Source organism: Halanaerobium polyolivorans, assembly GCF_020711195.1.
Taxonomy (GTDB): Bacteria; Bacillota; Halanaerobiia; order Halanaerobiales; family Halanaerobiaceae; genus Halanaerobium; species Halanaerobium polyolivorans.
This window is the reverse complement of record NZ_JAJFAT010000001.1, coordinates 1-230,686: the sequence shown is the minus strand read 5'-3', so window position 1 is coordinate 230,686 and position 230,686 is coordinate 1. Positions and strand designations below refer to the sequence as shown.

At 33.6% G+C, this 230,686-nt stretch carries 230 protein-coding genes, 8 tRNA genes and 1 riboswitch (1 of these 239 cut by a window edge); of the genes, 34 read left to right on the top strand and 204 right to left on the bottom strand.

All coding sequences use genetic code 11. The features are described 5' to 3' along the window. On the top strand, positions 1 to 114 hold the 3' portion of the coding sequence (gene dapD / locus LJ207_RS01185) for a 2,3,4,5-tetrahydropyridine-2,6-dicarboxylate N-acetyltransferase (protein WP_229343287.1). It extends 585 nt beyond the left edge of the window; only the last 114 of its 699 coding nucleotides appear in the window; the start codon falls outside the window, past its left edge; its stop codon occupies positions 112 to 114. A gap of 12 nt (positions 115 to 126) precedes the next feature. Further along, positions 127 to 1,245 carry an aspartate aminotransferase family protein gene (locus tag LJ207_RS01180; RefSeq protein ID WP_229343285.1) on the top strand — a complete coding sequence of 373 codons (1,119 nt, stop codon included), beginning with the start codon at positions 127 to 129 and terminating at the stop codon, positions 1,243 to 1,245. A 91-nt stretch (positions 1,246 to 1,336) separates the two neighbouring features. Here LJ207_RS01180 and LJ207_RS01175 read toward each other — a convergent pair whose 3' ends face one another. Beyond that, entirely contained in the window at positions 1,337 to 2,266 is a 930-nt protein-coding gene (locus LJ207_RS01175) for a tyrosine-type recombinase/integrase (protein WP_369414136.1), read from the bottom strand. Positions 2,267 to 2,426: 160 nt separating this feature from the next. Here LJ207_RS01175 and clpB point away from each other — a divergent pair, with 160 nt between their 5' ends. From clpB to LJ207_RS01095, 17 genes are all read left to right on the top strand, one after another. After that, positions 2,427 to 5,009 carry an ATP-dependent chaperone ClpB gene (clpB, locus tag LJ207_RS01170; RefSeq protein ID WP_229343283.1) on the top strand — a complete coding sequence of 861 codons (2,583 nt, stop codon included), beginning with the start codon at positions 2,427 to 2,429 and terminating at the stop codon, positions 5,007 to 5,009. A gap of 276 nt (positions 5,010 to 5,285) precedes the next feature. Then, positions 5,286 to 5,990 (top strand): methyltransferase, encoded by a 705-nt coding sequence (locus LJ207_RS01165; protein ID WP_229343282.1) that lies wholly within the window; start codon positions 5,286 to 5,288, stop codon positions 5,988 to 5,990. A 72-nt stretch (positions 5,991 to 6,062) separates the two neighbouring features. After that, positions 6,063 to 6,470: a pyridoxamine 5'-phosphate oxidase family protein gene (locus LJ207_RS01160; protein WP_229343279.1), complete on the top strand. Its 408-nt coding sequence runs from the start codon at positions 6,063 to 6,065 to the stop codon at positions 6,468 to 6,470. 97 nt (positions 6,471 to 6,567) lie between these two features. Beyond that, positions 6,568 to 7,152: a flavodoxin family protein gene (locus LJ207_RS01155; RefSeq protein ID WP_229343278.1), complete on the top strand. Its 585-nt coding sequence runs from the start codon at positions 6,568 to 6,570 to the stop codon at positions 7,150 to 7,152. Next, positions 7,145 to 7,840 carry an NAD(P)H-dependent oxidoreductase gene (locus LJ207_RS01150; RefSeq protein WP_229343276.1) on the top strand — a complete coding sequence of 232 codons (696 nt, stop codon included), beginning with the start codon at positions 7,145 to 7,147 and terminating at the stop codon, positions 7,838 to 7,840. Before LJ207_RS01155 ends, LJ207_RS01150 begins: the two co-directional genes overlap by 8 nt. A gap of 51 nt (positions 7,841 to 7,891) precedes the next feature. After that, entirely contained in the window at positions 7,892 to 8,644 is a 753-nt protein-coding gene (locus LJ207_RS01145; RefSeq protein ID WP_229343274.1) for an SAM-dependent methyltransferase, read from the top strand. Positions 8,645 to 8,775: 131 nt separating this feature from the next. Further along, on the top strand, positions 8,776 to 9,090 hold the full coding sequence (gene rsgA / locus LJ207_RS01140; protein WP_229343272.1) for a GTPase RsgA: 315 nt from the start codon (positions 8,776 to 8,778) through the stop codon (positions 9,088 to 9,090). A gap of 263 nt (positions 9,091 to 9,353) precedes the next feature. Beyond that, positions 9,354 to 11,147 carry an SLC13 family permease gene (locus LJ207_RS01135; protein WP_229343270.1) on the top strand — a complete coding sequence of 598 codons (1,794 nt, stop codon included), beginning with the start codon at positions 9,354 to 9,356 and terminating at the stop codon, positions 11,145 to 11,147. A 272-nt stretch (positions 11,148 to 11,419) separates the two neighbouring features. Further along, entirely contained in the window at positions 11,420 to 11,842 is a 423-nt protein-coding gene (locus LJ207_RS01130; RefSeq protein WP_229343268.1) for a DUF305 domain-containing protein, read from the top strand. A gap of 63 nt (positions 11,843 to 11,905) precedes the next feature. Continuing rightward, positions 11,906 to 12,220 (top strand): SHOCT domain-containing protein, encoded by a 315-nt coding sequence (locus LJ207_RS01125; protein ID WP_229343266.1) that lies wholly within the window; start codon positions 11,906 to 11,908, stop codon positions 12,218 to 12,220. Positions 12,221 to 12,453: 233 nt separating this feature from the next. Further along, on the top strand, positions 12,454 to 12,594 hold the full coding sequence (locus tag LJ207_RS12460) for a dihydrofolate reductase (RefSeq protein ID WP_369414135.1): 141 nt from the start codon (positions 12,454 to 12,456) through the stop codon (positions 12,592 to 12,594). A 121-nt stretch (positions 12,595 to 12,715) separates the two neighbouring features. Continuing rightward, positions 12,716 to 13,384, top strand: a complete 669-nt coding sequence (locus tag LJ207_RS01120) for a hypothetical protein (RefSeq protein ID WP_229343264.1) — start codon at positions 12,716 to 12,718, stop codon at positions 13,382 to 13,384. A 95-nt stretch (positions 13,385 to 13,479) separates the two neighbouring features. Beyond that, a complete protein-coding gene (gene wrbA / locus LJ207_RS01115; RefSeq protein ID WP_229343262.1) occupies positions 13,480 to 14,106 on the top strand; it encodes an NAD(P)H:quinone oxidoreductase in 627 nt (208 codons plus the stop codon). 223 nt (positions 14,107 to 14,329) lie between these two features. Further along, positions 14,330 to 15,538, top strand: a complete 1,209-nt coding sequence (gene trpB, locus LJ207_RS01110) for a tryptophan synthase subunit beta (protein WP_229343260.1) — start codon at positions 14,330 to 14,332, stop codon at positions 15,536 to 15,538. Between the two features lie 213 nt (positions 15,539 to 15,751). Then, positions 15,752 to 16,363, top strand: a complete 612-nt coding sequence (locus LJ207_RS01105) for a chromate transporter (RefSeq protein ID WP_229343258.1) — start codon at positions 15,752 to 15,754, stop codon at positions 16,361 to 16,363. 48 nt (positions 16,364 to 16,411) lie between these two features. Further along, on the top strand, positions 16,412 to 16,936 hold the full coding sequence (locus tag LJ207_RS01100; protein ID WP_229343256.1) for a chromate transporter: 525 nt from the start codon (positions 16,412 to 16,414) through the stop codon (positions 16,934 to 16,936). 40 nt (positions 16,937 to 16,976) lie between these two features. Beyond that, the gene (locus tag LJ207_RS01095) at positions 16,977 to 17,477 is read left to right on the top strand and encodes a flavin reductase (protein ID WP_229343253.1); all 501 of its coding nucleotides are present in this window, start codon (positions 16,977 to 16,979) and stop codon (positions 17,475 to 17,477) included. Between the two features lie 257 nt (positions 17,478 to 17,734). Here LJ207_RS01095 and LJ207_RS01090 read toward each other — a convergent pair whose 3' ends face one another. Both LJ207_RS01090 and yneA read right to left on the bottom strand, forming a co-directional pair. Continuing rightward, positions 17,735 to 18,406, bottom strand: coding sequence for a YneB family resolvase-like protein (locus LJ207_RS01090; RefSeq protein ID WP_369414134.1), 672 nt, complete (start codon positions 18,404 to 18,406; stop codon positions 17,735 to 17,737). Between the two features lie 49 nt (positions 18,407 to 18,455). Continuing rightward, entirely contained in the window at positions 18,456 to 18,800 is a 345-nt protein-coding gene (gene yneA / locus LJ207_RS01085; RefSeq protein WP_229343249.1) for a cell division suppressor protein YneA, read from the bottom strand. A gap of 177 nt (positions 18,801 to 18,977) precedes the next feature. Between yneA and lexA the strand changes: the two genes are divergently transcribed. Further along, a complete protein-coding gene (lexA, locus tag LJ207_RS01080) occupies positions 18,978 to 19,604 on the top strand; it encodes a transcriptional repressor LexA (RefSeq protein ID WP_229343247.1) in 627 nt (208 codons plus the stop codon). Positions 19,605 to 19,629: 25 nt separating this feature from the next. Here the strand turns inward: lexA and LJ207_RS01075 are convergent, their stop codons facing one another. The 13 genes from LJ207_RS01075 to gyrB all read right to left on the bottom strand — a co-directional run bounded on the left by LJ207_RS01075 (position 19,630) and on the right by gyrB (position 35,300). Further along, positions 19,630 to 20,259, bottom strand: a complete 630-nt coding sequence (locus tag LJ207_RS01075; protein ID WP_229343245.1) for a uracil-DNA glycosylase — start codon at positions 20,257 to 20,259, stop codon at positions 19,630 to 19,632. Between the two features lie 23 nt (positions 20,260 to 20,282). Next, entirely contained in the window at positions 20,283 to 20,924 is a 642-nt protein-coding gene (locus LJ207_RS01070) for a tetratricopeptide repeat protein (RefSeq protein ID WP_229343242.1), read from the bottom strand. 35 nt (positions 20,925 to 20,959) lie between these two features. Then, a complete protein-coding gene (hfq, locus tag LJ207_RS01065; RefSeq protein WP_229343240.1) occupies positions 20,960 to 21,202 on the bottom strand; it encodes an RNA chaperone Hfq in 243 nt (80 codons plus the stop codon). An 87-nt stretch (positions 21,203 to 21,289) separates the two neighbouring features. Beyond that, positions 21,290 to 21,667, bottom strand: coding sequence for a thioredoxin family protein (locus LJ207_RS01060; RefSeq protein ID WP_229343238.1), 378 nt, complete (start codon positions 21,665 to 21,667; stop codon positions 21,290 to 21,292). Beyond that, positions 21,627 to 22,595 (bottom strand): tRNA (adenosine(37)-N6)-dimethylallyltransferase MiaA, encoded by a 969-nt coding sequence (miaA, locus tag LJ207_RS01055; protein ID WP_229343236.1) that lies wholly within the window; start codon positions 22,593 to 22,595, stop codon positions 21,627 to 21,629. The genes LJ207_RS01060 and miaA overlap by 41 nt, the downstream gene beginning before the upstream one ends. Next, positions 22,595 to 24,433 carry a DNA mismatch repair endonuclease MutL gene (gene mutL, locus LJ207_RS01050; RefSeq protein WP_229343233.1) on the bottom strand — a complete coding sequence of 613 codons (1,839 nt, stop codon included), beginning with the start codon at positions 24,431 to 24,433 and terminating at the stop codon, positions 22,595 to 22,597. The genes miaA and mutL overlap by 1 nt, the downstream gene beginning before the upstream one ends. Before the next feature lies 1 nt (position 24,434). Beyond that, positions 24,435 to 27,041 (bottom strand): DNA mismatch repair protein MutS, encoded by a 2,607-nt coding sequence (mutS, locus tag LJ207_RS01045; protein WP_229343231.1) that lies wholly within the window; start codon positions 27,039 to 27,041, stop codon positions 24,435 to 24,437. Between the two features lie 81 nt (positions 27,042 to 27,122). Then, positions 27,123 to 28,451, bottom strand: a complete 1,329-nt coding sequence (miaB, locus tag LJ207_RS01040) for a tRNA (N6-isopentenyl adenosine(37)-C2)-methylthiotransferase MiaB (RefSeq protein WP_229343229.1) — start codon at positions 28,449 to 28,451, stop codon at positions 27,123 to 27,125. Between the two features lie 29 nt (positions 28,452 to 28,480). Beyond that, the gene (locus tag LJ207_RS01035) at positions 28,481 to 29,134 is read right to left on the bottom strand and encodes a potassium channel family protein (protein ID WP_229343227.1); all 654 of its coding nucleotides are present in this window, start codon (positions 29,132 to 29,134) and stop codon (positions 28,481 to 28,483) included. A 21-nt stretch (positions 29,135 to 29,155) separates the two neighbouring features. Next, on the bottom strand, positions 29,156 to 30,478 hold the full coding sequence (locus LJ207_RS01030; RefSeq protein ID WP_229343225.1) for a TrkH family potassium uptake protein: 1,323 nt from the start codon (positions 30,476 to 30,478) through the stop codon (positions 29,156 to 29,158). Positions 30,479 to 30,590: 112 nt separating this feature from the next. Then, positions 30,591 to 30,755, bottom strand: coding sequence for a rubredoxin (gene rd, locus LJ207_RS01025; protein ID WP_013405768.1), 165 nt, complete (start codon positions 30,753 to 30,755; stop codon positions 30,591 to 30,593). Between the two features lie 93 nt (positions 30,756 to 30,848). Then, on the bottom strand, positions 30,849 to 33,122 hold the full coding sequence (locus tag LJ207_RS01020) for a chloride channel protein (protein ID WP_229343223.1): 2,274 nt from the start codon (positions 33,120 to 33,122) through the stop codon (positions 30,849 to 30,851). A gap of 267 nt (positions 33,123 to 33,389) precedes the next feature. Then, positions 33,390 to 35,300, bottom strand: coding sequence for a DNA topoisomerase (ATP-hydrolyzing) subunit B (gene gyrB / locus LJ207_RS01015; protein ID WP_229343459.1), 1,911 nt, complete (start codon positions 35,298 to 35,300; stop codon positions 33,390 to 33,392). A gap of 157 nt (positions 35,301 to 35,457) precedes the next feature. On the opposite strand from gyrB, the gene gyrA reads away from it, so the two are divergent. Further along, a complete protein-coding gene (gene gyrA / locus LJ207_RS01010) occupies positions 35,458 to 37,836 on the top strand; it encodes a DNA gyrase subunit A (protein WP_229343221.1) in 2,379 nt (792 codons plus the stop codon). Between the two features lie 74 nt (positions 37,837 to 37,910). Here the strand turns inward: gyrA and LJ207_RS01005 are convergent, their stop codons facing one another. From LJ207_RS01005 to LJ207_RS00885, 25 genes are all read right to left on the bottom strand, one after another. Continuing rightward, positions 37,911 to 38,516 carry a cell wall hydrolase gene (locus LJ207_RS01005; RefSeq protein WP_229343219.1) on the bottom strand — a complete coding sequence of 202 codons (606 nt, stop codon included), beginning with the start codon at positions 38,514 to 38,516 and terminating at the stop codon, positions 37,911 to 37,913. Positions 38,517 to 38,558: 42 nt separating this feature from the next. Next, on the bottom strand, positions 38,559 to 39,248 hold the full coding sequence (locus LJ207_RS01000) for an S-layer homology domain-containing protein (RefSeq protein WP_229343216.1): 690 nt from the start codon (positions 39,246 to 39,248) through the stop codon (positions 38,559 to 38,561). Between the two features lie 2 nt (positions 39,249 to 39,250). Then, positions 39,251 to 41,245 carry a COG1470 family protein gene (locus LJ207_RS00995; RefSeq protein ID WP_229343214.1) on the bottom strand — a complete coding sequence of 665 codons (1,995 nt, stop codon included), beginning with the start codon at positions 41,243 to 41,245 and terminating at the stop codon, positions 39,251 to 39,253. Between the two features lie 8 nt (positions 41,246 to 41,253). Beyond that, a complete protein-coding gene (locus tag LJ207_RS00990; protein ID WP_229343212.1) occupies positions 41,254 to 42,237 on the bottom strand; it encodes an energy transducer TonB in 984 nt (327 codons plus the stop codon). Positions 42,238 to 42,252: 15 nt separating this feature from the next. Further along, positions 42,253 to 42,660, bottom strand: a complete 408-nt coding sequence (locus tag LJ207_RS00985; RefSeq protein ID WP_229343210.1) for an ExbD/TolR family protein — start codon at positions 42,658 to 42,660, stop codon at positions 42,253 to 42,255. Next, positions 42,641 to 43,300: a MotA/TolQ/ExbB proton channel family protein gene (locus tag LJ207_RS00980; protein ID WP_229343208.1), complete on the bottom strand. Its 660-nt coding sequence runs from the start codon at positions 43,298 to 43,300 to the stop codon at positions 42,641 to 42,643. The genes LJ207_RS00985 and LJ207_RS00980 overlap by 20 nt, the downstream gene beginning before the upstream one ends. Before the next feature lie 62 nt (positions 43,301 to 43,362). Continuing rightward, positions 43,363 to 44,745: a sensor histidine kinase gene (locus LJ207_RS00975; RefSeq protein ID WP_229343206.1), complete on the bottom strand. Its 1,383-nt coding sequence runs from the start codon at positions 44,743 to 44,745 to the stop codon at positions 43,363 to 43,365. Continuing rightward, positions 44,745 to 45,422, bottom strand: coding sequence for a response regulator transcription factor (locus LJ207_RS00970; RefSeq protein WP_229343204.1), 678 nt, complete (start codon positions 45,420 to 45,422; stop codon positions 44,745 to 44,747). The genes LJ207_RS00975 and LJ207_RS00970 overlap by 1 nt, the downstream gene beginning before the upstream one ends. Before the next feature lie 159 nt (positions 45,423 to 45,581). Next, positions 45,582 to 45,842 carry a stage V sporulation protein S gene (locus LJ207_RS00965; protein WP_229343202.1) on the bottom strand — a complete coding sequence of 87 codons (261 nt, stop codon included), beginning with the start codon at positions 45,840 to 45,842 and terminating at the stop codon, positions 45,582 to 45,584. Between the two features lie 97 nt (positions 45,843 to 45,939). Then, on the bottom strand, positions 45,940 to 46,716 hold the full coding sequence (locus LJ207_RS00960; protein WP_229343201.1) for a TIGR00282 family metallophosphoesterase: 777 nt from the start codon (positions 46,714 to 46,716) through the stop codon (positions 45,940 to 45,942). Between the two features lie 138 nt (positions 46,717 to 46,854). Then, positions 46,855 to 48,399 carry a ribonuclease Y gene (gene rny / locus LJ207_RS00955; protein WP_369414131.1) on the bottom strand — a complete coding sequence of 515 codons (1,545 nt, stop codon included), beginning with the start codon at positions 48,397 to 48,399 and terminating at the stop codon, positions 46,855 to 46,857. Positions 48,400 to 48,545: 146 nt separating this feature from the next. Beyond that, positions 48,546 to 48,998 (bottom strand): regulatory protein RecX, encoded by a 453-nt coding sequence (locus LJ207_RS00950; RefSeq protein WP_229343199.1) that lies wholly within the window; start codon positions 48,996 to 48,998, stop codon positions 48,546 to 48,548. 3 nt (positions 48,999 to 49,001) lie between these two features. Then, positions 49,002 to 50,039 carry a recombinase RecA gene (recA, locus tag LJ207_RS00945; RefSeq protein WP_255666600.1) on the bottom strand — a complete coding sequence of 346 codons (1,038 nt, stop codon included), beginning with the start codon at positions 50,037 to 50,039 and terminating at the stop codon, positions 49,002 to 49,004. Positions 50,040 to 50,126: 87 nt separating this feature from the next. Further along, entirely contained in the window at positions 50,127 to 50,681 is a 555-nt protein-coding gene (thpR, locus tag LJ207_RS00940; protein WP_229343196.1) for an RNA 2',3'-cyclic phosphodiesterase, read from the bottom strand. A gap of 12 nt (positions 50,682 to 50,693) precedes the next feature. Continuing rightward, positions 50,694 to 51,869, bottom strand: coding sequence for a tetratricopeptide repeat protein (locus tag LJ207_RS00935; protein ID WP_229343194.1), 1,176 nt, complete (start codon positions 51,867 to 51,869; stop codon positions 50,694 to 50,696). Further along, on the bottom strand, positions 51,869 to 53,110 hold the full coding sequence (locus tag LJ207_RS00930; protein ID WP_229343192.1) for a CinA family nicotinamide mononucleotide deamidase-related protein: 1,242 nt from the start codon (positions 53,108 to 53,110) through the stop codon (positions 51,869 to 51,871). The genes LJ207_RS00935 and LJ207_RS00930 overlap by 1 nt, the downstream gene beginning before the upstream one ends. A 98-nt stretch (positions 53,111 to 53,208) precedes the next feature. Beyond that, positions 53,209 to 53,649, bottom strand: a complete 441-nt coding sequence (locus tag LJ207_RS00925; protein WP_229343190.1) for a phosphatidylglycerophosphatase A family protein — start codon at positions 53,647 to 53,649, stop codon at positions 53,209 to 53,211. 21 nt (positions 53,650 to 53,670) lie between these two features. Next, positions 53,671 to 54,201 carry a CDP-diacylglycerol--glycerol-3-phosphate 3-phosphatidyltransferase gene (gene pgsA, locus LJ207_RS00920; RefSeq protein WP_229343188.1) on the bottom strand — a complete coding sequence of 177 codons (531 nt, stop codon included), beginning with the start codon at positions 54,199 to 54,201 and terminating at the stop codon, positions 53,671 to 53,673. Beyond that, entirely contained in the window at positions 54,185 to 55,522 is a 1,338-nt protein-coding gene (gene rimO, locus LJ207_RS00915; protein ID WP_229343186.1) for a 30S ribosomal protein S12 methylthiotransferase RimO, read from the bottom strand. Before rimO ends, pgsA begins: the two co-directional genes overlap by 17 nt. 83 nt (positions 55,523 to 55,605) lie before the next feature. Then, positions 55,606 to 55,682 (bottom strand) — tRNA-Pro (locus LJ207_RS00910). Between the two features lie 69 nt (positions 55,683 to 55,751). Then, positions 55,752 to 56,045, bottom strand: coding sequence for a DUF2103 domain-containing protein (locus tag LJ207_RS00905; RefSeq protein WP_229343454.1), 294 nt, complete (start codon positions 56,043 to 56,045; stop codon positions 55,752 to 55,754). Positions 56,046 to 56,180: 135 nt separating this feature from the next. After that, positions 56,181 to 56,256 (bottom strand) — tRNA-Thr (locus LJ207_RS00900). Between the two features lie 22 nt (positions 56,257 to 56,278). Beyond that, positions 56,279 to 56,354, bottom strand: a tRNA-Trp gene (locus LJ207_RS00895). Positions 56,355 to 56,359: 5 nt separating this feature from the next. Next, positions 56,360 to 56,435 (bottom strand) — tRNA-Thr (locus LJ207_RS00890). Positions 56,436 to 56,457: 22 nt separating this feature from the next. After that, positions 56,458 to 56,533, bottom strand: a tRNA-Trp gene (locus LJ207_RS00885). A 291-nt stretch (positions 56,534 to 56,824) separates the two neighbouring features. Here LJ207_RS00885 and LJ207_RS00880 point away from each other — a divergent pair. Together LJ207_RS00880 and LJ207_RS00875 are read left to right on the top strand one after the other, a co-directional pair. After that, a complete protein-coding gene (locus tag LJ207_RS00880) occupies positions 56,825 to 58,228 on the top strand; it encodes a dihydrolipoyl dehydrogenase family protein (RefSeq protein WP_229343184.1) in 1,404 nt (467 codons plus the stop codon). A gap of 29 nt (positions 58,229 to 58,257) precedes the next feature. Further along, positions 58,258 to 59,211: an L-lactate dehydrogenase gene (locus tag LJ207_RS00875; RefSeq protein WP_229343182.1), complete on the top strand. Its 954-nt coding sequence runs from the start codon at positions 58,258 to 58,260 to the stop codon at positions 59,209 to 59,211. Between the two features lie 76 nt (positions 59,212 to 59,287). Here the strand turns inward: LJ207_RS00875 and LJ207_RS00870 are convergent, their stop codons facing one another. From LJ207_RS00870 to surE, 3 genes are all read right to left on the bottom strand, one after another. Next, positions 59,288 to 60,577, bottom strand: a complete 1,290-nt coding sequence (locus LJ207_RS00870; RefSeq protein ID WP_229343180.1) for a DUF362 domain-containing protein — start codon at positions 60,575 to 60,577, stop codon at positions 59,288 to 59,290. Positions 60,578 to 60,697: 120 nt separating this feature from the next. After that, a complete protein-coding gene (gene mnmM / locus LJ207_RS00865; protein WP_229343177.1) occupies positions 60,698 to 61,270 on the bottom strand; it encodes a tRNA 5-(aminomethyl)-2-thiouridylate-methyltransferase MnmM in 573 nt (190 codons plus the stop codon). Next, positions 61,271 to 62,074 (bottom strand): 5'/3'-nucleotidase SurE, encoded by an 804-nt coding sequence (gene surE / locus LJ207_RS00860; RefSeq protein WP_229343175.1) that lies wholly within the window; start codon positions 62,072 to 62,074, stop codon positions 61,271 to 61,273. 321 nt (positions 62,075 to 62,395) lie between these two features. Between surE and LJ207_RS00855 the strand changes: the two genes are divergently transcribed. Together LJ207_RS00855 and LJ207_RS00850 are read left to right on the top strand one after the other, a co-directional pair. Further along, positions 62,396 to 62,471 (top strand) — tRNA-Glu (locus tag LJ207_RS00855). A 4-nt stretch (positions 62,472 to 62,475) separates the two neighbouring features. Next, positions 62,476 to 62,560: transfer RNA gene (locus LJ207_RS00850), tRNA-Tyr, on the top strand. 54 nt (positions 62,561 to 62,614) lie between these two features. Here the strand turns inward: LJ207_RS00850 and LJ207_RS00845 are convergent. The 14 genes from LJ207_RS00845 to LJ207_RS00780 form a co-directional block, all read right to left on the bottom strand. Next, a complete protein-coding gene (locus tag LJ207_RS00845; RefSeq protein ID WP_229343173.1) occupies positions 62,615 to 63,691 on the bottom strand; it encodes a helix-turn-helix domain-containing protein in 1,077 nt (358 codons plus the stop codon). Positions 63,692 to 63,938: 247 nt separating this feature from the next. Then, entirely contained in the window at positions 63,939 to 64,838 is a 900-nt protein-coding gene (locus LJ207_RS00840) for an ABC transporter permease (protein WP_229343172.1), read from the bottom strand. Continuing rightward, on the bottom strand, positions 64,838 to 65,959 hold the full coding sequence (locus LJ207_RS00835; protein ID WP_229343169.1) for an ABC transporter permease: 1,122 nt from the start codon (positions 65,957 to 65,959) through the stop codon (positions 64,838 to 64,840). The genes LJ207_RS00840 and LJ207_RS00835 overlap by 1 nt, the downstream gene beginning before the upstream one ends. Further along, complete coding sequence (locus tag LJ207_RS00830; protein WP_229343168.1) at positions 65,943 to 67,493, bottom strand: ABC transporter ATP-binding protein; 1,551 nt, start codon at positions 67,491 to 67,493, stop codon at positions 65,943 to 65,945. The genes LJ207_RS00835 and LJ207_RS00830 overlap by 17 nt, the downstream gene beginning before the upstream one ends. A gap of 92 nt (positions 67,494 to 67,585) precedes the next feature. Further along, a complete protein-coding gene (locus LJ207_RS00825; RefSeq protein ID WP_229343166.1) occupies positions 67,586 to 68,677 on the bottom strand; it encodes a BMP family lipoprotein in 1,092 nt (363 codons plus the stop codon). Between the two features lie 154 nt (positions 68,678 to 68,831). Next, positions 68,832 to 71,087: an FtsK/SpoIIIE family DNA translocase gene (locus tag LJ207_RS00820; protein ID WP_229343164.1), complete on the bottom strand. Its 2,256-nt coding sequence runs from the start codon at positions 71,085 to 71,087 to the stop codon at positions 68,832 to 68,834. Between the two features lie 58 nt (positions 71,088 to 71,145). Continuing rightward, positions 71,146 to 71,922, bottom strand: a complete 777-nt coding sequence (locus tag LJ207_RS00815; RefSeq protein WP_229343161.1) for an undecaprenyl-diphosphate phosphatase — start codon at positions 71,920 to 71,922, stop codon at positions 71,146 to 71,148. Positions 71,923 to 72,045: 123 nt separating this feature from the next. Next, positions 72,046 to 73,722: a ribonuclease J gene (locus tag LJ207_RS00810; RefSeq protein WP_229343159.1), complete on the bottom strand. Its 1,677-nt coding sequence runs from the start codon at positions 73,720 to 73,722 to the stop codon at positions 72,046 to 72,048. A 196-nt stretch (positions 73,723 to 73,918) separates the two neighbouring features. Beyond that, on the bottom strand, positions 73,919 to 74,935 hold the full coding sequence (locus tag LJ207_RS00805) for an aspartate-semialdehyde dehydrogenase (RefSeq protein ID WP_229343157.1): 1,017 nt from the start codon (positions 74,933 to 74,935) through the stop codon (positions 73,919 to 73,921). Then, positions 74,922 to 75,854 (bottom strand): DMT family transporter, encoded by a 933-nt coding sequence (locus LJ207_RS00800; RefSeq protein ID WP_229343155.1) that lies wholly within the window; start codon positions 75,852 to 75,854, stop codon positions 74,922 to 74,924. The genes LJ207_RS00805 and LJ207_RS00800 overlap by 14 nt, the downstream gene beginning before the upstream one ends. An 11-nt stretch (positions 75,855 to 75,865) precedes the next feature. Continuing rightward, a complete protein-coding gene (locus tag LJ207_RS00795; RefSeq protein ID WP_229343153.1) occupies positions 75,866 to 77,005 on the bottom strand; it encodes a THUMP domain-containing class I SAM-dependent RNA methyltransferase in 1,140 nt (379 codons plus the stop codon). Positions 77,006 to 77,016: 11 nt separating this feature from the next. Then, complete coding sequence (gene pncA / locus LJ207_RS00790; RefSeq protein WP_229343151.1) at positions 77,017 to 77,613, bottom strand: bifunctional nicotinamidase/pyrazinamidase; 597 nt, start codon at positions 77,611 to 77,613, stop codon at positions 77,017 to 77,019. Between the two features lie 19 nt (positions 77,614 to 77,632). Beyond that, positions 77,633 to 77,905, bottom strand: coding sequence for an acylphosphatase (locus LJ207_RS00785; RefSeq protein ID WP_229343149.1), 273 nt, complete (start codon positions 77,903 to 77,905; stop codon positions 77,633 to 77,635). Between the two features lie 81 nt (positions 77,906 to 77,986). Continuing rightward, a complete protein-coding gene (locus LJ207_RS00780) occupies positions 77,987 to 79,174 on the bottom strand; it encodes an FAD-dependent oxidoreductase (protein ID WP_229343147.1) in 1,188 nt (395 codons plus the stop codon). A 125-nt stretch (positions 79,175 to 79,299) separates the two neighbouring features. Between LJ207_RS00780 and LJ207_RS00775 the strand changes: the two genes are divergently transcribed. After that, positions 79,300 to 79,650: a YlbF/YmcA family competence regulator gene (locus LJ207_RS00775; RefSeq protein WP_229343144.1), complete on the top strand. Its 351-nt coding sequence runs from the start codon at positions 79,300 to 79,302 to the stop codon at positions 79,648 to 79,650. 74 nt (positions 79,651 to 79,724) lie between these two features. Here LJ207_RS00775 and LJ207_RS00770 read toward each other — a convergent pair whose 3' ends face one another. From LJ207_RS00770 to pepV, 4 genes are read right to left on the bottom strand one after another with little or no spacing between them, the layout of a single operon-like run. After that, positions 79,725 to 80,945, bottom strand: coding sequence for a BaiN/RdsA family NAD(P)/FAD-dependent oxidoreductase (locus tag LJ207_RS00770; RefSeq protein WP_229343142.1), 1,221 nt, complete (start codon positions 80,943 to 80,945; stop codon positions 79,725 to 79,727). Between the two features lie 21 nt (positions 80,946 to 80,966). Next, positions 80,967 to 82,184, bottom strand: coding sequence for a MalY/PatB family protein (locus LJ207_RS00765; protein ID WP_229343140.1), 1,218 nt, complete (start codon positions 82,182 to 82,184; stop codon positions 80,967 to 80,969). A gap of 24 nt (positions 82,185 to 82,208) precedes the next feature. Continuing rightward, on the bottom strand, positions 82,209 to 82,451 hold the full coding sequence (locus tag LJ207_RS00760) for a hypothetical protein (RefSeq protein ID WP_229343138.1): 243 nt from the start codon (positions 82,449 to 82,451) through the stop codon (positions 82,209 to 82,211). Positions 82,452 to 82,497: 46 nt separating this feature from the next. Further along, on the bottom strand, positions 82,498 to 83,892 hold the full coding sequence (gene pepV / locus LJ207_RS00755; RefSeq protein ID WP_229343136.1) for a dipeptidase PepV: 1,395 nt from the start codon (positions 83,890 to 83,892) through the stop codon (positions 82,498 to 82,500). 227 nt (positions 83,893 to 84,119) lie between these two features. Here pepV and LJ207_RS00750 point away from each other — a divergent pair, with 227 nt between their 5' ends. Further along, complete coding sequence (locus tag LJ207_RS00750; RefSeq protein ID WP_229343135.1) at positions 84,120 to 84,932, top strand: alpha/beta hydrolase; 813 nt, start codon at positions 84,120 to 84,122, stop codon at positions 84,930 to 84,932. A 15-nt stretch (positions 84,933 to 84,947) separates the two neighbouring features. Here LJ207_RS00750 and pepF read toward each other — a convergent pair whose 3' ends face one another. The 40 genes from pepF to dprA all read right to left on the bottom strand — a co-directional run bounded on the left by pepF (position 84,948) and on the right by dprA (position 129,924). Beyond that, positions 84,948 to 86,744 (bottom strand): oligoendopeptidase F, encoded by a 1,797-nt coding sequence (gene pepF, locus LJ207_RS00745; protein ID WP_229343133.1) that lies wholly within the window; start codon positions 86,742 to 86,744, stop codon positions 84,948 to 84,950. Further along, entirely contained in the window at positions 86,729 to 87,277 is a 549-nt protein-coding gene (locus LJ207_RS00740) for a methylated-DNA--[protein]-cysteine S-methyltransferase (RefSeq protein WP_229343131.1), read from the bottom strand. The genes pepF and LJ207_RS00740 overlap by 16 nt, the downstream gene beginning before the upstream one ends. Before the next feature lie 35 nt (positions 87,278 to 87,312). Further along, a complete protein-coding gene (gene asnS, locus LJ207_RS00735; RefSeq protein ID WP_229343129.1) occupies positions 87,313 to 88,704 on the bottom strand; it encodes an asparagine--tRNA ligase in 1,392 nt (463 codons plus the stop codon). A 179-nt stretch (positions 88,705 to 88,883) separates the two neighbouring features. Beyond that, positions 88,884 to 89,009, bottom strand: coding sequence for a desulfoferrodoxin FeS4 iron-binding domain-containing protein (locus LJ207_RS00730; protein ID WP_229343127.1), 126 nt, complete (start codon positions 89,007 to 89,009; stop codon positions 88,884 to 88,886). A gap of 91 nt (positions 89,010 to 89,100) precedes the next feature. Next, a complete protein-coding gene (locus LJ207_RS00725; protein WP_229343125.1) occupies positions 89,101 to 90,324 on the bottom strand; it encodes an aspartate kinase in 1,224 nt (407 codons plus the stop codon). A gap of 31 nt (positions 90,325 to 90,355) precedes the next feature. Then, positions 90,356 to 91,642, bottom strand: coding sequence for a homoserine dehydrogenase (locus LJ207_RS00720; RefSeq protein ID WP_229343123.1), 1,287 nt, complete (start codon positions 91,640 to 91,642; stop codon positions 90,356 to 90,358). Positions 91,643 to 91,645: 3 nt separating this feature from the next. After that, positions 91,646 to 92,566: a homoserine kinase gene (gene thrB / locus LJ207_RS00715; protein WP_229343121.1), complete on the bottom strand. Its 921-nt coding sequence runs from the start codon at positions 92,564 to 92,566 to the stop codon at positions 91,646 to 91,648. A gap of 26 nt (positions 92,567 to 92,592) precedes the next feature. Beyond that, complete coding sequence (gene mtnA, locus LJ207_RS00710; protein ID WP_229343119.1) at positions 92,593 to 93,633, bottom strand: S-methyl-5-thioribose-1-phosphate isomerase; 1,041 nt, start codon at positions 93,631 to 93,633, stop codon at positions 92,593 to 92,595. A gap of 20 nt (positions 93,634 to 93,653) precedes the next feature. Beyond that, positions 93,654 to 94,094, bottom strand: a complete 441-nt coding sequence (gene dut, locus LJ207_RS00705) for a dUTP diphosphatase (protein ID WP_229343117.1) — start codon at positions 94,092 to 94,094, stop codon at positions 93,654 to 93,656. A 45-nt stretch (positions 94,095 to 94,139) separates the two neighbouring features. Then, a complete protein-coding gene (locus LJ207_RS00700; protein ID WP_229343115.1) occupies positions 94,140 to 95,060 on the bottom strand; it encodes a cell wall hydrolase in 921 nt (306 codons plus the stop codon). Next, positions 95,050 to 97,515 (bottom strand): helicase C-terminal domain-containing protein, encoded by a 2,466-nt coding sequence (locus tag LJ207_RS00695; RefSeq protein ID WP_229343113.1) that lies wholly within the window; start codon positions 97,513 to 97,515, stop codon positions 95,050 to 95,052. Before LJ207_RS00695 ends, LJ207_RS00700 begins: the two co-directional genes overlap by 11 nt. A gap of 12 nt (positions 97,516 to 97,527) precedes the next feature. Beyond that, positions 97,528 to 98,376, bottom strand: a complete 849-nt coding sequence (locus tag LJ207_RS00690) for a deoxyribonuclease IV (protein WP_229343111.1) — start codon at positions 98,374 to 98,376, stop codon at positions 97,528 to 97,530. A 5-nt stretch (positions 98,377 to 98,381) separates the two neighbouring features. After that, the gene (gene pnp / locus LJ207_RS00685; RefSeq protein ID WP_229343110.1) at positions 98,382 to 100,472 is read right to left on the bottom strand and encodes a polyribonucleotide nucleotidyltransferase; all 2,091 of its coding nucleotides are present in this window, start codon (positions 100,470 to 100,472) and stop codon (positions 98,382 to 98,384) included. A 76-nt stretch (positions 100,473 to 100,548) separates the two neighbouring features. Continuing rightward, the gene (gene rpsO / locus LJ207_RS00680; protein WP_229343108.1) at positions 100,549 to 100,815 is read right to left on the bottom strand and encodes a 30S ribosomal protein S15; all 267 of its coding nucleotides are present in this window, start codon (positions 100,813 to 100,815) and stop codon (positions 100,549 to 100,551) included. A 99-nt stretch (positions 100,816 to 100,914) separates the two neighbouring features. Next, positions 100,915 to 101,838: a bifunctional riboflavin kinase/FAD synthetase gene (locus LJ207_RS00675; protein WP_229343105.1), complete on the bottom strand. Its 924-nt coding sequence runs from the start codon at positions 101,836 to 101,838 to the stop codon at positions 100,915 to 100,917. A gap of 51 nt (positions 101,839 to 101,889) precedes the next feature. Beyond that, positions 101,890 to 102,783 carry a tRNA pseudouridine(55) synthase TruB gene (truB, locus tag LJ207_RS00670; RefSeq protein WP_229343103.1) on the bottom strand — a complete coding sequence of 298 codons (894 nt, stop codon included), beginning with the start codon at positions 102,781 to 102,783 and terminating at the stop codon, positions 101,890 to 101,892. Further along, complete coding sequence (locus tag LJ207_RS00665; protein ID WP_229343101.1) at positions 102,776 to 103,750, bottom strand: DHH family phosphoesterase; 975 nt, start codon at positions 103,748 to 103,750, stop codon at positions 102,776 to 102,778. Before LJ207_RS00665 ends, truB begins: the two co-directional genes overlap by 8 nt. Continuing rightward, complete coding sequence (gene rbfA, locus LJ207_RS00660; protein WP_229343099.1) at positions 103,734 to 104,117, bottom strand: 30S ribosome-binding factor RbfA; 384 nt, start codon at positions 104,115 to 104,117, stop codon at positions 103,734 to 103,736. The genes LJ207_RS00665 and rbfA overlap by 17 nt, the downstream gene beginning before the upstream one ends. A 12-nt stretch (positions 104,118 to 104,129) precedes the next feature. Continuing rightward, positions 104,130 to 106,151 (bottom strand): translation initiation factor IF-2, encoded by a 2,022-nt coding sequence (infB, locus tag LJ207_RS00655; RefSeq protein ID WP_229343096.1) that lies wholly within the window; start codon positions 106,149 to 106,151, stop codon positions 104,130 to 104,132. Positions 106,152 to 106,181: 30 nt separating this feature from the next. Continuing rightward, entirely contained in the window at positions 106,182 to 106,442 is a 261-nt protein-coding gene (gene rnpM, locus LJ207_RS00650; RefSeq protein WP_229343094.1) for an RNase P modulator RnpM, read from the bottom strand. Positions 106,443 to 106,485: 43 nt separating this feature from the next. Next, positions 106,486 to 107,652 carry a transcription termination factor NusA gene (nusA, locus tag LJ207_RS00645; RefSeq protein ID WP_229343092.1) on the bottom strand — a complete coding sequence of 389 codons (1,167 nt, stop codon included), beginning with the start codon at positions 107,650 to 107,652 and terminating at the stop codon, positions 106,486 to 106,488. A gap of 20 nt (positions 107,653 to 107,672) precedes the next feature. Beyond that, entirely contained in the window at positions 107,673 to 108,143 is a 471-nt protein-coding gene (gene rimP, locus LJ207_RS00640) for a ribosome maturation factor RimP (protein WP_229343090.1), read from the bottom strand. A 183-nt stretch (positions 108,144 to 108,326) separates the two neighbouring features. Next, a complete protein-coding gene (locus tag LJ207_RS00635; protein WP_229343088.1) occupies positions 108,327 to 112,532 on the bottom strand; it encodes a PolC-type DNA polymerase III in 4,206 nt (1,401 codons plus the stop codon). Positions 112,533 to 112,593: 61 nt separating this feature from the next. After that, a complete protein-coding gene (locus LJ207_RS00630; protein WP_229343085.1) occupies positions 112,594 to 114,300 on the bottom strand; it encodes a proline--tRNA ligase in 1,707 nt (568 codons plus the stop codon). A 32-nt stretch (positions 114,301 to 114,332) separates the two neighbouring features. Next, positions 114,333 to 115,385, bottom strand: coding sequence for a flavodoxin-dependent (E)-4-hydroxy-3-methylbut-2-enyl-diphosphate synthase (ispG, locus tag LJ207_RS00625; protein WP_229343083.1), 1,053 nt, complete (start codon positions 115,383 to 115,385; stop codon positions 114,333 to 114,335). 32 nt (positions 115,386 to 115,417) lie between these two features. Continuing rightward, positions 115,418 to 116,491, bottom strand: a complete 1,074-nt coding sequence (gene rseP / locus LJ207_RS00620; RefSeq protein WP_229343081.1) for an RIP metalloprotease RseP — start codon at positions 116,489 to 116,491, stop codon at positions 115,418 to 115,420. A 72-nt stretch (positions 116,492 to 116,563) separates the two neighbouring features. Next, positions 116,564 to 117,625, bottom strand: a complete 1,062-nt coding sequence (gene ytvI, locus LJ207_RS00615; protein WP_229343079.1) for a sporulation integral membrane protein YtvI — start codon at positions 117,623 to 117,625, stop codon at positions 116,564 to 116,566. Beyond that, positions 117,626 to 118,456 carry a phosphatidate cytidylyltransferase gene (locus LJ207_RS00610; RefSeq protein ID WP_229343077.1) on the bottom strand — a complete coding sequence of 277 codons (831 nt, stop codon included), beginning with the start codon at positions 118,454 to 118,456 and terminating at the stop codon, positions 117,626 to 117,628. It lies immediately after the preceding gene. Continuing rightward, a complete protein-coding gene (gene uppS / locus LJ207_RS00605; protein ID WP_229343076.1) occupies positions 118,434 to 119,153 on the bottom strand; it encodes an undecaprenyl pyrophosphate synthase in 720 nt (239 codons plus the stop codon). The genes LJ207_RS00610 and uppS overlap by 23 nt, the downstream gene beginning before the upstream one ends. 53 nt (positions 119,154 to 119,206) lie before the next feature. Then, entirely contained in the window at positions 119,207 to 119,416 is a 210-nt protein-coding gene (locus LJ207_RS00600; RefSeq protein WP_229343074.1) for a hypothetical protein, read from the bottom strand. Position 119,417: 1 nt separating this feature from the next. Further along, on the bottom strand, positions 119,418 to 119,975 hold the full coding sequence (frr, locus tag LJ207_RS00595) for a ribosome recycling factor (protein WP_229343071.1): 558 nt from the start codon (positions 119,973 to 119,975) through the stop codon (positions 119,418 to 119,420). 22 nt (positions 119,976 to 119,997) lie between these two features. Next, a complete protein-coding gene (pyrH, locus tag LJ207_RS00590; protein ID WP_229343069.1) occupies positions 119,998 to 120,717 on the bottom strand; it encodes a UMP kinase in 720 nt (239 codons plus the stop codon). Between the two features lie 116 nt (positions 120,718 to 120,833). Further along, on the bottom strand, positions 120,834 to 121,733 hold the full coding sequence (gene tsf, locus LJ207_RS00585) for a translation elongation factor Ts (protein ID WP_229343067.1): 900 nt from the start codon (positions 121,731 to 121,733) through the stop codon (positions 120,834 to 120,836). A 105-nt stretch (positions 121,734 to 121,838) separates the two neighbouring features. After that, entirely contained in the window at positions 121,839 to 122,597 is a 759-nt protein-coding gene (gene rpsB, locus LJ207_RS00580) for a 30S ribosomal protein S2 (RefSeq protein WP_229343065.1), read from the bottom strand. Positions 122,598 to 122,843: 246 nt separating this feature from the next. After that, the gene (gene codY, locus LJ207_RS00575; RefSeq protein WP_229343062.1) at positions 122,844 to 123,626 is read right to left on the bottom strand and encodes a GTP-sensing pleiotropic transcriptional regulator CodY; all 783 of its coding nucleotides are present in this window, start codon (positions 123,624 to 123,626) and stop codon (positions 122,844 to 122,846) included. Positions 123,627 to 123,657: 31 nt separating this feature from the next. Then, positions 123,658 to 125,031 carry an ATP-dependent protease ATPase subunit HslU gene (gene hslU, locus LJ207_RS00570; protein ID WP_229343060.1) on the bottom strand — a complete coding sequence of 458 codons (1,374 nt, stop codon included), beginning with the start codon at positions 125,029 to 125,031 and terminating at the stop codon, positions 123,658 to 123,660. Next, a complete protein-coding gene (gene hslV / locus LJ207_RS00565; protein ID WP_255666579.1) occupies positions 125,024 to 125,593 on the bottom strand; it encodes an ATP-dependent protease subunit HslV in 570 nt (189 codons plus the stop codon). The genes hslU and hslV overlap by 8 nt, the downstream gene beginning before the upstream one ends. A gap of 265 nt (positions 125,594 to 125,858) precedes the next feature. Continuing rightward, positions 125,859 to 127,934: a type I DNA topoisomerase gene (gene topA / locus LJ207_RS00560; protein ID WP_229343058.1), complete on the bottom strand. Its 2,076-nt coding sequence runs from the start codon at positions 127,932 to 127,934 to the stop codon at positions 125,859 to 125,861. A gap of 24 nt (positions 127,935 to 127,958) precedes the next feature. After that, the gene (locus tag LJ207_RS00555; RefSeq protein WP_255666578.1) at positions 127,959 to 128,444 is read right to left on the bottom strand and encodes a DUF494 family protein; all 486 of its coding nucleotides are present in this window, start codon (positions 128,442 to 128,444) and stop codon (positions 127,959 to 127,961) included. Between the two features lie 334 nt (positions 128,445 to 128,778). Next, positions 128,779 to 129,924: a DNA-processing protein DprA gene (gene dprA / locus LJ207_RS00550; protein ID WP_229343054.1), complete on the bottom strand. Its 1,146-nt coding sequence runs from the start codon at positions 129,922 to 129,924 to the stop codon at positions 128,779 to 128,781. A 133-nt stretch (positions 129,925 to 130,057) separates the two neighbouring features. Here dprA and LJ207_RS00545 point away from each other — a divergent pair, with 133 nt between their 5' ends. Together LJ207_RS00545 and LJ207_RS00540 are read left to right on the top strand one after the other, a co-directional pair. Then, positions 130,058 to 131,548, top strand: coding sequence for a TrkH family potassium uptake protein (locus LJ207_RS00545; RefSeq protein ID WP_229343052.1), 1,491 nt, complete (start codon positions 130,058 to 130,060; stop codon positions 131,546 to 131,548). A gap of 23 nt (positions 131,549 to 131,571) precedes the next feature. Beyond that, positions 131,572 to 132,243, top strand: a complete 672-nt coding sequence (locus LJ207_RS00540) for a potassium channel family protein (RefSeq protein WP_229343050.1) — start codon at positions 131,572 to 131,574, stop codon at positions 132,241 to 132,243. 62 nt (positions 132,244 to 132,305) lie between these two features. On the opposite strand, the gene LJ207_RS00535 is transcribed toward LJ207_RS00540, so the two are convergent. From LJ207_RS00535 to LJ207_RS00515, 5 genes are all read right to left on the bottom strand, one after another. Then, the gene (locus tag LJ207_RS00535) at positions 132,306 to 133,064 is read right to left on the bottom strand and encodes an SIMPL domain-containing protein (protein ID WP_229343048.1); all 759 of its coding nucleotides are present in this window, start codon (positions 133,062 to 133,064) and stop codon (positions 132,306 to 132,308) included. Positions 133,065 to 133,201: 137 nt separating this feature from the next. Then, positions 133,202 to 133,600 (bottom strand): ExbD/TolR family protein, encoded by a 399-nt coding sequence (locus LJ207_RS00530; protein ID WP_229343046.1) that lies wholly within the window; start codon positions 133,598 to 133,600, stop codon positions 133,202 to 133,204. A 1-nt stretch (position 133,601) separates the two neighbouring features. Beyond that, positions 133,602 to 134,219, bottom strand: coding sequence for a MotA/TolQ/ExbB proton channel family protein (locus tag LJ207_RS00525; protein ID WP_229343043.1), 618 nt, complete (start codon positions 134,217 to 134,219; stop codon positions 133,602 to 133,604). A 14-nt stretch (positions 134,220 to 134,233) separates the two neighbouring features. After that, entirely contained in the window at positions 134,234 to 135,301 is a 1,068-nt protein-coding gene (locus LJ207_RS00520; RefSeq protein ID WP_229343041.1) for an energy transducer TonB, read from the bottom strand. Positions 135,302 to 135,326: 25 nt separating this feature from the next. Beyond that, a complete protein-coding gene (locus LJ207_RS00515) occupies positions 135,327 to 137,102 on the bottom strand; it encodes a TonB-dependent receptor plug domain-containing protein (RefSeq protein WP_229343039.1) in 1,776 nt (591 codons plus the stop codon). 145 nt (positions 137,103 to 137,247) lie between these two features. Then, positions 137,248 to 137,426: riboswitch (cobalamin riboswitch) on the bottom strand. A gap of 233 nt (positions 137,427 to 137,659) precedes the next feature. Here LJ207_RS00515 and LJ207_RS00510 point away from each other — a divergent pair. Next, positions 137,660 to 138,025 (top strand): YraN family protein, encoded by a 366-nt coding sequence (locus LJ207_RS00510; RefSeq protein ID WP_229343037.1) that lies wholly within the window; start codon positions 137,660 to 137,662, stop codon positions 138,023 to 138,025. Positions 138,026 to 138,046: 21 nt separating this feature from the next. Then, a complete protein-coding gene (locus tag LJ207_RS00505; protein ID WP_229343035.1) occupies positions 138,047 to 139,582 on the top strand; it encodes a YifB family Mg chelatase-like AAA ATPase in 1,536 nt (511 codons plus the stop codon). Here the strand turns inward: LJ207_RS00505 and LJ207_RS00500 are convergent. The 36 genes from LJ207_RS00500 to LJ207_RS00325 all read right to left on the bottom strand — a co-directional run bounded on the left by LJ207_RS00500 (position 139,579) and on the right by LJ207_RS00325 (position 174,151). Continuing rightward, a complete protein-coding gene (locus tag LJ207_RS00500; protein WP_229343033.1) occupies positions 139,579 to 140,028 on the bottom strand; it encodes a QueT transporter family protein in 450 nt (149 codons plus the stop codon). The genes LJ207_RS00505 and LJ207_RS00500 overlap by 4 nt on opposite strands. Before the next feature lie 20 nt (positions 140,029 to 140,048). Continuing rightward, positions 140,049 to 140,852, bottom strand: coding sequence for a ribonuclease HII (gene rnhB, locus LJ207_RS00495; protein ID WP_229343030.1), 804 nt, complete (start codon positions 140,850 to 140,852; stop codon positions 140,049 to 140,051). Next, entirely contained in the window at positions 140,833 to 141,690 is an 858-nt protein-coding gene (gene ylqF / locus LJ207_RS00490) for a ribosome biogenesis GTPase YlqF (RefSeq protein ID WP_229343028.1), read from the bottom strand. The genes rnhB and ylqF overlap by 20 nt, the downstream gene beginning before the upstream one ends. Positions 141,691 to 141,758: 68 nt before the next feature. Further along, complete coding sequence (gene rplS, locus LJ207_RS00485) at positions 141,759 to 142,127, bottom strand: 50S ribosomal protein L19 (protein ID WP_229343026.1); 369 nt, start codon at positions 142,125 to 142,127, stop codon at positions 141,759 to 141,761. Positions 142,128 to 142,158: 31 nt separating this feature from the next. Then, the gene (locus LJ207_RS00480) at positions 142,159 to 142,743 is read right to left on the bottom strand and encodes an RNA methyltransferase (protein ID WP_229343024.1); all 585 of its coding nucleotides are present in this window, start codon (positions 142,741 to 142,743) and stop codon (positions 142,159 to 142,161) included. Beyond that, the gene (trmD, locus tag LJ207_RS00475) at positions 142,730 to 143,488 is read right to left on the bottom strand and encodes a tRNA (guanosine(37)-N1)-methyltransferase TrmD (RefSeq protein WP_229343021.1); all 759 of its coding nucleotides are present in this window, start codon (positions 143,486 to 143,488) and stop codon (positions 142,730 to 142,732) included. The genes LJ207_RS00480 and trmD overlap by 14 nt, the downstream gene beginning before the upstream one ends. A gap of 11 nt (positions 143,489 to 143,499) precedes the next feature. Next, on the bottom strand, positions 143,500 to 144,021 hold the full coding sequence (gene rimM, locus LJ207_RS00470; protein ID WP_229343019.1) for a ribosome maturation factor RimM: 522 nt from the start codon (positions 144,019 to 144,021) through the stop codon (positions 143,500 to 143,502). Positions 144,022 to 144,036: 15 nt separating this feature from the next. Continuing rightward, a complete protein-coding gene (locus LJ207_RS00465; RefSeq protein WP_229343017.1) occupies positions 144,037 to 144,264 on the bottom strand; it encodes a KH domain-containing protein in 228 nt (75 codons plus the stop codon). Between the two features lie 19 nt (positions 144,265 to 144,283). After that, entirely contained in the window at positions 144,284 to 144,547 is a 264-nt protein-coding gene (gene rpsP / locus LJ207_RS00460) for a 30S ribosomal protein S16 (RefSeq protein WP_229343015.1), read from the bottom strand. A gap of 47 nt (positions 144,548 to 144,594) precedes the next feature. Then, on the bottom strand, positions 144,595 to 145,932 hold the full coding sequence (gene ffh / locus LJ207_RS00455; RefSeq protein ID WP_229343013.1) for a signal recognition particle protein: 1,338 nt from the start codon (positions 145,930 to 145,932) through the stop codon (positions 144,595 to 144,597). Positions 145,933 to 145,944: 12 nt separating this feature from the next. After that, positions 145,945 to 146,289: a YlxM family DNA-binding protein gene (gene ylxM, locus LJ207_RS00450; protein ID WP_229343011.1), complete on the bottom strand. Its 345-nt coding sequence runs from the start codon at positions 146,287 to 146,289 to the stop codon at positions 145,945 to 145,947. An 82-nt stretch (positions 146,290 to 146,371) separates the two neighbouring features. Next, complete coding sequence (ftsY, locus tag LJ207_RS00445) at positions 146,372 to 147,295, bottom strand: signal recognition particle-docking protein FtsY (protein WP_229343009.1); 924 nt, start codon at positions 147,293 to 147,295, stop codon at positions 146,372 to 146,374. Further along, positions 147,295 to 150,903, bottom strand: coding sequence for a chromosome segregation protein SMC (gene smc, locus LJ207_RS00440; protein ID WP_229343007.1), 3,609 nt, complete (start codon positions 150,901 to 150,903; stop codon positions 147,295 to 147,297). Before smc ends, ftsY begins: the two co-directional genes overlap by 1 nt. Positions 150,904 to 150,973: 70 nt before the next feature. Then, positions 150,974 to 151,234: a stage V sporulation protein S gene (locus LJ207_RS00435; protein ID WP_229343004.1), complete on the bottom strand. Its 261-nt coding sequence runs from the start codon at positions 151,232 to 151,234 to the stop codon at positions 150,974 to 150,976. 164 nt (positions 151,235 to 151,398) lie between these two features. Further along, the gene (locus tag LJ207_RS00430; protein ID WP_229343002.1) at positions 151,399 to 152,109 is read right to left on the bottom strand and encodes a pseudouridine synthase; all 711 of its coding nucleotides are present in this window, start codon (positions 152,107 to 152,109) and stop codon (positions 151,399 to 151,401) included. Between the two features lie 4 nt (positions 152,110 to 152,113). Continuing rightward, positions 152,114 to 152,707, bottom strand: coding sequence for an SMC-Scp complex subunit ScpB (gene scpB / locus LJ207_RS00425; RefSeq protein ID WP_229343001.1), 594 nt, complete (start codon positions 152,705 to 152,707; stop codon positions 152,114 to 152,116). A gap of 5 nt (positions 152,708 to 152,712) precedes the next feature. Beyond that, complete coding sequence (locus LJ207_RS00420; protein ID WP_229342999.1) at positions 152,713 to 153,438, bottom strand: segregation and condensation protein A; 726 nt, start codon at positions 153,436 to 153,438, stop codon at positions 152,713 to 152,715. 15 nt (positions 153,439 to 153,453) lie between these two features. After that, entirely contained in the window at positions 153,454 to 154,095 is a 642-nt protein-coding gene (locus tag LJ207_RS00415; protein WP_229342997.1) for a site-2 protease family protein, read from the bottom strand. Between the two features lie 23 nt (positions 154,096 to 154,118). After that, the gene (locus LJ207_RS00410; protein ID WP_229342994.1) at positions 154,119 to 155,765 is read right to left on the bottom strand and encodes a tRNA nucleotidyltransferase/poly(A) polymerase family protein; all 1,647 of its coding nucleotides are present in this window, start codon (positions 155,763 to 155,765) and stop codon (positions 154,119 to 154,121) included. Positions 155,766 to 155,825: 60 nt separating this feature from the next. Next, complete coding sequence (locus LJ207_RS00405) at positions 155,826 to 157,154, bottom strand: nicotinate phosphoribosyltransferase (protein WP_229342992.1); 1,329 nt, start codon at positions 157,152 to 157,154, stop codon at positions 155,826 to 155,828. A 21-nt stretch (positions 157,155 to 157,175) separates the two neighbouring features. Further along, on the bottom strand, positions 157,176 to 158,480 hold the full coding sequence (locus LJ207_RS00400) for a pyrimidine-nucleoside phosphorylase (RefSeq protein ID WP_229343450.1): 1,305 nt from the start codon (positions 158,478 to 158,480) through the stop codon (positions 157,176 to 157,178). A 15-nt stretch (positions 158,481 to 158,495) separates the two neighbouring features. Then, positions 158,496 to 159,308: a purine-nucleoside phosphorylase gene (locus LJ207_RS00395; RefSeq protein WP_229342990.1), complete on the bottom strand. Its 813-nt coding sequence runs from the start codon at positions 159,306 to 159,308 to the stop codon at positions 158,496 to 158,498. Between the two features lie 16 nt (positions 159,309 to 159,324). Beyond that, positions 159,325 to 160,428 (bottom strand): aminopeptidase, encoded by a 1,104-nt coding sequence (locus LJ207_RS00390; protein WP_229342988.1) that lies wholly within the window; start codon positions 160,426 to 160,428, stop codon positions 159,325 to 159,327. A 19-nt stretch (positions 160,429 to 160,447) separates the two neighbouring features. Beyond that, the gene (locus LJ207_RS00385; protein ID WP_229342986.1) at positions 160,448 to 161,632 is read right to left on the bottom strand and encodes an endonuclease Q family protein; all 1,185 of its coding nucleotides are present in this window, start codon (positions 161,630 to 161,632) and stop codon (positions 160,448 to 160,450) included. Further along, on the bottom strand, positions 161,632 to 162,165 hold the full coding sequence (locus LJ207_RS00380; RefSeq protein ID WP_229342984.1) for an NUDIX hydrolase: 534 nt from the start codon (positions 162,163 to 162,165) through the stop codon (positions 161,632 to 161,634). The genes LJ207_RS00385 and LJ207_RS00380 overlap by 1 nt, the downstream gene beginning before the upstream one ends. A gap of 16 nt (positions 162,166 to 162,181) precedes the next feature. Continuing rightward, positions 162,182 to 162,970 carry a sporulation transcription factor Spo0A gene (gene spo0A / locus LJ207_RS00375; protein ID WP_229342982.1) on the bottom strand — a complete coding sequence of 263 codons (789 nt, stop codon included), beginning with the start codon at positions 162,968 to 162,970 and terminating at the stop codon, positions 162,182 to 162,184. A gap of 13 nt (positions 162,971 to 162,983) precedes the next feature. Further along, positions 162,984 to 164,699 (bottom strand): DNA repair protein RecN, encoded by a 1,716-nt coding sequence (gene recN, locus LJ207_RS00370; protein WP_229342980.1) that lies wholly within the window; start codon positions 164,697 to 164,699, stop codon positions 162,984 to 162,986. 17 nt (positions 164,700 to 164,716) lie between these two features. Beyond that, the gene (locus LJ207_RS00365; RefSeq protein ID WP_229342978.1) at positions 164,717 to 165,571 is read right to left on the bottom strand and encodes an NAD(+)/NADH kinase; all 855 of its coding nucleotides are present in this window, start codon (positions 165,569 to 165,571) and stop codon (positions 164,717 to 164,719) included. Beyond that, on the bottom strand, positions 165,564 to 166,403 hold the full coding sequence (locus LJ207_RS00360) for a TlyA family RNA methyltransferase (RefSeq protein ID WP_229342976.1): 840 nt from the start codon (positions 166,401 to 166,403) through the stop codon (positions 165,564 to 165,566). The genes LJ207_RS00365 and LJ207_RS00360 overlap by 8 nt, the downstream gene beginning before the upstream one ends. Further along, positions 166,382 to 168,304, bottom strand: a complete 1,923-nt coding sequence (dxs, locus tag LJ207_RS00355) for a 1-deoxy-D-xylulose-5-phosphate synthase (RefSeq protein WP_229342974.1) — start codon at positions 168,302 to 168,304, stop codon at positions 166,382 to 166,384. Before dxs ends, LJ207_RS00360 begins: the two co-directional genes overlap by 22 nt. Beyond that, positions 168,297 to 168,860, bottom strand: a complete 564-nt coding sequence (locus LJ207_RS00350; RefSeq protein ID WP_229342972.1) for a hypothetical protein — start codon at positions 168,858 to 168,860, stop codon at positions 168,297 to 168,299. Before LJ207_RS00350 ends, dxs begins: the two co-directional genes overlap by 8 nt. A gap of 638 nt (positions 168,861 to 169,498) precedes the next feature. After that, positions 169,499 to 170,383, bottom strand: coding sequence for a polyprenyl synthetase family protein (locus tag LJ207_RS00345; protein ID WP_229342970.1), 885 nt, complete (start codon positions 170,381 to 170,383; stop codon positions 169,499 to 169,501). A gap of 3 nt (positions 170,384 to 170,386) precedes the next feature. Next, positions 170,387 to 170,641 (bottom strand): exodeoxyribonuclease VII small subunit, encoded by a 255-nt coding sequence (gene xseB / locus LJ207_RS00340; protein WP_229342968.1) that lies wholly within the window; start codon positions 170,639 to 170,641, stop codon positions 170,387 to 170,389. Beyond that, positions 170,634 to 171,890 carry an exodeoxyribonuclease VII large subunit gene (gene xseA, locus LJ207_RS00335; RefSeq protein WP_229342965.1) on the bottom strand — a complete coding sequence of 419 codons (1,257 nt, stop codon included), beginning with the start codon at positions 171,888 to 171,890 and terminating at the stop codon, positions 170,634 to 170,636. Before xseA ends, xseB begins: the two co-directional genes overlap by 8 nt. A gap of 15 nt (positions 171,891 to 171,905) precedes the next feature. After that, complete coding sequence (gltA, locus tag LJ207_RS00330) at positions 171,906 to 173,321, bottom strand: NADPH-dependent glutamate synthase (protein ID WP_229342963.1); 1,416 nt, start codon at positions 173,319 to 173,321, stop codon at positions 171,906 to 171,908. After that, the gene (locus LJ207_RS00325) at positions 173,321 to 174,151 is read right to left on the bottom strand and encodes a sulfide/dihydroorotate dehydrogenase-like FAD/NAD-binding protein (protein WP_229342961.1); all 831 of its coding nucleotides are present in this window, start codon (positions 174,149 to 174,151) and stop codon (positions 173,321 to 173,323) included. The genes gltA and LJ207_RS00325 overlap by 1 nt, the downstream gene beginning before the upstream one ends. Before the next feature lie 208 nt (positions 174,152 to 174,359). Between LJ207_RS00325 and LJ207_RS00320 the strand changes: the two genes are divergently transcribed. Continuing rightward, a tRNA-Leu gene (locus LJ207_RS00320) sits at positions 174,360 to 174,446 on the top strand. A gap of 60 nt (positions 174,447 to 174,506) precedes the next feature. Here LJ207_RS00320 and LJ207_RS00315 read toward each other — a convergent pair. From LJ207_RS00315 to LJ207_RS00150, 34 genes are all read right to left on the bottom strand, one after another. Continuing rightward, positions 174,507 to 175,706 (bottom strand): pyridoxal phosphate-dependent aminotransferase, encoded by a 1,200-nt coding sequence (locus tag LJ207_RS00315; RefSeq protein WP_229342959.1) that lies wholly within the window; start codon positions 175,704 to 175,706, stop codon positions 174,507 to 174,509. Between the two features lie 119 nt (positions 175,707 to 175,825). Then, positions 175,826 to 176,227: a transcription antitermination factor NusB gene (gene nusB / locus LJ207_RS00310; RefSeq protein ID WP_229342957.1), complete on the bottom strand. Its 402-nt coding sequence runs from the start codon at positions 176,225 to 176,227 to the stop codon at positions 175,826 to 175,828. A gap of 21 nt (positions 176,228 to 176,248) precedes the next feature. Next, the gene (locus LJ207_RS00305) at positions 176,249 to 176,485 is read right to left on the bottom strand and encodes a DUF2273 domain-containing protein (RefSeq protein ID WP_229342954.1); all 237 of its coding nucleotides are present in this window, start codon (positions 176,483 to 176,485) and stop codon (positions 176,249 to 176,251) included. A 12-nt stretch (positions 176,486 to 176,497) separates the two neighbouring features. Next, positions 176,498 to 177,037 carry an alkaline shock response membrane anchor protein AmaP gene (amaP, locus tag LJ207_RS00300; RefSeq protein ID WP_229342953.1) on the bottom strand — a complete coding sequence of 180 codons (540 nt, stop codon included), beginning with the start codon at positions 177,035 to 177,037 and terminating at the stop codon, positions 176,498 to 176,500. 42 nt (positions 177,038 to 177,079) lie between these two features. After that, the gene (locus LJ207_RS00295) at positions 177,080 to 177,505 is read right to left on the bottom strand and encodes an Asp23/Gls24 family envelope stress response protein (protein ID WP_229342951.1); all 426 of its coding nucleotides are present in this window, start codon (positions 177,503 to 177,505) and stop codon (positions 177,080 to 177,082) included. 44 nt (positions 177,506 to 177,549) lie between these two features. Next, positions 177,550 to 178,677 (bottom strand): NAD(P)/FAD-dependent oxidoreductase, encoded by a 1,128-nt coding sequence (locus LJ207_RS00290; RefSeq protein ID WP_229342949.1) that lies wholly within the window; start codon positions 178,675 to 178,677, stop codon positions 177,550 to 177,552. Between the two features lie 20 nt (positions 178,678 to 178,697). After that, on the bottom strand, positions 178,698 to 179,261 hold the full coding sequence (efp, locus tag LJ207_RS00285; RefSeq protein ID WP_229342947.1) for an elongation factor P: 564 nt from the start codon (positions 179,259 to 179,261) through the stop codon (positions 178,698 to 178,700). Positions 179,262 to 179,328: 67 nt separating this feature from the next. Beyond that, the gene (locus tag LJ207_RS00280; protein ID WP_369414128.1) at positions 179,329 to 180,396 is read right to left on the bottom strand and encodes a M24 family metallopeptidase; all 1,068 of its coding nucleotides are present in this window, start codon (positions 180,394 to 180,396) and stop codon (positions 179,329 to 179,331) included. Continuing rightward, entirely contained in the window at positions 180,396 to 180,842 is a 447-nt protein-coding gene (gene aroQ, locus LJ207_RS00275) for a type II 3-dehydroquinate dehydratase (RefSeq protein WP_229342945.1), read from the bottom strand. Before aroQ ends, LJ207_RS00280 begins: the two co-directional genes overlap by 1 nt. Beyond that, on the bottom strand, positions 180,824 to 182,425 hold the full coding sequence (gene aroB, locus LJ207_RS00270) for a 3-dehydroquinate synthase (protein WP_229342943.1): 1,602 nt from the start codon (positions 182,423 to 182,425) through the stop codon (positions 180,824 to 180,826). The genes aroQ and aroB overlap by 19 nt, the downstream gene beginning before the upstream one ends. Further along, complete coding sequence (locus LJ207_RS00265; protein ID WP_229342941.1) at positions 182,422 to 183,831, bottom strand: O-antigen ligase family protein; 1,410 nt, start codon at positions 183,829 to 183,831, stop codon at positions 182,422 to 182,424. The genes aroB and LJ207_RS00265 overlap by 4 nt, the downstream gene beginning before the upstream one ends. A gap of 83 nt (positions 183,832 to 183,914) precedes the next feature. After that, positions 183,915 to 185,210, bottom strand: coding sequence for a type II secretion system protein GspD (locus LJ207_RS00260; protein ID WP_229342939.1), 1,296 nt, complete (start codon positions 185,208 to 185,210; stop codon positions 183,915 to 183,917). Then, on the bottom strand, positions 185,203 to 185,823 hold the full coding sequence (locus LJ207_RS00255) for a hypothetical protein (RefSeq protein WP_229342937.1): 621 nt from the start codon (positions 185,821 to 185,823) through the stop codon (positions 185,203 to 185,205). The genes LJ207_RS00260 and LJ207_RS00255 overlap by 8 nt, the downstream gene beginning before the upstream one ends. A 1-nt stretch (position 185,824) precedes the next feature. Next, complete coding sequence (locus tag LJ207_RS00250) at positions 185,825 to 186,280, bottom strand: hypothetical protein (RefSeq protein ID WP_229342935.1); 456 nt, start codon at positions 186,278 to 186,280, stop codon at positions 185,825 to 185,827. Positions 186,281 to 186,303: 23 nt separating this feature from the next. After that, on the bottom strand, positions 186,304 to 186,759 hold the full coding sequence (locus LJ207_RS00245) for a PilN domain-containing protein (RefSeq protein WP_229342933.1): 456 nt from the start codon (positions 186,757 to 186,759) through the stop codon (positions 186,304 to 186,306). After that, on the bottom strand, positions 186,753 to 187,496 hold the full coding sequence (locus LJ207_RS00240) for a type IV pilus biogenesis protein PilM (protein ID WP_229342932.1): 744 nt from the start codon (positions 187,494 to 187,496) through the stop codon (positions 186,753 to 186,755). Before LJ207_RS00240 ends, LJ207_RS00245 begins: the two co-directional genes overlap by 7 nt. Beyond that, complete coding sequence (locus LJ207_RS00235) at positions 187,497 to 187,916, bottom strand: hypothetical protein (protein ID WP_229342930.1); 420 nt, start codon at positions 187,914 to 187,916, stop codon at positions 187,497 to 187,499. An 18-nt stretch (positions 187,917 to 187,934) separates the two neighbouring features. After that, positions 187,935 to 188,444 (bottom strand): type II secretion system protein, encoded by a 510-nt coding sequence (locus LJ207_RS00230; RefSeq protein WP_229342927.1) that lies wholly within the window; start codon positions 188,442 to 188,444, stop codon positions 187,935 to 187,937. Beyond that, a complete protein-coding gene (locus tag LJ207_RS00225) occupies positions 188,416 to 188,829 on the bottom strand; it encodes a type IV pilus modification PilV family protein (protein ID WP_229342925.1) in 414 nt (137 codons plus the stop codon). The genes LJ207_RS00230 and LJ207_RS00225 overlap by 29 nt, the downstream gene beginning before the upstream one ends. Further along, on the bottom strand, positions 188,819 to 189,298 hold the full coding sequence (locus LJ207_RS00220; RefSeq protein ID WP_229342922.1) for a prepilin-type N-terminal cleavage/methylation domain-containing protein: 480 nt from the start codon (positions 189,296 to 189,298) through the stop codon (positions 188,819 to 188,821). The genes LJ207_RS00225 and LJ207_RS00220 overlap by 11 nt, the downstream gene beginning before the upstream one ends. Beyond that, the gene (locus tag LJ207_RS00215; protein WP_229342920.1) at positions 189,288 to 189,722 is read right to left on the bottom strand and encodes a type IV pilin protein; all 435 of its coding nucleotides are present in this window, start codon (positions 189,720 to 189,722) and stop codon (positions 189,288 to 189,290) included. The genes LJ207_RS00220 and LJ207_RS00215 overlap by 11 nt, the downstream gene beginning before the upstream one ends. Positions 189,723 to 189,746: 24 nt before the next feature. Further along, a complete protein-coding gene (locus LJ207_RS00210) occupies positions 189,747 to 190,778 on the bottom strand; it encodes a type II secretion system F family protein (RefSeq protein ID WP_369414133.1) in 1,032 nt (343 codons plus the stop codon). 8 nt (positions 190,779 to 190,786) lie between these two features. Next, complete coding sequence (locus LJ207_RS00205; protein ID WP_229342916.1) at positions 190,787 to 192,466, bottom strand: GspE/PulE family protein; 1,680 nt, start codon at positions 192,464 to 192,466, stop codon at positions 190,787 to 190,789. Between the two features lie 331 nt (positions 192,467 to 192,797). Continuing rightward, positions 192,798 to 194,372, bottom strand: a complete 1,575-nt coding sequence (gene cimA / locus LJ207_RS00200) for a citramalate synthase (RefSeq protein WP_229342914.1) — start codon at positions 194,370 to 194,372, stop codon at positions 192,798 to 192,800. Then, positions 194,363 to 195,448 (bottom strand): 3-isopropylmalate dehydrogenase, encoded by a 1,086-nt coding sequence (locus tag LJ207_RS00195; RefSeq protein WP_229342912.1) that lies wholly within the window; start codon positions 195,446 to 195,448, stop codon positions 194,363 to 194,365. The genes cimA and LJ207_RS00195 overlap by 10 nt, the downstream gene beginning before the upstream one ends. After that, the gene (gene leuD, locus LJ207_RS00190) at positions 195,448 to 195,939 is read right to left on the bottom strand and encodes a 3-isopropylmalate dehydratase small subunit (protein ID WP_229342910.1); all 492 of its coding nucleotides are present in this window, start codon (positions 195,937 to 195,939) and stop codon (positions 195,448 to 195,450) included. Before leuD ends, LJ207_RS00195 begins: the two co-directional genes overlap by 1 nt. Then, positions 195,939 to 197,204 carry a 3-isopropylmalate dehydratase large subunit gene (leuC, locus tag LJ207_RS00185; protein WP_229342908.1) on the bottom strand — a complete coding sequence of 422 codons (1,266 nt, stop codon included), beginning with the start codon at positions 197,202 to 197,204 and terminating at the stop codon, positions 195,939 to 195,941. The genes leuD and leuC overlap by 1 nt, the downstream gene beginning before the upstream one ends. 34 nt (positions 197,205 to 197,238) lie before the next feature. Continuing rightward, positions 197,239 to 198,768, bottom strand: coding sequence for a 2-isopropylmalate synthase (locus LJ207_RS00180; protein ID WP_229342906.1), 1,530 nt, complete (start codon positions 198,766 to 198,768; stop codon positions 197,239 to 197,241). A gap of 18 nt (positions 198,769 to 198,786) precedes the next feature. After that, positions 198,787 to 199,773, bottom strand: a complete 987-nt coding sequence (gene ilvC / locus LJ207_RS00175) for a ketol-acid reductoisomerase (protein WP_229342904.1) — start codon at positions 199,771 to 199,773, stop codon at positions 198,787 to 198,789. Between the two features lie 26 nt (positions 199,774 to 199,799). After that, the gene (gene ilvN, locus LJ207_RS00170; protein ID WP_229342902.1) at positions 199,800 to 200,288 is read right to left on the bottom strand and encodes an acetolactate synthase small subunit; all 489 of its coding nucleotides are present in this window, start codon (positions 200,286 to 200,288) and stop codon (positions 199,800 to 199,802) included. Between the two features lie 3 nt (positions 200,289 to 200,291). After that, positions 200,292 to 201,962: a biosynthetic-type acetolactate synthase large subunit gene (gene ilvB, locus LJ207_RS00165; RefSeq protein WP_229342899.1), complete on the bottom strand. Its 1,671-nt coding sequence runs from the start codon at positions 201,960 to 201,962 to the stop codon at positions 200,292 to 200,294. Positions 201,963 to 202,384: 422 nt separating this feature from the next. Then, the gene (gene ilvD, locus LJ207_RS00160; RefSeq protein ID WP_229342897.1) at positions 202,385 to 204,040 is read right to left on the bottom strand and encodes a dihydroxy-acid dehydratase; all 1,656 of its coding nucleotides are present in this window, start codon (positions 204,038 to 204,040) and stop codon (positions 202,385 to 202,387) included. Between the two features lie 38 nt (positions 204,041 to 204,078). Beyond that, complete coding sequence (gene ilvE, locus LJ207_RS00155; protein WP_229342895.1) at positions 204,079 to 204,960, bottom strand: branched-chain-amino-acid transaminase; 882 nt, start codon at positions 204,958 to 204,960, stop codon at positions 204,079 to 204,081. 238 nt (positions 204,961 to 205,198) lie between these two features. Beyond that, positions 205,199 to 205,765: a hypothetical protein gene (locus LJ207_RS00150; RefSeq protein ID WP_229342893.1), complete on the bottom strand. Its 567-nt coding sequence runs from the start codon at positions 205,763 to 205,765 to the stop codon at positions 205,199 to 205,201. Positions 205,766 to 205,881: 116 nt separating this feature from the next. Here LJ207_RS00150 and LJ207_RS00145 point away from each other — a divergent pair, with 116 nt between their 5' ends. Further along, positions 205,882 to 206,655: a response regulator transcription factor gene (locus tag LJ207_RS00145; RefSeq protein WP_229342892.1), complete on the top strand. Its 774-nt coding sequence runs from the start codon at positions 205,882 to 205,884 to the stop codon at positions 206,653 to 206,655. A 92-nt stretch (positions 206,656 to 206,747) separates the two neighbouring features. Here LJ207_RS00145 and LJ207_RS00140 read toward each other — a convergent pair whose 3' ends face one another. From LJ207_RS00140 to LJ207_RS00045, 20 genes are all read right to left on the bottom strand, one after another. Then, the gene (locus LJ207_RS00140) at positions 206,748 to 207,230 is read right to left on the bottom strand and encodes a prepilin-type N-terminal cleavage/methylation domain-containing protein (RefSeq protein ID WP_229342890.1); all 483 of its coding nucleotides are present in this window, start codon (positions 207,228 to 207,230) and stop codon (positions 206,748 to 206,750) included. Beyond that, positions 207,227 to 207,613, bottom strand: coding sequence for a type IV pilus modification PilV family protein (locus LJ207_RS00135; RefSeq protein WP_229342888.1), 387 nt, complete (start codon positions 207,611 to 207,613; stop codon positions 207,227 to 207,229). The genes LJ207_RS00140 and LJ207_RS00135 overlap by 4 nt, the downstream gene beginning before the upstream one ends. Before the next feature lie 17 nt (positions 207,614 to 207,630). Continuing rightward, positions 207,631 to 208,668: a hypothetical protein gene (locus LJ207_RS00130; RefSeq protein WP_229342886.1), complete on the bottom strand. Its 1,038-nt coding sequence runs from the start codon at positions 208,666 to 208,668 to the stop codon at positions 207,631 to 207,633. A gap of 201 nt (positions 208,669 to 208,869) precedes the next feature. Then, entirely contained in the window at positions 208,870 to 210,285 is a 1,416-nt protein-coding gene (gene ltrA / locus LJ207_RS00125) for a group II intron reverse transcriptase/maturase (protein ID WP_369414132.1), read from the bottom strand. A 462-nt stretch (positions 210,286 to 210,747) separates the two neighbouring features. Then, positions 210,748 to 212,622 carry a secretin GspD/PilQ domain-containing protein gene (locus LJ207_RS00120; protein WP_229342882.1) on the bottom strand — a complete coding sequence of 625 codons (1,875 nt, stop codon included), beginning with the start codon at positions 212,620 to 212,622 and terminating at the stop codon, positions 210,748 to 210,750. Then, the gene (locus LJ207_RS00115; RefSeq protein ID WP_229342880.1) at positions 212,612 to 213,028 is read right to left on the bottom strand and encodes a hypothetical protein; all 417 of its coding nucleotides are present in this window, start codon (positions 213,026 to 213,028) and stop codon (positions 212,612 to 212,614) included. The genes LJ207_RS00120 and LJ207_RS00115 overlap by 11 nt, the downstream gene beginning before the upstream one ends. Then, positions 213,021 to 213,572 (bottom strand): type IV pilus inner membrane component PilO, encoded by a 552-nt coding sequence (locus LJ207_RS00110; RefSeq protein ID WP_229342878.1) that lies wholly within the window; start codon positions 213,570 to 213,572, stop codon positions 213,021 to 213,023. Before LJ207_RS00110 ends, LJ207_RS00115 begins: the two co-directional genes overlap by 8 nt. Before the next feature lies 1 nt (position 213,573). Next, complete coding sequence (locus LJ207_RS00105; protein ID WP_229342876.1) at positions 213,574 to 214,083, bottom strand: PilN domain-containing protein; 510 nt, start codon at positions 214,081 to 214,083, stop codon at positions 213,574 to 213,576. Beyond that, a complete protein-coding gene (pilM, locus tag LJ207_RS00100) occupies positions 214,073 to 215,137 on the bottom strand; it encodes a type IV pilus assembly protein PilM (protein WP_229342874.1) in 1,065 nt (354 codons plus the stop codon). The genes LJ207_RS00105 and pilM overlap by 11 nt, the downstream gene beginning before the upstream one ends. A gap of 24 nt (positions 215,138 to 215,161) precedes the next feature. Beyond that, on the bottom strand, positions 215,162 to 216,361 hold the full coding sequence (locus tag LJ207_RS00095; RefSeq protein ID WP_229342871.1) for a hypothetical protein: 1,200 nt from the start codon (positions 216,359 to 216,361) through the stop codon (positions 215,162 to 215,164). A 15-nt stretch (positions 216,362 to 216,376) separates the two neighbouring features. Continuing rightward, complete coding sequence (locus LJ207_RS00090; RefSeq protein ID WP_229342869.1) at positions 216,377 to 216,886, bottom strand: prepilin-type N-terminal cleavage/methylation domain-containing protein; 510 nt, start codon at positions 216,884 to 216,886, stop codon at positions 216,377 to 216,379. Between the two features lie 4 nt (positions 216,887 to 216,890). Further along, entirely contained in the window at positions 216,891 to 217,268 is a 378-nt protein-coding gene (locus LJ207_RS00085) for a type IV pilus modification PilV family protein (RefSeq protein ID WP_229342867.1), read from the bottom strand. An 18-nt stretch (positions 217,269 to 217,286) separates the two neighbouring features. Further along, positions 217,287 to 218,036: a prepilin peptidase gene (locus tag LJ207_RS00080; protein WP_229342865.1), complete on the bottom strand. Its 750-nt coding sequence runs from the start codon at positions 218,034 to 218,036 to the stop codon at positions 217,287 to 217,289. 58 nt (positions 218,037 to 218,094) lie between these two features. After that, the gene (locus LJ207_RS12435; RefSeq protein WP_305038476.1) at positions 218,095 to 218,502 is read right to left on the bottom strand and encodes a type IV pilin protein; all 408 of its coding nucleotides are present in this window, start codon (positions 218,500 to 218,502) and stop codon (positions 218,095 to 218,097) included. 286 nt (positions 218,503 to 218,788) lie between these two features. Beyond that, positions 218,789 to 220,000 carry a type II secretion system F family protein gene (locus LJ207_RS00070; RefSeq protein ID WP_229342862.1) on the bottom strand — a complete coding sequence of 404 codons (1,212 nt, stop codon included), beginning with the start codon at positions 219,998 to 220,000 and terminating at the stop codon, positions 218,789 to 218,791. Between the two features lie 20 nt (positions 220,001 to 220,020). Next, a complete protein-coding gene (locus LJ207_RS00065; protein ID WP_229342860.1) occupies positions 220,021 to 221,091 on the bottom strand; it encodes a type IV pilus twitching motility protein PilT in 1,071 nt (356 codons plus the stop codon). 22 nt (positions 221,092 to 221,113) lie between these two features. Next, the gene (locus LJ207_RS00060; RefSeq protein ID WP_229342858.1) at positions 221,114 to 222,790 is read right to left on the bottom strand and encodes a GspE/PulE family protein; all 1,677 of its coding nucleotides are present in this window, start codon (positions 222,788 to 222,790) and stop codon (positions 221,114 to 221,116) included. Positions 222,791 to 223,017: 227 nt separating this feature from the next. After that, positions 223,018 to 223,911, bottom strand: a complete 894-nt coding sequence (locus tag LJ207_RS00055; RefSeq protein WP_229342856.1) for a shikimate dehydrogenase — start codon at positions 223,909 to 223,911, stop codon at positions 223,018 to 223,020. A 118-nt stretch (positions 223,912 to 224,029) separates the two neighbouring features. After that, the gene (locus LJ207_RS00050) at positions 224,030 to 224,725 is read right to left on the bottom strand and encodes a Crp/Fnr family transcriptional regulator (RefSeq protein ID WP_229342854.1); all 696 of its coding nucleotides are present in this window, start codon (positions 224,723 to 224,725) and stop codon (positions 224,030 to 224,032) included. 84 nt (positions 224,726 to 224,809) lie between these two features. Further along, complete coding sequence (locus LJ207_RS00045) at positions 224,810 to 225,244, bottom strand: Fur family transcriptional regulator (RefSeq protein ID WP_229342852.1); 435 nt, start codon at positions 225,242 to 225,244, stop codon at positions 224,810 to 224,812. 202 nt (positions 225,245 to 225,446) lie between these two features. Between LJ207_RS00045 and LJ207_RS00040 the strand changes: the two genes are divergently transcribed. Further along, positions 225,447 to 225,698, top strand: a complete 252-nt coding sequence (locus LJ207_RS00040) for an AbrB/MazE/SpoVT family DNA-binding domain-containing protein (RefSeq protein ID WP_229342850.1) — start codon at positions 225,447 to 225,449, stop codon at positions 225,696 to 225,698. Between the two features lie 101 nt (positions 225,699 to 225,799). On the opposite strand, the gene LJ207_RS00035 is transcribed toward LJ207_RS00040, so the two are convergent. The 7 genes from LJ207_RS00035 to ruvX form a co-directional block, all read right to left on the bottom strand. Continuing rightward, on the bottom strand, positions 225,800 to 226,492 hold the full coding sequence (locus LJ207_RS00035; protein WP_229342847.1) for a cell wall hydrolase: 693 nt from the start codon (positions 226,490 to 226,492) through the stop codon (positions 225,800 to 225,802). A 184-nt stretch (positions 226,493 to 226,676) separates the two neighbouring features. Beyond that, positions 226,677 to 226,895: a DUF4911 domain-containing protein gene (locus tag LJ207_RS00030; RefSeq protein ID WP_229342845.1), complete on the bottom strand. Its 219-nt coding sequence runs from the start codon at positions 226,893 to 226,895 to the stop codon at positions 226,677 to 226,679. Positions 226,896 to 226,911: 16 nt separating this feature from the next. Continuing rightward, positions 226,912 to 228,147, bottom strand: coding sequence for a peptidase U32 family protein (locus tag LJ207_RS00025; RefSeq protein WP_229342843.1), 1,236 nt, complete (start codon positions 228,145 to 228,147; stop codon positions 226,912 to 226,914). Further along, on the bottom strand, positions 228,140 to 228,784 hold the full coding sequence (locus tag LJ207_RS00020; RefSeq protein WP_229342841.1) for an O-methyltransferase: 645 nt from the start codon (positions 228,782 to 228,784) through the stop codon (positions 228,140 to 228,142). Before LJ207_RS00020 ends, LJ207_RS00025 begins: the two co-directional genes overlap by 8 nt. 12 nt (positions 228,785 to 228,796) lie before the next feature. Further along, the gene (gene mltG, locus LJ207_RS00015; RefSeq protein ID WP_229342839.1) at positions 228,797 to 229,804 is read right to left on the bottom strand and encodes an endolytic transglycosylase MltG; all 1,008 of its coding nucleotides are present in this window, start codon (positions 229,802 to 229,804) and stop codon (positions 228,797 to 228,799) included. Positions 229,805 to 229,833: 29 nt separating this feature from the next. After that, on the bottom strand, positions 229,834 to 230,097 hold the full coding sequence (locus LJ207_RS00010) for a DUF1292 domain-containing protein (RefSeq protein ID WP_229342837.1): 264 nt from the start codon (positions 230,095 to 230,097) through the stop codon (positions 229,834 to 229,836). A 22-nt stretch (positions 230,098 to 230,119) separates the two neighbouring features. Continuing rightward, on the bottom strand, positions 230,120 to 230,530 hold the full coding sequence (gene ruvX / locus LJ207_RS00005; RefSeq protein WP_229342835.1) for a Holliday junction resolvase RuvX: 411 nt from the start codon (positions 230,528 to 230,530) through the stop codon (positions 230,120 to 230,122). Positions 230,531 to 230,686 lie beyond the last annotated feature (156 nt).

Sequence of the window (230,686 nt, the reverse complement as noted above, 5' to 3'; positions counted from 1 at the left end):
GATGATGTACCACCTGCATCTGTTTATGCTGGTGCTCCAGCTAAAAAGATCAAAGATGTAGATGATAAAACAAAACAAAAAACTGAATTAGTTTCCAGTCTGCGTAAGTTGTAATAGGTGGTTATAATGAATTATTTAAATCTATATAATCATTATGACTTTGAAATTGATTTCGCAGATGGAGTCTATATCTATGATAAAAAAGGAAAGAAATATATTGATACTTTTTCAGGGATTGGTGTTTTAGCTTTAGGACACAGCCACCCAGAAGTAATAAATTCTCTTAAATCAAAATTAGATCGTTATGCCCATACTTCTAATTACTTTTTAGATGAAGATATAGAAGCAGTTTCTCAGCTTTTATCTCAGCAAGACGAAAAAGTTTTTTATGTTAATTCAGGAACTGAAGCTACAGAACTTGCTTTAAAAATAGTTAAAAAGAAAATTAAAGATGGGAAAATATTATATTTTTCTAATTCATTTCATGGAAGAAGTTTAGGTGCATTATCGGTTAATGGTTTTCCTGAAATCAAAGATCAGTTCAAACCACTGCTTCCTAATACAATAGAAGCTGAATTTAATAATATTGAATCATTAAGAAAAACAGCAGCTGAAAACCCAGATATTAAGGCAGTATTTTTTGAACCACTCCAGGGTTCAGGAGGAGTAAGGCCTGCAGATAAAGACTTTGTTGCAGAATTAAAAAAATTAACAGCAGCTAATAACTGGATAATGGCAATTGATGAAGTCCAGGCAGGATTATATAGAACTGCAAAAAAATATTCTTTTCAACATTATGATATTGAAGCTGATTTAATTACAGTTGCCAAAGCATTAGGTGGAGGTTTACCCCTAGGTGCTGTAATAATGGCAGGAGAAATGAGAGAAGTTTTAGCAGCTGGAGATCACGGCTCTACTTTTGCTCCAAACCCCTTAGCTTTAAGAGGAGCTAAAATAGTTTTAGAAAAACTTAAAAACATGGAAGCTCAAATCAAAGAAAATGGAGATTATTTTTATAATAACTTGAAAAAAATTGATTCTGATAAAATTAAAGAAGTAAGAGGGATAGGTTTAATGCTGGGTCTAGAATTGAAAGAAGAGATAGTAGATCTGCGTAATGAAGCTGAAGAAAATGGTCTGCTGCTCAATGTTTTAAAGGGAAAAACAATCCGTTTTCTACCTGCTTTAAATATCACTAAAACTGAAATAGATCAAATCATAGCAAAACTAAATAAACTATTATAAAGAAAAAAAGTTATCAGATTATATGATCCCCTAGATGATAGGCAGATTAAACAATAATTATCTGTTTTATCAAAAAAGGGGATCTTTTTATTTAAAAATCGGGCATTTCATCAATGGCATTTTTCTTTTCTTCTGTATCAATATGAGTATAGATTTGAGTTGTTGAAATATCTGCATGACCTAAAAGATCCTGTAAAACTTTAATATCTTTGGTCTGCCTATATAACATGCTGGCAAAGGTATGTCTTAATTTATGGGGAGTTATTTTATCAGCTCTACTTAATCCTGCTTTTTTTGCATATTTTTTAACAAACAGTTGAATTGTTCGGGGACTGATTCTTTTTCCATGTCTGGATAAAAAGATGGCCTGTCTAGCATCTTGCTCTTTAATTTTAATACTATTTCTTTCTTTTAAATAACTTTTCAGAGCTTCTGTAACATCATTATGCAGAGGTACATATCTTTCTTTGCTTCCCTTACCATAAAATTTAATTGAACCATCTTCAAAATCTATATTATCAAAATCTAAATTAACCAATTCAGAAATTCTTAAGCCTGCATATAGAAAAAGCTTGGTTATTGCAATATCTCGACGGCGATTAATATTATCTTTATCATCAATTGCTTGAATAAATTTTTGAGCTTCTTTTAATTTTAAATAAATAGGTTCAAGCTTTGTGTCAGTTTTACTGCTGTCAATTGCTTCAGCAGGATTTTTTTCTATAACACCATAACGAAGTAGATATTTATAAAAAGAACGGATAGCAAAAAGTTTTCTATTTCTTGTAATTGCTTTATTATCATTAACAATTACAGCATCTGCTAAAAATTCTGCTATATCCAGTCTATCAACATTTTCAGCCTTAAAGTTTTTAGGAAAATCTAATTCTTCTTTTAAATATCTATGCAGCTGCAGGAGATCGTTTTCGTATTGTTTGATAGTTAATTTAGAATAACCCTTTTCAACATCTAAGTATTTTTTAAATTTATTTACTGCTTCTAAAAAGTTTAATTGAGAAATTATAAACCCTCCTCTTAATATAACAATCTATATAATATATTTCTATTAATTAGAGAAAAATCCTGCTTTAAAATACTTGACCATCTCTGACCTTTATATTATAATATATAATAGAAGTTAAGCTTATAATAATATATTGAATTTGAGGAGGGAAAGCCTTATGGATATGGAAAAGTTTACTCGGAAAGCTCAGCAGAGTCTTGTAGAGGCTCAGCATGTTGCTAAAGATTATAGTCATCAAGAAATTTTTCCAGCTCATCTTTTAAAAGCAATGTTAAATCAAGATGATGGAATAGTCTTACCACTGCTGGAAAAAGCTGAGGCTAATTTAAAAATTATTAAAGAAGAAAATGAAGAGTTATTAGAAAAACTACCTCAGGTATACACTAAAAAAGATGCTCAGGCCTATATGTCATATAAATTAAATGAAATTTTAAGAGAAGCTGATAAACAGGCAGATGCTCTGGGAGATAAATTTGTTTCTACAGAACATTTTTTATTAGCTTTTTTAGCAAAAAGAAATACAGATATTGCTAAAATTCTGTCTGAAAATGGAGTCAATCTTAGCCAAATGAAAAAGATTATTAAAGAAATCAGAGGAGGTAGTAATATAGATTCTCAACAGGGAGAAGATGCTTTTAATGTTTTAGAAAAATATACAATTGATATTACTGCTCAGGCCGAAGAGGGGAAATTAGATCCTGTAATTGGTCGTGATAATTTAATCAGAAGAGTAATGCAGGTTCTTTCTAGAAGACGCAAAAATAATCCGGTATTGATTGGTGAGCCCGGTGTTGGTAAAACTGCTATTGTAGAGGGGCTTGCCCAAAGAATAGTTAATGGAGATATTCCAGAAAGCTTAAAAAATAAAAAGGTAATATCTTTAGATATGGGTTCTTTGGTAGCAGGAACCAAATTTAGAGGGGAGTTTGAAGAAAGATTAAAATCAGTTTTAAAAGAAATTAAAAAAGCAGAAGGACAGATAATACTCTTCATAGATGAGATGCATACTTTAGTTGGTGCAGGAGCATCTGAGGGTTCAATGGATGCAGCAAACCTATTAAAACCAGCCCTTGCCAGAGGAGAACTTCATTGTGTAGGAGCTACTACTCTAACAGAATATAAAAAGCATATAGAGAAAGATGCTGCTTTAGAAAGAAGATTTCAACCTGTTAAAGTTTCAGAACCAGATATTGAAGATACAATTTCTATTTTAAGAGGTTTGAAAGAAAAATATGAAATTCACCATGGAATTAAAATCACTGACAATGCTATAGTAGCAGCTGCTAAATTATCTGATCGCTATCTAACAGAAAGATTTTTACCTGATAAAGCGATAGATTTAATTGATGAAGCAGCTTCTAAAATTCGCATAGAGATCGATTCTATGCCCCTTGAAATAGATGAATTAGATAGAAAGGTTAGGCTCTTAGAAGTTGAAAAAGAAGCTTTAAAAAAAGAAGATAATCCAGAAGCTAAAGAAAAGCTTGAGGAAATAGAAGAAAAACTGCAGGATTTAAAAGATAAAAGAGACCCACTCCAGTTAAAATGGCAGAACGAAAAAGATCAACTGGCCAAAATTCAAAAATTAAAAGAAGAAATAGATAGGGTTGAAGTTAAAGCTCAAGCTGCAGAAAGAGAAGCAAATTATGAAGAAGCTGCCAAGTTAAAGTATGGTAAACTTCATGATCTCCGAAAAGAACTGGCAGAACTGAGCAAAAAAGTAGAGGATTCAAAAGAAGATTCAGAACAGCTGGTCAAAGAAGAGGTTACTGAAGAAGATATTGCAGAAATAGTTTCACTTTGGACAGATATTCCTCTGCATAAATTAATGGAAGAAGAGAAAGAGAAATTAATCCATTTAGAAGAAGAATTAGAAAAACGTGTTGTTGGTCAAAGAGATGCAGTTGTTGCAGTTAGTAATGCAATTAGACGCTCTAGAACCGGCCTCCAAGATGCAGATAGACCACTTGCTTCTTTTCTCTTTATGGGTCCAACCGGTGTTGGTAAAACAGAACTTGCTAAAACTTTAGCAGCTTATCTTTTTGATGATGAAAAAGCACTTATCAGGCTTGATATGTCAGAATATATGGAAAGACATGCTGTCTCAAAACTAATCGGCTCTCCACCAGGATATGTTGGTTTTGAGGAAGGTGGACAGCTAACTGAAAAGGTAAGAAGAAAACCCTATTCTGTAATCTTATTTGATGAAATCGAAAAAGCCCATCAGGATGTATTTAATATATTATTACAAATACTCGATGATGGTGTTCTAACAGATAGTCAGGGTAAAGAAGTTGATTTTAAAAATACAGTGATTATTATGACTTCTAATATAGGTTCTCAATTCATAATGGACCTTCAGGAAAAATCAGAAATCAGAGAAAAAATAGAAAATGCTTTGAAATCTCACTTTAGACCTGAATTCTTAAACAGAATTGATGAAAAGATTATCTTTAATTCATTAAGTAAAGAAGATCTCTTTGCTATAATTGATATTCAAATATCTTATCTCCAGCAAAACCTAGCAGATAAAGATATAGAAATAGAATTAACAAGAGCTGCAAAAGAAGAACTGCTAGAGTTAGGTTATGAACCTGCCTATGGGGCAAGACCTTTAAGAAGAGTAATCCAAAGCCAAATTAAAGATGAATTGGCAATGTCTTTACTAGAAGGTAAAATAGAAGAAGGAGACACAGTAACAGTTGATTATGATAAGGGAGAATTTAAATTTAACAATTAAGTATAAAGCTATCAGCAGATCAGTGTCAAAACTGCTCTGCTTTTTTATATTGATCTAAGTTTTATCCAAAATATTTTTAAATGCTCACAATACTAAATTTTAGCAGCTGAAAATTAAAATATAATTAATAAGACAAAGGAATAATAATTTAAACAAAGAAAGATAATAATATAGAGGGCAGATTAACTAATTACTGGCAAGAACAAGAAAGCCTTTAAGCAGTTCCTGTGACAAAGAGCTGTGAGAGCCAAATCCAATCAGGAGGATCAGATTATAATGATAAAAAAAGAAAATATATGGTATCAAAATGCACGTTCATTAAATTATTTTTTTTACCGTCAAATATGGCATCTTCTTGCTTTGTTAATATTACTGCCTATTGTTTGGGCATTTGCAGCACCGGTAATGGGTGAAGGCTCCTGGCTGGGTATTACAGATATAACTTGGTTTTGGCTTACAATTGGCACAGCTGTCTTGCATCAAATAGTCGTCTGGATTGTTTTTCGTCTTCAGCTAGGTTGGGCTACTTTATCTAAAATATTTGGCCGTTTTGATCTATTTATCTGGAGTTTGATTTTTTTGCCCTTTCTTTTAGCTCGTGTTATTACTCTTCTTGGTTTAGCTAAATCTGATTCAAGTTCTCTTTTTCTTCCTGAATTAATAGCACTAGCTCTTGCCTTCTTTTTGTTGATTCCGGCTATTTATACTATTTGGTCAGTTCTGAGATATTTCGGGATAATTAGAGCATTAGGAGCAGATCATTTTCGAGTTTCTTATAGAAAAATGCCTTTAGTCAAAAAAGGAATCTTTAGATGGAATAGTAATTCTATGTATTCCTTTGCTTTTTTTCTGCTGTGGTTTATTGCATTATTCTTAGGTTCTCAGGCAGCATTAAGTGCAGCATTATTCCAATATCTTTATATCTGGGTACATTATTTCTGTACTGAAAAGCCAGATATGGAAATTATTTATGATAAATGAAGAGGCAGTTTCAAGTTTTAGGGTGCTGAGAAAAAAGTATAATAATATTAAGCAGTTTTAAGGAGAATAATTATGGATATCCCAAAAAATATTAAAAATTTACTAGAAAATGAAAGATTTTGTACGATGGCTACAGCTTGGAATAACAAGCCCTATTTATCATTAATGAATTTCACATATGTTGAGGCAGAAAATAAAATTATTTTAAGCAGCAGAATAAATAGCAAAAAATATTCTAATATTCAAAAGAACAAGAACATATCATTACTGATATCGTCAATTTCTGTTGGACTCAGTGCTACTTTTATAGGAACTGCAGTAACTATGGAGGATGAAGAAGGAAAGGGTTATAGAGAAATGCATATAAAAAAGAATAATATGCCTCAATTTATTATCGGAGATAATATTGGCTTAATTGTTTTTAGGATTGAAGAAATAATTCTTTCTGACAAAGATGATCAAGTTAAGTATATTGATTAAATCTGATCTCTTTTGTGAAGGATAATATTTCAATATAGCGAATATAATAAATAGATATCAACGAGTATTTTTTTAAGCCTTTAAAAAGGAGAAAAAAATGAAAATATTAATTTTAAATGGAGAAAGTTTAAATGGTAATAGTTTAGAAAAACTTTCGAGTTATTTAAAACAAGATTTGCAAAAAAACAATTTTGAAGTTGAAGAAATATTATTGAAGGATAAGATTATTGCTGATTGCCAGGGATGTTTTAAATGTTGGATTAAAACTCCAGGAATATGTATAATTGATGATTATGGTAGAGAAACAGCAGTTAAGGTGATAAATTCTGATATAATCGTTTTTTTAACACCAATTGTCTTTGGCAGTTATTCTTATCAACTTAAAAAAGCTTTAGACAGGCTTATTCCTTTAATCTCACCTTATTTTACTGAAATTAAGGGAGAAACTCATCATAAAAAACGTTACAAAAGTTATCCTTCAATTTTAGCTATTGCTATGAATGAAGCCAAAAATGAAATTCAAAATAAAATTTTCAAAGAACTTGTTGAAAGAAACAGCATCAATTTTCATTCTCATCATTTTAAAGCTGAGGTTTTGCTTTTTGATGATAAATCAATTAGAGAAAAGATCGAAAAAATAGTTAATAATTTCAGTCAAAAAGTTGGTGTGCAGAATGAATGAATTAAAAAGAGCAATATTTTTAATTGGCAGCCCTAAAGGTGAAAAGAGTTCATCAGCAAGTTTAGGCAACTATATTTTGAATTTACTAAAAGAAAATGATATTCAAACTAATACAGTTCATATTCATTCTCAAATAAATACCGAGGCAAAAACAGCTCTTTTTTTGCAAAACATAGAAAGAGCAGATTTAATTATACTTGCTGCACCACTATATGTAGATACATTACCTGCAAAAGTCATTAAAGCTCTAACTCTAATTGTCGAGAACAAGAAAAAGCTTTATTCACAAAATATAACTCCAGTAAAAAAACAGAGTTTTGCTGCAATTTTAAATTGTGGTTTCCCGGAACCTGAACAAAATAAAGTTGCGCTTAAAGTCTATAAAGAGTTTGCAAAAGAAGCTGGTTTTAATTATTTAGGTGGTATTGCTATTGGAATGGGAGGTTTAATTAATGGAAAAGCTCTTTCAGAAATGGGTGGAATAGCCAAAAATTTGATTAAGGGTCTAGATTTAGCCGCTGATGATCTTTTAAATAATCAAAAAATTTCTGATGCTGCAATTAAAAAAACTTTTAAACCTTTAATTTCTCAGAATTGGCTTTATACTTTAGTAGGCAATTTAAACTGGAAATTTAAAGCTTTAAAAAATGGGATTTATAAGAAGATAAATGATAAACCCTATACTTGACTTTGATTAATTTAATTTTAGGCTGAACAATTTAATAAAGGAGACATTAAAATGACCGAGATGGAATTATTAATAGATTTTTTTGTTGATGCAGAAAGACAGGGACCAGGTAGTCCTTCTGATACATTAAGAGCTTTACAATTTATTGATCTGGAGCAAGATAAGCCTTTAAAAGTTGCAGATATTGGTTGTGGCACTGGAGGACAAACAATTACCCTTGCTCAAAATATCAAAGCTCAAATTACAGCGGTTGATTTATTCCCTAAATTTTTAGTAAAATTAAATTTAAAAGCAAAAGAAACCAATTTGCAAAATAAGATTAGAACACTTAAAAGATCTATGGATGATTTAGATTTTAATAAAGAGGAATTTGATATCATTTGGTCTGAAGGGGCTATATATATAATGGGGTTTGCAGCAGGAATAAAAAAATGGAAATACTTTTTAAAAACTGGTGGCTATCTTGCTATTAGTGAATTAACTTGGCTAAGCAATTTAAGGCCTAAAAAAATAGAAGAATACTGGCATAATCAATACTCAGAGGTTGATACAGCTGCAAATAAAATTAAGATATTAGAGAAAAATGGATTTTCTCTAGTTGGTTATTTCATTTTGCCGGAAAGCAGTTGGATTGATAATTATTATAAGCCAATGGAAGAGCGCTTTGATGATTTTCTTAGAAAACATGATAATTCTGAGCTGGCCAGAAAGATAGTAAATGAGCATAAAGAAGAGATTAGATATTATAAAATGGCCAAAAATCATTGCAGTTATGGTTTTTATATTGCAAAAAAGATTGGTTGATAATTAAATCAGCTAAATATAGTAATACGGTAAGATATCAATGAATTAGCAGCTTCTACCCGGTAATATCTTAGATATTTATTACCTTTTTTTAGTCAGTGAAGTTTCTTCAGCAGTAAAAGAGCCAGATAGTGGCTGCTAATATTGATACTTCATTAATAGTTAGCTCCTTGAAACAAGATTTTAATTTAAGAAGACTTGAAAGATATTTAACAATGGCCTGGAATAGTGGTGCTAAGCCAGTTATAGTTTTAAGTAAGGCTGATTTATGTAATGATGCTCAGGCAAAAAAAGCTGAAGTTGAAAAAGAAGCTTTTGGAGCTCCTATTCATATAATTTGCTCTCTAACAGGTGAAGGATTAAATGAGCTTAAAGAATATTTGAATAGAGGAGATACTACTGCTTTGCTGGGTTCTTCTGGAGTTGGAGAATTTGTTAATTATTAATGGAATTATATATTATAAAAATATACTGACTGAAAGACTAAACAGTGTTATTTTCATTGATTGTATGAGCATAAAAGTATTTCCCAAAGCAGATGTTTAGCACTGCATAGTTCATAAAGTGATATTTACACAACTTATTGTATAGTTCTCTTGATTTTATTATTTTATTAAAACAATTTGTTTATAAAATTTAAAGGGAAAATAAAGTTTTTATAGAAATATTAGGATAAGGAAATAACTTTAATTTATGAGGAGAATAATATATGGATCCGGGAATAATTTTCATTATACTACTCTTATTGTTTTTAATAGTAATGTTTATAATAGAGCCCATTCGCATTGATATAATTGCCCTTTCTATTCCGGTGATTTTAGTTTTAACTAACTTTTGGACACAAGTTAGTCCTATAGAGGCAATATCTGGATTTTCAAGTTCAGCAACTATTACCATTGGTTCAATGTTTATCATTAGTGCGGGTATAGAAAAAAGTGGTGTCATTCAGTCTCTGGGAAAAAAAATATATAAATGGACTGGAGATAGTGATATTAAACTTCTTTTTTATATTATTTTATTTGCTGGTATAACTGCAGGGTTTATTAATAATACTCCTGTAGTGGCACTATTTATTCCCCTGGTAATGGGAATTGCAAAAAGGAAGAATAGTTCACCTTCTAAATTTTTAATACCGCTTTCCTATGCTGCAATGATGGGAGGTTTAACAACCTTAATTGGAACTTCTACTAACATTTTAGCCAGTGATATATTATTGCAAAGAACTGGAGAAGGCTTTTCAATGTTTGAATTTACTCATCTGGGATTATTAGTGCTATTCATTGGTGCTATTTATTTACTGCTTATTGGCAGAAAAATACTTCCAGAAAGAATAAAGCCTGAAGTTGAAGTGACAGAGAAATTTAATGTTGGTAAATACCTAACTGAAACTATAATTAGAGAAGAATCTTCCTTAATAGGGAAGACTGTTAGAGAAGCTAAACAGCAAATGGATTTTGAGTTGGATATAATTCAACTACAGCGGTCTGGGGTTAAATACTTCGAATCTTTTTTCAATAAAACTCTTCAAGTAGGAGATCATCTTATTGTAAGAACAGATCCCAAAAATATTCTCCAATTGATTAAAACACATCGCATGGAAATAACTAAGAAATCGCCCACCAGAGAAAGTTTATATAGTAAAGAGGAAAGTCAGAATTTGGTGGAAATTGTACTTACATATGGTTCTTTTCTGGAAGGTCAAACACTAGAAGAAGTCAATTTTTTAGAAAAATATGACTGTACAATTCTGGCTATCCGTCAGGGGGAAGAATTAACTCATAAAAGAATGGGAAATATTATCTTAAAAGCTGGTGATGTATTGCTGCTAACTGCAGGAAAAAAAACAATTGCACGATTGAGAAAAAATAGGAATTTTATTGTTTCCAGTGAACTTGATGATACGGAATATTTACCTTCTAAAGTGGTTACATCTCTGGCTATTCTGGCAGGTGTTGTTTTGTTAGCTGCTTTAAATATTGTCCCAATTACAATTTCTTCTCTGGGTGGAGTTATTGCCATGGTAGTTACAAAATGTCTAAAACCGAATGAACTTCCTGAAGCAATAAACTGGAATGTAATTTTTCTTTTAGCTGGTTTAATTCCTCTGGGAATCGCAATGGATAAAACAGGTACAGCTCAATTTATGGCCAGCCAGATACTGAGGTTGGAAGGAATTTTGTCACCTCTAATGATTTTAATGGTATTTTATTTATTGACAGTGATTTTTGCAAACTTAATTGGTAATAACGCCAGTGTAATATTAATGTTGCCTGTAGCTCTGGATGCTGCCGCGCAGCTTGGATTGAATCCGCTGGCATTTGCTTTAGCAATTACTTTTGCTGCTAGTTCTGCCTTTTTAACTCCTATGAGTTATCAAACCAATATGATGGTTTACGGACCTGGAGGTTATAAATTTCAGGACTTTTTATGGACAGGGCTACCTTTGCAGTTAATACTTTTGGTTGTTGTTCCTCTGTTTATTAATCTATTTTGGGGTTTATAAGAACATTATTTTTGACAACCTTATTATCTTTAGGCTGTTTCCGAATTTGTGGGGGCAGCCTTTTTGCTTGACCTAATCAATCCTGAGTGATATACTATACTTAAAGATACATGTTAGGGGTATAATATGTTTTGGTAGTGTCTAAAAATCTATGAAAAAGTGATATTGAAGCTAGAAATTTAATTATTGTTTTAATTATATTAGCAATTATTGGTGCAGGTATTAATTTTGCTTTTGCCCAACCTGGACCAGGGATGATGAGACACGGAATAATGGAATCAGTTGATAGTGAATATGAATTTTTAGTTAAAATGATACCTCATCATGAAGAAGCAGTCACAAATGCACAAATTTTAAGAGATAATACTAATCGAGAGGAAATGAGAGAGTTTGCTGAAGATATTAGTGAAGTTCAGACTCGGGAAATTGAAGAAATGGAAAAATATCTGGCTGAATGGTATCCAGATAGAACAAATAATTATCAGTATCGTCCAATGATGGGAAATTATGAAGGCTTAACTGGAGAAAAATTGGATTATGTTTTTTTAGAAGATATGATTTTTCATCATATGGGAGCAGTAATGATGTCACAGCAGTTAATAATGCAAGGTTTAGATGAACATCAAGAAGTATATCAACTTGCTAGAAGTATCAGTAACAGTCAGCATGAAGAAATATTTATGATGAGAAATTGACTTAATACCTGGCAGTAATATATTGAATTTGACGTAACTTTTTTCAAAACAGGAGGAATAATTATGTTCGGTTATGGACATGGAATGATGGGTGGAGGATTTTCGATAATTTTCTGGATACTAATCATTGCAGTCGCATATTACTTTTTTAAAGAATTTAATAAGAGAAATCACCACAGACATGATGACCACAGATCTGATAACTCCGGTTATAAAGATCACAAAGGTTTTGATAATAATAGGAATAAGTCTAATAGAAATGAAATAGATTACAATAAAAGTGAAGGTACTCCTGAAAAAATTGCCAGAGAACGTTATGCTAAAGGTGAAATAACTAAAGAAGAACTTAATGAAATACTTGATAATTTAAATAACTAACCCTTTAATTATCCTGTTTGACTGTAGATTATCGTTCAACTGCAGTTGGACAGGATTTTTTCTATTTTAGTAGCTTACAGTAACTGTCCAAACTTATATGGTTATTCCGAAATATTTATAGAAAAAATTATAAACTAGTTATTGTAAAATAGATATGGACAGAAACAACAGGTTTCATAAGAAATTCAAACAGGAAATTAGGCATTTTTCGAGAATTTAAAACTTAGGAATCTATTGAATCTCCTTTAGCAGGAAGAGAAAAAATAATTTTGACCAGAGATGAAAATTATTCAGCAAAGGGCTGTGAGGTGGTTCATTCAAAGGAAGAGATTTTAAATAGATTTTTAGACCAGGAAAACTATTCAAAAAAATAATTAGTCAAAACACATTTCCTTCAGAGATAATTAAAGCGAAAAAGAAAGTTTGAAAATAGAAGCAGAGACAGAAATGCTTTGGTATAATCAAAATTTTTATTGAAAGGAAAAGTGTTATATTATGATAAAAAGATCTAGAATAAAATTATTGTTTGTCTTAATTATAGTTATATTAGCTATATTTTTTATTAATTTTGTTTTTAATCAAGCTGAAGAAGGCACAAAAACAGAAAATAAAGTTTTAGAAGATAAATTAGATGAAAGAGGAATTATTAAATCAGAAGTTGCAGAAAAAATAATTGAAGATAAAGCAAGAACTGTTATTAATACTATTAGTCTTAAAGACTTCTCTAAACTTGCAGGTTATATACACCCAGAAAAAGGTTTAAGATTTACACCATATACTCATGTTCAAGTAGCAAAAGATATTGTTTTTAGAAAAAATCAAGTTAGAGATTTTTTTGAAGACGAGACAAAATATTTCTGGGGTCATTATGATGGTACTGGAAAAGATATCAAATTAACCCCAGCAGAATATTATGAGGAATTTATTTATAGTGAAGATTTCATTAATGCAGAAGAAATTGGCTATAATGAAGTTTTAAGCAGTGGTAATATGCTTGAAAATCAGTTTGAAGTCTACGAGCAGCCTATTATAGTTGAATATTATTTTTCCGGATTTGAGCCAAAATATGCTGGGATGGACTGGAAAAGTTTGCGTCTAGTTTTTGAAAAGCATGAAAACAGCTGGAAATTAACTGGTATTATCCATAATCAATGGACTATATAATTAAAGATAATGTTAAAAGTAATACAGCAATTATTCTCATTAATTGTTATTATAAAATGAAGATAAAAACTTAAAACACAGTGGGAGGTAAAAAGATGACCAAAGTATTGATCACATATTATAGTTCTTATGGACACATATTTAAAATGGCTCAAAGTGCAGCAGAAGCTTTAAAGGATAATCAAGATTTTGAGGTAAAGCTTAGTAAAATTCCTGAATTAGAAGCTGCTAGAAAAGGAATGTCTTCTCAAGCTGCCTATGTTGAAGCTCAAAAAGCTCAAGCTGATATTAAAGAGGCAACTCATGCTGATTTAGAATGGGCAGATGGTATAGTTTGGGGAATTCCTACCCGTTTTGGTAATATGCCGGCTCAGGTTAAACAATTTATTGATACAGCTGGAGGACTATGGGCTAAGGGAGCCTTAGAAGGAAAAGTTACTGGAATTATGAGTAGTACTAATACTGTTCATGGTGGTCAGGAAAGTACAATTCTTAGTTCATTAATTCCCCTTCTCCATTTGGGTATGATTTTTGTCGGTTCTCCCTATGGAGAAAATAAAGAACTAAGCGAATTTAAGCTTCAAGGAGGTACACCTTATGGCCCATCCACAATTGCAGGTGGAGATGGTTCACAGATGCCTACAGATGGTGACTTAAATATGGCTAAAAGACTGGCTGAAAGAGTTGCTAAAGTGGCCAGTGGGGTCAAAGAAGTTTATTAAAATTAATAAATATTAATCAATTATTGACCTCTGCTCTTAAAAGCAGGGGTTTTAAATATAGCTATCAATTTCTCAAAAAAACAGAATATTGTTAAAAAATAATATATTATTGAGCTAAGCTTTAAGGTATTAGTTGACAGTTCGTAATATTTCTGCTAAAATTTTATTAAATTCTAAACATTAAGTAAGTAACTATTAAAAAAATCAGATGGAGGATGAGAGAATGAAAGAGAAGAGTAGAGAAGAGCAAAGAAGTGGTTTTTTTGGTGATTTTGGAGGCAGAATAGTACCTGAAGATTTAGCATCTGCACTGGAAGAATTAAAAGAAGGGTTTGAAGAAATTAAAGATAATCAAGAATTTCTTGATGAGCTTGCTATTTTATTTAAAGATTATGTAGGTAAACCTAGCCCTTTATATTTTGCTAAAAACCTCACTAAAGAAGTCGGAGGAGCCAAAATATATTTAAAAAGAGAAGATTTAAATCATACTGGGGCCCATAAAATAAACAACTGTATTGGTCAGGCCTTATTGGCGAGGAAAATGGGTAAAAAGAGAATTATTGCAGAAACAGGTGCTGGACAACATGGTGTAGCAACAGCAACTGCTTGTGCACTTTTTGATATGGATTGTGAGATATATATGGGTGAAGTTGATACCAAACGTCAGGAATTAAATGTTTTTAGAATGGAATTACTTGGTGCTAATGTCAATGCTGTTTCTGCAGGAGATGGGACTTTGAAAGATGCAGTTGATGAAGCATTAAAAGATTTTGTTACAAATGTTGATACTACCTTTTATATGCTTGGTTCTGCTGTTGGGCCTGATCCTTATCCAACTATGGTTAAAGAATTCCAGTCTATAATAGGTAAGGAAGCTAGAATGCAAATTCTAGAAAAGGAGAATAAACTGCCAGATTACATAGTTGCTTGTGTTGGAGGAGGAAGTAATGCAATTGGACTATTTGCTCCTTTTGTTGATGATAAAGAGGTAAATATTTTAGGTATAGAGCCTGGGGGTAAAGGTGAAAAACCTGGTCAAAATGCTGCTCCATTAACTTATGGTAAACCAGGAGAATTACACGGCTTTAAAAGCTATGTTCTCTATGATGAAAATGATGAAATTTCTCATACTCACTCTATTGCAGCAGGACTTGACTATCCTGGTGTTGGACCAGAACACGGCTATTTAAAAGATAGTGGCAGAGCTGAATACACTACTGCTTCTGATCAAGAAGCTCTTGATGCCTTCCATTTATTATCAGAAAAAGAAGGAATAATACCAGCCCTAGAAAGTGCTCATGCTGTTGCAGGAGGAATGAAAATAGCCAAAGATTTAAATAAAGATCAAATTGTAATAATAAACCTCTCAGGTAGAGGAGATAAAGATGTAGGTCAAATTAAAAAATTACATGAAAACGGACAGCTAAACTAATCAACAATTAACACCTCTGATTGCTTTAAATTGGAGGTGTTTTTATTTTTTCGCAAAATAACTTGACATTTTTTATAAATGATATTAAACTGTAAAACAAGTTGCTCTTGCACACAATATATTGTGAAAACACAGCTAAATTTAGAAGCACTTTTAGCTTAATTAAATAGGCAAAAATAATTAAAAGTTTAAAAGGAGTGTTTTAATTTATCAATGAATAAAAACATTAAAAGGTTATTAAAAATGTTTTTAACCTTTTTTAAAATAGGGCTTTTTACCTTTGGTGGCGGACTGGCGATGATTCCAATTATGGAGAAAGAATTTGTTGACAAACAAGGCTGGGTTGATAAAGAGAAATTTGTTAATGCTGTTTCCATAACCCAAACAGTACCTGGAGCAGTAGCAATTAATATGTCCATATTTTTTGGCTATAATATTGCTGGTTTTGCAGGAGCATTAGTAGCTGCTTTGGGGATTGCTTTACCATCATTTTTGGTGATTTTAACTATAGCATTAGTTTTTAGAAATTTTAATGATTATTTAATTGTACAAAATATTTTAAAAGGGATTCGTCCCGCAGTTGTAGCTTTAATTATTTACGCAGGTCTTGATTTAGCTAAATATATTGATTGGGATCTACCTTTAGCCCTAACTACTACTTTAGTTCTCATAATTGCATTGAGCTTTGCTGTAAATCCAGCATTTTTAATTCTTATGGCAATAATTTTTGGCTCTATTTCTTATAAAAAAGAGTACTTTATAAAGTTAAAAAATAAATTAGAGAAAAATTATAAAAAAGTTTACAAAGAAGTTTACAATGATTAATAATTTAATATTAGGACTTATAATATATTTTTTAAAAAGGGGTTTAAAATGCTGGAACTAATAATTACTCTAATGAGATCTTTCTTTAAAGTCGGTATGTTTGGATTTGGTGGCGGTTATGCGATGATCTCACTTTTACAGAGAGAATTAGAAAGATATGGTTGGCTGACAATGCAGGAATTTGTAGATATAATAGCTATTGCCCAGATGACACCGGGGGCTATTGCAGTAAATAGTGGTACTTTTGTTGGCTTTAAATCTACTTCAAGTATTTTTGGAGCATTTTGTGCAACTTTAGCTGTTATTGCTCCCTCATTTATTTTAGTTTTACTTTTAGCTCATTATTATAAAAAGATAAAAGACTCAGATTATATAAAAGAATTAATTAGATATATCAGGCCAACAGTAATTGCTTTAATAATTCTAGCAGCGCTTTCATTGGTAAAAACTAGCATTATTGATCTTAAAACATTTATAATTTCAGTATCTGTGCTAACAATTATGTTAAAAAGCAGTCTGAATCCAATCGCGTTAATTGTTTTAGCAGGAATTTCAGGAGCACTAATATATTAATAAAATTTAAAAACATACATAAAGAGAAGAGGTGTAGCAAATGAAAAAAGTTGAATTTAATCAAATTTTAACTGATTATAAAGAAGTACTACCACATGGAGTATTTTTAACAACTAAGGCTGATGGAGAAATAAATACAATGACTATGGGTTGGGGAACTACTGGATATATTTGGAATAAAAATATTATTATGGCTCCAGTCAGAAAATCACGTTATACACATCAATTAATAGAAAATAGTCAATTCTTTACAGTTAGTGTGCCTTTAAATGGACAGCTAAAAAAAGAACTGCAGTTCTGTGGAACTAAATCAGGGAGAAATCATAATAAAATTGAAGAATTAAATTTAGAGCTGCTTGAAGTTGAAGAATGTGAGGTTCCACTTATCAAAGGTAATAATCTTCATATTATTGCAAAAATAAAATATCAACAGGATATGATGATAGATAATCTGGCAAAAGATATAGTAGATAAAAAATATCCTGAGCAAGATATGCATACATTTTATTATGGAGAGGTAGTTGCAGTTTATCAGGAATAATAAAAGCAAAAAAACAGAGGCCTTAGAAGCAAAAAGTTTTCGCTTTAATGTGGAACAGGACAGCTTTTTACATTAAAGCGATTTTATTTCTAATTTATAACTTCGTAAAATAACAATTTTACGAAGTTATTCTACAATAAGGCTTAAAAACACCAAATTTAGCTAAAATCTCTTATATCTCAATCCTTAAGTTCACTTAAGAAATTGGGATTTTAAAAATTTTAAAGTAAATATCTAGATAATTAAAAAAAGCAGCGCTATGGCTGCTTGATTTGTTCTTCAACTTCTTTTTTGTTTTTATATTCCTGATATCTTCTATGGACAGTAGATTTAGATACATCATAACCAAGTCCTTTTAAAGTTGCTGCTATATCTTTAAAAGTTAGATCTAAATTTCTTAATCTAATAATTTCTTTTAATGGCACTTCTTTGCGATCTCTACCACCTTGATCAATATTTTTTAAATTATCTGCTGGATTAAAACTACTTGTATTTATCTTGTTTTTCATAGCTCTACTAATATTTTTATTTCTTAATTCCTGCTGATAGTTTTCTACTACTGATAAGATTTCTAAAATCATTTTTTCCAGATCATTTAAAGCAATTGCACCTTTATCTGCTAAAGTATGTATTTCTGCTTCCATTTTTGTGATTTGATGGATTAAAGCCATTTTTGCATTTCCTCTACCTAGGCGACTGCTGTCCTGAATTAAGAGGAGTTCAGCTTTATTTCTCTTTATCAGATCTAAAATTTCTAGAATTCCAGGTCTGCTTTCACTAAAACCACTTTCTTTTTCTTCAACTATTTTGACTACATTCAACTTATTTTTGGCTGCATAGCTTAAAAGTTCATCTTTTTGGCGTATTAAGCTGCTTTTTTGGCTATCTTTTTTAGTACTGACCCTTGTATAAATAACTGCTTTTTTTATTTTGAACACCCTTTCGCTTATTTTTTCAACTAATTACAGGAATTATTTTTTAGTTAAGTGGGATTATAAGTTTTTTACCGGGAGTAATTATAGCAGAATCAATATCATTGGCTTTTTTAATATTATAGATTGCTTTTCTAATATCGATATTATTATCATAATAAAAAGCTGCAATTGTCCATAAAGAGTCACCACTTTGAACTTCATGAACTAAGACCTCACTATTATCTTCACCAAAACCAATTAGAGAAAAAGCACTGATCAAGATTAAAGTAATAAATAATATCAGTGATATTATAAGTAAAAAGTTAAATATCAGTTTGGAAACACTACTTTTAGCTCTGTTTTTAACATAATCTTTATTATTTACTGAATATCCTTTGCTGTAAGTCATAAATAATTCCCCCCCTATAAAAATTGCTTATTTTACGAACAGATATACTAAACTGATGTTCACTATCTATATTATAGCAGTACATATGTTCATTGTCAAGCAATATTTGAACGATTGTTTGTTTTTTAGAGCTTTTTATGTTATAATAAAAGAAAATTTAGAATGGAGGAATTAATTATGGAAGACCTATCTAAAAGACAGAAAAGTATTTTAAATTTCATTATAAATGAGATTAAAGCAAAAGGCTATCCCCCTTCTGTTCGGGAAATTGGGAAGGCAGTGGGTCTTAAATCTCCGGCTTCTGTTCACAGTCATTTAAAAACTCTAGAAAAACTTAAATATTTACGCAGAGATCCTTCAAAGCCGCGGGCAATTGAAGTTATATATAATAAAGAGAAAAATAATAAAAGTAATAAAGAAATGATTGATATACCAGTGGTAGGTAAAGTTACTGCAGGTGCACCTATATTAGCAGAAGAAAACATAGAGGACTATTTTCCTCTCCCTTTAGGATATATTAAGGTTGGTAATAATGATGTGTTTATGCTGAAGGTTAGTGGAGATAGTATGATTAATGCAGGCATACATGATGGAGATTATGTTATTGCAGAAAAACAAAATTATGCAGAAAATGCTCAGATTGTGATTGCTTTAATTGAAGATGAAGCAACAGTTAAAAGATTCTATAAAGAGGAAAATAATATAAGGCTCCAGCCGGAGAATCCAGCTTATGAGCCTATTATATCAGAAAATGTGAAGGTTTTAGGAAAGGTAATTGGTTTATACCGTAGATTTGATCAATAATATACTAAATTATAAAAAATAATTATTAATCTCCGCTGCTGGATAATTCTTCAATTCTATCAGCGGCTTTTTTTATTAATTTGAAGTCATACCAGCTCTGTTTTTTCATATTTTTATTCCGCAATAAATAAGCAGGATGAAAGCTAGCTAAAAAATAAATATCTCCTCTTTTAATCCATTGGCCACGCATCTTTGTAATCGATTCTTCTGGATTCAAGAGAAAGTTTGTTGCTGTACTACCGAGAGTTACAATAACTTTAGGCTGAATCAACTCTATTTCTGCTTTTAAAATAGCTGAACAAGCTTTAACTTCTTTTTTATAAGGGACTCGATTATCAGGAGGTCTACATTTTACAACATTAGTAATATATATTTCTTCTCTTTTTAAATTAACACTTTGTAGTATTTTATCCATTAGTTTACCGGCTCTACCTACAAAGGGCCTGGCTAAGTTATCTTCAGTTGCTCCAGGACCTTCACCAACCAGCATGATTTTGTTATCTAGATTCCCTTCCCCCATTACTACGTTAGAACAGCCTTCTCTCAGCTGACAGCGAGTACATTGTAAAGCCTTCTCTTTTAAATTTTGATAATTATCATTTGGATATGAAAATAATTGTTGAATAGAGAAATTACCATTTTGATCAAATAACATAGAGACCTCCTGACAGCAGTAATCTATTCATTCATAAAATCTTGATACTCATCTTCAGCTAATGCCCTAAAAAGCGATCGTGACCTAGTGGCTTGAAATAATGCTCTTACATAATTACCCCGTTTATAATAAACTAATCCTTTAATTAAATGAGAATATTCATTATTTTGCATGCTTAATGCCTTATCAGCATAATTCATTGCTTTATCAAACTCTTCAATTTCAACTAATGCAGCTGCAGCATTATTATATGCCCAGAGATTATCTGGGTCTAGTTCAATTATATATTCAAATAAATCAACTGCATCATCATAATTCCTATTAATAACTTCTGCAAATGCAGCATAGTTAAGTAATAAGAGATTATCTCTATTCTGATAAGTCGCCAAGCTTTTTAAATAAGGATCTAAAGCTTGATTGAACTCTTCTCTGCTCACATTATTCCCAAAAACATCAATAATTTCATATGCTTTAACAACTTCGCCCGTATTTGCATAAGCAACTGCTAAGGTATAATTTAAAACAATATCTGAACGATTTGATTCTAATTGACTTTGAGTTGTATCTATTAATTCCTGCCAATTATAATTAGATTCTGCATAAATATCTACAGTGTAAATACTTAAAAATATTAATAACAGCAGAATTAAGATTTTTTTAGACAAATACATCAACTTCCTTTTTTATAGTTTGCTTTAAACTACTCCTTTTCTTGATCAAGGTCAAGGAGACCACTAATCTTTTCTACAGGAGCAATAGTGGAAATAGCATGCTTATAAATCATCTGATCCCTTTGATCACTTCTCAAAATAATAGTGAAATTGTCATAGGCTGAAATTTTCCCTTTTAACTGATAACCATTAACAAAATAAACAACAACTTCAATTTGATTTTCATAAACATGATTTAAAATGTGGTCCTGATAATTAATTTTGTTATTCATCTCTGCAGCCTCCTTTATATATTTTAAAGCTCTTGACTCTTATATTATAAATTCAATATTATTCTGAAAATTCCTGCAAAAATAAAATTAATTATTTTTAGCGATTTCTTTAAAATAGGAATCAGAGCTTTTAAAAAAAGGTTTAAGCTGATAATATAGATCACTGGGAGGTCTGATTCCAAAGGCTGTATAGGCTGATTTTTGATCTATAAAGACCTTAGTAACTGGAGCTGAATTAATATTGTATTCAGCAAAAATTTCTGGTGCATCACTTAATTTTAACTTATAGAGTATTAAATCTTCAAAGGAGTCTAATATTTTTTTGATATTATTTTCGGCCATCTGGCAGTAACCACAGCTATCATTAGAAAATAAGACTAAAAGTTTTTCTTCGGTTTTAAGCAGTTTTTTAAATTCTTTTCCATTAGAAATCAATTTCACTTCTTTTTTTAAGTTCTCTTTCATAATCTTTTTCTCCTTTTACAATCTCAATGATCTCATCTGCAGCTGATTCTTTGCTCTGCTGATCTAAATTAAATACTATTAAATCTTCTTCTTTTCTCAACCAGGTTAACTGTCTTTTAGCAAAATTACGGCTTCTTTTTTTTATTTTTTCTACCGCTTCTTCTAGGCTAATTTCAGCCTTTAAATAAGCAATTAGTTCTTTATAACCAAGTGCCTGTTTAGCAGTTTCACTTAACTCATAGTTATCAATTAGTTCTTGAACCTCATTTAAAAGACCTTTTTCCAGCATTAGATCTACTCGCTTGTTTATTCTTTGATATAAGTTTTCTCTTTTTCTTATCAAAGCAAATTTATATGCACTATAACGCGGTGGTCGTAATTTTTGTTCTTTTTTATAAACACTTTTTTGCTTTCCTGTTTGCTCAAATATTTCTATAGCTCTAATAACCCTTCTTAGATCATTAGGATGGAGTTTTTGAGCAGTTTTAGGATCTTTTTCCGCCAAAATGTTATGAACTTTTTGATTCCCTTCTGTCTCAGCTAAGTTCTGCAGCTTAGCTCTCAGTTCTTGATCAGCTTTTATTTTAGGCAGCATAAATCCTTCTAAAACTGCTTTAATATAAAGATGAGTTCCTCCAACTAAAAGAGGAATTTTATCTCTCGATTTAATCTCCTTAATAGCTTGATCTGCATCTTTTTGAAATTCAGAAACAGAATAATCTTGATCTGGTTCCACAAAATCAAGTAAATGATGTTTAATTTTCTCTTGCTCAGCTTGAGCTGCTTTAGCGGTTCCGATATCCATCTCTTTATAAATCTGCATTGAATCAGCAGATATTATTTCAGTATCTAATTTATGGGCAACTTCCAGTGATAAATCAGTTTTACCGACTGCAGTAGCTCCTGTTATAACAATTAAATCTCTCATTATCTACCAATTCCTTTTTCGATTTCATCTTTGCTGATATTAATCATAACTGGTCTGCTGTGAGGACAGCGATAAGGGTTTTCCGATTCAAATAATTCTTTGATAATCCTTAAACTTTCTTGATTATTTAGAGGTTGGCCTGCTTTAACCGCAGTTCTACAGGCTAAATATTCTATCATTGTTTTTTGTATTTCAGCTGCAGATTTAGACCTACCCTCTTCAACTAATTCTGCAATTAGCTCTTCAATAATATTTCTTGTTGACTTATTTTTCAGTAAAACAGGAACTTCCTGAATTAAAATAGTATTTTTACCAAAATCACTAAAGTTAATTCCTAATTCTTTAAATGATTCTTTATATTCATCTACAAGCAGTTTTTCTTCAGCACTAAGTTCTATTTTAACCGGTATTAATAAGGACTGAGTTGCAGTATTTTTCTCATTATATTCTTTATAAAGTTTTTCATAGAGTATTCTTTCATGAGCATTATGCTGATCAATAATTTTTAAACCTTCAGCAGTTTCTATTAGAAGATAACTGTTAAAAATTTGGGCTAAGAATTTAATTTTGTTTTCTTTAGCAGAATCATTATTAATTAAATACTCTTTTTTGCTGTTTTCTGAAAATTGTTTTTTTGGATCTTCATTACTATCTGAATAATTGATATTTTTCTGAAGTTCTTCAGCCCTATGTTGGCTTGATTTATTAAATGACTTATTCTTTTTTTGATCAGAAATATTTTTAAGTCTTCCCTCTTCTTTAAAAGCCTGTTTTTCATAAACAGGAGTAGTATTATTTTGCTCAGCTTGCTTTTTTTGAGTAGAATTTAATTTGATTCTTGTTGTGGGATCAGCTTTTTTTAAAGTTTTTCGAACTCCCTTTGCAATCACATCATATATTATCTGGCTGCGGCTGAACTTGACTTCCTTTTTAGTTGGATGAACATTTACATCAACTAAAATTGGATTAACTTTGATAAATAAAAATACAATTGGCTTTCTACCTGGATCTATTAATTTACTATAAGCATTTTCTACTGCTTTAGCAGCAAGACTATTATAGATTGGCCTGCCATTAGCAAAAAATAATTCATGGCTTCTCCCAGCTCTTGTTTGCTCAGGTCTAGCAATATAACCACTTAAATTAATATAGCGGTCTTCAAGATCAATTTTTAATAAATTATCTGCTATTTCTGCTCCATAAAGTGCATAAATACAATCTTTTAACTTGCCATTACCAGGAGTAGAGAGTATCTGTTTATTATTATGATATAATTTAAAGCTTATCTCACTGTTGGCAACAGCTTCAGCATTAACAATTCTACTGATATGTGAAAACTCAGTTGAAGTTGTTTTTAAATACTTATATCTGGCAGGTGTATTATAGAACAAATCTCTAACCTTTACTTCTGTTCCGATAGTGGAAGCAGCGGGTTTTTTCTTAATAACCTCTCCACCTTTAAGCCGGATTTTAACTCCATTTTCTTTTTCCTTATGTCGGCTAAGCATTTCTACCTCTGCAACAGAAGCTATACTTGCAAGAGCTTCACCTCTAAAGCCAAGACTATATAAAGAGTAAAGATCATCAATATCTTTAATTTTGCTTGTGGCATAACGATTAAAAGCTGCTTTAATATCTTCCGGCAAAATACCGTGACCATCATCTTTTACCTGAATCAGCTTTCTGCCACCTTCTTTAATTCTAATTTCAATATTCTCAGCTCTAGCATCAATAGAGTTTTCAATCAATTCTTTTACTATAGAAGCAGGTCTTTCAACAACCTCTCCTGCTGATATTTGATTGGCAACATTTTGTGGCAGCTGTTTGATTTCACCCATATTAATTCTCCTCTTTTTTTAGGTCCTGTTTAAGTTTATATAAAAAGTTCATTGCATCCAAAGGAGTCATATCCATAATATCTTTTTCATCTAATTTTTTTAAAATAGGGTTTTCCTTATCTTTAAATAAAGCTAATTGCTGATGTTTGCCATCTTGAAGAGATTTCTCTCTTTTCCGCAGCGGCATTTTATTATTTTCTTCTAAGCGGCTCAGTATTTTTTGGGCACTAATAATTATTTCCTCTGGCAGCCCTGCCAAACGGGCAACTTCAATACCATAACTATCATCAGCTCTACCTTCACCAATACGGTGTAAAAAGTGTACCCCATCACTATCTTCTTTAACCAATACATTATAATTTTTGATTCCCTGATATTCATCCTCAAGTCTTGTCAGTTCATGATAGTGAGTTGCGAAAAGTGTTCTTGCTCCAATCCTTTCAGGGTTATTTAAATATTCACTTACAGCCCAGGCAATACTAACTCCATCATATGTGCTGGTACCTCTACCAACCTCATCTAATATTATTAAACTTCTATCAGTACTATTGTTGACAATATTTGCAACTTCATTCATTTCTACCATAAAAGTACTCTGGCCTGTAGTAAGATCATCACTAGCTCCAACTCTGGTGAAGATACGATCAGTTAGTCCTATTTCAGCCTTTTCAGCGGGGACAAATGAACCTACCTGAGCCAGTAAAACAATTAGAGCTACCTGCCTCATATAAGTTGATTTACCGGACATATTAGGACCAGTTATTATAATAAAACGCTGTTCACTCTGATCTAAGTAACAGTCATTGGCAACAAATTGCTCACTGAACATCTTCTCTACAACTGGATGTCGACCATTTTTAATAACTATTTCTTCACCGTTATTTATTTCTGGTCTATTATAATTGTTTTCTATTGCCAAAAAGGCAAATGACATCAATACATCTATTTCTGCAATTAAAGAAGCAGTTTTATTTATTCTGTTTACTTCTTGAGCTATTCTATCTCTGATCTCAACAAAGATTTGATATTCTAAATCATTAATCTTTTCTTCTGCTCCAAGAACTTCTGCCTCTTTTTCTTTTAGTTTAGGGATTATATATCTTTCACTATTGCTTAAAGTTTGTTTGCGTTCATAACGCTCTGGTACTTTATCTAAATGTGAATTAGTTACCTCTAAATAATAGCCGAAAACTTTATTAAAACCTACTTTTAAAGTATTTATGCCTGTTTTTTCTCTTTCTTCTTTTTGCAAAGCACTAATCCAGTTTTTACCTTCATTAACAAGTTTACGGAGTTTATCAAGTTTTTGATCATAATTATCTTTAATAACTCCACCTTCAGTAATTGTAGTTGGTGGTTCTTCAATTATAGAATCATCTATTAGTTTAAAAACATCCTCTAAAGAATCAAAATCAGCCTTTAGTTCAGAAAATAGCTTTGTCTTAAAATCAGCGATAAGCTCTTCTAAGCCTGGTAATTTTGCTAATGAATTTCTTAAGGCGATCAAATCCCTGCCATTTGCTGATTGATAAGTTATTTTGCTCATAATCCTCTCTAAATCATAGATATCAGCCATTAAATCTCTGCATTTATTTAAAATCATAAAGTTGTCCAGTAATTCTGCTATAGAATCATGGCGCTTTACTATTTCCTGCTGATTTATTAAAGGTTGGTTGATCCACTTTTTTATGGTTCTACCACCCATAGAGGTAATAGTCTGGTCTACAATTGAGAGCAGTGATCCCGAGCTTTTATTATCCCTAATTGTTGAAGTCAATTCTAAATTGCGTCTGGTAGCAGCATCTAAAACCATATAATCCTCTAAATAATAGGGATTTAAGGTGGTAATTTGTTTAACAGTTCTTTTTTGGGTTTCTTTTAAGTATTCTAAAATCATTCCGGCTGCATAGACTGCTGTTTTCATATCTTCACAGCCAAAGCCTTCTAAAGAATTAATTTTAAAATGGTCTAGCATTTCTTTTTTTAAGTAATTATAGTCTCTGCTTTCCACCTCATTGATACTAAATGAATATTGAGCCTGAAGTTGATTAATCTTTTCCAGTTCAGCTGTACTTTGATCTGTTAAAAGTTCCTGAGGAGCAATTCTATTAATTTCGTCAAATAGTTTGTCATCTCTTTCTGCAGAAAATTCAGTTAAATAAAATTCTCCGGTTGAGATATCAGTATAAGCAAAACCATAATTATTTTTATATTTGAAAGCTGCAGCAAGATAATTGTTTTCATTATCAGCTAAAATTTCATTTTCGATTACTGTACCAGGTGTTATAACTCTGATAACATCTCTTTCTACAATACCACTTGTTTCAGAAGGATCTTCAAGCTGTTCACAAATAGCTACTTTAATCCCTTTTTTGATCATCTTTTCTATATAGGATGCTGCAGAATGAGCAGGAACTCCTGCCATCTCAATTTTTTCTCCTCCGCCTTTGTTCCTTGAAGTAAGGGCAATATCTAATAATCTGGCAGCTTTTTTGGCATCCTCACCAAACATTTCATAAAAATCTCCCAACCTGAAAAATAATATTGCATCTTGATGTTTTCTTTTTAAATTAAAATACTGCTGCATCATTGGTGTTAATTCAGCCAAACTAATCCCTCCAAAATGGATAATATTCAAAAACCTGAAAGATAAAAATATTAATCTCTCAGGTTAAATGTCTAGCAATATTTATTCAACTACAGTCCCCTGTAGTGTCCAGCTTTTTGCGGAATCTATTTTTACTTTCACTATTTCTCCTATTAAGTCAGGTCTTTTATCTATAAAACATATTTTATTGCTTCTGGTTCGACCTTCATAAACCTCTTGATCCCTATTGCTAGGACCTGTTAGAAGTATTTTTTGAGTTTTGCCGATTAATTTTTGGTTTTTTTCATAGCTAATTTTATTTTGAATTTCCATTAATCTATTTAAACGTTCTTTTTTAACTTCTTCTGCTATCTGATCTTCTCTTCTAGCAGCTGGAGTTCCACTGCGGGGAGAATAAATAAAAGTGTAAGCCATATCGAATCTTAATTCCTTGACTAAGTCTAAGGTTTGTTCAAAATCTTCATCACTTTCTCCCGGAAAACCAACAATAAAATCGGTTGAAATTGCAGCTTCTGGTACTTTGTTTTGAATTTCTTTTACAGTTTTAATATAATATTCTCTGCAGTAACCTCTGTTCATTTCTTTTAAAATTTTATTACTTCCAGACTGAATAGGAAGATGAATGTGTTCAGCTACTTTAGTTAAATTTTTAATCGCCATCAGTAATTTATGAGAAAAATCTCGGGGATGAGAAGTCATAAATCTAATTCTTTTTAAAGCTTCAACTTTATTGAGTTCTTCTAAAAGTAAGGGAAAATCAATTTTTTCTTCTAAATCATTCCCATAAGAATTCACATTCTGTCCTAAAAGAGTAATTTCTTTAACCCCCTCAGCAGCTAATTTTTCTGCTTCATTTACTATAGCTTCTAAAGGCCGACTGCGTTCTCTACCTCTAACATAAGGAACTATACAATAGGTGCAGAAATTATTGCAACCTTGGATTATTGAAATCCAGGCAGAATATTCAGATTCTCTCTGTGAAGGCAAATCAGGGATTAAACCTTCCTCTTGATCCCAAACTTCAACTACTCTTTTGCGGTTTTTTTCTATTTTTTGAATTAACTCAGGTACCTGATGGATGTTATGAGTGCCAAATATGAGGTCTACATGACGGTATTTTTTATAAATCTCCTCAACTGGTTCTTCTAACTGCATCATACAACCACCAATCCCAATTATTAAATCAGGATTTTTTCTTTTATATTCTTTAAGCTGACCTAATTTACCAAATACCTTAAGTTCAGCGTTCTCTCTAATAGTACATGTGTTAAGCAGTATAATATCAGCATTTTCTAATTGCTCTGTATTATTATAGCCTAAACTTTCTAACATACCTGCCAGCTTTTCTGAGTCATGTTCATTCATCTGACAACCATATGTTATTATATGATATTTTTTGTTTTTACTCATCTTTTCACTCCTGCTGTAATACAACTATTTTAACTGCCATAATTTTTGATTTGATCAAGACTTTCATTTTTACCCATAACAACAAGCCTATCTCCTTCTAAAACCTTATCATCAGCTCCAGGAGAAATATGTAAGTCTTCTCCTCTTTTTATGGCCATAACATTTACATTAAATCTAGATCTAAGTTCTAATTCTTTTAAGGTTTTACCGACCATTTTATCTGCCGCTATAATTTCTATTACTCCATAATCAGGAGCAAATTCTATATAATCTAAAACATTAGAAGAAATCAGATTATGGGCTATTCTAGCTCCCATATCTCTTTCCGGATAAACAACTCTATCTGCTCCAATTTTTGTCAAGACTTTGCCGTGTAATTTATCAGGTGCTTTAACAATTACATAGGGTACATTTAATTCTTTTAAAATTAAAGTACACAAAATATTAGCTGATACATCATCACCGATGCTAACAACAGCAACATCAAAATTTCTAACTCCTAAAGTTTTTAATGCATCTTCATCAGTCGCATCTGCTTCTACTGCATGAGTTACCTGATCTGCCAGAGCTTGAACTCTATCTGCATTTTTATCTATTGCCAGGACATCATAACCATTTTCTGCAAGTGTTGTAGCTACACTTGAGCCAAAACGTCCTAAGCCAATTACTACAAATTGTTTCATTGCCTAAACCTCCTGTAAAAGTTAACCAACCATAACTTTTTCTGTTGGATAATGATAAATACCTTTTCTAACTTTGTCTCCAAATGCTACTGCCAATGTTAAAGGACCTACCCTACCTGCAAACATAGTAATGGTAATTAAAACTCGACTTATATTTGAGAGGCTACCTGTTATACCGGTTGATAACCCAACCGTACCAAATGCAGATACAGTTTCAAATAAAACATCTATAAATTGAAAATCTTCTATAATTAAGATTAAAGTAGTCATCAATATCACCAGAGCAGCTGCCAGCATTGTAATCGTAAATGCCTTATAAACTATCTGGGTTTCAAGTCTTCTATTATAAATTTCCATATCTTCTTTACCAACTATAGTATTCTTCAAGGTTATTAACATCACACCAAAGGTGGTTGTTTTAATCCCCCCACCTGTTGAGCCAGGTGAAGCACCAACAAACATTAAGAAAATTATTAGAAATAAAGAAGACTGTCTTAAAGCTCCTGTAGGCAGGGTGTTAAATCCTGCAGTTCTAGGGGTAACAGACAAAAACATTGCTGAAAGAACTTTATCTAAAAATGGCAGACCTTCCATGGTGTGATTATATTCTAAAGCAAAAAATACTATAAAACCAAAAACAAGTAAAGCTGCTGTCATAGCTATAACTATTTTAGTTTGTAAAGTTGCTTTTTTAAATTTTACTCTATTATAGACTTCAAGCATTACCCCAAAACCTATTCCACCTAAGATAATTAATGCCATAATTACAAAGTTAATTGTGATATCTCCAGTAAATCCTTCTAAACTATTACCAAATAGATCAAAACCGGCATTATTAAAAGCAGAAACAGCATGGAAAATGGATAAATATACCGCTCTAAAAAAATCATGATCCTGGCTTAAACGGAGAAATAAAATAGAGGCCCCAATACCTTCAATGGCAAAGGTGAAGCCAAGTAGGTATTGAACCAACCTAACCATACCAGATATTTGATACTGATTTAGATCTTCCTGGATTATCAGTCTTTCTTTTAAACTAATTTTTTTACCTATAATAAAAGCAAATAGGGTGGACATAGACATAATTCCAAGCCCTCCAATTTGGATCATCAGCATAATAACTGTTGAGCCAAACATGGTAAAAGCTTCTTTTGTGTTAACAACAATTAATCCTGTGACACAGGTTGCTGAAGTGGCAGTAAAGACTGCATCAATAATATTCAAACCCTGACCATCTGTTGTAGCAATGGGCAGCATCAGCATTATAGACCCGAGTAAAATAACCACAAAATAGCCGCTAACTAAATATTGAGCTGGACTGAGATTTTTCTTAGGTAATTTCATTTTATTCTCTCCCACATCATTATCGAAGTTATTATACTATATCTATTAATAAAAGTAAAATAAAAACTGGGGATAAACCCCAGCTTTAAAAAAATATTCTAATATAATTACTTTAGCCATCATATGGTTCGAACATATCTTTTCCTACACCACATTCTGGACAAACCCAATCATCAGGTAAATCTTCAAAAGAGGTTCCTGCTTCAATTCCACCTACAGGATCTCCTTCTTCAGGATCATAGATATACATACATACTGTACATTGGTATTTCTGCATGATTTAAATTCTCCTTTCTCCTTTTATAAGATTATTTATCTAATTATAAAACAGAAATACTAAATATGTCAAGTCTAGCTAAGTGATAAAAGATTATTCATTCTCATCAAAATGAGCATCTAAACTTAAAACAAAAGTAGTACCTGTTTTATCACTTTTGTCAACCCATAAATCACCATTATGAAGTGAAATGATTTCTTTACTACTTGATAATGGTAAATCTTCACCATGGATATTATCTCTTGTTATCATTGAAGAATATTTATTAAATATTTCTAATTGTACATCTTCTGGAATTCCACGACCTTCATCTTTTATATAAATTAAGACTTTTTCATCTTTAGTAAAAACTTTAATTTTAATAACTCCACCATTTATAGTGTATTTAATAGAGTTGCTGAGTAGAGAATTTAAAACCCAAAGTATTTTATTACTATTGACTATTATTTCAGGTAGATTATCTTCTATTTCTCTATCAATAGTTATATTTTTAGCTTCAGCTGTTTTAGAAACACTATCAATAGCAAAATTAAGTAAATTTTCGACCTTTAATGTTTCTTTATCAGAAAGAGTGAATAAATTTTCTTTATCACCCTGGGTGATTTTTTCGTGGTATGCATCTAATATATCACTTCTACTAATAACTCCAACCAATTTCATATTTTCTTTAGAAAAGACTGGAAGGGTTTTGGTTTTTGTATTGCTTATAATTTCGAGTGCTTTAATTATACTGTCTTCAGTACAAATTTTGGTTGATGTAGGAAACACAAGGTTTTCAATTTGCATATCATTTAACTCTTCATTATCTTTGTTTTTTTCAATATAATTCATTAGATTACGATAACTCATCATACCTATATAATCACCTGATTGCTGTTTTAAAACAGGAACATACGAAACAAAAGTTCCCTGAAACAATTTTTTAGCATCTGCTACTGTGTTTGTATTATAAAGGGTTAAAGGATTTTCACTCATCACTTCTTTTACTTTAATATTTTTGATTAAGTTTGCTTCATCAATTACACTTAAATCTATCCCTCTATTTAAAAGCTTGGTTGTATAGATGTTTTTCTTTTGAACTTTTCCTGTTGCAATAGAACTAATTATACAAGCTAACATCATCGGCAAAAATATTTTATAATCTCTTGTCATTTCAAAAAGAATTACAATTGATGTTAAAGGAGCATGTGCAGCTCCGGAAAAAACAGCTCCCATCCCAATAATTGCATAAGAACCTGGACCGGCAGTTATATTCGGGAAGAAGTTATTTATAATTGAACCATATGTACTTCCTGCCATAGCACCTATAAAAAGAGAAGGTGCAAAAATACCACCAGATGCCCCACTTCCTAAAGTAAAGTCTGTTGCTAGTATTTTAGCTATCATAAATGTTAATGTTAAATAAAGAGGAAGCATTCCGTTTAAAGCCTGATCCATAATTGGGTAACCTGTTGAATGAATTTCTGGAATTCTAAGAGCTAATAATGCAATTAACAAACCCCCAAGTGCGGGTTTTAAATATGGTGGAAATTTAAATTTTTCAAATAAATGTTCCATTCCATAAAGAGAATTTTCATATGCTAATGCAACTAAAGCTGCAAATAGACCTAGGCCTATATAAAATAAAAATTCCCAGTTACTTACAAAATTATGAGTAGGTATAGTAAATATTGCTTGTCTTGGTCCAAAAAAGAGATTAGCTACTGCATTACCTGTCACTGAAGCTATTACTACTGGAGAAAAGTTTTTTAATTTAATATTTTTCATTATTACTTCCAAACTAAAAATTACTCCAGCAAGGGGAGCATTAAAGGTACCTGAAATACCAGCAGCTGCACCCGAGGCAAGTAGTATTTCTATACTATCACCATCTAATTTAAAATATTGACCTAAAGCAGAACCAAAACCAGCGCCTATTTGAACAATTGGTCCTTCACGCCCAGCTGAACCTCCAGAGCCAATGGTAATCGCAGAAATAAATGCCTTAAATGGAGCTACTCTTGCTCTGATTTTTCCATGGTGTAATGCCGCTGCTTCCATAACTTCCGGCACTCCATGTCCTTTAGCTTCTGGCACAAAAAAGTAAATTAATGGTCCAACAATTAAACCACCTATAACTGGAGATAATATTCTATGGTAGATTGGTAAAGATCTTATTACAGGTACAAAATCAACTCCAGCACCTACTCCAAAAAATATATTTTTAATGATAGAAATTAAGTGATGAAATACAACTGCTGCTACACCACCAATAATTCCTACAAATACTGCTAAAAGCATTAAAGATGTTATATCAGATTCTTTAATAAATACACATAGCTTTGAATAGATATCGTGATATTTCTTTTTTAATTTATTTTTAAGCATATAAATTTAATACCCCCATAGTTTTTTCATATTTTACACTATTTACTTACTTCTTTATCTTAAAATTTTTTTCTAGAATTAGTAAAAAGAAATAAAATATGCAAGCTGTTTTAATTATTTTGACTGGATTTGCTAATGTTTAATTAGCCAGATCTTCCCTCAAAAAGATAAAAACAGATCGATTTAAAATTTACTCATGTTATTATATAGCCTAAAATATAAATTTTCAAGAAATATATATAATTCTAATACAATTATAATCTTAGTTTAAAAATCTATTTCTTGAGCCAGTTCAGCATTATTAAAAATAAATTCTTTTCTTAAGGCAGCATTAGATCCCATTAACCGAGTAAATATATCATCAGCTTCAAAGTCATCATCAATTTCTACCCGCATAAGAACTCTGTTTTCTGGATCCATGGTTGTATTCCAAAGCTGTCTAGGATTCATCTCACCTAATCCTTTATAGCGCTGTAAAGAAAAATTATCATGTTTTCTCTTATATTCTGCTAACTCTTGATCACTATATAGATATTTAGTTTTATTTCTTCTACTTACTTTATAGAGGGGTGGTTTTGCCAGATAAATATAACCTGCTTCTATTAATTCCGGCATATATCTATAAAAAAGAGTTAAAATTAAAGTTGCAATATGAGCACCATCTACATCAGCATCAGTCATAATAATTATTTTGTGATAGCGTAGATTTTTAAGTTGAAAATCTTCACCAATTCCTGCTCCTAAAGCAGTGATGATTGAAGCAATCTCGGTATTATTGAGTATTTTATCAAGCCGTGCCCTTTCAACATTTAAAATTTTACCTTTAAGGGGTAAAATAGCTTGAAAATTACGGTCTCTACCCTGTTTGGCAGAACCACCTGCAGAATCACCCTCTACTATAAAAAGTTCACTTTTTTCTGCTTTCTGGCTGCTGCAGTCTGCCAATTTACCAGGTAGAGCATTTGAATTTAAGGCGCTCTTTCTTTTGGTAAGTTCTCTGGCTTTCTTTGAAGCTTTACGAGCTCGAACAGCCTGTACTGCTTTATCAATAACTTTATTGGCCAGTTCTGGATTGGTATCAAAATAAAGGCTTAGATATTCATATACTTCACTCTCAACTATACTTCTTAACTCACTATTACCAAGTTTAGTTTTGGTTTGTCCTTCAAATTGAGGTTCTGGTAATTTAACATTTATAATAGCAGTAATACCTTCTCTAACATCTTTACCTCTTAAAGAAGAAATTTTTGCTGGTAAACGATTATTATTTTTAGCAAAGTTATTAATTGCTCTAGTTAAAGCAGTTTTAAAACCTGTTAAGTGATAACCTCCATCAACTGTATTTATATTATTTGCATATGAATAAATTCTCTCATTATAGCCATCATTATATTGAATAGCCATTTCTACTTCAAAATCTTCTGGTTTGGATTCAAAATAAATTATATCATCATTAATTACATTTCTATCTCTATTTAAATATTCAACAAAGGCTTTAATACCTCCATCATATTGAAAAACTTCTTTCTTTTCTTCTGCTCCTCTTTGATCAATTAAAATTAAACTAAGGTCTTTATTTAAATAGGCAGATTCTTGTAATCTATGAGCAAGATTCTCAAACTTATACTCACTTGCAGCAAAAATATCTCTATCTGCTTTAAATCTAATAACTGTCCCACTACGGTCTGTTTTGCCAAGTTTTTTAAGTTTGCTAGTTGGAATTCCCTTTTTAAATTCCTGTCTATATTTTTTTCCTTCCCAGTGGGTGGTTAAAACAAGTTTTTCTGAAAGTGCATTTACAACTGAAACACCTACACCATGTAAACCACCGGAAACTTTATAACTATTATTATTAAATTTACCACCTGCATGGAGGGTTGTTAAAACAACCTGTACAGCAGGTAAACCACTATCTTTATGGATATCAGCCGGGATTCCTCTTCCGAAATCCTCAACAGTTATCTCATTATTTTCATGGATTGTTACTTTTATTTCATCACCATAACCTGCTAAAAATTCATCTATACTATTATCTACAACTTCCCAAACCAGGTGGTGGAGTCCTTTTATGCCTGTACTACCTATATACATCCCCGGTCTTTTCCTTACAGCTTCAAGACCTTTTAGAACCTGAATTTGATCAGCATTATAATCTCTTTTATCAAAAAGTGTTTCCATCATTTGTCACCATCCTTCATTTCCTTATTATAACAAAGAGTTAAATATAATGCTAGTTAAAAAACAAAATGATTTGCATAAGCCATTCATAAAATGATATTATATATTAGCAGTAAGAAGCTTATTATGAAATTAATTTGTTGAGAGGAGATTAAAGATGAGTGAAGAAATTTATCCAATTGCAATTGAAGATAAAATGAAAGATGCTTATTTAAACTATTCTTTAAGTGTTATTATTGGAAGAGCACTTCCAGATGTTAGAGATGGTTTAAAGCCTGTCCATAGAAGAATTTTATATGCAGCAAGAGAATTGGGGTTATTACATAATAAGGCCCATAAAAAATCTGCCCGACTTGTTGGGGAGGTTCTTGGTAAGTTTCACCCTCATGGAGATTCTGCTGTTTATGATGCTCTTGTTCGGATGGCCCAGGACTTTAATCAGCGCTACCAGTTAATAGATGGTCATGGTAATTTTGGTTCTATTGATGGTGATAGTGCTGCAGCAATGCGTTATACTGAAACAAAGTTAACCGAAGTGGCAGAATCACTTTTAGAAAATATTGATGAAGAAACAGTTAAATTCAGAGATAATTTTGACGGTACTCTTCAAGAACCAGAGGTTTTACCGGCTAAAATACCCAACCTTTTAGTTAATGGCTCAAGTGGGATTGCAGTCGGAATGAGCACCTCTATTCCACCTCATAACTTAGCTGAGGTTATAGATGCTGTATTACATTTGCTTGAATATCCTAATGCTCGTTTAGAGACAATTATTAAAAATCATCTTCCAGGCCCCGATTTTCCGACCGGAGCTAGTATTGTGGGTAATGAAGGGATAAAGAGTGCTTATGAAAGTGGTAAAGGAAAAATTATTTTAAGAGCCAAAAGCAAAATTGAAAAAGAAGGAAGACATAAAAATATAATTATTACAGAAATTCCCTATCAATTAAATAAGTCAAAATTAATTGAGGAAATTGCTAATCTGGTTAATAAATCTAAATTAACTTCTGTTTCTGACCTAAGGGATGAATCAGACAAAGATGGAATTAGAATATTAATCCAACTTAAAAGCGGGGCTGACCCAGAATTAACTTTAAATCGGCTCTATAAGTATACATCAATGCAGAGCAGCTTTAGAATTAATCTTTTAGCCTTAGACAATAAAAAACCTAAAGTAATGGGTTTAATAGAAATCTTAGAGCATTTTATAGATTTTCGTAAAGAGGTTATTAAAAACCATACTAAATATAATTTAAATAAATCTGAAACACGTTTTCATATTTTAGAAGGTTTGAAAACTGCAATAAATAAGCTTGATTTAGTTATTCAGATCATTAGAAACTCTAAAGAAAAAAGCGAAGCAAAAGCTAAGCTTGTTAAAAAATTAAATATTAGTGAAGAGCAAGCTCAGTCAATACTACAAATGCAGCTGCAGAGATTAGTTGGGATGGAAATAGAAAAATTAGAAGCTGAAAAATTAGAATTAGCAGCAAAAATCAAAGAATACAAAAAGATCTTAAGAGAAGAAGAAGTTTTAAAAGCATATTTAAAAGCTGAATTAAAAGAAATGAAAGCTAAATTTGCAGATAAAAGAAGAAGCAATATTATCAAAGATGATAAAAAAGCAGAAATTAACAAACAAGATTTAATCAAGAAAAAAGAAGCGGTTGTTTCTCTCTCCTATAGAGGAATTATAAAAAGAAATGAAGAATATTCTAATTTAAGAGCTGCAAAAAATGATTATTTAATATCAACTGTTAAAGGTTCTTCTCTTGATCAACTTCTTTTCTTCAGTGATCATGGTGAAGTATATAACCTTCAAGTTCATGAGCTTGAAGAACACCATGGTTTGTCTACAGGTGATAATTTATCTAAATATATACAGCTACCAATCGAAGAAAATATAATTTCTTTAAATATACTTTCTAAAAAGAAAGAAAATCATTTTTATGTTTTTCTGACTGAATCCGGTCAAATCAAAAGAACAGCAGCCAAAGAATATCAAACTAATTACAGCCATATTAGAGCAATTAAACTTGATAATGATAAATTAATCAATGTAGAAAAAGCTAAAGAGAAAGATCAAATAATTGTTGTTTCTCAAAATGGTTATGCAATTCGATTTAAAGGAGAAAGTTTTTCCAGCACCGGTCGTAATACAATGGGAAGCAAAGCAATAAAACTTGCCAAAAATGATAAAGCAACTGCCTTTTCAATTTATGATAGAAATAAATATTTGGTTTCAGTCACAGAAAGAGGAAGAGCTAATAAAATTAAATTAAGCCAATTTAGACTTCAAAAAAGAAATGGTAAAGGCCAAAGAATATTCTCTAATCAAAATTATAAATTAGCAGGGGCTGCTTTTTGTAAGGATAATGAAAAAATATTAATTGCTGCCAAAAATGGCGAAATGTATATAGTGGAAGTAGATAAAATACCAGAAACATCTCCTGGTGGTAATATGTATCAAATAACCCAAAATATTAGTTTTGAAAAAATCGCAAGAGTAAAAAAGATCCTCATTGCAGATGATTAATATTGATAAAAAAGCTCCCTTTTAAACTTAGATCAAATTCAAGTTTAAAGGGAGCTTTTTTAATTAGAATTATTTTATCTTAAAAACACATGATTTCCTATTCTTATGACTTTTTCTCGTTGAGCAAAAAAGCTAGGATTAATTGATTTATCAGGATTATAAAAATAAAGACTACCCTGACTGGGATCATTACCTTCTATTGCTTCATAAGCTGCTTTAATTGATTCATCATTTGGGGCCATGTTTATCATATCGTTTTCAACAGGTGTAAATTGACCAGATTGATATACTACTTCTTTGATAGTATCAGGAAAAGCAGGATCATAAACTCTGTTTAAAACAACGGCACCAACCGCAACTTTTCCTTTATAGCTTTCACCCCTGGCTTCAGCATGGATGATACTTGCTAAAACATGTACTTCTTCTTCATCAAAACTTCCTCTGCTTTCAATATCATCTCTATTAATATTAAAGTCTGAACTAGAAGTATTTCTATCTCTACTGCCACCAAAAACAACTAGCAAGAAAACTAAACCAAGACCGGTATAAAGATCTTCTCTATCAATTGAACTGGAAGCTCTAACCCTATTTACCGGATAAAGAACAGGAATAAATATACTATTAATTATTAAAATTAAACTTAAAGCAATAATAATTTTTTTAAAGGATATATTCTGCATTATATCTTCTCCTTTTCAAAATCCTATTTTATATTAGTATATTTATAAAATTAGGGCCAACAAAGCAAGACCTCCAATAATATAACCTGTGTTAATTGAATCTAGTCCAGCTCTTCCTCTTAAATCTGCATCATCAGGATCTACTCCAGTTTCAAGTTGAGCCACTCGACTTTCTAAATCATCAAGCCTTGATAAACTCATTCTCTGTCTTTCTTGAATATCACCCAGAGTTTCATCATCTTCAAGCTGATCTTCTAAACTAGCTAAAGTATCAATTTGATTTGACAAAATAGAAAGTTCTTCCTGCAGCTCAGATACTCTTATGTTTACATCTGAAATATCTTCATCTTGGATTTTTGCTTGATCTTCTACTTCTTTAATTCTATCTTCAAATTCTCTCTGGTTTTGAGCAACCGAAACTAATTCATCTCTAAATTCAAGTGAAAGCTCTCTAATAATATCAACATCCTCTTCAGTAAGCTCTCCTCCACCTGCAATCATATTATCTAAGATATTAGCAATTATTTCAGCTAACTCATATCTTGTAACACTTTCATCTCCATCAAAATCTTCTCCAGCATATAGGCTCAAATAACCTCTTTCAGCAAGAGTTTGAACACTATCATAAGCCCAGTGATCTCTTGGAACATCTTCGAACTCTTGAGCAGCTGCTCCAAAACTAACGATAAAAGTTAAGATTAAAGCCAAAATAATTATATTTTTTATTTTCATATTTATTCTTCCTCCTTAATGATATTTCTCAACTTAATTTCTATTTCGTTATTATCAGCATTTATTAATGATAAATTCTCAATTTCAATATTACCATAACTATCAGCCCGTTTTCTAAAGTGGACTGTAGCAATCACTCCATTAAAATGATCATAAGGTAATTCTTGTTCAAATCTTAATTTTCCACTTTCTATTCTTTCTGGTCGATTAAAAGGAAGTAAATTATTATCTCCGATAAAGAAATCGCCCCTTGAAACATGGCTTAAAAGCAGTTTATCATTGTCAAAAACAAAATCAAAATCCATAATTTCAGCTTCACCAATATTAGCAGCAACAATATCTACAGAGAGATAATTTTGATCACGCTGACCCGGGGTTTCTCTTAAATAAACAAGTGGACTAAGTTCGGGTAATTCTATTTCTTCAACAATTGTTTTTTCATAATCATTAATTCCACTTACCTTGACTGCAAAGGGTAATTTACCATCAACTCTTAATGCTTGAATCAACCAGTTAACATTTAGTCTTTCATTTGAATCTAAGATACCTAAATGTTTAGTTAATCTTTCACTAGCAGCTGCATCAAGACCAGGAGCTAAAATAAGTTCAGCTTCTACTCCATAAAGTGCAGTTTCACCAACATTGCTGATATTAGCCTGTAACTTAAATGGATTTGGTTCTAATTTGCCATCTATTGCTTCAACCTCTTCCATCAAACTTATATCTGCCTCTAAAATAGGAGGACCTAAAAAATCTACTTTTCTCTCCACTTCATTGGAATCAGTATTATCAGCTTCAACAATAACCCTATAGGTCATATCTTCAGGTATATCTCCATAATCTTTTGGTCTTACATTCCAATTTATCTGACTAATACCACCAGCATCCAGATCACCTATTTCTCTGTCAATATTATCAGCCTCGAAATTATCTGGTAGCTCAAGCTCAGCTCTTACATTTTTAGCTTCAATATCAGATGTATTTTCAAGATAGGCTACAACAGGGAAACTTCTATTATTTTCATTAAAAGTAACTTCTGCAGGAGATGTTACACCCAGGGACAAAATACCTGGTACTATAGTAATTCCTCCCAATCCATAATTACTAATAATAGTTTTACTTTCACCAGCTTCAAGTGTATCAGGAACCCAATACATTGCCATTGCACTATCTATTTCAAATTCTCCTCTGCGGATAAATTCTTCACCAGGATTAAAATCAAAATCCCAAACACCATCTGCTAGACTTCCCCAATCTGAAAAATAGACTCGGTCAGGAGTTGTGACATCTGGACCAATTAGTGTTCCCTGTGAAGTAACCTGAGGATTAGATATACTATCAAAAGCCTGCCAAAAAGTTTCCAGCTGTTTGTCATAATATAAAGTATCTGTTGAAATGGTATCTTCCCCAAGTCTAAAAGGGGCTCCATCATTTTCACCTAACATAGTATCAATCATCAAACGTAAACCTACCTTTTCTCTTTCATCACCTTCATTGATAATTCTATATTTAATCTGGGCAGTATCTGCTAAACCAGTGGTCGAACTTCTAACAATTGATAATATCTGTTCAACAACAATATTATCAAATTGAGTTTTGGTAATGATTTGTCCATTTTCTAAAGTTGGTTCTTGAATAACTTCACCATATTTAGCATCTTTACCAGCTCTTCTTTCGGTTTGTCCACCAAAAACATATTTTTCACCATTTAACCATAGAGTTGTATAAGAAGTCCAGGGAGTTGGCCTACCATAAATTAAAGGTTTATTCATATCATCTTCTCTTAATGGTGCACCACCTGTAGTTTCTACAGCAAATCTCCCCATTGCATTTTCATTTTGATTGACTACAATGACAATATATTCATTACCAAAACGCAGATTATTATGTTCATCAACAGCACTAAAAGTATCATTTTCTGCACTTATATTAATATTTATCATAAAAATCATTGTAATCACAGTTATAAAAATCAATATCTTTTTGTATTTTTTCATATTATTTTTTACTCACCTCCTGAAATAAATTGTATTTCTCCAAGTTCAACCTCGACCTGAGGATTATCTGAATCATCAATATAATACTCTACTGAAACAGGGATTTTATAAGCTTGCTGGTATTCTTTAAATGTCCAGCCTCTTTCGATCGTTATTGCAGCAACTCTATCCATAGATTCATAACCAGATGATTCAATTATATCGACGGCTCTAACTTCACCCTGTCTAGAAATTTCAGCACTTAATTGAACTATACCTTCAGATCTGCTTCCTACTAGGTCTTTTGGAAAAGTAGGGGCTACTATCAAGTTAATTAAATCCCCTGAACTTGGTGGAGGTGGTGGTTCTTCCTCAACTACAGCTTCTTCAGCAGCTTCACTTTCCTCCTGTGCTTCACTTTCCTCCTGTGCTTCACTTTCCTCTTGAGTCTGGCTTTGTTCTTCAGTTTCTCTTTCAGTATCTGTAGCAGTTTCTTCTTCAACTTCAATTTCCATTTCACTTTCTTCAGCTGTTATAATCTCTTCTACTTCTTCACTAACATCTTCATCAATTATTTCATCTATAGCTGCATCTGCTATTTCTTCAGAGGGATCTTCTGGCAAAACTTCTTCCTCTGCAATTTCAATATCTTCTTCAATAAATTCTTCTTCACTAACATCTTCCTCAATAGCTTCATCAGTTTCAATGATTTCCTCTTCAACTTCTTCAATTTCTTCCTCAACAGGCTCATCTACCTCAGCAAGTTCTTCTTCCACTATTTCTTCGTTTTCCTCTTCCACTTCCACTTCTGCCTCAGGCTCTACTGGAGCCTCATCAATTAGAGATGGTTGATAATCTATCATTTGAATATATCTATAATCATTTAATTCTCCATCACTTTGAGCACTACCATGCATAAAGCCAATTGGAATAATATAAATAATCAGCAAATGAAAGATAAGGGAAAGCACTATATATTTAAGTAATTTATTTTGATCATTATTATTTGGCATAAATTCACCATCCTGTTAACTGCCATCTTTTTCTGCTGCTAGTGCAAGTCTATATATTCCAGCATTCCTCATTTGATCTATTAATGAAACCACATTGTCATATCTAGTTTCTTTATCTGCACTAATTATTATTGTCAATTGACCTTCATTATCTTCATTTCTAACTTCTGCTTCAGAGATAATCTGACTTAAAGCTAATGATTCACCTTCAAAATAATAGGAACCATCAGCATCAATTTCAACTATGAAATTTGTCTCACTCTGGTCTGTTGCAGTTACCGCAGTCGGAAGCTGCATCTCAATTCCCTGAGGATTAGTTCTAAAAGTAGTAAAAAGCATGAAAAAGACAAGCAAGAAAAATATTACATCTACCATTGGTATAATATTTATTGAACTTTTCTTTTTAAGAGTACTTTTGAACATTTTCTTCACCTCGATTATTGGAAACAACATCAATAATCTCTACCATACTTAAATTCATATTATGAGCTTTCCTTTCTACCATATGAGAAAAATACGAATAAAAGATAGCAGTAGGGATGGCAATAATCAAACCTAAAGCAGTACTGATTAGAGCAGCAGCTATACCAGAACTAATTTGAGCTGGATTTGCTGCCCCAGCAGCTGTACCCAAGATATTAAAACTGCTAATAATTCCAATTACTGTACCTAAAAGTCCTAAAAGGGGAGAAATCATTGCTACTACATCAAGTATTGGCAAATGTTTTTCCATTTTTTTGATCTCATCTTCACCAACTGCTTGCAGTACTTCTCTTAAGCGAGCAGGGTCTTCACTATTATGAGCTAGAGCCGTTGAAATCAATTTTGCATTGGTACTTTTTTTGCCTTTTAACTCATTTAAAGCACTTAAAATATCGCCTTCTTCAACAAGTATTTCTATTCTTTTAATTAATCTAAAATTATTATCCTTATTTCTAGCAAAGAAAATTGTTTTTTCTATGATTACAGCTAAACTAAACACCGAAGCAATTAATAGTGGTAATGTCATTGGTCCACCTAAAGTAAATAAATTAAAAAAACGGGTAAAATTCAATCCGATCACTCCTCTTAAATCATTATATTTGAGATTAATATTATTTTAACTATTTTCTTTCAAATTCTGAATCATTTTTCTTTAAAGCTTGGGAATATAATTTTAAAGCTACTACCACTTTTATTACTTTCAACCTCAATCTCTGCTCCATGAGCTTTAATTAATTCTTTTGTAACAGCCAGTCCAATTCCAGTTCCACCATTTTTAGCAGAACGAGATTTATCCGCCCTGTAAAAACGTTCAAAAATATATGGTAAATCCTCTTCGGAAATTCCATAACCTGTATCAGAAATCTGAATAATAATCTTGTTATTTTCTTGATAGCTTTTAATATTAATCTCGCCATTTTCGCGATTATATTTGACAGCATTTTCGATCAAATTATTTAAAATCTGGATTAAGCTATCCCTATCTGCCTCAATTATTATTCCATTTTCTAATTCCAAATTTAGTTTTAAGTTTTTTGATTTAATCTGCCTCTGCCTTTTTTTACTTACATTTTTGATTAGCTCATTTATTTGGATTTTTTCTGTTTTTAAATTAAAAACCTTATTTTGAGCCTCAGCAAATTCTTTTAATTTCTCTATTAAAGCAACCATTCTTGCAATTTCTTCTTTAAGTTCATCGATATTTTCCTGGTCTAAAGAAATTTTGCCATCTTCAAAAGCTTCAATATAACCCTTGATTGTTGTAAGCGGGGTTCTTAATTCATGAGCAAGGTCAGATGCTGATTCTTTACGAATTTTTTCTAATTTTGCTAATTTCTCTGTCATTTGATTAAATGCTGTAATTAATTCTGCTAATTCATCATCTCCATTATTTGATATATTTTGCTCAAAATCACCGTCAGCTACTTTAAAAGCTGCATTTTTTAATTTGATTAAGGGTTCGGTTATTAGCCTAGAGATTATAAAAGAAATAATTATTAACAGTACTGTCACTATTAAAGCACTGAATATTATAGCTTGAAAAACATTTCTTCTAAAATAATTATAAAGTTCTGAATCAATCTGTTCTTGAGAAGTAACTTCCTGCCAGTATAGAGTAGCCTGTAGAGAACCCTCAAGATAGATTTCTTCTTTTCTGCTTTGAGCGGGCAAAAAATCATTTCGTTCTTCCATCATTTGAGAGTCCCCCATCATCCTTCGCATCATTTGATGATGCTGTTGAGTAGGAGAAAATTTTACATTACCATCTCTGTCTTCAAGCCAAACTGGAATTCTATTTGTCCTCACAAAATTATTTAAAAGTGAGTTGATTTCATTTCTTGATCCAGCTTGATAATACTCGTTCAACATTTCTAATAATTCTTCTATGCTCTCCTGGCGCTGTAAGTTTATAAAATCATCAAATCTTTCTCCAATAGAATAATTGATAAAAAAACCAACTAAAAAAAGCGAAAAGACAACAAGTATTAAAAATATTATAAATAATTTTTTGCCAAGTTTAGACATTAAATATCACCGGTAAATTTATAACCTGCTCCATAAACGGTAATTATATATTCATCTTTATTTAACTTAAGTTTTTTACGAATATTTTTTATGTGAGCATCGATAGTTCTATCAAAACCGCTAAATTCTAAACCCATTACCTTAGTGGCTAATTGTTCTCTGCTTAATACTTGTCTGGCATTATTTATTAATTCCATTAATATTTTGAATTCAGTTGAGGTTAAGTCACAATCCTTATTATCTTTTTTGACCATCATCTCTTCTGGATATATTTTTATCTCTCCATCTTTTAGAGTTATTATACTAGCTTTATTATTGTCACTACTTCTTCTCAGCACTGCCTTTATTCTTGCTTTAAGTTCACGTGGGCTGAATGGTTTAGTTAAATAATCATCAGCACCATAATTAAAACCCTCTATTTTGTTTTCTTCACTACTTTTAGCAGTGAGCATTATAATAGGCGTTTGTGAACTCTGTCTTATTTTTTGACAAACTTTTTCTCCACTTAATTCGGGCAGCATCAAATCTAAAACAACCAAATCAAAATTATTATCACTAAATAATGACAGTGCTTGTTTTCCATCTTCCGCTGTAAAAACTTCATAATCTTCTTCTAAATAGGAAGTAATTATTTTTCTTATTTTATATTCATCTTCAACTATTAGAATCTTATCCATATCAACACCTCAGTAAAGTAAAAATATTAATGGAAACCCTTAACCATCTATTATATATTATATAACTTTTAGACCCTATAGTACAAGCTTTAATTAAAAAAATCTGTTTGCCCGTAAAGGCAAACAGATTCATTAAACTTTATCTAGTCTCTAAAAACTTTATCGTGGCTCTACAATCAATTTAATGGCTGTTCTTTCTTCACCATCTATTTCTATATCTGTAAAAGCTGGTATACAGATTAGATCAACCCCACTTGGAGCAACAAAACCTCTTGCGATTGCCACTGCTTTAACACCTTGATTGATTGCTCCAGCCCCAATTGCCTGCAGTTCAGCATTACCATTTTCCCTCAGAACACCTGCCAGAGCACCTGCAACTTTGTTTGGGCTAGAACTAGATGATACTTTTAATATTTCCATTTCATCGATTACCTCCTTGATTGGTTATATATTTATTCCCTCTATAATTTATATATTAACCGTAAATGACACATTTTCCTGCAAGGAAAACAAAAAATTACAAATTATTTTTATTTATTATCCTAATATTTTCTGTAATGTTATTTTCTGTATCTATTTCAAGAAGAACTGAATTAATTTTAACCTCACCAGTAGCAACTTCATATCTAACTGGTAAAGCTGTTTTCATTTTTTCAACCATATTTTCAATTTTCATCCCAATAATTGACTCAACTGCACCTGTTAAACCAACATCAGTTATATAGGCTGTTCCATTTTTAAAGATTTGAGCATCATTTGTTTGAACATGAGTATGAGTTCCAATCACAGCATTAACCATTCCATCAACTGCTCTGGCAAAAGCCATTTTTTCTCCAGATGCTTCTGCATGAAAGTCAACAATTATTATATCTGAATCTTTTATTGCAGGATAAAGTTCCATAAATTTATGATAGGGTGAATCATGAGTATTCATATAGACCTGGCCAATTAGGTTAACAACTGTAATATCTCTGCCATTTTTATTTATTCTAATCCAACCTCTACCTGGATTGTTTTTAGGGAAATTCAATGGTCTGATTAGTCTTTTATTATAATCAATAAAATTAAAAATATCTTTATTATCCCAGGTGTGATTACCCATTGTCAAAACATCAATTCCATATTCATAAAGTTCTTCAGCGGTTTTTTCGGTTATGCCAAAACCACCAGCGGCATTTTCTCCATTTGCTATAATAAAATCTACTTTATGTTTTTTTACTATTTTATCTAAAAATTTTCTTAAAGCTCTACGTCCTGCTCTTCCCATTACATCTCCAACAAATAATATATTCATTAGAATTCTCCTTAGAATTTATACTTAATTATTATTTTATTATCCAATTATAAAGTATTTTAACAAATTTATCAAATTTTTTCATTATAAAAAGGCTCCTCAGAGAGGAGCCTATTACTTTCAAGTTTAATATTTAACTTATTTAGCATAGTCAACTACCCGTGTTTCTCTAATGATAACAACTTTTATCTGGCCTGGATAGTCTAGGTTTTTCTCGATTTTCTTTTTAATATCTCTAACCATTTTTGTTGATTCGAAATCATTGATTTTATCTGGTTCTACGATAACTCTAATTTCTCTTCCGGCTTGAATAGCATAAGCTTTTTCAACACCTTTAAAGGATTGTCCAATTTCTTCAAGTTCTTCAAGTCGTTTAATATATGATTCGAGAGTTTCTTTTCTTGCTCCAGGTCTTGCAGCAGAAATTGCATCACCAGCTGCAACCAGAACTGCTTCAACTGATTTAAACTCTACATCTCCATGATGAGCTTCTATTGTATGAAGAATTTTTTCGCTCTCACCATGTTTTCTTGCTACTTCTACCCCAAGGTTAACATGTGTCCCCTCTACATCATGGTCAATTGCTTTTCCTAAATCATGTAACAATCCACCACGTTTAGCTAAAGTAACATCAGCTCCTAATTCAGCAGCCATAATACCTGCTAAATAGGATACTTCAATTGCATGTTGTAATACATTTTGTCCATAACTTGTTCTGAACTTAAGTCTACCTAATAATCTTACTAGTTCAGGATCTAAACCGTGAACTCCAGTATCAAATGTTGCCTGTTCACCAATTTCTTTAATGTGTTGGTCTAATTCTTTTTCCGCCTTTTCAACCATTTCTTCTATTCGGGCGGGATGAATTCTACCATCATCAATTAATTTTTCAAGTGCTATTCTTGCAATTTCTCTTCTTATTGGATCAAAACCAGAAATTACAACAGCTTCAGGAGTATCATCTATGATCAAATCAATTCCTGTAAGACTTTCTAATGTTCTGATATTTCGACCTTCACGACCAATAATTCTACCTTTCATATCATCATTAGGTAGATTAACAACCGAAACGGTTGATTCAGTTACATGGTCAGCTGCACTTCTTTGAATAGCTAGTGATATAATCTCTCTTGCTTTTTTATCAGCTTTTTCTTGAGCTTCTGCTTCTTTTTCTTTGATCATTTTAGCTAATTCATGATCAAGTTCAGATTCAACTTTATTCAGCAAATATTCTTTTGCTTCACTTTCAGAAAAGCTAGAAATTCTTTCTAATTTCTCGGTTTGCTCTTCTTTAATCTTTTCAATCTTTTCTTCAGCCTGACTTAGGTTTTTTTCGCGGTCTTTAATACTTTGTTCTCTCCGCTCTAAGTTTTCAGCTTTACGGTCAAGATTTTCCTCTTTTTTCATAAGGCGATTTTCAAGTTTCTGCAGCTCATCCCGTCTTTTTTGACTTTCTTTATTAGCTTCTTCACGGATCTTATGAGCTTCTTCTTTAGCTTCAAGAGTAATTTCTTTTTTCTTTGCCTTAGCATCTCTTTCTGCATCTTTTAAGATCTTTTCTGCTTCATTTTCTGCAGACTGCATACGGGCTTTAGCAATATATTTTCTAATTAAATACCCCGTTACAATACCGATGGGTAGGGCTATTATAAAATACAAAACACCTCCGTTAATAATATTCACCTCCTGTCATATATTCAGTTTTTAGTTTTTAATTGATTTTAATTTTAATTACTATTTATATTTTAACTTTTTTGAAGACTTATGTCAAGCAAATAGGATATAGCTAAATGATAAAAAGCCTGCATAAGCAGGCTTAAAGCTTAAAATTATTTATCTGTTACCTCAAAAATGATTTCATAATCAAAGCCTTTGTTGGAAAGATAATTTTTCAATTTATAACTTGAGCGGTCTTCTTCTTTTCTCCGCCTCAACCATTTTTTAGTTAAATATTCGGCCATCTTGATTTCTTCTTCTCTGCTTAAATATTGATTTAAAGCAGCATTAATGATTTTATTATCTACCCCTTTTTGACTTAACTCTTTATAAATTAATCTTCTTCCCCGAGGATGATTATTGATTCTGGAACGAATCCACATTTCTGAAAAACGTTTTTCATTCAAAAGATCCTTAGCTAAAAGATAGTCAATAACCTCATTTATTACCTCTAAAGAAAAATCTTTTTTTTCTAATCGATCTCTCATTTCCTCAATTGTTCTTTCTCTATAGCTAAGCAGTTTAAAAGCTTTATTTTTAGCTTTTTTTATTTGCTCTTGCTCCATTCTTTATTCCTCATCCTTTTCATTTTCGGTTTCTTCTTCAATTTCACCGTCTTTAAGGCCTACTTTTACCCTGATTTTATCATCAATCTCTTCTAAAATATCAGGGTTATCCTGCAGAAATTCTTTTGAATTTTGCCTACCCTGGCCTAGTCTAACATCTCCATAAGAATACCAGGAACCAGCTCTATCAATAATACCTGTATCTACACCTAAATCTAAAACACAGCCAGAACGAGAGATACCTGTACCATACATTATATCAAATTCTGCACTTCTAAAAGGAGCAGCTACTTTGTTTTTGACCACTTTAACTCTAGCAGTACTACCGATCAATTTATCTCCATCTTTGATGCTTTGTGATCTTCTCATTTCGATTCGAACAGAAGAATAGAATTTAAGAGCTCTTCCTCCAGGAGTAGTTTCAGGATTTCCAAACATTACCCCAATTTTCTCTCTGATTTGATTAATAAATATTATAGCTGTATGTGATTTGCTGATAGCACCAGATAATTTACGCATTGCCTGAGACATCAATCTAGCCTGTAATCCCACATGAGAGTCTCCCATATCACCCTCAAGCTCTGCCTTTGGAACCAGAGCAGCAACAGAGTCAATTACTACTAAATCAATTGCATTACTTCTAACAAGTGCTTCAGCAATTTCTAAAGCTTCTTCCCCACTATCAGGTTGAGATATTAAAAGGTTATCGATATTTACCCCTAAATTTTTAGCATATTTAGGATCTAAAGCATGTTCAGCATCGATAAAAGCAGCAATCCCATCCAATTTTTGAGCTTCGGCTATTATGTGCAGACCTAGTGTTGTTTTACCTGAAGATTCATTACCATATAACTCGATAATTCTTCCCCTAGGAATACCACCTACTCCAAGTGCTAAGTCAAGTGGTAGTGCTCCAGTTGGAATTGACTCAACATTTAAACTTGAGGCTTCACCAAGTTTCATAATCGAACCCTTACCAAACTGTTTTTCTATTCTTTTGACAGCTTGATCAAGCGCTTTTTCCTTATCTTTAGTTGCCAATATTATCTTCCTCCCTAAATTTTTATATTTTAACTGCAGTTTTTATCTTTGCTTTTATTATAGAACAAATGTTTAGATAATGCAAGTTTATTTCAATTTTTTGGAAAATAGTTCAATGTATTCTGGGCCAGCTGAATAAAGCTTACTTTGATAAAGACTAATGGTATTTAATTTAGAATAAATATTGATAAAATTATTAGCTAAAAATTTATCTTTAAAGTCTATAGAGGCTGAATTTTTATTTCGGGCCAGGCTCAAATGAGCTTTAAATTCCCTATCATCTTCAGCAAAACCTAATTCAGCCATTGCTTTTTCTATTATTTTTTTAGTTTCATTTAGAAATGATTTGCCTCTATCAACTTCTAAAAATATCACCCTTGGCTCTTTTAAGTTGGGAAAAGCATTTACAGCATTAAATTGAATATATTCTTGAGAAGGACTGATATCGATTTCTTTTAATTTTTCAATTATCTTTTCTTTTTGCTCTTCATCACATTCACCTAAAAATTTTAAGGTTAAATGCCAGTTTTCTTTCTTTATCCATTTTAATTTTGAATTTAATCCTTTTTTTAAGAGTTTAACTTTGCTTGCAATCAAATCTCTACTTCTCTGACTAATATTTAATGCAATAAAAAGACGCATTAATTTTCACCCCTAATTTTTTTCTATCTCATCAAGTAAATCTCTCGCTTTTTGAAATCTATCATTTATATGCAGTGCTTTTCTTAATTCTTCTCTAGCTGCTTCCATCTGATCAGCATTATAATAAGCAAGACCTAAATAATATCTGCTCTCAAAGAATTCAGGGTTTTTCTCAACAGCTATTGAAAAACTTGTAATTGCCTGGGCAAATTCTTCTTGTTCTAAATAAACTTTACCTTCTGCAAGATAGGCTCTTACATAATCAGGATTATAAGTTAAAGAATCTGCATAATAATCAAGTGCTTTTTGATATTCTTTTCTTTGTTGAGCAATAAGACCTAATAGATAATAGGCATGATAAGAATTCTTATTTATTGTTAAAACATTATTTAACTCTTTTTCTGCCTTAGCATAATTGTTTAAAGCCAAATGATTTTCTGCAAGTCCGATATAATAGGGTGCGAAATTAGGATTTGTCTCAATTCCCAATTCATATATTTTTACTGCAGAACTATAATTACCTAAGCTTTGATAAAGATTAGCCAAATTTAAATAGATAGAGGGTGGTACTTGATCTGCAATTAAAGCTTCTTCATAAAGCTTTATTGCTTTATCTAAATAATCATCTTTTTCATATAGTTTTGCCAGATTAAGATAATCCCCTGCAGTTGGACTAGTCTTAATGATTTCTTCGTAAAGGCCAATTGCCTTTTCACTTTGCTTGTTTTCTCGATAAGCATAGGCAAGATCCCTTTTGAATGCTGTTGATTTTAATCCCATAGCTTGAGCTTTTTCTAAAAAATCTATAGCCCTGCCAAAATCTGCACTATCAAACTGACCAGCTTTGTTTAAAAATAACTCTCCGATTTGCCAGTTTAAAGCAGCACTTTGATAACCTAATTCTTCAAATCTTTCTAAAGAATTAATTGCTGCCAAGGTCCGATTTTCTTTTACAGCAGTCATTGTAAGGTAATATAAGCTGCTAAATTTAACTCCTGCATCTAAATCATAATCACTTAAAAGCTGAGAAAACTCCTTATCTGCCTGAGCAAAATTTCCCTGATTATAATTTTTTAGAGCCTGGGAAAATAATTCCTCAGCACTTAAGTCAGAATCAGCTTGCAGAGCCAGATTAAGTGAAAAAATTAGGCTAATTAATAAAATAAATACTAAAATATTTCTTCTCATCATGATTCTCCTTTTAATAATTTAATTAATTCAAAAAAGGCAATTTGAGTTGCATAATAACGGTTAAGAGATCTACCAAAATTTTTATTTATTTGGATAGATTTAATTCTATCTTTATATTTTATTGCAATATAAATAGTTCCAGGTTTTTTAGCCTCCATATTACTTGGGCCAGCAACTCCACTAAAAGCAACTGCAATATCAGTCTCAATAATAGCAGCAGCATTTTTCGCCATTTCATTTGCACATTCCCTGCTTATCATCCCATGTTTTTCTATTGTATCAGGATTTATATTAAGCAGCTTAATTTTTGTAGCTTTGCTATATGCAATAATAGAGCCTTTATAAAATTTTGAACTGCCAGCTTTATCACTTAATCTTTTGGCAAAAAGTCCACCGGTAAAAGATTCGGCACTTGCAATTGTTAATTTAGACTTTGTAATTTTTTCAATAAAAATTTCTAAAATATCTTTGTCATTTTTGCTGTAAAGATATGCTTCTAGTTCTGACTCGATTTTTCTTTCAGCTTGAGCAAGAATTTTTTCAGCCTCTTTTTTTTGCTGAGTGTCAGCAATAGTAACTTTTAACCTTAATTTAACCTCTCCCTTAACAGCCTGATAACTTTTTTCGATTTTGGGATCAATTTTAATTTGATTAAACTTATCCTCTAAAGTTGATTCTCCTATGCCAATAAAATTATATTCCCGATAAATAATCTTCTTTTCTGATAAAGCTTCTAATTCCTGTATAATTTTATTTTTAAAGATAGCAGTCATTTCCCTTGGTACACCTGGTAACAAATAGAAAAGCTTATTATTACTTTCTAGTTTAAGAGCAGGAGCTGTCCCGAAATTATTTTCAATTACCTCTGCACCTTCAGGTAAATAGGCCTGTCTAAAATTATTATCAGTCATCTCATAATCTCTGGCAGCAAAAAAGTTTTTTAGCCTTAAAGCTATCTCTTCAGAATAAATAAGGTTTTTGTTTAAAGCTTCTGCAAGGGCATTTCGACTTAAGTCATCTTCTGTTGGCCCAAGTCCACCGGTTATGAAAATCAACTCAGCTTTTTGGGAAGCACATTTGATAGTTCTTATAATATCTTCTTTGCTGTCATTAGCAAGATAGATACCAGTAACTGTAAAACCTAATTCTCTTAAATTTTCTGCTATAAATTTTGAATTACTGTCTTTAACTAAACCGGCCAATAATTCAGAGCCGGTAGCTATAATTGCTGTATTCAATATTTCTCACCTCATCAGGATTATTATATCATTTTAAGCAAAAAAAATCGACCACAAAGGGCCGATTAAATAGCATTTAGCAGTATATTTATTAAATTCTAAAAAAGATAAATTAATATTTTTAATATAGCCAGAGAAAACAAGCCTGCTAACACATCATCCATCATTACTCCCAGTCCCGATGGTAAAGTCTGAACCTTATCAATCAACCAAGGTTTTTTAATATCAAAAAATCTAAATAGCAAAAAACCAGCTAAGAGCACAGGAGCACTTGTCTGAAGGCTGTAAAAAGTTATCAACTGGCCAGCCATTTCATCAATAACTATCTTAGAATGGTCTTTAATCCCGGTTCTTTTCTCTTCATAATTAGCAATTGCAATCCCACCAATTGTTAAAGCAGTAATTAAATAAAAATTATTTAAAAATGGAAAGAAAAATATTAAGATAATCATCAGCAGTGAACCCCAGGTGCCTGGAGCATAAGGTAAATGTCCACTATAAAAACCAGTAGCTAAAAAATGGTTAATTTTATGAAGCATCTTTTCCTCCTCCTGCTGACATTATGAATAATCAACTTCTGCTCCAGCAAAATATTTATAACCAGAGATAACTGTAATTAGTACTGCTATCCAGACAAGACCTATAGTAATCTGAACAGGTAAATTAATAATATGAGGGTCAATAATTAAAGCAATAACAGTAATTATTTGGATAGTAGTTTTAACTTTACCCCACATACTGGCAGCTATTACAGATCCTTGATCTGCAGCAACAACCCTTAAACCGGTTACTGCAAGTCCTCTGGCAATTATTATAATCACCGGCCAGGCAGTAATTTTACCGATTTGCACAAAAGCAATTAAAACACCATAAATTAAAAGCTTATCAGCTAGAGGATCAAGTATTTTACCTAAAGCAGTTATCATATCATATTTTCTGGCATAATGACCATCATATTTATCGGTGATTGCAGCAGCAACAAAGACTATCAAAGCAAGAAGATCCCCGACAAAATTACCAATAAATAACAAGGCTATAATAACAGGTACAAGTAGAATCCTCAGGGTTGACAACTTATTTGGTAGATTCATCTTTTATCTCTCCTTCCAATTCATAATGATAGGCTTCTGTAATAAGGGCATAATAGATATTTCCGATTTCCAATTCGTTGTTTTCAATTGGAATATATATTTGATTATCAATTTCTGGAGCATCAAATCGAGAACGAGCTAAATAATAATCTTCATTTTTAGCTTCAATGATTACCTCAAGCTCTTTTTCAAGCAGTTCTCTGTTTTTTTCTAAAGAAATTTCTTGTTGAATCTTTAAAAGTTCTTCTTTTCTTTCTTTTTTCAGCTGAGGAGATATTCGGTTGGGCAGATTGACAGCTGCTGTATCTTCTTCTAAAGAAAATTCAAATACTCCCAAGCGATCAAATTTAAATTCTTTTATAAATTCTTTTAAATCTTCAAAATCTGCTTCACTTTCACCGGGAAAACCACTTATTAAAGAAGTTCTTAATTTTACATCAGGAATTTTATTTCTTATCATATTTATTATATTAGCGATATCTGTTCTATCTCCTTTACGATTCATTAATTTCCTGATTTTAATTGCTGAATGCTGAATTGGTAAGTCGAGATAATTACAGATTTTGTCTTCTTCTGCAATTACTTCTATCATCTCATCTGTTATAAACTCTGGATAACTATATAAAATTCTTATCCATTCAATACCTTCAACCTCGGTTAATTTTCTTAATAAGGGAGCTAAGGCTGATCTACCGTAAATATCAACTCCATATTGGGTTGTATCCTGAGCAATCAATATTAACTCCTTAATACCAGATTCGGCAATTTTTTCTGCTTCTCTTTTTATATCAGCAATAGTTCTGCTTTTTATGCCTCCCCTGATTTGGGGTATACTACAGTAACTGCAGTTATTATTACAACCTTCTGCAATCTTTAAATAAGCAAATACATTATTATCAAGTTCTCTAGGTAAAGAAGCACTATAATCAAATCCAGCTGCTGCTATACCTCCTGTTTTTTGGCCGGCTAAACTCTCTTTAACAACTTCAGCAATTTTATCAAAATTAGATGTACCAAGTACTGCATCAATCTCCGGAATTTCTGCCTGAAGTTCTTCACTATAGCGTTGAGTTAAACAGCCTGTTACTACAACCGACCTACAATTGTGAGCCTTTTTATATTCAAGAGCTGTTAAGATGGTGTCAATAGACTCCTCTTTTGCATCTTGAATAAACCCACAGGTATTAATGATAATTACTTCTGCTTTTTCAAAATCATTTATATATTCAAAATCACTTTCAGAACTTAAAAAACCCTGCATATGCTGACTATCAACTTCATTTTTGGGACAACCTAATGTCATTATAGAATATTTAATCATTTTTACTCCTTTATAATTTAGCTATTATTAAAATTAAGTCTATAATTAGAAAAAAGCCCCTGAGGGCTTTAATTATTTTAAAATGGTCGGGCTATCCGGATTTGAACCGGAGACCTCTACACCCCCAGTGTAGCGCGCTACCAAGCTGCGCCATAGCCCGATCTCAACAAGAAATATTATATATAAATAAAAGATTTTTGTCAAATTTTTAAGTCTTTTTAGTTGAAATTTATTTTACATAATCTAATTTCTTTAAAAATTCCATTGTTTTATCTGGATGATCAGTTACAACAAAGATCTCCTGAAGAGAAGAACTATTTTTGGCAATTAGTTTTATCCCACTTCTAGTATTATATTTTAACTGTAAATAAGCAGGAACTCCACTTCCTTTACGGCGGTTTATTCTGCCTGGTATAATACTTTTAATCAGAGCTGAGATAGCCATATCTTCTAAAAAAGGCAGAACATCTTCTATAATTGTATGTTCCTGTTTTATTTTATTATGTCTATACTTATTAGAAATTTTCATCACATCCTCAACTTATTATAACATTGTAGTATTATAGTAGCAAATCTTAGCCTAAATTGAATTACTCAATTGAAATATATTATTTGGTGCATAAAAAAAAGAAGTCGATTTCGACTTCCTAAATAAAAATGGAGCTGATGACCAGACTTGAACTGGTAACCTGCTCATTACAAGTGAGCTGCTCTACCAATTGAGCTACATCAGCTTATTATTAACTTAATTAAAAATGGCAGGGGAGGCAGGATTTGAACCCGCAACCAACGGATTTGGAGTCCGCTACTCTGCCAGTTGAGCTACTCCCCTAAAAATGGAGCTGATGACCAGACTTGAACTGGTAACCTGCTCATTACAAGTGAGCTGCTCTACCAATTGAGCTACATCAGCTTATTATTAACTTAATTAAAAATGGCAGGGGAGGCAGGATTTGAACCCGCAACCAACGGATTTGGAGTCCGCTACTCTGCCAGTTGAGCTACTCCCCTAAACGCATGTATTTTCAATCAAGCAATAACTATTATAATAGAGTTATGGGTTAAGGTCAAGTCTTATTTAAATGATAATTGAATAATATAGTTGTTTAAATCTGTTATACTCTATAATACTATGATATGCTTTACTTTTCTACAAGAGTTATCATAGAATATTAATAATAATTTTAGTGATTTTTTCTGCTCTTAATTATAATCTTTTCTATTTACTTGCAAAAACTTTGAGAATATATTATCATTATATCGTAAAAGCTGAATATTAACTTCAAAAGAGGTGTTTATAAAATGGAAAAACATGATTTAATTGTTATTGGTATGGGACCTGCTGGGATGGCAGTTACTGCAATGGCAGCAAATATGAATTTAGATGTATTAGCAGTTGAAAAACATAAAGTTGGTGGAGAATGTTTAAATTATGGCTGTATTCCAAGTAAAGCTCTGCTCAAAGCTGGAGAAGCAAATGAAGTTACAAAAAATTTAAAGCAATATGGAATTAAATTAGCTGCAGAAACTGAAATAGATAACCCTTTAGAAATAGTAAGAAATAAGGTTGAAGAAATTAGTGGAGCAAAAACTATGAAAGCATTTGATAGAGCCAAATTAATTGTTGATCAAGGAGCAGCAAAATTTGTTGATAAAAAAACTATAGAAGTTGAAGGTCAAAAGTATACGGCAGATAAAATTTTTATTGCTGCGGGAACAAGACCCATGATTCCTCCTATTCCTGGTTTAAAAGAGGTAGATAAATTAACTAACTTAAATATTTTTGAGCAGGAAGATATAGCAGAAAAACTTACAATTATTGGTGGAGGTGCAATTGGATCTGAGATGGCCCAGGCCTTTTCTAGACTTGGCTCAGAGGTAAATATATTTCAAATTGATGAACATCTTCTTCCTTCAGGTGATGAAGAAGCCGGAAGAGTTTTAGAAGCAAAGTTTAAAGAAGAGGGAATCGGAGTCTATAATAGTACAACTATAGAAAAAGTTGAAACAAAAAACGATAAAATTATCACTCATACTGAAAAAGGAGTATTTAAGTCAGATGAGATTCTGGTTGCAGCAGGAAGAGAAATATATCTTGAACCATTAGAACTCGATAAAGCAGGGATTGAGTATGATCAAAATGGAATCAAGGTTAATAGTCGTTTAGAAACTAATGTCAAAGGTGTTTATGCTGTTGGTGATTGTAATGGAAAATCACTATTTTCTCATGCAGCAATGCATCAGGGAATGCTTGCTTTAATGAATGCAATTAATCCTACTCCAATCAAACAATTTAAACATGAAGATTATATTGTTCCCTGGTCTGTTTTCACAAAACCGGAAATCGCTCAGGCAGGAATGACTGAAAAAGAAGCTCAAGAAAAAGGGATTGATTTTGAGCTAATTAAAGTAAAATATGCAGATTATGGAAGAACAATAGCTGATGGTAAACCAGAAGGCTTTGTAAAAGTGATCTGCAGCAGTAAAGGTAAAATATTTGGAGCTACTATTGTTGGAGAAGCAGCCAGTGAATTGATCCAGGAGTGGGTTTTAGCAATTCAGCATAATATTTCAATGTTTGATATTATGATGACTCAACATTCTTTCCCTACAATTTCTCTTTTAAATAAAAGGGCTGCAGAAAAATGGATGATGGGTAAAACTAATTCTGGTATTGTCCCAAAAATGGCCAAAAAATTTATATAAGATAAATATCCATATGAGGTGGTAAATTAATGCAAAAAAATATTAAAGCAAATAAAATTGCTGTTATTGGAGCTGGAAATGTTGGAGCTACAACGGTTTATGCTCTAATGGCCCAAGGTATTGGCTCAGAAATTGTTTTAATTGATATTAATCAAGAAAAAGCTGAAGGTGAAGCAATGGACTTAATGCATGGTTCTTCTTTTGTTAAACCTGTTAATATATATGCCGGCGGCTATGAAGATTTAAGTGATGCCCATTTAATTATTATAACTGCTGGAGCAGCTCAAAAGGCTGGAGAAACTAGGCTTGATCTCATTAAAAAGAATACTGCTATTTTCAAAAAAATAATTTCTTCAATTACTAAATATAATCAAGATGCTATTTTATTGGTTGTGACAAATCCAGTTGATATATTGACTTATTTAACTTGGAAGCTTTCTGAATATCCAGCTAATAGGGTTATTGGTTCTGGAACAGTTTTAGATACTTCGCGTTTTAAATCTTTATTAAGCAAACATTGTGGTGTTGCTGCTAACAATGTCCATGGCTATATTATTGGAGAACATGGTGATAGTGAGGTAGCAGCCTGGAGTTTAACAAATATTGCTGGAACTAATCTTAAAAATTACTGTCCCATCTGTGATGCAGAATGTCATAATAATGAACTTGAAAACATTGCAGAAAATGTTAAAAATTCAGCTTATGAAATAATAGAAAAAAAAGGTTCTACCTTTTATGCAGTTGCCTTAGCAGTTGCTAGGATTTCTAGAGCAATTTTAAGAGACGAAAATGCTGTATTAACAGTTTCAAGCTTAATTAAAGGCTTTTATGGTATCGATGATATCAGCCTTAGCTTGCCAACTATTGTTAACTCTAAAGGCATAGATAAAGTACTAAAACTACCTTTAAATACTTCTGAAAAAAAAGATTTGAAAAAATCAGCAGATCAATTAAAAAGTTATCTAGCAGAATTAGATATTTAAAATAATTACCGAGTAAAAAAAGGATGCCAAAAGGCATCCTTTTATATATTTCTTATTTAAATTATATTTGCAGAGATTAAGCATCTAAAGCTTGAAGATCAGCATTTAGTTGGGCAAATACATAGATAGGTGCACAACCAGGATATTCAGTTACATCTGCAGCTACCTCCATAGCTTTTTCCACTTCTTCACTTGATTCAAACTTCTTCCAGCAATCACCAACTACAAATAAGTGTTTACCTACAGCATCATTATAATCTAGCGATGGAACTCCACCTGCAATTATTAAAGACTCTCCATTTTCTTCTACAAATCTTTCGGTGTCTATTCCACCTTTAAAGCTATCTAGAGCTCCTCTGACATATTTATAACAACCTGGACAGGTCTGCTGAATTAAAACATCAACTCCAGGAATAAGTCCAACTGGATTGCTTGAAGGACGTTTAAAGAAACGTCTTACACTATCAGCATCAACACCTGCAACTTCTATTTCTTCTAATCTCATTTCACCTTGACCTTCAGAAAAGGCAATTTGAGTTGAAGGAACCTCGTGAGGTTCATAACCCATAATATAGGAAGTTAATGAATCTACAGCAACGGTATCTTCCCCGGCAATTAAAAGATTCATTTCGACAGGAGTACCTGCATGAGGTCCCTGGCCTTCCATAGCAATAATAGAATCAACAATTGTTAAATCAGCTTTTCTAATTCTTAATAAGTCGGCAATTTTTTGGTCTAAGTCTATTCTGTGAGTATCCTGCTGTTCTCCAGATGGATGCACATTAGGAATAATTCCCTGCCAGTTTTTTAGGCCTAAGGTAACAGTACCACCAAGGTGAGTTTTCATCTTAGGTAGGTTAATAACAACATCAGCATCTAAAATTGGTCTAAACACAGAAGCCTTTTTAAATACTTTAGCCATTGGAATGTCAACTTTTACAGATGCTTCTTCATCAAAGTAAAGAACTCTGTCTGCACCACCTCTATAGGCTGCTTCTTCCATTTCAGCAGCTTTAAAAGCAGGTTTTGCTCTCCCTACATGTTTTCCAAGAGATGGATTATCTCCTACCCAGACTTCTCCAGCTTCAGATTCTTCTTTAAGTAAAGATACAAGTGCCTCTATGACTCTAGGATCAACAACTGAGAAACTTTCTGGTGGTGCTAAAAAAGCAAGATTAGGTTTAATTAAAACTCTATCCCCATTTTTAATTAAATTAGCAATACTACCTACACTTGCTTCAATAACCTCTTTTAATTTTATTTTTATTTCTGCAATATCTTCATCATAACGTTTAAAGTCACCACCAATAAATTCTTCATTGCCTTTTAAAGAATCAAACTTAGAAATTGCTACTTTTGTACTCATTGCATATCCCCCTTATTAAAGCTTATGTCAGAATTTTGCAAAAACAAATGACAAAAAACTACTTGACTCACCTTCCTTCCTTAAAATTTTTTATTTAATAAATAATCAATTAAAAGAAAATTAAGCTCTTCTAATAATTGCAATAAGCTCTGGTGGTGCTGCTGATTGATTGATAAACTCATATTTTAAAACATTGTATTTTTTATAATCTAATTTTTTTACAAAGTCAATTAAAGCCTTCTGCTCTTTTAAACCACCTTGATGTCCCTTATATATTACTAATATTATTATACCATATTTTTTTAGAAAATATAAACTTTTTTCAACTGCCTTTAGAGTTGATTCAGCTTTTGTGATTATTGATTTATCTCCACCTGGCAGATAACCTAAATTAAATAAAACAAGTGATAACTGATCTTCTTTAAGATAAGCATCTAAATTAGCATGAGAATCATTAATAACTTTAACTTTATCACCCAGCTTATTTTTTTCAAGCAGTTCTTTTGTCTTTTCTACAGCTTTTTTTTGAATATCAAAGGCTAGTATTTCGGTATTTTGATCTGCAATTTCTGCTAGAAATAGTGTATCTTTTCCGTTTCCAGCAGTTGCATCTATTAAAGTTGAATCTTTATTCAAATGTTTTTTGATTAAATGATGAGAAAATTCTACTGCATTCATAAAATCTTTTTTCACTTATTTGCCTTCTTTCTTTATTTTACTATCATTTTTAAGCTCAATTTTTTTAGAAAATTTTTTAGCTAAAAACTCAATTTGCTGACTATCAGTTAAATCAATTTTTAAGGGAGTGATTGAAATATTCCCCTTCAAATATTCGGAAATATCTGTATTGTCATCTTTAACTTTTTTATCACTTCCATTTAACCAGAAATACTTATTGCCAAACGGATCTTCCCTTTCTACAAAACTATCGATATATAAAGATCTGCCTAATTTAGTAATGATAATTTCTGTATTGTCATTAATTTCTACTGGAAAGTTAATATTTAAAAGCAGATTTTTATTATCTACTAAAATGTTATCGTGATTTAGTAGATCAACAATATATTGAGCAGCTTTTTTGAAATCACTTTCTTCAGTGTAATTCATAGATACAGCAAGTGAAGGGAAACCAAGCATTGATCCTTCTATTGCTGCAGAAACTGTTCCGGAATATAGTATTTCTAAGCCTAAATTAGGACCATGATTAATACCTGAGATAATTAAGTCAGGTTTAAAGTCTAATAATTTTTCTACAGCTAATTTAACACAATCAGCTGGAGTTCCATTAACACTGTAAACTGTTAAATCAGGTAGGGATGATCTTTTTATTTTCAGTGCTCTCAGTGGATCATGTAAAGTAATTGCATGTCCAGAAGCACTTCTTTCTCTATCAGGTGCAGCTACAGTTACCTGATGTCCATTTTCAGCTAAAACTGCAGCTAAGTCTGTTATTCCATCAGCATAAACTCCATCATCATTAGTAAGTAAAATTTTCAATTTTTCACCCTGTATAATGAACATAGGGAAGAACATTATACATTTCCTTTCTTTAATTATTTTAAATAATTCTAATTTATCAAGTTAATTTTTTTCAGCTAAGCCTGCTCTCCCTATTAGCCATATCCAGCAGTCTATTTAAAATATAATTATAATTTCATTAATAGGATATTATTCTCAAGAAAGCCGTTAAATAGCGATAAATATAATATAATTGAGCAAATAGAATATAATCTAATTAGATAATCATTATTAAGCTTTAAATGAAATTGAAGTAATTGCAGAGATAATATATACTAATAACTGTGCTTAAAAATGAATGCCCTCATCGTCTAGGGGTCTAGGACACCAGGTTTTCATCCTGGCGGCAGGGGTTCGAATCCCCTTGAGGGTACCAATTTGGAGGGGTGCCCGAGTGGTTAAAGGGAGCAGACTGTAAATCTGCCGGCGATGCCTACAAAGGTTCAAATCCTTTCCCCTCCACCATTAATTTAATATTATGGCAGTAATGTTTAAACACCCATTAGATAGGGTGTTTTTTTATTCTCTCAAATTAATAATTTCAAAGCCATCTTCTTCAATTAAAATTTCAATTTCACTAATGTCTCCAGTCTCGGTCCAGGGGCCAAATTCTTGATTATTGATTTGAACTGTTACTGCTCTTGGCCTACCTATCCGCATATATAAAATTTCTTCTGCTTCATATTCCAGACTTTCTCCTGCTTCTAATAAACCACTAAAAACTGTTTCGCCATCTGAATCAACTCTTAACCAGACTAAATCATCAGCATTAATGGTAATTAGATTATCAATTTGATTTTCTTCACTTTCTATTTCCTCACTCTCAGTTTCAAGTGCTATCTCTTGATTTAGATCACTTAAGCCTTCTTCAGAACTAAAATCATCTTCTGGAGCAAGTTCTAAACGACTGTCATCAATTATAATTGCAGGCCTTTCTGAAATATTAATTTCTTGTTCAAAAAGATCTCTTTCTGAAATATCAATTATAGCTTCTTCTTCATGTAGTTGGGCATCATTTAGCAGACCTTCTAAACTCGTATCCAAAAGATTGAGCTCTTCTTCAATACTGCTGCTTATTAAAACGTTTTCTTCTTCAATATAGGTTGCTGTTAATTCTTCGCTCTCATCCTGCTGTTCTAAGATTTCCGTGTCATTTTCACTTTCATCTAAAATTAACTGATCTGCATTAGTAAAATATTGAAAAGCATAAATAGAGGCCATTATGATTAAAAAGCCAAGAAAAACAAATAAAATAATTTTAAAGAAACCTTTTGTTTTTTTCTTTTTGCCCCTATTATGTTTAATATTTGTTCCACTCAAATAATCTTCCTGAATATGTTTTTCCTTTTTTTCTTCGACTATATTTAAAACAGAATAATTTTCTAAAAGTTTTTGATAATTAATATCTACTTCTCTGGCATATCCTTTAACAAATACCTTTAAATAAACCGAGCCAGGCAGTTTATCAAATTCATTTTTTTCTATTGCTTCTAAATAAACTTTTCGAATTTTAGTTTTTTCTTGAATTTCATCAAGGCTTAAACCCTTCTCCATCCTTGCTTTTTTTAATAATGTCCCTAGTTCCAATTCTTCCAATGGCTTGTCCTCCTTTAAAATCTATCATAAATTATAATAATCACTTATTCGCTTTAGATTTAATTGGTTACTTGATTGGATTATTCTCTTAACTATTATAACATACTTTGACAAGTTATTTAATACTCTGTTATCAATATTCTCGATTCTTTATGAAAAGACCTTCAAAATATTGATAATATTTTTTTAAAAAAAGAAAGGACAGCCATTAACTGTCCCACATTGCTTATAGATAATTTGAATTTTTTTACTTTTCACCTTTATAATAAGGCTTCCCAACAGCTTTTGGAGGAATAGATTTACCAATAAATCCAGCTAAAACTACCAGAGTTAAAACATATGGTATAGCACTTATCAATTCTGAAGGGATAAAAACAAAATCAACTCTTACCGCTATTGCTTCAGCATAACCAAATAACATTGCTGCTCCAAAAGCACCAACAGGATGCCACTTACCAAATATCATGGCAGCTAAAGCTATAAAACCCCTTCCAGCTGACATTTCTCTTACAAAAGCACTACCATCACCTATAGATAGATGTGCACCAGCTAAACCAGCCAAAATACCACTTATTAATATACAACTGAATCTCCATAGATTAACATTAATTCCGAGTGTATCTGCTGCAGCTGGATGTTCACCAATAGAACGAATTCTCAAACCCCAATGTGTTTTAAAAAATATAAACCAAACAATTGGAACTAAAATCACAGCAATATAAGTAATTGGATTAAATCTAACTCCTAAAACCCTTAAAAAAGGTAATCTCATCACTCTTGGTGAGGTTCCCCTTACCCCAAACAAAATCTGGAGGAGAAATATCGTAACTCCAGATGCAAAAATATTTATACCTGTTCCTACAACAATTTGATCAGCTTTGAAGGTTACACAAACAACGGCAAAAATTGCAGCAAATATTAATCCTGCAAGCATTGAAAATAATACTCCAATCCAGGGATTAGCTGTCAAAGCACTTCCATAAACTGCTGCAAATGCACCAATTAACATCATACCCTCTAAAGCAATATTAACAACACCAGATTTTTCAGAAAATATTCCACCTAATGCAGCTAGAATTAAAGGGGTTGCAAAACGAAAACTTGCCAGTAATAAAGAGATTGATAACATTTGTCTAATTGTATTCATTATTCAACCCCTCCTTTAGCTTTTCTTTTTGCAAGATAAACTTTTAAAACCTGTAGACTGGCTACAAAGAATATTACCAATGCCTGAATAATCATCACTATATCTGAGGGCACACCAGCAAATTGCATCTCAAGTCCACCCTGAGCTAACGCACCAAATAAAAGTCCACCAAAAATTACACCAATTGGATGAGTCAATCCGATTAGTGCAACTGCTATACCAGTAAAACCATGTCCAGCATCCATTCCTGCCATAAAACTTAAATGAGTACCTAATGCTTCACCAACTCCAGCTAAACCAGCAACAGCACCACTTATAAACATAGCTAAAATAACTCCTTTACTGGCATTAATTCCACCATATTCTGCTCCATCAGGATTATGGCCAACTGCTCTCATTTCATAGCCAAGAGTAGTTTTAAAAAGTAAAAACCACAAAATAATTGCAGTGATTATTGCAAAAATGAAATTTATATGGAGGCGTATTCCCGGCTGCTCAAAAATCTCAATAAAAGGGATTTTACCAAATATAAAGTGATCTGCCATATCATTAAATCTCAGTAGAGCAGCACTTTGTAATATTCTGGGAGTAGCCTGTCTACCAGTATCTCTAAAATAATTTATTCCATAATTAATTGTTAAAGCAATTGCAATATTATTTAACATAATAGTTGAAATTACCTCATGAACATCCATTTTAGCTTTTAAAAATCCAGGAAGACCACCCCAAATTCCACCGACAATCATGCCTGCTAAAATAGCAAAGGGGAGATGAATAAAAGCAGGTAAATTAGTAAAATAAAAACCAACCACTCCTGCTGTAAAGCCTCCCATTAAAAGTTGTCCTTCTGCACCAATGTTAAATAATCCTGCTCTAAATGGTAAAGCAACTGCCAGTCCTGTTAAAATTAAGGGGGTAGATCTCCAAAGTGTATTTAATATAGCTCTAAAATCACCAAATGCTCCTTCATACAATGCTGAGTAAGCAGTAATTGGAGATTGTTCAGTCAATAAGATAAAGAAAACTCCAAATATAAGTGCAATTGTTATAGATAAAAGAGATAAAGCTAAATTAGTTAGAATAGATTTAACTTTATCAACAAAATTATTCAACAGTTTCACCTCCAGCTTCTTCAGCTTTAGAACCTGTCATTAATTTACCAAGTTCTATTTCATTTGTGTCAGAAGCTTCTAAAATATCAACGATTTCCCCTTCATAAATAACTGCAATTCTATCACTCAAAGACAAAATTTCACTCAATTCAGCAGAAACTAATAATACAGCAGCTCCATTATCTCTCCGTTCAATAATTTGTCTGTGAATAAACTCTATAGAGCCGACATCTACCCCTCTTGTCGGTTGAGAGGCAATTAAAAATTCAGGATTGTGAGAAAATTCTCTGGCAACTATTAGTTTCTGTTGATTTCCTCCGGATAAATTTTTAGCAAGGGACTGCATACCAGCACCTCTAACATCATATTCCTCAATTAAATCAGCAGTATATTTTGCTATATTATCGTAATTCATTATTCCTTTTTTAGAAAAAGCAGCCAGATCATGATAACCCAAAATAGTATTCTCTTTCAAATCAAAATCCATTATTAAACCGTGTTTATGTCTATCTTCAGGTATATGAGCTACTTTTTCTCTTTTTATTTGGCGAGCACCATAATTTGATATTTCTTTTCCTCTTAATTTAATAGAGCCGCTTTTAATATCCCTTAAACCTGTTAAAGCTTCTACTAGTTCAGATTGTCCATTACCTTCAACACCAGCAATACCTAATATTTCTCCCTTTTTTAGAGAAAGAGATATATCTTTAACCGCAGGCAAAGCACGATTATCTTCCACATTTAAATTACTGATATTCAAAATTTCTTCACCTTTTTGAGCAGGAGCCTTTTCTACTTTTAATAAAACTTGTCTTCCGACCATTAATTCAGCTACATCTTCTTGACTTGCATCTTGAGTTTCCACAGTATCAACACTTTTGCCACCTCTTAAAACAGTTATTCTGTCGGAAATAGCTTTAACCTCTTTAAGTTTATGAGTTATAAAGATAATAGTTTTACCTTGTTCTTTTAAAGAGCGAAAAATCTCAAAAAGTTCTTTTATCTCTTGTGGGGTTAAAACTGCAGTAGGTTCGTCAAAAATTAATAACTCTGCCCCTCTGTAAAGGGTTTTAATAATTTCAACCCGCTGCTGCATTCCAACAGAAATATCTCTGATTTTTGAATCAGGATCAACAAAAAGCCCATATTGCTTTGAAATTCTTTGAACATCTTTTTTAGCTTTTTTACGATCAAGCATCAAGCCTTTCTTTTTTCTGGGTTCATTACCCAATATTATATTTTCAGTTACAGTTAGTGGCTGCACGAGCATAAAGTGCTGGTGAACCATACCTATCCCAAGATTAATTGCTGCCTGAGGATCTTTCAATTTAACTTTTTTACCTTTATAATATATCTCGCCTCCATCTGGATCATAGAGACCATATAAAATATTCATTAAAGTAGTTTTACCTGCACCATTTTCACCAACTAAGGCATGAATTTCTCCTTCTTTAATCGATAAGTTTACATTATCATTTGCTTTTACTCCTGGAAATAATTTAGTAATATTCTGCATGTCAAGAAAATATTCTTCCTTGGCCATAGTCATTCCTCCCTGAAAACACTTTATATAAAAAATTTGGGCCCTGCATAACAGCAGAGCCCTTTAACTTTAATTATACTTTGAAGAGATTATTATAGTTCATCAGGTCTGCCAATTTCTCCCCAGTTTTCTACTTCAATCTCACCCTCAATGATCATTTCTTCAATTTCAGCAAGCTTTGCAGCATGAGGAGCAGTAAGCTCTTCTTTCATTTCTCTAATTTTTTCTAGTTCGTCTTCACTTATAATTCCATCTTCATAAGCTTGAATTTCTTCTACATCTAATTCTTCTAAATCAGTGATTCCAACTCCAGCATCTGCAAGAGTAAAATACAAGTTTTGTCCACCTTCATATGTTCCATCAACAACAGATTCTACTGTTTCATATACAGCATTATCTACTCTTTTTAACATACTTGCAATTACATGGCCTGGAGCTACATGGTTTTGGTTAGAGTCTACACCAATTGCATAAAGGTCTTCTTCTTCAGCAGCTTCAAAAACTCCTGTACCTGTTCCACCAGCAGCATGATAAATTACATCTGCTCCGTCATCATACATACCAAGTGCAATTTCACGTCCTCTAGCTGGGTCACCAAAGTCATCTGCATATCTGATTTGTACCTCAATATCTGGGTTTATATACTTAGCACCCTGATAAAAACCACCTTCAAAACGGTGAATTAAAGCAAAGTCAACTCCACCAACATAACCTACATTATTTGTTTCACTTACTAATGCTGCCAGAGCACCAGCTAAAAATGAACCTTCCCATTCAGCAAAGTTCAGACTGACAACATTATCTAAAATATCTGGGAATGCTTCATCTACATGGGCAAATTTAACATGTGGATAATCCATAGCAACTATTTCTAGACTATCTGACATCTGGAAACCAACCCCAATTACCAGATCATAGCCTCTCTCTGCAAAACGACGCAGAGCTGTTTCATCTTCTGCAGGGTCAGCAGGCTCAATATAATCGAAATGAATACCTAATTCACTTTCAGCCCTCTGTAGACCACGATAAGCAGCATCATTAAATGATAGGTCACCTAGGCCACCAGTTGAAAGAACAATTCCAACTCTAGTTTCCTGAGCAGAAGTCGCTTCTGGAGCTGCAGCAAAAACCACCATAAAAATAAAAGCAAAAACAACTGATAATGTTAAAACTTTTTTAAACAAATTTTTAACCCCCTTATATATTTTTTTAATCTTGCTAAAACTTTTTAAACACAATTATAATATAACATTTTTTACTTCTATTTGCAAGATAAATAGCTGGATTCAAATAGCATAAATCCTTGTTATATTAAGCTTTACTAACGGAGATAAATAATTATTGCAAATCTTCATCTTCAGCAATATCAAGCTCTAATATTTCTTCAAGATCTTCGGCTTCAACCAAAACTTCTCTTGCTTTGCTGCCAGCATATGGTCCTACTATCCCATCTTCTTCCATTTGATCAATCAATCTTGCTGCTCTAGAGTGTCCGATATGAAGTCTTCTCTGCAGCATTGAAATTGATGCTCGATATTTAACCACTAATTTTACAGCTTCTTCATATAACTCATCCTGTTCATCATCTAATGAAAGTTCTACTTCTTGAATATCATCTTTTTCTATTTCATAATCTGTTTTTGCCTGTGATTTGACAAAATCGGTAATTTTATTTAGTTCATGATCAGTTAAATATGCTCCCTGAATTCGCATCGGTTTTTGCATTCCTACTGGAGCAAATAACATATCACCATTACCTAAAAGTTTTTCTGCTCCTCCCATATCAAGGATAGTTCTTGAGTCAGTAGCAGATGAAACAGCAAAAGAGATTCTGCTGGGAATATTGGCTTTAATTAAGCCAGTTATTACATCAACAGATGGCCGCTGAGTTGCAATAATTAAATGAATTCCTGCCGCTCTTGACATTTGAGCTAAACGACAGATATTGTCTTCTACTTCATTAGCTGCAACCATCATTAAATCAGACAGTTCGTCAATAACAACAACTATATAGGGAAGCATATCTTCTTTTCTCTCACACTGCTCATTATATGATTGAATTCCACGACTTGAGGTTTTAGAAAAGAGATCATATCTATCTTCCATCTCTTCAACTAATAATTTTAACACATTAGCTGCTTTTTTAGGATCTGTTACAACAGGAGTAATTAAATGTGGCAGACCTTGATAAATATTCAATTCAACTTTTTTAGGATCAACTAAAAGCAGTTTTACTTCTTCCGGTGTAGCTCGATATAAGATGCTGCTGATCAAGGTATTTATACAAACACTTTTTCCCGAACCGGTCGCACCAGCAACCAATAAGTGAGGCATTTTATTTAGATCAAAGATAACAGTATCTCCATCAATTCCTTTACCTAAAGCAAGCTTTAATTTCCCTTTAGAATTTTGAAATTCTTCAGAAACAACAACATCTCTAAAAGACACTGTTATATCATTACCATGAGGAACCTCTATCCCTACAGCAGCTTTGCCCGGAATAGGTGCTTCAATCCTAACATCTCTGGCTGCTAAAGCCAGGGCAATATCATCAGATAAAGTAACTATTTTACTTACCTTAACCCCTGTAGCAGGCTGAATTTCATAACGGGTAATTGTAGGCCCGTGATTTACATTAATAACCTTTGCTTCTACTCCAAAACTGCTTAATGTTTCTTCTAGAAGCTGACTTTTATTTGCTAGCTGAGCTCTTTTTTTACCATTATCATTTAAAAGTGAAATCCCTGGTAATGTATAATCACCATGTTTTTCACCTTCATCTTTAATATTATCAGACTGATCTTTGCTAATATCAAAATTCTCAGTTATAGAGCTGCTCTTTTTATTTGAACTTTTAGCTTCACTTATATTTTTCCTTTTTTTAGCTCTATTTTCTTCAACTACAAAGCTATCTTCTCTATTCTTATGATTAATCTTATCGGAATTTTCACTAAAATCATTTTCATAATTCTGGCTTGTTTTTTTCTTTTGCTCTTTTTTAAAAAAAGAAAATATTTTAATTTTTTTTGCTGCAATATTGTCTTTTAAAAGCAGTATTTTTTTCTTTAATAACTGCAGCATTTTTTTGGGAAAAAGCAGAATTGATTTAATTTTCTTGAATATATTATGCAAAAACAAATCAAATAAAAGCATTAATCCAATTAACATCAACATCGAAAGAATAATATAAGCTCCATTATAGGCAAATAACTCAACTAAAGAATAGCTAATACTACGCCCAATTACTCCCCCTGCATAACCCTGTCTTAGGTCAATAATTTGTCTTTGATAATTATTTAAATCAATAATAGCTATCATAGTAATAAAGGTAATTATAAAGCCGAGCAGCCGGCTGGAAAATTTAATGTCTCTGCCGCTAATCAGCTTAATCCCCCAATAAATGAAGATAAGGGGCAAAATATAACTTCCACTACCAACTAGATAATAATAGGCAGCACTGATACTATCTCCAATTAAGCCTGCAGAACTGCTAAAAATAGCAAAATAACTGATGGCTGCAAAAGTGATTAAAAATAGCCCCAATAATTCATTTTTTCTTTTCTCAAGTTTTAAATCCTTTTTATTTTTAGCCACAACTGCACCCCCTTATACTTATCAAACTCTTAGCATTTAAATTATTATAAAAATCAAGTTAAAAAGTTTTAATTAAAATTACAATTAGTGCCATTATCCAGAGATAATAACTAAAATACTGCAGTTTTCTTTCTTTAAGCACTTTCAATAATATTTTGATGGCAAAATATCCAGATACAGCTGCGGTAATCAAACCGGTAAAAATTATCTTCACTTCTAAATTGCTTCCCCCAGCTTCCATTATATTTAAAAACTGAAGAAAACCTGCTCCCCCAATCACGGGAATTGACATCAAAAAGGAAAAACGAGCAGCTGCCTCTCTATCTAAACCCTGAAATATTGAAGCTGCTATTGTTGAACCAGATCTTGAAATGCCGGGAATTATTGCAAAGCTTTGAGCAAAACCAACTAGAATTGGCTGCCAGAACTTTAAATCTTCCACTTCTTTATTACCACCAGCAAAAACTTCTGTAAAATATAAAATAAAGCCTGTTACAATTAACATAAAAGCAGCTGCATAAGCATCTGCAAATAAGCTTTCAAAAAAATCTTCAAATAAAATACCTATAATACCGGTTGGTATGATGGCTAATAATATGTAAAAAATTTCTTTTCGTTTTTCTTTTTTCAATAAAATCATATCTTTAATATCCTGCCAAAAAATAATGAAAATAGGAATTAAAGTACCAATATGAACTATTACATTAAATAATAGTTGATCTTCTCTAATATCCATAAAAAACTGGGCAATTACAAGGTGACCAGAACTGCTGACAGGAATAAATTCTGTTAAACCCTGGATTATACCCAAAAAAGCAGCCTCAAAAATGCTCAAATTGATTCCTCCTAATTATATTAATTATAACATATCTAGAAACATATGTTCAAGAATTAGCCAAATTTAAAACCAGCTGGATTTGACTCACAGCTGGTTAATTTATAAATTTAACTTAAATTATTATACCTCCATTATAACAGGTAAAATCATCGGATTTCTTTTGATTTTTTGGTAGATATAATTATTAAGCGAATTTCTAATTGTATTCTTTAAAACTGACCATTCTGTGACATTATTCTCTTCACATTCTTTAAGCGCATCTTCAACTCTTTGTGTAGCAGCTTCAATTAATTCTTCGGATTCCCTGATATAAACAAAACCCCTTGTGATAATATCTGGACCAACCAGAATATTACCATTTTTATCAATTGTAACTACAACAATGATAATACCATCTTCAGAAAGCATTTTTCTATCTCTTAAAACAATATTGCCTACATCTCCAATTCCTAACCCATCAATTAATACATCACCTGATTTGACATTATCTAGTTTAGAAACTTTATCTTCGGCAAAGTTAATTGTATCTCCAACATCAGCAATATAGATATTATCTCTAGGAACTCCAACTTTTTCTGCTAAGTTGGCGTGTTTATAAAGATGTCTATATTCACCATGAACTGGAACAAAGTATTTTGGCTTAACTAGATTCAACATCAGTTTTAATTCTTCTTTACTAGCATGACCTGATACGTGAACTCCAGATACATCTTCATAAATTACATTAGCCCCTCTTCTAAAGAGCTTATTGATGGTCTCACCTACATATTTTTCATTGCCAGGTATCGCAGAGGCTGATATCATAACTGTATCTCCCTCTTTGATATTGATATGATAATGATCACCACGAGCCATTCTAGTCAGAGCTGCCATCGGTTCTCCCTGGCTACCAGTTGTCAGCAGGGTTACTTCATTGTCAGGTAGATTAGAACAATCTCTAATATCTACAATCATATCTTCTGGAACCTGAAGATAACCAAGTCGGCGGGCAATATCAACATTATTAAGCATACTACGACCTGTAAAAGCTACTTTTCGATTATATTTAAAAGCAGCATCTACTACCTGCTGAACCCGATGAATATTAGAGGCAAAAGTAGCAACAATTACTCTTTCTTTTGCAGCTCTAAAAATCTCGTCAACAGTTTCTCCTACAACTTTCTCAGATAATGTATAACCATCCCGTTCTACATTGGTACTATCTGAAAAAAGCGCTAAAACACCTTCTGGACTGTCACCCAGTTCAGCAAATTTATGAAAATCTGCCACTTCTCCATCGATAGGAGTTTGGTCAAATTTAAAGTCACTTGCATAAACTATTGGTCCCAGGGGAGTATGAATAGCTAAGGCACAGGTATCAGCAATACTGTGATTAACTTTAATAAATTCTACAGTAAAATTACCAACCTGAACTTCTGAACCAGCATGGACTATTTTTAATCTACAGTCATTTAAAAGGCGATGTTCTTTTAATTTACCTTCTAAAAGACCCAGAGTAAGTTTAGTCCCATAAATTGGTGCATTAATCTCTTTTAAAAGATAAGGTAAACCACCAATATGATCTTCGTGACCGTGGGTTAAAACAATTCCATTAATTCGATCCTTATTTTCGATAACATAATCAAAATCTGGAATTACTAAATCAATACCTAATAAATCATTTTCTGGAAATTTAACTCCCGAGTCAATTATTAACATCTCTTCACCAATTTCCAAAACCCACATATTTTTTCCGATTTCTCCCACTCCACCGAGTGTAGTCATAGTAACATTTTTTATTTTATTTTTATCATTCATTTAAAAAACAAAACACCTCCATATTATTTGAAAAACATAAAACAACTTTCTAATTAAACAAAAACATTTAACAATATTCATAAATAAGTCAATCTTAAAACTTAATGTAAATTAAAGAAAACTAAGCCCCGTCCAAAAGCGTTAATACTATTATACATATATCATTTATAAAAAACAAGCAGAAAATAAATTTAACTTAATTAATCAAATCATGCTCGGCTAAATATTCAGCAATCTGAACAGCATTTAAAGCAGCACCTTTTCTAAGGTTATTTGCTGTTAACCAAAGATTAATAGTATTTTCTTTTGAATTATCTCTTCTAATTCTACCAACTAATATATTATCATTATTTTCTGTATCAATCTGCAGGGGATATTTTTCCTGAGCTGGATCATCAATAACTTCTACATTTTTTGTATTAGCAAAAATATTTTTAATATCATTAATATTATAGGTAGAGTTCAATTCAATATTTAGTGATTCTCCATGACCGAAAATAACCGGTATTCGAACACAGGTTGCAGTAACTGCAAGTTCTTCATCAGCCAATATTTTTTTGCATTCATTTACCATTTTCATTTCTTCTTTAGTATAATCGTTATCTAAAAATACATCTATTTGTGGAATTGCATTAAAAGCAATCTGATGATTGAAATTTTCATTTTTTATTTCTTCTTTATTTAAATAGGCCTTAGTTTGCTCTATCAGCTCATCAACAGCTTTTTTCCCGGCTCCTGAAACAGCCTGATAAGTGTTAATAACGACTCTTTTCAGACCATAACTATTTGCTAAAGGTTTTAAAAGCATCACCATTTGAATAGTAGAGCAGTTTGGATTAGCAATGATCTGCTGATCTCCATTTAAATGCTCACCATTTACCTCAGGCACTATTAGAGGTACATCTTTATCCATTCTAAAAGCATTACTATTATCAATAACTATCCCACCAGCTTTTTTCACAAGTGGAGCTACTTCTTTAGAAATATCACTCCCAGCACTAAATAGAGCAATATCAATGCCCTCAAAACAGCCTTCTTTCACCACTTCTACGGTTAATTTTCTATCTTCAAACTCGATTATTTTGCCTTCAGAGCGACTGCTGGCAAAAAGCTTTAAATCAGCAATAGGAAATTCTCTTTCACTTAATATTTTTAACATTTCTCTACCTACTAAACCGGTTGCACCAACTACTGCTATATTATATTCTCTCATTATATGTCTCCTTCCTGATTATAGGTCGTCCAAAATAATTTGTTCCCCAAACTCCAATAATTATCAAAAATGCCCCTAATGCCTGCAGTTTATAAAAAGATTCCCCTCTTAAAAAGACTCCTGCTAATATAGAAACTACTGTGGTAAAATTGGCAAAAACTGCAGCCTGGGCAGCATTAATCTTAGAGAGAGTATAATTCATCATAAAAAAAGCAACAACCGATGAAAAAATACCCAAATATATAATCGCTATTAAAGCATCTCTTTCAGATATAATACTAAAATAATTTCCCAGACTAAAATCAAGCTGATAAATAGCTATGCTATTAAAGACAAAAGCTCCAAAACCCATCATTACATATGTAATTTCTATGGTTGAAAATTCAAGTGAAAGCTGTCTAGAAATTATATTATAAAAGGCTGCAGCAATCACAGCTATCCCCAATAATAAAAGCCCAAATAAATTACCTTCTATTCCACTACTACCTCTATTTAGAATAATTAAAACTGCTCCTAAAACTGATAATAGAACAAAAATACTCTGTTTAAAGGTCGTTTTTTCCTTGAGAATAAAGGCTGCTAAAATGGTTACAGCTATGGGAATTAATGCGATCATCATTCCTGCTTCAGAAGAAGTAGTATAAATCATACCGGCAGTTTCAAAGACAAAATAAATACCAGGTTGAAATAAGGCCAGCAAAAGCAGCATTTTAATATTTTTTGTTTTTAAATCGATATTAATTATACCAGTAATCCTTAAAATACTCAAGCTTAAAAAAGCTAGAGCAAAACGAAAACCAAGTAAGTGGAATGGAGCCATCAGCTCCAATCCCTCCTTGGTGAATAAAAAAGAAAAGCCAAATATTGAGCTAAATACCAAACCAGCTAAATAAGGAGCAAATCGCTTTAATTTATTCATTAACAAACCACTCAATTCTTTGGGGGCCAGGGACCATAGTACTGATAATAATGTGTCTCAACCCCACCACTGTATAGTTTTCTTCTCTTATCTGCTTCTTTACCAAAGATTTCTTCAAATTTAGGATGAGAGGTAATTATGTAATAAGACCAGGTATCTAAAGGAAGAAACTTTTCCCCCATTTTTTTATATAATGCTTCAACTTCTTCTTGATCAGACATCCTTTTTCCATAAGGGGGGTTTGTAATAATATATCCATATTTTCTATTAGTAGAAAAATCAGCGAATTTTTGTTCTTGAAAATGAATTAAATCTTCAACTCCAGCTTTTTTAGCATGGTAACGGGCAATACTAATTGCTTCAGGATCATGATCATATCCAATGATCAGTCTTGGTTCAAGATCAATTTTTTTTGCTTTTTTAGCCTCAACCCTTGTTTTAGCCCAAAGCATTTGATCAAAAATTGGCCATTTTTCAGAAATGAAATTTCTTTTTAAGCCAGGAGCCTGATTTTTGGCCATCATGGCTGCTTCAATTAAAATCGTTCCTGAACCACAAAAAGGGTCAATTAATATTCTATCTTTATCCCAGCGGCTTAAATATATCATTCCAGCAGCAATGGTTTCCTGAATGGGTGCAGTAACTGTTAAATCACGATAACCCCTTTTGTGTAGTCCTGTCCCAGAACTATCAATAGTTAATAAAGCCTGATCTTTATATAAGGCAATTTCTATTGGATAGAGTGGACCATCTTCAGAAAACCATTGATCACCATATTCTTCTTTCAGACTGTCGACTACAGCTTTTTTTACCACTGATTGACAGCTTGGAACACTGCTTAATTGTGAATCGATTGATTTCCCACTTACGGGAAATTCTGCATTTTCAGGCAGCCATTTAGGCCAGTCAAGAGCTTTGACACCTTCATATAATTGATCAAAATCAAGGGCTTCAAACTCTCCTATTTTTATCATGACCCTTTCAGCAGTTCTCAACCATAAATTAGCTTCAGCTACTGCTTTTAAATCACCTTCAAAAGTAATTCTGCCATTTTTTACTTCAGTTATTTTATAACCCAGTTTTTTTATTTCTTTTTTTACTAGGGCTTCCATTCCAAAAGTACTGCTTGCTATAATTGATAAATTCGTCAAAAAATTTCCTCCTAAATTAGATTAACTCCTGCTTTTTTTAGTTCTTGATTGCATTCTTCTATTTGATCTGGATTAACTGCCTTTGATCCTGCTTGAATAATATTTGTTTTAAAACCATTTTTAACACTATCAAGGGCGGTATATTTGACACAAACATCATAAGCTAAACCACAAATATCTACTTCTTCTACCGCAAAAGATTTAAGCAGTGCTGCTAGTCCTAAATCACTACCATCATTATCCTGGAAAGCAGAATAACTATCAACATCTACATCTGTTCCTTTGCGAAGTATATAATCAAATTTATGAGTCTTTATCTCATTGTTAAATTCTGCTCCCCTGCTTTGCTGTACACAGTGATCAGGCCAGAGAACTGGCCCTAAACCTTCTTCTTTATCATAAGCTGTAAATGCTTCTTCACCATGAGTAGAAGCAAAACTGCGGTGATTTTCTGGATGCCAATCTTGAGAAGCAACAATCAGCTCATACTCTTCTGATTCCAGTAATTCATTTACTTTTTGATTTATCTTAGATGCATCTGGAACTGCTAAAGCTCCATCTTCATAAAAATCATTTTGTAAATCAACAGCTAAAAGAGCTTTTTTCATAATTACCACCCCTATAATCTTATTCAAATGTACTAAAATCTTCACATTCTTCATTTTTGATTTCAATATCATCTACTTTGGCAAAAGATGGCCCTTCTTTAACATTTTCAACCATCTTTTCTACCTTAGCAGGAGGTCCTTGAATTACAAGTTCAACCCTACCATCTCTAAGGTTGCGAACCCAACCTTTGATTCCTAAAGTTCGGGCAGTGCTTCTACAAAAAGCTCTAAAGCCAACACCTTGAACTCTACCTGAAATATAGATGTGCTTTTGAATATCTTTATCAGCCATCATATCCACCTCCATCTGTTTACATTATACATTTTAATATAATATCTGGCAAATTTAAATAACTGAATTAAGATAATTCTCTTAAGCTAGGCTTTGATTTACTCGTAATGCTGCTTTGGCACCTTCTGCAGCAGAAATTATTATTTGTTTATCCATAATATTACTAACATCTCCAGCTGCCCAGATACCCTCTTCAGATGTTTCATTTTTTTCATTAATAATGATCTCATTTTGCTGATTTAGTTTCAGCATGTCACTCACAAAAACACTATTAGCTTTTAAACCAATTTCTATAAAAAGTGCATTTACATCAAGCTCTTTTTGACTTGAATCATTTAAATTTTCAACAACTATAGACTGTAGTTTATCCTCACCATTAATTTGACTAACCTTAGCTGAAGTATGAACATTGATCAATTCATTAGCATAAATTTTTTGCTGTAAATATTCATCCCCCATTAAAGAAGGCTCGATCTCGATTAAATCGACCTCACAACCTATTTTGGCTAGATCAAGAGCTCCTTCTAAACCTGAGTTTCCTCCCCCAACAACAGCAACAGGCTGTTCTGCATATAAAAAGCCATCACAATTAGTACAGTAATGGACTCCTTTTCCACCAAGTACATATTCTTTTTTCATACCTAATCTCCGCTTTTTGGCTCCGGTAGCAACTAATAATGTTTTAGTTATATATTCTTTATTATTATTAGTTTTAATTACTTTATGTTCAGCCTCAGAATTAACTGCAGTTGCTGATTCACCAATGACTGTCTTAATATCATATTTACTGATGTGAGACCAAAAATCATAAACTAGCTGAGCTCCAGTTGTTCCAGCTTTACCTAAATAATTATCTATTTCATCTGTATTAATTACTTGACCCCCGATATCTTTAGTTAAAAGCAGCACCTTTATCCCTTTTCTAGCTGCATAAAGTGAGGCATTTAAAGCTGCAGGACCAGCTCCAAGGATAATCAATTCCCATTCTTCTGCTGAATAATCAATATTTTCTCTACCAATTAACTGATCAAAGTCCCCCTTTTTTTCTAATTCAATAATATCATCATAACCACCTAAACTTTTGTCATTTATAATAATCTGAGGAACGGTTTTATTTGAGGTTCTTTTTTGCATGATCTCATAATTATCTGCTTCATTAATATCAATTTCTTCAAAATCTAAACCCTTGCTTTTTAAAAAAGCCTTAGCTTTTTTACAATATGGACACCAGTCTTTAGAATATACTTCAATTTTTAATTCTTTTGTCATTTTATATATAGCCTCCTTATATAAATCTCCCCTCAGCATTTGACATCCTAAGAGTAGAATGTTAACATTAATATGGTTAGTTCCAATGAAAAAAAGAAAATAAAACTCAAAATGAGGTGAATTTAATGGCAACAGTAATTAATTATGCAGAAGAACTTGCAGATGCAATTGTTGAATCCAGTGAATTTCAAGAGCTGAAAGAAAAAGAAGAAATAATGGTAGAAGATGATGAAGCTAAATCAATGCTTGATGACTTAAATGCGAAATATCAGCAGGTACAAATGATGCAGCAAAATGGTCAAGAGATTAGTGATGAGCAGAAACAAGAATTAAGTATGATGGAACAAAAAATGAAGCAAAATGAAAAAATTGCTGAATTTTATGAAGCTCAAAATCACTTTAACCAATTGATGAATTCTGTCAACCAGGTAATTACAGATAAACTGCAGAACTTTGATGAAGCAGAAGCAGAGTAATTATATTTTTGAACTAAAACCGCAGTTTTTTGCTGCGGTTTTTTTATGTCTTTTTTTAAATAACTTTAGATGATTTAGACACTATTTCCTGCTTTATAAGCAGTTGAAAATGCAATCTGCAGGTTAAAACCACCAGTCATTGCTGCAACATCAATCACTTCACCGGCAAAATACAAATTATCTATTAATTTAGATTCAAGTGTTGTGGGTTCTATTTGATCAGTATCAACTCCACCTCTAGTTACAATCGCCCTATTAAAGCCTTTTTTTGCTTTAATAGTTAAAGTCAACTCTTTAAATAATTTTAACAATTCCTGCCTTTCTTCTGCAGTAATCTGATTTACTGTTTTATCATAATCGATTGAAGAAAGTTTAATAAATACAGGTATCAATTTTATAGGTAGTAGATCATCTAAACTGTTAGCAAAATATTTGTTATTGTATTTAGCAAAATCTCTTAATAGCCGCTGATCTAAAGTCTCATAGTCTAGAGCAGGTTTTAAATCAAGTTTAAGTTGATAAGAACTTTCTTTTGCAAAATCAAGTATCATACTGGCAGAAATAATCATTGGCCCATCTACATAGCCATCTCTAATTTCAAGCTCTCCAAAATCAGAATATATTTTTTGGCCCTGCTGATTATAAATTTCTAATCCGGTATTTCTTAATCTTAAACCATTAGCTTCATAGATCCACTTTTCTTCACAAATTAAGGCAGTTAAGCCTGGTCTTAGCTCAACAATATTATGACCACACTGTGCTGCTAATTTATATCCACTTCCATCTGACCCGGTTTCTGGATATGAACTTCCTCCCGCAGCTAAAATAATCTTATCTCCTCTCATTACACCACCATATTTCAATCTTACTCCAACTGCTTTTTTATTTTTAATAATTATTTCTTCTGCAAAATCTTCAATTATTTTAACATCTTTTGCTAGTAATTCTTTTTTTAAGACCCTTAATACATCTGAAGCTCGTTTTGATTTGGGGAATATTCTATTGCCCCGCTGTACCTCAAGTTCTAGTCCCAAGTCTGAAAAATATGAATAAAGTCGATAAGCATCAAACTCAGCCAGGGAACTGTATAAAAACTTAGGGTTATCAACAATATTATTAATATGCTCATCAAGAGGAGAATAATTGCTTAAATTACAGCGACCTTTACCGGTTATTAATAATTTTTTACCAAGCCCTTTATTTCTTTCAATTATATAGACCTCATTATTATCAGCAGCTTCAATAGCAGCCATCATTCCAGCAGCTCCACCACCAATGATCAATACTTTTTGCAAAATAATCCTCCATTCAAATCATTATTTAAGTTTATCAACAGCATTTTTAATCCTCAGCAGTGCCTTTTTTAGTCTTGCTTGAGGACAGGCAATATTTAATCTCATAAAACCACTTCCAGCTTTACCAAACCAGATTCCAGGATTTAGCCCCACCCTGGCCTCTTCAATCATAAACTCTCTTAACTGCTGATCATTAGCAAAATTCAAATTACGGCAGTCTAACCAGATCAAAAAGGTACCTTCTTGTTTAAATAATTTAAGAGCAGGAATTTCATTTTTAATAAAGTCCTGCAGATAGTTTTTGTTTTCAACTATATATTCAAGCTGTTTTTCCAGCCATTGTTCTCCCTCATTATAAGCGCATTTAAGGGCTTCTAAACCAAAGGGAGAATTCCCAGAAGCAAATCCATTTTTAGCTTTATTATATTCTTTTCTTAATTTATCAGAGCTGATGATAGTATATGAAGTGTGTAAACCAGCGATATTAAATGTTTTACTGGCTGCCATATATGTAATAATTTTATCTCTATAACCCTGCAGCTCAGGATAATTTTCAATAACTTTTAAACTTGGATAATGATTATAAGCTGGATAAACTAAATCAGAATGTATTTCATCACTTAATAAATAGATATTTTCTCTAGCTAGAATTTCCAGCAATCTTTTTAGCTCTGATTTATTCCAAACCCTACCAACCGGATTATGAGGACTACAGAAAATTAAAGCTTTAAGATCACCTTGCCGTTCTTTCCACTCAGAAATTATTGCTTCTAATCCTGCAAAATCAATTTTATAATGCCTGTCTTTTAAAAGCAGCTCATTTTTTATTAGTTCACAGTTATTATTTTTAACAGCAGAAAAAAATGGTCTGTAAACCGGTGGTTGAATAATCACACCATCACCAGGCTCAGTAATTGCTTTTAAAGTAAAATTTAGGGCAGGTACAACTCCAGTATCAAAAACAAGCCAATCTTTATCAATTGCAAGTTCAAATCTTTTTTCCAACCATTTTTTAACCGCATTTTTGACAGACTGATCAGCATAGCTATAACCTAAAACAGTATTTTCTGCTTTTTTAATTAAAGCAGCTTTAATTTCGGGAGCAGTATGCCAGTCAGAATCTGCAACCCAGAGGGGCAGAATATCTTCTCTACCAAAAATATCTTTACGCTTATCCCATTTGACTGACATCGTATTTTCTCTATTGTTTAACTTCGAAAAATTATATTTATCTTCCATGTTCAAACCTCCAATTATCAAAATCTAAATTACTTTATTTTGCAATAAATCGATATCTAAATAATAATTATAGCTGTAGTTTGAGTTTAAAATCTCATTGTCTTGATTCATATTATTTACTGCAAAAAAAGCTAAAAGCAAACCAATAATTAAAACAATTAAGGCAACTTTTCTATTTCTGATTCTGAGTGAGACCAAATCACCTTTTAGTAAAGCAACTAAACCTACTGCAACCATTAAAGCTCCAAGATTGGCTAAAAGTTCCATAAAAACCCTCCATTTTAATAATATTTTATTTTCTTCAACCTAGAATTTAACCTGCAATATCAATTATTGCTTTTGCATAAATAGCAGCACTTTTAAGCAGTTTATCTATAACTATATATTCATCTTTTTGATGGGCTAGTTCTTCCTGCTCTGGAAAAAGAGGGCCAAAGGCAACTCCTTTTTTTACTTTGCGGGCATATGTGCCGCCTCCAATAGCAATTGGCTGACTTTGATCACCAGTAATTTCCTGATAGGCAGCCATTAACTTTTTAATAAAGGGATCATTTTTTTCAATATAAAGAGGCTCAGCATCCCTTTGTAGTTCTACTTTAATCTTATAATCTTCAATCGATTTTTCTATATCATTAATAACCTTATAACTACTTGATTTAACAGGATAGCGAATATTAACTATTAGCTTGATTTCCCTTTGATTTATAGTGATTATACCTGAATTAAAAGTTAATTTACTTGCTATATCATCTTGATCTGCACAGCCAATTGAGCTGCCATCATATTCTAAGCCTATTTTAGCTTGATAAAATTTGAGAAAGTCAGCTATATCAGATTCTCCAAAAGGCAATTGAGCCAGAATATTAATTAAATGAGAGATAGCATTTTCCCCATCTTCAGGTAAACTTGCATGAGCAGAAATACCATTGTAGGCAAGTTTTAGCCCATTTTTAGCTTCACTTATCTCAAGCTTATTTTTATCATAATCGATCTCTTTTAAAATACTCTGTAGTTTTTTAATATTTATACCTTTAATAATTGCTTCCGCATAATCTGCAACCATATTAGCAGCATTACCACCTTTTAAAGCAATTAATTGCAGCTCTGAATCATCTCTCTTTTCAATTTTTTGAGAAAATTTAAGGTCTAAAATTCCTTTTTCTGCATGAATAGCCGGGAATACTGCATCTGGACTAAAGGCTAGTTCTGGCATTTTTTCTTTTTGAAAATAATAATCTATAGATTCCATTCCACTTTCTTCATCAGTGCCTAAAATTAAACGCACTTTTTGCTTTAATTCTAGATCAAGTAGATCAACAATTTTCATAGCATAAAGTGCTGCAACTGCTGGTCCTTTGTCATCTATTGCTCCTCGGCCATAAATCCTTCCAGAGTTAATTTCAGCAGCATAAGGAGGATAAGTCCAGCTGCTTCCTTCTGGAACCACATCTAAATGACATAAAATGCCTAGGACTTCTTCGCCCTGCCCTATTTCTACATGTCCAGCATAATTATCGACATTTTTAGTTTTAAAGCCAAGCTCAGCAGCAATTTCTAAAGCTTTCTCCAAAGCTAAATAGACATTTTTTCCATAGGGATAATTCCCCTCTTTTTTACTTTTAACACTTGCTATTTTTATTAATTCTTGAGTACTTTTTATAATATCATCTTTCATAGTTGCAGCCAGATTTAATATTTTATCTTTCATAATCTAGTTTAATAGTAGCTACTATTAAACTCCACCTCCTTAAAAAGTAATTAGTCTGCAAATTTTTCTAGTTATATTTTACCATTCAACATATATTTTATCACTTAAATCAGATTTTTTAAATTAAATCTTAAAAATAAATCAGATATTTTTAATATATTGTAATTTATAGATTTACTATTGTAAAAAAAAACAAAAAATGTTATATTTATTTTGAGGTGAGCAAATTGCATATTAAAAAAATAAAAAAAGAAAGTACAATTAACCCCTTAGCTGAGGAAATTAAAATCGGCTTTAATGATAAATCTATAAATAAAGCTGTTTTACTGCTCCATGGTTTTGCCGGCAAAAGCACTAATTGGAGCTATATAGGAGAAAAAATATTTCAAGAGAAAAATGCTGCTGTCTATATACCAAGGCTGCCAGGCCATGGAACAAATAGTAGTGATTTTAGAGCCAGTAGTTCAGAACAATGGCTCCGGAAAAGTATTGATAGTTATTTGTATTTAAAAAGTAATTTTGAGCAGATCTATCTTGCTGGTCTTTCTATGGGTGGCCTTTTAGCATCACTTTTAGCAGTAAATTTTAAAATTAAAAAGCTTTCTTTAGTTGCCCCGGCATTTTATACAAGTGATAAAAAGCTAGCCTTAACTCCAATCGGTAAATATTTTATCAAAAAAATAGACCACCCGGCAGCAGATTATAGAGAAAATATAGAAGAACTTTCTCAGGCAGAACTTGCTTTTAAAAATAATTACAGCAAATATTATTATCTTGAACAGCTGGCAGAGTTATATTCTTTAATGAAAAAAGCCAGAAGAGAAATTTTTAAACTTAAAACACCAACCCAATTAATAATCAGCGAAAATGACCAGACAATTGCCAATTCTAAAAGCTTAAACTTTTTAAACAAAAAAATGGGACAATCTTTAAAAGATATAAAAATATATCAAAAATCATCCCATGTAATTACTAATGACCTTGAAAAAGATAGGTGTGCTAATGATATTATAAGCTTCTTTTTCAATGCTCAAAATTAATTTTTTTATTTTATTTTAAATTAAATCCCTTAATTTGGCCAGGTAACGGCTAAATTTATCAACAGCATTTTCGATTACCAGTGGCTTTTCCATATTTACTCCAGCATTTTTTAAAATATTTAAGGGATAATCACTGCCACCAGCCTTTAGGAAATCTAAATATCTATCTGCAGCTTTTCTGCCTTCATTTTTAATATTTTCAGCCAAAGCAGTAGCTGCAGAATAACCTGTTGCATATTTATAAACATAAAAATTATAATAGAAATGAGGAATTCTAGCCCATTCATAATCGAGTTTTTTGTCCATTACAAGCTGCTTACCAAAATATTTTCTATTTAGCTTATTATATTTTTTCTGCATGCTTTGAGAGGTTAGGCCTTCTCCTTTTTCTACCTGCTGATGGATCATCTTTTCAAATTCAGCAAACATCGTCTGCCTATAAACAGTTCCTCTAAACCCTTCTAAAAAATAATTTAATAAATAGAGTTTTTCTTCTTTGCTTTCAGCATTATTTAACATATAATCAACCAGTAAATTTTCATTTAAGGTTGAAGCAACTTCTGCCACAAAAATCTTGTATTTAGAATAAATATAGGGTTGATTTTTATTTGTATAATAACTATGCAGAGCATGACCCATTTCATGAATTAAGGTAAATAAGTTGCTTATATCTTGAGTATAATTCATTAAAATAAAGGGGTGAACACCATAACAGCCGCTGGAATAAGCACCCGATCTTTTGCCTTTATTTTCATAAACATCTATCCAACCTGAATTAAATGCTTGTTCTACTACAGAAACATAATCTTCTCCTAGTGGTGCTAGAGCATTTTTGATAATCTCTTTACACTCTTCATATTCAAATTTAAGGTCTATCTCTTTTATTAAAGGGGTATAGGTGTCATAAATATGAAGCTCATCTAAGTCCAGCATTTCTTTTTTTAGCTCCATATATTCATGGAGGGGAGCTAAATTATCAGAAATACTATTAATCAAATTATCATAAACCTCAACACTTATATTGTCATCATCAAGTGAGGCCTCTAAAGAATTATTATACTTTCTGGCCCTTGCATAAAAAATATCACCTTTGACAGTACTGTCTAATACAGCTGCAAAGGTATTATCAAGTTTTTCATATTCCCCATGCATACCATTGAAAGCAGCTTTTCTCACTCTACGCTTTTCATTTTTTAAAAGATCAATATACCTGCCGTGAGTTAACCTGATTTCCTCTCCATCTTCTTCCTCAATTATGGGAAATTCTAAATCAGCATTGTTTAACATACTAAAAATATTTTCAGAACTCTGAGTTACTTCTCCAGCCAGTGCCAAGATCTTTTCTTCTTCAGCAGACAAATAGTGTTCTTTCTGCCTCATTATATCATCAAAAAAATGATCATAAAATGATAATTCCTCTGTTTGATTAATATACTCGGCTAATTTTTCTTCCCCCAATTCAATAATGGCAGGTACCATAAAAGAAGTAGAATTATTCAGCTTATTATAGGCAGTCATAGCCTTATTTTTATAATTTTGATATTTTTCATTTTGAGTATTTTGATCATATTTCATATGAGCATAAGAATATAAACGAGAAGTTTTTTCTTCGATCTTTATAATCTCATTTAAAGCATTATAAAGATTTTCTCCATCTGCACAAAAATCAGCTTTGTATTTATCGATTTCTGCAATTTTTTGCAAAACCTTTTTTAAGTCTTTTTCAAACTCACTGTCATTTTTGTAAATATGGTCTAAATTCCATTTATATTTATCTGAAATAGATTTTCTATCTTTTAATTCCTTAGACAAAAGAAATCTTCCTTTCTAATCTTTTGAGTTTTCCTTTTCTCGTGTTCTAAAAGCCACTTTTTACGCCAAAGACCATCTGCATAACCTTTTAAACTGCCATCACTGGCAATAACTCTATGACAGGGGATAATAATTGAAATAGGATTATTATTATTAGCTTGGCCAACTGCTCTTGCTGCAGCAGGCTTATCAATAGCTTTGGCAAGTTCTAGATATGAGATAGTTTTAGCATAAGGGATTTTTTTCAAATAATTCCAGACCTTTAGTTGGAACTGACTGCCATTTAAGCATAAAGGTAGATCAAATTTTTTTCTTTCTCCCATAAAGTACTGATTAAGTTGATCAAAAATCATATTATATATTTTAAGGACTTTTTTGTCCTGATAAAAATTCTCTCTACAATTATTTTTGATTTCCCGAACCTTATCCTCAAAATCGATTCTTAATAATGCAGAATTATTAAATTTTATTTTTAAAATTCCGATTGGTGAAGGATAATATGTAAGATAACTCTTTTTTTCCAAGCTATTCACCCCTATTCTTTATACCGCGTACATTAGCTGAACTTTTAGAATTTTGCATTACCAGGTGTTCTTGGAAAGGGAATTACATCTCTAATATTTTGCATACCTGATAAATACATTAAAAGTCTTTCAAATCCAAGGCCAAAACCTGAATGGGGTACTGTACCATATTTTCTGATCTCTAAAAACCACTGGTATTCTTCTAAATCCATCTCAAGTTCCTGCATTCTCGATTTTAATTTTTCATATCTCTCTTCCCGCTGACTCCCCCCAATTATTTCACCTACTCCAGGAACAAGGCAATCTACAGCAGCAACTGTTTTGTTATCATCATTCTGTCTCATGTAAAAAGCCTTAATATCTTTAGGGTAATCTTTAACCATAATTGGTTTTTTAAAGAATTTTTCTGTTAAAAATCTCTCATGTTCAGACTGGAGATCAATCCCCCAGCTGACTGGATATTCAAAATCAATCCCACTTTTTTCTAAAATGTCTATTGCTTCTGTATAGCTAATTTTCGCGAAATCAGCTTCAATAATATTAGAAATTATTTCTCTTCTCCCATTATCAATCCACTTATTAAAAAATTCTATTTCTTCAGCTGCTTCATTAAGTGCAAAAGTAAAAAGTTTTTTAATAAAATCTTCAATCAAAACCATCATTTCTTCTAGATCACAAAAGGCCATTTCTGGTTCAATCATCCAAAATTCGGATGCATGACGGGAAGTATTAGACTTTTCTGCTCTAAATGTAGGGCCAAAAGTATATACATCTCCTAAAGCAGAAGCCATTAATTCTGCTTCCAGCTGACCACTAACCGTTAAACCAGTTTCTTTGCCAAAAAAGTCCTGGCTGTAATCAATTTCTCCTTTTTCATCTGTGGCCAATTCTTTTAAATCAAGAGTTGTTACTTTGAAGACTTCTCCCGCTCCCTCTGCATCTCCAGAGGTAATGATTGGAGTATGGATATATTTAAAATCTTTATTATAAAAATAATCGTGAACTGCATAAGACATTTTGCTGCGGAAGCGATTAACAACTCCAAAGGTATTTGTTCTTGCTCTTAGATGGGCTATTTCTCTGAGAAATTCAAAACTATGTCTTTTTTTCTGCAGAATAAAATCTTCCGGGGCCTCACCAATAATATCTATTTTTTCTGCTTTCATCTCTACGTCCTGTTCTCTACCTTCAACCTTATCTATGTAGCCTTGAACTTTTATACTTGCTCCCCTGTTTATATCCTCTAGGGGAAACTCCGAAGGGTTCAAAATAACAATTTGCAGATTATTCAAACAACTTCCGTCATTAATTTCTATAAAGGCAATATTTTTAGAGACTCTTTTGGTTCTTACCCAGCCCATAACAATAACGTCTTTATAGCTATCAATAGTATCTGCTAGAATAGCTTTTATTTTGTGGCGCTCAAAATAATTCATCCAAAACTTCCTTTCCCTAATCAAATAATTTATATAATTTTTGACTATTATATTATTTCTTGCAATCTTGATTAAATCCTTTAAAAAAATCAAATGAATTTAATTTTATTTTAATTTAAATATTGAAAGTTTTAAAGAGCCCGGTTTAATACCGGGCTGGTAAATATAATTCTTAGTTATTATTCTTCTTCTAATGTCATTTCTTGTCCACAACAAACAAGAGTTCCACCGCCTACGTCTTTTACTTCGACAACATTACCACAAACTTCACAGTGGTAAACTTCACCTTTTTTCTTTACAGCCATATTAAAACCTCCTCTTTTGTTAGGATTTATTGGATTTAGTTAATATTAACTATTAATATTATAAAACAAATGTAAATTTTTTTCAATAATTTTAGTTATTTACTTTATCTAGAGAAAATTCATCATGTAAAACATTTACCGCTTTATCTGCTAATTCTTTTTTAATCAGACAGGAAATTTTAATTTCTGAAGTTGTAATCATTTGAATATTAATTTGATCACGACCTAAGGCCGTAAACATTCTTGCCGCAATACCTGGAGTTGACTGCATACCAGCTCCAACAATAGATATTTTGGCAACATCTCTATCAATACTATAATTATTTAAATTTAATTCTGGCTTTATTTTTTCCAAAACATTGACTGCTCTTTTTTCATGGTCATTATTTATGGTAAAAGTAATATCATTTAAATTATCGCGCTGCAGGTTCTGAATAATCATATCAACATTAACCCCTGCTTCAGCTAAAGAATCAAATAACTTACCAGCAACACCTGGTTGATCAGGTATTCTTTCCACAGTAATTTTAATTTCATTAATATCACTGGCTACTCCTACTACATTTTGTTTACCTTCCATTTTTTCAACTCCTCTAACTATTGTACCTACTTTATTATTAAAACTTGATGCAATATATAATTTTAGATTATAATGATTTGCTAGTTCTACTGCTCTAGGATGAAGAACATTTGCTCCTAAATTAGCAAGTTCAAGCATCTCTTCATAAGATATATAATCTAATTTGCTGGCATTGTTAACAATTCTAGGGTCTGCAGTATAAACACCATCAACATCAGAATAAATCTCACATCTATCAGCTTCTACTGCTGCTGCTACCGCAACTGTAGTGGTGTCTGAACCGCCTCTACCTAAGGTTGTAAAATCATGATTGTCATTTACACCCTGAAAACCGGCAACTATAACAATTTTATTTTGAGCCAGTTCTTTGAGTAGTCGACTGGTATCAATATCTGTTATTACAGCCTGATTGTGTTTCTTATTTGTTTTTATTTTCATTTGGCTTCCAGTAAGTGAAATAGCAGGATAACCATAAGAATGAATAGCCATTGTCAGCAAAGCTATAGAGACCTGTTCTCCTGTTGTTAAAAGCATATCAACTTCACGTGGATCTGGATCATCAGTTATCTGCCCCATCAGCTCTATTAGTTTATCTGTTGTATCTCCCATTGCTGAGACAACAACTATCATTTGATTACCTTTTTTATAGCCCTCGATAACTCTTTTTGCTACATTATCAATTAATTCTGGATTAGCTACAGAGCTACCTCCATATTTTTGTACAATTAACGACACATCTTTCACCTTCCCTATTATACTTATAGATCTAACTAACTGTATCTTTAATAGGAATAATATTATTTATTGTTAATACACCTTTTAAAGATTCTATTTTCTCTATAATTTTTTCTAGTTTATCTTCTTTTATTTTCTTAGTTATTATAATAACCGGCAGTAGGGGTGTTTCTGTTTTGTTATCTTTAAAAAACAATTCTGCCAGATCTTTTTCTGCAAAAATTTCTTTGATTTGATTTATTGTTTGATCATCTTTTTCAATTTGAATTCTAATATAAAATGATTGCTCAAGATAGGCATGGAGATCAAATGTTGGTGTTTTTTCTAATGGATTGAGCTCCAGCTTGGTTTTATTTTCTTTGATAGTTTTAGCAGCTTCAATCAGATCAGAAATTACCGCATTTGCACTGGGATATTTACCAGCTCCCATACCATCAAAACTAAGTTTTTGTGAATACTGGGAAAAAACTTCTATTCCATTAAAAACTCCATCAATTGAGGCTAAATATTCGCCTTTTTCAACTAAATTTGGTCTGACCCCAATATTAATTTTATTATTTATATTTTTGATGCTTGCTATCAGTTTAATTTTATAACCTAATTCTGAAGCATAGATCAAATCATAACTGGTTATACCTTTAATCCCCTTACAGGGAATATCTTCAGGATTTACAGAAATATCAAAGGCTAAATTAGCCAAGATACAGATCTTATATAAGACATCATAACCACCTAGATCTTCTTCAGGATCCTGTTCTGCATAACCAAGTTCTTGAGCCTCTTGAATGGTTTCTTTCATACTAATAGTTTTTTCTTCCATGATAGAAAGAATATAATTTGTAGTTCCATTTAAAATTGCATCTATTTCCTGGATATTATCTCCAGCTAAGTGATCTCTAATCGCCTTAATAATAGGAATTCCACCAGCAACACTTGCTTCAAAATAAATATGAGTATCATTATGCTCAGCTAAAGTCATCAATTGATTATAATGCTTAGCTATCAGCAGTTTGTTAGCTGTAATAACGATTTTATTTTTAACTAAAGATTCTTTTATATATTGATAGGCAGCCTGTTCTCCCCCAATTAATTCTACAACAATATCTACTTCGGGGTCCATTAAAATTTTATTAAAATCATCAGTTAAAATAGATTTATCTGCAAGATTTTCTCTTTTTTTAGTCAAATCTTGAATTAAAATATGTTTGAGATTAATTTTTTCTTTAACTATATTTTCAAGCTTATTTTTATTGTTTTTTAATATTTCATAAAATCCGCTGCCCACGGTTCCATAACCCAGTAGGGCAATGTTAATCATAGATTACTGCCTCCCTTTTAAATACTCATATAAGTTATAATTACAGCCTTTTAAAATAAAACTGCTGCTTTTTATATTTTTTGCTTTAAAGGGTTTTTGCATTTCTTCAGCAATTTTTTCATTATTTTTATCAGCCACAGCGATTATTGTCGGACCAGCTCCACTTAAAGCGGCCCCATATGCTCCCCAAGCATAAGCTTTATCTATGACTTGATCAAATTCTTCAATTAATCTTTTTCTATAAGGTTGATGTATTTTATCTTCCATTGCTTTTTTTAATAAATGAAATTCATTATTAATGAATGCTGCAGTAAATAAAGCGGTTCGACTTAAATTGAAAATTGCATCAGGATAATTAATTTTTTTCGGTAAAACCGCCCGCAGTTCTTTTGTTTTTAATTCAAAATCAGGTACTACTAAAACAAAAGATAAATTTTGACTTAAATTTATTTTATAATAACTATAGTCCTCATTGCAATTATAATTTATTGTTAAACCACCAACTAAAGCGGGAACCACATTATCAGGATGTTTTTCAAGAGCAACTGCAAGTTTAATAAAATCTTTTTCTGCAATTAACTTCCCCGAAACAATTGCTGCTGCTGTAAGACCACCGATAATAGCAGATGCACTACTGCCTAAGCCTCTAGCTAAAGGTGTCTCCATGGTCTCAATTATTTCAACTCCTGCAGCTTTTTGCTTTATAAATTTAAAATAGCTTTGATAAGCAATTGATATTAGGTCATTTTTAGGATTCAGCTCTAAAATTTGATTATTATTGCTTTTATCAATAACCTTGATCTTAATTAAATTATCTTTTCTTTTTTTTACTTGAAATTTATTAAAAAGATTTAGAGCCATCCCGATTGTATCATAACCCGGACCTAAATTAGCTGATGTAGCTGGTACTTTAAATTCATCCATTTTTTTATTCCTCTCTCAGAAATTAATTAAACTTGAAACAATTCTGCAATAGATTTTTTATCAGGATTTTTTACAATACCCTTTTCAGTTATAATAGCATCTATATTTTCTGCAGGAGTAATATCAAAAGCAGGATTATAGACTTTGACATTTTCTGGTGCAATCTGTACTCCTTCAATCTGGGTTATTTCTTCGCTATCTCTTTCCTCGATTTCAATTAAACTGCCGCTTGCAAGCTTTCTATCAATAGTAGAAAGTGGAGCAGCAACATAAAAAGGTACAGCAAAATTCTTTGCTAACTCTGAAAGCATAAATGTACCTATTTTATTTGCTGTATCACCATTTGCTGCAATTCTATCTGCTCCAGTAATAATATAGTCAATTTTGCCATCTCTAATTAGAGTAGCTGCAGTACTATCAGCAATTAAAGTAACATCTATACCTTCTTCCATCAGTTCAAAAGCGGTTAATCTTGCCCCCTGTAGTCTTGGCCTTGTTTCATCTGCAAAAACTTTAATATTTTTCTTAGTGAAATGTGCTTCTCTGATCACTCCTAATGCAGTACCATAATCTACAGTTGCCAGTGAACCTGCATTACAATGAGTTAAGATAACTGCATTTTCTTTAATAAGTTTATTTCCGTTTTCAGCCATCTTCTTATTTATTTTTCGATCAGAATCGGCAATTTGATCAGCCTTATCTTTTAAAATTGCTAACAATTCCTCTTCAGATTTATTTAAATTAGCTAAAGCTAAATCTAAAAGCTGTTCAACAGCCCAGCTCAAATTAACAGCTGTAGGTCGAGCAGCAATTAATTTGTCAGCTGCTTTTTTTAATTCTTTTTCTAATTCTTCTTCGGGCAGGCCGGCAAATTCTAACGCAGCAAGATAAAATCCATAAGCTGCTGCTGCCCCGATTGCTGGAGCACCTCTAACAACCATCTCAGAAATTGCAAACTCTGCATCATGATAATTTTTACAGCTAAAATATTCAATTTGAAGCGGAAGTTTACGCTGATCAATTAGTTTTAATTTATTATTTTCAAAATACATAGTTTCATTTTTCATGCTCTTGCCCTCCATTTAGATTATTTGCCTTTTACTCCTGTATGACCAAAGCCACCTGAACCTCTTTCACTTGCTTCGAGATCATCAACAACTTCCCACTCTATTAAATTGACCTTTTGAATTATTAATTGGGCAATTCTATCATTAAAATTTATTTTAAAATCATCAGGACCATGGTTGATTAATATCACTGCAACCTCTCCTCTATAGCCTGAGTCAATAACTCCATCTGCATTTAAAACAGTAATCCCGTGTTTTAAAGCAAGACCACTTCTTGGATAGACAAAAGCAGCATATCCCTTAGGAACAGCTATTTTTAAAGCAGTTTTAATTAATTCATATTCACCACTTTTTATCAGAACTTCCTCAGCTGCATGAAGATCAAGACCTGCATCTTCCCCAAAGTGCTGATATTCGGGTAGTTTAACTTTATCATTAAGTTTTTCTACTTTTATATTCATTTTATCATCCTCTCTAAGAGTTTTACAGCGTTCTTCGAATAATATTTATTCTATAAAAAGATGTTCACCAATTTGGGTGATCACCCTTCTTCCTCTGAAAAAAGAGGTGTTTGTAGCTGTTCTAGGATTATAGAAGTAAAGGGCTCCGTTGGTAGGGTCACTCCCCTCTAAAGCATCTCTAGCAGCATTATAAGCCTGCTGATTAGGAGTTAAATTAATCTGTCCATCAGAAACAACACAAAATTGCCCCTGTTGGTAAATCACTTCTGCAAAAGTATTGGGAAACTGATTACTTAATACACGGTTAATAATAACTGCAGCAACTGCAACCTGACCTAAATATGGTTCTCCTCTTGCTTCACCATAAACAGCCCTTGCTAAAAGATTTAGCTCCTGTCTGCTGACCCTTTGATTTAAAATTTGATGTGAGGTTAAATTATGTACTGGTAGTCTTAACTTCTCTCCACTTCTTAAAGAATTATCTTCTTTATCATTTAAAGCTAGAATAGTCCCTATAGTAGTGCTGAAATCACGAGCTAAATCATATAAGGTGTCTCCAGGTCCAACATAATAATCAATAATTTTATCCTCGGGTATATCACTAATATCTGGTCTTTGCTGAGATGGGTTTATTCTAACAGCATAACTTGTATTGATAGAAAAAGATAGCTCGGACTTTTTAGACTGCAGATTAGAGAACAACTCATTTTTATTTTCTTTTTTCTCTGCTTCTGGAAGGGGTATTAAAAGCTCTTCCCCCATTTTAATAGAGAAATTGCTATTAATCTCATTAAAATTTCTTAACTCATTTGTTGAGATCCCAAAATCAGAAGCTATTTCTGATAGTGTATCCCCTTGCTGTATTACATAAACAAGAGTTAAATTGGGTGCTGCAGAAACTTTAAAACCTGTTAAAAAAACTAAAGTGATAATAAATACGATCATAATTTTATCTCTATTTTTCATTGAACCCAGCTCCATTATCTATAATTTTCTCTTTAATAGTTTCTAAATTAACTTCGTTTACCGGACACCCTGCTGGTAATGACTCTAAAAAACTCTTCCCATATGATCTGCTGATAACCCTACGGTCAAAGAGAATTATCAAACCATGATCTTTTTTAGAGCGAATCAACCTACCAAAACCCTGTCTAAATCTTATAACTGCTTCTGGAAGAGCAAGGTTGTAAAAAGGATTTAAGCCCTCTTTTTTTAAAAGCTCTTCTTTAGCCTTATATAGAGGCTGTCCAGGAACAGGAAAAGGTAGTTTAACCATCACTAAATATTTTAATAAATCTCCTGGTAGATCTACTCCCTCCCAAAAACTAGAGGTGCCAAAAATAACTGTATTATAGGAAGCATGAAACTCTTTCATAATATAATTTCTTGTTAGTTCTGATTGGGATAAAATCCTGATTCCCTTTTTTTCTACTTTATCTTTTAAGTTATTATAACTGTAATTCAGCATCCGATAAGATGTGAAAAGCACCAAGGTTGAGCCCCCAGAATTTATAATAATTTCATAGAGATTTTTCACAAGTTCTTTTAAGAAGTTATCAGCTCCAGGTTCGGGAAAATTCAAAGGAAGCAAAAGCTCTGCCTGTTTGGAATAATCAAAGGGTGATTCTAATTTTAATTCTTCAGCCTTTTTAATACCTGTGGCGCGATAAAAATATTCGAAAGAACCAGCAGCTGTTATAGTTGCTGAAGTAAAGATAATATTAGTTAACTTAGACCACAATAAATCAGGTAAAAATTTGCCAGAATCGATAGGAACAGATTTTTGAATAAGCTGTTCACTTCCCCTATAAAAACTAGATTCCAACCAGTAAACATAATCCTCATCCTCTGCCTTTAAATTAAACTCGATTCTTTCAATAATGGTATGACAGCGATTAATACTGGAAGTTATTTTCATTTCATTTTCATCAGTATTATCATCAATATCTAAATATAAATTATCATAAATAATTTGCAGAAAACCAGCAATGTTTTTTAAATAAGCAGCCAGATTTTCAGCAGTTGTTTTAAATTCCTGCCATTTTGCAGTATTTTTTAATTTCTCATCCACAGTTATTTTTCTTTTTTGATAGTTATTAACTATAGCTTTTAGCTCATTAAAATATTGAGGAATCAAATCATTTATCTTTTGAGCTGTGGGAATAAGCTTAGCATCTAAAATATTGCGCAACCTATCTTGATCATTACTTAGGTAAAAAGCTATATCTTCTCTTATTTCAGCCAGCAGAGATTTCTTTTCTCCACTCAAAGAATTAAGCCATTTATCTAAGAGTGGTCTATATAAATGATGACCGAGATGTTCTGTTGTTATATCACCTATATTATGGGCCTCATCAACAATTAAATGGTTAAAATTAGGTAAGATGCCCCTGTCCACAGAACCTGTGTCTTCTTTTAATCTTGCATCTGAGAGCAATAAATGATGATTAACTATCAAAATATCTGCCTTATAGACTTCTTTTCTAGCCTGCATAAAATAACAACTTTTAAAAAATGGACAGACAGTATTAAGGCACAAATCACTTTCTGCAGCTACTTTATTCCAGATTGAAGATTTAATCTGAAAACTTATTTCAGATTTTTCACCGCTTTTTGTTTCTTCTTTCCATTCCTGCAGATTGGAAAATAGTTCTTTGTCGACCTCTATTTCCCCTTTTTCAAAATTATTTTTAAAATTTTTATATTTTCTTAAACAAAGATAATTATTTCTCCCTTTAACTAAAACAGCTTTAAAATCAAAATCTAAAATCCTGGCTAAACTAAGCAGATCTTTATTGATCAGCTGTTCCTGGAGATTGATAGTATTTGTAGACACTACAATTCTGCTGTCATTTAGATTGTTATAAAAAAGAGCAGGGATTAGATAGGCAAAAGATTTGCCTGTTCCAGTACCTGCTTCAATAAAGTCAAACTGATGATTGTTAAAAGAATCTATTATTTTTTCTGCTGCACAAAGCTGTTCTTTTCTTTCTGAAAAACGTTCTAATTCCTTAGAAAGTTTTCCCTCAGCTTTAAATAAATTTAGAATCTTTTCTTTAGGCAGGACTTTGCTTTTTTCTTTTTTACCTGGCTCAACTACTACATATATATCTTCTGCCTGATTATCAATAATTGCAAAGCCAACTTCTCTGGCCGCCATTTTTGAAGCAAGACGAATATCAGCAGCAGAAGGTGTTAAATCACCTGAAGGATGATTATGGATAATCATTTCTCCTGCCATAATATTATTGATTACAGCTGGAGCAGAATAACTATTTCCTCTGGCCAGCACTTCAAATGATTCAATAATATTTTTATCATTAAGTTGAGCTCGAACAAAAATTTCATTGCCAGAGGCTGATTCAATTTCTTTTTTTAAACTTTTAGCTGCTTTTTTCAGCAGTTGATCTCTGACAGACAAAATAAAGCCCCCTTAATTTCTTAAATGTTTTAATAAAATCACATCCCGGTCAACTTGATCATCAAAGCAGGGAGTTTCTAAAATAAAAGGCAGGTCCTTTAATTTAGGATGATTAATCATTTCTGCAAAAGCTTTTTTACCAATCTCGCCTTCTCCAATATGAGCATGCTCATCTTTCTTGCTTCCACTAATATATTTAGAATCATTTAAGTGAATAACTTTTAACTTAGAAAGTCCAAGCTGATTTTCTATATCTAAAAGTAGTTTTTCAAGAGCAGATTTATCTTTAAGCTCATATTTAGCTGCAAAAGCATGGCAGCTATCTAGACAAACCCCAAACTTTTCCGGAGCTTCAACTTGATCAAGAATAGCCTTTATTTCAGAAAAATCCTGGCCAATACTGCTTCCTGCACCAGCAGTGTTTTCCAGTAAGATCTGAGTGCTATCTAATAATTGAGCATCAGTTTCTGCTAAAATAATATTTAAAGCTTCAGCAATTCTTTTTATTCCACTTTCAAGCCCAGAACCAGTATGACTGCCGGGATGAAAAATTAGATATTCAGCTCCTAATCTGGCACTTCGCATTAATTCCATTTTGAGAGCTGAAATTGATTTTTCCCACAGTTCTTCTTTTGGAGAAGCCAGGTTGATTAAATAAGCAGCATGTACTACAACAGGGTTAATATTATATTTTTCTCTATTTGCTTTAAAACGCTCAACTTCAGCCTCAGATAAATCTCTAGCTTTCCAGCCCCGTGGATTTTTGACGAAAATCTGCAGGGAATTACAGCCGATTTCAGCTGCTCTTTTAAGAGATTTATCTAGACCCCCGGCTATAGATACATGTTTGCCTAAAATCAAATTAATTACTCCTTTGCTTCTAATTCTTTTTTAGCTGCTTTTAGAGATAAGTTAATTCTATCCTGATTATCAATTTCTATAACTTTAACAGGAATTTCATCTCCAACAGATAAAACATCACTAACTTCTTTGATATGTCTGTCAGCAATTTTAGAAATGTGAACTAAACCTTCTTTATTTGGTAGAATTTCAACAAAAGCACCAAAGTTCATGATTCTTTTAACAGTACCTTGATAGATTTCTCCAACTTCTACTTCTTTGGTTAGATTTTCTATCATCTTTTGGGCTTCCTGTCCACTTTCCTGATCATCAGTTAAAATCATAACTGTACCATCATCATCAATATCTATTTGGGCTCCAGTTTTATCGATTATCTCATTAATGGTCTTTCCACCAGGACCAATGACAAAACGGATCTTTTCTGGATTGATCTTCATACTGATCATTGCAGGTGCATTTTCAGAAAGCTCTGGTCTAGGCTCAGCAATAACCTCTAACATTTTATCAAGGATATGCATTCTACCTTTTTTAGCCTTATTTAATGCCTCTTCTAAAATATCCTGAGAAAGTCCTTTAAGCTTCATATCCATCTGTAAAGCAGTAACTCCTTTTTCTGTTCCTGCTACTTTAAAGTCCATATCACCGTGGAAATCCTCAAAGCCCTGAATATCAGATAAAACAACAATCTCATCATCTTTTTTCATAAGTCCCATTGCTATACCAGAAACAGGTGCCTTAATTGGTACTCCAGCATCCATCAAAGCAAGTGTGCTTCCACAAATACTAGCCTGAGAAGATGAACCATTTGATTCAAGAACTTCTGATACGATTCTGATCGTATATGGGAAGTCATCTTTTTCAGGAATAACAGGAAGTAGAGCTTTTTCACCCAGGGTTCCATGACCAATTTCTCTTCTGCCTGGAGAACGCATTGGACTTGTTTCACCTACACAAAAAGATGGGAAATTATAATGGTGCATATATCTTTTTGTTTCTTTTTCTCCTAAGCCAAATAATATCTGTTCATCACTTGATGCACCAAGAGTTAAAACACTTAAGGCCTGAGTTTCTCCTCTTGTAAATACACCTGAACCGTGAGAACGAGGGACAGTACCAACTTCTGCCCAAATTGGTCTTATTTCATCATATTTTCGACCATCAGGACGAATACCATCATCAATTATTAAACTTTTAACCGATTTTTTGATCATATTTTCAAAAGCTAAATTGAGCTGAGAATCAAGTTCTTCATCTTCTTCAGGGTTTAGCTTTTCTTTAACTTCAGTTTTTAAGCTGTTTATTTTTTCACCTCTAGCCTGTTTTTTCTGAATTTGAACAGCTTCTTTTAATCTACCAGCCAAAATATCTTCAACCTCATCGGCCAGCTCAGCCTCAACTGTAGGCTCAACAAATACTTCTTTTTCTTTGCCAGCTTCTTCTCTGATTTTTTGCTGAACTTCAATCATCTTTTGAATTTCTTGATGAGCTAAGTCCATAGCTTCCAAAATAACAGCTTCTTCTACTTCATTTGCACTGGCTTCAACCATCATAATTGCATCTTTAGAACCAGCTACAACTAAATCGAGATCACTATTTTCTCTTTCTTCTTCATTGGGATTGATAATTATCTCTCCATCAACCAAACCTACTTTTACTCCCCCAATTGGTCCATCAAAAGGAATATCAGATATAGTTAAAGCAATTGATGCCCCATTAAGAGCCAGCATTTCTGGATCATGATCATCATCAACAGATAAAATTGTTGCAACTACCTGTACATCTTTTCTATAACCATCTGGGAAAAGAGGTCTAATTGAACGATCAATAACTCTTGCTGCAAGAGTAGCCTCATCACGTGGTCTTCCCTCTCTTCTTAAAACACCACCTGGTATTTTACCGATAGCATATACTCTCTCTTCATAATTAACCATTAAGGGAAAATAATTCATTCCAGGTCTTGGCTCATCCATAGTTGCAGTAACAAGAACTTGTGAATCTCCACTGCGTACCATTACAGAACCATTGGCCTGTTTAGCTAATTTTCCTGTTTCTATGTGAAAATCAGAACCGGCATATTCTAGTGTCCATTCTTTCATATTTTGCCTCCTTTTTTATTTTTTAACATTATATTTAAATAAAGAGCGGGTAAGCCCCGCTCTTTAAAGTGCATTATTAACCGCGAAGTTCTAATCTAGAGATTAAATCACGATAACGCAGAACATCATTATTTTTTAAGTATCTTAATAATTTTCTTCTCTGTCCAACCATTTTTAATAAACCTCTTCTAGAATGATGATCATTTTTATGTTCCTTTAAATGATCAGTCAATTGAGAAATTCTAGCAGTTAAAAGAGCAACTTGTACTTCTGGAGATCCTGTATCTCCTTCTTCTAATTGATATTCTTGAATGATTTCTTCTTTTTTAGCTTTACTTAACATTGAAAATTCACCTCCTGAATTATTAATTCGGCATAAGCCAAGAATACGGCGGAGAATCGCAATCCTAGCAAATGCTAATTTAAAACTTTCCTTTTAATTTTAACATAAAATATTTCTGGTGTAAAGAACATCCTTACGCATTTGTTCTTTTAAATCTTCTACATCAGCAAATTCTTTTTCGGGACGAATATATTCGATTAAATCAACACAGAGTCTTTTTTGGTAGAGCTTATCCTTAAAATCTAAGATAAAGATTTCAAAGCTGGTATCTCTATCCTTAAAAGTTGGATTATCACCAATATTGGCAGCCCCACAATATCGTTTCCCTTTATAGTGTACTTCAACTGCATAGACTCCAAAAGGGGGCTGAACATAATTACTTTCCAGCTTTAAATTTGCAGTAGGAAAACCGAGTTTTCTCCCAATTTTTTTTCCATGGACTACCCTTCCACAGATCTGAAATGGTCTTCCTAAAAGTTCTTCAGCTTTATCTAACTTACCTTTTTGCAGCAGATTTCTTATTCTGGTACTGGAAATCCTATCTTCATTGGCATTAAGCTGAGAAATGATATTAGTTTTAAAATTATAAATTTCAGCCAGTTTATTTAATATCTCTACATTAGCCTCATTATTTTTTGCAAAGCGAAAATCACTTCCGACAACTACGGTATCCACTTTCAGTTCTTTAGTTAAAATATTTTCAACAAATTCAACCGCATTTAGATTGGCAAAATCCTCATCAAATTTTTGTTCAAAATAATAGTCTAAGCCCATATCATCTAAGATAGAAATTTTTTGTTTTCTTGAAACTAAGGCTGGAGGTGGGCTTTGATTTGGAATGATTTCTAAAGGATGAGGATTAAAGGAAAGAACTGCAGAGGGTTTTTGCTGCATTTTTGCACTTTCTATACATTTTTCAATTATTAATTGATGTCCTTTGTGTAAACCATCAAAAGCACCAATAGCAATCACAGGCTTATTTTCTCTAAATTTATCATAATTTTCACTAGTTATTATCTGCATTCAAAAGTCCTCCAGTCTAATCCATTAGCAAATTTATATTTAAAAAAAATATTATATAAAAACCTTAACTGGTTGATAGATTTGATAATCATCTTTAGTTGTAAATTTTGCAATTGCTAAAAATCTCCCTGCTTCAGAAAAGCAGAGAAAATCTTCTTCTAATTCTAGATTTAACTCAGATTCTACAAAATCTTTTGCTAATAAATAATTACCGTTTTCGATTCTAAAAAATGAAGAATCTTTGACAGTATATTCAGCCAAATCAAGTGGCTCTTCCGGAGTTAATAATATTTCACTGCCCTTTTCTTCTAAGTCTTCAATAGTAACAGCAGTTTCGATTTTAAATGGTCCACTTTGAGTCCTTAAAAGAAAAGTCATAACTCCACAGCTATTAAGTGATTCAGCAATATCTCTAACCAGAGCTCGAATATAGCAGCCTCTGGAAACCTCAACTTCAAAGCGAATTATCGGTAGAGAGATTTCCAAGATAGAAAGTGAAAAAACTTCTATCTCTCTGGCTTCTCTCTCAACTTCAATTCCCTTTCTGGCCAATCTATATAAGCGCTTACCCTGATGATGAAGAGCAGAATACATAGGTGGAACTTGCTGACTTTTACCTTCGAATTTGCTGATCTCTCTTAGAACATCAGCTTGACTTAATTTATTCCACTTTAAATCTTCACGAATTACTTTTCCATCAAGATCAAGGCTGTCAGTAGTTTTGCCTAATTTCATTTCACAGATGTAGCTTTTTTTACTGTCATCTAGAAAAGGAATAGTTTTGGTTGCTTTACCAAAACATACAGCTAAAACACCGGCTGCTGCTGGATCAAGAGTGCCGGTATGACCTGCTTTTTTTTCATCCAATATTCTACGTAATGTTTTGATAAAATAGCCTGATGAAATACCAGGTGGTTTTATGATATTCGCAGTACCATTAAACATGCTTTTTAGCCACCTCTACAACTTCTTTGATAGCTGTCTCTAGATCTTTTTCTACTGTTGCTCCGGCAGCCCTTGGATGACCACCACCATTGAATTGAGAGGCTATTTCATTTACTTTTGCATAAAAATTAGAACGCAGACTTACTTTGATTTTTTCCTTTTCTTCCTCGGTAAATAAGATACCAATTTCTACATCTTCAATATCTCTAGCCTGATTTACCAATCCTTCTGTATAATCTGTTCCAGCTTCATGCATCATATCTCTGCTTACATAGAGCCAGGCTATTTTGCCGTCTTCACTTAATTTCAGAGTAGAAAGGACAAGACCTCTTAACACTATCGCCTTATAGCTTACAGTGCCAAAGATTTCTTTATTAATCCTATAAATATCTACTCCACTTTCAACTAAATCGGCTAAAACCCTTAAAACATCAGCGCTGGTATTTTCATACCTTAAAGCTCCAGTATCTGTAATGATAGCTGTTGCAAGAGGAGTACCAATCTCTAATGGTATATCTTCCTCAAGAAGTTCTTTAACAATAGCATAGATCATTTCTCCAACCGCAGCCTTAGTTGAATCAACAAGGTTGATTTTAGCAAAATGGCTGTTATCTTGATGATGATCAATATTTATAATGTATTTAGCAGAATCAATAATTTCTTCTGCCAGATCTACTCTTTCTAGATTACCTGAATCAAGTGCGATTAATATATAATTTGAGTCAATTTCTTTTTTCAATTGCTCAAAATCATCATAATATTCTTCACTCTCTAAATCTAAAAAAGAAAAAGGAGCCAGAGTATCTCGATTAAAATAAGCTCTGGCACTTTTATTTTTCTTTCTTAACAGCCTTGTTAAAGCAGTTACTGATCCAATACAATCTCCATCAGCACCTACATGGCCTGCAATCAAGAAATTATCTTCTTTATTTAAGATTTCTATTATTTGCTTAATTTCCTTCTGCATCAGAGTCAGACTCCTTTAGCTCTCCTGATTCTTTGAGGTCATTGATTATTTCAGAAATATGAACACCCTGTTCAATAGAATCATCATATCTAAAGATAATCTCAGGTGTATGATGGATCTTTATTCTTTCCCCAACCAGCTTTCTAATATAACCGGTCGCTCTTTCAAGACCTTCCATGGTTTCTTCTTTTTCTTTATCACTGCCGAAGACACTGATAAATACTTTGGCATGTCTTAAATCTCCACTTACCTTTACATCAGTTACTGAAACAAAGGCAATTCTGGGATCTTTCATCTCTCTTAGTATTATCTGACTGATTTCTTCTTTTAATAGTTCTCCAACTCTAATAGCTCTTTTTTTTGTCATTTTTTTTCACCTCTATAAGGATCTTTTAATCTCCCTATAAGTATAGAATTCAATAATATCTCCTTCTTTGATATCATTGTAATTTTCGATTCCAATTCCACATTCATAGCCTTCTTTTACTTCTCTAACATCATTTTCGAATCTTTTTAGAGAAGAAATTGTACCTTCATGGATTACAACACCATCTCTAATCAGACGGGCATCATAATTTCTGTTTACATGTCCATCAGTTATATATGAACCAGCGATTATACCTACATCAGGCACCTTAAAGGTTGCTCTAACTTCTGCTCTTCCTGTAACTTCTTCTTTTAGCTCTGGATCAAGCAGACCGGCCATCGCATCTTTAATATCTTCAAGTGCTTTGTAAATAACCCTATAAGTTCTAATATCAACCTGTTCTTTTTCTGCAACTTTTAAAGCATTATTATCAGGTCTAACATTAAAGCCAATAATAATTGCATTAGAAGCACTGGCCAGGTTAACATCAGTTTCATTTACTCCACCAACACCGGTGTGAATAACATTTACAGTTACTTCATCAGTCCCAAGTCGTAATAATGAAGCTCTTAAAGCCTCAATTGAACCCTGAACATCAGCTTTAATGATGATATTTAATTCTTTAACTTCACCTTCCTGAATCTGTTTGTAAAGATCTTCAAGAGAAACTTTAGCATCCTGCTGAATTTCCTGCTGTCTTTTTTCTGCCTGTCTATCAGCAGCAACATTTTTAGCTTTTTTCTCATCTTCTAAAACCTGAACAAAATCACCAGCATTAGGGACATCATTTAAACCTAAGACCTCAACTGCTGTTGAAGGTCCGGCTGCTTCAATATTCTCTCCAAATTCATCAAACATAGCTCTAACTCTACCACAGGTTAAACCTGCTAAAAGGGTTTCTCCTACTCTAAGTGTACCGTTTTTGACCAGTACAGTTGCAACTGGACCTCTACCCTTATCAAGCTCAGCTTCGATGACAACACCTTCAGCAAGGCGGGTTGGATTTGCTTTCAGCTCTTCCATTTCTGAAACCAGAATTATCATTTCAAGTAATTCATCAATATTGGTTTCCTGAAGGGCCGATACATTTACACAAATTGTATTGCCTCCCCAGTCTTCTGGAACCAAACCATATTCGGTTAATTCCTGTTTAACCCTTTCTGGTTGGGCATTGGCTTTATCAATTTTATTGATTGCCACAATAATCGGAATCCCAGCAGCTTTAGCATGGTTAATTGCCTCTTCTGTTTGAGGCATAATACCATCATCAGCAGCTACAACTAAAATAGCGATATCTGTTAGCTGAGCTCCTCTAGCTCTCATTGCTGTAAAAGCTTCATGACCAGGTGTATCGATAAATGTTATTTTTTTGTCATCTATTTCTGCCTGATAGGCACCAATATGCTGGGTAATTCCACCAGCTTCACTTCCAGCTACTGCAACTCTGCTTTTTCTAATTACATCAAGCAGAGTAGTTTTTCCGTGGTCAACATGACCCATTACTGTAACTATCGGTGGTCTTGCTTCAAGGTCTTCTTCTTTATCTTCAATTTCAGGTCCGATCCGCATTGATTTAATTTCTTCTTCTTCACTTTTGATTTTAATCTTGATATCTAATTCAGCAGCTAATAATTCTAGAGTATCTTGATCAAGGTTCTGGTTTACATTAGCCATTACTCCAAGATTCATTAACTCTACAATTATATTATTAGCCTGTTTATCAATTTTTTCAGCAAACTCTTTAACAGTTATTGGAGTTTCTATTTCTACTGCCTCTAAAGCTTCAGCTGCTTCTGAATCAGCTTCCTCGTTCATTTCTGATTCTTTTATTTCCTCAGCTGCTTCAGTTTCTGTTATTTCTTCTGCTGTTTCCTCATCTTCTTTATACATTGCTTTAACTAGATCTGCTGTTTCTTCTGTAATTGTACTCATATGACTTGAAACTTCAACTCCCAAGTCATCTAATATATCTAATAGTTCTTTACTATCTTTATCCAGCTCTTTAGCTAGATTATAAATTCTAATTTTTCCCATACTTGCACCTCCAAAATATTCTGTTGTTAATTAATCATGTTTAATCTCCTCCGAAATTTTTTCATAAATTTCATCGGTAATTTCAAATTTCAAAGCTTTTTCGAGTGAATTCTTCTCTACAGCTTTATCAAAACATTCCATATTAGGACAGAGATAGGCACCTCTTCCTGGTGTTCTTCCACCTGGATCAACCAGGATCTCTCCTTTATTATTAACCACTCTTAATAATTCTATTTTATCTCTTCTGGCACCACAACCTACACATTTACGAATAGGGCTTCTTTTCTGCAATCTCAATCCTCCTTAAATTATTTTAATCTCTTTAAATTATTTTTTATTCAAGCTCTTTTGCTTGATCATCAGCTTCTAATTCTTCACTTTCCATTTCAGCACTTTCTTCAAACTCACTTAAACTTTCTTCTAATTCTTGAGCACTTTTTTCTATTTCTGCAGCTTTTTTTTGAGCTTTAGCTGTTTCAGATTCTTTTTTGATATCAACCTTCCAACCGGTTAATTTTGCAGCAAGTCTGGCATTTTGACCTTCTTTACCAATTGCAAGTGAAAGCTGAAAGTCAGGGACAACTACTTCTGCAATTTTATCTGATTTATTGATTTTTACATCGATTACCTCAGCAGGATTTAAAGCATTAGCTACAAAAACTTCTGGTGATTCATCCCATTTTACAATATCAATTTTTTCTCTATTCAACTGTTCAACAACAGCCTGTACCCGCATTCCTTTAGGACCTACACAGGCACCAACTGGATCAACCTGTTTATCTTTGCTTGCTACTGCCATCTTAGAACGCTGACCTGCTTCTCTGGCAACAGCTTTAATTTCAACCAGTCCCTGAAAAATTTCTGGAACTTCAATCTCAAATAATCTTTTTAAAAGACCAGGGTGAGTACGAGAAACTAAAATTCTCGGACCTTTACTGGTACTGCTTACTTCTACTACATAAAGTTTAATTCTTTTACCTATTTCATATTTTTCACCAGCTATCTGTTCAGATGGTGGTAAAAGGGCTTCAGTTTTACCCATGTCGATTAAAATATTGTCATTGTGAAAACGCTGAATTGTACCAGTAATTAACTCATCTTCTTTTTCTTTAAACTGGTCATAAATCACATCTCTTTCTGCTTCCCTAATCCGCTGCATAACAACTTGTTTGGCGGTTTGGGCAGCAATCCTGCCAAAATTACCAGGTGTAACCTCAATTTCTGCAATATCACCGACCTTATATTTGCTGTCGATTTTTTCGGCTTCTTCTAGAGATATTTCAGTGTTTTCATTTTCTACTTCTTCTACAATTTCTTTACGAGAATATACTTTAACTTCCCCAGCTTCTGCAGAAATATCAACTCTTACATTATCTTTAGAACCAAAATCTTTTTTGTAGGCAGAAACTAAGGCAGTTTCAATTGCGTCAAGCAGTACTTCTTTTGAAATACCTTTATCTTTTTCTATATCATCCAGGGCTTGAATGAATTCTACATTCATGCTAATCCCCCCTCTAATTATTAAATTTCAAATGTCAAATTAACTCTTGCTATCAAATCATCGTCTAAATCGATTTCATTACCATTTCTTAAATCTATTTTAATTTTACCATCTTGATAGTCTTTTAAAATACCAATAAATTCTTTCTGACCATCTATTTTCTTAAAGGTTTTAACTGCAATTAATTCTCCCTGAAAACGTTCGAAATCTTCTTTTGTTTTAAGCGGTCTTTCCAGACCTGGAGAAGATACTTCAAGTATATAGCTTTTATCGATCGGATCTTCTTCATCTAAGATCACACTTAAAGCTCTACTTACTTTTTCACACTCTTCAATTGTTAATTCTCCCGCTTTATTTTCAAGAAAAACTCTTAGTATCCAGTCACTTCCTTCTTTTAAAAATTCCACATCAACTAAAGTTAAATTTTCATTATGGGCAATTGGAAGTACAAACTCTGTTACTAAATCAGCAACTTTTCCCAAATAAAACACCCCACTTTCTTAATATTTAATTTTTATTTTAAGCAAAAAACATTATTTAGCTTTACTATAATAAAAGAGTGGGAAAATAACCCCCACTCCTAATCAACAAAACTATTTTATCAGAACTCTTTCCTTTATAATTCTATCACAGCTTATTTTTACTTGCAAGTTTAAATTGCTGAATAGTTGAAGCTATTTATTGAACAAGGAGAGCTGATTTTTTTCTGGGAGTTCAGCCAAAGAACCATGTTCTTTTAAAATCTCGATAACTGTTTTTGTTAAACAGGTTCGATTGGAAAGCTCTTCTATTGAAGTAAAATCTGATTTCTCTCTTTCTATAACAACACTTTCTGCTGCACTAGCACCTAAACCCTGTAAACTTATTAGTGGAGCAAGCAGTTTATTTTCACCAAGGTGCTGGAATTTTACTGCCTTAGACTTATAGATGTCTACAGCTAAAAACTCTATTCCTCTCAGCATTGCTTCTAAAACAATTTTTAATACCTTTAAAGTTCCACTTTCTTTACTAGTAATATCATTGCCCTTAGCTTCGAGTTCTTTGATTTTTTCAATAACCTTTGCTTTACCATTACAGGCCAGCTGAGCATCAAAATCATCTGCTTTAATAGAAAAATAAGTGGTATAAAAAGCTGCAGGATGATGTACCTTAAAATAGGCGATCCGATATGCCATCATAACATAAGCTGCTGCATGAGCTTTAGGGAACATATATTTAATCTTTTTACAGGAATCTATATACCATTCAGGGACATTTTTCTCCCGCATCAATTTTTCTTCCTCTTCTGAAAGACCTTTACCTTTACGAACCTTTTCCATAATTTTAAAGGCTTGAGAAGGTTCAATGTTTTTATTAATGAGATAGTTCATAATATCATCTCTAACAGAAATAACTTCAGATAATTTAGCTTTACCTTTTTTGATCAGTTTTTGAGCATTATTTAACCAGACATCAGTTCCATGGGAAAGACCACTGATTCTGACCAGTTCAGCAAAGCTGCTGGGTCTCGTATCTCTCAGCATCTGCTGGACAAAAAAAGTACCAAACTCTGGTATACCCAGAGTTCCAATATCTGTTCCTAAAACTGCAGGGTCTACCCCTAATTTTTCAGTACTAGAAAAAATACTCATTGTTGCCTGATCATCTAAGGGAATAGTTTTAGGTTCAATCCCTGTCATATCTTCTAGCATTTTTAAAGAGGTAGGATCATCATGACCCAGTAAATCCAGTTTTAATATTCTACCACTAATTGAGTGATAGTCAAAATGAGTAGTTCTAATATCAGTTTCCTGATCATTAGCAGGGTGCTGAATAGGTGTGAAATCAAAAATATTTTTGCTTTTAGGAACAATCATCAAACCACCCGGATGCTGACCGGTGGTCCTTCTGACTCCTGTACAGCCTTTAACCAATCTATCTATTTCAGCTCTTTTGACCTCAATCCCTCGATCATCAAGGTAGTTTTTAACAAAGCCAAAAGCAGTTCTATCTGCAATAGTAGAAATAGTTCCCGCTTTATAGACATAGTCTCTGCCAAAATAATCTTCTGTATAGCGATGAATCTTAGTCTGATATTCTCCGGAAAAATTAAGGTCAATATCAGGTACCTTATTACCTTCAAACCCCATGAATACTTCAAAAGGTATATCAAAGCCATCTTTAATATATTGAGCTCCACATTCACATTTTTTATCTTCTAAATCAATTCCACTTCCTATTGACTCAGAATCTACAAATTCAAAATTAGAACATTGAGGACAGCGATAATGGGGTGGTAGAGGATTAACTTCGGTAATCCCGGTCATTGTCGCCACAAAGGAGGAACCTACAGAACCTCTTGAACCCACCAAATAGCCGTCATCTAAAGATTTTTTAACCAGTTTGTGGGCTATTAAATAAATAACGGCAAAACCATTTTCTATTATAGAACTCAGTTCTTTTTCTAACCTATCAATAACCAGTTGAGGTAATTGCTCACCATAATACTGATGTGCTTTTTGATAGGCCATTGCTCTGATTTCCTCTTCTGCTCCTTCTATTTCAGGAGTAAAGAGTCCATCAGGGATAGGTTGTATGTCCTCTATTTCAGCTAATATTTTATTGGGATTATCGATTACAACTTCTCGGGCGGTTTCTTGATCAAAATAGTTAAATTCAGCCAGCATCTCTTCAGTTGTCCGATAATATAAAGGGGGCTGATTTTCTGCATCGGCAAAGTTTTGTCCAGCCTGTAAGATCTCCCTAAATATACTATCCTTTGGCTCCAAAAAGTGAGCATCTGTTGTAGCTACAACCGCTTTATTTAATTCCTGCCCTAATTGATAAATTTTCTTGTTAATATTGATCAGATCTTCTCTGCTATTTACTTTGTCTGGTATCAAAAACTCATTATTTCCCAGCGGCTGTAATTCAAGATAATCATAAAGTTTGGCGATTTTTTTAATTTCATTTTTTGGCCTGTTATTGATAAATGCCTGATAGATCTGACCTGATTCACAGGCAGAGCCAATTAATAGACCTTCTTTATGCTGTAGTAGTTTGCTTTTTAAAATTCTGGGTTTACGATAAAAATTATCAAGATGAGAAATAGATACTAGTTTATAGAGATTTTTTAATCCCTTTTTATTTTTAGCTAATAAAACTGCATGAAAAGGTCTTAAATCTTTCCAATCTATTTTTGAAATATAATTATTAATATCTTTAAGTTGATTCCATCCGTCTTCCTTGATAATAGCTAAAAGCTTTTTAAGTATTTCTGCTGTTGCCTCTGCATCAGCTAATGCTCGGTGGTGATCATCAAGTTCAATCGAAAAATAGTCAGCTAAGGTATTTAATTTATAATTTTTGCTGTCTTTAATAAGGGCTCTGGATAAAGCAAGGGTATCTAAAACACTATATTCATCCCGCTTAATTTGCAGTTTCTGCAGAGCGGTTCTTAAAAAACCATAATCAAAGTCTGCATTATGGGCAACCAGTACACCATCACCAATAAATTCAATAAAATCTTTAATCACTGCTTTTAATTTAGGAGCATCAGCAATCATTTCTGATTTAATTCCGGTAATCTCAGTTATTTTTGCAGGTACCTCTTTTTCGATATTGATAAAACTTTCAAATTCAGCTATTTTTTTACCTGCTTTAATTTTAACTGCTCCGATCTCAATAATTTCATGTTGAGATGGATTTAAACCGGTTGTTTCTAAATCAAAAACTACAAATTCTGTCTGCTCTATTTGAGCAGGGTAAGGATTGTTGATTATTGGTTCTCCATCATCAACTAAATATGCTTCTAAACCATAGATGATTTGAACATCATGTTTCTGGCCAGCCTGATAAGCATCGGGAAAGGCCTGGACAACACCATGGTCAGTAATTGCAACTGCCTTGTGGCCCCAGTCTGCAGCTCTTTTTACAAGTTTTTTAACATTCATCACACAATCCATAGAGCTCATCTGGGTATGTAAATGCAGATCAACTCTTTTTTGGGGGGCATTATCTTCTCTAGATTTCTTAGTAATTTTCATTAAATCATTGAAGATAATATTCCATTCTTTGCTGTAAGGGTCAAAAGAAACCTTACCCCTTAACTTAATCCTGTCTTCAGCAGTCAAACTGTCTAAAAACGGAACTCTTTTATCACTGAATGTTTTGGCAGAAATAGAGCTGTCATAATCAGTAATTTTTAAAATATATAAATAACTGCCATTACGAGTTTGTTTAAAGTCAATATCAAAGAGATCTGCTTCAATAACAACCTTAGGGATCTCACTATTTAATTCTTTTATTTCATGGCTTTTAGCAGCTCTTATTACTCTTCCATAATTCTTTTTAGCTTTGAGCTTGGCAGAAGAATTTCCTTCTGCTTTCTGTCTGCTTTTATTTTTAAGTTTATTTTTATTTTTAATCTTTTCGGCTACAATATCATTATTATCATCGATTTCAGCTAAAAAATTACCATTATGAATACTGATAGCTTTAATTTCATGCAAATATTTTTTTATGGTGTTTTCTAAAAAATCTTTTACCTTTGCTTGCGATAATTTTTTATAAGCTACCTTTGTTTCTAATTTAATATTTAAATGATCAGCATCTAGATATAGTTTAGCTCTCTGCAGCCAATTAGATTTAAAAGAAAATTTTCTTTTAAAGTCCTTAATAATCTGAGGCCAGACTAAAAATAGTTCTTCTTTTAAACTCAGGTCACTAATTACTTTAAGTTTATAGTCAGCAGTTAAACTTAATTCTGCCTGCAGCTCTTTTTTAATCTTAGTTGGTTGATTTTTATTAGCTATACAATAAATAATCTTTTTTTGTTCATCACAAATTAAATATTTATAGCTATTATTTTGTTTGTTATTTAGTGATAAAGCTTTGATCATCATTATTCCTCCAAATAAAAGCCAAAAGCAATCTATTATTTAAGTCAAAAGCAGAATGCAATTAAGAAATATCAGCCATTAATTCGGCAACTTTTTCTTTTAAATCAGCTAAATTAAGCTTTAATTTTTGATTATTTTCTCTTATCATTGCTTCAACTTCTCCATTTTCTAGAGAACGTGAACCGATGGTTAAACGAAGTGGGATACCAATTAACTCTGAATCATTAAATTTAACTCCTGCTCTTTCTTTACGATCATCAAGCAGTACTTCCCAGCCTTCAGCCTTAAGTTCCTGATAAATTGCTTCAGATTTTTCAGCAACAGCTTCATCATTACCCAAAGCTAAAATAATAATTTGATAAGGAGCAATAGCTTTCGGCCAGATAATACCATATTGATCATTATTTTGTTCTATGGCAGCTGCTACAAGTCTGGTTATTCCAATCCCATAGCTTCCCATGACTATTGGCTGAGTTCTACCATTTTCATCTAAATAACTTGCTCCCATATTTTCACTATATTTTGTGCCCAATTTAAAAATATGGCCAACTTCGATCCCTGCTTTAATATTTAAAGTGCCAGCTTGACACTCTAAACAGCCTTCACCATCTTTAACTAAACGCAGGTCTGCGAATTCCTCTACCTCAAAATCTCTATTTATATTAACATTTTTAAAATGGTAGTCCTTTTGATTAGCACCTGTTACAGCCCCTCTGATATTTTTTAAGCGCTGATCAGCAACTACTCTAATCCCAGCTAAATCAACAGGTCCTATAAAACCAGCTGTACTCTTAAATAATTCTGCAAATTCTTCTTCCTCAGCAGCTCTCAATTGATCAGCTGCTAAATGATTTTTTAATTTAATTTCATTGAGCTCATCTTCTCCAGATAGCAGGGCCAAAACAGCTTCTTCATCTGCTACCATCGCCACAGCTTTAATCATCCTTGCTGCAGGGAGATCTAGATAAGCTTCCAGTTCAGCAATTGTTTTTATCTCAGGAGTATGTATTTTTTCTATCTCAGCTTCTGATTCAAAATCAATCATTTCTTTTTCAGCAGCAGCCCTTTCTACATTAGCAGCATAACCACAGCTGTCACAAAATGCAATTTGATCTTCACCAGAATCAGCAAGAACCATAAATTCATGGGAATCTTTACCACCCATTGCCCCTGTATCAGCTTCTACTGCTACTGCATCAAGACCACATTCGGCAAAGGTTTTTTCATAAGCTTCATACATAGCCTGATAACTTTTATCAAGTCCTTCATAATCGATATCAAGGCTGTAGGCATCTTTCATAATAAATTCGCGACCTCTCATAACTCCAAAGCGAGGTCTAATTTCATCTCTAACCTTTGTTTGAATTTGATAAAGATTTAAAGGAAGATCTTTATAAGAACGTATTTCATCTTTAATTAAATCTGTTACCACTTCTTCATGAGTTGGTCCTAAACAATATTCTCTATCTTTGCGGTCGGTTAGCTTCATCATCAAAGGACCAAATTTATCCCACCTTTTAGAATCCTTCCAGATTTGAGCAGTCTGGACAATGGGGAGCAGTACTTCCTGAGCACCACTGGCATCCATATGCTTTCTGGTTATATTTTCAACTTTCTTAATCACCTTATAACCTAAGGGAAGGTAAGAATAAATACCAGCCGAATGATTCCTCATTAAACCAGCTCTTAACATCAACTTATGACTGGTTATCTCTGCTTCAGCCGGATCTTCTTTTAAAGTAGGTAAGTATAAATTTGACATGCGCATCTTTATCACTCCTGCATTAAAAATATTTATTTTTAAAGTTTATTTATTTCTTTTAATAATTCTTCTAAGATATCTTCTTCTTTAACTTTTTTGATGATTTTTCCCTTTTTAAAAATTAAAGCCTCTTTTTTTCCACCTGCTATACCAATATCTGCCTCTTTAGCTTCTCCAGGTCCATTAACAGCACAGCCCATTACGGCAATGCTAATATCTTTCGCGATTGCTGCAGTTTCTCTTTCTACTTTTTGAGCTAAAGAAATCAAATCTATTTCAGTCCTCCCACAGCTGGGACAGGAAATTATTTCAACCCCTCTTTTTCTCAGGCCCAGAGATTTTAAAATCTCCCAGGCAACCTTAACTTCTTCTAAAGGAACTCCAGTTAAAGAGACCCTTAAAGTATCTCCATAACCTCTAGTTAATAGAGAGGCTATACCTGCTGCAGATTTAATACTTCCCTTCCAGGGGGTTCCTGCTTCGGTAATCCCAATATGAAAAGGATAATCAACTTTTTTGGCTATTAAATCATAGGCTTCGATTGTTGTTTTAATATTACTTGATTTTAAAGATATAACAATCTCATAAAATTGATTAGCTTCTAAAATTCTAATATTTCTCATTGCACTCTCTACAAGTGCTTCTGCAGTTGGCCCACCATATTTTTCTAAAAGTTCATTTTCTAGAGAACCAGAGTTACTGCCAACTCGAATCGGAATATTTTTTTCCTTGGCAGCTAAAGCAACTGCAGTAATCTTTTCTTTGCTGCCGATATTACCGGGATTGATTCTTAAAGCATCAACCCCATTTTCAATGGCCTTTAAAGCCAGTCTGTAGTCAAAGTGTATATCAGCAACCAGTGGAATTTCAATTGCTTTTTTGATCTCTTTTAAGGCCTCTGCTGCCTTTAAATTAGGCACAGCAACCCTTATAATCTCACAGCCAGCTGCAGACAATTCTTTAATCTGCTTAACAGTTTCTTCTCTATTTTCTGTTTTAGTATTACACATTGACTGCACAGAAATAATTGAATCTCCACCAACAGCCTGTTCGCCAAAAAATACTTTTTTAGATTTCCTTCTCTTATACATAAGCCACCTCTTCTAAGAATGAAGAAATTTAGTTAAAAGAAACTTCTCATAACATCTCTGTAAATTATAAATACCATTAACATCAGTAGAATAGCAAAACCTACTAAATGAACATAACTTTCTTTTTCTGGATCTACAGGTTTACCTCTCACCAGCTCCACAAGTATAAAGCTGATTCTACCTCCATCTAAAGCTGGAAAAGGTAGGAGATTAATAATACCTAAATTGATAGAAATTATTGCAGTCCAGTTTAAAACATTTATAATACCTACCCTGGCAGCCTGTCCAATAATAGAGGCGATCATCACCGGACCTCCAATATCTTCAGCAGAGCGGGTACTTATCATCTGTGCAAAACCGGCAATGGTCATCCTAAATATTTGCCCGGTCTGAACAACACCCAGGCTAACAGCCTGAAAAACCCCCACATTTTCCCTTACTAACTGGGGATAAATACCGATAACTCCTCCATCAACTTCATCACTGCTGACAGGTGTTATGCTCAAGCTATTAATGCTCTCATTTCTTTGATATCTAATCGTAATTTCTCTGCCTTCATTTTCATGAATCAAAGCAGCCATCTCTTCCCAGCTTTCTACTTCGGTGCCATCAATGGCTAATATTCTATCATTGGCTCTTAAACCAGCTTCTGCTGCAGGCTGTTCGGGAATTACTTCACCTAAAACAGCTTCTCCTGTAACTGAAGTTGGAACTCCAAAAATAGAAAAAGCAAAAATGAAAATTAATAAAGCTAATAAAAAGTTCATGATCGGACCCATCAATATTACTGCAAGCCTTGTTAAAGCAGATTTTTGGGTAAATAATCTCCCATCTTCTTTTGCTTTAGCATAGATTTCTTTTTCTTTTTCATCCATCGATTCATCAGCTGGAAACTCTCCTACCATATTACAAAATCCACCTAAAGGAATTGCTCTGATAGAATAGAGTGTTTCTCCAACCTTTTTATATATTAATTTAGGACCAAAGCCAAGTGCAAATTCTGAAACCATGATCCCCGATTTTTTTGCAGTAATATAATGACCGAACTCATGAATAAATACGAGCACACCCAGTACCACTATAAAAGATATAATTGTTAAAATCATTCTCTAATTACCTCCACTGCCAGAATACTGGCAAAACTTTAAACTACTCTCTATTTTAAAATCAAACAGCTATTAATCTCTAATATTTACTAATTCAGAATCAGTTACTGCTTTAATAATGACCAAAAATGTTGGACCAACTACAAAACCAATTGCACCTAAAATTCTAAACCCAGCAAACAAAGCGATCATAGTTGCCAGAGGATGAACCCCTAAGTTCTCTCCCATTATTTTTCCTTCTGAAGCCGATCTCACTCCTGCTAAAAATAAATGTAATAAAAAAAGCGAAAAAGCCTGAGCAAAATTACCATATATAATCGATACAACTATCCAGGGATAAAAGAGTAAGGCCGGACCAATAATCGGTATAAGGTCCAGGATAGCTGCAGTAACTCCAATAATTACTGCATATTCGAAACCCATCAAATTAACTCCAACCCCAGCTATTGTACCACTTATAGTAATCAAAATTAATAAAGCTCTAATATAGCCAACCGCAGATACATTTAATTGTTTAAAAACATTGGCGATTTTAGGCTTAACATCTTCAGGAAAAAGATTAACCAAAAATGATTTAATATCATCCCTGTCCCTGCTGATAAAAAATGTAGCAATAAAGGAGATAAAAAGGATCATAAATACACTTGGCAATCTAGTTAACATTTCTAAAATATTATTGATAATTGAGATCATTGCATCTCTAATTCCATTATAAAGAAGTTGAATATTGGCTCGAATAGATTCCCGAACCGCTTCAGAAACCTCCCAGCTTTCAAGTAAATATTCTAACTGCTGGTTTTGTTCTGCCAACCACTGGATTTGAGCATCGATAGTTCTAAAGTCCGGTAGATTACGCAGTAGTCTATTTAATTCAAGATATATTTGAGCTCCACCGATAATAATAAAGCTCGCTAAAATAACCACAACCAGAAGCAGAACAATTAAAACCGAAAAGCCTCTGTGAATTGGTATTTTTTCATCCAAAAAGTCAACAATTGGATTAATTAAACTTGCTATTACTGCTGCTATAATAAAGGGTGTAAAGTAAATAAATATATGCCTTAAAAAAAACAAGGCAAAAACCAAAAATAGCAGCATTAAAAAATATTTACTGTACCAGTTTTTAATATTCATTTAGTTCACCACCATTAAAATATAAAGAAAATAATAAGTTAGTGGAGCAGTAAAGATAAAACTATCAAATCTATCTAAAATACCACCATGACCGGGAATAATGCTTCCCGTATCTTTAACTTTAAAATCTCTTTTCAGACATGATTCAAATAAATCACCCATAATGGCTACCAGAGGAAAAATAAGTGAAAATAGCAGCCAATAGAGATTAAAAAAATCAAAAAACAAAGTAACAGAAAGAATAAATATAACAGAAGTAGCTATTCCCCCAACTGCACCAGCAACAGTTTTGTTAGGACTGATCACAGGTGCCATAGCTTTTTTACCAAATTTCATACCTATAAAATAGGCACCACTATCTGTCAGCCAGGTAGCAATTAAGACAAACCAGAGAGCTGAAGTATTAAAAAATGGCCCTATTGTAAAATCACGTAAAAAGATGGCAAATGATAATCCACCAGCAATATAAATTAAACCAAAAAATTGATAGGAGATATTTTTAACAAATAACCCCTCTTCATAAAAATAAATATTATATGAATAAAGTAAAATAATAATAATAAATAAAATAATTCCATAAGGTAAATGTCTATAATCATTGCTCAGCAAAAAGCTGTTAAAAACTACTAAAACACCCGAAGCATTTAAAATAAATTTTAGCAGAGTTGATTCAACTTCCAACATTCTCCAATACTCTTGGAGACCAAGCAGTGCTATTGCAGAAACGGTTAAAAAGAAAATAAAAGAACCAGAAAAAACTAAAATTACTAAAATGATTATTCCAATAATAGAGCTTATAATTCTTTTTTTAAGCATCTTTATCACCATCATTTAGGCCGCCAAATCTTCGCTCGCGTTTTTTAAAATCTTTTAAAGCTATCTCAAAATCTTCTTCTTTAAAATCCGGCCAATATTTATCTGTAAAATATAATTCTGCATAGGCAGCCTGCCAGAGTAAAAAATTACTTAAACGTTTTTCCCCACCTGTTCTAATCAATAATTCAATATCTTTTAAATCCTGCTGATATAAATAATTTGCAAAATCATCACAGTTTAATTCAGCCAGCTCAACTTGATTTTCTCTACAGTCAAGCACAAGTTTTTTGGCAGCATCAACTATCTCAGCTCTGCCTCCATAATTAAAGGCAATATTTAAAATAAGCTCAGTATTTTTTTGAGATTTTTTTTCTATTAACTCTATCTCTTTAACCAGCTTTTTTGATAACATATCTTTTCTACCTAAAAAGTTGATTTTTACACCTTTATCAAGCAGTTCATCAACTTCTTCCCGCATCGTTTTTCTCATCAAAGCAAGTAAAAAGTTAACCTCTGATTTTGGTCTTTTCCAGTTTTCTGTGGAAAAAGCATAAACTGTCAAAGATTTAATATTTTTTTTGGCAGCATATTTAACTATTTTTTTTAAGGTTTTCACACCCTCTTTATGGCCTTCACGCCTCGCTAGATTTCTTTTTTTTGCCCAGCGGCCGTTACCATCCATAATTATTGCAATATTTTGAGGAGGAAACATTAAATCATCCCTTCCAATTAATTAATTACCCCCTCGATAAAGGGGGCATAAAATTAGCGGTTATATTGAAAAGACCAAAGTATTTCTAAATGATCAGCTTTTTCTTTAATCCTAATCACTCTTTTGATTTTAGAATTAATTTCTTCTCTATTTTTTAATGGAGGTTTTGTTTCTATCAATTTATATTTGATCTCATTTTTAGCTAAAATTTCTAATGCATCACTAAGTTGAGAAGCTAAAAGTTCTTCTTTATTAAAAGACATTTTAAACTTCCATTATCTCATTTTCTTTTCTTTCGGTAATAGCTTCGATTTTTCCAATGTATTCATCGGTTAATTCCTGTACATTGTCAAATCCCCGGTGCATATTATCCTCAGAAATCTCACCTTCATCTTCAAGCATTTCCAGCTCTTCATTGGCATCTCTTCTAATATTGCGGATTGCAATTTTGCCATCTTCAGCTTTTTTGTGTAGAATTTTGCTTAATTCTTTTCTTCTTTCTTCGGTTAGCTGAGGGATGTTAATTCTAATAACATTACCATCATTGCTGGGGTTTAGACCAAGGTTTTCCTGCATAATAGCTTTCTCAATGGCTTCAATATTATTTTTGTCCCAGGGTTCAATAACAATCTGTCTGGCTTCTGGAGCCATTACCTTTGCCATCTGCTGGATTGGAGTAGCAACCCCATAATTGTTAGCTTTAATATTTTCTACCAGAGAAGGACGAGCACGACCTGTACGAATTGTGTTTAAATCTTCTTTAGTTGCTTCTAATGCTTTTTCCATTCTTTTTTCAGTTTCTCTCATTAATTCATTAAACATAAAGAACCCTCCCTTAAATTAATTAACTAACAGAAGTACCAATCTTATCACCGAGCAACACTCTTTTAATATTACCCTCTTTTTTAACTGCAAATACCTTTAATGGAATTTCATTATCCATACAGAGAGATACTGCTGTAAAGTCCATAACCCGTAAAGAATTATTTAAAAGATCAATATAGCTTAACCTATCAAGTTTTTTGGCATTTGAATTAATTTCTGGATCAGAATCATAGATTCCATCAACATTTTTAGCCATTAAAATCACATCAGCACCAATCTCAGCTGCTCTTAAGGCTGCAGTAGTATCAGTTGAAAAGAATGGATTACCTGTACCAGCAGCAAATATAACTACTCTACCTTTTTCAAGATGACGAATAGCCCTTCTTCTAATATAGGGTTCTGCAATTTGGCGCATTTCTATTGCTGACTGGACCCTTGTTTCTATTTCAAACTTTTCAATAGCATCCTGAAGGGCAAGAGCATTTATAACAGTTGCCAGCATCCCCATATAATCTGCTGTTCCTCTGTCCATACCTTTTGCACTGCCAGCTATTCCGCGAAAAATGTTTCCACCACCTACTACTATTGCCATTTCTACATTGGTAGTCTTTACAACCTCACTGATTTCAGCAGCAATCTTTTGGATCATTTCCGGATCAATTCCATAACCATTAGTTCCGGATAAAGCCTCTCCGCTAATCTTAAGTATTACTCTTGAATAAACTGGTTTTTCTGTCATTATATAATTAACCTCCATTAAATATTATTCTCTAATTTTAAGCTAATTCCTTTATTAAAAAACAAATTTACTTAAAAAAAGAGAACACCTTCACTAGTGCTCTCCTTTTTTAATTATTATTGATTTTTAGTAGCTGCTTTTACTTCGGCAACAAAGTCATCCTCTTTTTTCTCAATACCTTCACCAATTTCAAAGCGGGTAAATCTTTTTACAGTTAAATCATTTTCCTCCAGAATCTCTGCAACAGTTTTTTCGTCATCTCTGACAAATGGCTGTTCTAATAGACATACCTGGGTATAATATTTATTTAATTTACCTTCAACTATTTGATCAATTATATGCTCAGGTTTACCTTCATTAAGCATCTGTTCTTTGTAGATTTTCTTTTCTTTCTCAATATAGCTTTCACTAACTGAGTCACGATCAAGAAAATCAGGATTAATTGCTGCAATATGCATAGCAATATCCTTAGCAACAGCTTCTTTATCTGCAGAAAACTCATCTTCAAAATCAACTAAAACACCAATTTTTCCACCTAAATGGATATAGCCATAAATGAAACCATCAGTTTCATAGCTGACAAATCTTCTTAAATTGATATTTTCACCAATACTTGCAATAGCCTCTTTAATGATATCATTGACAGTTTTATCACTGTCTTTATACCATTTTTCTGCAGCTATTTGCTCAGTATTTTCTGCTTCACTCTGCATTACATGTTCTGTGATCTCAGCAACTAAATTTTGGAATTTATCATTTTTAGCTACAAAATCAGTTTCAGAGTTAACCTCAACTAAAATACCTTTTTGGCGGTCATCAATAATATTTAAACTTACAAGTCCCTCAGCAGCAATTCGGCCTGCTTTTTTAGCTGCATCAGAGATACCTTTTTCTCTCAAATGCTCAACAGCAGCTTCAACATCACCATCAACGGCATTTAAAGCTTTTTTGCAATCAAGCACACCAGCACCTGTGCGGGAGCGAAGTTCTTTTATATCTTTCATTGTTACGCCCATCAAAAATTACCTCCTTAAGTAGTTATTTAACTTTTATCTAATTAAGTCTTACAAAAAAAGCGCGGCAAAGCTAAAAACTTCACCAACGCTTTTAATCTTTGCTAATTATTGTTCAGTGCCTGCTTCAGCTTGAACAGCCTCTGCTTCAGCTTCCTGCTGTTCACGGGCTTTTTTATCCTGTCTGCCCTGTTTTCCAGCAAGTACTGCATCAGAAATAACACTGGTAATTAATTTAACTGCTCTAATAGCATCATCATTACCTGGGATGACATAATCTATTAAATCTGGATCACAGTTTGTATCTAAAATTGAAACAATTGGAATATCCAATTTAATTGCTTCTTTTACAGCAATATCTTCTTTTTTAGCATCTGTGATAAAGATTAGATCTGGAAGACCATTCATATCTCTAATTCCACCGAGGAATCTCTCTAACTTATCATGTTCTTTATTTAATTCGATAACCTCTTTTTTAGGTAAGACTTCAAAGATACCTTCTTCTTCCATCTCTTCAAGCTCATCTAAACGATCGATACGCTTTTTAATAGTATGATAGTTAGTTAACATACCACCAAGCCAACGCTGATTTACATAAGGCATACCACATCTTTCTGCCTCTTTTTTAACCGTTTCTTGAGCCTGACGTTTGGTACCTACAAAAAGAACTGTTTTACCTTCTGCAGCCACTTCTTTAACAAAATTATATGCTTTGTCAATTAATTTAACTGTCTGCTGCAAATCAATAATATAGATCCCATTTCTTTCGGTGAAAATATATGGTTCCATTTTGGGATTCCACCTTTTAGTCTGATGACCAAAGTGAACACCCGATTCGAGGAGTTGTTTCATGTTTACTACTGACATAACTCCTGCACCTCCTTTCCGGTTTTATAGCCTCCGACAGCATCATCTCTAAACACAACTGTATAAATACAGCACCAGCATTTAGATCAACTGTCGTGTGTATTTTGCCACAAAAAAGTATACCATAGTATTTGTGATTTATCAAGTCTTTTAAAGAAAATAAATTTTTCTGAAATATTAAAAATTGTCTAAAATATCCAAAGCTAGCTTTTAAAAAACCTCCCCTAAAAAGAGGAGGTTTTATTTCTATGCCTTAAGTTTTTCTAATTCTGGAAGTAGGTTGTCATTAAGTACTTTGATATAGGTACCCTTCATTCCTAAGGAACGAGACTCTATAACTCCAGCACTTTCAAATTTACGTAAAGCATTAACAATTACTGAACGAGTTATACCAACTCTATCTGCTACTTTACTAGCTACTAATAAGCCTTCTTCTCCATCCAGTTCTTCAAAAATATGTTCAATAGCTTCTAATTCAGAGTAAGAAAGAGTATCGATAGCTATTTGAACTGCAGCTTTTTTGCGAGCTTCTTTTTCAACTCTATCACTGCGAGCTCTTAAAATTTCCATCCCTACTACTGAAGCACCATATTCTCCTAAAACTAAATCTTCATCATCAAATTTAGAACCATATCTAGCTAAAACCAGGGTGCCTAATCTATCTCCACCACCAATAACAGGTACGATGGTAGTTAACTTATCCTCAAATAGGCAGTCTTCCCCATCTGCAAATACACATTTACCTTCTTTTTGTTCTATATTTGATTTAGTTTCTCTAATTCTAAGTAAGCCCTGATTATATTCTTCAGGAAATTCGCCCAGAGATATTACTTTATCCTCCATGATATCACACTCAAAATCATCTAAAAGACTGTAACCTAAGATTTTCCCTTTTTTACTTGTAACATAGACATTACATTTGATCGCTTCTTTTAAAACATAAGCCATATCCGAAAAATCAACTGCATTGCCTCCAGTTCTCTGAAGTAATCTGTTAATTTTTCTACTTTTTTCTAATATACTTCCCATTGTTATCTCCTCCAAATAAAATTTTTAATAATTATAAAATATATTTGCTTAAATCCTTATCTGCTACAACATCCTGCAGTTTTTCATGAACATAATCTACATCGATGGTAATTTTATCTGCTTCTAATCCCGGTGCTTCAAAAGAAAGATCTTCAAGCAGCTTTTCCATTATAGTGTGCAGTCTTCTTGCACCAATATTTTCTGTTTCTTCATTAATATCAAAAGCAAAATTTGATATTTCTTCAACAGCTTCTTCACTAAATTCGATTTCCACTCCTTCTGTTTCAAGCAGAGCTTTATATTGTTTAATCAGAGAATTCCGTGGTAATAAGAGAATATCTTTAAAATTCTCCCTGCTTAAACTGTTTAAATTAACTCTTAAAGGAAATCTACCCTGTAATTCCGGGATTAGATCAGCTGGAGAAGAAACATGGAAGGCTCCTGCAGCAATAAATAATATATGGTCAGTTTTGACTGAACCATGTTTGGTAACTACAGTTGATCCTTCAACAATAGGCAAAATATCACGCTGTACACCTTGTCTAGATACTTCAGGACCTGAACCTGATTCTTTTCCGGCAATTTTGTCAATTTCATCTAAAAAGATAATCCCATCATTTTCAACCTTATCAATCGCTTCAGACTTGACCTGCTCCATATCAATAAGTTTTTGGGCTTCAGACTGTTTTAAAATTTCTTTTGCCTGTTTGATAGTAACCTTTTTCTTTTTCTTTTTAGAAGGGAAAATATTGCCCAGCATATCCTGAAAATTGATGCCCATTTCCTCTACACCAGAGCCAGAAAAAACTTCTAACATCTGCTGACTATTTGCTTCAACTTCGATTTCAATTTTATGGTCATCTAATTTACCTTCTTTGATTCTTTCATACATCCTTTGACGACGAGCCTTAACTCTATCATCAAGCTCATCTTTATTTTTTTCCTGATCTGTCATTTGGCTAAAATAATCATCTTTTTCTTTCTTTTTTCCGGGAAGCATAATATCAACGATTCTTTCAATTGCCATTTTTTCTGCTTCCACTTCTACTTTTTTCATTTTGTTTTCTTTGACCATTCTGATTGAGCTTTCTGTGATATCTCTAATCATAGATTCCACATCTCGACCGACATAACCAACTTCAGTAAATTTGGTAACTTCGATTTTGATAAATGGTGCTCTGGCAATTTTAGCAAGTCTTCTTGCAATCTCTGTTTTACCTACACCAGTTGGTCCAATCATCAAAATATTTTTCGGTATAATTTCATCTTTCATATCATCTCTAACTAACTTGCGTCTGTATCTATTTCTAAGTGCTATTGCTACAGATTTTTTTGCATCTTCCTGGCCGATTATATATTTATCTAATTCACTTACAATTTCTTTTGGTGTTAATTCATTATTCACTATTTTTGGACTCACCTCCACCAAGTTCCTCAAGGGTTATATTTTTATTGGTATAAATACAAATAGAAGCCGCTATTTGTAATGCTTCTCTGGCTATATCTCCAGCACTAAGGTGATTTCCATGATTGCTCAATGCAGCTGCAGCAGCCCTAGCATAAGGACCACCAGAACCTATTGCAGAAATATTTGCATCAGGTTCAATCACATCACCATTACCAGAAATAATTAGAATTTCTTCCAGATTTGCAACAATTAGCAAAGCTTCAAGTTTTCTTAAAATTTTATCTGTTCGCCATTCTTTGGCAAGCTCTACGGCTGCTCTCTGCAAACTGCCATGGTATTCCTCAAGTTTAGCTTCAAACTTTTCAAAAAGGGTAAAGGCATCTGCAGAAGTTCCGGCAAAACCAGCTAAAATTTCTCCATTATATAATCTTCTGACTTTTTTTGCGGTACTCTTCATTACTGTATTGCCAAGTGTTACCTGTCCGTCACCGGCAAGGGCCATACAGTCATTGTGTTTAACTGCAACTATGGTAGTTGCTTCAAACTCTGTAATTGACAATTTATTTTCCTCCTTCACTTATAAACTTATTTAAATTGTCACACGATTCAAAATATTTCAACCTATTTGCTTTATATTAACATGAAAAAGCAAAAAAATCAAGGGTATGATATTATTTTCACAACATTTTTTAGCAGCTAATAATTTCAGATTATAGTTTTATAATTTTAAAATTATGCTAGAATTATTCAACTGCTCCTTATTTTTCAAACATACCCTCTTCAGTTTAAGTTCTTTATCAGCGTGTTTTTAAGCTATTTATTTTTTATTCTGCATCTTCAATATGTCCACATTCTTTATTAGTACATTTATAATGCTTACCTTTTGCTTTAGTTGTTTTTTCAACCATCAAACTATTACATTCAGGACATGGTTTATCAACAGGTTTGTTCCAGCTCATAAAATTACAATCAGGATAATTGCTGCAGCCAAAAAATGTCCTATTTTTTTTAGTAGTTCTTTCTATTACTTCACCATCATCACATTCAGGACAGTCAACACCTGTTTTAATCAAATATGGTTTGGTATTTTTACAGTCTGGATAACCAGAACAGGCTAAAAACTTGCCATATCTACCATATTTAACTACCATTGGTCTTCCACAAACTTCACAAACCTCGTCTGTTTCTTCTACTATTTGAACTCTATCCATATTTTCTCTGGCATGTTCAAGCCTTTCATAAAAAGGCTGATAAAAATCCTTCAATAACTGTTTCCAGTCTTCATTTCCCTTTTCAATTTCATCTAATCTCTGTTCTAAACTTGCAGTAAATTCTACATCTGTAACATCAGGGAAATATTCGGATAATAATTCAGTTACGGTTTCACCTAATTCGGTGGGTTTTAAATATCTGCCATCTTTTTCAACATAATCTCTAGAAACTATGGTAGAAAGTGTTGGGGCATAAGTACTCGGTCTCCCAATTCCTTCTTCTTCTAAAGTTTTAACTAAACTTGCTTCTGAAAATCTTGCAGGAGGTTTAGTAAAATGCTGTTCAGGTTTAACTTTCTGCAGTTCATAAACATCTCCCTCTTTTAAAACAGGAAGATCTATCTCATCTTCTTTTGCTTTACCGGTTAAAATTAAATGGCCGGGAAATAGCAATCTAGAACCACTTACTCTAAATTTATATTTTTCGCCTGCTTTAAATTGAGCAGAAATGCTTTCATAAAGGGCAGGGCTCATCTGACTTCCAACAAATCTCCGCCAGATTAAATCATATAATCTATATTGATCTTTTGTTAAATGCTTTTTCATTTTAGCAGGAGTTCTCAGCGTATCAGTTGGCCTAATTGCCTCATGAGCATCCTGAGCATTTTTATTATTCTTTTTCTTTTTCTGCTTAGAGCTTAAAAATTTGCTGCCAAATTCACTTTCAATATATTTTGCAGCACCTGCTTTAGCCTCTTGAGAAAGTCTGGTACTATCAGTTCTAATATAACTGATTAAACCAACAGAGCCAGAACTACCAATATCAATACCTTCATAGAGCTGCTGGGCTAAATACATGGTCTTTTTAGCTGTAAAATTCAATTTACTTGAGGCAGTCTGCTGCAAGGTACTTGTAGTAAAAGCCGATTTAGGATTACGGCGCCTTTTACGTTTTTTAACCTTTATTATTTCAAAATCTTCTTTTTTAATTGCTCTAACTATTTCATTGGCAGCTTCTTCACTGTCAATATTATATTTTTTATTATCTATTCTATATAAACTAGCTGTTAATTGATCATTATCCTTTTTAAGGTCAACCTCGATTGTCCAGTATTCTTCTTCTTCAAAGTTTCTAATTTCTTCTTCCCGTTCACAAATCAATTTAACCGCTATAGTCTGAACTCGACCTGCACTAAGTCCTTTACGAACCTTTTTCCAAAGCAGAGGGCTAAGCCTATAACCAACAAGTCTGTCTAATAATCTTCTTGCCTGTTGGGCATCAACCAAATTTTTATCAATTTGACGGGGCTCTTTGATCGCATTTTTGATCGCATTTTTAGTAATTTCATTAAATTCTATTCTGTTATTATCAGCTTCAGATAATTTAAGTGCATGTGATAAATGCCAGGAAATTGCCTCACCTTCTCTATCAGGGTCAGTAGCTAAATAAACTTCTTTACTCTTTTTTGCTTCTTTGCGCAATTTAGCTAAGGTTTTACCTTTTCCTCTAATAGTTATATAATTGGGTTCAAAATCATTTTCGATATCGATTCCCATTTTACTTTTTGGAAGATCAATCACATGTCCCATAGAAGCTTTAACCTTATAGTTATTACCTAAAAATTTTGCTATAGTCTTTGCCTTTGCAGGTGACTCAACAATTACCAAATTTTTATTCTTCTTTGCCATTAAATTTATACCTCCAGTAAACTCTTAGTTTACCATTTGAAATTTTATTGCATTACCATTAAAAAAATCTATACTCTCAGAAATTATATAAAGCTGATAGTCATCATCAACAACATCATCAATTAATTCCCAGATTGATTCAAGGGTTAAGTTGTTGAAAAATGCCATACTTAACATTTGATCAATTATAATTTCTAATTCTTCTGTATCTAAAATCCCGAGTTTATTTAATTGATAAATTATTGTTTTAACCTCATCATCAAAATACATTTTTTCTATTTTAGAAAAAACTCTATTATAACCACTTTCTTTTTGATCAGTATAAAAATCTTTGTCACTGACATTAAAAGGGTCTTTATACATGAACTCAAAAGCTTTATTTATATCTTCACGTTCATAACCCTGTTCTTCAAGGCTTTCAGTTATATCCTTTTTTAAAGACAACAAATCAATCTTGTCAATAAATATTTGCATCAATAGGGTTAAAATTTCAATTACATTTTTATTCATATTATTCTGGCATTTAAGCCCATAATCTCCTTTCGCTGAGTCTTCTTTTATAAACGCAAGGTCGACTCAGCACTAGGTCATCGAGACCGTCGCGCTGTTATAGTTTTCTTTTATAGAACGAATGGATAACTCAGCATTAGGCCATCGAGGCCGTCACTCTGATTTTTCTTTTATAAACGCAAGGTCGACTCAGCACTAGGTCATCGAGGCCGTCTCACTGAGTTTTCTTTTATAGTCGCATGGATAACTCAGCATTAGCACATCGAGTGCGTCACTCTGATTTTTTGCTAAAAATTGATGAGAAAATATTATAAAATCTTTAACTAGTATATCATTATATTGGTTTAAGTAGATTTTGTAAACCCTTAAATCGATATTTTTTCCCTTTTAAACGTTGGATTAGATCCATTAATTCGAATTTTATCAGAATTTTATCTACTTTGTCTGTAGTCAAATTACTTAATTTTATTAGATCATCATAATAAATTTCTAGCTCATATTGAAAAAGTTTTAAGACTTTTATTTCATCATAATTTAATTGAGGATAAAGCTTTTGCAGCTCAGTTCTTTTTTGAACGAAGTTATCTTTATTTTCCTCATTTTGCAGATAATGATTTAAATAATCTAAGATATCTTGAACTTCAGTATATACGGCAGCTCCTTTTTTCAGCAGTCTATTACAGCCAACTCCAGTCGGACGATCTATATTAGCTGGAACGGCCATCACATCTTTACCCTGTTCTAAGGCATAATCTACAGTTATTAATGTCCCGCTTTTTTTACCTGCCTCAACAACCAATATCAAATCTGCTAAAGCACTAATTATTCTGTTTCTCCGTGGGAAGTTACCTGCCTTTGGCGGTATCTCTGGATTAAATTCTGTAATTAATAGTCCATCTCTTTTAATTTTTTTGGCCAGATAACTATTTTCAGAGGGATAAATATAATTAAAACCATTAGCCAAAACTGCAGTTGTTATCCCTGCTTCTACACTTAAAGCTCCTTTATGAGCAGTACTATCTATTCCATTGGCCATCCCACTGATGATGTTTATACCTTTAGCTGCCAGCACTGCAGCTGTTTTAGAGGCTATTTTACGCCCATAAAGGGTAGATTTCCTTGAACCAATTACTGCAACTGCCGGTAATTTAAAATTAAGCTGGCCCTGATAAAATATTACAGGAGGTGGATCATAGATATTTTTTAATTTTTGAGGATAATTACTATTATATAATGTTAAAAAATTTATTTTTTTATTTTTTAAATTCTTTTTAAGTTGATGATAATTAAAATGCTTTTTACTATAAAGGAAAGAATTAATCTGCTTATGATTTAACTCTAAAGTTTTTAATTCTTTTTTGCTTAAGCTCCATAATTTTGAAAGTTTTTTTAGCTTCTGATGAAGCTTCAAAATTGTTTTAGGGCCAAAACCTTTGATTGAATTTAAATAAATTAAATAATAATCTTCTTTATTATCCATAATTTACCTCCTATTCTAAAATTATTATATCCCTAAATTTAAAGAATAGCAAGTATATTTTATATTTTTTACAGGAAGTTCATAAAATTTATAGAATAGATAAATAAGCAAACAATAACAGGAGGTATTTTAATTGATAAAATCCACTAAGTATAATACTATTTTTTATTATCTTAGTTCCTTGAGCTTTATATTGGGGATGATGTTAGTTATTCCTTTAATAGTTGCTTTTTTTTATCAGGATGGAAGTAAGATTTATCAGGCTTTTTATTATTCAATAATTATTTCATTTGCAGCTGGAATTATTTTAAAGCTTCCCACTGATAAAGAAGACACCTACATTGATCTAACAACAGCTATGCTGCTTTGTGCTTTAGGGTGGATCTTGGTCTCTATTTTAGGGGCTCTACCCTTTATAATTGGGGTTGATAAATCCTTTATCGATGCAGTTTTTGAAGCTGTGAGTGGTTTTACTACTACTGGAATTACAGTATTTACTGGTTTGGAATTTATGCCCAGATCAATACTTTTCTGGCGCAGTTTAATTCAATTATTAGGTGGACTTGGTATTTTAACTTTTTTCCTTTTAGTTTCAACAAGGGCAAAGGGAGAAACCTGGCAGCTATTTAGTGCAGAAAGTCATAAAATCAATGTATCTAGACCTGTACCAAATGTCTTTAAAACAGTTAAAATCCTCTGGTCTATTTATCTGGGTTTTATGTTGAGCCAAACTTTAATTTTAATTATTTTAGGGCTTTCACCATTTGATGCTCTAACCCACAGTTTTACCACTCTGTCTACAGGTGGTTTTTCTAGCTATGATGCCAGTATTGCCCATTTTGCTAATAATAATTACAGCAATTATATTTTAATAGAATATGTTATTACATTTTTTATGTTTTTAGGTGGAGTTAACTTTTTACTCCATTTTAGATTATTTCAAAAAGACTTTGAGAGTATTAAAAATAATTCTGAATTTAGAACCATGGTTAAAATCATTCTCTATTCATCTCTCTTTCTTGCTGTAGTAATTATTACCCTTGAAACTGCTCCTGGAATTTCTGTTGAAGAAATATTTAGGAGAACAATTTTTCAGGTTACATCAATCTTAACTACAACCGGATTTGCAACTAAAGATATTAATTCCGCCTTTTTTCCTGCTGCTGCCAGACAAATATTTCTGGCCTTTATGTTAATTGGTGGTAGTGTTGGTTCTACTTCAGGTGGAATTAAAATAATGCGTTTAAATATTTTAAGAGCATTATTTAAAAGAGAGGTTAAAAAAATATATTTACCCAACCATGCAGTTTTACCTGTAACAGTAGATAAAAAGATTATTAGAAAAGATGAAATTAATAAATTAACAGGTATATTTACTTTCTGGCTGGTTTTGATTGTCATTGGTGGGGTTATAACATCTATATTTTCTCATTTAGATGGCTGGCAGGCTTATTCAGGCATGTTTTCAGCAATGGGTAATATAGGGCCATTCTTTTTTAGTGTTGAAGAAATGGCAAATATCTCTCCGGTAATAAAGACAACTTATATAATTGGAATGTTAGCAGGTAGGTTAGAAATTCTACCAGTCATTATACTTTTTTCTAAAAAAGCTTGGCAAAACTAATAATTATTTTGGAGGTATAGATTATGTACATAATAATAGCAGGTGGAGGAATAGCAGGTAGTAATTTAACAAAACAATTGGTTAATGATCATGATGTGATTGTAATAGAAAAGGATCAACAGGTAGCAGAAAGGGTCTACAGCCGCTATGGTGCTGTAACAGTCTTAGGTAATGCAACCAGAATTGATATTTTAAAAGAAGCAGGAATAGAAAAATGTGATGTAGCAATTGCGGTTATGCGTAATGATGCAGATAATCTTTCTTTTTCACTGCTGGCCAAAAATTTTGGCGTGGAAAAAATCCTGGTTAGAATGAGGGAGCCTCAATATAAAAGTGCTTATAAGATGGCTGGAGCAACCAATATAGCAGCAACAATGGAGTTAATTGTAGATAAATTTATCACCGATATTGAAGAACCTGATGTACGAAAAGTTGCCTCACTTGGAGATGGAAAAGCTGAGGTCTCTATTTTAACAATACCCAAAGAATCAAAAATATCAGGTAAAAAAATATCGGAAATAGTAAGTCAAGATAATTTCCCTGAAAATTGTGTAATTGCAGGTATTTTTGATAAAGAAATGGACCGTTATATAGTACCTCGAGGTAATAGAGAAATCTTTGCTGGTAATCAGGTCTTTTTAGTCGCCTCTAAAACCGATATGGAAAAAGCAGCCAGCTTTTTACTGGAAAAATAATTAAAACTCCACTGAGCAGTATTAAAAACTGAGCAGTGGAGCTTTTCTTTTAAAATATTAATTTAGTATAATTCGACTTCTGCAGATAAGGAAACACTGATATTTACCTTTTCTTCCTGTACTGGTACTGCCATTGACTCTGCTGCACCACTTCTTCTGACAGATTGCAGCATATCTGCACCATAAATATCCTGACGTCCCATATTTAATTTGGTAATTCTATAATCAGCTTTATCTAAATTTTGGGCTATAAAAGCTGATTTGCTCTTCAAACTATCTAAGGCCATTGCAGTAACTTCATCTAAAGCAGCTTCATTATTTCTTAAACCATAATCTAAGTTTACTACCCTATTTGCTCCTGCTTCAAGCAGTTGGCCTAATAATACAGGTAGTTCTTCTAAATCTTCCGTTCTAAATTTTAATTGATTAGAAACTCTGTAATAAGTTATCCTTTCTTCATCTTCATAGCGAGTAAAGGGATATACTCTAAAATGTTGAGTCTCTAAACTTTCTAGGTCTTCATCTTCTAAGATAGCCATTAAAGCACTTACGATCTCATTATTTTCTCTAACAGCTTCTGCCTGTTCCTGAGCTTCATTTTCAAAGCCAAGCACTACATCAACTATTTCTGGATCAAATTCTTTTTGTTGAGAAATACTTAAATTTGTTGTTATATAATCTTCTTCTACCCTTTCTTCTACCACTTCTTCTGGAGCAACAACCTGATCATCATTAGTATTAAAGTACAAGCCATTGATAACCAGCACCGAAAGTAGTATTAGAGCTAAAAATACTAAAAATAAGCCAGCATTTCTGTTCATTAAAACCCCTCCATCTTTCTCTTATTTTAAGATTTAAAAATTTATTAAATAATTTCTCCTTATTAAATATAATTCTAATAATAAGATTAAATTCCTTTTTTATTTAAAAAATAAATAAAAAAAGATGAGCTCTCAACTCACCTTCTTTCCCTTAAGCTAAATGATATCTGCTCAAAGTTATTTTCTTTTAACTCTTCAATCAGGGCCACCAAATTTTCAAAATCAGTTTTACGATCTGCGTAAATCTTAACTGATTTGTCTTCTCTTTCTCCAATATCTCTAAACAGTATCTCCAATTGACCAGGATTATATTCAACTTCCTGATAATATATTTTATTATCTTCACTTAAAAATATATTTATCTGTTCTCCATCTGCCCTCTGACCTATAGTGCTATCAGGAACTGTTATATTATAGATTGCTTCTTCACCCTGTAAGGTTGAAGAAACCAAAAAGAATATCAAAAGCAAAAAAACTATATCTATCATCGGAGCTAAACCCAAAGAACCATCTCGATTTTTAGGCTTATATTTCACTTTAATCAATCTCCTTTTTAAAACCATTATAAAGCAAGTTTTTAGTTTCCAAACGCAAATTATCCATTTGATTAACTAATTTATCAATTTTTGAATAAAAATAATGATAAAAAGCTAAGGCAGGTAAAGATATAACCAGACCTGCTGCTGTGGTAAATAAAGCTTCTGAAATACCAACAGCCATCTGTTCTGGACTTCCGCCAATACCTAATACCTGAAAGGTATTGATCATTCCACTTACAGTACCTAAAAGACCTAAGGTAGGTGATGCCTGAGCTAAAAAGTTCAATAAACCTAAACCTCTTTCTAATTCTGGTAGTTTATCTACTTCTTCTGCATCCATAAAAAGCTGAAACTGCTCTTTATTTACCGGCTTTTTAGAAAGTACTGCATTATATATTTGGGCAGTAATACCTTTGTTTTTAACAATCAAATTGTCCTCATCAGCTTGATTATGATAAAACTCTTTGATAGCAGATAAATATTTCTCTTTTTTAATTGATCTATATTTAAGCAGATAAATTATTGATCTTTCAAAAACCATAAAAATAACTAAAAACGCAGATAGTAATAAAGGATAAGCTATAATACCTGCTTTGTTTATAAACTCTCCAATCATTGTGATTCCTCCATTTAATCTAGTTCAAATCGAATTGGTAGTGTGATTCTTACACTTACATATTGATCATCTAATTTTGCTGCAGAAAACTCCCATTCTTTAACAGCAGATAAAGCAGCTTGATCAAAAGCTTCATAACCGGAACTATCATGTATTTCAAATTCACTGGTTTTGCCCTCTTGATCTATTTTGAGACTTAATATAACCCTGCCTTCAATGTTTCTCCTTCTCATCTGAGAGGGATATTCAGGTGCTCTATAATTGCTTACAGAAGGCTTATCTATTCCTGAATGACCATTTTCCCGCAGATCATAAACTTCCTCTTCTCCATTATCAGCAGCCTCGGAAGCTCCATTTTCTACCTGCTCTTCTTCAGGCTGAGAACTTTCAACACTTTCACTTTCTCTATCAACTATTTCTTCTACTACTTCACTTTCTTGTTCTTCATTATTATCACTTAATTGTGCCAAATAACTGTCTATATCAAATGAGTCATCACTTTCTTCAGCTTCTTCTCTTTCTTCCTGACTTAAAATCCATTCTGGCACCTGTTCTTCTTCACTTGCTTGAACTTCTTCTTCTACCTCAATCTCTGCTTCTTCTACAACTTCAACTTCCTCAACCTCTTCAGGCTCTGCTTCAATTTCTTCTTCCACTTCAACTTCAGGTTCTTCTTCTACTTCTTCAACTTCAGTTTCTTCCTCTACTTCCTCAATTGCTTCTTCTTCTATTTCTGTATCTTCTTCAACTTCTTCAGGCTCTTCATATTGCGTTTCTTCTTCTAAAAATGGCTCAGGTTCAGGTTCTGGTTCAACTTCTTCAACTGTTTCTGCTTCAGAACTAGCTTCTTCCTGAGCTAGCTCTTCATCTAAAGCAGAATCACTATCCTCTGCTGCCTCAGAACCAGCTTCTTCAAAGAGCTCTGCTGCATCAGATAATAATAATTCTATTTCTACCTCTTCCCTTTCATGTACTGGAATATCATTGGCTAGAAGCCTGAATGGGCAGGCTTCTAGCAGAAAGAGCATGGATAATGATAATATGAAACTTAATACAAAAACAAACTTATCTTCTTTTTTCATTTTATCATCACCCTTCCAAATTTATTTAGAATGAAGTTCCTAAGCTTAACATAAAGTTACGTCCAGGCATATCTAAACCACTGGTAACTTCATAATCTCTATCTAATAAGTTATTTATTGAGAATGTCATATCAAAATCTCTTTGTCTTATTTCTAATGGTCTGCTAAACCTAGAATCTAAAACAAAATAGCTTGGCAGGTCTCTTCTTCCAGCTACCAATCTACCATCTAAGGCAATTCTATTAACCTGATCATTATAGTTTAAGCTAAGTTTTGCATTATGATAGGGCTGATTAGATAGTCGATTATCATCCTCATCTCTTGCATCTAAATATGTGTAGTTTAATTTTGTGTTAACGCTATTTGTAATCCTTCTATCAAACTCTAATTCTACACCTTTAAATTCAGAAGTGCCTTCAATGTTGCTTCTTATATCACGTTCTGGATCCCTTGACATAGTTTGAATCAAATTCTCAACATCTCTTCTAAACAAAGATATTTGTCCAGAGGTTTTTTCTTGGGCAAATCTTAAGCCTATTTCATAATTATCACTTGTTTCTGCTTCTAAATCTGGATCACCGATATACCAAGGATAATCTCCATATAAATCATCAAAAGTAGGAGCTTTAAAAGCCTGAGCTGCAGAAGCAACCAAACTATAGTTATCACTTAGCTGATAATTTACTCCAATCTGCGGACTTAATTCAGAACCATATTCTTCATGGTCATCATAGCGAGCCCCAATTTTCAAGTTAAGCTGATTACTAACTTCCCAGTCATCTTGAATATAAAGAGCTTTGTTGGTATTTTTTTGCTGACCACCAATTATATCTGTACTCTCAACATCATCTTCTTTTATTTCAAAACCATAATTCAAAATATGACTTGTAAAATAATTAGTATTATTAATATTAAATCCTTGTTGCGTACTAGTATGTTCAGAAATGCCAAAAATATCATGCTCATAGTAAATTTCAAGATTTTTTTGATAAACATTTACAAATGTATCTCTTCTATCTTTTTGAGTGTTCCACTTTAGATTTAGATTTTGATAATTATCATCTTGAATTTCTTCATTTCCTAATTTTTTATCCGAAGTATTATCCTCAAATATAAAAGTTAAATCAGAATGATCACTGAGCTGGTAGTTAAATCTAGCATATAAGGTTTCTTGATCTAACTTATCACCATCAATGTGTCCATCAGAATCTCTATTTAAATATGATAAATACACTCCCAAATCATCAAATCTCTGTGAATGAGAAAGTTCATAAGTAAAATTATTATAAGAACCATAATTCAGCGAAACTCTTGTTTGAGGTTCCACTTCTATATCTTTGGTGATAATATTAACTACTCCACCCATGGCATTTGCACCATAAATTACTGAAGCAGGACCTTTGATAACTTCTATTCTTTCAATATTATTGGTCGGTATTAAAGATAAATCAAAACTACCATTTTTAGGATCATTGAGAGGAGTTCCATCTATTAAAATTAAAACTTGATTTGGAGAAGCTCCTCGTATACTTACCTGGTTTAACCTTGTTGGACCACCATAATCTCTGATGGAAACTCCTGTATATGTATTTAATAGCTCAGCCACATTTTGAGAAGTACTTTGTGCTATATCTTCCTGACTGATAACCTCAATACTAACTGGAGTATCCATAATTGCTTCTTCATATCTACTTGCTGTAACTACTACTTCATCTAAATCAATGACATCTTCTTGCGCACCAACTGGAATAACAAAAATTAATAGTGCTGCAAGCAAAACTAAAACTGCCCTCTTATCCATTACTATTCCTCCTTGATTTTTGTTTTGTTATGCTTACAGCCACCTAAGACAAAATAAAGCTATTGCAAAGCAAAAGACACCCAGGTAAATTGAGGGTGTCTTTGTGCGAAAAATACATAGCCCACAACCAATCCTGTCTCGAAGATGGCTGTTTTCCTTTTAGGCAGGTCTCCTGACTTTATAGCTTTAGTGATTTACCTTCCCCAAACCCATTTCTGAGTGGTATTAAATCACCATACTAGTAAACAGTGGCGGACCCGTTCAGGAATTTCACCTGATTCCCTATTATCTTCTGCATGAAGCACCTAAAAAGAGAACATTATTTGATTGTATTAAACTCTATTTATTATCTTCTTTATTTAGTCTTAAAATCCTCTAAATAATTCTATTGTATATTTGTTTTTTTGTGTAAATTTTATGTCATTTAAGAATAGTATGGATCTTTTTTAGAACCCTTACTATTAAATTTTGTTTATATTTTAATTTTTTTGCAATAAAAAGAAGGTATTACTATATATTTACATAATTATATAATATATCTTATAGGAGGTGCTAAGATGGCTTTACATAATCAGATTGGTGAACTTGGTGAAGATATTGCAGTAAAACATTTGCAAAATGAGGGTTATCTGATTATAGAGAGAAATTATCGAAACAAATTTGGGGAAATTGATATTATTGCCAAAAAGAATAACTATCTAATCTTTATCGAAGTTAAAAGCAGAACTTCTGAAGACTACCTCTATTTAGCAGAAAACCTCTATTATACCCAAATAGAACATTTAAAAAATACTGCTTCTTACTACTTTGTAGAGAATGAGAAAGAAATAGACAATATTCGCTTTGATCTAATTGCGATTAAAATTAATTACTCAGAAAAAAAGGCTGTGGAGTTCAAGCACTTTAAAAATATATTAGATTAATCATCAGCAGGAGTTGATTAAATGTATTCTTATCTTAATTCAGCTGTCATCAGTGGTGTCAAAGCAGAATTAGTTAGAGTAGAGATAGATATCTCACGTGGTTTACCTGGTTTCCATATTGTTGGTTTAGCCGGTAAAACAGTTAAAGAATCAGCTAAAAGAGTCCGTTCAGCTATTATTAACTCTGGTTTTGAATGGCCGATTAAAAAAATAACTGTAAATCTTGCTCCAGGAAATATTCAAAAATATGGTTCTCATTTTGATCTTGCTATTGCTGCAGTACTTTTAGAATGTTCCGGCCAGATCAAAATTAAAGCTAAAGCAAATAAAATATTTGCTGGAGAATTAAATTTAAATGGAGATTTAAATAAGGTTAAAGGTGTTTTAGCAATGCTGATCGAAGCAGAAAAAAAGCATCTTAAAGAAGCTGTTTTAGCTGCTGATAATCAAAGAGAAACTGCTCTGATAGAAAATATAGATAGCTATTTTTTAAATAACTTAGCTCAATTAAATAACTTGACAAAAGTTAAAAATAATTATTCTGCCAATCAAGCTAAAATAGAGGCTAATTTTAACTTTAAAGCTGATTATTCTGAACTGGAGCTTATCAGGGGTCAAAAAAATGCCAAAAAAGCTTTAATAACCGCAGCTGCAGGAGGCCATAACCTGCTTTTTGTTGGTCCACCCGGCTGTGGAAAAACAATTTTAGCTGCTTCAATAGTTAAACTTTTAAAACCTCTTTCCAGTCAGGAACTGCTTGAAACAGCTTCAATCTACAGCATCAGTGATCATTTAGATAAATTGAACTTTAAAAAAAGGTACCGTCCCTTTGTTGCTCCCCATCATTCCATTACTGCTGCTGGATTAATAGGTGGAGGAAGAATTGCTAAGGCAGGTGAGATCTCACTGGCTCATAACGGAGTTCTCTTTTTAGATGAACTACCTGAATTTAAAGCCCGTATTTTAGCTAATCTAAGAGAGCCATTAGAAAGAAAAAAGATTAAAATAGTCAGACAGAGTGGAAGCTATATTTTTCCGGCTAATTTTCAGCTGATTGCAGCTATGAATCCCTGTCCTTGTGGATATGCTGGGGTGAAAAACAAAAGCTGCAGTTGTTCTGAACGAGATATAATTAAATATCAACAAAAAATATCAGGTCCACTCTTAGATAGAATTGATCTGCAGATAGAAATGCCAGCTCTGCCAAGTGAAGAAATATTTTTAAAAAGCACTTCCAAGCCACTTATAAATAATGATTATCAAATAAAAAATGCCCGCATTATGCAGGCTAATCGCTATCAAAATAGTAGGATAAAAAATAATTCAGAATTAGAATTAAAAGATATTGAAAAATACTGTAAAATTAATCGCTCTAGTCAAAAATTTTTAAAAGATGCAGTTAATAAACTTAATTTGTCAATGCGGGGTTATATTCGCTTAATGAGGGTTTCTAGGACAATTGCTGATTTAAAGGCTCATCCTGAAATTAAAAAAGAAGATTTAATTGAGGCTGTTGATTTCCGCTGGTTTGCGGAAAACTCTCAAATACTGCTTTAATCATAATATTTTTTTAAATACTTTATCATCGGATAACCTAAGAGCAGAATAACTAAAGCCTGACTGATTCCAATCTGCAGTACGGTTAACCAATACGGTAAAGAAAATAATAAGTGGAGATAAATACTAATTAAAAATGCATTAAAAACTATTGGACTTAAATAGGCGATTATACTGTCCCTATATTTATAAGTTACATAGGCTGCTAAGAGGGTTACTAAACTACCTCCAATAATATCAACCATCCCAAGCCCACCAATAACATTAGCCAGCAGTACACCTAAAAATAAAGCTGGAACTGCTTCGGGAAAAATAATTGGTAAAAGGGTCAATGCTTCTGCCGCTCTAAACTGTAGTGGTCCAAAACTGATTGGAGCTAAAAAATATGTAATTACTACATAAAGAGCCGTAATTGCAGCTCCTCTGGCCATTCTTTTTGTATTCACTATCTTCTTAATTCCTCCTTCTATTCTGGGACTCTAGCAAAAGATTTGCGGTGAATAGGTGATGAACCATACTCTTCTAAAGCCGCTATATGTTCTGCAGTTCCATAACCTTTATTTGACTTAAAATTATATTCAGGATATTGATCAGCATAGTCAAAAATTATTTGATCTCTGCTAACTTTAGCAGCAATTGAAGCTGCAGCAATTGAATTAATCTTTGCATCACCATCAATCACAGCTTTTTGATCGATCTTTAAATCTGGTATAACTGTATTGCCGTCAATCAATAATAGATCTGGTTTTTCTTCTAACTGTGGTAAGAGATTTTTTACAGCTCTTTTCATTGCTGCAAAGGTTGCTTCTCTAATATTATATTTATCGATTTCTCTGCTTGAGGCCTGGCCGATACCAACTTTAGCCTTAGCTTTTATTTCTTGAAGTAATCTTTCTCGCTTTTCTCTCTTTATTTTTTTTGAATCATCTAAACCATAAATAGGTGTTTTTGTATCAAGTAAAACTGCAGCTGCAACTACAGGACCTGCTAAAGGACCTCTGCCGGCTTCATCGATTCCGATCACTGCCTGATAGCCATTTGCTTCTAGCTTTTCTTGAAGAGAATTCATATTCATCCATTTAGCGATAACTGCTTCTTTTTTAGCCAGTTTATTTTTAAGTTTTTTAGCTATTCTTTGAACACCTTTTCTCTTATCTTCAGCCAGCAAATCTGCTATTTCAACTAAAGCAGCATCAACTTCTAAACCTTTAGTATAAGCTTTAATTTCTTTAATAGTTAATTGCTTAAAATCAGGATATTTCATCTTCATCCACCTCTACAGGTTTTTCTAGGGTTATTCTACCTAATTTTCCATCTCTATAATCATTAATTATTATAGCAGCTGCCCGATTACGGTCAACTTTTCCTCCTGTCATTAAACAGCCTCTTTTCCGGGCTATATCTGCCAGGATATCATAAGGATGATCAGCTAGATAATCGAGTTGATAAAATTCTTCCAGTTTGGCTGGCTTAATATTTTTAATAAATTTAATCAATTTATAGGCTGCCAGCTCAAAATCAAAGACATCATTGCTAACAGCACCGGTTAAAGCCAGCTTATAAGCGGTATCTTCATCAGAAAAACTGGGCCATAATATACCTGGAGTATCAAGCAATCTAACCTTTTTGCTGACATTAACCCACTGTCTACCTCTGGTAACACCCGGTTTATCTGCAATATTAGCTGCTTTAGAGCCAGCTAATAGATTAATCAGAGCTGATTTACCTACATTGGGAATACCAATGATCATCGCTCTTATTCTTCTTGACTTTCTGCCCTTTTTAGACAGCTTATTTGTGATCTCATAGTGAAGGCTGTTTAAAAGATTTTTTAAGTCTCCAACCCCTTCTCCGGTCATAGAATTTAATAAAACAGCATCTCCCTTAAAATAATTTAACCACTTTTGATTTAATTCTGGATCAGCCAAATCTTTTTTATTTAAAACTGCTACCCTTTTCTTAGCTTTGACTAAAGATTGTAGATCAGGGTTTTGAGTACTATATGGTGCTCTCGCATCAAGCACCTCAATTATTAGATCAACCAATTTTAAATCATCTTTTAATATTCGTTTTGCCTTTGCCATATGACCTGGATACCACTGGATCATGATAATAACTCCCTCTATAAGTTTTAAAAAAGGGTGTAGGATTAACTCCCCACCCTTCAGCTTAAAAGTTACTCTTCTTCCTTAATAATTCTAGCTTCACGTTTTTCTTTAATTCTAGAAGCTTTACCTCTTCTATCACGCAAGTAATAGAGGCGTGATCTTCTTACATCACCACGTCTTACTACCTCAATTGTATCTAATTTATTGGAATGGAGAGGAAAAGTTCTTTCTACTCCTACTCCGTGAGCAATCTTACGAACAGTAAAGGTTTCATTTAAACCGCCACCATTTCGCTTAATTACAACTCCTTTGTAGGGCTGTAGTCTTTCTTTACCACCCTCAGAGATTCTAACTTTTAGGTTTAATGTATCACCTACTGCAAATTCAGGTATATCATCACGCATTTGTTCTTTTTCTATTTCATTGATAATATTCATCAGTCAACCTCCTCTCAAAAAATACTAAAATTTATTCTTCCCACCAGGGTAAAGCCAAAAGACGATCTAAGATAATCGAAGCAGCACTTCTTACAGAAAGATGATTAAAATCTCCTCTGCCCCAAACCGGATCAAGTATATAATCACATTCAGCTAAGGTCTCTTCTGTTAAACCATAACCTGTGCCAAAGATAATTAAAAAGGGACGCTCAAAGTCATTTAAATACTCCCGCATCTTTTTATAGCTAACAGAATTAGCATATTCTTTAGCATCAGTTGCCACAACTATTGGTTTTTGACCTCTTTCTGCCTCTATTTTATCTTTTACCTCATCTAATTCAGAGGCAATTTTTAAAACAGAAAAAGCCTGATGACGGTTATAGCAGTAATCTGCTCCTCTGCCACCTGTCCAATATTCGTGTACCCTTTCTACCAGTTCTTGCTGTGATTTTAAATTATTAATTATATAATACTGTTCAATCTCATATGTTTTTGCAGCTCTAGAGATATCATGTAAATCATAATTAGTAACTGTAGTTGTGATTACTTCACCCAGTTTATTATAGATAGGATTATGAACTAACCCCAAATAAACATCTGCCTCAATTGCTTTCATCCACTTCACCCTTTAGTTCAGCTTTAATTTCTTTAAGTAGTTTAATTTCTTCTTCAGTTAATTCTTTAGCTTCCAGCAGATCTTCTCTTCTTAAGAGAGTTCTGCGCAAAGATTCTTTTTTTCGCCAGCGTTCGATTAATTGATGATTACCACTTAATAGAACATCTGGTACCTTTAGACCTTTAAATTCACGGGGTCTAGTATAATGAGGATGTTCTAAAAGCCCATTATAAAATGAGTCTTTTTTAAGCGAATCTTCTGCTCCCAGGACTCCAGTTAATAGTCTTGAGACAGCATCAACCAAAACCATTGCCGGTATTTCGCCTCCGGTTAAAACATAATCACCGATGGAAATCTCTTGATCGACAATAGTTTCTCTAATCCTCTCATCTACCCCTTCATAACGACCACAGATAATAGTCAAACCAGGCTCTTTAGCTAGCTCTTTAACCATCTTTTGAGTTAACTGTTCTCCCTGAGGACTCATTAAAATAGTTTTTGCATTCTCTGATCTCAGGCTTTTAAGCTGCTGCCAGGCTCTGTAAATAGGGCCAGCTTTCATAACCATCCCTGCTCCACCACCATAAGGTGTGTCATCAGTTCTATTATGCTTATCTTCAGCATAATCTCTGATATTGATGGTTTTAATCTCAATCAGCTCTTTTTCTCTAGCTCTATTTATAATGCTCTCACTAAATGGTCCTGCAAACATTTCTGGGAAAAGAGTTAAAATATCAAAAAACATAGTTTCAGCTCCTAAAGCTCCAATAAACCCGGAATTGGGTTATAAATAATTTTTTCAGCCTCAAGGTCAATCTCAACTATCATCTCTCGGCTGGCAGGAAGCATATATTCTTTTGCCTTCCCTTTGACTAAGATTATATCTGTACCACTGGTGTCTACAACTTCGATTACTTTGCCAAGATAATTATTATCACTCAAATAGACCTCACAGCCTATTAAATCATCAACATAATAACTATCTTCTGGAAGTAGATATTTTTCAGACTCAACTATCAAGACCTGAGAATTTTTTAGTTCTTCAGCCTCTGCTATAGAATCGATTCCAAAAAATTTGATAACCACAAATTGTTTATGGAAACGAATATATTCAATTTCTAATTGATAAAACTCATCGGCTTTTTGCAGAAAAACACTCTCTAATTCAAAAAACCTCTCCGGGATATCAGTTGAAGGCATAACTCTAACCTCACCTTTATTACCCTGATAACGAGTTATTTTACCGATTTCAATATATTTATCCTCCAGTTTAATCACCAGCCTGAAAAATAGTTATTTTATATCTACAACAACCTGTTTACCTTCTTTTGTAGCAGCTGCATTGACAACTGTACGAATGGCTTTAGCAATCCGACCTCTTTTTCCGATTACCTTACCCATATCTTCATCAGCAACTGAAAGCTCCAGTATTATGGATTGATCTTTCTTTACTTCTTTAATCTTAACTTCAGAAGGATTATCAACTATTGATTTTGCAATATATTCTACCAGTTCTTTCATGGAGAAAACCTCCTTTTAATTACTCATTGCCATGATATTTTGCCATAACTCCTGCTTTCTTCAGTAAAGTTTTTACTGTATCTGAAGGTTTTGCACCATTATTAAGCCACTTAAGTGCTTTTTCTTCATCAACCTGATAAGTTTCTGGCTCAGTAGTTGGGTCATAATAACCAAGCTCTTCTACAAAGTAACCCTGAGGAGCTCTTCTGGAATCAGAAACGATCAGTCTGTATGATGCATTACGCTTACTTCCCATTCTTTTTAAACGAATCTTAACTGCCATCTATAAAACACCTCCTCTCAGAAAATAATCTTAAATTTAAATTTACCTTAACCGAAAAATGGTAGGTTCATCCCACCTTTTTTCATATTACCACTGTTAAGCTGCTTCATCATCTTTTTGGTTTGTCTAAATTGTTTTAAGAGCCTATTAACATCCTGAATCTTGCATCCACTTCCCTGAGCAATTCTTTTTCTGCGGCTCCCATTAATAATATCGGGTTTTCTTCTTTCTTCAGGAGTCATAGAAGAAATAATAGCTTCTATATGATCAAGCTGTTTATCATCAACCTGAAGATTTTTAAGCTGTTTTGCTCCACCCATACCTGGAATCATTCCCAACAGTTCATCCATAGGTCCCATATTTCTGACCTGACTCATCTGCTCCATAAAATCTTCCAGAGTAAATTCGTTTTTACGGATCTTTTCTTCAAGGGCTTTTGCTTTTTCTTTGTCTATACTTTTTTCTGCCTTTTCTATTAAACCTAAAACATCTCCCATCCCTAGAATTCTGGAAGCCATTCTATCAGGATGGAATGGTTCTAAATCAGCCAGTTTTTCTCCTGTACCGGCAAATTTAATCGGTTTACCGGTAATTTCCTTAATAGATAATGCAGCACCACCACGGGCATCACCATCCATCTTGGTCAGCAAAATGCCATCAATATCAAGTCTTTGATCAAAGTTTTGGGCAACATTTACCGCATCCTGTCCGGTCATTGCATCAACTACCAGCAGGATCTCATCTGGATCAACAGCTCCTTTAATCCCTTCAAGTTCTTCCATCATTTCCTGGTCTATATGCAGTCTACCTGCTGTATCAAGGATAATGGTGTCACAATTATGGGTAGAAGCAAAATTAATGCTGCCTCTAGCTATATCAACCGGATCACTATCTTCTCCCATAGAGAAAACCGGTAGATCCAATCTTTCACCAAGTACCTGCAGCTGTCTAATTGCTGCGGGACGATAAACATCTGCTGCGACCAAAAGAGGGTTTTTTCCTTTATTGGAAAGCATTCTGGCCAGTTTACCGGCACTGGTAGTTTTACCAGAACCCTGTAGACCTACCATCATAATAATTGTTGGAGGATCAGGAGAAATATTTATCTCTTCCTGGCTGCCTCCCATTAAAGCCTGCATTTCTTCATTCACGATCTTAATTACCTGTTGGGCAGGGGTTAAACTATCCATTACCTCTTTACCAACAGCTCTTTCTTCGATTTTATTGATAAATCTTTTAACAACCTTATAGTTAACATCAGCTTCTAAAAGGGCCATTTTAACCTCTTTTAGAGCACTTTTTACATCAGATTCACTCAGTTTACCCTTACCACGCAGTTTATCAAAGGTATCCTGCAGCTTTTCTGCTAAACTGGAAAAAATCATAATATACCTCCCCTAGAGGATAGATTTTATCGACTCTAATTTTTTGCTTAGTTCATCACTTCTATCAGAAGCAAGCAGATCTCTTGCTAATAATAGGGACTCTAATTCTTTAATCTCTTTTCTTAATTCTCTATATTTTTTAACAAGACCTAGTTTGGCCTCATATTCTTTTAAACTATTTTCACTTCTTTTAAGATGATCATAAACTCCCTGTCTGCTGATACCTATATTATCAGCTATTTCGGCCAGAGAAAGATCATTATAGAAGTAACTTTTATTTATCTGCTGCTGTTTTTCGGTCAAAAGTGAACCGTAAAAATCAAAAAGCAGAGTCATTTTAATTGTTTTTTTAAGCATAAAAATCACCTGTAAAGTTTATTTACTTAACACAGGTGATAGTATATGATATTTTAGGGCATTTGTCAAGCATTTTTTAGAATTATTCATTGTTGCTAAATAAGGCTTCAATAAATTCTTCTGGATCAAAGTTCTGTAGGTCTTCAGAGGCCTCTCCAACCCCAATCAATTTAATCGGTATCTGCAGCTCATTTTTGACTGCAATAACAATTCCACCCTTAGCTGTGCCATCAAGTTTGGTTAAGGCGATTCCATCTACATCAACAGCATCATTGAATAATTTTGCCTGAGAAATTGCATTTTGGCCTGTAGTTGCATCAAGAACCAATAAAACTTCTACCTGAGCCTCTACTGTTTGAGCCTCTCTATCAATAACCCTTTTAACCTTTTTTAACTCTTCCATCAAATTCTTCTGGGTATGAAGTCTACCAGCAGTATCAACTATTAAAAGATCTACACCTCTTGCCTTTGCTGATTGGACCGCATCATAGGCAACTGCAGCTGCATCAGAACCCTCTTTTTGAGCAATTACATTAACTCCCAGTCTATCTCCCCAGATCTGCAGCTGTTCAATTGCGCCAGCTCTAAAGGTATCACCGGCAGCTAACATTACCTTTTTACCCTCTTCTTTGTAGCGGCCGGCAATTTTTGCAATGGTGGTAGTTTTACCAGCACCATTTACCCCAACAACCATAATAATATTTAAATCCTTAGCAAAATCAAAAGTTCCCTCTTCATTCTGCAGCATTGCTTTTAATTCTGCCTGAAAATACTTCATCAGTTCTTCCGGCTCTTTAATATCCTCTTCTTTAATATCTTCTTTTAATTTTTCGATCAAAGTAAAGGTCGTTTTGACACCAACATCTGCCTGAATTAAAACCTCTTCTAATTCTTCAAATAATTCAGCATCTATATTTGTCCTACCAGTAAAGATATTACTGACCTTATTTACAAAACCTTCTTTAGTTTTCTTTAATCCATCTTTTAATCTTTCTAAAAAACTCACTATAAAGCCTCCTCAATAAATTCTTCCTCTAAGCTATCATCCTGATCTAATTTAAGTGAGATCAAGCGTGATACTCCTGATTTTTCCATTGTTACTCCATAAAGCGATTCAACCTCGGTCATCATATAACGGCGGTGAGTGATGATAATAAACTGGGCTACCTTAGCATATCTTTTAATAAAGCTTGCAAAACGAACTATATTTACATCATCAAGAGGTGCATCAATCTCATCTAAGACATAAAAAGGACTTGGTTTAACCTGGATAAAAGCAAAGATTAAAGCAATAGCTGTTAAAGCTCTTTCTCCTCCAGAAAGTAGAGAAAGCCTTTTTAAACTTTTACCAGGTGGTTGGGCCTGTATTTCAACCCCTGTTGTCAGCATATCATCAGGCTCAGTAAGTTTTAATTCTGCCTTACCTCCCTGAAAAAGAGCTTTAAATACTTTAGCAAACTTTTCTTTTACCTTATAAAAGGTCTGACTGAACATCTTTTCCATAGATTCCTCGATATCATCTATAACAAGCTCAATTGATCTTCTAGCATGTTTGAGATCATTTTGCTGTTCATGTAAATAATCAAGCCTATCTTTTAATTCTTTAAATTCTTCAACTGCTGCCTCATTGACAGGATGAAGTTGATTCAGCTTTTTTTTCAGTTCTTTAATTTTTGCTTCTACCTCAGCTTCAGCTTCTGCTTTAATTTCGATTAATTCAGATTCATTAATTTCTTCTGCTTTTAAATTATAGTCTTCTTCCAGTATTTTTTCAATACCCTGCAGCTCACTTTTAAGCTTATTGTAATTTAAATCAAGCTCATGAAATTCATCTTTTAATTCATTTAAAGAGTTCTGAATCTCTTTGATTTCAGCTTCTCTAGTCTCCACAGCTGCTTCTAACTCAGCAACCAGCTGCTTAAGTTCATCTTTTTTCTTTTTAAGCTTGAGAGCTTCACTTTCTAAATCTTCTTTTTTCTCATTTAAGCTCTGCTCTCTGTTTTTAATTCTTTTTAAATCGGCATCTATTGCAGCTATTTTCTTTTCCGTTTCTGCTGCTTCATTTTTAAGCTTATTTAACTGAGCTTCTTTTTCCTCTAATTTTTCTCTGGCATTATCTCTTTTTTCCGAGATTCTGGCTCCATCAAGTTCCAGTTCTTTTAATTCTGGCTGCAGCTGCTCGATCTCAGCTTTTTTAGCAGCTATTTTTTCTTTAAGTGCTTTAATTTCAGCTTCTTTTGTCTTAATTTCAGCTTTTAATTTTTGGGACTGCTCTTTTTTAGCTGTGATAGTATTTTTATTCTCAGTTATTTTATCTTTGAGCTCTTGATAATTTTCTGCAAGTGAGCCCAGATTTTCTTTTAATTCACTCAGCTCTTCTTTAAGCCGCTGCAGTTGATTTTCTTGATTGTTTTCAGCCAGCTTTAAAGACTGCAGCTCTTCAATTTCATTGCTGTTAGCTGCCTCTTGAGCTTTGATTTCTTTTTGCAGAGTTTTAAGTTCTCCAACCAGCTTTTCACCTCTGCTTTTAAGTTCAGCTTTTTCTTTTTTTAATTCTTCTATTTTACGACTGCGGCCAATTAAATTGCGGCTGTTTTTTGTACTGCTGCCTCCAGAAATTGCCCCTCCAGGATAAACAACATCTCCTTTTTGGGTTACAACCCTAAAACTTCTTTTAATACCCTTGGCCATTGCTACGGCATTATCAAGGTTATCACTAACTACAATCTGACCTAAAAGATAATTGAATATATTTTCTAGGCGGGGCGGAAAATCAACCAAATCTACCGCCAAGCCTTTAAAACCCTGATAGTTTTCTAACTGGCTTAAATAATTATCTGAAAGGCGGGAACCATTGATCATATTTAAGGGCAGAAATGTGGCCCGACCTTTGTTCTGCTTTTTAAGATAATTGACAGCCTTTTTGGCAGCAGCATCATTTTCCACAATAATATTTTGCGATTTTGCCCCCAAAGCTGTTTCTAAGGCTTTTTCATATTCACTTTCAACAGAAACTATTTCTGCAACAACATCAATCAGTTCAGGAAAAAGATCTTTCTTTTCTAATACAGCCCTGACTCCATTATAATAGCCCTCATAATTTTCCTGCATTTCTTCCATCAGCTGCAGACGAGAACTGCAGTGCTGAAAATCTTCTTTGAGAGAAATTAACTCCTCTTTACCTTTTTCCAGTGCTTCTTTTTGGCTGCTCAGTTCACTTTTAGCTTCAGCTATTAATTGAGCTTTATTTTTCAGCTCTTTTTTTAATTCTTCTAATTTCTCACTTAATGCTCTTTTCTCTTTTGTTTTAGCTGCTATTTTTGCTTCTAAAGCTGATTTCTGCTCTGAAATTTCTGCCAATCTCTGTTCAGTAATTTCAACCCTTTCCCCTAAACGTTCTAAAAGAGAATCATTTGAGCGGATTTGACTGTTAAAATCTTCAATCTGCTCTTTTTTCTTTGCTGCTGCAGTTTCAGCAGTCTGCAGTTCAGCTTCTAACTCAGCTAAATCATTATTTAATTCAGTTATTTTTGCTTTCAATTCTTTTTGATCAGAATTAATCACCGCAAAATTTTCTTTACTTTTAGCTAAAAGTTCTGCTTTTTTTTCAATTTCTGCCTGCAGTTTTTCCTGCTCAGCTTTTAATTCGCTTTTTTTCTCTAAATAATTTTTTCGGCGTTCTGCCAAAAGATTGAGATTATTATTGATCTCATTAACTTTATTTTGATTTTGAAAATAGCTGCTGTTATTTTCTTCCCGTTCTTTTTTCTTCAGTTTTAACTTGTCTTTTTTTGTTTCTAATTTATAGTTAGCACTATTATATTTGCTTTCTTTTTCATCCATTGTTTTTTTGGCCTTATTTCTATCTTTTGCAACTACTTTAAATTCTTCAGATAGCTGCTGCCATTTTTTATTTAAAAGACTAAGTTCTAAATCTTTTAGCTCAGCCTTATATTTTTTGAATTTTTTGGCCTTGGTAGCTGCATTTTTTAAAGGTTCTCTTCTTTTTTCCAGCTCAGAGACCAGATCATGAATTCTATTTAAATCATTTTGGGTATTTTCTAAGCGTTTTTCTGCATCTTCTTTCCGTGATTTATGTTTCATTATTCCAGCAGCTTCTTCAAAAAATTCTCTTAATTTATCAGCTTTGCTGTGAATAATCGAATCAATTCTACCCTGACCAACTATGGAATAGCCATCACTACCGAGGCCGCTATCCATTAAAAGGGCTTCAATATCCTTTAATCTACAGGAGGCCCCATTGATCAGATAATCACTTTTCCCATCACTATCAACTTCTCTACCTAAGGTAAGTTCATCTCCCTCTACAGCTAATATTCCATCAGAGTTATCAAAAAAGAGGGTTACACTGGCTGACCTTTTGGGGTTTAATTCCTCACTACCAGAAAATATAATATCTGACATTCTGCTGCCGCGGAGAGTTTTGGCACTCTGTTCTCCCAGCACCCAGCGAACAGCATCAACAATATTACTTTTTCCACTCCCATTAGGTCCTACAACAGCAGTTATATTTTCTTCTAATTCAATATCAGTTTGATTTGCAAAAGACTTAAAACCTTTAAGTCTTATTTTTGTTAAGAAAATATTGACCACCTACCTTTAAATTTATCTAAAAATTACACTTAAAAACCTATCCTTGCGGATAGGTTTTAATAAAACTCAATTATCTCGGTTCTACTAAAAACTTAATTGCTGTTCTTTCTTGGCCATTAATTTCAACTTCAGTGAATGCAGGAATCAAGATTAAATCAATCCCATTTGGAGCAACATAACCTCTAGAAATTGCTATAGCTTTAATAGTTTGATTAACTGCTCCAGCCCCAATTGCCTGTAATTCTACTTTTTTATTCTCTCTTAAAAGTCCTGATAATGCTCCTGCTACAGATTTTGGATCTGATTTTGATGCTACTCTTAAACAATCCATAAAAAAATAAGTTCCCCCTTAAATGAAGCTCATAGTTTAGATCAAATACTGTTTAATCTTTAGATGGGAAACCAGCACTTTACTGAAGTTAAAGTTTATGAAATTATTAACATCTAAGTGAGTATTTCTTGATAAAGCAGCATATTCCTGCTTTTTAGGGAAAATCAGCCGACATTTTTAAGTTTAGCGATTTCCTCTTCACTTAAATATCTAAATTCACCTTCAGCCAGGCTGCCCAGGCTTAAAAAGGCAAAGGCTACTCTTTTTAATTTAACTACCGAAAAACCGGCAATTTTACACATTCTTCTCACCTGTCTATTTCTGCCTTCATGGATTGTAATTGCAAATTCTGTATAGTTATTCACATAATTAACATTTTCTATTTTAGCTGCAGCAGTTTTGCGGCCATCAATTACCATCCCTGCTTCAAATTTACTAAAATCTTCTTCCCCTATATTTCCCTTAGCTCTAACCCAGTATTTTTTATCTACCTCTTTTTTAGGATGGGTCAGCTTATAGCAGAGATCACCATCATTGGTTAATATTAAAAGCCCAGAACTATCATAGTCAAGCCTTCCAGCTGGGTATACCCGCTGTTTAAGCTCAGGAATCAAATCCATGACAGTTGGTCTATCTTTTGGATCAGAAACACTTGTAATATAGCCTTCTGGTTTGTGTAAAAGCAGATAAACCTTTTTTTCCTCAATTATCAGCTCTCCATCAACCATTATTTCATCTTTGTCCGGGTCAACCTTAAAGCCCATTTCGGTCACAACTTCTCCGTTAACCTTAACTCTTCCTTCAGCAATTATTTCTTCTGATTTTCTTCGAGAAGCAACACCTGCATGTGCCATTACCTTCTGCAGTCTTTCCATTCTTTCACCCCAAATTATTATTGCTTTTCTGTTTTTCTTCTTCAACAGCTTCAATTTCTTTAGCAAATAGTTTTTCTACCCGCTCTATTTCTGGAAGCTGTTCTAAATTATTGATATCAAGATATTCTAAAAACTGATTTGTAGTCCCATATATTATAGGGTTACCTACTGTTTCTTTACGGCCTAATTCTTCAATTAAATCATATTTAGCCAGGGTATTTAAGGTCTGAGCAACCCTTACCCCTCTTATTTCTTCGATCTCTGATCTGGTTACAGGCTGTCTATAGGCAACAATAGCAAGTGTTTCCATAGCAGCTGTAGATAAAGAAGCAACCCTTGTAATATCAAATAGTTCTTCTATATAATCTGAATAAATTTCTTTGGTCTGAAAAACATAGTGCTCATCATATGATTTTAAAGCAACACCTGAGTTTTCTTTTTGGTACTGGATCTTTAAATATTCGATTAACTGCTCCAGCTGCCCTACATTTAAACCGGTTATTTTTAAAAGTGTCTCTTTTTTTATTTTATTTTTAGAGCTAAAAATCAAAGCTTCTACAAGTGCTACATAATTGACTTCTTTATTTTCTTTAGCCATTTATTTCACCTTTCCAAACTTATCTTTATCTCAGAAAAATTATTGGATTGAATAACCCTAACTCTTTTTCTTTTCATCAATTCTAAAAGTGCCAGCAGGGTTACCACTATTTCCAGCTGATTATTTTTTTCTTCTAAGAGATTATAGAAGGAGATTTCTTCATTGACCCTTCTGATATCTTTAAGCATATCCCTGATCTTATTACTTATATTAAACTTTTCCTCTTTTAAATAATCAAGTTTGGGATTTTTTAGTATTTCTGTTTCTGCTTCTTTTTCAGCTTTTATAGCCTGAATAATCAATTCCTTTAATTGAGAAGCAGAAATAGAGATATCAACCTGCAGTTTTTCCGGGATCATTTGCTCGATATCAACCTGACATTGATAGCGATTACCTGCTTCATCTTCCCATTCTTTAAGCAGAGAGGCAATATTTTTGAATAATTCATATTCCCTCAACCTGGCTATCAGCTGATGCTCACTTTCTTCTTCAGCTTCATCCTGAGAAGGTAAAATAGCTTTGATTTTAATTTCCATTAATTCAGCAGCAATAACTAAAAATTCACTTGCTAAATCAATATCAAATTCTTGCATTTCTGTTAAATATTCCAAATATTGGTCAGTAATGCTGGCCAGAGAAACCTCATTAATATCTATTTCATTTTTTTTAATTAATTGATAAAGAAGTTCCAGGGGACCCTCAAAACTATCAATTATTACCTTGTAATCCATAAATTTTACCTCTCATTAAAGCAGTATATTATACATTGTATTAACAATTGGTCTTAAAATGGACCATAAAATTCCTGTATAAGCTAAGATCATTATCAAGATCATCCCATATGGACCTTCCAGTTTTCTAATATATCTATCAAATTCAGCTGGTAAAACACCTCTTAATATTTTTGAACCATCCAGAGGTGGTACGGGAAGTAAATTAAAGATTCCCAAACTCAAATTAATGATTACCGAAAGCTGAATAAAGACAAAAAATGTTTGGACTAAATTACCATAGCCTGCCTGCTGCAGCTGTAAAAGGGTATTGGCACTGAAAAATACCACCAGTCTGCCTGTCATTGCAAAAACAAAGGCTAAAAAGAAATTGGCTGCTGGACCGGCTATACTAACCAGCATCATTCCCCTGCGGGGATTATTATAGTAATTTGGATTAATCGGTACCGGTTTAGCCCAACCAAACCTTCTTGTGATCAATAAGACCAGACTCCCCATAAGATCTAGATGGGCCAGAGGATTTAAGGTTAATCTACCCTGATTTTGAGGAGTTGGATCTCCAAGTTTATAGGAAACATAACCATGAGAAAATTCGTGTAATGAAAGTGAAAAAAGTAAAACTGGAATTAATAACATCAACTCAAATATTGTATTCATTTAAATCACCTCTTCTAAAGCCTCTAATTATACTGATTTTCAATTAAATTTTCAGCATAATTTAAGGCTGATTGTCTATCCTTAAATTTATTTCTTAAAATCTGATCTCTAACTTTAAGCAGTATTTCTTTTATTTCAGGTCCCTGTTTTAAACCCATTGCCAATAAATCATGACCGTTGATTGGGATTTTAACTTCCTCTCTTTTTTTAAGATGGAAAAAGATCTCTTCCACAAATTTTTGTTCATAATTTATCACTGCTGCCATTATTAATTCTTCCGGATGATAGTTCTCTAACTTTCTGTACTTTAAAGCAGGGTCAGCAAGTAGATAAAAGTTTTTATCTATTTTTTCCCACTCTTTATGAATAAATAGCTTAGCTTCATATTCAGAGATAGGCCACTGCTTTATTTTGCTTTCTTCTCTATTATAAAACAAAATTATAAGTCTGACAAGAAAGTGTTTTACCTTTAAATCATTTTCTCTGCTGATGGCAAGCAGTTTTTCTCCTTTGAGGAAATTTGCATCTTTACTCATATCTAATTCAAAATCATTTTCAATTAATTTTAAAACAGGAATTTGATTTAATAATATTGCTGAAAATTGAGAAATATCCTTTTTGGCTTTAAAGAGGTATTTTAGTTCTGTAAAAACTCTTTCTACTGCCAGATTTTGATAATCATAAAGTTTGAGTGATTTTTTACTTAATTCCATACTTTCTGCACTGAGTTTAAAATCTTTTAATATCTGAAAACGAATCCCCCGTAAAATCCTGAGGGGATCATCTCTAAAACTGTAGTTATGAAGAACATTAAGCATCTTATTTTTCAGATCATAAATAGCTCCAAAAAAATCATAGACTATGCCCTTCCGTTTAGGATGAAGGTCCATAACCAGAGTGTTAATGGTAAAATCACGCCTGTATAAATCTGAAAAAAGATCGGCCTTTTCTACCAGGGGTAAAGAACCGGGAAAATGATATTTTTCCTCTCTACAGCTGGCAATATCAATCGAATATCCATATTTATTATGCAAAAAACCGGTAGAAAATTTATTATTATAATCATATTCAAAAGCTTTTTTCTCTTTAAGGTGGATAAAAAATGCTTCTAAATCACCTTCTAATAAAAGGTCAAGATCTTTGTTTAAAGATAGGTCGATCAAAAGATCTCTTACTTGGCCTCCAACCAAATAGAGATTATAGCCGAGCTCTGCAGCTTCTTCGGCCAGCATTAAAATAAATTCTCGCCTTTTTTTAGGTAAATAATCTAAGAGATCTATTTTGTAATGGAGAAAAGAAGCCTGATTATGATTATTTTTTTGATATTTTTTTAATAGATCCAGACCTTTAACTATATCTATCCCCAGCTCTGCATATTTTTCGCGGCTCAGGTGAGGAACTTTATATTCACCTGCTACAACTTTCTGCAGAAATTCTATTTTTTTCTCCAATAGCTGAATACTTTCTTTATTAAAATAGATATTTTTTTGGTCAACCAAATAGTAGTTTTCAGAGTGATATTTAAGCTCAGCTGAATCAATTCTTAAACTTAGCTTTTTAAAATCAACCTCAGTTAGATTATTAATTTTAATTATCATTCCCTGATGGTGATAATATTCTTCTGCCATAGAGCTTAATATTCTATTTAATAAATTATTGCTCTTTTTCATAAAAAGTCCCCACTTCAAAAAGACTGCCTCAGTTGAGACAGTCTCATATATTAACTTAAACTATTCAATCTCACTCAAATCAACTTTTTCTAAATTCGGATTGCTGGCTGGAGAACGGCCAACCTTGGCCATTTCTTTCCATTTCCCGTCTACTTTTACCCTAACTACATCTGCAGTATAATCATTTTTGGTATCCTCTGCTCCACAGTTAGATAAAAGCCAGCTGCCAACCCCATAAATATCAACCGGTACCTGAGAAGATTCAAAACGATCTATTTTTTGGGGAGTAAAACCACCTGTAGCAATAATCTTTACATCTCTGCAGAATTTTTTAGCTCTGCTGATATCCCCGGGCTGAAGGTCCCAGCTTTTATAAGCATTATCAATAGCTTTACGAAGGTTAAAGATCAGGCGTGCATTTACCCCATTATCTAATTCCTTTTTCCCCAAGGGTTGAACACTTTCATCTCTTAAATCTGATGAATTATCAGGTCTAACCCCAAATAATCTATAGCGTTGGGCCTCTTCTTTTTCACCTGCTTTTAAAAGACTGATATATTTGTTGAACATGGTTTTTAAAACCTTTAAAGTTGTAGCTACACAATCATTGTCAAAATCAACCAGAGCAATTCTATTTACATTCAGGGGCATCAAGCGGCAGAACTGCAGCATAGCCTCTGCTGTATCACCTAAAAAGGAGGCCACATAAGAATGACTGATCGTTCCTCCACCCTTACCTCCCCACCAGGCACCCTGTTCATCAGTTGATATAAAGCGGCCTGTATTGGTATCATATTCATTGTTATAGGCATTTACCCCCAATGAATAGGCATAACCATGCATTGCCTGTAATTTATAGTGGGTAAATCTAGCCGGAAAAAACAAAATATCCTTACCCCTAGCTGCAACCATTACCTTATAGACATTTGTTGCAATTCGAGAAGCTTCGGTTAAAGAACCGAGTATCGGTGTTTCTAAAATAGAAAAATCTCGATAGCGGCCCCTGATCTTTATTACCGGTTCAACATTATGGGGATTACCATTATAAAAAATCTTTTCACCATCATGACAGGCTTCAACTTCTAATTCAGAGGAAGTATTAACAAAATTTCCAGCTTCATCTTCATATCCTGTTGCAGTTTTTAAAATAGATAATGCTTCATCGATCCCACCAGCTATACAAAATGGTTGACGTCTGGGAAAGATTTGTAGTTCAACTTCAATATCTCCTATATTCTGACCTTTAAATTCATAACCCTCTTTAGAAAGCTCTTCTAAAATTCCAGCTATATTGCGAAAATAAACATCAGAATACCAACCAGCTGCCATCCTTTCTCTATCAAGCTGAAATAATTCGGTTTCTAGACGTTCCCCATTAAAAATAGTCATAAACTCACCTCTAAATATCTTTTATGTAATTTTTTCATAAATTAAATCTTTAGCTTTTACTTTAGTTTGAGAATAACTATATGCAGCTGTAAGTTTTGCTTTTGCTTCTGCCAGATTTTTTTCATCATTAACATGCAGCAGAGCTAAGGTATCACCTTTAGTAACCCGATCAGCAATTTTTTTCTTTAACTCTACTCCAACTGCCAGATCTATCTCAGACTCTTTGTTTTCTCTACCAGCCCCTAAAAGCATTGCTGCCAGGCCAACTTTTAAGGCATCTAGCTCTTTTATATAGCCATCTTTTTGGGCCTTAATTTCCACTTTTTTTTCTGCAGTCGGAAATAATGAGTAATCATCGATAACTGCTGGATTACCTTCCTGAGCAGAAATCATCTGCTTCAATTTTGCCAGGGCCTGACCATTATTCAGCTTTTCCCTTAAAATTGCTTTAGCTTCAGCATGATCTTCGGCCTGACCGGCAAGTTCGAGCATCCCTGCTCCTAACTCAAGACAGAGTTCTCTTAAATCAGCAGCACCTCTACCCTTTAAAGTCTCTATCGCTTCTTTAACCTCTAAGGCATTACCAACCGCATAACCAAGCGGCTGACTCATATCTGTAATATAGGCAGCAGTATCTCTACCTATTTCTCTACCGATTGCAACCATTGCTTTAGCCAGCTTTTTTGCTTCTTTTAAATCCTTCATAAAAGCTCCACTACCTGTTTTTACATCAAGCATAATTGCATCTGCCCCACCAGCAATTTTTTTAGACATAATACTGCTGGCGATCAAAGGAATAGATTCTACAGTTGCAGTAACATCTCTGAGAGCATATAATTTTTTATCTGCAGGAGTTAAATTACCACTCTGACCAACAACAGCTATTCCATGTTGATTAACATTATCAAAAAATCTATCCAGATTTAAAGCTGTATTAAAATCAGCAATTGAGTGTAATTTATCAATGGTACCTCCGGTATGACCAAGTCCTCTACCCGACATTTTTGCCACCGGAATTCCGGCACTGGCTACCAGTGGTGCCAAAATCAGGGTTGTAGTATCTCCTACCCCACCTGTACTGTGTTTATCAACTTTTTTACCCTTGATTTGACTTAAATCGATCATATCACCAGATTCAGCCATAATCATCGTTAGATCAGCTGTTTCTTCAGCATCCATAGACTGAAAATAGACCGCCATTGCCCAGGCAGAAATTTGATAATCGGGGATCTCTCCCTCAACATAACCATCGATTAAAAATTCGATTTCTGCTCTGCTTAATTTTTGTCCTTCTCTTTTCTTATATATTATATCATATGCACGCATCATTAAACCCTCCAGCTAGATCTTTTTTATAATATCTTGCATTAATTTAATAAAATCTACCTTAACTCTTTCTGCAGTTTCTACTACTTCACTGTGATCTAGAGGCTGGGCTAAAATACCGGCAGCCATATTGGTAATACAGGAAATACCAAGCACTTCTATCCCCATATGACGGGCTACAATCACTTCAGGTACTGTTGACATCCCCACAGCATCTGCCCCAACTGCAGCTAAAAATTTGATTTCTGCAGGGGTTTCATAACAGGGTCCTGACATAGCAGCATAAACACCTTTACGAATCAGCAGCGAATTATCTTTTGCCGCTTCTTCTGCAACTGCAATTAAATCTTTGCTGTATGCTTCTGTCATATCAGGAAATCTAGGCCCATATTCGGCCAGGTTTTCACCCCTGAGTGGATTATCACCAATAAAATTAAGATGATCAGAGATCAGCATAAATTCTCCCGGAGAATAATTGCTGTTAACTCCTCCAGCTGCATTTGTTAAAAGCAGTTTTTTTATCCCTAATTCTTTCATCACTCTAACCGGCAGGGTTAATTTTTCCATCGAATATCCCTCATAATAGTGGAACCGACCCTGCATGGCAATTACTTTTTTGCCGGATAATTCACCGATAACAAACCTACCTGTATGACCTTCAACTGTAGAGCTGGGAAAATTATCTAATTGATCATAATCGATCATAGTTGGCTCATCTATTTCTTCAGCCAATACACCAAGCCCTGAGCCTAATATAAGTCCGATTTCTAGCTGATAATCTATCTTTTCTAAAATTTGAGCAGCATTATTTTTAATGTCTTCAATCATTTTTGCCCTCCTAAACTTAAATTATGAAACTACCATCACGGTAAATTAGTTCACCATCAGCATAAATTTCTCCCCCGTTTTTCATATCACAGAGCATATCCCAGTGAATGGTGGATATATTTTCTCCCCCAGTTTCTGGATAACTGCGGCCTAAAGCTAAATGAATTGTCCCACCTATTTTTTCATCAAATAACATATTTCTGGTGAATTTATCAATTCCCTGATTACAGCCAACTGCTACCTCACCAACATAACGGGAGCCCTCATCTGTTTCCAGCAGAGAATGAAGTAGTTCTTCACCCTTAGCTGCAGAAGCATCAACAACCCGGCCTGCTTCAAATTCTAATCTAATATCCTCGATTTCTTTACCACTATAAATTCCGGGAAAAGAAAACCTTATTTTACCCTCAACACTATCTTCGATCGGACCGGTAAATACTTCTCCACCAGGGTAATTTTCCTTACCCTTATCTGCTATCCACTTTCTACCACCTACCTTAAGCTTCAAATCTGTATCTTCAGCTAAAAAGTGGAGTTCTGATTTCTCTGCTAATATCTCGGCTATCCTTTCTAATTCCTGACCAAATTTGCTCCAGTAGGCAACCGGATCTTGTCTGTTCAAATGACAGGATTGATAAACAAATTCCCTGTAATCAAGCAGTGACATCCCAGCTTCCTGGGCATCAGCCTGGGTTGGAAACTGACAAACATTCCAGTTTAAACTACCCTCTGCAGCCCTTTTGAGCATTATTTCTGTAATTTCTTTTTTAGCTAGGGTTCTTGCCTTTATCTTTTCAGGATTTACAGAAGCCAAATTTTTGGTATTATTATGGCCTAAGATCTTCAGAGTTGCATCCACATTTTCGATCAAATATTTTAAATAGGGAGAAGAGTAATTAAGCTGAGATTCTCCAGCAAATTTATAGAATAATTCTTCTTGTTCAGGTATAGTTGTGATTATTAAAGGATGAGCACCGATCTTTAAAGCCTTTTTATAGACCTCTTTGATCAATTCAGTTGAAACATTTTCTCCCTGAATCAAGATCTCATCACCTTTTTTTAATTCTAGTGAATAATTTACTAATACATCTGCATATTTTATAAGTTTTTGATCTGCCATGATAACCTCCTTTTTGTGCTTAAAAAATAACCTTACCGTATTTGCCTCCCCCACCAGATTGAAAGCTAAATTCTTTTTTTCTGGCCTTAGCAATTTTTTTATAAATTCTACTGCTGAGACAGCTCTTTAATTTTTCAGAACTAATTTTGTGCAGTACATCCATCTCACTGCCACAATTGGCTAATATTTTTTGGATTGTTTTCTTCCCAATCCCGGGAATATCCAGCAGTGGAACCTGATAAATATATTGAGGTCTGTGAGCTGGGCTCTGAGCTTCTTTTTGGGGAGCTATTGCTAATATTCTATCTTTTACCCCTAAAACCAGCTTTTCCTTACCACAGCTGGGACAGCTGAGAACCGCCTCAGGCTGAGTAAAAACCCTTTTACATTTTTCACAAAAAGAACGGTGGTATTTGCCAAGCTCAGGATTTAAACCATAATTTTTGCTGATTTTTCTTCCTTCTTCCCGCTTTAAAACTTTAATAAATTCTTTATAATTTAATTCTTCCATTTGAAATATATTATATTCTCTGGCTATTTTGGGTAATGAATGAGCATCAGAATTACTTAAAAAACTTTTTGCCTGCAGTTCAGGCAGCAGATCAGCCATCTTAGTATCAGCACTTAAACCTAATTCTACTGCTGGTATTTCTTCCCACTCTGCAGTGCTGAAAAGTTCGGTATAGCTCTGAAAAGCCCTCCCATAAAAACTTTTATGGGGTGTAAAAATATGGGCAGGAATCAATATTCCACCGTGGAAACTAACAATTTTTAAAATTTCTTTACCTGTTAAAGCTGCAGCCTGAGAACTTAAAGTAATATTAGAAATATAATTATCCATTGTGCTGCTGAATGCTTTAATGTTTTTTATTTTTGGAAAAAAGGCCATATAATGAACCTGGCCGCCATTTTCTTCTCGGCTTTCTATTTCTGCTCCCAAAAGCACAAGCAGAGAGTCTTTATATAAGATTCCACCCTTTTTGAGCTCTTTCATTTCTCCTTTAGCCAGCATTTCTTCAATATCTTTTAAAACTACCGGTGAAGCACAGTCGATTATCCCGATTAAATCAAGTCCTTTTTTAAAAGCAGCTTCTGCTAATATATTGGGGAAATTAAGTTTAGCTGAAGCTGTTATTTTAACGGGACTGCCATCACTAGCTCCCCCAATATGAATATGAAGATCGGCAAAAAACTCCTTTAACATTAAAGATCACCAAGATAATGCATAACAGAGATCAAGGTTTTACTGTCCTTAAGCTCACCATTTTTAAAAAGCTCTTTTAATTCTGCTTTGCTTTTAGGCACAACTTCTATATATTCTCCTTCTTCTAATTCTCTACCAACATAGGAGAGTTTTTCTGCTTGAAATATATAGATGCATTCTGTACTATAACCAGGGGTTGGATAAAATTTATAAAGCTCGGTGAATTTTTCTGCCTGATAACCGGTTTCTTCTCTCAGTTCTCGGGCAGCACATTCTTCTAGATCTTCCCCTATTTCCAATTTACCAGCTGGGATTTCATAAATAACCTCATCAACCGGATATCTGTATTGTTTGATTAAAAGCACTTTGCCTTCCTCATTTTCGGCCAGGACTGAAACACCTCCACTATGTTCAACCACTTCCCGAACCGATGTGAGACCATTTGAAAACTCCACCTGATCTTTATTTAAATTTAAAATATTACCTGAATAAATTCTTTCTCCACTAACTTTTTGCTCCTGCTTGATTTCCATTATTAACCTCCAACTATTAAACGTTATTTTCTATCTTAATCTTATCCGCAATTCTAGCTACAAACTGAGAATTAGTCGGTTTATTATTTTCTTCCTGCATATTATTGGCAAAATATTTTGCTAAAGCTTCTTGATTACCTCTGTCCCAGACAACTTCGATTGCATGTCTGATTGAGCGTTCAACCCTGCTTGAGGTAGAATCAAATTCTTCTGCAACCATCGGATATAATTTTTTAGTTACTGCTCCTAAAATATCCATATCTTCGATTACAAGTTCAACCGCATATCTAATATAATGATATCCTTTGATATGAGCTGGAATGGCCATCTCATGCAAAATAGAGGTTATTAAAGCTCTGATATCTTCTTTTGCCATAACTTTTTCTTTTTTACCCTGATACTTAACACTTTTTTGACTTTCGATCTCAGGTTCCATCAGCTGCCTGATCCTCATTGCCAGTTTATCTAAATCAAAAGGTTTCATAATATAATAATCTACTCCCAGCTGAATAACCTTTTTCATCATCTGATCATGACCAAAAGCTGTTAAAGCAATTATTTTCATTTCCCTTACTCGGTCTTCACTATTTAATTCTTCTAAAACTCCCATTCCATCTAAATGGGGCATAATTAAATCTATAATTAAAACATCTGGACTTTCTTTTTCAGCCAGCAAATCTAGAGCTTCTTCTCCATTATGAGCGATTCCAGCTACATTAAAATCTTCATTCATCTCTAGAAATTCTGCAAGCAGCTGACAAAATTCTTTATTATCATCAACGATAAACACATCTATAGTTCCCATTTTACTTCCCCCTTCAATTTTTGGATTTACTCATCTTAACTGCTGTATACTCTTTGGCAGCCATATCCAGCATTTCTTCAGCATGAGCAATCGTTTTCTCTGTCATTTTAGTTCCACCAATCATCCTTGCTATTTCTTCTACTCGCTGCTGCTCAGCTAAGGAATGGATATGGGTATAGGTTCTGTTTTTACCCTTTTCCTTTTTAATTAAGTAATGATGACTGCCTGCAGTAGCAATCTGGGGTAAATGAGTTATACAAATAATTTGTCTGTTTTTTGAAATATTGACTAGTTTTTCTGCCATCCGAGCAGCTGTTTCTCCACCAACTCCACTATCTACCTCATCAAAAACCAGGGTATCAACCTGATCCAGACCGGCAGTAATAGTTTTTAAAGCCAGCATAATTCTTGAGATTTCTCCACCTGAAGCAATTTTACTCAAAGGCCGCAGTTCTTCTCCCTTATTAGGTGAAATTAAAAACTCTACCCTGTCAATTCCATTTTCTCCTAATTCTTTTTTCTGAAAAGAAAGTTCGAATCTAACATCTTCCATTGCCAAATCCTGCAGTTCATTACTCAGCTTAGTTTCGAATTCTCCGGCTCTTTCTTTTCTCACTTCAGATAATTTTTCTGCTTTTTTAGTTAATATATTTTTAAGCTCATTTTTTTCTTCTTTGATCTGAGCTATTTTTTCTTCAATATTTTCTAATTTTTTCTTTTTTGCTTTCACTTCTGCTAAATAATCAAGTATTTCTTCAACACTATCTCCATATTTTCTAAATAAGGAGTTCAACAAATCAAGCCTATCAGCAATTAAACTTAGCTCTTCTTCATCATAATTAAAACTGCTGCAGTAATCTCCCAATTCAAAGCTAAATTCTTCTAAGCTATAATAAATATCGGCAAAACTTTTATTTAATTTAGCCAGATTTTTATTATAATCTTTAAGTGATTCCAGCTTGTTTTTTAAAACTGCCATCCTATCCAGCAGTCCCTGGGAACTATAATCATCACCACTGATAGCATTTAAAACCTCTGTGGTATTTTGATATATTTCTTCACCGTGAGAAAGTGATTGATATTTTTCTTTTAAGGCCTGATATTCCCCAGGCTTTAATCCTGCTTTTTCTATTTCATCAATCTGAAAGTTTAAGATATCAAGTTCTCGAACTCTTTCTGCATCATCAATATCTATTTCAGTTAATTCTTTATTTAATGCCTGATATTTGGCATAATTTTCTTTGATAAATTCTTGCAGAGCTTCGATTTCAGACCCGATAAAAGCATCTAAGATCATCAAATGAGAAGCTTGATCTAAAAGCAGCTGATGTTCATGTTGACCGTGAATATCTATTAAATAACGGCTGATCTTCCTAACCATCCTTAAGGTTGCCAGCTGACCATTAATCAGGGTTCTATTCCGGCCGTTTGCTTTAATTTCTCTGGCAATCAAAATTCCGTTTTGCTCTTTTTCTACCCCTGCCTCAGCCAAAATATCATTGATTATTTCCAGTTCAGAGGGTTGAAAAAAAGCAGAAATATAGGCTGCATCTTTAGCAGTTCTAATCACATCTGTGCTAGCTCTAGCTCCCAGTAAAAGATCTAGAGCACCTATAATTATCGACTTACCTGCTCCTGTTTCTCCACTTAAAATATTAAGTCCCTGTTTAAAATTAATATTAACCTGATCAATTAAAGCAAAGTTTTTTACCTGTAGGTCACTGAGCATCATTTACCTCCTGTCAGCTAAGCTAAATCCATCTTCTCTTTAATGGTGGTATAAAAAGTTCTGTCCGGTAATTTTAAAATACAGAGGTCTTGATCGGCAGCACTAATAAAAATCTCGTCTCCAGGAACTATTTCATCATTAAATCTGCCATCAGCACTACCTTTGATGGTTTTGCCATCACTATCTATTCTAATTCTGATTTCTTCAAGATCAGAAATTACCATGGGTCTTAAGTGTAAGTTATGAGGACAAATTGGAGTGATTAAAATCGCCCTTACCTGTCTGGGATTAATGATCGGTCCACCTGCAGAAAGGGAATAAGCGGTAGAACCGGTAGGAGTAGATATAATTAGTCCATCTCCTCGATATTTATTGACTAATTCATTGTTAATATATAGTTTAATCTGCAGCATGTGTGAATCAGGAGACCGATTGATTACATAATCATTAAGGGCATAATGGCTGGATATCGTTTTACCCGCTCTGATCAGTTTAGATTTAATCATCATTCTTTTTTCTACTTGATAATTGCCATTTGAAATCATCTCAAGCACTTTTTCTACCTCATCAGTCTCAACATCGGTTAAAAAACCTAAATGACCAACATTTATGCCTAAAAGAGGTATCTCACTACCTATAAAATTGTGAGAGCTGTGTAAAAAAGTCCCATCTCCTCCAATTATAATAACATAATCTGCTTCCCGAAGTATCTTATCATAATCAGCCTCTTTTGCTTCTCTATCTAACTGGAGAGCAGAACTCTCTTCGATTAAATAATCTTTATCCCTTTTTTCAAACCATTTGATAGCTCTTTTTGCAATTGCAAATGCCTCTTTTTTATCCTGATTTAAGATCAAAGCTGCCTTATCCATACTTACCTCCCAGCTTATTATGAGCAGTCTTAACTGTATGCTTAACTTTATTCTGCCATTTCTCTAAAGCAAAAGCTTCTATTTCATCTTCAGCAAGATATTTTAAATGAATTAAATACTCTATATTTTTACTGCTGGCCCCTGTAATTGGCGAATAATCTAAAGCTAAGGGGAGAAAAGAATTTTCAAGAAAAAATTCACTTAAAGAATTAATAACATCCTGATGAACAGCTGGATCTTTAACTACCCCATTTTTACCTACCCTTTCTCTACCAGCTTCAAACTGAGGTTTAATCAAAGCAATAAAGTCTCCCTCTTTTTCTAAAAATCTTTTTACTCCCTCTAAGATCAAGCGCAAAGAAATAAAGGAAACATCTGTCACAATCAGGGGAACTTCTAGATCTAATTGCTTTTTATCTAGATAACGAAAATTACACCTTTCCAGTACAACCACCCGCTCATCCTGCCTTAACTTCCAGGCTAACTGCCCATAACCTACATCAATGGCATATACCTTTTGGGCACCATGTTTTAAAAGACAGTCTGTAAAACCACCTGTTGAAGCACCAATATCAAGGGCAGCTTTAGCGTCTACATCAACAGCAAAACTTTTTAGGGCTTTTTCTAATTTTAGACCACCTCTAGATACATAAGGGTTTTTATCTCCCCTAATCTCTATCTCGGCATCTTTAGTGATCTGAGTTCCTGCTTTATCTTCCCGCTGACCATCAACAAAAACCAGACCGGCCATAATAGCTCTTTTTGCCCGGGAGCGGCTTTTAAATAAACCTCTTTCGGTAACTACTATATCTAGTCGTTCTTTTTGGGCCATAAAGATTTTGCCTCCCTGTTTTGATCAAGCATCTGCAGGGCATTTTTAAGTATTCCTCTGCCATCTAAATCATATTCAGCTCTCTTTTCTGCCATTTCACCCTGAGTTACAAATTGATCGCTAATCCCAAGCCGCTTAATTTTTGGCTTTTTAAGCTCTTTATCATTAAGCAGTTCCAAAATAGCTGAAGAAAATCCACCTGCTAAAACCTGTTCTTCCACAATCAAAATATTTTCAGAGCCTGCAGCTGCTTTTAAAATCATCTCTTCATCCAGAGGCTTGACAAATCTGCTGTCAATTAAAGCTGTTTGATAGCCATTATTATTTAAAATTTCTGCTGCCTTTTGGGCTGGATAAACTGTTGAACCAACAGCAATTATTGTCAGTTTGGTCTCAGCCTTGACTGCAATTAATTCTTCAGCTCGGCCAATTTCTATTTCTTTAAATTCTTTGGGCTCATAATTACCATTGACACTACCTCTTGGGTAGCGCAGAACTGCTGGGCCCTGATAATTTACAGCAGTATAAAGCATATCCTGGAGTTGATCTGCATCTTTAGGTGCCATTAAAACTAAATTGGGAATAGGGCGCAAAAAGGAAAAATCGAATACCCCCTGATGGGTTTCACCATCATTACCAACTATCCCAGCCCTATCCAGGGCTAAGGTAAGATCAACATTCTGGATTGCTACATCATGGATCACCTGATCATAGGCCCTCTGCAAAAATGTAGAATAAATTGCACAGACTGCCTTTAAACCACCTTTGGCCAGACCTGTACTCATAGTAACAGCATGCTGTTCAGCTATTCCCACATCATAAAGCCGCTCTGGATATTTTTCAGCAAAGATGTTCATCCCTGTTCCAGCAGGCATCGCAGCTGTAACCCCTACAATTTTATCATCTTCAGCAGCCAGTCTGCTTAAACTTTCTCCAAAGACCTGACTGTAGCTTGCTTTATCTTTTCTCTTTTTAGTGCTGCCGTCTTCGATATTAAAAGGACCTACCCCATGAAATTTATCCGGATTTTCTTCTGCTGGTAGATAACCCTTCCCTTTTTTGGTCACTACATGCAGTAAAACCGGGCCAGAAAAATCTTCTGCTTCTTTAAAATACTTTATCAATTCTTCAATATTATGACCATCAATTGGTCCTAAATATTTAAAACCAAACTCTTCAAACAATACTCCTTGAATAAAACTGTACTTAAGGGCATCTTTGACCCTTGAAACCGTATTGGAAACCGTACTGCCTATCCGAGGAATCTTATTAATGAGAAATTCTATATCTTCTTTGGCCCTTTTAAATTTAGGATCACTGCGGAGATTAGATAAATAATTAGAAAGGGCACCAACATTCCCGGCAATAGACATTTCATTGTCATTTAAAATAACATTAATATCTGCCTGAATATCTCCGGCATGATTTAAGGCCTCAAAAGCCATCCCACCTGTTAAAGAACCATCTCCAATAACTGCATAAATATCTCCCTTAGCTTGGAGCTGTTTTTTAGCTAAGGCCAGTCCACAGGCTGCAGAAATTGAAGTACTGCTGTGTCCCACTCCCATAATATCATGGGGACTTTCTCCACATTTAGGATAACCACTTATTCCATTTTTCTGTCTTAAACTATTAAAACAATCCCGGCGTCCGGTTAAAATTTTGTGGGTATAGGCCTGATGACCTACATCCCAGATTATTTTATCCTGAGGACTATTTAAATAATAGTGCAGGGCCATCGCCAATTCTACTGTACCCAAATTGGAGGCTAAATGACCACCGGTTAGAGCAATATTTTCGATTAAAAATTCCCTGATCTCAGCTGCTAATTCATTTAATTTATTAAATTTAACTTTTTTAAAATCATCTAAACCATTAATCTCCGCTAAATAATTACCCATTATTTCCCCCTCTTTTAAATAAAGCAATTAGATAAGAAAATGATCTAATAAATATAGCCATAATTTTACCGCTCACAAAGATGATTTCATTTGATTTTTTTATCCCATAATATTTAAAAAAAGCTTTACCGCCAACTGTAAGTGCTGAAGCCAAACCAATAATAACTAAACTGCTGATAAAAAAGGAATATTGATAGAGTTCAGATAACTGCAGGGCAATTACTGCACCTGTAGCACCACTGATGGTACCACAGATATCACCTACAATATCACACATTATACTGGCCACTTTATCCCCATTTTTAGAAAGATAAAGGGCTGTTTTGGCTCCAAAAACCTTTTTAGCTGCCCTGGCATTAAAGGGCTCATCTCTGGAGACAGTTGCTGCAACACCTATCATATCTGCTAAAACACCGACTATTATAATAATTAACAGTATTATTACTGCCATCGGTAAAGATACGAACTGTACCTGTGTTTGTGACACAGAGCTAACACCTACCGCGATAAAAAACGTTAATATAGCAATAATAATACTGCTTCTAAGATTATCCAAAAAAAATACACCTCAATTTATTTAAATAACAGATGGTAATATGACAGATAAATGCTGTACCATAGGTCCAGTAGGTTTTCCCCCGCAATACCCGAATGTCACCACTCAGGTGATTTCTCTTTAAATTCCGGCTGTAGGGTCTCCCTCTACAGAACTGGATTGCCACTAAGAGCACACTTTAATCCCTGTCATACCCTGAACAAACAGACAGTCTAGAAGTTTTCCTTAACAGCACTTAACTATTCCCTAGCTTCTTTTGCAGTAAAAGTTTCCAGCAGGTTCCACAAAGAGCTGGATCCAAACTCATTTGTTTTGCTACTGTCTCCAGTACCACTTCAAAGCAGGCTACACTACCAAACCTTGCGGTTTAAGCAGGTGAACCCGATTTCGCTATATAGTATATGACAAAACCAGACCTCCACGGGAAAGGGGTCAACGCCCACATGCCATTGTGGATCGCCCCAAACCCTTAACTTCCCTTAACAGCCCCCGACTGGGCGTCAGAAGCTGTCAAAAGAAACTTCATCGATATGCCTTTTGACGGATTTTTAGGCCCGCCTTCAAGAATAGTGTGCTGACTAGAATACTGCACCATCCGTATTTTTATTAATTATAACATATTATGATATACCCTTCAATTAATGCTGACGGCTTAAAAGATAATCGACCAGCATTATTAGTACTTCTGCCTGCTCTTCAAATATGGCTAGTGATTCTTTAGCTTTTTGAGCATGATCTAAAGCTGCCTTTTTCGCTCCCTCAATACCTAAAAGTTTGGGATAGGTTGATTTATCAAGCTCTTCATCACTACCAACATTTTTACCAAGTTTTTCAGTATCACCTGTTAGATCAAGCAGATCATCAACAATTTGAAATAGAACTCCTAAATTGCTGGCATATTCTTCTAAGGCCGCTTTTTCTGCTTCAGAGTAGATTGAGCAGTAAACTCCACTCAAAACTGAGGCCTTGATCAAAGCTCCGGTTTTGGCAGCATGGATTTTCTGCATTTCAGCTAAGCTCAATTCTTTTTTTTCTGCCTCTATATCAAGGGTCTGTCCACCCACCATACCCTGTCTGCCTGAATTAACAGCGATCAATTTAATAATCTCAATCTTTTTGGCTGGCTCTAGTTCAAGCCCGGCTAAAATCTCAAAGGCATAGGTTAAAAGTGCATCACCAGCTAAAATGGCTTTGGCTTCACCAAAAACAAGGTGGTTTGTTTTTTTACCCCGCCGCAGTTGGTCATCATCCATTGCCGGTAGATCATCATGGATCAAAGAATAACTGTGGATCATTTCCAGAGCAGAACCGCTTTTTAAGGCTGCCTGATAATTGCCTTCTAAAAGCTCAGCTGTTAAGAGGGTTAAGATCGGTCTGATCCTTTTTCCCCCTGAAAGCAGGGTATAGCGCATAGCTTCACTTAAATCAGGAGCAAGTTCATCCTCTTTAAGCTCAATTAACTCTGCTAAGGTTTTTTCTAATTCAGCAGCTTTTTGCTTTAAGATTACTTTCAGCTCATCCATGCTCTAATCCACCTCGATCTCATCAGCAAAGGGTTTTTCTTGACTAAACTCATCGCCTTCTTTTAACATGATCTCAACTTTTTTCTCGGCCTTATCAAGCTTATCATGGCAAAATTTAAGCAGTTTCATTCCTCGGCTGAATTCTTCTAAGGTCTTATCTAAGGAAAGACCACCTTTTTCTAATTTATCTACTATTTTTTCTAAGTCTTCTAAAGCTTTTTCAAAATCTAAATCTGCTTCAAATTTTTCTTTACTCATTCAATTCACCTGCTTTTTCTGTGGAGTTTACCTGCAGCTCAGCTCTACCATCACTTAATCTGGCTGTTAAAAGATCTCCACTTTTTATATTATCAATTGAATTCACAGTTTTTTCTCTCTGGTCCTGTAAAATGCTGTAACCCCTCTCTAGGGTTTTTAAAGGACTTAAATTACTCAGCTTCTGCTGCAGTAAATTATATTTATTTTCCCAGCTCTGCAGCTGTTTTTCAATTTGATGGTTTAAAGTTCTTTCTAAGTTATCGAGTTTTAATTCATAATCTCTAAAGATTTCTTCCGGACGCATAAATATTCTGCGTTCAGCAATACTCTTAATTTTCTGCTGTTTTTGTTTGATCTCATTTGTAGTTGTATTGAGCAGCCTCTGGCTTAAGCTTTTAAGCTTATCTAAAATTTCTTCTCTATTGGCTGTGGCAAGTTCTGCTGCAGCAGAAGGAGTTGGAGCCCTTAGATCTGCAACAAAATCGGAAATACAGAAATCACTTTCATGACCAACTCCACTGATTACCGGCAGTTTGGAGTTGTAGATGGCCCTGGCAACCTCTTCTTCATTAAAAGCCCAGAGGTCTTCAATTGAGCCCCCACCTCGACTAACAATAATCAGATCTATATCATCTCTGCTGTTTAAGTATTCGATTGCTTTTTTTATTTCACCGGCAGCATGTTTACCCTGGACATGAGTGGGAACTATTAAAACCGAAAAGTCTCCACTTCTTCTTTTCATCACAGAGAGTATATCCCTGATTGCTGCCCCGGTCGGCGAAGTAACTATGCCAATTTTGCTGGCCAGTTTGGGAATCTCTTTTTTGTGTTCAGCCTCAAATAGTCCTTCTGCTTTTAAGGCCTTTTTTAGTTTTTCATAAGCAGCATAAAGGTCTCCCTTTCCTGCTTCTTCCATCTCCCTGGCATAAAACTGATATTCACCCCGCTGAGGGTAGATATCGAGATTGCCCCTGGCAGTAACCTGCATCCCATCTTCTGGCTCAAAATCAAGACTGGAATTATAGCCTTTAAACATCACTGTTTTAAGCTGGGTATTCTCATCCTTGAGGGTAAAGTACATATGACCTGAGCCGTGATGATAAAAGTTCGATATTTCTCCTGTTATATAAAAGTCAGAAAGAAGAGTATCTTCTTTGATTAAGCTTTGAAGATACTCGGTAATTTCTTGAACTGTATAAATCTTTTTTTCTTCTTTGCTGAAAAGATTCTCTCCATATAAATTAGACATATATATCAGCCATTTCTATTTATCAGATTTATTTAACAAATATTCTTTGATATTTTTTGCGGCAGTTTTACCTGCTCCCATAGCTTTAATAACTGTTGCTGCACCGGTTACAACATCACCACCGGCATAGACACCTTCTCTACTTGTCTGCTGATTATCATCTACCTTGATTCCACCCCAGCTTTTAGTTGCTAGATCTTTGGTGTTTTTAGTTAAAAGTGGATTAGGATTTGTCCCGATAGCAATAATAGCGGTATCTATATCCAGCATCCAGTTGGAACCTTCAATAGGAATCGGTCTTCTTCTTCCTGAATCATCTTTTTCTCCCAATTCCATCTCTACACATTCCATTTTATCAACTCTACCCTGATCACCGTGGATCTCTACCGGATTATTTAAGAGTTTAAAGATTATGCCCTCTTCTCTGGCATGTTCTATCTCTTCACTCCGGGCCGGCATCTGTTCAGCTGCCCGCCTGTAGACTATGTAGACATTCTCAGAACCCAGTCTTTTAGCAGTTCTGGCAGCATCCATCGCAACATTCCCTCCCCCAACAACCGCAACTTTATTACCTACTTTAACCGGGGTTTTGTATTCGGGATATTTAAAGGCCTTCATTAAATTAACCCTGGTTAAAAATTCATTGGCAGAATAAACACCATTTAGATTTTCACCTGGAATACCTAAAAATCTTGGTAAACCGGCTCCAACCCCGATAAATACAGCTTCATAGCCTTCTTCAAAAAGCTCATCTATGGTAATGGTTTTACCAACCAGTACATTTAATTTGATTTCAACTCCCAGTTCTTTAATAGCCTCTACTTCTTGATCAACAATTTCTTTGGGCATTCTAAATTCAGGAATCCCATAACTTAATACCCCACCAGTATCATGGAGGGCTTCAAAGATTGTTACCTCAAGCCCAAATCTAACCAGATCAGCTGCTGCAGTTAAACCAGCAGGTCCGGCTCCAATTACTGCAACCTTTCTGCCTTCCAGCTCCGGTATTTTATTTTTTTCTATTTCTTCTTTTGAAGACTTATCTGTACCCCGCTGCATATTATAGTCGGCTACATATCTTTCCAGCCTTCCTATCGCAACAGGTTCAAATTTATTGCCCATTACACAAACAGCTTCACACTGTTCTTCCTGGGGACAGACCCGACCACAAACTGCAGGTAGATTATTTTTAGATTTAATAATTTGATTTGCTTTTTCTACATCTCCATCTATAATAGCCTGAATAAAATCAGGGATTGGCACCTCAACTGGACAGCCATCTACACATGGTTCATCTTTACACTGCAGACATCTTTTCGCTTCCTGAAGGGCTTCTTCATCAGTATATCCATAAGGAACTTCTTCAAAGTTATTTATTCTTTCTTCTGCTTTTTGTTCTTGCATTGAGGTCTTTTTTTTCTGCATAGCCATTAAATTTCCTCCTTAACAGCATTATCTTTTATCTCTTCCTCTTCGTTTGTATAGAAACTTAATCTGTTCATTAGTTCAGCAAAATCAACCTGGTGGGCATCAAAAGAAGGCCCATCAACACAGGTAAACTTGGTTTCTCCACCAACTGTGATTCTACAGGCTCCACACATCCCTGTTCCATCAACCATGATCGCATTTAAACTAACTATGGTTTCTATACCATATTCTTCGGTCATATCTGCCACTGCTTTCATCATCGGAACCGGTCCGATTGCTACTACCAGATCAATACCTGTTTCTTCTTCCAGCAGATCTTTAAGTATATCTGTTACAAAGCCATGATGGCCATAACTGCCATCATCTGTAGCAATATATAATTTATCACTGAATTTTCTTAAATCATCTTCCAGTATAATTAAATTCTTGGTTCTGGCACCTGTAATACTAATTACCTCAGCACCCATTTCGTAAAACCCCTTAACCTTAGGATAAAGGAGAGCTGTTCCGGTACCGCCACCGAGTAAGACTACCTTTTCATAGCCTTCCATATCGATATGGTGGCCCAGAGGCCCAACAATATCTCGGATTTGATCACCTTTTTCCATCTTACCCAGCAGTTTGGTAGAATAACCTACTTCCTGAAAAATAATTGTGATACTGCCCTTTTCACGATCATAATCAGCCACAGTAAGTGGGATCCTTTCCCCTTTTTCATCAACCCTTAAGATGATGAAATTACCTGGCTGAGTTTTTTCGGCGATTAAAGGTGCTTTAACCGTCAACTTTTTGATTGTTGGTGCTAATTTTTCTTTTGCCAATACTTCGTACATAATTACCCTCCTGTGCATTAATTTTTTTGTCTACTGCCCTATTGTATAGTTCTTTGTATTTATGCTTAATCCCTTTAAAATTTCCTGAAAAAATTTTATATTCAAAAAATATAATATATTGCTTAAAAAAGAACTCCTTTTTAAAAGTTCAAACAACTATTTGAGCTTGACAAATAAGCTGATTTAAGTTAAAATATTCTTTGTCAGAGCGAAAGTGGCGGAACTGGCAGACGCGCTAGATTCAGGGTCTAGTGGTCTCACGACCGTGAGGGTTCGAATCCCTCCTTTCGCACCATCTTAGTTTAAATGTATTTAAAGAGCAGTTAATACTGCTCTTTTTTTCTTTTTTAAAAACTTAATTTAAGTCATTAACAAATTTTTTAATCCTTAACAGACCTGCTTCTATTTTTTCTTCACTTAAGGCAAATGATAGCCTGATAAAATTATCCATTCCAAAAGCAATTCCGGGAACTACCGCAACCTTTGCATTTTTAAGCAGCAGATCAGCAAAGCTAAGTGAATCACTTATCTCTTCTCCCTTGATCTTTTGCTTGAAAAGAGCTGAAATATCGATGAAAAAATAGAAGGCACCAGCCGGTTTTATGGCCTTTAAATAAGGAATATCGGCCAATAATTCTGCCAGCAGATCTCTTCTTTTTTCATATATAGTTCTCCGTTCAGCCACTATATCAGCTAAATCATGATTAGTTAAGGCTTCAGCACTTGCATACTGAGCAATGGTATTAACATTAGAAGTGGTATGACTTTGAATTTTTGCCATATTATTTATCCATTCTTGATTGGCATAACCAAAACCAACCCTCCAGCCTGTCATCGAATATGTTTTTGACATTCCATTAACAATTAGAATTCTATCTTTGAGATCAGGACAGAGTTCTATAATTGATTTAAATTCTAGTCCATCATAAAGCAATTTATCATAAATCTCATCACTGATGATAAAGATCTCTTCTTTTCTTAATATATCGATCAATACTTCAAGTTCTCTTTGAGAATAAAAATGTCCATCTGGATTTGAAGGAGAGTTTAAAATAATTGCTTTGGTGTTTTTATTGAGGCTCTTTTTTAATTCAGCAGCAGTAAGCTTATATTCATTTTCAAATTTTGTCTCAACAAATACCGCCTTACCACCTGCTAACTTAACCATCTCTGGGTAGGAAACCCAGTAAGGCTTTGGGATTAAAACCTCGTCTCCTTTGTTTAAAATAGCCTTTAGACCATTAAATAAAACCTGTTTACCACCATTGCAGACAATAACTTCTTCTGGAGAATACTGGAAATTATAGTCTTTGGCAAATTTGTCTACAACTGCCTTTTTTAATTTAGGTAGGCCTGAAGCAGAAGTATAACCCGTATAGCCTTTATCCATTGCCTTAACAGCAGCAGATTTTATAAAATCTGGAGTAGGGAAATCGGGTTCACCTGCCCCAAAACTTATAATATCTTCACCCTTCTCGATCAGTTTATTTGCTTTACTGCTCACCGCAATAGTTTTTGATTCTTCTACTTCTGCTATACTAGCTGAATAATCCATTTACTGCACCCCATTTATTTAAATATTAATATGAAAATGGCTAAAATTTTTTACCTAAATAAAATATAACATAAAATGGGCAATAAATAAAGAAAAATGAGGGCCAAGGCCCTCATTAATTAAGCAAATTTTGCAAGTATCCCATTAATAAATGATGGTGAGCGATCATCTGCAAATTTTTTAGCTATTTTAACCGCTTCATTAATAGCAACTCCAACCGGTATCTCATGTTGAATTTCATAAATTGCTATTCTAAGGATATTCCTATCAACAGCAGGCATTCTCTCTACTGTCCAGTCTATAGCCTGCTCATTTATCTGGGCATCTAAGATCTCTCTTTCTGTGATTACCCCTAATAAAAGCTCTTTGGCATAAATATCTTCCTTTGTCATCTCTTTTTCTGCTAGAAAATCTCTGAAGCTTTTGAGGGCACTTTCTAAGTCAAGCTTATTTCTAATATCAAGCCCGTAAAGAATTTGCAAAACCCAAATCCTCTGTTTATGTCTTGAAACCTTATCCATTCATAATTACCTCATTTCCAACTATTTAAACCTATCCGGTATTACCTTCATTATAACTTTTTTTATATCCTCTTCAAAGTTAATTCTCGAACCCAAATAATATCCCAGTAAAGTAGTTATACAGAGCAGTAGGGTTTTGAAAAAGCCAATTGTTAAAATTAAAATACCAACAATTAAGCCAATTACTGCCCCTGTAATTTTTTTAGGATTATTAGCTATATAGTTAGATAACCATGCTTTAAACTGCTTCATATCCATTTATATACCACCTCATCCGGATTTATTGGCTAAACTTTTATCTTTTTTTACATCATTAATACTTATCTGTACCTTTGCTACCTTAATACCTGTTGTCTGCTCAATATATTCTTTGAGATCTCTTTGAATATTTTCGCTAATTGAAGGTAGATCTCCGGGTACAGTAAGTCTGCCGCTGAGGGTTATTGTCAGACCAGCATCACTTTCATCAAGCTTGATCGAAATATCTTCCAATTTTTTGCGCTCATTAACCCTATCTTTGATTAAATTGGAAAGAGCAGCAATTGTAATTGATATATCTCCTGACTCTGAACTTAATAGTTTGGTCTGTTTGATCTTTTTATCTGTGAAAAATGGATAGATAAGAAAGAGTGCCATCACAAAAACAACCAGAAATCCAACTGCTGCCTGTAAGTTGTTGTGAGTTGCTCGAAGCAGATCTGTTAATAAATCGGCTGAGATCAGGCCAAAACTATATACTGAAAGAGTCAGCGTTAAAATTATAACCAGTAGAGCTATTATAAATGAAAAAATATTTTTTATTATTTTCATGGCATTACCCCCACTTCTTCTTTATTTTAGCTATAATCTAATTTAATCTTCTTCAGCTTCCTCAACAGTTTCTACCTCTACTTCATCTTCCTCGGGAAGATTAACACCCTGGACATGAACATTGATGGTCTTAACATTAAGGCCTGTCATACCTTCTACAGCTTCTTTAACATTATCCTGAATCTGCCAGGCTACATCTGGGATAGATTTACCATAATCGATGACAACATAAACATCGATTAAGGCCTCATCATCATTAACTTCTACCTTAACACCTTTACTGAGATTTTTTCTTCCCAACATATCTGCGATTCCACCGACCAGGCCACCACTCATTCCGGCAACACCCTCGATCTCTGTTGCAGCAAGACCTGTTATAATACTAACTACCTCATCAGCAATTTTAATTTTTCCTTCATCAACTTCTACTTCTTCATTTTCATTTAAATCTTTCTTTTCTTCACTCATAAATCTTTCCCCTCCCTATATACTATTCAAAAACTCAAAATCTTCTAGCCTTTGATCTCTGCAATCAGTTCTTTTTCGGCTTCATATTGACCAACTATAATGGCTCCGATTATATCTTGACCTGACTTGATAACCTTGACATAATTTTGATTATCAAGCAGAACCTCTGACTGGTAATTACCTTCTTTATTCAGCTCACCAACGGAAACTACATTTATGCCAGCTACCTTTAATTTATGGGTAGGAATATATCCCTCAAAACTGGCTTCCCGGCCGCTCATTACTGCTCCGGCTACCTTTCCCTGCTGAATAGAGGGCGGCCAAATTCCATAAAGCTTTTCCTTGAATTCGGCAATATCACCGGCAGCAAAAATGTCTTCTTGAGAGCTCTGCATCTTTTGATCTACCTTAATAGCTCTATTAACCTCGAGATTGCAATTTTCGAGCAGTTTGGTATTAGCTCTAATTCCGGTAGAAATTAAAACAAGCTCAGCTTCTAATTGATCATTTTCTAAAATAACCTTATTAACTTTATTTAACCCAGCAAAACCGACTGTTTTGGCACTACAGGTCACAGCTAGATATTCATTTTCAATTTTTTTCTGCAGTAATTTACCTGCTTTTTGATCTAACTGCATCGGTAATAGATATGGTGCAACCTCAAGGACTCTTGTCTTTAAATTTCTTTTGACAAGATTATAGGCTATTTCAAGGCCTAATAAACCTCCCCCAACTACAACAGCACTCTTAGCTTTTTCAGCAGCTTTATTAATAGTTTTTAAGTCTTCTGCAGTTCTTAAGCTAAAGATATTATCCAGTTCTGCTCCAGAAAAAGTTGGTACAAAAGGATGTGAGCCGTTGGCCAGCAGCAATTTATCATATTGATAACTTGCTTTTTTGCTTTTTATCAGCTTTTTACTGCTGTCGACCTCAATTATTTTCTCCTCTAAATGGAGGTCGATATCATTATCTTCAAACCATTTCTGATTATGGATTATAATATCTTCAACCTCAACTTCACCTGACAAACAATCTATTAGTCGGGGGCGGTAATAAAAGGGATAGCCTTCATCTGTAAAAATTGAGATCTGATCACCAGCTTTTCTATTTTTAAGAATCTCCTTAGCTGCGGTAACTCCGGCTGCTCCAGCACCAACAATTAAATAATCCATTCAATTTCCCCCTTTTTTCCCTATTTACTAATTCTCTCTACATAATCACCACTTCTGGTATCGATTTTGATAATATCCCCTTCATTGATGAATAAAGGGACCTGTATTTCAAGTCCGGTTTCCAGTGTTGCTCTTTTTGTACCACCAGAAACAGTATTTCCTTTAACACCTGGGGGAGTTTGTTCTACCTCTAATTCGACAAAAGTTGGTAGATCAATATCTATGGGACGTTTTTGATAAAGCGATATCTCAAGCTCCATATTTTCTTTTAAGTAATTTATCTTATCTCCCAGCTGCTCTTCACTTAAATGAAATTGCTCATATGTTTCATTATCCATGAAAATATAATCACTGCCATCCCAGTATAAAAACTGCATTTTCTTTTTATCAACATGGGCGGTTTCTACCTTTTCTCCTGCTTTAAATGTCTTATTGATTACATATCCTTCTTCAACATTTCTTAATTTGCTGCGGACAAAGGCACTACCGCGACCTGATTTAGAGTGCTGAAATTCCAGCACCTGATATACTTCTCCATCTAGTTCTATGGTTAAACCTGTATTGAAATCATTAGTTGATATCAAAACAACCACCTCCACTACTTTATTCTGAATTTAATTATAGCAGATATAGGCTTTTTAAACAAATTATTTAAAGCACTATCAGTTCTTTGGGAGCAGAATTTAAAACCTCACAGCCCTCTTCTGTTATCAGGAGGTCATCTTCTATTCTCACTCCACCAAATTCTGAGATATAGATCCCCGGTTCATCAGTAACCACCATACCTGCTTTTAAGATTCCATCAGAGGTGGGAGATAATCTGGGTCCTTCATGAATTTCAAGCCCCAATCCATGGCCTAAGCCATGGCCAAAATTATCTTCATAACCTGCTGCTGCTATATAATCTCTGGCAATTTTATCTGCTTCTACACAGCTGAGACCAGCTTTGATCTCTGAGATTACTTTTTGCTGAGCATTTAAGACCACAGAATAGATCTCCTTATGTTTGTCTGAAACCTCACCTAAGGCAATTGTTCTGGTGATATCAGAGTGATAACCCTGATAAACACAGCCAAAGTCAATGGTAATAAAGGCACCTTTTTCTATCACTTTATTTGAGGCAACCCCATGGGGTAAAGCTCCCCTTTTATCTGAAGCAACAATAAAATCAAAGGCTTTAGCTTCTGCTCCCTGTTTTCTCATAAAAAACTCCAGTTCAAGGGCAATTTCTTTTTCTCTTCTACCACTTTGAATAAAATCAAGCAAAAATTCAAAGCCCTGATCAGCTATTGCAACTGCTTTTCTTATTTTTTTAAGCTCACTTTTATCTTTGATCAGCCTCAGCTCTTCTAGCAAAGCTTCCTGAGGCTGTAGTTCAGCTAAATTTAATTTCTCTTTAAAATCAGCATAGCTTTTATAGTTGATATCTTTACTTTCAAAAGCCATTTTTTTAATATTTAAAGACTGAAGAAATTCAGCAAAATTATCGACAAAATTACTGCTGATCTCTTTGATGCTAAAACCTTGGCACTCTTTGGAAGCCTGATCAAGATAACGGAAATCTGTTATAAAAAAATTGTCTTTTTCGGTGAGCAGTATTCTCCCGGTTGTACCGGTAAAATTGCTCAAATAGCGAATATTTTCTTTTTTAGTAACTAAAAAATTATCTATCTGATTTTCCTGCATTTTTTCTCTCACTTTATTTAATCTCTGCTCCACTAATACTTCTCTCCTCCCAAAATATTATTTAGGCCTTCTAAGGCTAAACTATATCCTTGAACACCTAAGCCACTAATCTGGCCAACTGCCACAGCAGCTGTTAAAGATTTATGTCTAAATTCTTCTCTTTGATGAATATTACTGATATGAACCTCGATCACAGGTAATCGAACTGCAGCTAAAGCATCTCTCAGCACAACACTGGTGTGGGTTAATCCACCTGGATTGATTACTACCCCTGCCAGCTTTTCATAATTTTGATGCAGAAAATCGACTATCTCACCTTCGTGATTGCTCTGCATTATCTCAATTTCTAAGTCCAGTTCTTTAGCTTTTTTCCTTAAGTCCTGGTTAAGGCTCTCCAGATTATTACTTCCATAAATTTCGGGTTCTCTTAAACCCAGCATATTTAAATTTGGTCCGTGAATTACAGCCACTTTTTGCATAAGTATTCCTCCAGATATTTTTTAATATTTTTATGATCAAATTTATCGCTCAAATAAGTGTCACCAAGATCATTAATTAAAACCCACCACATTTTATTATCACTGATCTTTTTATCATGGGCTATATATTTAGCTAAATCATCTGGCCCAATATCTTTTGAGGGAAAAAGCTGATAATTAAAGCTCTGCAGCAGCTCTATTATTTGCTGAAAACTCTGCTCATTTAAAACCCCAATCTTATTTGATAAAAAGGCCGTAAAAGCAATCCCCATCACCACTGCTTCACCATGTTTGTATTTAAACTTTTCTACCCCTTCTACAGCATGACCAAAGCTGTGGCCTAAGTTCAACTTTTTGCGCAGTCCTTTATCTTTAACATCTGCAGCCACATAATAGTTTTTCATCTCCAGAGAAAGCTTAGATATTTTTTGCATTATTTCTGCTTCCAGCTCTAATATCTCTGTCTTATTTTCTTTTAATAAGGAAAAGAGGGGTTCCCCACCTAAAATGGCATATTTGATTACCTCACCTAAGCCAGATTTTACCTCAGCTTGAGAAAGGGTTTTTAACCAGTCCAAATGATAATAGACCAGTTCTGCCTGATAAAAACTACCGATCAGGTTCTTGGTATCCTTGAAGTTAACTGCTGTTTTACCACCAACACTGCTGTCAAGCTGTGAAATTAAAGTTGTAGGCATCTGAATTAATTTAAGGCCTCTAAGATAAGTTGAAGCTATAAAACCGGCTAAATCGCCTATGGTACCTCCTCCAAAGGCTATCACATAATCTGAACGGGTAAAATTATTCTCATATAAAATATCATATGCCTGCTGAAGATACTTGAGATCTTTAATTTTTTCACCTGCATCAAGTTTAAATAATATTATTTCTGCCTTTTCTGCTAAAAGATCAACAAAACCTTCTCCATGCAGTTTTAGAACTTTTTCATCTGCTGTTAACAAGACCTTACGTCCCTCAATCTTTCTTAAAATCTTCTTAAAGGAGTTAACTTTAAAACTATTATTGATGATCACCGGATATTCTATATCATTATTTTCAATTTTGATTGCTATTTTCTGGTCGGGGATTCTGCTCAAAATTTCTTCGGCAATTTCTTCTGGGTTGTGCTGGTTGCTGTCTATATGTTCGGGAATATCTTGATAAGCCTCTCTTCTTGTTTCTAATAAATCTCTCACTTTTTTTAAGGGGTTTTCCACCTCTAAAAGTGGTCTCACAATCTCAGAATCAGCACACCTTTTTATAACTTCTTCTGCACTAACATCTATACAGAATATTTCACTTTCTTCGATTAGTTTTTTGCGTAATTGAGCATCAAGTACCGCCCCTCCACCTAAAGCAATAACTGCATCTTCATCTTTTGCTAAAAGGTAGTTAATGGTTTCTTTTTCTACTTTGCGAAAATATGATTCACCATGCTGGGCAAATATCTCGGCAATAGATTTACCTTCTCTTTTAACTATTTCTTCATCATTATCATAAAATTTTAGATCTTTTTTTTCTGCAATAATTTGTGCTACTGTGCTCTTTCCGGCAGCCATAAAACCTGCTAAAAATATTTTCATCCTACTTCCTCCTCATAATTCTCGATTTCAAATTTAAATATATATGCTCCTGCAAAACCCAAAACTGTCCAATATATTGGAGCAACCGTTATAACACTGATATTCAAAGCAGCCTGAAGAACATAGGCAGCAATTGCAAAAAAGAGACAGCTTTTAATAAATCTTTTCTGATCTTCTCTCTTTTTTAGATCTATCTCTTTAAAAGTTTTAGGTTTTAACTTAAATAATATATAGCTGATTAAAGCTAGATAAATAAATAGGGCCGGTAAACCTGTTGTTACTCCCAGCTGGATGTATTCAGAATGAGCTTTATCTACTATCTGCCTCTGATTACCCTTAAATTCTTGAAAATCTTCCTGGGGGAAAACCTCAGCAAAATTGTCAGGTCCCACCCCTAAGATAGGGCTCTCTAAGAGCAGCGGCAGAGAATTTCTATAAATAAAGATCCTTGAACTTCCAACCTGATCGATCACCTCTTCATCTCCAGATGAAAGATCTCTAAAATCTCCAAATATGCTTAAAAATCTGCTGCTGACCACACCACCATGAAAAAAATTAATAAAAATGGTGATCACCAAAAAGAAGATCACTAGTTTTATTACTTCTCTTTGCTTAGTTTTTAAATAATCAAAGAGAATAATTAGGGCAATTACCGCTGTCAAGAAAAAACCCAGCCAGCTCCCTCTGGTAGCTGTAGCAAGCATAAAAGCATAAAGCAGACCACTTGCAAGAAAAGCTGAAAACTTATATTCCCCTTTTTTTGCGGCCAGATAGAACAATATCAAAGTTGGTAAAACAAGAACTACAAAACTGGCGGCAAAATTCGGGTTGCCAAAAGTGGCAAAAGCCCTATACCAATTTTCTCTAATCGGATCTCTAGTAATAAAATCAAAACCAAAAAACTGCATTAAACCATAAATTGATAAGAGAACTGCTGAACCCCAGATAAGATAAGCATAATGCTTAAATTCTTTTAACTCATCTACAAAATTAGCTGTTAAAAAAGCTAAAAATAAGTAGCTGGCTAAACTTATAAAACCCTCCCAGCGATAAACTCTCCCATGTAGGGCTGTATGTCTATCTATAGCAAAAAAAGTAGCCAGGGAAAAAAGCAGAAAAAGTGCCATCAGCAAATAATTAAATAAATTGCCTTTGATCTTTTTATCACTTTTGATAAATAGATACAAAAAGATTAAAAGCAAAACGAAGATACTGATCGATAAAATATGTAAGCGGGGCAGGTAAATATTATCAAAACGTGAGAGCTGATAATTGCTGCCATCTGTTCTATATAAATCAAATTCCCTATAAAAAGGTAAATAAGCAAATAAGATCAAGAAATTACAGATATAAATTAGAAAAATAATAGCTTTTTTTAATTTTTGATTTAAAGCCTTTTTCCCCATTTTAATCATCTACTTTCTATATCTAAGAAAAAATTCAGGGTTTCCCCTGAATTAAAATTCTATAAAAGAAGAGAATCTCCTTTTTAGTTATTTAAAATTTCTCTTATTTCTTCACTTGTTAATTGAATAAATTCTCTATTTTTATAGTTCTCTTTACTATCACTTAATTCCTGCATATTTTTGTCAAATTCTTGTTTTTTAGCTATTTTTTCTTCTTTTCCACTGTAAATGATTTTTGGGCTGATAAAAATTACCAGCTCTGAATTCATCAGCATATTTTTTTCTGATCTAAATAAATTCCCCAAAAGCGGTAGTTCAGAAAAAAAGGGGACCTTGCTTAAAGAATTTATTTCATCTTCTTTGATCAAACCTCCTATAGCTAAAACCTGCTCATTTTCTAAAATAACAGTAGTTTCTGCACTTCTAGAGTTAACTGCCGGCAGTCCATCTGCAACAACCTGTCCGATACTGTTAACAGAAGGTTTGATCTGCAGCAGGATCTGATCATCATTGATTATTTTTGGTAAAAACTCCAGCACAATTCCCGCTTCAATATAGCTTAAACTGGAAACAATATTATCTCCCTCTACCCGCTCTAATTTAACGGGGATTTGATCACCGATTACAAGTTTAGCCTTCTTTCTATCTAAGGTCATCAAGCTGGGATTAGCCAGGATATTAGAAGCTCCCTCTTCTGCTAAGATTCTTAAAGTGTCAGGCCAGCTAAGCCTGAGTTTTTCTATACTTCCTGAATCATCTTTAATAAAACTGAGTTCAGAAAGTTGATCGGGGTTTATACCAAGCTCTTTAACCTTATTGCGGCTAATTTCTTCTATTCTAGCCTTAATTAAAACCTGTTTTTGAGGTTGATCAAGCTCTAAAAGCAGTTCTTTAACTGCCTGCTGTTCTTTTAAGTCAGCTTCTACTAAGATCCCACCACTTTCTAAATTAATAAAGTTAATTTCTTTAAATGCTTTCTCTAAATGCTCAATTGCTTTTTCTGAATTTATGTGTTTTAAAAGATATTTCTCCTGAGTTATTTCCCGCTGTTGAGCTTCAATATTTTCTCTGCTGCTGACAAAAATTGTCTTATCAGTTTTGCTGTAGCTTAGATCGAAACTCTGGGTCAGCAAATCAAGAGCATCAACAAACTTAACCTCATCAAAAATTGCTGTTACATTTCCACTCACTGATTTATCAGAGATAAGATTAACCCCACCTAAATCAGCTAAAATAATTAGAGCCCTTTCTAATTCCACCCTGTTTAAATTAACACTGATCCTTTTTTGACTTAATTGAGCTGCAGAAATAAAGCTCAGCTCAAAAAGCATGATTAAAAAGACCAAAATCAAAATTAAAATTATTCTTTTTTTATTCAACTTGCTTATCCCCCCAGACCGATAATTTTGCCCTAAAGTCTTCTAAACTTATCTCAACTTTTTTAACTCCAATCTTTTCGATCATAAAGCCGGCTAATTTTTCTCCCTCTCTTTTTTCAAAGATATTATTCTGATATTCAAAAAAAGCCAGACTGTAATTCTTATCTTTAATAATTCCCTGTAGTTTAAAAGGGATAGTTATTTGCTCTATTCTCTTTTCTGCTTGCTTAATTTGCTCATCTCTGATTGGCTCTAAAAAGACTTCTTGACTCAAGTTTTCTTCATAATAAAAATCATCTCTAAAGCTTAAAAGATCTGTTTCTTTAACCGCAGCTTTTTGCTCTGCCTCTGAATCCAGACTTTGAGCAAAAAATGGATCCTGTAGCTCATCTAAAGAAGCAATCATTTTTGAGCTTTGTTCTTCAGTTTCAGCTTGATCAGGAACTTTAAGCTCAGCTTCTTTTTCTTCACTCTCCCTTTCAATATTTATTGCATTTTCTGCTGGCCTCTGCCTGATGTTATTAAAAATATTTACTCCAATTAATATTATTAAGATTGTGATCAAAACCAGGAGCAATTCTTTTTTCTTAATCTTAACTGCCATCTTTATCAACTCAGTTTCTGCTTATTATTTTTAAATTAAAGAGGAGATCTAAGTCATCTTTAAAAAGTTCTATCTTTTCTAGATCCAAAACTAGACTTCCCTTTTCTAGATCATTTAAGAAGCTGTAAACAGACTCAAAATCCCCCCTAAAACTTAAGCTTATTGCCCGGCTGCTGCTGTTATAGTGGAGCAGATTTAAGTCAAAACTACTGCTTTGTTCTATAATCTGTGCAGCCCTTGTTTCTAAATTCATACTTTGCTTTGGCAGCTTTGAGTTATTTTCTAAAAGCTTAGCTTGATAAATTTTTTCTGTTTTGATTAAATTATTTTCTGTGCTAAGTGCTTCTAATTTTAAATTGTTTAGTTCTTTAAAATTTCTATCTAAACTAAAAAGAGTATGTAATAGCAGTACTATAATTAAAATTAAAAATATTGTTTTAATTACTTTGTAATTCTCTGCTCTCATCTTTAGCCCCCCAAAGCTTTAAACTATTTGAGCTGAGTTTCTATTTTAAAATCATAGTTTTCTCCAGCTCTGATTTCTTTAAGTTCTGCTTGCTTAAAATTATTGTCATCACTTAAGAGCTCTAATAGCTTAATAATATTTTCTTTTTTAGCTGTGCTGCCCTCAAGTATTATTTTCTGCCGATCGATGATTAAACTCTGATAGCTCAGCTGATTAGAATAACTGCTTAATAAAAAGAGCAGCTCAGAAAAGAAAACTTTTTTAACTTCATTTTCTATCTCTAAACTCTTTTCAAGCCTGCTGTACCTCTGTGTCATATTTAAGTCTTCTCTGATTTCTGCCTTAATATTTTTCTGTTTTAGATTAAGATAATTATTTAAGCCAGAAAGCAGCAAAAATGTGATCAATAGTATTATCAGGCTGTATTTAAGCACCTTATCTTTGAGAGCAAATCTTTTCTCTTTAAAGGTGATCAGCATCTACTTACACACCAGAGCAGTGAACTGAGAAAAACAAAATCATCTTCTTTAAGATTGACAAAATTATCTAAATCGAGCAGTTCACTACTGCCTTCTAAAAGAGAGAGTTTAGATTTTTTTACATTAAGATAGTATTTTTTTATTTTTTCTAGCTCTTCTTTTAATTCTGATTTTTTTATTGAAGACCTAACCAGCTCTAAATAATTGTTTTCAACCAACAAGACCGTATAATCGCCACCAAACTTATAGTACAACAAAAAGTTAGCTTCATCTCTCAGCCCATTGATCACCGAATATATTACCACAGGTAAAGCAGAAACCAAATAATTGTTGCGGTTTTTATCAAGTACTGCTGTTAATGGATCAAGCTGTTCTTTTTCGGCGGCAAATAATTTGATCTCTTTGGACTTTTGATCACTTTGAGGATTATTATCCAGATAGTCATAATAATATTCATTTTCAAATTCTATCCCATTTTGATTTAATTGAGAAAATATCTGCTGTTCACTGATTTTAAAGTCATTTTTAGGCTGAATGGCCAAGGATCGATAGAGAAGATCTTCAGCAGGTATTAAAACAACATAGCGGCAGTTAAAATTGAACTTTTTAATCTTACCTATATGTTCAAGCTCAGTAATACCTTCTAATACTTCAATCTCATCTTGATTATATTTAGCGACAATGTTCTTAAAAGAATCATTACAGGGAATAGAAAGCGAGACATATTTATTAAACATCTAATCACCCCTACTAATTTTTTTATTGATTATGCTTAAATTCTCTTTATCTACAGTAATCTCAATGAGGTATTTATTATTTTTATTTGTGGATTCAGAATAAAAATAATTATATTCTTCACCTTCTTCCCCTCTAATATTTACTTTTAGCTCCTCAGCTAAATATAATTCTTCTGCCAGAGGCAGTTCAACCCCAGCATTTATTTGATATAGAATATATTCCAGACCAGCTTCCACTGCAGCTCTGTTTTGACTGCTGTAAGCTCTCTGTCTGCTGATCTGATGATTAAGGTACTGCTGCTGTATTAATAAGGGGATAAAAAGGGCGATTAGAGAGATTAAAACTAAGTTTAAATAGATGATATACCCCTTATCATTCTGCCTGATAAATTTTAGCTTAACCAAAATATATTTCTTCATTTTTGATCCTTTCACAATTTAAATCTGAACCAGTCTCTTAAGCTCTAGCAGCTGATCATCTGCCTCAATTACTAAGCTAAGCTCCAATAAGTTTGCTTGCAGATATTTAAATTCTAAACTCTGCACATTTTCAAGTAAGGAAAGATTTCTCTTAAAATCTTTCTGCAGATAGTCTTCTCCCCCCAGACCACGAGCCAAAGTTTGACCATCTTCTTGTGACTGAAGATTATAGCTTATCCACTGTTCTTTGCCATTATAGTAAGCAAAAAGCTGAACTTCTCTTTCAGAAATTAAATCTATCTGCTGAGCATATTTTAGCTGTTCTGCCATAATATCTACCAGCAGATAGGCATCTAAATTAAGCTTAGAATAGGCAGTAAAATAAGCTTGATCTGCATAAAGGCCAAGCAGAAGGTTTAAAAAGACCCCTGCCAGAACTGTGGAAATGGTGATTACTAAAATCACTTCCAGCAGGGTAAAAGCACTATCATCCTTAAATCTATTCTTTAAGAAGAGTAATAAGTTCATGTTTTCTCTCCCGATCTCTGCAGTTATAATTGACAATAATCTTTAGCTTATATAAACCTTCATAAATAACCCCATTATTCTCATAAGGGCTGAGCTCTATTTTATGCAGTTCATAATTTTTCTGCAGCTCTTCACTTTCTAAAATCTGCAGCTGTTTTAAAAACTCAGCCTCAATCTTCTGCTCAGAATCACTTAAGTCAAATTCCTTGGAGCGAAACGCTTCTAAAAGAGACTCCGTCCAGTTTACTGCATCATTTTTATCTGCCAAAAAACTGTTTATCTCCAAACCTGTTTTAATAGTTCTACTCATCACAGCCAGTACAATTCCAGCCAGAGAAATCGTGATAATTATCTCAAGCAGTGAAAAACCAGCTTCATTTTTCAATTCTAACCCTCCCCAGTTGATTTACAGTTATAGAATAGATTTTTGAGCCAGGAGCAGAAAAAGCGATTGTCCCACCCCTGGCAGCAGAAGTATTGCTAAATCTAATCCATTCATAATATTGATCTGTGATCAATTGATGATCAAGTGTTTTGTAAACTAAAAAGTGAGCCGGATAACTTCCCTTTTTCTTGATAACTTCTCTGCCCTCTTCGATGGTGTAAAAATAATAGGGGATTTCATTCTGCCCAGAATTAGGGCTGCTGTAGATCCTAAATATATAGCTTTGATTATCTATTACAGCCCTGTTTCTGGCCCACCTGAACTCTACCCCTAAGCTATCAATAAGCTCTCCCAACTTATGATGCTGAGCAGTATTAGCTCGATAAAGGTATGAGCTGCTAAACAAAATCCCCACCACCAGCAAAACTAGCATCAATTCGAGCAGAGTATAACCCTGCTCAGCTTTCAAAAGAAGGAGCTGTTACATCTGGTCCATCAACTTTACCTTCTTCAGAATGAAAGTAATAATAATTATTTGAATCAAGCTCATAATAGATAATATATTGTTCTGCATCTTCAGCTGCATCAGCCAAGTAACTGTAGTCAGCAGCAGCATTATTTAAAGCTAAAGCTTCTGAGCCGAGAACATCACTTATATCTGATCCTTCATTAGTTCCTGGATAACTATGATTATCCATATAATACATTTCTAAACCATGCATAATATTATGAAGATCACTCTTGATTACCGTTATGTTGGCCCTATCTTTGACCCCACTAAAAGTTGGAACCGCTATGCTCATCAAAATACCGATTATTGAAATCACGATTAAAAGTTCTATTAAAGTAAATCCCTCTTTTTTCCTAGCTATTCTTTTTAATAATTTACTCATTATAGTCCTCCTTTGTTTTTTAAGCTAAATAATCAAGTAAAGCTGGAACATCGGTGTGATTACCGCTGCAGCAAGAAGAGCTACAAAAACTGCAGTTAATGTGATTAAAAAAGGCTCTAAATACTGCAGCAGTCTCTCTGAACCTAATTTTAGTTTTTGGTAATAATAATCACCTGATCTTTCTAACATGGTTTCCATTTGGACGGTTTCTTCACCGCTTAAGAGCAGATAATAAAATGTATCTGGAATCAGATCTTTATCGGCAAAGCTTTCGGTTAAAGAACCACCCTTTGAAACAGCTAAAATTGTATTATTAATAAATAATTTATATTGATGGCTTGCTATTATATTTTCTAATAGTTTTAAAGCCGGAAGCAGTTTCATCCCACTTTTTAAAAATATAGCTAAATAAGAGGCTATTTTAGTTAGAATTAAATATTGATATAATCTGCCTAAAATAGGGACCTTAAATATTATTTTTTCTAAGATTCCGTTCTCTTTCTGGCTTAGAAATAGATAAATTAAACTCAGTATTAGGGTTAAAAATACTAATAAGATTAAAAATAAATATTCTTCAATGATCAGGCTCAGCCTTAAAAAAATTCTAGTTAATAAGGGAAGCTGGCCCTGGAATTCTGCAAATAATTCTAAAAAAATAGGCATGATTATTTTCATTAAAAATACTGCTGAGATTATTAGGGTTGTTAGGATTGTGATAGGATAAAAGCAGACTTTATGCAGCTTATTTTTGAGATCACTTTGATTTTGATAGTATTTCTCTAGATTATTTATGACCTGAACAAGACTGCCTGTTTTTTCTCCTGCTTTGATTACTGAGGTAAATAGTGGGGGGAATTCTTCTTTTTTTGCTAGTGATTCTGCTAGGCTATTTCCTTTTTCTAGATCTTTTAATATCTCCTGGATTAGCTTTTTATCTTCTTCAGAGCTCATCTGTTTAGAAAGTACCAATAATGATTTTGTTAAAGAAAGACCTGTTTTAAGTAATATATGAAGCTGAGAGCAAAAAAATTTTAAATTAAAATCTTTTTTGAAAATGATTTTACTCAGCTCCTTTCTAGATTAATTACCCTCAGTAGTTCTGCAATCGAACTTTCTCCCTGAGAGATTTTAAAAGCGGCATCGGCAAAAAGGCTTCTCATCCCTGATTCTTTGGCTGCCTGTTTTAGTTTTAGTCTAGAATAATTGCTGCTAATTAATTCTCTTATCTTTTCATTGACAAATAGTATTTCTGCTGCTGCAGTTCTATTTTTATAACCGCTGTTTGAACATTTACTGCAGCCAACCGCCTGATATATTTTTTTAGCCTTAAATTTTTTCTGCAGCTTTTCTGGATATGTATTTTTATCCCTTTCAACTTTTTTACATTCAGGACAGAGTTTTCTTAATAATCTTTGGGCAACCACAGCATTTAAGGTGCTGCCGATCAAATAGGGGGGTATCCCCATCTCAATCAACCTTAAGACTGCAGATACAGCATCAATGGTGTGGACAGTGCTTAAAACCAGGTGACCGGTTACTGAAGCCCTTACAGCTATTTCGGCTGTTTCTTTATCTCTGATCTCACCGATCATTATGATATCAGGATCCTGACGCAAAATTGACCTTAAGGCTCTGGCATAGCTTAAGCCCTGAGCAGGATTGATCTCAATTTGATTTAAAGCAGGTAGTTTATATTCAACCGGATTTTCGATGGTGATTATATTTAAATTCTCTGAACTAAGTTCATTTAAAATGGCAAATAGGCTGGTTGTTTTACCACTTCCGGTTGGTCCTGCTAAAAGAATGATTCCAGAATGATAATTCAATAATTCTTGAAAGCGTTTTTGATTATGAGGGCTAAAATTCAAATTATTGACTGTTAATAACTGACTGTTTCTTAATAAGAGTCTTAGTACTGCCTTTTCTCCATAGATAGTTGGAATTACCGAAGATCTAATATCATAGTTTTCTGCTTTAAATTTAAATTCCAGCTTACCATCCTGAGGGAGGTGTTTGTTGGTAATATCCATCCCAGATATTATCTTTATTCTGGAGATTACCGCTGCTGCACAGGCTAAAGGGAATTGATAATATTTTTTTATAATCCCATCTATGCGATAAAAGATCTCAAAACTATTTTGTTTAGCTTCTAAATGAATATCACTGGCTGCTAAGGAAATTGCTTCATTGAGCAAATTATTTAATAGTTTTACAACCGGAGCATCATCAACAAGACTTTTTAAACCTTTGATATCATCACTGTCAAGTCTTTCTACCTGGCTAAATTCTTTTAGTATCTCTGCGGGATCAATACTGTAATAGCTGCTGAATAATTTTTCTTTAAGGCTTTGAAAATCAGCTGCACTCATTAGTAATTCTTTGATCTCACTTTTATATTTAAACCTGAGATTTTCCTTAAAAATTGGAGATAAGGGATAAAGACAGCCCAAATATAATATTTGTTTTTCTTTTTTCAAAGCTAAAATATTATATTTTTCTACCTCAGCCAAGCTTAAAATTTGGCTTAATTCAGCCTCTATTTTAATATCATCTTCCCCATATATGTCGATGTTGAAATATTCTGATATTTTAGCAAGTAGGTGATCTTTATTACAGCACTGTTTATCTCTTAAATAAAGAATTACTGCCTCTAGCTTGTTTTCTGCTTTTATTTCTAAGAGAGACTGATAAACACTTTTGTCAATCAACTCTTCTTGATAGAGAAATTCAGAAAAATCATTCACAAAGCTCTCACTTCCTTAACAAAAAACAGATTTATATTAAATATTTTCCATATTTATAAATATTGCTTGAAAATTGCTAATATTTTACTATCGTAATTCCTTATTCTAGATATATTAGAAAAATCCTGCATTAAATTGGTATTTTTTATATATTTAGACTATATATTTTATATATAGTTAAATATTTGATAGCTCTCTTCTGCTAAATAACAGTAATCTAAACCCTTTTAATATTTTTTAAAAAATTACAAAAAATTTTAGAAAAAAATCTTTTTGCCCATAAAAAAACAGCTGGCATTTAAGCCAGCTGTCTTAATTCATTGATTAATTTTTATTTATAACCTAAGCCATCTTCTATCAAGAGCCAGTATTCAATACTGTCTAAAAGAGCATCCCAGGAAGCCTGAATAATATTGGTTGAAACCCCAATTGTTGTCCAAGACTTTTCTAGGTCTGCTGTTTCGATCAGCACCCTTACCTTGGCTGCAGTTCCATCATTTCCATTTAAAACCCGCACCTTATAATCTATCAATTTGGTTTCTGTGATCTCAGGATAAAAAGAAACCAGTGCTTTACGGAAACAATTATCAAGGGCATTAACCGGTCCATCACCTTCAGCAGCTATATGAACCTTTTCTCCCTTAACTGTCATTTTTACCACGGCTTCGGAGTGAGTCTGCTCACCCCTATTATTACTATAGGTTCTAAAGTCTTCGATTTCATAAAATGATTTATAGCCTTTAAATTCCCTAAAAGCTAAGAGGATCAAAGATGCCTCTGCACCTTCAAACTGATAACCTTGGTTTTCAAGTTTCTTAACCCTTTTTATCAGTTTTCTGATCATCTCATTGGAGAAATCTTCAAGCTTAAAACCTAATTCTTTTAACTTATATTTTAAATTACTTTTTCCAGCCAGCTCTGATACCAATACCCTTCTTTCATTTCCGACCAGTTCTGGTTGAATATGCTCATAGGTATTTGGATTTTTACGAACCGCACTTACGTGGATTCCACCCTTATGAGTAAAAGCACTTTTACCAACATAAGGCATATTATTTTTAGGAATCAAATTAGCGGTTTCTGTAACAAAAAAGTAGAGTGGTTTTAGCTGTTTAAGCTGTTCATCAGAAACCAATCTTTCTTCATATTTAAGCTGTAAGCTGGGTATAATACTGCAGAGATCTGCATTACCACAGCGCTCACCTAAACCACCAACTGTTCCCTGAAAATGAACCGCACCTTCCTCATAGGCTGCCAGTGAATTTGCTACAGCTAAATTACCATCATTATGAGCATGAATGCCGAGGTCAGTTTTAACATGTTTTTTGACCTCCTGCATAATCTCTCTTACCTGACTGGGCAGCATACCACCATTTGTATCACATAAGACCAAAACCTCAGCACCTGCATCTTCAGCAGCTTTTAAGGTCTTCAGAGCATATTCAGGGTTGTTTACATAACCATCAAAGAAATGCTCAGCATCATAGATTACATTAAGTCCCTTTGCTCTTAAAAAGTTAATAGTATCAGTGATCATGTCGATATTTTCCTGTAGTGGTACTTCAAGGGCTTCGGTAACATGAAAATCCCATGATTTAGCAAAAATAGTGACATAATTAACCCCAGAATCAACCAATTTCAAGATATTAGGGTCTTCACTTGCCTTCATATTTGCTCTTCTTGTTGAGCTGAAAGCGGTGATTTCAGCGTGCTCAAATTCCATATTCTGGGCTTCTCTGAAAAAATCCTCGTCTTTTGGATTGGAGCCAGGCCAACCACCTTCAATAAAATCGATTCCAAAACGATCCAGCTGTCTAGCAATTCTTAACTTGTCATCAAGGGATAAAGAAACTCCTTCTCCCTGTGAACCATCTCTTAAAGTTGTATCATAAGTTTTTAATCCCACTCTGCATCATTCTCACCTTCCTCATTTGTTTTGATTGACTGAACTAAATAGTCACCAACTTCGTCAGTGCTGAGATCCCCCCCAATATCACCTGTAATCATGTTTTTAGATAGGGCATCTACAACAGCAGCCTCTGTTTTTTCGGCCAGTTCTGGGTGACCCAACTGCTGCAGCATCATTGCAGCTGCTAAAACAGCTGCCAGGGGATTGGCAATATTTTGCCCGGCAATATCAGGTGCACTTCCATGTACAGGTTCAAACATTGAAATACTGTCTGGGTTGATATTACCTGAAACAGCCATTCCCATACCTCCCTGGATTTCGGCTCCAAGGTCGGTAATAATATCACCGAAAATATTACAGGTTACAATTACATCAAATATCTCCGGATTACGAACCATCTTCATGGTAATTGCATCTACCAGATAATGATCCTGAGCTACATCTGGATAATTTTCTCCCATTGCTTTAAAAGCTCTCTGCCAGAGATTATGAGCATAAGTTAAAACATTGCTCTTATCACAAACAGTTAATTTAGGCTCTTTACCGAATTTTTGAGCATATTCAAAGGCATATTTAATAATTCTATCTACACCTTTACGGGTTGAAATCATCTCCTGAGTAGCTACCTCATCAGGGGTATCTTTTTTAAGAAAACCACCGATACCGGCATAAATACCTTCAGTATTTTCTCTTACAACTGTGAAGTTGATATCTTTGACACCTTTCCCTTTAAGTGGGGAAAATTCTTCTTTATATAATTTAATAGGTCGCAGATTGATATATTGATCAAAATAAAAGCGGAGTTTTAGCAAAATACCTTTTTCTAAAAGACCTGGCTCAACTCTGGGGTCACCCACAGCACCAAGATAGATTGCATCAAAGGTTTCCAGCTTATTTAAAACCCCATCAGGCATAATTTCTCCTGTTCTGAGATATCTTTCTGCACCTAAATCGAACTTTTCAAACTTAAGTCCTAATTGATGTTTATCATTAAAATAATCTAGTACCTTAAGTCCCTGTCTTGTTACCTCTTCTCCGATTCCATCACCTGGAATATAGGCTATATTACTCATTATACACCCACCTTTTTGATGTGCTCGATTAAGCCGCCATCTTTAATAATTTCCTGCATAAAAGGTGGAAATGCCTCTGCCTGATAACTTTCACCTGTTCTCAAGTTTTTAACTATACCCTGATCAATATCAACCTCAAGAGTATCTCCAGCTTCAGTTGCTTCTACTGCTTCCGGACACTCTAATATAGGAAGCCCGATATTGATAGAGTTACGGTAAAAGATTCTGGCAAAACTTTCAGCAACAACACAGGCTACTCCTGCATATTTAATAGCTAGTGGGGCATGTTCTCTAGAACTACCTGAACCAAAGTTTTTACCACCAACTATTATATCACCTGCTTCTACCTTTTCGGCAAAGTCTGCATCTATATCTTCCATACAGTGGGCTGCTAGGACCTCTGGTGAGGAAGAAGTTAAATAACGGGCAGGAATAATTACATCTGTATCTACATTATCACCATATTTAAATACTTTTCCTTTTAATTTCATTATTTGATTACCTCCTCTGGAGCAGCAATATAGCCTTTAACTGCTGATGCTGCTGCAACTGCTGGACTTGATAGATATACTTCACTTTTAGGTGAGCCCATTCTACCGACAAAATTACGGTTGGTTGTAGAGATGGCTCTTTCTCCTTCAGCTAAAATACCCATATGTCCACCAAGACACGGTCCACAGGTTGGGGTGCTAAAGGCAGCACCTGCTTCAATGAAGATTTCTACCAGACCTTCATTAACAGCCTGCTTATAGATATCCTGGGTACCAGGGAAGATCAAACAGCGTACATCGGGATGAATCTTATTAAATTCAAGAATTTTAGCAGCTGCTCTCAAGTCTTCGATTCTACCATTTGTACAGGAGCCGATTACTGACTGATGGATCTTGACCTCACCAGCTTCACTCACACCTCTTGTATTATCGGGCAGACTTGGAAAAGCAACCTGAGGTTCGATTTGACTTACATCAATCTCTATTACCTCTTCATATTCTGCATCTTCATCACTTTGATAGATATTGTAGTCTCTAACCGCTCTACCTTTTAAATACTCAACTGTTTTATCATCAGCTTCGATCAAACCGGCTTTTCCACCAGCTTCGATGGCCATATTAGACATGGTCATTCTACCGTCCATAGAAAGATTAGAAATAGCTTCTCCGGTAAATTCCATAGCTTTATATAAAGCACCATCTACACCGATCTTACCGATAGTATAGAGGATCAAGTCTTTACCACTAACCCAGGGCTGTAGTTCTCCAGTATAAACGAATTTAATCGTTGGAGGTACTTTAAACCAGGCTTTACCTGTTGCCATAGCGGCAGCCATATCAGTACTTCCTACCCCTGTTCCTAAAGCACCCAAGGCACCATAAGTACAGGTGTGGGAGTCAGCACCGACAATGATCTCTCCCGGTAAGGCAAGACCTTTTTCCGGCAGCAGCACATGTTCTATACCCATCTGACCGATTTCAAAGAAATTTGTCAGCTCATGTTTGCGGGCAAATTCACGCAGCATTTTTACCTGCTCAGCTGCCTGAATATCTTTGCTTGGCGCAAAGTGGTCAGGTACAATAACTACCCTATCTTTATCAAATACAGTTTCAACACCAATTTTATTAAATTCCTCTATTGCAACCGGTGTGGTGATATCATTACCTAATACGATATCAACCTCAGCATTAACTATCTGCCCCGGTTTAAGCTCATCATATTCTGTATGAGCTGCAAGGATTTTTTCGATCATCGTCATTCCCATCTAAATATCCACTCCTCTTATTGATTTATATAATTTAAGACTTTTTATTATTCTTATTATAGACAAGATATTTATTTATAGCATCTAGATAAGCAATTGCACTTGCCTCGGTAATATCGGTTTGAGATGAACGGCCTGTATAGATCTTACCATCTATCTCAGCTGCTACAAATGATTCACCTAAGGCATCTTTACCTTCTGTTACTGCATCAACTTTATAGGACATTAATTTAATATCTTCAATACCTGTTAATTCATTGATAGTCTGGAATATCGCATCTACAGGTCCATCCCCATTACAGGCTGCTGTCTGAATAACCTCATCATCTTTGATCAGCCTTATAGTAGCAGTTGGTAATAGTCCTTTACCTGTCATAACTGAAATGTATTCCAGCTCATAAACCTTGTCATAATCATAAAGTTCATTGTCAAGTAAGGCAAAAATATCTGCATTACTGACATTTTTCTTTTTATCTGCCAGGTCTTTAAACCTTTTGAAGAAATTATTAAAGGTTTTATCATCAAGCTGATAGTCATACTTTTCTAAGAAGTCCTTTAAAGCATGCCGACCTGAGTGTTTACCTAAGACAAGCTTGTTTTCTTCTAAACCTATTGTTTTAGCATCCATAATCTCATAGGTTGTTCTTTCTTTGATTACCCCATCCTGGTGGATACCTGATTCATGGGCAAAAGCATTGGCCCCAACGATAGCCTTATTGGGCTGGATGGACATCCCGGTAGAGTTAGAAACAAGTTTGCTTAATCTAGCAATTTGGGTTGTATCCTGGGTTATCTCTAGATCATAATAATCCTGTCTGGTATAAAGAGCCATTACAATCTCTTCTAAGGCTGCATTACCAGCTCTTTCCCCGATTCCATTAACAGAGACCTCTACCTGAGTAGCTCCATTTTCGATTGCAGCCAGAGAGTTGGCAACTGCCAATCCTAAATCATTGTGACAGTGGACACTGATCTCTGCCTGATCGATTAAAGGCGTATTTTCTCTGATTGTTTTAATTAAATTACCAAATTCACTTGGTACAGTATAACCTACTGTATCAGGAATATTAACCACCTTAGCTCCAGCTTCAATTACAGCATTTAATAATCTGCATAAAAAGTCAACATCACTCCGGGCAGCATCTTCAGCTGAAAACTCGATATTATCTGTATACTGTTTGGCATATTTGATAGCTTCAACAGCACTGTTTAAAACCTCATCTTCAGTCATTTTAAGTTTGTATTCCAAATGAATGGGAGAAGAAGCGATAAAGATATGCAGCCTCGGTTTAGCAGCACCTTTAAGGGCATCCCAGGCTCTATCTATATCTTTTTTGCGGCATCTACATAAAGCAGCAACCTCAATTTCACTAATATTATCTGCCACCATTTTAACCGCATTATAGTCTCCATCTGAAGCGATGGGAAAACCTGCTTCTATGACATTAACCCTCATTTTTTCTAATTGTTTAGCAATGGCAAGTTTTTCTTCAGGAATTAAAGTTACACCTGGAGATTGCTCACCATCTCTTAATGTTGTATCGAAAAACTTAACTGTTTTCATCTTGCTTCACCACCTTATTTAGTCAATCCATGACATCATCTTTCTCAATCTAGCTCCTACTTCCTCAATTAAGGATTCTTCGTCTTTTTTGGTTAGAGAATTAAATACAGGTCTATTTGCCTGATTTTCTAAGATCCAGTTACGGGCAAATTCTCCATTTTGAATATCTGCCAGTACCTCTTTCATATTTTCTCTAACATGATCATCTATTATTTTCGGTCCAACCATAATATCTCCATATTGGGCTGTATCACTGATAGAATCACGCATTGTTGAAATTCCACCTTCAAACATTAGATCAACGATCAGCTTAAGTTCATTTAAACACTCGAAATAGGCTATTTCCGGCTGATAGCCTGCTTCAACTAAAGTTTCAAAACCGGCTTTTACCAGTGCTGTTGCTCCACCACATAAAACAGCCTGTTCTCCAAAGAGATCTGTTTCTGTTTCTTCTTTAAAGCTGGTTTCGATTACACCGGCATGAGTACAGCCAATAGCTTTAGCATAAGCTAAACCAATAGCATAGGCATTTGCAGTATAATCCTGATAAACTGCCAGTAAACCGGGAACACCTTTACCATCTACATAAAGTCTTCTCACCAGGTGACCTGGACTTTTAGGTGCTACCATTATTACATCTACATTTTTTGGTGGAACTATCTGATCATAATGGATATTAAATCCATGGGAGAAAACCAGAGTATTGCCATCTTCTAGGTTCCCTTCAATATCATTTTTAAAGACAGAAGCCTGTTTGATATCTGGAATTAAAATCTGAATAACATCTGCTTTTGCACTTGCTTCTGCAGTTGTATAAACATCAAAACCATCTTTTTCGGCAACTTCCCAGCTGCTGCTTTCTTTTCTTAAACCAATAATAGTTTTTACTCCACTATCTTTAAGGTTTTGTGCCTGGGCATGACCCTGACTTCCATAACCAATAACCGCTACTGTTTTATCTTCTAAGTACTTTAGATCTGCATCTTTATCATAATAAATTTCCATTGTATCTATCCCCTTTTATTTTATAATTATCTTTCTACTGCCTGACCCCTGCTTAAAGCAACAATTCCTGTTCTAACAAATTCAGCAATCCCAAAATCACGCAGTAATTCTGTTAAAGCTTCTAATTTATCTTGGGTACCTGTAGCTTCGATCATCAAACTATCTGCAGCTACATCTACAATTTGAGCTCTAAAAGTATCAGCAATTTGAATGATTTCAGAGCGCTGTTTGCGGGTACATTTAACCCTGATTAAAATTAAATCTCTTTCCACGATTTGATTTTGATCAAGTTCTTTGATCTTTAAAACATTGATCAGCTTATGGAGCTGTTTGGTAACCTGTTCTAAGGTTTTTTCGTCTCCATGAACTACTATTGTCATCCTTGATATTTCAGGATTTTCTGTTTTACCAACATTGAGACTTTCGATATTAAAGTTACGACGACTAAAAAGACCTGCAACCCTTGTTAGAACACCTGGTTTATTAAGAACAGAAACTGATAAAATATGTGTCATTTTTTATCCCCCTATCATATCTTTTAAGCCAGCACCAGCTGGTACCATCGGATAAACATTTTCTTCTTCTGGAATCTTGATGTCCAGAACTACCGGACCATTATGTTCCATCGCCTCTTTTAAAGCAGCATCTAATTCGCTTTTCTTCTCAACTCTTTTTGCCCAGATCCCATAAGCATCTGCCATTTTAATAAAATCAGGAGCAGGTATTTTGGTAGAAGCATATCTTTTATCAAAAAAGAACTCCTGCCACTGTCTAACCATCCCCAAATAGTTATTATTAAAGATTAAAACTTTGATGGGAATATTATATGTCTGGGCGGTTCCCAATTCCTGTAGATTCATCTGAATAGAACCATCACCTGCAATTAAAATAACTTTTTCATCGGGCTGACCTATTTGAGCACCAATTGCTGCTGGAAGTCCATAACCCATAGTTCCCAGTCCACCTGAGGTTAAAAACTGACGCGGTTTCTGGTATTTATGGAACTGAGCAGCCCACATTTGATGCTGACCAACTTCGGTTACAATGGTTGCATCTCCATCAGTAAATTTATCTATTTCTTCCATCACATACTGTGGTTTGATTACCTCACTACCATCATCTTCGTATTTAAGTGGATATTTTTCTTTGAGTTCTTTGATTCTCTGCTGCCATTCTCCCATTTCTTTTTCATCTATATGGGGTAAGAGCTCATTTAAAACGGTTTTAATATCTCCTACGATCGGTACGGTCACATCAACATTTTTCCCGATTTCTGCCGGATCTATATCGATCTGCACTATATCTGCATCAGCTGCAAATTCATCCAGTTTTCCTGTTACCCTGTCATCAAAACGGGCTCCAACCGCTATCAGTAGGTCTGCTTCTGTGGTAGCAAGGTTTGCATATTGAGTCCCATGCATTCCCAGCATTTCTAAAGCAAGCTCCTTATCTTCTGGATAAATTCCAAGTCCCATTAAGGTTGTAGTAATCGGTATTTTAGCCTTTTCTACCAGAGCTCTAATCTCCTGGTCTGCTCCAGAGATTACTGCCCCTCCTCCAACATAAAGTAATGGTTTTTTAGCACTATTGATTGCCTTAGCAGCTTTATTAATCTGTAATTTATGACCTTCAAAGGTAGGTCTGTAACCAGGTAAATCAATAGAATCAGGATATTCAAATTCCATTTCTGCCTGAGTTACATCTTTAGCCAGATCAATTAAAACAGGACCCGGTCTACCGGTTCTGGCAATATAGAATGCTTCTTTGATAGTTCTTGGTAGATCTTTGATATCGGTAACTAAAAAGTTATGTTTGGTAATTGGTAAAGAAATCCCTGTAATGTCTGCTTCCTGAAAAGCATCTTTACCGATTAAAGAACTCGGTACCTGACCTGTAAAAGCCACAATCGGTACAGAATCCATCTGAGCTGTTGCCAAACCTGTAACAAGATTTGTTCCACCTGGCCCAGAGGTTGCAATACAGACTCCAACCTTACCTGTACTTCTTGCATAACCATCAGCTGCATGAATTACTCCCTGTTCATGCCGTCCCAAATAATGTTTAAGGGAAGAAGAAAATAGGGCGTCATAAAGATTAATAACAGCTCCTCCCGGATAACCAAAGACTACATCAACATTTTCTTTCTTTAATGATTCGATAATAATTTGTCCACCATTCAATTTTGGCATAAATTCACCTCCAGGTGATTTTAAAAAAATATATAAAAATAGCCCTGAATACAATTATCCAAGGCAGAAAATAGGTCTAAGATATCAGCTATAATTTTATCTAAAGCACTAACTAAAACTAATCTAAGTAAGAATTATAAAGATTCCCAAATTATATTTTCTAAATATGTAAAAAGAAATATTTAAAAAATTAAATTAATAGTTATATATTTTAGTTTAAAGCTCTAGATTAAATAAATTATATAATATCTTAGATGAAGCAAAACTCTACTCTACTACTTGATATTGTTGAAACTTCATCATAATATAATATTTTATCTATACTAGAAATTATTAGTATTTAATCATACTATACTAAATTATTTATAAATAATCAATACCTACCAGTAATTAATACCGATAAGTACTGATTATTTTGATTTTTATTCAAAAACTGCTCCTTTTGAAGCAGGGCCAACCAGTTTTGCATAACGTTTTAAATAACCACTTACCTCAGGTATATATGCTTCAACCTTTTCCATCCTTGCCGCAAGTTCTTCTGCAGATAGTTCTACTTCAAGTACAAAGTTATCCATATCGATATGGATAATATCTCCTTCTTCAATTGCAGCAATTGGACCTCCTGCTGCAGCTTCTGGAGATACATGCCCTATAGCTGCACCTTTGGTAGCTCCGGAAAATCTACCATCTGTGATTAAAGCTACACATTCATCAAGTCCCATTCCAGCTAAAGCTGAAGTAGGAGCTAACATCTCTCTCATTCCTGGTCCACCTTTAGGACCTTCATTTTTAATCACAACTACGTCACCGGGAACAATCTCCCCCCCATTGATCGCTTTTATGGCCTCTTCTTCACTTGAATATACTCGAGCAGGCCCACGATGCTCTTTCATTTTATCGGCAACTGCTGCTCTCTTAACTACAGAACCCTGAGGAGCAATATTACCCTTTAAAATAGCAAGTCCTCCTCTGGGATGGTAAGGATTATCGAGAGGACGAATAATCTCATGGTCAATAAAGTTGATAGCTGCTAGATTTTCTTTTAAGGTTTGAGCACTTACTGTTAGAACATCTCCCTCAACCAATCCTGCCTCATAAAGTTCATTGATTACGGCATGGATTCCCCCGGCCTGATCTAAATCTTCCATATGGTTTAAACCTGCTGGAGTTAAACTACAGATATGAGGTACCTTATCACTGACCTCATTGAAGTGTTCTAATTCTATCTCAACTCCTGCTTCATGAGCAATAGCGGGTAAATGGAGGGCTGTATTGGTTGAACAGCCTAAAGCCATATCAACCGCAATTGCATTTTCAAAAGCAGCCCTTGTTAAGATATCTGAAGGTCTAATATCTTCTTCAACAAGTTTCATTACTGCTTTACCGGCCGCTTTTGCCAGTCGAATTCTGTCTGCATTTACAGCTGGAATTGTCCCATTACCAGGTAGAGCAATCCCCAGTGCTTCAGCCATCGAATTCATAGAGTTTGCTGTAAACATACCTGCACAGGATCCTGCTCCTGGACAGGCTCTTTTAGAAATTAGCTCCAGTTCTTCTTCCTCCATCTTACCTGATACAACGGAGCCAACTGCTTCAAAAACATTGTGTAAATCAATTGCTTCTCCACAGTAATTACCTGCCTTCATCGGTCCACCACTGATTACAATAGCGGGAATATCGAGTCTGGCTGCTGCCATCATCATTCCGGGTACTATCTTATCACAGTTGGGTACCAAAACAAGTCCATCAAGCTGATGTCCACTTACAACTGCTTCTACCGAATCTGCAATTATCTCCCGACTGGCCAGAGAAAATCTCATTCCTTCATGACCCATCGCTATCCCATCACAAACACCGATGGTAGAGAATGATAGAGCAGTTCCTCCAGCTGCTGTAATACCATGTTTGGCAGCCTTTGCTATATCATCTAAGTGTTTATGCCCGGGAATTATATCATTAGCTGAATTGGCAATACCAATCAGCGGTTTATTTATATCATCATCTGAAAGCCCTAATGCATAGAGTAAAGATCTATGTGGGGCTCTTTCTATGCCTTTTTTTATCTTATCACTTCTCATTATTTCCTCCTTAATCCTAACTACTAAAGTAAAAGAATTTAAGCTTGATAAATCTCTTTACCACTTGTATGAGCTATTTCTCTAAATCTGGCAATAAGTTTGGTAGTTTTACTACCAACTTTTCCTTCACCAATAGTTCTGCCGTCAACTTCTACTACTGGAATAACCTCAGCTGCAGTTCCACTTAAAAAGCACTCATCAGCTATAAAGATATCGTGTCTGGTAAAGAGCTCTTCTTTGACTTCTAATCCCATTTCTTCCGCTATTTCCAGCACAACTTCTCTTTTGGTTCCTTTTAAGATTCCTGCATATTTAGGTGGAGTATAGAGGGTATTACCTTCGATAATAAAGATATTATCTCCTGTACACTCAGCAACATAACCATCACTATTTAAGATTATGGCCTCTGGAGCTTCTGCTAAATTAGCCTCTATTCTAGCCATAATATTATTTAAATAATTTAAAGATTTAATGCGAGGATTAACCATCTCCGGCCCATTTCTCCGGGTAGGTACGGTCACAAGCTTAAGTCCGGTTTCATAAAGTTCCTCATCATAGAGTTGAATAGCACTGGCTATAATAACTACTGTAGCCTTATCACATTTACGAGGATCTAATCCTAAATCCCCCACACCCCTAGAGACAACAACTCTTATGTAAGCATCTCTTAATTGATTAGCCCTGATTGTATTTAAAATCGCTTCTTCCATCTCTTCAGGACTTAGAGGTATATCTAACATGATAGTTTTTGCAGACTCATAAAGGCGCTTAATATGGTCATCAAGCATAAATACTCTACCACTATAGGCTCTTATCCCTTCAAAAATACCATCACCATATAAATAACCATGATCAAAAACTGAAATTTTTGCCTCATCTTCGGGAACTATCTCACCGTTTAGATAAATATTTCTACTCACTGATCGTCCTCCTTAATATATAATAAATTGTAGTTTAAACCTACTCAATTTATAGATAAATTACTATAGCTATACTATCTGCTATCATATATGTATTGCTTATAAATTATATAGTTAATTCGTTTAAATGTCAAGAATTATAAAGAGAAAAAAGCTCCCCAAAAAAGGGAGCTATTCTCCAAAAGAACTTTATTTCATTTTGATTATTTTTTAAGTAATTCAATCTTTATTTTAAGTACTATTCTTCTCCATTATTACTTAAAAATGAACCTCTCATCTCATAACCAACAAAATAGTAATTGACTCTTGAATCTTCACCAGTAACACCCTCAATATCTCCAGTATACTCACTGTTTAATTTAAAGCGATTATAGCCAAAATAGAGGCTGTTATCACTTTCTGTTTTATAATCAAAAAAGACATTATATATTTTATGGTCTGAATCATAATCTTCAACCTTCCAATCAGGTACATAATCCAGACTTAAACGCATGTAAAGATTATCCCTGATCCCTGTGTCTAAAGCTAGATAAAAATTATTGACATTGTTATCAGCACTTAGAAAACCATCAGCAGCTAATTTAGGCTCTAACCTCCCCACATTAGCTGTAAACCTGTAATCACCCTTATTTAGTTCACCTGGATCTAATGGAACTAAATAATCCATCTGCCAATCTGCATAAACTAAACTTTTAGCACCAAGCATCTGGCTAAATACCCTGTCTAGACTATAGGCTGCTGTAACTCCTGATAAAACAATTAATAGAATAAAAACCATACCCACTACAATAAATTTTTTTCTCATCGAATTTCCCTCCCATGCAGGATTATTTTGTATTTCCCATAACTATATAATAATAATATCACTATCTAGCAAAAAGTTATATTACACTTTAGTATAATATTTGGGAGGATTTTAGCATGAATAGCTTAGAAAAAATAGAATGGGAGAAAATATTTGCCTTTATTGCTAAAACAGGTAAAATTATGGATTTAAATAAATACTCTCATTATTTTATTCAAGAGCTTAATAAATTAATACCATTTTATGCAGCCAACTTTTTTCTCTGTGAAAAAGAAAAAAAAGAACTAAAAGAACCAATCTGTTTTAATATCAGCAATTCTGCCCTCCAAGCTTATCAAAATTATTATTATAAATTAGATGATATCCGTAAAATTGCTTTTGATAAACCTGAACCAATTAGAAGTACTGACTTAATGAATTACAAGAAATGGATTAATACAGAATACTTTAATGATTTTCTCCAAAGTAATAATCTATTCTATTCCTGTGGAATAGATATCCATTTTGATGATAATTTATTGGGCACAATCAGTATATTCAGAAGAAAAGAAGATGGTAATTTTGAATTAAACGATTTAGTCTATTTAAAATTAATCAGCGAACATAGTGCAAACCATCTCTATAAATTATATAAGATCAATAAGTTAAAAAGAGAAAACCAAATAAATAATGAAAAACTAATCAATAAAAGTGCCAATAAATATAATTTAACAGATAGAGAAAAAGAAGTTTTAAAATTAACCATCCAGGGCTTAAGCAATCAAGAAATTGCCGCCAAATTATTTATTTCTGTTAATACGGTAAAAAAACATATCAGCCATTTATTTAATAAGTGTGGTGCCAGCAGCAGAACTGAATTAATACCAATGATTTATAATCTAGAATGTTAAAATCCCAGCCTTTCAGCTGGGATATTTTTATCTATAGAATTATAATTAGAATTATAAAAAGAAAAAATAATATTAACTTTATAATTAACCATTTAATTATTTTGCTCATTACTATCTATATTTCTAGGTTTAATTTCTGTTTTTACAGATACTGTTTCATTACACTCAGAATCTCTACACTTTTTGATTTCTATTTCATAAACACTATTATCATTTGTAATATTAAACTCTTTAATATTTGAAAAGCTTCTAATTATTATTTGAGAATCTTTATCCGTAATTATAATTTTACTATTTTCTTGCTTTATTTCTTCATCTTTATTAGTCATTATTATATCATTATCAACATCAATATCTTCAGCATTTCTTGCATAAGCAGAAATTTCGGTTAATCTAATTTCCGCAAATTGTTTTGCACTCATTCTTTCCGTGCTTGGAGTGACAACATTAAAAGCATTAAGTATGGCCCCTGTACTTATAGAAACTAAAATTGTTATTATGGACAAAGCCAATATAACTTCTAATAATGTAAATCCTTCATCTGATTTTAGTTGTTCCCTAATAATTTTAATCATAAATCATCACCGCCAGTTAAAAGTATCTCATTACTGTAATTTCTGTCTTCCCAAGTTATCTCAAATAAAAATAAGTTAGTTTCAACTTCATCATAACTGACTATGATATCTACACCTGAATTTTCATTATCACCTTTTTCAACAAGGTGCAGAGAATAATCATCAATAGAGGTAGAGATATCCCAATCACCTCTATTATTACGCAGCCTCTCAATTATTGAATCACTTATTCTTCTTGCTTCAAGCCTTTGATCAACCAAAGCTTCAGATCTTAGACCATTTATAAAAGCACCTGAAAATCCAATTATAAGTATTAAAATTAAGACAAGTGAAGCCATAATTTCTATTAAAGTAATTCCATCTTCTTTTTTTAAAAATTTCATTAATCATACCTCACTTTCTATAATTGTTCCCAGCTACTGATAGATACTTCATTTCTAAAATCATCGGGAAGTTGTGAACTATCAGCTCCTACATCAAAACTACCTACACCACTTAATCTAAGATAATATTCTCTATTTCCATGTGATTTTGAGTTTTTTCCGAATACAGAAAATGTAGGGTTTTCCCAATCTTTAGCAGATGAAGCTCCCGACATTTCAACATAGTCTCTAACGATAATTACAGAATTAATTATATTAGTTTGGGCTCCCATTTCCATTTTTCCATTTATTACGATTATAGAATTTTCTACATCAGAATGACTAATTTCTAAATCTGAAGCTACATAAATAATAGAATCTTTTAAATCATTTTCAATTTTAGAATCAATTGTTACAAATTTATCAGTATCAAATTTTAAATTATCAGGATCATCAAAATCAAAAAAATCATCATTTAAAAATATATTAGAAAATTCTGCAAAAGATTCTGTTCCCCAATCATCAATATTTATTGCTTTTTTTATGTCTCCATCTTGACCATCAATTCTATAATATTCATCATTCTCTCCAATCTCTCTGTCTTGAATATTAAAATTTCTCATTCCAGAACCTGAACCAAAAGAAATAGCAAATCTAATCTCTTGAGTATATTCTCTATCATTATTAGCTCTGTAAAGTCCTTTAGAAATAAAAAAATCTCCATTTTCATTATCTAAATCATCTGCAGTTATTTTAAACTTGATCTTACTTTCATCTAAACCCAAATCTTCTCCATCAATCCAGTTATCTGCAGAATTAAACTCAATTTCTCCATTTTCTAACTTGAGACTATAATTTTCTTCGATATCATTTAATTGTATCTGATTAAGCCTACTATTTATAAATTCAACCCCAGAATCTGCATTATGAAATGCTTTTGCAATTGACTCTTCATGTACAGAAGTACTGATATGACCTCTAACAGAAGTAAATAATGCTCCTACCAATACAGTACCAACTAATAGAAAAAGTAAAACTAGTATTAAAGCTGCTCCATCTTCATTTCTTAAAGACATTTGTAGTCCTCCCTTTATATATGAGTTACGTCAAATCTAGATATTTAATAATTTAACAAAGATTGATAATTCAAATTTTTTCCTTATTTTTTATTTTACACTATTTTAAGTAAATTAACAAATCGAGTAGGAGAGAAATAATTAATTTATTTCTCGTCCTCTCACACCACCACAGCGTACCGTTCGGTACTGGGCGGTTCATTAAGAGTTAATTACTTGTGCATATCTTTCCGTAAAACTAAAGTATCCCAGTTTCTTTAATAACTGGTTGGTAAAGGTTCTTGCAAGTATAGGGCTATTGGATATTCTCCAGTAGCCTTTTCTTGTGTTAGCATATTCCCACGCTTTAGCTTCTTTAATACCTAATTTCCTGAGCATTCTAAAGCGAGTTTTGACCTTTTTCCACCGTTTCCAGTAGCACATTCTTATTCGTCGTCTTACCCACTGGTCAAGAGCCCGCATCTTGCTTTTCATATCAGCTATTTTATAATAGCTGACCCAGCCCGTGATTGTCTGTTTTAGTTTCTTAAAACGATATTTCATTGTCCAGGGCTTGCTTCTTGATGTGAGTTCTCTTATCTTTGCTTTAATCTTCTTGATTGATTTCGGGTGGATTCTTATCCTTACTTCACCGTTCATTCGATAAAATGAGAACCCTAAGAATTTTCTTCTCCAGGGTCTGCCGACTGCACTTTTTGTTGTATTAACTTTAAGTTTCAGTTTCTTTTCAATAAATACAGTTAGACTTTTCATAACTCTTTCAGCCGCTTTCCTGCTTTTAACATAGATCTGATTATCATCAGCATAGCGACAGAATTTATGATTGCGTTTTTCCAGTTCTTTATCCAGTTCATCCAGCATGATGTTACTAAGCAGTGGACTTAGAGGCCCACCCTGCGGGCATCCTTTATCTGTTTTACTGATTACACCATCAATCATTACACCTGAGTTAAGATAAGCTCTTATTAATTTCAGCACCCTTTTATCCTGTACTTTTCTGGCTACTAAAGACATCAGTTTATCATGTTGAACAGTATCAAAATACTTTTCAAGGTCAATATCGACCACCCATGTATAACCGTCATTTATATATTCTTTAGCTTTATTTACTGCCTGGTGTGCATTTCTTCCAGGTCTGAAACCATAGCTGTATTCTGAAAATCCTGGGTCAAATATTGTTGTCAACTGTTGTGTTATTGCCTGCTGTATCATTCTATCTATTACTGTTGGGATACCAAGTAGTCTTACTCCACCACTGGGCTTGGGTATTTCTACTCTTCTTACTGCCTGTGGTTTGTAGTTACCTTCCAGTACATCTTTCAAAAGTTGGTTGCCATTTCTTTTAAGGTGAGGTAGAAGTTCATCTACACTCATTCCGTCAATTCCATGGCTACCTTTGTTCTTTACGACTCTTTTATGTGCTCTATTCAGATTAGGAGCCGCTAGAATTTTCTCCATTAGATTACTGGAGTCTGCCTTTTCACCGTTTCCCACATTCGGCAACGCCGCAGAAACACTCTGCACTCTCTCATTACTTCCAGCTTCCAGCCTTCTCTCCTGAGAGTAGCCTTCATATGAAGTTGTCTGCTTTCTATGTGTTTCCGTCGAGTTGTTCAAATCTAAGAAACCTCCTAATGTTTCATCCTTCAATTGGTGTATATATCCATCAATCTACTATGACTTCTGCTGCATTCTGACAGTTCAGCTCTTACATTACTGCAGAGTTTATTGCTTAGAAATCCATCACCACAATTTACTGTCAGACCTTCCCTGGTTAAGAATATTTACTTTCACTTCATCTATCTGCTGTATTTACACTTCCTGTCTTGAATAGTTTTGGGCTTTGTTTTGTTTCGCAAACTCACCCACAGGTATATGCCTTTATACAGTTCGTGTTCCTCAGACCGAAGCTTTGCCTCCAACTTCCTTCAGATTCCACCTCACGATGGACACCCTTGTCTTCAGCTAGCGGTTGGCACTATTAACCCCCGCATCAGACTTTCACTGACTAGTAAATATTCATGCCAGGCAAACGAAAAAAAGGCCGGGAATCCCGGCCTTTTTAAAGTCTTAATATATTTACTTGTTTTTATTTAATATTTCTTGTAATTCTTCTGGGCTTAACTGTTGGAATTCTTTTTCTTCCTGTCTGGCCCTAAATTCTGCTAATATTTCTTCTCTTGATCTAGCTCTTTCATTTAAAACCTCTGCAACTGAGTCATCATGAGCATCGTTTTCATAATCCACTTCTTCTTCAGTAACAACCTCTTCTTCAACTGGAGCAGCTTCTTCATCATCAGGTAAGGAAATTAAATGATCAATTGTATCTGGTCTTTCACCATATTTAATAATCCTTGGTGTTACAAAGATTATTAACTCATTTGTTGACTCAACAGTAGTTCTAGATTTAAATAACTCTCCTAAAATAGGTAAATCACCTAATAAAGGTATTTTTCTTATTGTACCTTCACTATCAGTTTGGATTAAACCTCCTACTGCAAAGGTTTCACCATCTTCTAATCTTAAATTTGTTTCTATACTTCTACTTTTTTTGCGTGGAGGTGGAGTAGTATCCCCTCTAGCTTCTCTTTCTAACTCAGTAAAACTACTGACTTGTGGTGCTATTTTTAATTCTATTTCATTATTTTCTGTAATCCAGGGAGTAAATAACAGTTCTACACCTGCTTCTACATATTCCCAAGTACTAGTTCTAGTACCATCATCTTCACGCTCAATAATTTCATAAGGGACTTCTTCAATAATAGACATTGAAGCCTCTTGCCCATTTAATGTCATCAAACTGGGTTTTGCCAGGGTTGTAGATTCTGAAGAAACATCTAGAAGATTGAAGAATTCTGGCCAGGTAAAATCAAGTTTATGAATCTTATAATTATCTCCGGAATCTCTTACATCAGATCTTCTAATAATATCGATACCTGCAAAATCACTCAAATTTTCCATTCCCAGTTCTCTTCTAAAATCTGAAGATATTTCTTCTACTCTTGTTTCTATAATAACTTGATATTGAGGAACATTAATTTCACTAACAAGCTGAACTACACCGTCTAATTTGTTTTTAGCTCCATTTATAATAATTTCCTTTCTTTGTGTATCAACATGAAGCCTTACATCTGGATAAAAGTTTTCTATTATTTCTTTAATTTGTTCTGTATCAATATAGTCTACTCTTAATTTTCTTGTTTCAGGTTCTAAACTGCTATCATATGTCTCAACCATAGATAATGCTTCTTTAACCTCCTGTTCACTCCCGGTTAAGGTTAAAGTATCTGTCAGAGGGTTAGTTCTGATCTCTACATTTAAATTAATCTGTCTTAATTTAGATTCTAGATCTGCTAAATCTGCGTTAAGAACCTGATAACTGTCTGTATAACGCTCTATAATTTCTACTTCTTCTCCTGGTCTTACTTCTCTGTCAGGATCAGCAGCAGAATCAAGCCTATTGATCATTTCTTTAACTTCTTCTACTCTTGTTTCTTCTCCTTTTAAAATGAACTGCCTTCTTACTGCATCTAATGTAATTTGTGTTTCAGGGAATATCTCTCTTACTATAACAGCTATATCATCAATATCTTGAGATCTTACTGAAACAAATTCTGTTACTATATTTGCATATATTCTCTCAATTCTATCTGGTTCTGCTACAACTATAGTATTATTATCCCATCTATATGTTAAATCATTGGTTTGTGTAATTAAATCTAAAGCTTTTTGAAAAGATATATCCCTTAAATGAACAGATGTTGTTCCAGTTACTGTACTATCAGTAATAAGGTTTACATCAGCTATATCAGCTATAGCTCTTAATACATCGGCTATCTCGGCATTTTGGAAGTTCATATCTTCTATCATACCTTCGGGTCCTGCTGAAACCCCCGCGGAAAAAATTATTATAAAAATAAGACTTAAAATTAGAATTGCTTTTTTATCTCTCATCTACTTCCCCTCCAATCTTTAACCGAAACCTAAACCCACGGTTTCTAACAATCACACTATCTCTTTCTATTGAAAGTAATTCATAACCATCTTTGCTGTAATAACCGCGAACCAACTCTACCCTATCTCCAATATCAATCAGTGCTATTCTATCTGTTCCACTACTGATTATTCCATCAAGATTAAAGGGTAATTCTCTCCTTATATCTGCAAAGGTAAGAACAGGTTCGGCAGGTCTTTCCTCTTCTTCTCTTTCTGCTTCTAAAACCGGTGACTCTACAAAAGGATTTCTAAATTCTTTTCCACTATATAAATCTTCTTCATTTTCTTCAGCTAAGACAGAAAACGGTAATAAAACAATTAGAACAAAAGATAAAAATATTAAAATAATTACTTTTCTACTCATCTGCCTCAACTCCTAACCTTAGTAATTCTGGGTCTACTAAACGATCATGATAAAGAGTATTCATTGAGATTTGAACTCCATCTTCATGACGACCAATATTAACTTCTCTAAACTCAAACCAATAATTCCAGTCTTTAAAATCTTCTAAAAGATTAACTACTTCTCTGAAACCACCTTGAATTTCAATACTCATTGCAATAGCATTTTCTTGCATCTGAGGTCTAAATAAAGCTAATTTTAAATCATTATCTTTTGCAGCTTCACGATAATCTATTAATAAATCAATTCTATCTTTTTCTACATAGACTCCTCGCTCTGCAAGTTCATCTAATATTGCTAAATATTCTGCTTTAATTTCTGGTAAGCGCTCAGCATAACTTATAGCTACATTTAAGCGATTATTCCTTTCATCTCTCCGCCTCTCTAAAGCAGCAATTTCTTCAGTTAGTGGTGTATAGAAATAAAAGTAATAAATAGCACCCACAGCAATAATAAATACTAACAGGAGGAGAACTTTTTCACGTCTACTTAAGTTTTTTAGCATTTTACTCCTCCTCCCCTCTTGCTATTTGAGCATTTACTACAAAAAATACTTCTTCTTGTTTTTCCATTGTATCTAAAACAACATTATAAAAATATGGAGAATCCTCTAGAGCATTAATAAATTCTCTTAATTCTTCCCCAACACTTGTTACTCCTCTAACACTTAAATTGCCCTGACTTAAAGAAAAACTATTTATAACACCTCTTATTGGAACAAGGTAACCTAATGCTTCAATAGGCCTATCCCAATTATAGTCCGGAACTGTTGGAGTTGCTCTTAATTCGTCTACTACACTCTCATATTCCCTATACTCAGCTTCTAAAGGTAAATATATTTCAAGTTGATCTTCTATTGAAGCTATTTCCTGCTCTAAAGTATTTCTTTCTGTAATTAAAGAATACTGTAAAATGCCCACTACAAAAATCGGTATCAATATTCCTAACACCATGGCTACCTGAAAGTAATGAAACTGAAATTTTTTCTTTTCTTCTCTTATCAGATTAACTCTCATCAGCCATCACCTCACTTATACCAAGGCCTATAGCAACTGCAAAATCATCTTTTTCTTCATCATCTAATGGATAATCAATATTTTTAAAAGTATCAAGTCTATAAATATCTTTCCCTAGTTCTTTTTCCATAAACTCTTTTAAGCCTTTTAATCTAGAACCTCCACCAGTTATAAAGATCTTATCAATATCTTCTTTTCTTTTTTTGATAGAAAAATAGTTAAAAGATCTTGTTATTTCTGCTGTTAAAGTTCCGGCCAAAGTTTTTAACCTTTCATCTGAACCTAAAGCAGCATCTAACTGCATACTATCTATGGGATCAGAACTAGTATCTGCTTTAAGACCTTCTCTTATTTTTTTCTCCTCAGCTTCATCATACTCTAAATCTTCAACATCCATGATAGTTTTTGTAAAATGATTACCACCTGTATCTATAGTTCTTGATAAAATAATATTATTTTTATTGGCTACTGTAACCTGAGAAGCAGAATAACCTATATCAATTATGGCAATATTTCCTTCTATTTCATCCTGATATTCTAATAAAGAAATCAATGCCATAGGTATTACATTCATAACTTCTACTTTATAATTATTCCTTTCAAAAGGAGCAAGATAATTATCAACGATATTTCTTTTTACTGCAGTAATCAAATAATTCACACCATCTTCATCTTCATCTACCTTAATATAATCTAAAGCAGCATTTTCAACCGGATAAGGTATCTGTTCATCTGCTTCCCATTTTAATGATTCTTTGATTTCTTTTTTATCCATCTTAGGCATCTCAATATTTCTAACCAAAAGTTCATTACTTGGTACTGCAGTAATAATATAGCCTGCTTTCTTTTTCATAATTGCCAGAAGACTTTTGATTTCGGAAGCTACTAAAGACTCATCTTTAATAATCCCATCAACAATAGTTTCTTTAGGAATTTTCTGTGAAACTGTATCTAAAACTTTAAAACTATCCCCTCCTGTTTTTTTTATTTGAGCTATCTTAATCGCATAACTACCAATATCAACACAAGTAAAGATATTGCTTTTAAAGAACATTAGACCACCTCTTCCCTTGTCAAATTATTGTTCTTGCCAATTTCTAATAGTAATATACGAAGGACCAGTATATCCATCAAATAAGATTTCAAAAGCTTCAGGATTATATATTATATTTGCTTCATCAGTATTATTTGATTGGCCTAATGTAATATTACCACCTGAATACAGAGCTCCCTCTATAAAAAATCTATTTCTTATAATTATGTCTCCTTCTGCATATACAAAACCTTTTATTTCATTTAAATTTGCCTGATCTTGATAGATATTACCTTTAACTAAAATTTTAAAAAAATCTTCTCCATCTTGATTAATTTTAAAGTTGTTACCAAATCCCAAATTACCATAAACAATTAAAGTACCTGAACCATTAATATCCCCATCTAAACTAAGATCTCCATATATTTTTGTTGTTTCATCTCTTATATCCATATAAGATAATCCTAAAGAATTTAAAGAAGGGAATTTATTTGCTGGAGTATTACCATTATAATTAGTATCATAGTCTTCAATATATTTTCTATAATAAGATTCTTCATCTTCATCGTCGGGATCTTCTTTATAATAATCACCATCAAAAGATTCACCTTCTAATGATTCATTACCATCATATCTTCCATATTCTCCTGTTCGATATTCTGTACCATTTCTCAAAATGGGGTAAAAATAATTCTCTGACACAAACTCTTCGAATTCACTAGTATCAGGATCAATTTGTAATTCTTCTCCATCAATTTTATAATTATTTCCATAGTCAAAACTAGTTTTATATCCAACATCTCCATCAATATAATGATTATTACCTATATCAATAATATCTCCTGTTAACCCATAAGGTAATACAGTAATATTGTATGAAGCAGTAATACTCTTTTCTATATCATTATTTTTACCAGTAGATTTAAAAGTAAAACCATTACTACCAAAAATCTTACCTTCAATTGATTCGAAAATATAATTAGAGCTGTCAGCAATAACATTAAATTCATCTTCAACTAAGTGTTCTAGTGATGACCTATCATTTATCATAATATTTACTGCATATTCTATTCCAGCCTCAGCAGCATAAAAAGCCTTGGTAGTATCTTCGTGCCTTTTAGTAAATCCAATATTATTATTAATACTATTAGCCAAAGCACCAATTAAAACTATTAAAACCAAAATTATAATTAATGAGAGGACAAGGGCTGCACCATCTTCATTTTTTAATATTTTTCCAAACATTTTTAACACCTCTCTTTATTGAAGCCTAGATCTTATTTTATTGTTAACAGTAATAGATTTACGATTATTTTCCAATGTTATTGTATAATCAACAAAAGATCCATTTAATTCAAATTCAGCCGCTGAAACAACAGCATCAGTAATATTTCTGTTAAATTCCCAGTTATCAATATCTGTTAAAACTAAAGTATCTGGATCAGTTGCAGGTTTATATAGAACTATTCTATTATCCTCAAAAACAAATTTGAAAAAATTTTCTTTAGATGTTTCATTATTTGAACTCCTAAATAACATCAATTCCTCTATATTGTCTTGTGAAAACCCTCTACTAGAACGAATATTTCTATCCAAGTTTGCAGAAATCAAAGTAGTAGCCTGAGATAAGTCAACACTTTTTTGATTGAAATCCCAGAATCTCCAACCATTGATCAATATATTTGATAAAGCAAGTAAAACAATAGTAAATACTGTAATTGCAACAATAATTTCTATCAAGGTGAAAGCTTCTTCTCTTCTCAAATTCATAATATCACCTCTCTGCTATATAACTAATTAAAGAAGCTGACTTTGTTTCATTATCCCAAGTAGTAGTTACAGTAATTTCTTTTAAACCTGTTTGCCCATTAACTTCATTGATTGTTGTTATATTCACAGTATATTCTGGATAAGCTCCATCGGAATCATAAATTACTGTCTCATCTACTATATTATCAAAGTCTAACCCTTTAACTCTTTCCATCTCCTGTTGAGAAATCAAAACAGCCTGTTCTCTAACATCAGTTTCACGAATAAACCTAGCTGCATTACCAAAATACGCCATAACAGACACACCTAATATTCCAACAATAGCAATAGCAAGTACTATTTCTATCAAAGTAAATCCTTTATTGCTTTTAAATATACTCATAAAATCTCCTCCTAAATCTTACAAGAAAAGAGAAAAATACAAATTAATGATTTGTTCACCAAAAAATATCATTATTACAGCACCCAAACAAATAAGCGGACCAAAAGGAACTCTATCTTTACGCTCAATAATACCCAAAGCCATCAAAGTAATACCAATAATTGAACCAACTAAAGATCCTATAAAAATACTCAACAAACTATATTTATATCCTAAAAATGCACCTAACATAGCAACAAGTTTAACATCACCCATACCCATTCCACCTTTAAAAATTAAAGCAACAGCTAAAAGAATTAAAGCTGGAATAAATATACCTAAAATAGAATCAAAAATACTAATATGATCAAATATAATTGCAGAAATAAAGCCTATTATAATACCAGAGTAAGTTATAACATTAGGAATAATCATATATTTATAATCAATCATAGAGATAACGATCAAAGCTGATAATAATAAAAGTATTAAAAACAGTTCTGCACTTAAAGCAAAGTTAAGATAAGCAGCTAAAAAGAAAAAGGCGGTAAGTAATTCAATTAATGGATACTGAATTGAGATTCCTGTACCACAATATCTGCACTTACCACCTGTCATTAGATAACTTAAAACTGGAACTAAATCAATAACTTTTAATCTATTATTACAATGAGGACAGTGAGATGGTGGATTAACTATAGATTTTTCTTCTGGTAGTCTGTAAATAACAACATTTAAGAAACTACCAACTATTAATCCTGTTATGAAGAAATAGATAGTTAAAAGCATTGCTCACCGGTCCTTTTGAATAAAAGAATATTTTGTAAAGTTACACTAACAAATATTTCTATCTAGTAGTTGTTATTTCTCCACCTTTAGTATAACCAGCTTCTAAACCTTCATATGCACCATCATTACCTGTAACAGTTATAGTGTAAGATGGTTCGTCATCATCATCATCATCATTTGTCAAAGTAATATCCCAGTTATCTGGGTCCAATCCTTCATCAATATAGCGTTCTAAATCTGTAGTATCATCTGTATATTCTCCTTCTTGAGTAAAATACAACGATTGAGCAGTTCTCAATGAACCAATTATAGCAGTTGCTTCACTCAATCTTGCCTGATCTGTAACTCCACCCAATCTTGGTATAGCTATAGCAGCTAAGATACCTAAGACAGCAATAACAACCAATAATTCAATTAATGTAAATCCTCTTTCTCCACCTGATAACACTTTTCTAATTTTACTCATTATTCTCACTCCTTATTTTTTTAATAAAATATTAATAATAAATATATAATGTGAACACAATACTCTCAACTATTCTAAGTTAAAGTTCACCTCCTCTTATAAATAGTCAATAATCTCTTTATAGACTTTTACATTGAAACATTTTTATTTTATGATAAGAAATATGATATTAGCTGTCATTGGATAATATTTCCATGAATAGCTACTCTTTAACATATATTTCTTATCTATGACTTAATTATACACCTTTTTTTAGAAAAAGCAATAGTATTTAGACAACAATTTTCTAAAAATGTTGGAACATGTCAAACATTGGCGTTACTATGGAAACGGCTACAAAACCAACCATTACAGCTAAAGCTACAATCATTAATGGTTCTATAAGTGAAATCGCTGCTTCTACATTTGCTTCTACCTGTCTGTCATAGAACCTTGATACCTTATTTAACATTGAACCAATTGCTCCTGTTTCTTCTCCAACTTTTAACATATGGACAACCATCGGTGGATATTCTCCACTTTTTTCTAGGGGAACAGATAAACTACTTCCTTCTCTAACTTCTATTCTCGCATCAGTAATAATATCACTGTAAACCTTGTTTCCCACTACATCTTCTACAATATTCAAAGAAGTTAAAAGATCTACTCCACTATCAATTAAAATAGCCAGGGTACTGGAAAATCTAGAGATATATACCTTGCGCATCATTGGTCCGATAACCGGAACCTTTAAAATCCAACTGTCTGTAACCGCCTTACCCTGAGGTGTTTTCCTGTACCTGCTGAAAAGAAAGATTAAAGCTAATACTGCCAGGATTACAGCCCACCAGTAGCTTTGAGCAAAAGCACTAACTGCCAGCAGCATTCTGGTTGGCAGAGGTAGGGCAGTACCAAAGTCCTGGAACATCCCCACAAATTGGGGGACAACCTGGGTAACCAAAAAGATAACAACTATCAAACCAACCGAAAGAATAACTGCCGGATAGTAAAGGGCTGACTTTACCATGGAGTTAAGCTCATGTTGGCGGTCATAGTGATTGGCCAGTTTATTTAAGATCGTATCCAAAACACCACCAGATTCTCCGGCTCTGATCAGCTGTGAATAGAGCTCGGGAAATGTTTCCGGATGTTTAGAAACAGCATCTGCTAAAGAAACACCTGTTTCTACATCATCCCTAACCTGCATCAAAACCTTTTTAAGGTGTTTATGATCACTTTGATCTGCTAAAATATTTAAAGCATCTACTAAAGAAATACCGGCATCAATCATAGCTGCAAACTGCTGACTGAACAAAGAAAGATCTTTTAGTTTAACCTTTTTATGCAGTTTGAGTACTTCACCAATATCAATTGATTCTCTAACTTGATTGATCTCGGTAATATAATAACCTTTATCTCTGAGCTGTCTGGCAATAACCGACTTATTCTCAGCTTCTATCGAACCTTTGATTACATCACCACTGCTGTTTTTTGCCTTGTATTTAAATTGATTAGCCATTTTTACCTCCCTCCCGGGATTTATCTCTCACCACTAATTTTTTTCTTAACATATTCTGGATCATCGGATCTTCTTACTGCCTCATCATAGGCGATCTTACCTTCTTTATATAAATCAACCAGATAATTATTCATCATAACCATACCGTATTTGCCACCGGTCTGCATTGCAGAAACTAATTGATGGGTTTTGCCCTCTCTAATTATATTTCTGACAGCGGAAGTCGCGATCAATATCTCTAGAGCAGCTACCCTTGACTTATTATCTGCACTTGGTAATAACTGCTGAGAAATTATCCCACTGATAGAAGAAGCAAGCTGAATTCTAACCTGCTGCTGTTGATGAGCAGGGAAAACATCGATAATTCTTTCTACAGTACTGGGAGCATCATTTGTATGCAGGGTTGCTAAAACCAGGTGACCTGTTTCAGATGCTTCTAAAGCAATATTAATTGTTTCTAAGTCTCTCATCTCACCAACAAGGATTACATCTGGATCCTGCCTTAAAGCAGCTCTTAGACCATCGGCAAAACTTGTTGTATCAAAACCGACCTCTCTTTGATGAATTATAGATTTATTATGGCTGTGCAGATACTCGATCGGATCTTCTAAGGTAATAATATGAGACGGTTTATTTTTATTTATAACATTGATCATCGAAGCTAAGGTTGTTGACTTACCACTTCCTGTTGGTCCTGTACATAAAATAAGGCCTTTACGCTGCATGGCTAATTTTTTTAAAATCTGAGGTAAGCCAAGTTCATCAATAGTTGGGATCCTCTGGGGGATAATTCTTAAGGCCAGTGAAACCGAGCCCCGCTGTTTATAGGCATTAACCCTGTAGCGGCAGTATCCGGGCACACTGTAGGAAAAATCGACCTCTCCCTTGTCTAAAAAGATCTCCCATTCCCGCTGATTCATAAAATCTTTTGCTATCTCTTTTACTTCATTAACTTCTAATTTTTCTGGATAGTCCTCATAATATTCTAATTTACCATTATTACGGATTATTGGTTTAGTTTTACCGGTTAAATGGAGGTCAGAAATAGCTGGTTCTTTAGATATCTCCTTCATAACATCTATAATTTCCATAAAAAACGCCTCCTCCTGATCATTAATGAATTACACTAACCAGTTCCTTATAACTTGTTAAACCCTGTTTTAATTTAGCCTTACCATCATCTAATAAACCTGTCATACCTTGATCTCTTACATATCTTTTCATCTGAGGCTCATTTGCCCCTTCGGCAATCATCTCCTCTAACTGGGGAGTAATTTCTACAACCTCCTGAATAGCAACCCGCCCTTTATAGCCATCAACACATTTTTCACATTTTCCGGAAGCAGGACGCCAGAGGGTATCTATCCCATTATCGAGAAATTTTCTTTCTTCTGTCCCGATCTCATATTCTTCTTTACAGCTGGGACAGAGAGTTCTGACAAGTCTTTGGGCAATAACTCCGATTACGGTTGAACCAACCAGATAACCGGGGATACCCATATCTGTTAATCTTGTAATCGCACTAACCGCATCATTTGTATGCAGGGTACTTAAAACAAGGTGTCCGGTTAAAGCTGCTCTAATTGCAATTTCGGCTGTTTCTTCATCTCTAATTTCACCGACCATTACTATATCGGGATCCTGTCTTAAAATAGATCTCAATGTTTTAGCAAAGGTCAAACCTGCTTTAACATTTGCCTGGACCTGATTTATACCTTCTATCTGGTATTCAACTGGATCCTCTATTGTTACGATATTTTTAGTTGGAGTATTGATTCTATTTAAAGCTGCAAATAGGGTGGTGGATTTACCACTACCTGTAGGACCAGTTGCCAGTAATATTCCATATGGTCTTTTAATTAACCTTTCAAAACGCTCCTGATTTTCTTCTCTAAAGCCAAGCTTATTAATATTTAAAAGGCTGTTATCCCTCATCAAAAGCCTGATAACCACTTTTTCTCCGTGGATCGTAGGTAAGGTAGAAACCCGCATATCGATCTGCAAATTTCTAAAGGTCATCTGTACCCTACCATCCTGAGGAATCCTCCGCTTTGTAATATCAAGGTCAGCCAGGATCTTCAAACGGGAGATAAGTGCTGCCTGAGAATGTTTGGGAATCGACATCTCCTCATGTAAGACACCATCAACCCGGTAGCGAACCCGAACAATATTGTTTAAGGGTTCTATATGGATATCACTTGCCTGATTTTGTATAGCCTGGGTGATGATCAGATTTGTCAGCCTAACAATTGGTGCATCTTCTACCATCTGTCTTAACTGATCTATTTCCGGTTCTGTATTCATATCATCATATTTATTTAAGCTGTCAAAGATCTCTGAAGTATCACCATCAACCAGGGTATAGATCTGATTAAAGGCATCCATGATCTCACTATGAGGAGCAATAGAGATATGGACCTTCATCCCGGAATTAACCTCAATATTCTCTATGGCCACCAGATCTGTTGGATCTTCAAGTGCCACTTTTAAAAAACCATCTTCTACAGCATAAGGAACGGCATTATGCCGAGAAGCAATGTTTTCTGATAAATATTGAGATAATTGAGTATTCAAAATATAATTTGAAAGATCTACTCTGGGGATTCCCAGCTGTATTTCCAGTACATCAACCAGTTCATCCTCTTTAATATAACCTAACTCGGTCAGCACCTGACCTAATTTCATTCCCATCTCATCCTGTAGGGAAAGTGCATCTTCAAGCTGTTCTCTTGTTATATATCCCCATTCTAAGAGAAGATCTCCAATTCTCTGTTTCTTTTTTGGATTCATAAAAATATCTCCTTAGAAAAATAATGTTTTTTGTCGATTTTAATTTAAAATTGTAAATAATTGCTGATGTATTATATATATTCTCTAATTATATAATTATTCCTGCAAAATTTTGACTGAAGTTCAAAAAAATTTTAAAAGTATACAAGTATCCATATATCAACTATTATAACGGGTTTTATAAAAAAAAGATATGGTACTTAAGTACCATATTTTATTTGTCGAAATTAGTCTTCTACTACCATCTCCCTTACCGCTTTTTCTGCAATCTCTTTCCATTTTCTTTTTTTAGGCATTTCTTTAGTCCAGAGTTTAAAAGCAGCTTCTGCTTGATAGATCAAGGTAGGTAAACCATTTCCGATCTGAGCTCCTTTTTTTTCTGCTTCTTTGAGCAGTTCTGTTTTTAGAGGATTATAGATTAAATCAACCACAAATTGATTTTCATTGAGATATTCGGGGTTAATAACTAATTTTTTTTGACTTTTATCACTGTACATTCCAACTGGAGTTGTATTTACGATCAAATCTGCTCCTTTAAGCAGCTCTTTATATTCACTTTCTTTAAGAGCGGCAGCAGAAAATTCTGTTTTACTTTCTTTTTCTTTAAATATTTCTACCAGTTCTTCTGCATTAGCTTTGCTTCTGTTTACTATTATCACCTCTGCTAAATTAAGTTGAATCAAGGCAGCAATTACTGCTCTAGCAGCACCACCTGCACCTATAACAACCGCTTTTTTATCTTTAACAACGAAACCAGCCTCTTCGATCTGACGCTGAAAACCAATTACATCGGTATTATAGCCGGTTAATCTACCCCTTCTATTTAAAACTGTATTTACAGCCCCTGCATCTCTGGCCAGGGAAGAAAAACCATTTAAATAGGGTATAATAGCTTCCTTATAGGGTATTGTTACATTCCAACCACCAAAGTTTAAGTTTTTTAAAGATTGAATATAGTCTTCTAAATACTCTTTTTCTTTACATTCAAGCATTAAATAAAGTGCATTGATATCTAAATCTCTAAAACCAGTATTGTGTAGTGAAGGTGAAATAGAGTGACTTAATGTTTTACCCAAAAGTCCATATAATTTAGTTTCATTATTAGGTATAAAGATGCTCATTTTTTCTTCCTCCTCATATTTTCTTTTCAATTGCAAAAAACGCTGGCAAATAATCCAGCGCTTTTTAGATATGTAAATTGTTCTAAATCACCAGGATTAATATTTAACTACTAAATTATTAAAAAATAGTCTGCAGCTTTTCCCCCAATGATTCAAAATCTTTGATTATAATTTTTCGTTTTTTGATTGTGATCATACCATCATCTATAAAGCGGTTGATTAATTTTGTTACCGTTACCCTGGATGAACCGATCAAGTTGGCGATTTCTTGATGGGTTAAAACAAGGTCGATTACCGTACCTTCTTCTATCTCCCTGCCAAAATCTTCTGCCAGACGTGATAAAAGGCTGGCCAGTCTGCCGGCAGCATCCTGGAAAACTAATTCTCTGACCTGACTGGTTAAGAGCCTGGTCTTTTTAGAAAGAGCCTCAATAATCTTGATGGCCATACTGGGCCTTTTCATAATTATTTGCTCCATATCATTCCAGGGTATAATTAAAAGTCTGGCCTCTTCTATGACCTCTGCTGTCAGGGGATGAGGATCTTCATCAAAAAGAGAAAGTTCCCCAAAAATATCACCCTCCTGAAGAATGGTTAAAACCTTTTCCTTACCTTCAGCAGAAAGCATCGATAATTTAACCTTGCCCTTGATCAAAAGATATAGTTTTTTTACACTGTCATTTTCAAAAAAAATAACTTCACCCTTTTGATAGTGTTTGGCAAAGGATTTTTGACATATCATCTCTAATTCTTCTGCTTCGAGATTTTGAAAGACTATTAGATCTTTTAAACACTGTTTAGTGGGTTGCTCCATAATTTAGACCTACCTCTCTGCATATATTCTAGCTTACTCTATATAGTATATTCTCTAAAGATAAAAAAAATCCTTGTTAATTATTTATTTATCCCTGCATTCCCTACAGTAACCAAAGAATTTGAGTTTATGCTCATCTATGCAAAAATCATATTTAGCTTCCAGTTCTTTTTCAAAGTCTTCTATGCCCTGATCACTAAACTCCACCAATTTACCACACCCCTTGCAGATTAGATGGTGATGGTGTTGTTCTTCTATATATAGTTCATAAACCCTTGATTCTTCATTAAAATCTAAAGTATGGATCAAATCCAATTTTTCTAAAAGCTCTAAAGTTCTGTAGATAGTGGCCATCCCTATTTCAGAATCTTTTTCTTTAACAGCCTCAAAAAGCTCTTCAGCATTAAAATGCCAGTTTTCGTTTTCAACTATGGTCTCAACTATTAATTCTCTTTGTCTGGTAAATTTATAGTTGTTTTCTGCTAATTTAAGTTTAAATTTTTCTTTGAAATTTCTCATTTTTTACACCTCGCTTTTTTGTCATTACTTATATTTTAACATAAAAAAAGCAAAAAATTAACAAGAAATTTTAAATTTGCGGTATAATTATCCAAAATTTACTTAAAAAAATAATGATTTACTATTGACTATTCCAAATATTGATAGTATAATGAAATAAACAGTATAATTTGTCGAAAATTGTTAAGAAAGGAGTGTTAATATGAAATCTACTGGTATTGTCCGTAAAATCGATGATCTGGGTAGAATGGTAATCCCTATTGAACTAAGAAAAACCATGAATATCAATAAAAAAGATCCAATGGAAATCTTTGTTGACGAAGAAAAAATAGTTTTAAAGAAATATGAACCGGCCTGCATATTCTGTGGAAGTGCAGATGACACTATAGAATATAAAGGTAGAACTATCTGTGGAGAATGTATGGACAACATGAACGAATTAACCCAAGACTAAAAAATAAAAAAAACCATCTTTTACAAAAATTGAATCTTTAACTTTAAAAAATAGCACCTTAAATAGGTGCTACTTTTTTTATTTACTTTTATTTTTTAATTTTAGCGGAGAAAAACATGTTCTCCAATTCTGGTTACAAAATCTCTTCTGGATATCCAGGCTGTGTTTGTTGCCACATCTGGATTATAGAAAAAGATCGAACCTCTGGTTGGATCATAACCTAAAAGTGCAGCTCTTGCAGCAGCGATTTCACTTTCTGTGGGATGGTAATTTGCCTGTCCATCCATCAAACTGCTGAACTGACCTCTTTGAGTAACAACACCTCTAATAGTATTGGGGAATTGATTACTCTCAACCCTGTTCATTATAACTGAGCCAACTGCAATCTTACCTTTAAAGCTTTCACCTCTAGCTTCTCCGTGAATAACTCTCGCAAGTAATATTAACTCATCTCTTGATATATTGTAATCCTCATATATATCAAATTCTGGTATTATTTCGAATTCAGCTTCAGCAAATACACCATCAGCTTTTAAATCATTATCACGCTGAAAGTTTTTTACCGCTGCCGCTGTTGCATCTCCATATAGTCCATCTAAACTGTTATTATAATAATTTAATTGTTTTAATTTCTGCTGTAATACTGCTACATCTAAACCTTCGTTGCCTCTACTCAGAACTCTGCTGCCAAATTCATTTAAGTAATCAGCATCAGCCTGATCTACATTTACGAAAGTAACCATTATGAGGAGAATTAGAAGTGAGAATAAAATAGTTCTTTTCCTCAACATCATCTTATACCTCCCTGTTGTCGACTTATAATTATCTCTAAAATATATGTCCTCCTTTGATCTTCATTGTCTCCACTTATTTCCTTATCAGTAGTTATATCAAATCTCACCCTTATAATAAACAATAAATTAACTAAAGTCAAATGTTCTTTTTTTACAATTTTAGCTTTTGTAAATTCTTTAACAATTATTCCTCTATAAGTTCTACATAAAACTGATCTCCTAGATCAGCCATAACTTCTTTTACTTCTTGCTCGGTTCCTGCTGTTACATCTATCCAGATCTGACCTGGATTATCATGATCAACATTAACAGTTCCAATTCCTTCATAGGCTTTGATGATCATATCGATAAAATTTATTTCTTTAGGATCAACCTTATATCTTAGTTTTTTTGTGTCTTTCATTATATTTTAGCTCTCCTTATTGCTTCTGATTTTTTTCTCTTCTCAGCAAAGAACCAGCTTTAATATCTTTTTCTGTACCGATAATTATCAGTTCTTTAGGATGAGGAGCTGCCTCAACCTGATCACCTTCAGAATTTATAATATAATCTACCTTAAAAGAATAAGCTCTTTCACCTGGAGCAAGGACCTCCAAATTATCACCTTTAAATATCTTATTTCTAACTTCTACCAGGATTTCATTTTTTGCTTTAAGCTCCTTTTTGACAACTCCCATAAAATCATAGCTTCTTAGATAAGAAGAACTTTGATAACGCTGACCTTCAGCCCCTGGTTTACCATAATAAAAGCCTTTGCTGTAATCACGGTGGGAGATCTTTCTTAATTCTGCTAAAAGCTCCTGATCAGGCTGATAATCTGCCGGGTCTTGATAATAATTATCTATGATCTGGCGGTAGGTATTAACCACAGTCGCAGCATAATGAACACTTTTCATCCTGCCTTCAATTTTTAAACTGCTTAAACCCAGCTCTATTAATTCCGGTATTTCTTCAGCTAGATTTAAATCCCTGGAGTTAAAGATAAAAGTCCCTTCTTTACTTTCTTCGATCGGATAATATTCACCTGGTCTTTGTTCTTCTACCAGATGATACTGCCAGCGGCAGGACTGGGCACAGTCTCCCCGATTGGCATCTCGATCAACAAAATAATTGCTTAAAAGACAGCGGCCTGAATAAGAGATACACATTGCCCCATGGATAAATACTTCCAGCTCTATTTTATCTCTGCATTGAGCTGCCATCTCTTTAATTTCCTCATAACTTAGTTCTCTGGCCAAAATAACCCTTTGAGCTCCCTGTTCAGCCCAAAAAAGGGCAGAAGCCCAGTTCACATTATTGGCCTGAGTACTGATGTGAATATCAATTTCCGGCAGCTTTTCTCTGACCAGAGAAAAAACACCCGGATCAGAAATAATCAGAGCATCTAAAGCAAGTTCTTTTAATTTTTCTATATACTGGGGAAGTTCGGCCAGTTCCTGATTATGGGGAATCATATTTAAGGTTAGATAAACTTTTTTATCCCTCTGATGAGCATAGTCTATGCCCTCTTTTAATTCCTCTAAACTAAAGTTTGCAGCTCCAGCTCTGAGTCCAAAGTCCAAACCACCACAATATACAGCATCAGCCCCAAAATTAAAGGCAGTTTTTAATTTTTCTAAATTACCGGCCGGGGCCAGCAGTTCTATTTTATCCATTATTATCTTTCCTCCTGCTTAATGCAATCCCATCTCCAGCTGAAATTATGGTAGAATCTAGCTCAGGATGGTTCATTACAATAATTAAATACTCTCTGAGATTATTTACAATCGTCCTTATTTTAGCTCGTGTTTTTTTAGCTTTTAAAACCTTGCCCTTATATAAGACATTATCGGCCACTAAAAGACCACCCGGTTCTAAAAGCTCCATTATATATTCAAAAAGATAAAGATACTGCCCTTTAGCAGCATCCAAAAATATAAAATCAAAATTCTGTTTTAAATACATTAAGATATCAAGAGCATCCCCTGTTTTAATATTTATCTTATCAGCATAAGGAGTCCTTTTTATATGCTTTTTTGCTCTATCTGCCCGTAAAGCATCGATCTCTATACTTGTAATTTTAGAGATTTGAGGAGTATTTTTAGCAATCAATAAAGTAGAAAAACCATAAGCTGTCCCGATTTCTAAAATTCGCTTTGGCTTTTTAATCTTTAACTGCAGCTTTAAAAAATCTGCTGTATCCCGATCGATAATTGGAATCTGATCTTTTAAGCAGAGCTCTTCTAAAGCTTTAAATTCGGGCTCAATATATTTTTGCTGAGAAAATTTTTGGTTGATCTCTGTTTTCTGCATTTTAAGCTCCTATTAGTTTAACTGCCGCTGTTTTTCTAGGTGTTCCTGATAACTTTCTGTAAATACATGGCTGCCATCTTCTCTGGCAAAATAAAAAAGGTAATCACTTTCTGCAGGTTCTACTGCAGCTAAAATCGCCTTATCACCCGGATTTGCAATCGGGGCTGGAGGTAAGCGGTTAATTTGATAGGTATTATAGGGAGATTCAACCTCCAGATCAACATAAAAAAGCCTTGTTTTCCTTTCAGCCAAAACATATTGCACGGTTGCATCCAGCTGTAAAGGCATCCCTATCTCCAAACGATTATAGATCACAGAAGCGATGAGCTCGTTTTCTCTTTCCACTTTACCCTCTGTTTCGATCAATGAGGCGATAATCAGCAGCTGATAAGCATCAAATTTACTTTCAGCTGCAGCCTCCCTCAAGCTAGGCAGCCTCCGCTGATTGAAATTATTGAGCAGTGCTCTAACCAGCTGTTCTTCACTAAAACCTAAGGGAAATCTATAGGTATCAGGAATTACAAGTCCTTCAGCTAGCTCTATAATTTCTTCTCGCTCCAGCTCAGCTTCCTTAAAATCAAGTTCTAAGGCATAATTATTAAATGCTTCGGCCAACTTTTCTCTCTCATAATCGGGCCTTTCTAGATTATAGAGCCTCTCAATAATCTCTCTGATCGTAAAACCCTCAGGTATGGTCAGCTGAAATTGAATTTCATCTCCTCTAACAAGGCTCTCTGCAATAGTAAAGGCATCATCTGCCGGAGAAAAATTGTAATGACCTGACCTTAAATTAAGATTTCTAAGTCGGATTAAAATATAGAAGGCATCTGCCGATTTAATCAAACCTTCTTCTGCCAAAAGATTAGAGATTTCTCGACCTGACATACCTGCTCTTATTTCAACTATCTCTTCACTTTGATCTTTTTCATTAACCGCTTCTAAAAGAGAGTATGCCCTGATAAAAACAGCCATTATTAAAATTACAATTAAAAAAATTAAAGCTCTTTTTTTCAAGTTCATACCCTCCTCTTTAAAATAACTTTAAATTTTTAGCCTTTTCTTGTATATTCATGTTTAACTTTATTAAATTCTTCTTCATCTTCAACCGGGACTATTAGCTCTTCCTCACCTTCATTAACTATTTTAATAACGGTGGCTGCTGAATCCTTATCTCCTTCAGAATCAACGATTATCAGGTATTTAGTCCCATCGATAACTAGGTCATCCTCTATATAAAATCTACTTTCACTTTCACCATCAGATAAAACAAGCTGCTTTTTTTCTTCATCGATCCAAAATTGTCCATCACTCATTATTATTACCCCTTTCTAATAATTAATTATTTAAATCAAGATAAGACTGTAAAATTAGAGCTGCAGCAACTTTGTCAATAACATCTTTTCTATCTTTTCTGCTGAGATCTGCTTCTAAAAGAATATTTTCTGCCTGGGATGTAGTTAACCTCTCATCCTGTATTTCAACCGGAATAGCTAAATTATTCTCTAAAAAATTAATAAAAGCCTGGGTTATCTCTGCCCTTTTTCCCCTGCTGCCGTCCATACTGTAGGGCATGCCTACAACAATTTTTTCAACCTGATATTTTTCTATATATTCTTTGATCTCTGCCAGCAGCTTTTGATGTCCCTGCTGTTTAAGTGTTGTCAGAGGTTGGGCTGTCCAACCTAAAGCATCACTAACAGCTATTCCAACTCTTTTGTTTCCATAATCTATCCCCAGTATACGCAATCTCTCAGCCTCCATTTTTATTTCTTCAATAAATTATTATATAATTATTTAGCTCAATAAGCAAATCAAAGCAGAAAAAGATTGTGTCAAATAACTTTTGGAAATGAGATAAGACTCCCTTATATATTTTTTAAAAAGCTAATGCTTTTATTGCTC

What these genes read in the sequence shown, in the direction of transcription:
- LJ207_RS01125 (WP_229343266.1), top strand. Translation starts at nt 11,906, where the DNA reads ATGTTCGGTTATGGACATGGAATGATGGGTGGAGGATTTTCGATAATT.
- leuC (WP_229342908.1), bottom strand. Translation starts at nt 197,204, where the DNA reads ATGGGAATGACGATGATCGAAAAAATCCTTGCAGCTCATACAGAATAT.
- miaA (WP_229343236.1), bottom strand. Translation starts at nt 22,595, where the DNA reads ATGAGAGATTTAATTGTTATAACAGGAGCTACTGCAGTCGGTAAAACT.
- LJ207_RS00665 (WP_229343101.1), bottom strand. Translation starts at nt 103,750, where the DNA reads ATGCAGAAGGAAATTAAGCAAATAATAGAAATCTTAAATAAAGAAGAT.
- LJ207_RS01075 (WP_229343245.1), bottom strand. Translation starts at nt 20,259, where the DNA reads ATGTTATTTGATCAAAATGGTAATTTCTCTATTCAACAATTATTTTCA.
- rd (WP_013405768.1), bottom strand. Translation starts at nt 30,755, where the DNA reads ATGCAGAAATACCAATGTACAGTATGTATGTATATCTATGATCCTGAA.
- LJ207_RS00780 (WP_229343147.1), bottom strand. Translation starts at nt 79,174, where the DNA reads ATGACAAAAGAATTAAAAATTGAAGTATATTCTAAAGACTGGTGTCCA.
- LJ207_RS00060 (WP_229342858.1), bottom strand. Translation starts at nt 222,790, where the DNA reads ATGAATCCAAAAAAGAAACAGAGAATTGGAGATCTTCTCTTAGAATGG.
- LJ207_RS01135 (WP_229343270.1), top strand. Translation starts at nt 9,354, where the DNA reads ATGGATCCGGGAATAATTTTCATTATACTACTCTTATTGTTTTTAATA.
- LJ207_RS00230 (WP_229342927.1), bottom strand. Translation starts at nt 188,444, where the DNA reads ATGAACTTATTACTCTTCTTAAAGAATAGATTTAAGGATGATAGTGCT.
- LJ207_RS00110 (WP_229342878.1), bottom strand. Translation starts at nt 213,572, where the DNA reads ATGCTAAAAAACTTAAGTAGACGTGAAAAAGTTCTCCTCCTGTTAGTA.
- LJ207_RS01095 (WP_229343253.1), top strand. Translation starts at nt 16,977, where the DNA reads ATGAAAAAAGTTGAATTTAATCAAATTTTAACTGATTATAAAGAAGTA.
- LJ207_RS00510 (WP_229343037.1), top strand. Translation starts at nt 137,660, where the DNA reads ATGGCTTTACATAATCAGATTGGTGAACTTGGTGAAGATATTGCAGTA.
- LJ207_RS00675 (WP_229343105.1), bottom strand. Translation starts at nt 101,838, where the DNA reads ATGCAGATAATAACTAGTGAAAATTATGATAAATTTAGAGAAAATAAG.
- LJ207_RS00020 (WP_229342841.1), bottom strand. Translation starts at nt 228,784, where the DNA reads ATGCAGAAAACAGAGATCAACCAAAAATTTTCTCAGCAAAAATATATT.
- LJ207_RS01120 (WP_229343264.1), top strand. Translation starts at nt 12,716, where the DNA reads ATGATAAAAAGATCTAGAATAAAATTATTGTTTGTCTTAATTATAGTT.
- LJ207_RS01005 (WP_229343219.1), bottom strand. Translation starts at nt 38,516, where the DNA reads ATGCAGAATATATCCTTTAAAAAAATTATTATTGCTTTAAGTTTAATT.
- wrbA (WP_229343262.1), top strand. Translation starts at nt 13,480, where the DNA reads ATGACCAAAGTATTGATCACATATTATAGTTCTTATGGACACATATTT.
- LJ207_RS00195 (WP_229342912.1), bottom strand. Translation starts at nt 195,448, where the DNA reads ATGAGTAATATAGCCTATATTCCAGGTGATGGAATCGGAGAAGAGGTA.
- LJ207_RS00145 (WP_229342892.1), top strand. Translation starts at nt 205,882, where the DNA reads ATGAATAGCTTAGAAAAAATAGAATGGGAGAAAATATTTGCCTTTATT.
- LJ207_RS01100 (WP_229343256.1), top strand. Translation starts at nt 16,412, where the DNA reads ATGCTGGAACTAATAATTACTCTAATGAGATCTTTCTTTAAAGTCGGT.
- rseP (WP_229343081.1), bottom strand. Translation starts at nt 116,491, where the DNA reads ATGATTTTAACAATTATATCTTTTATAGTGGTACTGGGTGTGCTCGTA.
- LJ207_RS00245 (WP_229342933.1), bottom strand. Translation starts at nt 186,759, where the DNA reads ATGCTGATCACCTTTAAAGAGAAAAGATTTGCTCTCAAAGATAAGGTG.
- LJ207_RS00380 (WP_229342984.1), bottom strand. Translation starts at nt 162,165, where the DNA reads ATGGAAATCAAGCAGGAGCAAAAAGTTAGTGGAGAAAGAATTTATTCA.
- ispG (WP_229343083.1), bottom strand. Translation starts at nt 115,385, where the DNA reads ATGTATAAGAGAAGGAAATCTAAAAAAGTATTTTTTGGCGAACAGGCT.
- LJ207_RS00130 (WP_229342886.1), bottom strand. Translation starts at nt 208,668, where the DNA reads ATGTCTTTAAGAAATGAAGATGGAGCAGCTTTAATACTAGTTTTACTT.
- rpsO (WP_229343108.1), bottom strand. Translation starts at nt 100,815, where the DNA reads ATGTTAAGTAAAGCTAAAAAAGAAGAAATCATTCAAGAATATCAATTA.
- LJ207_RS01035 (WP_229343227.1), bottom strand. Translation starts at nt 29,134, where the DNA reads ATGAAACAATTTGTAGTAATTGGCTTAGGACGTTTTGGCTCAAGTGTA.
- LJ207_RS00150 (WP_229342893.1), bottom strand. Translation starts at nt 205,765, where the DNA reads ATGAGAAAAAAATTTATTGTAGTGGGTATGGTTTTTATTCTATTAATT.
- LJ207_RS01180 (WP_229343285.1), top strand. Translation starts at nt 127, where the DNA reads ATGAATTATTTAAATCTATATAATCATTATGACTTTGAAATTGATTTC.
- nusB (WP_229342957.1), bottom strand. Translation starts at nt 176,227, where the DNA reads ATGGATAAGGTTTCAAGACATAAACAGAGGATTTGGGTTTTGCAAATT.
- LJ207_RS00535 (WP_229343048.1), bottom strand. Translation starts at nt 133,064, where the DNA reads ATGAACAGAAATGCTGGCTTATTTTTAGTATTTTTAGCTCTAATACTA.
- yneA (WP_229343249.1), bottom strand. Translation starts at nt 18,800, where the DNA reads ATGACTTACAGCAAAGGATATTCAGTAAATAATAAAGATTATGTTAAA.
- LJ207_RS00990 (WP_229343212.1), bottom strand. Translation starts at nt 42,237, where the DNA reads ATGCCAAATAATAATGATCAAAATAAATTACTTAAATATATAGTGCTT.
- LJ207_RS00720 (WP_229343123.1), bottom strand. Translation starts at nt 91,642, where the DNA reads ATGATTAACATTGCCCTACTGGGTTATGGAACCGTGGGCAGCGGATTT.
- pgsA (WP_229343188.1), bottom strand. Translation starts at nt 54,201, where the DNA reads ATGAATCTACCAAATAAGTTGTCAACCCTGAGGATTCTACTTGTACCT.
- ylqF (WP_229343028.1), bottom strand. Translation starts at nt 141,690, where the DNA reads ATGATCCAGTGGTATCCAGGTCATATGGCAAAGGCAAAACGAATATTA.
- frr (WP_229343071.1), bottom strand. Translation starts at nt 119,975, where the DNA reads ATGTTTAATGAATTAATGAGAGAAACTGAAAAAAGAATGGAAAAAGCA.
- LJ207_RS00870 (WP_229343180.1), bottom strand. Translation starts at nt 60,577, where the DNA reads ATGAGTACAAAAGTAGCAATTTCTAAGTTTGATTCTTTAAAAGGCAAT.
- LJ207_RS00095 (WP_229342871.1), bottom strand. Translation starts at nt 216,361, where the DNA reads ATGTTTGGAAAAATATTAAAAAATGAAGATGGTGCAGCCCTTGTCCTC.
- LJ207_RS00950 (WP_229343199.1), bottom strand. Translation starts at nt 48,998, where the DNA reads ATGGAGCAAGAGCAAATAAAAAAAGCTAAAAATAAAGCTTTTAAACTG.
- tsf (WP_229343067.1), bottom strand. Translation starts at nt 121,733, where the DNA reads ATGGGCGTAACAATGAAAGATATAAAAGAACTTCGCTCCCGCACAGGT.
- LJ207_RS00765 (WP_229343140.1), bottom strand. Translation starts at nt 82,184, where the DNA reads ATGGAAGATAAATATAATTTTTCGAAGTTAAACAATAGAGAAAATACG.
- LJ207_RS00880 (WP_229343184.1), top strand. Translation starts at nt 56,825, where the DNA reads ATGGAAAAACATGATTTAATTGTTATTGGTATGGGACCTGCTGGGATG.
- ilvN (WP_229342902.1), bottom strand. Translation starts at nt 200,288, where the DNA reads ATGACACATATTTTATCAGTTTCTGTTCTTAATAAACCAGGTGTTCTA.
- LJ207_RS00315 (WP_229342959.1), bottom strand. Translation starts at nt 175,706, where the DNA reads ATGGATTATTCAGCTAGTATAGCAGAAGTAGAAGAATCAAAAACTATT.
- LJ207_RS00635 (WP_229343088.1), bottom strand. Translation starts at nt 112,532, where the DNA reads ATGATCAAAGCTTTATCACTAAATAACAAACAAAATAATAGCTATAAA.
- LJ207_RS00085 (WP_229342867.1), bottom strand. Translation starts at nt 217,268, where the DNA reads ATGAGTATATTTAAAAGCAATAAAGGATTTACTTTGATAGAAATAGTA.
- LJ207_RS00830 (WP_229343168.1), bottom strand. Translation starts at nt 67,493, where the DNA reads ATGGCCAAGGAAGAATATTTTCTTGACATGCAGAATATTACTAAATTA.
- topA (WP_229343058.1), bottom strand. Translation starts at nt 127,934, where the DNA reads ATGGCAAAGAAGAATAAAAATTTGGTAATTGTTGAGTCACCTGCAAAG.
- LJ207_RS00265 (WP_229342941.1), bottom strand. Translation starts at nt 183,831, where the DNA reads ATGGGGAAAAAGGCTTTAAATCAAAAATTAAAAAAAGCTATTATTTTT.
- LJ207_RS00070 (WP_229342862.1), bottom strand. Translation starts at nt 220,000, where the DNA reads ATGGCTAATCAATTTAAATACAAGGCAAAAAACAGCAGTGGTGATGTA.
- LJ207_RS00305 (WP_229342954.1), bottom strand. Translation starts at nt 176,485, where the DNA reads ATGGATATGAAGCAGTTTAAAGCATGGTTATCTAACTATATAGCTAAT.
- LJ207_RS00430 (WP_229343002.1), bottom strand. Translation starts at nt 152,109, where the DNA reads ATGGAAAGACTGCAGAAGGTAATGGCACATGCAGGTGTTGCTTCTCGA.
- rnhB (WP_229343030.1), bottom strand. Translation starts at nt 140,852, where the DNA reads ATGAAGATGAAATATCCTGATTTTAAGCAATTAACTATTAAAGAAATT.
- dut (WP_229343117.1), bottom strand. Translation starts at nt 94,094, where the DNA reads ATGAATATAAAAGTAGAAAAACTTAATGATAAAGTTAAACTACCCGAA.
- LJ207_RS00970 (WP_229343204.1), bottom strand. Translation starts at nt 45,422, where the DNA reads ATGGATAAGATTCTAATAGTTGAAGATGAATATAAAATAAGAAAAATA.
- LJ207_RS01145 (WP_229343274.1), top strand. Translation starts at nt 7,892, where the DNA reads ATGACCGAGATGGAATTATTAATAGATTTTTTTGTTGATGCAGAAAGA.
- LJ207_RS00935 (WP_229343194.1), bottom strand. Translation starts at nt 51,869, where the DNA reads ATGAGAAGAAATATTTTAGTATTTATTTTATTAATTAGCCTAATTTTT.
- LJ207_RS00515 (WP_229343039.1), bottom strand. Translation starts at nt 137,102, where the DNA reads ATGGATAAGAGGGCAGTTTTAGTTTTGCTTGCAGCACTATTAATTTTT.
- LJ207_RS00180 (WP_229342906.1), bottom strand. Translation starts at nt 198,768, where the DNA reads ATGAAAACAGTTAAGTTTTTCGATACAACATTAAGAGATGGTGAGCAA.
- LJ207_RS00730 (WP_229343127.1), bottom strand. Translation starts at nt 89,009, where the DNA reads ATGGCTGTAAAGAAAAAAGGTGAAGTTTACCACTGTGAAGTTTGTGGT.
- miaB (WP_229343229.1), bottom strand. Translation starts at nt 28,451, where the DNA reads ATGAGTAAAAACAAAAAATATCATATAATAACATATGGTTGTCAGATG.
- LJ207_RS00600 (WP_229343074.1), bottom strand. Translation starts at nt 119,416, where the DNA reads ATGTCTTTTAATAAAGAAGAACTTTTAGCTTCTCAACTTAGTGATGCA.
- aroB (WP_229342943.1), bottom strand. Translation starts at nt 182,425, where the DNA reads ATGAAAATATTTTTAGCAGGTTTTATGGCTGCCGGAAAGAGCACAGTA.
- rbfA (WP_229343099.1), bottom strand. Translation starts at nt 104,117, where the DNA reads ATGACAAAAAAAAGAGCTATTAGAGTTGGAGAACTATTAAAAGAAGAA.
- amaP (WP_229342953.1), bottom strand. Translation starts at nt 177,037, where the DNA reads ATGAAAATAATAAAAAATATTTTTTCATTTATAATAGCTCTACTGGTT.
- LJ207_RS00065 (WP_229342860.1), bottom strand. Translation starts at nt 221,091, where the DNA reads ATGGAAATTATAGATGTTATGAAGGAGATATCTAAAGAACCAGCTATT.
- gyrA (WP_229343221.1), top strand. Translation starts at nt 35,458, where the DNA reads ATGAGTGAAGAAATTTATCCAATTGCAATTGAAGATAAAATGAAAGAT.
- LJ207_RS00760 (WP_229343138.1), bottom strand. Translation starts at nt 82,451, where the DNA reads ATGGAACTTTTAGCCAATCTTGGAGCTTTAATGGTTGCAGTAGGTTTA.
- LJ207_RS00030 (WP_229342845.1), bottom strand. Translation starts at nt 226,895, where the DNA reads ATGAAAGACACAAAAAAACTAAGATATAAGGTTGATCCTAAAGAAATA.
- pilM (WP_229342874.1), bottom strand. Translation starts at nt 215,137, where the DNA reads ATGTTCTTTAAAAGCAATATCTTTACTTGTGTTGATATTGGTAGTTAT.
- LJ207_RS00810 (WP_229343159.1), bottom strand. Translation starts at nt 73,722, where the DNA reads ATGAATGATAAAAATAAAATAAAAAATGTTACTATGACTACACTCGGT.
- LJ207_RS00045 (WP_229342852.1), bottom strand. Translation starts at nt 225,244, where the DNA reads ATGAGAAATTTCAAAGAAAAATTTAAACTTAAATTAGCAGAAAACAAC.
- LJ207_RS01155 (WP_229343278.1), top strand. Translation starts at nt 6,568, where the DNA reads ATGAAAATATTAATTTTAAATGGAGAAAGTTTAAATGGTAATAGTTTA.
- LJ207_RS00415 (WP_229342997.1), bottom strand. Translation starts at nt 154,095, where the DNA reads ATGAATACAATATTTGAGTTGATGTTATTAATTCCAGTTTTACTTTTT.
- mtnA (WP_229343119.1), bottom strand. Translation starts at nt 93,633, where the DNA reads ATGAAAAATGAAACTATGTATTTTGAAAATAATAAATTAAAACTAATT.
- rplS (WP_229343026.1), bottom strand. Translation starts at nt 142,127, where the DNA reads ATGAATATTATCAATGAAATAGAAAAAGAACAAATGCGTGATGATATA.
- ilvD (WP_229342897.1), bottom strand. Translation starts at nt 204,040, where the DNA reads ATGAGAAGTGATAAGATAAAAAAAGGCATAGAAAGAGCCCCACATAGA.
- LJ207_RS00140 (WP_229342890.1), bottom strand. Translation starts at nt 207,230, where the DNA reads ATGATTAAAATTATTAGGGAACAACTAAAATCAGATGAAGGATTTACA.
- LJ207_RS00240 (WP_229342932.1), bottom strand. Translation starts at nt 187,496, where the DNA reads ATGTTTAATAAATATGTCTCGCTTTCTATTCCCTGTAATGATTCTTTT.
- ytvI (WP_229343079.1), bottom strand. Translation starts at nt 117,625, where the DNA reads ATGAATATTAAAAACTGGTACAGTAAATATTTTTTAATGCTGCTATTT.
- LJ207_RS00035 (WP_229342847.1), bottom strand. Translation starts at nt 226,492, where the DNA reads ATGATGTTGAGGAAAAGAACTATTTTATTCTCACTTCTAATTCTCCTC.
- clpB (WP_229343283.1), top strand. Translation starts at nt 2,427, where the DNA reads ATGGATATGGAAAAGTTTACTCGGAAAGCTCAGCAGAGTCTTGTAGAG.
- spo0A (WP_229342982.1), bottom strand. Translation starts at nt 162,970, where the DNA reads ATGGGAACTATAGATGTGTTTATCGTTGATGATAATAAAGAATTTTGT.
- LJ207_RS00080 (WP_229342865.1), bottom strand. Translation starts at nt 218,036, where the DNA reads ATGCTTTTAACTATCTATTTCTTCATAACAGGATTAATAGTTGGTAGT.
- LJ207_RS00785 (WP_229343149.1), bottom strand. Translation starts at nt 77,905, where the DNA reads ATGGCTGATAAAGATATTCAAAAGCACATCTATATTTCAGGTAGAGTT.
- LJ207_RS00345 (WP_229342970.1), bottom strand. Translation starts at nt 170,383, where the DNA reads ATGGATGAGCTGAAAGTAATCTTAAAGCAAAAAGCTGCTGAATTAGAA.
- LJ207_RS00235 (WP_229342930.1), bottom strand. Translation starts at nt 187,916, where the DNA reads ATGAAGAAATATATTTTGGTTAAGCTAAAATTTATCAGGCAGAATGAT.
- LJ207_RS00385 (WP_229342986.1), bottom strand. Translation starts at nt 161,632, where the DNA reads ATGTTAAAGGAGTTTTTTGCCGATCTTCATATTCATATTGGGGGAGCT.
- rpsB (WP_229343065.1), bottom strand. Translation starts at nt 122,597, where the DNA reads ATGTCAGTAGTAAACATGAAACAACTCCTCGAATCGGGTGTTCACTTT.
- LJ207_RS00610 (WP_229343077.1), bottom strand. Translation starts at nt 118,456, where the DNA reads ATGATGGTGATAAAGATGCTTAAAAAAAGAATTATAAGCTCTATTATT.
- LJ207_RS00925 (WP_229343190.1), bottom strand. Translation starts at nt 53,649, where the DNA reads ATGCTTCATAAAATTAACCATTTTTTAGCTACTGGTTTTTATAGTGGA.
- dxs (WP_229342974.1), bottom strand. Translation starts at nt 168,304, where the DNA reads ATGGGTAATTATTTAGCGGAGATTAATGGTTTAGATGATTTTAAAAAA.
- LJ207_RS00050 (WP_229342854.1), bottom strand. Translation starts at nt 224,725, where the DNA reads ATGGAGCAACCCACTAAACAGTGTTTAAAAGATCTAATAGTCTTTCAA.
- rimO (WP_229343186.1), bottom strand. Translation starts at nt 55,522, where the DNA reads ATGATTAAATATTCTATAATGACATTAGGTTGTCCCAAAAATGAAGTT.
- LJ207_RS00360 (WP_229342976.1), bottom strand. Translation starts at nt 166,403, where the DNA reads ATGGCCCAAAAAGAACGACTAGATATAGTAGTTACCGAAAGAGGTTTA.
- xseA (WP_229342965.1), bottom strand. Translation starts at nt 171,890, where the DNA reads ATGTCTAATTTATATGGAGAGAATCTTTTCAGCAAAGAAGAAAAAAAG.
- LJ207_RS00090 (WP_229342869.1), bottom strand. Translation starts at nt 216,886, where the DNA reads ATGAATTTGAGAAGAGAAGAAGCTTTCACCTTGATAGAAATTATTGTT.
- rpsP (WP_229343015.1), bottom strand. Translation starts at nt 144,547, where the DNA reads ATGGCAGTTAAGATTCGTTTAAAAAGAATGGGAAGTAAGCGTAATGCA.
- LJ207_RS01130 (WP_229343268.1), top strand. Translation starts at nt 11,420, where the DNA reads ATGGAATCAGTTGATAGTGAATATGAATTTTTAGTTAAAATGATACCT.
- dprA (WP_229343054.1), bottom strand. Translation starts at nt 129,924, where the DNA reads ATGGATAATAAAGAAGATTATTATTTAATTTATTTAAATTCAATCAAA.
- LJ207_RS01160 (WP_229343279.1), top strand. Translation starts at nt 6,063, where the DNA reads ATGGATATCCCAAAAAATATTAAAAATTTACTAGAAAATGAAAGATTT.
- gltA (WP_229342963.1), bottom strand. Translation starts at nt 173,321, where the DNA reads ATGGCTATGCAGAAAAAAAAGACCTCAATGCAAGAACAAAAAGCAGAA.
- LJ207_RS01030 (WP_229343225.1), bottom strand. Translation starts at nt 30,478, where the DNA reads ATGAAATTACCTAAGAAAAATCTCAGTCCAGCTCAATATTTAGTTAGC.
- LJ207_RS00405 (WP_229342992.1), bottom strand. Translation starts at nt 157,154, where the DNA reads ATGACTATTTTTAATGGGGAACGTCTAGAAACCGAATTATTTCAGCTT.
- ilvC (WP_229342904.1), bottom strand. Translation starts at nt 199,773, where the DNA reads ATGGAAATTTATTATGATAAAGATGCAGATCTAAAGTACTTAGAAGAT.
- LJ207_RS00215 (WP_229342920.1), bottom strand. Translation starts at nt 189,722, where the DNA reads ATGAGTAAATTATTAAAAAGAATAGCTAGGAAAAAAGAGGGATTTACT.
- LJ207_RS00700 (WP_229343115.1), bottom strand. Translation starts at nt 95,060, where the DNA reads ATGAAAAATAGAGATAAAATTATGATCGTATTTATTATCACTTTAGTT.
- LJ207_RS00985 (WP_229343210.1), bottom strand. Translation starts at nt 42,660, where the DNA reads ATGTTCAAAAGTACTCTTAAAAAGAAAAGTTCAATAAATATTATACCA.
- LJ207_RS00365 (WP_229342978.1), bottom strand. Translation starts at nt 165,571, where the DNA reads ATGGATAAGGCAGCTTTGATCTTAAATCAGGATAAAAAAGAGGCATTT.
- LJ207_RS00055 (WP_229342856.1), bottom strand. Translation starts at nt 223,911, where the DNA reads ATGAGCATCTTTATACCTAATAATGAAACTAAATTATATGGACTTTTG.
- mltG (WP_229342839.1), bottom strand. Translation starts at nt 229,804, where the DNA reads ATGAACTTGAAAAAAAGAGCTTTAATTTTTTTAATTGTAATTTTAATA.
- LJ207_RS00960 (WP_229343201.1), bottom strand. Translation starts at nt 46,716, where the DNA reads ATGAATATATTATTTGTTGGAGATGTAATGGGAAGAGCAGGACGTAGA.
- ylxM (WP_229343011.1), bottom strand. Translation starts at nt 146,289, where the DNA reads ATGCTTAAAAAAACAATTAAAATGACTCTGCTTTTTGATTTTTACGGT.
- LJ207_RS00295 (WP_229342951.1), bottom strand. Translation starts at nt 177,505, where the DNA reads ATGAGTGAAGAAAAGAAAGATTTAAATGAAAATGAAGAAGTAGAAGTT.
- ffh (WP_229343013.1), bottom strand. Translation starts at nt 145,932, where the DNA reads ATGATTTTTTCCAGTTTAGCAGAAAAGCTGCAGGATACCTTTGATAAA.
- asnS (WP_229343129.1), bottom strand. Translation starts at nt 88,704, where the DNA reads ATGAATTATTTTGAGCGCCACAAAATAAAAGCTATTCTAGCAGATACT.
- nusA (WP_229343092.1), bottom strand. Translation starts at nt 107,652, where the DNA reads ATGAATGTAGAATTCATTCAAGCCCTGGATGATATAGAAAAAGATAAA.
- LJ207_RS00390 (WP_229342988.1), bottom strand. Translation starts at nt 160,428, where the DNA reads ATGGCAGATCAAAAACTTATAAAATATGCAGATGTATTAGTAAATTAT.
- infB (WP_229343096.1), bottom strand. Translation starts at nt 106,151, where the DNA reads ATGGGAAAAATTAGAATTTATAATCTAGCTAAAGAGCTGGATAAAGAT.
- recN (WP_229342980.1), bottom strand. Translation starts at nt 164,699, where the DNA reads ATGCTCAGTGACCTACAGGTAAAAAACTTTGCTTTAATTGATCAGGTT.
- LJ207_RS00775 (WP_229343144.1), top strand. Translation starts at nt 79,300, where the DNA reads ATGGCAACAGTAATTAATTATGCAGAAGAACTTGCAGATGCAATTGTT.
- pepV (WP_229343136.1), bottom strand. Translation starts at nt 83,892, where the DNA reads ATGAAAGATAAAATATTAAATCTGGCTGCAACTATGAAAGATGATATT.
- LJ207_RS00290 (WP_229342949.1), bottom strand. Translation starts at nt 178,677, where the DNA reads ATGGATTATTTAATTGTTGGTGCTGGAGCAGCCGGAGTTACCGCAGCT.
- trmD (WP_229343021.1), bottom strand. Translation starts at nt 143,488, where the DNA reads ATGTTTTTTGATATTTTAACTCTTTTCCCAGAAATGTTTGCAGGACCA.
- mutL (WP_229343233.1), bottom strand. Translation starts at nt 24,433, where the DNA reads ATGGGTGAAATCAAACAGCTGCCACAAAATGTTGCCAATCAAATATCA.
- trpB (WP_229343260.1), top strand. Translation starts at nt 14,330, where the DNA reads ATGAAAGAGAAGAGTAGAGAAGAGCAAAGAAGTGGTTTTTTTGGTGAT.
- LJ207_RS00250 (WP_229342935.1), bottom strand. Translation starts at nt 186,280, where the DNA reads ATGAGAGCAGAGAATTACAAAGTAATTAAAACAATATTTTTAATTTTA.
- thpR (WP_229343196.1), bottom strand. Translation starts at nt 50,681, where the DNA reads ATGCGTCTTTTTATTGCATTAAATATTAGTCAGAGAAGTAGAGATTTG.
- LJ207_RS00420 (WP_229342999.1), bottom strand. Translation starts at nt 153,438, where the DNA reads ATGGATTACAAGGTAATAATTGATAGTTTTGAGGGTCCCCTGGAACTT.
- LJ207_RS00115 (WP_229342880.1), bottom strand. Translation starts at nt 213,028, where the DNA reads ATGAGTAGAAAAGTAATTATTTTAATATTTTTATCTTTTGTTCTAATT.
- LJ207_RS00505 (WP_229343035.1), top strand. Translation starts at nt 138,047, where the DNA reads ATGTATTCTTATCTTAATTCAGCTGTCATCAGTGGTGTCAAAGCAGAA.
- LJ207_RS00410 (WP_229342994.1), bottom strand. Translation starts at nt 155,765, where the DNA reads ATGAAAAAGAGCAATAATTTATTAAATAGAATATTAAGCTCTATGGCA.
- pyrH (WP_229343069.1), bottom strand. Translation starts at nt 120,717, where the DNA reads ATGACAGAAAAACCAGTTTATTCAAGAGTAATACTTAAGATTAGCGGA.
- LJ207_RS00010 (WP_229342837.1), bottom strand. Translation starts at nt 230,097, where the DNA reads ATGAGTGATGGACAATTTTGGATCGATGAAGAAAAAAAGCAGCTTGTT.
- xseB (WP_229342968.1), bottom strand. Translation starts at nt 170,641, where the DNA reads ATGAGTAAAGAAAAATTTGAAGCAGATTTAGATTTTGAAAAAGCTTTA.
- LJ207_RS00800 (WP_229343155.1), bottom strand. Translation starts at nt 75,854, where the DNA reads ATGAATAAATTAAAGCGATTTGCTCCTTATTTAGCTGGTTTGGTATTT.
- LJ207_RS00120 (WP_229342882.1), bottom strand. Translation starts at nt 212,622, where the DNA reads ATGAGAGATAAAAAAGCAATTCTAATTTTAAGTCTTATTTTTATAATA.
- scpB (WP_229343001.1), bottom strand. Translation starts at nt 152,707, where the DNA reads ATGGCTAAAGAAAATAAAGAAGTCAATTATGTAGCACTTGTAGAAGCT.
- LJ207_RS12435 (WP_305038476.1), bottom strand. Translation starts at nt 218,502, where the DNA reads ATGAGTAAAATTAGAAAAGTGTTATCAGGTGGAGAAAGAGGATTTACA.
- LJ207_RS01150 (WP_229343276.1), top strand. Translation starts at nt 7,145, where the DNA reads ATGAATGAATTAAAAAGAGCAATATTTTTAATTGGCAGCCCTAAAGGT.
- LJ207_RS00995 (WP_229343214.1), bottom strand. Translation starts at nt 41,245, where the DNA reads ATGAAAAAATACAAAAAGATATTGATTTTTATAACTGTGATTACAATG.
- LJ207_RS00465 (WP_229343017.1), bottom strand. Translation starts at nt 144,264, where the DNA reads ATGAAAGAACTGGTAGAATATATTGCAAAATCAATAGTTGATAATCCT.
- aroQ (WP_229342945.1), bottom strand. Translation starts at nt 180,842, where the DNA reads ATGCAAAAAGTGGCTGTAATTCACGGACCAAATTTAAATATGCTGGGT.
- LJ207_RS00975 (WP_229343206.1), bottom strand. Translation starts at nt 44,745, where the DNA reads ATGTCTAAACTTGGCAAAAAATTATTTATAATATTTTTAATACTTGTT.
- LJ207_RS00525 (WP_229343043.1), bottom strand. Translation starts at nt 134,219, where the DNA reads ATGATTGGAGAGTTTATAAACAAAGCAGGTATTATAGCTTATCCTTTA.
- LJ207_RS00325 (WP_229342961.1), bottom strand. Translation starts at nt 174,151, where the DNA reads ATGTACGAAGTATTGGCAAAAGAAAAATTAGCACCAACAATCAAAAAG.
- LJ207_RS00025 (WP_229342843.1), bottom strand. Translation starts at nt 228,147, where the DNA reads ATGGATAAAATAGAACTGCTGGCCCCGGCCGGTAATTTAGAAAAATTA.
- codY (WP_229343062.1), bottom strand. Translation starts at nt 123,626, where the DNA reads ATGGGAAGTATATTAGAAAAAAGTAGAAAAATTAACAGATTACTTCAG.
- LJ207_RS01165 (WP_229343282.1), top strand. Translation starts at nt 5,286, where the DNA reads ATGATAAAAAAAGAAAATATATGGTATCAAAATGCACGTTCATTAAAT.
- pncA (WP_229343151.1), bottom strand. Translation starts at nt 77,613, where the DNA reads ATGAAAAAAGCTCTTTTAGCTGTTGATTTACAAAATGATTTTTATGAA.
- leuD (WP_229342910.1), bottom strand. Translation starts at nt 195,939, where the DNA reads ATGAAATTAAAAGGAAAAGTATTTAAATATGGTGATAATGTAGATACA.
- pnp (WP_229343110.1), bottom strand. Translation starts at nt 100,472, where the DNA reads ATGAAAGAATGGACACTAGAATATGCCGGTTCTGATTTTCACATAGAA.
- LJ207_RS00555 (WP_255666578.1), bottom strand. Translation starts at nt 128,444, where the DNA reads ATGAATAAAAATGTAATTGAAATTTTAACCCTATTGATGCAAATATTT.
- LJ207_RS00630 (WP_229343085.1), bottom strand. Translation starts at nt 114,300, where the DNA reads ATGCGCATGTCAAATTTATACTTACCTACTTTAAAAGAAGATCCGGCT.
- LJ207_RS00400 (WP_229343450.1), bottom strand. Translation starts at nt 158,480, where the DNA reads ATGCGTGCATATGATATAATATATAAGAAAAGAGAAGGACAAAAATTA.
- lexA (WP_229343247.1), top strand. Translation starts at nt 18,978, where the DNA reads ATGGAAGACCTATCTAAAAGACAGAAAAGTATTTTAAATTTCATTATA.
- LJ207_RS00965 (WP_229343202.1), bottom strand. Translation starts at nt 45,842, where the DNA reads ATGGAAATATTAAAAGTATCATCTAGTTCTAGCCCAAACAAAGTTGCA.
- LJ207_RS00135 (WP_229342888.1), bottom strand. Translation starts at nt 207,613, where the DNA reads ATGAAATTTTTAAAAAAAGAAGATGGAATTACTTTAATAGAAATTATG.
- thrB (WP_229343121.1), bottom strand. Translation starts at nt 92,566, where the DNA reads ATGGATGAATTTAAAGTACCAGCTACATCAGCTAATTTAGGTCCGGGT.
- uppS (WP_229343076.1), bottom strand. Translation starts at nt 119,153, where the DNA reads ATGTTTCCTCCTCAAAATATTGCAATAATTATGGATGGTAACGGCCGC.
- LJ207_RS01000 (WP_229343216.1), bottom strand. Translation starts at nt 39,248, where the DNA reads ATGAAAATAAAAAATATAATTATTTTGGCTTTAATCTTAACTTTTATC.
- truB (WP_229343103.1), bottom strand. Translation starts at nt 102,783, where the DNA reads ATGTTTAATGGTACTGCGAATATCATAAAACCACCTGGTATTTCATCA.
- LJ207_RS00105 (WP_229342876.1), bottom strand. Translation starts at nt 214,083, where the DNA reads ATGAGAGTTAATCTGATAAGAGAAGAAAAGAAAAAATTTCAGTTTCAT.
- ilvB (WP_229342899.1), bottom strand. Translation starts at nt 201,962, where the DNA reads ATGCCAAAATTGAATGGTGGACAAATTATTATCGAATCATTAAAGAAA.
- LJ207_RS00840 (WP_229343172.1), bottom strand. Translation starts at nt 64,838, where the DNA reads ATGAATACAATTAGACAAATGTTATCAATCTCTTTATTACTGGCAAGT.
- LJ207_RS00805 (WP_229343157.1), bottom strand. Translation starts at nt 74,935, where the DNA reads ATGAGAGAATATAATATAGCAGTAGTTGGTGCAACCGGTTTAGTAGGT.
- LJ207_RS00040 (WP_229342850.1), top strand. Translation starts at nt 225,447, where the DNA reads ATGAAATCTACTGGTATTGTCCGTAAAATCGATGATCTGGGTAGAATG.
- LJ207_RS01060 (WP_229343238.1), bottom strand. Translation starts at nt 21,667, where the DNA reads ATGAAAGAGAACTTAAAAAAAGAAGTGAAATTGATTTCTAATGGAAAA.
- LJ207_RS01105 (WP_229343258.1), top strand. Translation starts at nt 15,752, where the DNA reads ATGAATAAAAACATTAAAAGGTTATTAAAAATGTTTTTAACCTTTTTT.
- LJ207_RS00540 (WP_229343050.1), top strand. Translation starts at nt 131,572, where the DNA reads ATGTACATAATAATAGCAGGTGGAGGAATAGCAGGTAGTAATTTAACA.
- LJ207_RS00395 (WP_229342990.1), bottom strand. Translation starts at nt 159,308, where the DNA reads ATGATTGAAGACATTAAAAATAATGCTGCTCAAATTTTAGAAAAGATA.
- LJ207_RS00480 (WP_229343024.1), bottom strand. Translation starts at nt 142,743, where the DNA reads ATGAAAGCAATTGAGGCAGATGTTTATTTGGGGTTAGTTCATAATCCT.
- hfq (WP_229343240.1), bottom strand. Translation starts at nt 21,202, where the DNA reads ATGAATAACAAAATTAATTATCAGGACCACATTTTAAATCATGTTTAT.
- gyrB (WP_229343459.1), bottom strand. Translation starts at nt 35,300, where the DNA reads ATGGAAACACTTTTTGATAAAAGAGATTATAATGCTGATCAAATTCAG.
- LJ207_RS00875 (WP_229343182.1), top strand. Translation starts at nt 58,258, where the DNA reads ATGCAAAAAAATATTAAAGCAAATAAAATTGCTGTTATTGGAGCTGGA.
- LJ207_RS00520 (WP_229343041.1), bottom strand. Translation starts at nt 135,301, where the DNA reads ATGAAAAAAGAAGATAAGTTTGTTTTTGTATTAAGTTTCATATTATCA.
- LJ207_RS01020 (WP_229343223.1), bottom strand. Translation starts at nt 33,122, where the DNA reads ATGCTTAAAAATAAATTAAAAAAGAAATATCACGATATCTATTCAAAG.
- LJ207_RS00435 (WP_229343004.1), bottom strand. Translation starts at nt 151,234, where the DNA reads ATGGATTGTTTAAGAGTAGCATCAAAATCAGATCCAAAATCTGTAGCA.